At 40.5% G+C, this 169,761-nt stretch carries 164 protein-coding genes, 4 pseudogenes and 2 riboswitches; of the genes and pseudogenes, 47 read left to right on the forward strand and 121 right to left on the reverse strand.

Features of this window, described 5'->3' with window-relative positions; genetic code table 11:
- Positions 1–87: 87 nt before the first annotated feature.
- The 5 genes from BMZ06_RS01820 to BMZ06_RS01840 form a co-directional block, all read right to left on the reverse strand.
- Positions 88–714, reverse strand: coding sequence for a DUF1700 domain-containing protein (locus tag BMZ06_RS01820; protein WP_089749564.1), 627 nt, complete (start codon positions 712–714; stop codon positions 88–90).
- Positions 715–720: 6 nt separating this feature from the next.
- Entirely contained in the window at positions 721–1,104 is a 384-nt protein-coding gene (locus BMZ06_RS01825; RefSeq protein WP_245755926.1) for a PadR family transcriptional regulator, read from the reverse strand.
- A gap of 106 nt (positions 1,105–1,210) precedes the next feature.
- Complete coding sequence (gene tenA / locus BMZ06_RS01830) at positions 1,211–1,897, reverse strand: thiaminase II (RefSeq protein ID WP_089749566.1); 687 nt, start codon at positions 1,895–1,897, stop codon at positions 1,211–1,213.
- Positions 1,898–2,062: 165 nt separating this feature from the next.
- A riboswitch (TPP riboswitch) is annotated at positions 2,063–2,169 on the reverse strand.
- A 137-nt stretch (positions 2,170–2,306) separates the two neighbouring features.
- On the reverse strand, positions 2,307–2,744 hold the full coding sequence (locus BMZ06_RS01835) for a GNAT family N-acetyltransferase (RefSeq protein WP_089749567.1): 438 nt from the start codon (positions 2,742–2,744) through the stop codon (positions 2,307–2,309).
- 102 nt (positions 2,745–2,846) lie between these two features.
- On the reverse strand, positions 2,847–3,866 hold the full coding sequence (locus BMZ06_RS01840; protein ID WP_089749569.1) for a serine hydrolase domain-containing protein: 1,020 nt from the start codon (positions 3,864–3,866) through the stop codon (positions 2,847–2,849).
- Between the two features lie 279 nt (positions 3,867–4,145).
- Between BMZ06_RS01840 and BMZ06_RS01845 the strand changes: the two genes are divergently transcribed.
- Positions 4,146–5,264, forward strand: coding sequence for a glycerol dehydrogenase (locus BMZ06_RS01845; RefSeq protein WP_089749571.1), 1,119 nt, complete (start codon positions 4,146–4,148; stop codon positions 5,262–5,264).
- 197 nt (positions 5,265–5,461) lie between these two features.
- Here BMZ06_RS01845 and BMZ06_RS01850 read toward each other — a convergent pair whose 3' ends face one another.
- The 11 genes from BMZ06_RS01850 to BMZ06_RS01895 all read right to left on the reverse strand — a co-directional run bounded on the left by BMZ06_RS01850 (position 5,462) and on the right by BMZ06_RS01895 (position 13,336).
- Complete coding sequence (locus BMZ06_RS01850) at positions 5,462–6,646, reverse strand: NAD(P)/FAD-dependent oxidoreductase (protein WP_089749572.1); 1,185 nt, start codon at positions 6,644–6,646, stop codon at positions 5,462–5,464.
- 23 nt (positions 6,647–6,669) lie between these two features.
- Positions 6,670–8,109 (reverse strand): MBL fold metallo-hydrolase, encoded by a 1,440-nt coding sequence (locus BMZ06_RS01855; protein ID WP_089749574.1) that lies wholly within the window; start codon positions 8,107–8,109, stop codon positions 6,670–6,672.
- Positions 8,110–8,360: 251 nt separating this feature from the next.
- Entirely contained in the window at positions 8,361–8,819 is a 459-nt protein-coding gene (locus BMZ06_RS01860; RefSeq protein WP_089749576.1) for a helix-hairpin-helix domain-containing protein, read from the reverse strand.
- A gap of 99 nt (positions 8,820–8,918) precedes the next feature.
- Positions 8,919–9,194, reverse strand: a complete 276-nt coding sequence (locus BMZ06_RS01865; RefSeq protein WP_175477761.1) for an ester cyclase — start codon at positions 9,192–9,194, stop codon at positions 8,919–8,921.
- 8 nt (positions 9,195–9,202) lie between these two features.
- Positions 9,203–9,349, reverse strand: coding sequence for a hypothetical protein (locus tag BMZ06_RS20545; RefSeq protein ID WP_175477762.1), 147 nt, complete (start codon positions 9,347–9,349; stop codon positions 9,203–9,205).
- Positions 9,350–9,502: 153 nt separating this feature from the next.
- Positions 9,503–10,387: an aminoglycoside phosphotransferase family protein gene (locus BMZ06_RS01870; protein WP_089749580.1), complete on the reverse strand. Its 885-nt coding sequence runs from the start codon at positions 10,385–10,387 to the stop codon at positions 9,503–9,505.
- Between the two features lie 85 nt (positions 10,388–10,472).
- Positions 10,473–10,856 carry a GNAT family N-acetyltransferase gene (locus BMZ06_RS01875; RefSeq protein WP_342708341.1) on the reverse strand — a complete coding sequence of 128 codons (384 nt, stop codon included), beginning with the start codon at positions 10,854–10,856 and terminating at the stop codon, positions 10,473–10,475.
- Between the two features lie 191 nt (positions 10,857–11,047).
- The gene (locus BMZ06_RS01880; RefSeq protein ID WP_139205788.1) at positions 11,048–11,695 is read right to left on the reverse strand and encodes a DUF3108 domain-containing protein; all 648 of its coding nucleotides are present in this window, start codon (positions 11,693–11,695) and stop codon (positions 11,048–11,050) included.
- Between the two features lie 25 nt (positions 11,696–11,720).
- The gene (locus BMZ06_RS01885) at positions 11,721–12,227 is read right to left on the reverse strand and encodes a GyrI-like domain-containing protein (protein WP_175477763.1); all 507 of its coding nucleotides are present in this window, start codon (positions 12,225–12,227) and stop codon (positions 11,721–11,723) included.
- A 432-nt stretch (positions 12,228–12,659) separates the two neighbouring features.
- Complete coding sequence (locus BMZ06_RS01890; protein ID WP_089749585.1) at positions 12,660–12,998, reverse strand: DUF1048 domain-containing protein; 339 nt, start codon at positions 12,996–12,998, stop codon at positions 12,660–12,662.
- A complete protein-coding gene (locus BMZ06_RS01895) occupies positions 12,995–13,336 on the reverse strand; it encodes a PadR family transcriptional regulator (protein WP_089749587.1) in 342 nt (113 codons plus the stop codon). Before BMZ06_RS01895 ends, BMZ06_RS01890 begins: the two co-directional genes overlap by 4 nt.
- Before the next feature lie 608 nt (positions 13,337–13,944).
- Here BMZ06_RS01895 and BMZ06_RS01900 point away from each other — a divergent pair.
- The 3 genes from BMZ06_RS01900 (at position 13,945) to BMZ06_RS01910 (ending at position 16,039) form a co-directional block, all read left to right on the forward strand.
- Positions 13,945–14,868, forward strand: coding sequence for a DUF3794 domain-containing protein (locus BMZ06_RS01900; RefSeq protein ID WP_089749590.1), 924 nt, complete (start codon positions 13,945–13,947; stop codon positions 14,866–14,868).
- 25 nt (positions 14,869–14,893) lie between these two features.
- Complete coding sequence (locus tag BMZ06_RS01905; protein WP_089749592.1) at positions 14,894–15,427, forward strand: DUF3794 domain-containing protein; 534 nt, start codon at positions 14,894–14,896, stop codon at positions 15,425–15,427.
- Between the two features lie 108 nt (positions 15,428–15,535).
- Positions 15,536–16,039 (forward strand): DUF3794 domain-containing protein, encoded by a 504-nt coding sequence (locus BMZ06_RS01910; RefSeq protein ID WP_089749594.1) that lies wholly within the window; start codon positions 15,536–15,538, stop codon positions 16,037–16,039.
- A gap of 133 nt (positions 16,040–16,172) precedes the next feature.
- On the opposite strand, the gene BMZ06_RS01915 is transcribed toward BMZ06_RS01910, so the two are convergent.
- Together BMZ06_RS01915 and BMZ06_RS01920 are read right to left on the reverse strand one after the other, a co-directional pair.
- Positions 16,173–16,712, reverse strand: coding sequence for a GNAT family N-acetyltransferase (locus BMZ06_RS01915; protein ID WP_089749597.1), 540 nt, complete (start codon positions 16,710–16,712; stop codon positions 16,173–16,175).
- A gap of 72 nt (positions 16,713–16,784) precedes the next feature.
- Entirely contained in the window at positions 16,785–17,522 is a 738-nt protein-coding gene (locus BMZ06_RS01920) for a nucleotidyltransferase domain-containing protein (RefSeq protein WP_089749601.1), read from the reverse strand.
- Between the two features lie 274 nt (positions 17,523–17,796).
- Between BMZ06_RS01920 and BMZ06_RS01925 the strand changes: the two genes are divergently transcribed.
- Positions 17,797–18,108 carry a hypothetical protein gene (locus BMZ06_RS01925; RefSeq protein WP_089749603.1) on the forward strand — a complete coding sequence of 104 codons (312 nt, stop codon included), beginning with the start codon at positions 17,797–17,799 and terminating at the stop codon, positions 18,106–18,108.
- A 144-nt stretch (positions 18,109–18,252) separates the two neighbouring features.
- Here BMZ06_RS01925 and BMZ06_RS01930 read toward each other — a convergent pair whose 3' ends face one another.
- Entirely contained in the window at positions 18,253–19,041 is a 789-nt protein-coding gene (locus tag BMZ06_RS01930) for a class I SAM-dependent methyltransferase (protein ID WP_089749606.1), read from the reverse strand.
- A gap of 241 nt (positions 19,042–19,282) precedes the next feature.
- On the reverse strand, positions 19,283–19,471 hold the full coding sequence (locus BMZ06_RS01935) for a hypothetical protein (RefSeq protein WP_089749607.1): 189 nt from the start codon (positions 19,469–19,471) through the stop codon (positions 19,283–19,285).
- 124 nt (positions 19,472–19,595) lie between these two features.
- On the opposite strand from BMZ06_RS01935, the gene BMZ06_RS01940 reads away from it, so the two are divergent.
- From BMZ06_RS01940 to BMZ06_RS01970, 7 genes are all read left to right on the forward strand, one after another.
- Complete coding sequence (locus tag BMZ06_RS01940) at positions 19,596–21,086, forward strand: spore germination protein (protein WP_175477764.1); 1,491 nt, start codon at positions 19,596–19,598, stop codon at positions 21,084–21,086.
- Complete coding sequence (locus BMZ06_RS01945; RefSeq protein WP_175477765.1) at positions 21,079–22,182, forward strand: GerAB/ArcD/ProY family transporter; 1,104 nt, start codon at positions 21,079–21,081, stop codon at positions 22,180–22,182. The genes BMZ06_RS01940 and BMZ06_RS01945 overlap by 8 nt, the downstream gene beginning before the upstream one ends.
- Positions 22,172–23,245, forward strand: a complete 1,074-nt coding sequence (locus tag BMZ06_RS01950) for a Ger(x)C family spore germination protein (RefSeq protein ID WP_089749611.1) — start codon at positions 22,172–22,174, stop codon at positions 23,243–23,245. The genes BMZ06_RS01945 and BMZ06_RS01950 overlap by 11 nt, the downstream gene beginning before the upstream one ends.
- 406 nt (positions 23,246–23,651) lie before the next feature.
- The gene (locus BMZ06_RS01955) at positions 23,652–24,887 is read left to right on the forward strand and encodes a Zn-dependent hydrolase (RefSeq protein ID WP_089749614.1); all 1,236 of its coding nucleotides are present in this window, start codon (positions 23,652–23,654) and stop codon (positions 24,885–24,887) included.
- 14 nt (positions 24,888–24,901) lie between these two features.
- Positions 24,902–26,512, forward strand: a complete 1,611-nt coding sequence (locus tag BMZ06_RS01960; protein ID WP_089749616.1) for an amidohydrolase — start codon at positions 24,902–24,904, stop codon at positions 26,510–26,512.
- Positions 26,509–26,730: a DUF3311 domain-containing protein gene (locus BMZ06_RS01965; RefSeq protein ID WP_089749618.1), complete on the forward strand. Its 222-nt coding sequence runs from the start codon at positions 26,509–26,511 to the stop codon at positions 26,728–26,730. Before BMZ06_RS01960 ends, BMZ06_RS01965 begins: the two co-directional genes overlap by 4 nt.
- The gene (locus BMZ06_RS01970) at positions 26,731–28,200 is read left to right on the forward strand and encodes a sodium:solute symporter family protein (RefSeq protein WP_089749620.1); all 1,470 of its coding nucleotides are present in this window, start codon (positions 26,731–26,733) and stop codon (positions 28,198–28,200) included.
- Positions 28,201–28,273: 73 nt separating this feature from the next.
- On the opposite strand, the gene BMZ06_RS01975 is transcribed toward BMZ06_RS01970, so the two are convergent.
- Both BMZ06_RS01975 and BMZ06_RS20995 read right to left on the reverse strand, forming a co-directional pair.
- Entirely contained in the window at positions 28,274–28,483 is a 210-nt protein-coding gene (locus BMZ06_RS01975) for a hypothetical protein (RefSeq protein WP_089749623.1), read from the reverse strand.
- 118 nt (positions 28,484–28,601) lie between these two features.
- Positions 28,602–28,808 (reverse strand): hypothetical protein, encoded by a 207-nt coding sequence (locus BMZ06_RS20995; RefSeq protein WP_245755928.1) that lies wholly within the window; start codon positions 28,806–28,808, stop codon positions 28,602–28,604.
- 209 nt (positions 28,809–29,017) lie between these two features.
- On the opposite strand from BMZ06_RS20995, the gene BMZ06_RS01980 reads away from it, so the two are divergent.
- The 4 genes from BMZ06_RS01980 to BMZ06_RS02000 all read left to right on the forward strand — a co-directional run bounded on the left by BMZ06_RS01980 (position 29,018) and on the right by BMZ06_RS02000 (position 34,367).
- Positions 29,018–31,129 (forward strand): BglG family transcription antiterminator, encoded by a 2,112-nt coding sequence (locus BMZ06_RS01980; protein WP_089749625.1) that lies wholly within the window; start codon positions 29,018–29,020, stop codon positions 31,127–31,129.
- Positions 31,130–31,151: 22 nt separating this feature from the next.
- Positions 31,152–31,418: a PTS sugar transporter subunit IIB gene (locus BMZ06_RS01985; RefSeq protein WP_089749628.1), complete on the forward strand. Its 267-nt coding sequence runs from the start codon at positions 31,152–31,154 to the stop codon at positions 31,416–31,418.
- Positions 31,419–31,448: 30 nt separating this feature from the next.
- Entirely contained in the window at positions 31,449–32,816 is a 1,368-nt protein-coding gene (locus tag BMZ06_RS01990; protein WP_089749630.1) for a PTS ascorbate transporter subunit IIC, read from the forward strand.
- Positions 32,817–33,458: 642 nt separating this feature from the next.
- Positions 33,459–34,367: an SDR family oxidoreductase gene (locus tag BMZ06_RS02000; RefSeq protein ID WP_089749634.1), complete on the forward strand. Its 909-nt coding sequence runs from the start codon at positions 33,459–33,461 to the stop codon at positions 34,365–34,367.
- 288 nt (positions 34,368–34,655) lie between these two features.
- Here BMZ06_RS02000 and BMZ06_RS02005 read toward each other — a convergent pair whose 3' ends face one another.
- Positions 34,656–34,805 (reverse strand): aspartyl-phosphate phosphatase Spo0E family protein, encoded by a 150-nt coding sequence (locus tag BMZ06_RS02005; RefSeq protein ID WP_245755929.1) that lies wholly within the window; start codon positions 34,803–34,805, stop codon positions 34,656–34,658.
- 315 nt (positions 34,806–35,120) lie between these two features.
- On the opposite strand from BMZ06_RS02005, the gene BMZ06_RS02010 reads away from it, so the two are divergent.
- The gene (locus BMZ06_RS02010; RefSeq protein ID WP_089749638.1) at positions 35,121–35,984 is read left to right on the forward strand and encodes a VOC family protein; all 864 of its coding nucleotides are present in this window, start codon (positions 35,121–35,123) and stop codon (positions 35,982–35,984) included.
- A gap of 183 nt (positions 35,985–36,167) precedes the next feature.
- Here the strand turns inward: BMZ06_RS02010 and BMZ06_RS02015 are convergent, their stop codons facing one another.
- Positions 36,168–38,081 carry a choice-of-anchor I family protein gene (locus tag BMZ06_RS02015; protein ID WP_089749640.1) on the reverse strand — a complete coding sequence of 638 codons (1,914 nt, stop codon included), beginning with the start codon at positions 38,079–38,081 and terminating at the stop codon, positions 36,168–36,170.
- A gap of 494 nt (positions 38,082–38,575) precedes the next feature.
- A complete protein-coding gene (locus BMZ06_RS02020; RefSeq protein WP_089749643.1) occupies positions 38,576–39,673 on the reverse strand; it encodes a hypothetical protein in 1,098 nt (365 codons plus the stop codon).
- Positions 39,674–39,979: 306 nt separating this feature from the next.
- On the opposite strand from BMZ06_RS02020, the gene BMZ06_RS02025 reads away from it, so the two are divergent.
- Positions 39,980–40,723, forward strand: coding sequence for an SDR family NAD(P)-dependent oxidoreductase (locus BMZ06_RS02025; protein ID WP_089749645.1), 744 nt, complete (start codon positions 39,980–39,982; stop codon positions 40,721–40,723).
- Positions 40,724–40,815: 92 nt separating this feature from the next.
- Here the strand turns inward: BMZ06_RS02025 and BMZ06_RS02030 are convergent, their stop codons facing one another.
- From BMZ06_RS02030 to fmdA, 9 genes and pseudogenes are all read right to left on the reverse strand, one after another.
- The gene (locus BMZ06_RS02030) at positions 40,816–42,375 is read right to left on the reverse strand and encodes a sodium:solute symporter family protein (protein ID WP_089749647.1); all 1,560 of its coding nucleotides are present in this window, start codon (positions 42,373–42,375) and stop codon (positions 40,816–40,818) included.
- A 25-nt stretch (positions 42,376–42,400) separates the two neighbouring features.
- On the reverse strand, positions 42,401–42,535 hold the full coding sequence (locus BMZ06_RS21100) for a hypothetical protein (RefSeq protein ID WP_281244428.1): 135 nt from the start codon (positions 42,533–42,535) through the stop codon (positions 42,401–42,403).
- Between the two features lie 128 nt (positions 42,536–42,663).
- Positions 42,664–42,772, reverse strand: a riboswitch (SAM riboswitch).
- A gap of 336 nt (positions 42,773–43,108) precedes the next feature.
- On the reverse strand, positions 43,109–43,351 hold the full coding sequence (locus tag BMZ06_RS02035; protein WP_089749649.1) for a hypothetical protein: 243 nt from the start codon (positions 43,349–43,351) through the stop codon (positions 43,109–43,111).
- A 559-nt stretch (positions 43,352–43,910) separates the two neighbouring features.
- Positions 43,911–44,354 carry a hypothetical protein gene (locus BMZ06_RS02040; RefSeq protein WP_089749652.1) on the reverse strand — a complete coding sequence of 148 codons (444 nt, stop codon included), beginning with the start codon at positions 44,352–44,354 and terminating at the stop codon, positions 43,911–43,913.
- A 47-nt stretch (positions 44,355–44,401) separates the two neighbouring features.
- A complete protein-coding gene (locus tag BMZ06_RS02045) occupies positions 44,402–44,677 on the reverse strand; it encodes a hypothetical protein (RefSeq protein ID WP_089749654.1) in 276 nt (91 codons plus the stop codon).
- Between the two features lie 127 nt (positions 44,678–44,804).
- Positions 44,805–45,108: pseudogene (locus BMZ06_RS21000) on the reverse strand (IS1595 family transposase); the annotation flags it as partial.
- Between the two features lie 258 nt (positions 45,109–45,366).
- A complete protein-coding gene (locus BMZ06_RS02055; RefSeq protein WP_089749658.1) occupies positions 45,367–45,930 on the reverse strand; it encodes a histidine phosphatase family protein in 564 nt (187 codons plus the stop codon).
- A gap of 790 nt (positions 45,931–46,720) precedes the next feature.
- Positions 46,721–46,987: an FmdB family zinc ribbon protein gene (locus BMZ06_RS02065; RefSeq protein WP_175477766.1), complete on the reverse strand. Its 267-nt coding sequence runs from the start codon at positions 46,985–46,987 to the stop codon at positions 46,721–46,723.
- A 14-nt stretch (positions 46,988–47,001) separates the two neighbouring features.
- Entirely contained in the window at positions 47,002–48,180 is a 1,179-nt protein-coding gene (fmdA, locus tag BMZ06_RS02070) for a formamidase (RefSeq protein WP_089749664.1), read from the reverse strand.
- Between the two features lie 288 nt (positions 48,181–48,468).
- Between fmdA and BMZ06_RS02075 the strand changes: the two genes are divergently transcribed.
- The 3 genes from BMZ06_RS02075 (at position 48,469) to BMZ06_RS02085 (ending at position 50,974) form a co-directional block, all read left to right on the forward strand.
- A complete protein-coding gene (locus tag BMZ06_RS02075; protein ID WP_089749666.1) occupies positions 48,469–49,020 on the forward strand; it encodes a TetR/AcrR family transcriptional regulator in 552 nt (183 codons plus the stop codon).
- Between the two features lie 160 nt (positions 49,021–49,180).
- Positions 49,181–50,299 (forward strand): MFS transporter, encoded by a 1,119-nt coding sequence (locus tag BMZ06_RS02080; RefSeq protein WP_089749668.1) that lies wholly within the window; start codon positions 49,181–49,183, stop codon positions 50,297–50,299.
- Positions 50,300–50,710: 411 nt separating this feature from the next.
- Positions 50,711–50,974, forward strand: a complete 264-nt coding sequence (locus BMZ06_RS02085) for a hypothetical protein (protein WP_089749671.1) — start codon at positions 50,711–50,713, stop codon at positions 50,972–50,974.
- Positions 50,975–50,991: 17 nt separating this feature from the next.
- Here the strand turns inward: BMZ06_RS02085 and BMZ06_RS02090 are convergent, their stop codons facing one another.
- From BMZ06_RS02090 to BMZ06_RS02110, 5 genes and pseudogenes are all read right to left on the reverse strand, one after another.
- Entirely contained in the window at positions 50,992–51,489 is a 498-nt protein-coding gene (locus tag BMZ06_RS02090) for a hypothetical protein (protein ID WP_089749673.1), read from the reverse strand.
- Positions 51,490–51,743: 254 nt separating this feature from the next.
- Complete coding sequence (locus BMZ06_RS02095; RefSeq protein WP_089749676.1) at positions 51,744–52,283, reverse strand: DUF5412 family protein; 540 nt, start codon at positions 52,281–52,283, stop codon at positions 51,744–51,746.
- A gap of 675 nt (positions 52,284–52,958) precedes the next feature.
- Positions 52,959–53,384 carry an RDD family protein gene (locus tag BMZ06_RS02100; RefSeq protein ID WP_089749678.1) on the reverse strand — a complete coding sequence of 142 codons (426 nt, stop codon included), beginning with the start codon at positions 53,382–53,384 and terminating at the stop codon, positions 52,959–52,961.
- 401 nt (positions 53,385–53,785) lie between these two features.
- Positions 53,786–54,018 (reverse strand): annotated as a pseudogene (locus BMZ06_RS21005) (hypothetical protein).
- A 2-nt stretch (positions 54,019–54,020) separates the two neighbouring features.
- On the reverse strand, positions 54,021–54,314 hold the full coding sequence (locus BMZ06_RS02110; protein ID WP_089749680.1) for a hypothetical protein: 294 nt from the start codon (positions 54,312–54,314) through the stop codon (positions 54,021–54,023).
- Positions 54,315–54,899: 585 nt separating this feature from the next.
- Between BMZ06_RS02110 and BMZ06_RS02120 the strand changes: the two genes are divergently transcribed.
- Together BMZ06_RS02120 and BMZ06_RS02130 are read left to right on the forward strand one after the other, a co-directional pair.
- The gene (locus BMZ06_RS02120; RefSeq protein ID WP_089749683.1) at positions 54,900–55,202 is read left to right on the forward strand and encodes a hypothetical protein; all 303 of its coding nucleotides are present in this window, start codon (positions 54,900–54,902) and stop codon (positions 55,200–55,202) included.
- A 1,034-nt stretch (positions 55,203–56,236) separates the two neighbouring features.
- Positions 56,237–56,713, forward strand: a complete 477-nt coding sequence (locus tag BMZ06_RS02130; protein WP_089749688.1) for a hypothetical protein — start codon at positions 56,237–56,239, stop codon at positions 56,711–56,713.
- Positions 56,714–56,930: 217 nt separating this feature from the next.
- Here the strand turns inward: BMZ06_RS02130 and BMZ06_RS02135 are convergent, their stop codons facing one another.
- The 10 genes from BMZ06_RS02135 to ltrA (BMZ06_RS02170) form a co-directional block, all read right to left on the reverse strand.
- Positions 56,931–57,176, reverse strand: coding sequence for a hypothetical protein (locus tag BMZ06_RS02135; RefSeq protein ID WP_089749690.1), 246 nt, complete (start codon positions 57,174–57,176; stop codon positions 56,931–56,933).
- A 202-nt stretch (positions 57,177–57,378) separates the two neighbouring features.
- Positions 57,379–57,552, reverse strand: coding sequence for a hypothetical protein (locus BMZ06_RS20550; RefSeq protein WP_175477767.1), 174 nt, complete (start codon positions 57,550–57,552; stop codon positions 57,379–57,381).
- A 107-nt stretch (positions 57,553–57,659) separates the two neighbouring features.
- Positions 57,660–58,070 (reverse strand): NUDIX hydrolase, encoded by a 411-nt coding sequence (locus BMZ06_RS02140; protein WP_089749692.1) that lies wholly within the window; start codon positions 58,068–58,070, stop codon positions 57,660–57,662.
- Positions 58,071–58,256: 186 nt separating this feature from the next.
- On the reverse strand, positions 58,257–58,796 hold the full coding sequence (locus BMZ06_RS02145; protein ID WP_089749694.1) for a hypothetical protein: 540 nt from the start codon (positions 58,794–58,796) through the stop codon (positions 58,257–58,259).
- A gap of 212 nt (positions 58,797–59,008) precedes the next feature.
- Positions 59,009–59,488: a cysteine hydrolase family protein gene (locus BMZ06_RS02150; RefSeq protein ID WP_089749874.1), complete on the reverse strand. Its 480-nt coding sequence runs from the start codon at positions 59,486–59,488 to the stop codon at positions 59,009–59,011.
- 186 nt (positions 59,489–59,674) lie between these two features.
- A complete protein-coding gene (locus BMZ06_RS02155) occupies positions 59,675–59,875 on the reverse strand; it encodes a hypothetical protein (protein ID WP_089749695.1) in 201 nt (66 codons plus the stop codon).
- Between the two features lie 138 nt (positions 59,876–60,013).
- The gene (locus BMZ06_RS20555; RefSeq protein WP_175477768.1) at positions 60,014–60,187 is read right to left on the reverse strand and encodes a hypothetical protein; all 174 of its coding nucleotides are present in this window, start codon (positions 60,185–60,187) and stop codon (positions 60,014–60,016) included.
- A 161-nt stretch (positions 60,188–60,348) separates the two neighbouring features.
- Positions 60,349–60,696 carry a hypothetical protein gene (locus tag BMZ06_RS02160; RefSeq protein WP_089749698.1) on the reverse strand — a complete coding sequence of 116 codons (348 nt, stop codon included), beginning with the start codon at positions 60,694–60,696 and terminating at the stop codon, positions 60,349–60,351.
- Positions 60,697–60,876: 180 nt separating this feature from the next.
- Complete coding sequence (ltrA, locus tag BMZ06_RS02165) at positions 60,877–62,643, reverse strand: group II intron reverse transcriptase/maturase (protein WP_089749700.1); 1,767 nt, start codon at positions 62,641–62,643, stop codon at positions 60,877–60,879.
- Between the two features lie 669 nt (positions 62,644–63,312).
- Positions 63,313–65,127: a group II intron reverse transcriptase/maturase gene (gene ltrA, locus BMZ06_RS02170; RefSeq protein ID WP_089749703.1), complete on the reverse strand. Its 1,815-nt coding sequence runs from the start codon at positions 65,125–65,127 to the stop codon at positions 63,313–63,315.
- A gap of 834 nt (positions 65,128–65,961) precedes the next feature.
- On the opposite strand from ltrA (BMZ06_RS02170), the gene BMZ06_RS02175 reads away from it, so the two are divergent.
- Complete coding sequence (locus BMZ06_RS02175) at positions 65,962–66,456, forward strand: GNAT family N-acetyltransferase (protein ID WP_089749705.1); 495 nt, start codon at positions 65,962–65,964, stop codon at positions 66,454–66,456.
- Positions 66,457–66,622: 166 nt separating this feature from the next.
- On the opposite strand, the gene BMZ06_RS02180 is transcribed toward BMZ06_RS02175, so the two are convergent.
- From BMZ06_RS02180 to BMZ06_RS21010, 7 genes and pseudogenes are all read right to left on the reverse strand, one after another.
- Positions 66,623–66,844 (reverse strand): hypothetical protein, encoded by a 222-nt coding sequence (locus BMZ06_RS02180; protein WP_089749707.1) that lies wholly within the window; start codon positions 66,842–66,844, stop codon positions 66,623–66,625.
- 60 nt (positions 66,845–66,904) lie between these two features.
- Entirely contained in the window at positions 66,905–67,456 is a 552-nt protein-coding gene (locus BMZ06_RS02185) for a GNAT family N-acetyltransferase (protein ID WP_089749708.1), read from the reverse strand.
- Between the two features lie 83 nt (positions 67,457–67,539).
- A complete protein-coding gene (locus BMZ06_RS02190; protein WP_089749710.1) occupies positions 67,540–68,040 on the reverse strand; it encodes a GNAT family N-acetyltransferase in 501 nt (166 codons plus the stop codon).
- 115 nt (positions 68,041–68,155) lie between these two features.
- Positions 68,156–68,692, reverse strand: a complete 537-nt coding sequence (locus BMZ06_RS02195; protein WP_245755930.1) for a DUF4269 domain-containing protein — start codon at positions 68,690–68,692, stop codon at positions 68,156–68,158.
- Between the two features lie 168 nt (positions 68,693–68,860).
- On the reverse strand, positions 68,861–69,400 hold the full coding sequence (locus tag BMZ06_RS02200) for a DUF1572 domain-containing protein (protein ID WP_089749712.1): 540 nt from the start codon (positions 69,398–69,400) through the stop codon (positions 68,861–68,863).
- A 146-nt stretch (positions 69,401–69,546) separates the two neighbouring features.
- A complete protein-coding gene (locus BMZ06_RS02205; protein ID WP_089749715.1) occupies positions 69,547–70,254 on the reverse strand; it encodes a class I SAM-dependent methyltransferase in 708 nt (235 codons plus the stop codon).
- Positions 70,255–70,477: 223 nt separating this feature from the next.
- Positions 70,478–70,685, reverse strand: a pseudogene (locus BMZ06_RS21010) (IS1595 family transposase); the annotation flags it as partial.
- A 276-nt stretch (positions 70,686–70,961) separates the two neighbouring features.
- Between BMZ06_RS21010 and BMZ06_RS02210 the strand changes: the two are divergent.
- Entirely contained in the window at positions 70,962–72,134 is a 1,173-nt protein-coding gene (locus BMZ06_RS02210) for an iron-containing alcohol dehydrogenase (protein ID WP_089749717.1), read from the forward strand.
- 744 nt (positions 72,135–72,878) lie between these two features.
- Here BMZ06_RS02210 and BMZ06_RS21245 read toward each other — a convergent pair.
- Positions 72,879–73,262 carry a zinc-ribbon domain-containing protein gene (locus BMZ06_RS21245; RefSeq protein WP_425431748.1) on the reverse strand — a complete coding sequence of 128 codons (384 nt, stop codon included), beginning with the start codon at positions 73,260–73,262 and terminating at the stop codon, positions 72,879–72,881.
- A gap of 782 nt (positions 73,263–74,044) precedes the next feature.
- Here BMZ06_RS21245 and BMZ06_RS02220 point away from each other — a divergent pair.
- The 4 genes from BMZ06_RS02220 (at position 74,045) to BMZ06_RS02230 (ending at position 76,228) form a co-directional block, all read left to right on the forward strand.
- Positions 74,045–74,935 carry a hypothetical protein gene (locus BMZ06_RS02220; RefSeq protein ID WP_089749721.1) on the forward strand — a complete coding sequence of 297 codons (891 nt, stop codon included), beginning with the start codon at positions 74,045–74,047 and terminating at the stop codon, positions 74,933–74,935.
- A 51-nt stretch (positions 74,936–74,986) separates the two neighbouring features.
- Positions 74,987–75,142: a hypothetical protein gene (locus tag BMZ06_RS20945; RefSeq protein ID WP_217646817.1), complete on the forward strand. Its 156-nt coding sequence runs from the start codon at positions 74,987–74,989 to the stop codon at positions 75,140–75,142.
- Positions 75,143–75,611: 469 nt separating this feature from the next.
- On the forward strand, positions 75,612–75,821 hold the full coding sequence (locus BMZ06_RS02225) for a hypothetical protein (RefSeq protein ID WP_089749723.1): 210 nt from the start codon (positions 75,612–75,614) through the stop codon (positions 75,819–75,821).
- Positions 75,822–76,024: 203 nt separating this feature from the next.
- A complete protein-coding gene (locus tag BMZ06_RS02230; protein ID WP_089749725.1) occupies positions 76,025–76,228 on the forward strand; it encodes a hypothetical protein in 204 nt (67 codons plus the stop codon).
- Between the two features lie 91 nt (positions 76,229–76,319).
- Here the strand turns inward: BMZ06_RS02230 and BMZ06_RS02235 are convergent, their stop codons facing one another.
- The 4 genes from BMZ06_RS02235 to BMZ06_RS02250 form a co-directional block, all read right to left on the reverse strand.
- Positions 76,320–76,586: a VanZ family protein gene (locus BMZ06_RS02235; RefSeq protein ID WP_089749727.1), complete on the reverse strand. Its 267-nt coding sequence runs from the start codon at positions 76,584–76,586 to the stop codon at positions 76,320–76,322.
- A 210-nt stretch (positions 76,587–76,796) separates the two neighbouring features.
- Positions 76,797–78,053 carry a replicative DNA helicase gene (gene dnaB / locus BMZ06_RS02240; protein WP_089749729.1) on the reverse strand — a complete coding sequence of 419 codons (1,257 nt, stop codon included), beginning with the start codon at positions 78,051–78,053 and terminating at the stop codon, positions 76,797–76,799.
- Entirely contained in the window at positions 78,043–78,375 is a 333-nt protein-coding gene (locus tag BMZ06_RS02245) for a hypothetical protein (protein WP_089749732.1), read from the reverse strand. The genes dnaB and BMZ06_RS02245 overlap by 11 nt, the downstream gene beginning before the upstream one ends.
- A complete protein-coding gene (locus BMZ06_RS02250) occupies positions 78,372–79,139 on the reverse strand; it encodes a DnaD domain-containing protein (protein ID WP_089749734.1) in 768 nt (255 codons plus the stop codon). Before BMZ06_RS02250 ends, BMZ06_RS02245 begins: the two co-directional genes overlap by 4 nt.
- A gap of 467 nt (positions 79,140–79,606) precedes the next feature.
- On the opposite strand from BMZ06_RS02250, the gene BMZ06_RS02255 reads away from it, so the two are divergent.
- Positions 79,607–80,356: an SDR family NAD(P)-dependent oxidoreductase gene (locus BMZ06_RS02255; RefSeq protein WP_089749735.1), complete on the forward strand. Its 750-nt coding sequence runs from the start codon at positions 79,607–79,609 to the stop codon at positions 80,354–80,356.
- A 107-nt stretch (positions 80,357–80,463) separates the two neighbouring features.
- Here BMZ06_RS02255 and BMZ06_RS02260 read toward each other — a convergent pair whose 3' ends face one another.
- The 3 genes from BMZ06_RS02260 to BMZ06_RS20330 form a co-directional block, all read right to left on the reverse strand.
- Complete coding sequence (locus BMZ06_RS02260; protein ID WP_089749738.1) at positions 80,464–81,141, reverse strand: hypothetical protein; 678 nt, start codon at positions 81,139–81,141, stop codon at positions 80,464–80,466.
- A gap of 643 nt (positions 81,142–81,784) precedes the next feature.
- Positions 81,785–83,182 (reverse strand): TcaA NTF2-like domain-containing protein, encoded by a 1,398-nt coding sequence (locus tag BMZ06_RS02265; RefSeq protein ID WP_175477769.1) that lies wholly within the window; start codon positions 83,180–83,182, stop codon positions 81,785–81,787.
- A gap of 50 nt (positions 83,183–83,232) precedes the next feature.
- A complete protein-coding gene (locus BMZ06_RS20330; RefSeq protein ID WP_139205790.1) occupies positions 83,233–83,682 on the reverse strand; it encodes a hypothetical protein in 450 nt (149 codons plus the stop codon).
- 936 nt (positions 83,683–84,618) lie between these two features.
- Between BMZ06_RS20330 and BMZ06_RS02275 the strand changes: the two genes are divergently transcribed.
- Positions 84,619–85,233, forward strand: a complete 615-nt coding sequence (locus BMZ06_RS02275; RefSeq protein ID WP_089749744.1) for a hypothetical protein — start codon at positions 84,619–84,621, stop codon at positions 85,231–85,233.
- Between the two features lie 92 nt (positions 85,234–85,325).
- On the opposite strand, the gene BMZ06_RS02280 is transcribed toward BMZ06_RS02275, so the two are convergent.
- The 5 genes from BMZ06_RS02280 to BMZ06_RS02300 all read right to left on the reverse strand — a co-directional run bounded on the left by BMZ06_RS02280 (position 85,326) and on the right by BMZ06_RS02300 (position 89,618).
- Positions 85,326–85,925 carry a hypothetical protein gene (locus BMZ06_RS02280; protein WP_245755933.1) on the reverse strand — a complete coding sequence of 200 codons (600 nt, stop codon included), beginning with the start codon at positions 85,923–85,925 and terminating at the stop codon, positions 85,326–85,328.
- Between the two features lie 176 nt (positions 85,926–86,101).
- Positions 86,102–87,382, reverse strand: coding sequence for a TRAP transporter large permease (locus tag BMZ06_RS02285; protein WP_089749748.1), 1,281 nt, complete (start codon positions 87,380–87,382; stop codon positions 86,102–86,104).
- Positions 87,379–87,873 carry a TRAP transporter small permease gene (locus BMZ06_RS02290; RefSeq protein WP_089749749.1) on the reverse strand — a complete coding sequence of 165 codons (495 nt, stop codon included), beginning with the start codon at positions 87,871–87,873 and terminating at the stop codon, positions 87,379–87,381. The genes BMZ06_RS02285 and BMZ06_RS02290 overlap by 4 nt, the downstream gene beginning before the upstream one ends.
- Positions 87,874–87,930: 57 nt before the next feature.
- A complete protein-coding gene (locus BMZ06_RS02295) occupies positions 87,931–88,953 on the reverse strand; it encodes a DctP family TRAP transporter solute-binding subunit (protein WP_089749752.1) in 1,023 nt (340 codons plus the stop codon).
- An 11-nt stretch (positions 88,954–88,964) separates the two neighbouring features.
- Positions 88,965–89,618: a GntR family transcriptional regulator gene (locus tag BMZ06_RS02300; protein ID WP_089749755.1), complete on the reverse strand. Its 654-nt coding sequence runs from the start codon at positions 89,616–89,618 to the stop codon at positions 88,965–88,967.
- A gap of 262 nt (positions 89,619–89,880) precedes the next feature.
- On the opposite strand from BMZ06_RS02300, the gene BMZ06_RS02305 reads away from it, so the two are divergent.
- Positions 89,881–90,147 (forward strand): hypothetical protein, encoded by a 267-nt coding sequence (locus BMZ06_RS02305; protein WP_014644633.1) that lies wholly within the window; start codon positions 89,881–89,883, stop codon positions 90,145–90,147.
- 138 nt (positions 90,148–90,285) lie between these two features.
- Here the strand turns inward: BMZ06_RS02305 and BMZ06_RS02310 are convergent, their stop codons facing one another.
- From BMZ06_RS02310 to BMZ06_RS02320, 3 genes are all read right to left on the reverse strand, one after another.
- Positions 90,286–90,714: an RDD family protein gene (locus BMZ06_RS02310; protein WP_089749758.1), complete on the reverse strand. Its 429-nt coding sequence runs from the start codon at positions 90,712–90,714 to the stop codon at positions 90,286–90,288.
- Positions 90,715–90,783: 69 nt separating this feature from the next.
- On the reverse strand, positions 90,784–91,230 hold the full coding sequence (locus BMZ06_RS02315; RefSeq protein ID WP_089749760.1) for an RDD family protein: 447 nt from the start codon (positions 91,228–91,230) through the stop codon (positions 90,784–90,786).
- A gap of 191 nt (positions 91,231–91,421) precedes the next feature.
- Positions 91,422–94,592, reverse strand: coding sequence for an S-layer homology domain-containing protein (locus BMZ06_RS02320; protein WP_175477770.1), 3,171 nt, complete (start codon positions 94,590–94,592; stop codon positions 91,422–91,424).
- Positions 94,593–94,948: 356 nt separating this feature from the next.
- Here BMZ06_RS02320 and BMZ06_RS02325 point away from each other — a divergent pair, with 356 nt between their 5' ends.
- A complete protein-coding gene (locus BMZ06_RS02325) occupies positions 94,949–95,209 on the forward strand; it encodes a helix-turn-helix domain-containing protein (RefSeq protein ID WP_089749764.1) in 261 nt (86 codons plus the stop codon).
- 371 nt (positions 95,210–95,580) lie between these two features.
- Here the strand turns inward: BMZ06_RS02325 and BMZ06_RS21250 are convergent, their stop codons facing one another.
- The 31 genes and pseudogenes from BMZ06_RS21250 to BMZ06_RS02475 form a co-directional block, all read right to left on the reverse strand.
- A complete protein-coding gene (locus BMZ06_RS21250; protein ID WP_425431749.1) occupies positions 95,581–95,718 on the reverse strand; it encodes an IS1096 element passenger TnpR family protein in 138 nt (45 codons plus the stop codon).
- Positions 95,667–95,858: an IS1096 element passenger TnpR family protein gene (locus BMZ06_RS21015; RefSeq protein WP_281244433.1), complete on the reverse strand. Its 192-nt coding sequence runs from the start codon at positions 95,856–95,858 to the stop codon at positions 95,667–95,669. The genes BMZ06_RS21250 and BMZ06_RS21015 overlap by 52 nt, the downstream gene beginning before the upstream one ends.
- Before the next feature lie 58 nt (positions 95,859–95,916).
- A complete protein-coding gene (locus tag BMZ06_RS02340; RefSeq protein WP_089749770.1) occupies positions 95,917–96,777 on the reverse strand; it encodes a hypothetical protein in 861 nt (286 codons plus the stop codon).
- A gap of 363 nt (positions 96,778–97,140) precedes the next feature.
- Positions 97,141–97,395, reverse strand: a complete 255-nt coding sequence (locus BMZ06_RS02345; RefSeq protein WP_089749772.1) for a type II toxin-antitoxin system RelE family toxin — start codon at positions 97,393–97,395, stop codon at positions 97,141–97,143.
- Positions 97,388–97,714 (reverse strand): hypothetical protein, encoded by a 327-nt coding sequence (locus BMZ06_RS02350; RefSeq protein WP_089749774.1) that lies wholly within the window; start codon positions 97,712–97,714, stop codon positions 97,388–97,390. The genes BMZ06_RS02345 and BMZ06_RS02350 overlap by 8 nt, the downstream gene beginning before the upstream one ends.
- Before the next feature lie 165 nt (positions 97,715–97,879).
- On the reverse strand, positions 97,880–98,629 hold the full coding sequence (locus BMZ06_RS02355; RefSeq protein WP_089749775.1) for a DUF6904 family protein: 750 nt from the start codon (positions 98,627–98,629) through the stop codon (positions 97,880–97,882).
- A 119-nt stretch (positions 98,630–98,748) separates the two neighbouring features.
- Complete coding sequence (locus BMZ06_RS02360; RefSeq protein ID WP_089749777.1) at positions 98,749–100,056, reverse strand: hypothetical protein; 1,308 nt, start codon at positions 100,054–100,056, stop codon at positions 98,749–98,751.
- 222 nt (positions 100,057–100,278) lie between these two features.
- Positions 100,279–101,268, reverse strand: coding sequence for an LPXTG cell wall anchor domain-containing protein (locus tag BMZ06_RS02365; protein WP_089749779.1), 990 nt, complete (start codon positions 101,266–101,268; stop codon positions 100,279–100,281).
- Positions 101,269–101,721: 453 nt separating this feature from the next.
- The gene (locus BMZ06_RS20565) at positions 101,722–101,898 is read right to left on the reverse strand and encodes a hypothetical protein (RefSeq protein ID WP_175477772.1); all 177 of its coding nucleotides are present in this window, start codon (positions 101,896–101,898) and stop codon (positions 101,722–101,724) included.
- 112 nt (positions 101,899–102,010) lie between these two features.
- Positions 102,011–102,490, reverse strand: coding sequence for a hypothetical protein (locus BMZ06_RS02370; RefSeq protein ID WP_089749781.1), 480 nt, complete (start codon positions 102,488–102,490; stop codon positions 102,011–102,013).
- Between the two features lie 174 nt (positions 102,491–102,664).
- Positions 102,665–104,668 (reverse strand): acyltransferase family protein, encoded by a 2,004-nt coding sequence (locus BMZ06_RS02375; protein ID WP_089749783.1) that lies wholly within the window; start codon positions 104,666–104,668, stop codon positions 102,665–102,667.
- Between the two features lie 327 nt (positions 104,669–104,995).
- The gene (locus BMZ06_RS02380; protein ID WP_089749785.1) at positions 104,996–106,027 is read right to left on the reverse strand and encodes a GDP-mannose 4,6-dehydratase; all 1,032 of its coding nucleotides are present in this window, start codon (positions 106,025–106,027) and stop codon (positions 104,996–104,998) included.
- On the reverse strand, positions 106,002–107,375 hold the full coding sequence (locus BMZ06_RS02385) for a UDP-glucose dehydrogenase family protein (protein WP_089749787.1): 1,374 nt from the start codon (positions 107,373–107,375) through the stop codon (positions 106,002–106,004). Before BMZ06_RS02385 ends, BMZ06_RS02380 begins: the two co-directional genes overlap by 26 nt.
- A 142-nt stretch (positions 107,376–107,517) precedes the next feature.
- The gene (locus BMZ06_RS02390; RefSeq protein WP_175477773.1) at positions 107,518–108,771 is read right to left on the reverse strand and encodes a lipopolysaccharide biosynthesis protein; all 1,254 of its coding nucleotides are present in this window, start codon (positions 108,769–108,771) and stop codon (positions 107,518–107,520) included.
- Between the two features lie 448 nt (positions 108,772–109,219).
- Complete coding sequence (gene wecB, locus BMZ06_RS02395; RefSeq protein WP_089749791.1) at positions 109,220–110,347, reverse strand: non-hydrolyzing UDP-N-acetylglucosamine 2-epimerase; 1,128 nt, start codon at positions 110,345–110,347, stop codon at positions 109,220–109,222.
- A complete protein-coding gene (locus BMZ06_RS02400) occupies positions 110,347–111,216 on the reverse strand; it encodes an SDR family oxidoreductase (protein WP_089749793.1) in 870 nt (289 codons plus the stop codon). The genes wecB and BMZ06_RS02400 overlap by 1 nt, the downstream gene beginning before the upstream one ends.
- Complete coding sequence (locus BMZ06_RS02405) at positions 111,217–112,239, reverse strand: polysaccharide biosynthesis protein (RefSeq protein ID WP_089749795.1); 1,023 nt, start codon at positions 112,237–112,239, stop codon at positions 111,217–111,219.
- Positions 112,240–112,313: 74 nt separating this feature from the next.
- Positions 112,314–113,369: an EpsG family protein gene (locus BMZ06_RS02410; RefSeq protein WP_089749797.1), complete on the reverse strand. Its 1,056-nt coding sequence runs from the start codon at positions 113,367–113,369 to the stop codon at positions 112,314–112,316.
- Positions 113,370–113,374: 5 nt separating this feature from the next.
- Positions 113,375–114,577 (reverse strand): glycosyltransferase, encoded by a 1,203-nt coding sequence (locus tag BMZ06_RS02415; RefSeq protein WP_089749799.1) that lies wholly within the window; start codon positions 114,575–114,577, stop codon positions 113,375–113,377.
- Positions 114,574–115,530 carry a glycosyltransferase gene (locus tag BMZ06_RS02420; protein WP_089749801.1) on the reverse strand — a complete coding sequence of 319 codons (957 nt, stop codon included), beginning with the start codon at positions 115,528–115,530 and terminating at the stop codon, positions 114,574–114,576. Before BMZ06_RS02420 ends, BMZ06_RS02415 begins: the two co-directional genes overlap by 4 nt.
- Positions 115,531–115,702: 172 nt before the next feature.
- Positions 115,703–116,620 carry an ATP-grasp fold amidoligase family protein gene (locus tag BMZ06_RS02425; RefSeq protein WP_089749802.1) on the reverse strand — a complete coding sequence of 306 codons (918 nt, stop codon included), beginning with the start codon at positions 116,618–116,620 and terminating at the stop codon, positions 115,703–115,705.
- A 1-nt stretch (position 116,621) separates the two neighbouring features.
- On the reverse strand, positions 116,622–117,728 hold the full coding sequence (locus tag BMZ06_RS02430) for a glycosyltransferase family 4 protein (RefSeq protein ID WP_089749804.1): 1,107 nt from the start codon (positions 117,726–117,728) through the stop codon (positions 116,622–116,624).
- A gap of 14 nt (positions 117,729–117,742) precedes the next feature.
- Positions 117,743–118,699, reverse strand: a complete 957-nt coding sequence (locus BMZ06_RS02435) for an NAD(P)-dependent oxidoreductase (RefSeq protein WP_089749805.1) — start codon at positions 118,697–118,699, stop codon at positions 117,743–117,745.
- A complete protein-coding gene (locus BMZ06_RS02440) occupies positions 118,656–119,639 on the reverse strand; it encodes an acyltransferase family protein (protein ID WP_089749807.1) in 984 nt (327 codons plus the stop codon). The genes BMZ06_RS02435 and BMZ06_RS02440 overlap by 44 nt, the downstream gene beginning before the upstream one ends.
- A 2-nt stretch (positions 119,640–119,641) precedes the next feature.
- Positions 119,642–120,484 carry an aldolase/citrate lyase family protein gene (locus tag BMZ06_RS02445; RefSeq protein WP_089749808.1) on the reverse strand — a complete coding sequence of 281 codons (843 nt, stop codon included), beginning with the start codon at positions 120,482–120,484 and terminating at the stop codon, positions 119,642–119,644.
- Between the two features lie 13 nt (positions 120,485–120,497).
- Positions 120,498–121,106, reverse strand: a complete 609-nt coding sequence (locus BMZ06_RS02450; RefSeq protein ID WP_089749810.1) for a sugar transferase — start codon at positions 121,104–121,106, stop codon at positions 120,498–120,500.
- 291 nt (positions 121,107–121,397) lie between these two features.
- Positions 121,398–121,683: pseudogene (locus BMZ06_RS02455) on the reverse strand (polysaccharide biosynthesis protein); the annotation flags it as partial.
- 55 nt (positions 121,684–121,738) lie between these two features.
- Positions 121,739–123,604: a polysaccharide biosynthesis protein gene (locus BMZ06_RS02460; RefSeq protein WP_217646818.1), complete on the reverse strand. Its 1,866-nt coding sequence runs from the start codon at positions 123,602–123,604 to the stop codon at positions 121,739–121,741.
- Between the two features lie 331 nt (positions 123,605–123,935).
- The gene (locus BMZ06_RS02465) at positions 123,936–124,703 is read right to left on the reverse strand and encodes a tyrosine-protein phosphatase (protein WP_089749812.1); all 768 of its coding nucleotides are present in this window, start codon (positions 124,701–124,703) and stop codon (positions 123,936–123,938) included.
- A gap of 192 nt (positions 124,704–124,895) precedes the next feature.
- Positions 124,896–125,594: a CpsD/CapB family tyrosine-protein kinase gene (locus BMZ06_RS02470; protein ID WP_175477774.1), complete on the reverse strand. Its 699-nt coding sequence runs from the start codon at positions 125,592–125,594 to the stop codon at positions 124,896–124,898.
- Complete coding sequence (locus BMZ06_RS02475) at positions 125,584–126,342, reverse strand: YveK family protein (RefSeq protein ID WP_089749813.1); 759 nt, start codon at positions 126,340–126,342, stop codon at positions 125,584–125,586. Before BMZ06_RS02475 ends, BMZ06_RS02470 begins: the two co-directional genes overlap by 11 nt.
- A 757-nt stretch (positions 126,343–127,099) precedes the next feature.
- On the opposite strand from BMZ06_RS02475, the gene BMZ06_RS02480 reads away from it, so the two are divergent.
- On the forward strand, positions 127,100–128,077 hold the full coding sequence (locus BMZ06_RS02480) for a C40 family peptidase (protein ID WP_089749815.1): 978 nt from the start codon (positions 127,100–127,102) through the stop codon (positions 128,075–128,077).
- A gap of 186 nt (positions 128,078–128,263) precedes the next feature.
- Here the strand turns inward: BMZ06_RS02480 and BMZ06_RS02485 are convergent, their stop codons facing one another.
- Complete coding sequence (locus tag BMZ06_RS02485; RefSeq protein WP_139205791.1) at positions 128,264–128,458, reverse strand: hypothetical protein; 195 nt, start codon at positions 128,456–128,458, stop codon at positions 128,264–128,266.
- Positions 128,459–129,066: 608 nt separating this feature from the next.
- Positions 129,067–133,398 (reverse strand): S8 family serine peptidase, encoded by a 4,332-nt coding sequence (locus BMZ06_RS02490; RefSeq protein ID WP_245755934.1) that lies wholly within the window; start codon positions 133,396–133,398, stop codon positions 129,067–129,069.
- Positions 133,399–133,691: 293 nt separating this feature from the next.
- On the opposite strand from BMZ06_RS02490, the gene secA2 reads away from it, so the two are divergent.
- On the forward strand, positions 133,692–136,061 hold the full coding sequence (secA2, locus tag BMZ06_RS02495; RefSeq protein ID WP_089749820.1) for an accessory Sec system translocase SecA2: 2,370 nt from the start codon (positions 133,692–133,694) through the stop codon (positions 136,059–136,061).
- Positions 136,054–136,950, forward strand: coding sequence for an accessory Sec system S-layer assembly protein (locus BMZ06_RS02500; protein WP_089749821.1), 897 nt, complete (start codon positions 136,054–136,056; stop codon positions 136,948–136,950). The genes secA2 and BMZ06_RS02500 overlap by 8 nt, the downstream gene beginning before the upstream one ends.
- 167 nt (positions 136,951–137,117) lie before the next feature.
- Here BMZ06_RS02500 and BMZ06_RS02505 read toward each other — a convergent pair whose 3' ends face one another.
- Complete coding sequence (locus tag BMZ06_RS02505; protein WP_089749823.1) at positions 137,118–139,736, reverse strand: S8 family serine peptidase; 2,619 nt, start codon at positions 139,734–139,736, stop codon at positions 137,118–137,120.
- Between the two features lie 248 nt (positions 139,737–139,984).
- On the opposite strand from BMZ06_RS02505, the gene BMZ06_RS02510 reads away from it, so the two are divergent.
- Together BMZ06_RS02510 and BMZ06_RS02515 are read left to right on the forward strand one after the other, a co-directional pair.
- On the forward strand, positions 139,985–141,601 hold the full coding sequence (locus tag BMZ06_RS02510; RefSeq protein ID WP_089749825.1) for an S-layer homology domain-containing protein: 1,617 nt from the start codon (positions 139,985–139,987) through the stop codon (positions 141,599–141,601).
- Positions 141,602–141,613: 12 nt separating this feature from the next.
- Positions 141,614–141,859, forward strand: a complete 246-nt coding sequence (locus BMZ06_RS02515; RefSeq protein ID WP_089749827.1) for a DUF3006 domain-containing protein — start codon at positions 141,614–141,616, stop codon at positions 141,857–141,859.
- A gap of 145 nt (positions 141,860–142,004) precedes the next feature.
- Here BMZ06_RS02515 and BMZ06_RS02520 read toward each other — a convergent pair whose 3' ends face one another.
- The 3 genes from BMZ06_RS02520 to BMZ06_RS02530 form a co-directional block, all read right to left on the reverse strand.
- Positions 142,005–144,215, reverse strand: coding sequence for a 5'-nucleotidase C-terminal domain-containing protein (locus BMZ06_RS02520; protein WP_089749829.1), 2,211 nt, complete (start codon positions 144,213–144,215; stop codon positions 142,005–142,007).
- An 866-nt stretch (positions 144,216–145,081) separates the two neighbouring features.
- Positions 145,082–146,740: a S8 family peptidase gene (locus BMZ06_RS02525; protein WP_089749830.1), complete on the reverse strand. Its 1,659-nt coding sequence runs from the start codon at positions 146,738–146,740 to the stop codon at positions 145,082–145,084.
- Between the two features lie 78 nt (positions 146,741–146,818).
- Positions 146,819–148,606 (reverse strand): N-acetylmuramoyl-L-alanine amidase, encoded by a 1,788-nt coding sequence (locus BMZ06_RS02530; protein ID WP_175477775.1) that lies wholly within the window; start codon positions 148,604–148,606, stop codon positions 146,819–146,821.
- A gap of 384 nt (positions 148,607–148,990) precedes the next feature.
- Here BMZ06_RS02530 and BMZ06_RS02535 point away from each other — a divergent pair, with 384 nt between their 5' ends.
- The 6 genes from BMZ06_RS02535 to BMZ06_RS20570 all read left to right on the forward strand — a co-directional run bounded on the left by BMZ06_RS02535 (position 148,991) and on the right by BMZ06_RS20570 (position 156,948).
- Positions 148,991–150,904 (forward strand): S-layer homology domain-containing protein, encoded by a 1,914-nt coding sequence (locus tag BMZ06_RS02535; RefSeq protein ID WP_089749833.1) that lies wholly within the window; start codon positions 148,991–148,993, stop codon positions 150,902–150,904.
- 101 nt (positions 150,905–151,005) lie between these two features.
- Complete coding sequence (locus BMZ06_RS02540; RefSeq protein WP_089749882.1) at positions 151,006–151,737, forward strand: WecB/TagA/CpsF family glycosyltransferase; 732 nt, start codon at positions 151,006–151,008, stop codon at positions 151,735–151,737.
- Positions 151,734–153,293, forward strand: coding sequence for a putative polysaccharide biosynthesis protein (locus BMZ06_RS02545; protein WP_089749835.1), 1,560 nt, complete (start codon positions 151,734–151,736; stop codon positions 153,291–153,293). Before BMZ06_RS02540 ends, BMZ06_RS02545 begins: the two co-directional genes overlap by 4 nt.
- 16 nt (positions 153,294–153,309) lie before the next feature.
- A complete protein-coding gene (locus BMZ06_RS02550) occupies positions 153,310–154,890 on the forward strand; it encodes a DUF5693 family protein (protein WP_089749837.1) in 1,581 nt (526 codons plus the stop codon).
- Positions 154,891–155,442: 552 nt separating this feature from the next.
- Positions 155,443–156,492 carry a polysaccharide pyruvyl transferase CsaB gene (csaB, locus tag BMZ06_RS02555; RefSeq protein WP_175477776.1) on the forward strand — a complete coding sequence of 350 codons (1,050 nt, stop codon included), beginning with the start codon at positions 155,443–155,445 and terminating at the stop codon, positions 156,490–156,492.
- A 312-nt stretch (positions 156,493–156,804) separates the two neighbouring features.
- Positions 156,805–156,948: a hypothetical protein gene (locus tag BMZ06_RS20570; protein WP_175477777.1), complete on the forward strand. Its 144-nt coding sequence runs from the start codon at positions 156,805–156,807 to the stop codon at positions 156,946–156,948.
- A 174-nt stretch (positions 156,949–157,122) separates the two neighbouring features.
- Here the strand turns inward: BMZ06_RS20570 and BMZ06_RS02560 are convergent, their stop codons facing one another.
- Entirely contained in the window at positions 157,123–158,964 is a 1,842-nt protein-coding gene (locus BMZ06_RS02560) for a methyl-accepting chemotaxis protein (RefSeq protein WP_089749840.1), read from the reverse strand.
- A 221-nt stretch (positions 158,965–159,185) separates the two neighbouring features.
- On the opposite strand from BMZ06_RS02560, the gene BMZ06_RS02565 reads away from it, so the two are divergent.
- Positions 159,186–159,425 (forward strand): hypothetical protein, encoded by a 240-nt coding sequence (locus BMZ06_RS02565; protein WP_139205792.1) that lies wholly within the window; start codon positions 159,186–159,188, stop codon positions 159,423–159,425.
- Positions 159,426–159,557: 132 nt separating this feature from the next.
- Complete coding sequence (locus tag BMZ06_RS02570) at positions 159,558–159,755, forward strand: hypothetical protein (RefSeq protein ID WP_139205793.1); 198 nt, start codon at positions 159,558–159,560, stop codon at positions 159,753–159,755.
- Positions 159,756–160,027: 272 nt separating this feature from the next.
- On the opposite strand, the gene BMZ06_RS02575 is transcribed toward BMZ06_RS02570, so the two are convergent.
- From BMZ06_RS02575 to BMZ06_RS02585, 3 genes are all read right to left on the reverse strand, one after another.
- A complete protein-coding gene (locus BMZ06_RS02575; RefSeq protein ID WP_089749846.1) occupies positions 160,028–160,321 on the reverse strand; it encodes a hypothetical protein in 294 nt (97 codons plus the stop codon).
- 56 nt (positions 160,322–160,377) lie between these two features.
- Positions 160,378–160,815, reverse strand: coding sequence for a DUF6376 family protein (locus BMZ06_RS02580; protein ID WP_245755935.1), 438 nt, complete (start codon positions 160,813–160,815; stop codon positions 160,378–160,380).
- Between the two features lie 168 nt (positions 160,816–160,983).
- On the reverse strand, positions 160,984–161,613 hold the full coding sequence (locus BMZ06_RS02585) for a plastocyanin/azurin family copper-binding protein (protein WP_175477778.1): 630 nt from the start codon (positions 161,611–161,613) through the stop codon (positions 160,984–160,986).
- Between the two features lie 221 nt (positions 161,614–161,834).
- Between BMZ06_RS02585 and BMZ06_RS02590 the strand changes: the two genes are divergently transcribed.
- Positions 161,835–162,395: a hypothetical protein gene (locus tag BMZ06_RS02590; RefSeq protein ID WP_089749852.1), complete on the forward strand. Its 561-nt coding sequence runs from the start codon at positions 161,835–161,837 to the stop codon at positions 162,393–162,395.
- Positions 162,396–162,458: 63 nt separating this feature from the next.
- Here BMZ06_RS02590 and BMZ06_RS02595 read toward each other — a convergent pair whose 3' ends face one another.
- The 8 genes from BMZ06_RS02595 to BMZ06_RS02630 form a co-directional block, all read right to left on the reverse strand.
- Positions 162,459–163,127, reverse strand: a complete 669-nt coding sequence (locus BMZ06_RS02595) for a response regulator transcription factor (RefSeq protein WP_089749854.1) — start codon at positions 163,125–163,127, stop codon at positions 162,459–162,461.
- A complete protein-coding gene (locus tag BMZ06_RS02600; protein ID WP_175477779.1) occupies positions 163,124–164,500 on the reverse strand; it encodes a sensor histidine kinase in 1,377 nt (458 codons plus the stop codon). Before BMZ06_RS02600 ends, BMZ06_RS02595 begins: the two co-directional genes overlap by 4 nt.
- A gap of 37 nt (positions 164,501–164,537) precedes the next feature.
- Positions 164,538–165,248 (reverse strand): cytochrome c biogenesis CcdA family protein, encoded by a 711-nt coding sequence (locus BMZ06_RS02605; protein ID WP_089749858.1) that lies wholly within the window; start codon positions 165,246–165,248, stop codon positions 164,538–164,540.
- Complete coding sequence (gene resA / locus BMZ06_RS02610) at positions 165,241–165,795, reverse strand: thiol-disulfide oxidoreductase ResA (protein ID WP_281244429.1); 555 nt, start codon at positions 165,793–165,795, stop codon at positions 165,241–165,243. Before resA ends, BMZ06_RS02605 begins: the two co-directional genes overlap by 8 nt.
- Before the next feature lie 40 nt (positions 165,796–165,835).
- Positions 165,836–166,780 carry a F510_1955 family glycosylhydrolase gene (locus tag BMZ06_RS02615; protein ID WP_089749860.1) on the reverse strand — a complete coding sequence of 315 codons (945 nt, stop codon included), beginning with the start codon at positions 166,778–166,780 and terminating at the stop codon, positions 165,836–165,838.
- Between the two features lie 223 nt (positions 166,781–167,003).
- Positions 167,004–167,207, reverse strand: a complete 204-nt coding sequence (gene copZ / locus BMZ06_RS02620; RefSeq protein ID WP_175477780.1) for a copper chaperone CopZ — start codon at positions 167,205–167,207, stop codon at positions 167,004–167,006.
- A gap of 290 nt (positions 167,208–167,497) precedes the next feature.
- Positions 167,498–169,024, reverse strand: a complete 1,527-nt coding sequence (locus BMZ06_RS02625) for a multicopper oxidase family protein (protein ID WP_089749864.1) — start codon at positions 169,022–169,024, stop codon at positions 167,498–167,500.
- Positions 169,025–169,063: 39 nt separating this feature from the next.
- Positions 169,064–169,288 (reverse strand): SHOCT domain-containing protein, encoded by a 225-nt coding sequence (locus BMZ06_RS02630; protein WP_089749888.1) that lies wholly within the window; start codon positions 169,286–169,288, stop codon positions 169,064–169,066.
- Positions 169,289–169,761 lie beyond the last annotated feature (473 nt).

A 169,761-nucleotide genomic window follows, 5' to 3' on the forward strand; every position in this document is an offset into this window, starting at 1 on the left:
GAAAAAGGAGGCTGTCCTATTAAGGATTGCCCCCTATCTTGAATGATCGCTTTCCTGTTTTATATTTATCCAGTTATTCAATAACCTCTAATAACTGGATAATTCTACTATCTTAACGTTGTTCAGATATAGAGATCGTATAGAAAAGTAAGTGAACGCCCACACAAGCACATAACAAATAAGATAAGCAACATTAAATGTATCCAGTTGGCCAGTCTGCATTATATTTACAGAAAATAATCCAAAAGGGATCGCTAACACGGGAACCATCATTCTGCCTGCTTTCCGAAGAATATTTCCTCTCTTCGTGGTCATTTTATTTTTATAATAACCAAACAGCATCCCGGTTCCTGCTATGAATTGTAATAAAAAAGGTAAAAATAACCCGATGTCTATATTCTCGAAAATCAGCGGGAGAGCTAATGCGCCAAAGGGAGCGATCACTGATATAACCGTAACTCCAAACCAGTAATCCGGTATAGTAAACTCTTTTTGCCTGCTATTTTGTTCCTCTTGAAGAATTTCCTGACTCAGTTGTTCAGGAGACATAAAGGAGGCAACAATTTGCTGTTCTGTTTTTCCTTCTTCTGCGACCAACTCCATAAGATGATCCCTGATTTCATTTAGATGAGCACGTCGTTCATCGGCTGGCAGCTCTCGTAATTTAGATTCCAACTGACTCAAATAATCTTCAACAGTATCGCTTTTGTTCATGTGTTTCTACTCCCCTCCAGCTTGCAGGTTGTTTAAGAACGAATAAACCGTTAGAAACTCATTCCATCGATCCTCAGAAATTTCCTTTCCTGCATCGGTTAGATAATAATACTTTCTGCTCCTTCCCTCATGCTCCTCTTTAAAAGAACTAATCCACCCATTTGCACTCATTCGGCGTAAAATAGGATAGATGGACCCGTCTGCTATTGGAAAACTACTGTCCTCTTGTAATTTCTTCGTTATTTGATATCCATACATTGCGTCATTCTTTAAGAGTAAAAGAATAGCTAATTCGAAGGTGCCTTTTCTTAATTGCGTATGCCATTTGTCATTTTTTGTATCCATAGCTACATAGTATATCAGTGCTATATATGTGTCAATGACACACATAAGATAAACGGCTGATTTTTGCGCTTCTCCCCCATCTTATTACGTTTGAATAATCAGTCGTATCAAAAAAATAACCCTCCCCTAAAGTAGGAGAGAGTCATGTTATTCAATGATTAAGAAAACTATCTTTATCCACCCACATCGTCTTATTGTAAGCCATTTCCCAGAACATGTACTCCAGTTTACTTGTATGAACAAATATATCTTCAAGGTGAGCTTTTTCTCTTTCAGGAAGATCATCTGCCAAATCGTTCATCAGTTCTTTAAGAGAGGCTGCCAGTTCCGCAAACTCGTCTGAAGCGTACATATCGATCCAGTCCCCATAAAACTCATGGCCTTCATTCCGTTCGAGCTTGTTTAATTCCGTACCGATCACATGATAACTCCATGTACAGGCAAGAACACAAGCGGTCACTTCTGCTTCTGAACCCTGGTTGGCTTTACTCAGCATGTAGCTTGTATAGGCGAGAAGTGTAGCTGAAGGTTCGGTATTTTCAAGCTCCTCCCGGCTGATTCCAATCTTTTCTGCATAGTTACGGTGAAGGTTCATTTCTTCTGACAACGTGGAATGAAGCAGTTCAGAAAACATGGTCATGGTGTCCAGACGTTTCGCTTTTACAGCCCCTAAGGCAAACACCCGGCAGTAATCAATCAAATACAAATAATCCTGTCTCATAAAAAATTTGAATTTATCAAGCTCCAGGCTCCCATCCCCGATACCTTTAACAAAAGGATGATGCAGATAAGACTCCCAGATAGGTTGTGCACTTCTATAAAGACGATCAGTAAACATTACTTCTCTTCCTCTCTGTTTGTTTGTTGAGACCAATCATATAAAAAAGCGACCATTGTTTTTTACAGCTGAGTCAAATCAATCCTTGCTTCCATCTCCTTTCTGAACATAAAAAGCCCGCCCCTTCAGAGAAGGAGCGGGCGTCATAAGCATCATTAAAAAAATTATCGGTCCGCTTCACTTCCCTCCGCTGGTATGATCCAGATCAGGTAATAAGGGTCAAAGCTTTGTGCTTTTCTCAGCCAACCTACATGGCTCCCCTAGTGAAGATTCGTTATACAGTTGTTACTATTATTAGAACATAGACCTAAAATAAGGACAAGTCTCTCAAAACTAAATTAATCCTGAGTTGTATTCCTCATGGGTCTTAGCAAAGGTAGCGGCTCCGCATTTAAGCTTACTTTTTATATTATGTTAATGATTTCTTGAAAACATAACTTACTCTGTCATATTCCATGTTATCCATATAAAACCGGTGAGCATCAGGGCGCTTTAATCCTGATGATAAAGCCACACTCTCGAAACCATGTTCTTCTCCCCACGTATGTACATAAGAAAGCAGCTTGTCTCCATAACCTCTCGATCGATAATTTTGATCTGTAACTAAGTCACAAACCCAGACAAACCTTCCGTAATAAAGAGTAGTCATTGGCTTAAAGCCCGTGACGGCAACGATCTTCCCATCTTCCATTAAAGCAAACATCCTATACCTATCTACTTCTTTCGCCTCTAACACTAATTCCAGGTATGTATTTTCATCTAAATGAGTTCGCAATTGGCTCATCACAGGAAATCCTTGCCGTATTTCTTCTCTAGAGCTAAGCTCTTTCACAGTTACAGAATCCATTATTAATCCCAGCCTTTCAAAAGAATTTCAGATCATTTCACATGACTCTAATAAACAACTTATGTACTTATTAAAATCAAAACGCTCGCTTCCACTACCACTTCACTTCAATAAAAAATCCTCAATGGCTTTCGTGATTTCGAATGGATCCGTTTCTATATTGGAAGGTATAACGATCTTAATATTTGAACCTGGATAAATAGAAGATCTGAAACTGACTCCGGGATCATAGCCCATTACATGGTATTTGTGCACATGCTCATCCTTTTGATTCACCCAGATCCCGTAACCATAATGAACTTCTCCGTTCACCTGAACATGAGGACAGAGTAATTTTAAGGTAGTCTCTTCATTTAAAAGCTTATAGTCAAATAAAGCCTCCCATAACTTCATCATGTCAGGAGCTGTAACAAAAGCACCTCCATCCGAACCTCCCTTTTTAGGAATAGAGTAAATATTCGTTCTCCACGTGTTCTTTTTATGGTTATCAATATATCCTGACGCTGTATTTCCCGGAAGTTGATCTAATGAAAAATATCCTGACTCTTTCATATTGCACCTATGAAAAACTTCCGATTCTATATATTCTGTAAAAGATCTTCCAGTTTGCTCTTCAATGATCAGACCTAAAAGAATATATCCGGCATTGTTATAATGAAATCTTTCTCCAGGTGTGAATTTCATTGGCTCTTCCTGAAATAAAGGTAGAAAATCTTTAAGAGAATTGATTTGATAAACCGGGTAGGTCTTCCACAAGTCTTCATAATCCTTCATGACCTCTTCATCAAAGTAATCGGGGATGCCGGAAGTATGAGTTAACAAATGGTGAATCGTAATCTCTTCATCAAAATCAGGCAAGTGTATATTCAAACAATCAGCTAGACGAGTATTGTACTCTACTAATCCTTCTTCTACTAATTGACTAATTCCGATAGCCGTAAATAATTTGCAGCCAGAGGCTATCCCGAAACGAGTGCTGGAAGTGTTCAATCGCTTTTCCGCTCGGTCCGCATAACCAAAGGCTGAATCCGATAATATATGCTCACCTTGTTTCACATATACGACTCCTGAAAAGTTCATTTCATTACTCAAATCAGTAATAAGGTGGTTCAATTCTTTCATATTGTTCTCCCCCGTATTGCTCCATATTTTTGTTAGAATGCTAAAGATCACTTTGTCTTTTATGTAGCTACGTGCTGTCTTTCAATACTTAAGATACTTCTAATGACCGGTTAGTTTGATCACTTATTTTAAGTATAACCTTTCTAAATTACTTAGTAGATAGATAATCATCGTAGGAACAACCACTGAATTTACTTTTCTTTCGTTCCTTCTGTTTATCACTCCTGAATAAATGGGTAGATAACCACTGTATTACATTAAGAAAGGAAGGGATTAAGGATGAAGGAACGTGTGTTCATTAGCCCATCAAAATATGTGCAAGGCAGAAACGCTGTTCAGAAGATTGGACAACATCTAGAAGGTGTTGGTAAGACTGCTGTTGTGATTGCAGACGAGACGGTTTGGGAAATTGCAGGCAATGATGTCGTAGCCTACTTGAAAGAAGCGAACATCAACACAGAGAACGTCGTATTTAACGGCGAAGCTTCTACAGCAGAAATGGATCGCATTGCAGGTATTGCAAAAGAGGCAGAAGCGGCCATTGTCATTGGTATTGGTGGAGGCAAAACTCTCGATACGTCAAAAGCCGTTTCAGATGAGGTTCAAGCTTTTACAGTGATCGTTCCTACCACAGCTTCTACAGACGCTCCTACGAGCGCGCTTTCCGTGGTTTACTCAGATGAAGGCGTGTTTGAATCCTATCGTTTCTATAATAAAAATCCAGACCTCGTATTGCTGGATTCCAAAATCATTGCGGAGGCTCCCCCTCGTTTCTTAGCCTCCGGTATCGCAGATGCACTGGCTACTTACGTGGAAGTGAGAAGTGTCGTGAACAACAAAGGGAATACGATGGCAGGAGGACAAACCACGCTCGCCGCTCAGGCTATAGCAGAAAAGTGTGAAGAAATCCTATTTGATTATGCCTTACTCGCTTATGAATCAAATGAACGCCAGGTGGTAACCCCTGCTCTGGAACATGTAATTGAAGCGAATACTCTTCTCAGCGGCCTTGGATTTGAAAGTGGCGGATTAGGTGCTGCTCACGCTATCCATAACGGTTTCACTGCCTTAGAAGGTGAGATCCATCACCTTACGCATGGAGAAAAAGTCGCGTTCGGTACCCTTGTGCAATTAACGATGGAAGAACATTCTCAAGAAGAAATCGAAAAATATATGGCTTTATATATGAGCCTCAATCTGCCAATTACGCTAGAAGATATCAAGCTAAAAAATGTCTCCAGAGAAGACATCCTAAAAGTAGCTGAAGCTGCAACCGCTGAAGGAGAAACGATTCATCAAGCCTTCTCCGTAACAGCTGAAGAAGTGGCTGATGCGATTATTGCTACCGATCAATATGCGAAAAGCTTTAAAGGAATGTTAGGAATAGAAGAAGAATGATCCAACAAGCTGGGGAGGAATTCCCCGGCTTTTTTCTATGTATTTAATGCATTGATAAATGATTCCGCATAAGCTGCCAATCTCTTCTCATTGAATATCACCGTTTAATTTCATTCATTTACTTCAACAATAAAGCTCCCCCCTTTTCGCCCTAGCTCAAAAAAATCCCCCTGAACATTGTCAGGGAGATCATTGGATTACATCCGGCCTTTCATCATGCCATGCCAATACATGGCTGGAAGACCATATTTTTTGAGGAGATACATACTTTTACGTTCTTTACTTTGGTCGACCGGGAAGGTCTCGGATGGTACGTTGTTATACTTGAACTCTGCCATAACGAGACGATCGTATCCTGTCACAAGCGGACAGGAAGTGTACCCGTCGTACTTCCTCCAAGGTTGTTTGTTTCTTAACATGGCGTAAATGTTCGATACGACAACCGGGGCCTGTTTCCGGATGGCCGCTCCCGTTTTGGACGTTGGAACACTGGAAGCATCTCCAAGACTGAAGACGTTCTCGTAATTCCGATGCTGTAAAGTGTAGCGATCGACATCTACCCAGCCGTCTTCGTTCGCCAAAGGGCTGTGCTTAATGAAATCGGGAGCGCTCATGTGGGGAACAGCGTGGATCATATCATAATCCAGCGTCTCTTCCTCATTCGTCTGTAGATCCCGGAAGGTCGCCTGCTTGTTTGGACCATCAATCTTGATTAAGTCCTTCTTAAAGTTCGTCTTAATATCACGATCATTAATAATTTTATTCAATGTCTTTGCATACTTATCGACCGAGAAAATAGATGGGTTCGCAGACTGGAACATCACCTCTGTCTGATCGCGGACGCCTTGCTTTCGAAAGGCCTCTTCCGCTAGATACATAATTTTCTGCGGTGCACCCCCGCATTTGACCGGTGAATGGGGGTACGTAAAGATCGCGCGTCCGCCTTTGAAGTTACGGATGGTTTCCCAAGTGTAATCGACATGGTCGAAGGAATAGTTGCTGCAAATCCCATATTTACCGACATTGCCTTCCAGTCCTTCGATTTTACTCCAGTCTAATTGCAAGCCTGGACTTACGACCAGATAGTTATAGTGAATGGTAGTTCCTTCTGCCGTAACGACTACATTCTCTTCTGGGCGGAATTCTTCGGCATGTTCCTGGTACCAATGGACTCCTTCAGGAATCAGCTGGGCTTCCGGCCGCTCGGAAACTTGCTTGTCGAATACGCCCGCTCCGACCAGCGTCCATAATGGCTGATAGTAATGTTTTTTCGCTGGATCGATAATGGCGATATCCAAATGGCGGGATAGCCGCTTCAATTGAGCAGCTACCGAAATTCCTGCTGTGCCTCCGCCTATCACTACGATTTGATGTACATGCATATCCTTTCCCTCTTTTCTTTTATTTAAGAAACTTCAGTCACACCTTTTCCGCTTCCGCTTGTGGTCAGCAGCTGTTCTTGCTGCCAGCGATTAAATCCACCAACCATATTAATCACTTCATACCCGTGCTTCAACAGAATACTTGCAGCGATGGCAGAGCGGATTCCGGAGGCACAGTGAACGGCGACCGGCTGATCATTAGATAAACGCCCCGCTTCTTCCATCAATTCAGGAAGTGGGATATGAATCGCATCCGAGATATGCCCCGCCTCCCATTCATCCTGGTAACGGACATCCAAAATCTGCAGATCCTTTACTTTCTTCTCGTACTCCACTTCTTTTGGAGTGCTATTTGTATAGGAACGAAGCGAAGTTGCTGTCTTCACAACACCTGGCGCAAAGAACCCTTTGATTCGGTCCATACCCATAGAGGTAAGGATCGTCCGAATCTCATCAACATGATTGAGTTCAGCAATCATGTACAAGTCGACAGCACCATCGGCCAGGCGTCCCATCCATTCGGCGAAGGGGCCTGGATAAGGAAGGTTGATCGTGCCGGGAATGCTTCCACCAGCAAAATCGCGGGCGCTCCGGGTATCGATCACCATAGCAGAGGCGGAAGCTGCTAATGCCGCAACCGAATCTCCTTTGAGATCCATTAACACCCCGCCAGGTACTTCCGCAAGCGGTGTCATCCCCGATGGATTGACCCTCTTCATGGTAGCAAAATACGCTGGTGGCTCCGGTTGACCATCAAGCAGGAAGCGGACGAATTCTTCTTCCTCTGTCAGCTGAAAAGCAGGATTATACCTTCTTTCGTACCCGACTGTACTCGTCGGAACAGCTCCCAGTGCCTTCCCGCATGCACTGCCCGCTCCATGCCCTGGCCATATTTGGACGTAATCCTCATATGCTTTGAACTGCTGCAGCGAGTGGAACATCTGCCGCGCACCTTTGTCCGCGGAATCTTTCACCCCTGCCGCTTTTTCTAGTAAATCAGGTCGCCCGACATCTCCAACAAACACGAAATCCCCCGTAAATACCCCCATTGGTTGTTCCGCTTGAGCACCGTCTGTTAATTCAAAAGAAATATGCTCTGGAGTATGTCCAGGAGTATGAAGCGTTCTCAACTTCACATTTCCGACAGAGACTACGTCGCCGTGGTTAAGACCCTGCTGGGGCAAGTAAGGATCCAACGTGTATCCACCATTCTCTGCACCTTCGGAAGAATGATAAATCACCGCCCCGGTTCTCCGCGCCAATTCTGTCACCCCTGATACGAAATCGGCGTGAATATGAGTCTCCAACGCCCTCGTGATCGAAAAACCTTCTTCTTGGGCAACCAAAAGGTAAGGTTCGATATTACGAGCTGGGTCGATAACAGCCGCTTCCCCCGTAGCCTGGCATCCGATCAGGTAGGAAGCCTGTGCTAAATGCTTGTCATAGAAATATTTAAGAAACATACTTCATCCTCCTTATTTCTTCTAACTTTTCACTCTTCCACTATATACCCATTGGGGTATAATGTAAATTAATTATTGAATATAAATGTGGCAAAACGATGAAATATAAAAAAGACTGACCATTAGCTGATCAGCCTTTTCTTCAATATGCGTATCGATAGTCAGAACCCGTAATTCTTTCCAGACTTTCAATGTTTTAATGTAATTTCATTCGGCAGATTAACTTGCCATCAGTACGTACCGAGTAGCATTCACTCATACCACCCTTTTACAGGCCTATCTTCGGGGAAACCATATAGTTCTCGATATTCCTTTCTATCTTCTGTAAAATCAAACCACTGCTTACTGCTCTCAGGATTGTTTGCATAGTTCACCACACAACGAACTTGATCTTCCACACAACTATCCGTCCATACACCTAGCTGTCTCTCTAATTGGTCAAAAAGCTCAGCAGCATTCTTGTTTTTAATTTCCGATAATGAAAAAAAGTTCAATTTATAAACCAATTTTTCAGCTAACTGATAACCAATAGAAGGGACCGTTTGAAATTCAGCCAACCCTTTTAAAACCTTTGCTTTTTCATTTGGAATGTTCAACATAGCAGCTATTTGTTCCGTAGTAAGCGTATGTATTTCGCTTATTTTAACTTTTGATTTTCTAAGGAGCGATTTTTCCTCTTTTGTTAGCTGTAATTTGATAGTGGAACCCAAAAAACTCCCCTCCCTTAGATTAATTAGGTTACCTTTTTTATATAAGACTAGAGTTTAAGATATATAGCATCTTAGTTTAACGATCCATTTGCTAAGTAATTAAAAAGTTTTGTGAGTATTTTGCTGTAATGCACCTAAATCAAATAGAATAGCCGCGTCACTATTTTCACACCAGAGCTCCTTAACCTTGCCGCCTCTAAAATAGAAAATCATAAGACCTGTCTCTTTAACACGCTGATTCTCTGATGGGATGTTAAACCACCCGCCTTTATAGGTCATCCAGCCGGTATAACGAACGGCTAATTTTTGTTCTTGCTCGATTAAATCGTTAATCTCCCACTCATCCTCTTGAAAAACGGATCGATACCATTCCATGAATTCCTTCATTTTTTCTTTTGTGTGATCGCCATTATGGGAGTGAAAAACAAAAAATCTTCAGTTGTAAGCTCATTTAAGATTTCCAGATTCCCTTTTGTAAAATATTCTTTGAACCATTTTTCAACAAGGTCCTTTTTTTCAACACTTATCATCTTGAATTCCTCCTTGTCAGTAATTCAAAGCATTATGATCGCAATGCTATGAGAAAGTTCATAAATAAACCAAAGGATGTATTTCTCTAAGAATTTTCACCTTGTATGTTTGTTCCCCTGTTGAGTTAAACTCATTACAATTCCGAGCCACGTTTAGCTAGACCTGAAAGAATGAAGGTAAGTAAATCTTTCAAAAGCAGTGTCCCAATTTATAGTTTGATTATTTTCGATAGCAAACAATACATTATGAAAGATAGGTTGTAGTCCATAAAAAGATTGTACTCTTTCAAATAATGACTCTTTGTCTTCTTCAGTTCTGTAAGAAGCTAGTACTTCCTTTGTAAAGCCGGGTCCGTATGACCAATAGAGCCCTGCAAAATCAAAAGCAGGATCTCCCCATTGGGTATCAGTAAAATCTATAACCCCATTGATGACATTTTCCTCATGGTTGTAAATGATGTTTGATGTGGTTAAGTCCCCATGAATAATTGTATTAATAGGAACTTGATCAGCACACAAGAACTGTTCGAATAAATCCTCCACTTCTTTTTGAATGGATCGATTGATATTTGGTAATATATGGTCTTTAACTGACTTATAGAGATTATCCCAGTAGGCATCGGTGTGAATACGTCCTATATCTCCAATTTCTGATAAGTCTATCGTATGTAATTTAGTCAGAAAATCTCCTATTAACACCGCATTGTCTAGATTGTCGTGTATATTATCCTCTTTACATTCACTTAATGAAGAGCCTTTGAGATAGGAATAGGTGACTCCCACAAATTCCCCGTCCCTATACACTAATTCATAATTAGGAATCCGTACCAGCGGATCTTTGGTTTTTAATAGCTTTAATATCGAAGCTTCCTTTAAGACTTTCTTTCTAATTTCCAATGTTTTAGGAAATCGAAATACAACATCTTTGTTTACGATCAGAACATCATTGTCCCATCCTTTAGTGTTTAGGTTCACTTCTTGTACAGGCAGATTCGGATAACTGGCTTTAATAATCTTTACCATTTCTTTCTCTAACAAAAGTTCCCCTCCCTTTTGTGCAGACTCACCTGCAATAGTTTGTAAAAAGACGTAATCCTAAAGGTGGAATTACGTCAAAGGCTATTTAAATCAGCCTGGAGTATCTTAATTTGATATACTCAGGGTTTTGAGGTGGAATTTTTTCATGCCTGAATTTAAAACCTTTGGCTTCATAAAAAGGAATCGCCTTCCGATTTCCTTTTTGAACAGAGACCCACTGCTCTTTTGCTCCATACTCCACTTTTTGCTGCTGAGTAATAGTCTCCAGTAATTTTGTGCCAATTCCTTCATTTCTTCTATCAGGATCAAGATACAAAACGAATAATTCTCCGATTCCATCATCGATCATTCCTCCGCCTCCTGCACCAATTACATTTCCGTTCTCTACAGCAACAAAATAACCACCCCAATTCCGATTAAATTCTGTTACTTCTCCTGTTATTCTCTCGTAATTATAATAATCGTTAATAACTCTTTATATATATTCCTCTGAGTGAGTTTCCCCGTATGTAGCCCAATATGCATTCGTACAAACGTTTGAAATTCCTTTAACATGAGTAGGATTAGCTTTCATAATATGTATCATATGGACCTTCTTTTCCCTCCCATTAAGAATCACACGATACTTGAAGAATAGAGAGCAAGATATCTTCGAGCAGCTCATTCCCTTTCAAATATCAATTTCTCATTTCCAGATAAGACATTTTCTTGTTTTAATAACTCTTTTTCTTTGATGCTTATCCAATAAATTTGTATAGTACCTTCAAAATTCACTTCTGTTTTCCAAGATTCAACCATATTCGGTCCGTTCTTTTTCACAAATTCTTTTGCCACAACGCTAATGGAAACTTTTATTATTTTCTCTTTACCTGCATGAAAAACGAATAGATGAGTTGAATAACCATGCTGCAGGGGGAGTAATCGGATCACCATTTCAACCGAATGGTTTTCAAATAGGTCATTTTCTATTTTTATCTTTTTTTCTGAATCCCCTTTAATTAGTTGGATATATGAACCAAGATACTCTACTGTTTTGGTAGTACTGTTGGTGGAAATTTTATGTTTATAAGGTTTAAATGTATCTTTTGAAATCATGGATATGGCTTCTATATCTAACAAGTCAGACTTTAAAATTTGAGTTCGTTTTAAAATCTTCTCAGATTCATAAACTTCTTCCGTTACATTTTCAGTCGTAAAACCAACTGATTTTCTATTATTATTGTCCTGGATGATCACCACTTTCCTATCCACTTTCTTTGCAAATGTAGACCACGGAATGGAAGGGTCGCCGGGTAATAGCACTGACATGTTCCTCCCCTTCAAACAACATTTATTAATGATCTGCTCCGATGGATTTTACCGGTATCCATACTTCTTCTACGGCTACAGAATCAGCGGGATGATAGTCTTCCGATAGACGCTTAAAATGCTCCCGATCATCCAAGTCATAGGACGAAGACGGCAGCCACTCTTCGAATATGTATTGCAAGGTTTGGTTGAAACTACTTGCCGGCCCGTGATGCAAGAACATGGCATACAAGCCTCCACTGAATAAATAAGTTTCCATATCCGTCACTTCTTGAAACTCATGCTGAGCGACCTCAACAGCAGCCCACTTCACAAAAGTTGTGGCAGAATCAAATTCTTCGGGATCGAAAGGTTGATCAAAAACTTTTAAATTGTAAAACAGATCATCAACACGATTGGGAATAGAATTACGGTATGGCATAAAACTTTTCCAAAGTTCTTGCGAATAATCCTCATCTAAAGACATCCGTTTAGATTTTCCTAACAGCTTCTTTTCTTCTATAAAAATGATTTTTGGTTGGATCGTTCTCACCTCCGTGATTTATAAAAGTCATGCTACAACTACTCTAAATTTAATTAGTGAGAAACCTTCCTCTAACTCTTTCAATTTCAAAACTAATAATCCTTCTTAAAGCTGTATATTAAAGGGAATACCTGTAAGTTTACGGATATAGTCAAAGAATTTGGTATGGCGAAAGATAATATTCATCTAAAAGATGATAATCATACCTCATAAAAACGAGTAAAACTTAGGGCGGATCCTCGTAGTAGGATCCGCCCCATATGATTTACTCTGATTTGTCTTACCAACCTTCACCTTTTAGTAATAAGCTATTCAATCGAGAGTATAAAATTTTTTCTTGATTTAATCTATAATAATATTTGTGCGGAGCAAGCCTCAAACTAGGGTATCAATGTTTGCTAAAATAGTATCGATGCTAGAAAAACCACTAGGATTCCCTCGTCACCCACGACCAATCGTATCGTTCAGTTTGTTGCGATACTTATCCTTCCAAGTCTCCTCATCCTTCACTAACTCGTCGCAGAATTCAGCTACGTCCTCACCGGTGAGTTCCGTGACTTGTTTGCCTTCCGCAACACCTTCTTCAAAGAGATCGAGAATACCGCCAAAGATCCTCCTGGTATCCTGCCAATTTGATGGACCTCCCGTGGTCCACATATACTTTTGGATCGCTTTATAAGCATTATAATAATCACTTGGAAGTGCCTTTGCGCGCGCCTCCATCGCTCTCCATTCCCGCTTATCAGCCAGACTTCCAGTAATTTTTTCAAAAATGCTCATATTCTCTTCTCCTTTTCGGTTTTGGTTTTGAGTTCGTTAATTTTGCTTGAGACGAATTCCCATTTATTCCAAAAGGTCTTAAGATGTTCGTGACCGACTTCATTAAGGGTATAAAATTTTCTCGGTGGTCCTTTAGTGGATGGCTTCTTCTCAATGTCCACCAAATTGTTTTTCTCAAGCCGCATCGTAATGGTATAAACGGTGCCTTCCACCACATCCGTGAATCCAAGTTCCCGCAGCTGCTGAGTGATTTCGTAGCCGTACGTTTCGCCGCGGCTGATGATCTCAAGCACACAGCCCTCAAGAACCCCTTTCATCATTTCTCTGAAATTTTCCATGTTTGCCTCCATCTGCTCTAAAATACGAGTATTCTGGGATTCCGGTATTTAGTATTACTTATTACTAGTATATAGTATTGCTAAGTAGTTTGTTTGTCAAGATAATATTTTTGTTTCAGCCCCTCAATTACCTTCTGGAAGGAGGGAAATTAAGCTTCCGATAACTTCTGGTGATTCAGCAATTCCTCAAGGAGCGATTACTGCATGCAAGCATGCCGGGCACATTAAAAAAGGACGCATTTCCTCACTAAGGAATTGCGTCCTGCATTTACTATTAACGTTACTAGATTAAATCGAGCCTTGTTCATTTGAATCCTATCCCCTTACTTCATTGGAGCGAACTTTTGTCTTAATACCGTCTTCCTTCTCGCAAGACTTTGATAAGCAGCCGTATAATCTTTATGATAACTTGACTGTATTCCACCAAATTTTTTAACTATGCTCCAATCAACCTATCCTCAATCCACTGGTTCCCCTCAAGATTTATTTATACTTCAAATAAGATTGCTAGACTGATTAATTATTTTTGTTACCTTTTGAAATTAGCACAAACCGTTTTCATTCTCTTTAATACTATGTAAAGAATAACAAATTAAGGAGATGAAGAAATGGCAAGTGGATTTTTGAGAGATTTTGTTCAAATTATTGGAATTGCTGACCCATCAGAATTTCCAGTAATAGGCGAAGACACAAGGTACACCCAGTTTTCAGTTTTAGAGAGGTTGGAGATCCCCGAAGTTAAACCGGATGTGGAACAAATTAATACGCTTCTTATCGAAGCTGAAGTTACAAGTACACGTAACATTTTTACTCCAGTAGGGGTTAAAGTTGTGGTGGAAGGGATTCTTCGACAAAAAGTGATTTACACTGCTTTAGTGGAAGAACAATCCGTGCACTCGGCTCACTTTGAGCATCCTTTCTGTACATTTATTGATATCCCTCTAAATGTACCAGCTGGTCAAACGGTACCTGCTTATCTAGCTTCTTTAGGACTTTCGATTAATGATATTTTGGCATCAGATGTGAACATTTTAATAGAGGATGTTGAAATTAGCCTCCTCGACCCTAGAACAGTAAGTAAATGTGTCATCTTGTTTGTATATGCAGATTTGAATCCAGATTTATTTCCTCTAACATGTGATTGCTCATTTAGCGCTGCAGGACTTACAGCTGATATCACGGCTCCAGTCCTAGGTGACGTAACAGCAACACTTGACGTAGGAATCTGTCCGAACTGCGATGCAAATGCGAGCTTTATCGACCTCACTTTATCAGCATTAGGAGTCGATCTTCTAACCGTTGCGGTTGGTTCTGAGTTAATTACAGACATTACCTGCAGTGCCGATAACACTACACTCACAGTTCTGGCCGAAGGGGTGGATGCAGGAGTACTAGGTGCAGACCTGAATCTATCTTTAACCGTTGACACAACTGCTGACACCGCCACACTAGTCTTATCCTCCGGTGCTGTACCTATCTTGACAGTTCCGATTGTTGGATTACTTGGAAACACCATCACTGATTGCCCATAAAATTAAAATTGAAAGGAAGATTAATATGGCAGGTGGAATTTTAAGAGATTTCGTACAAATTATCGGGATTGCAGACCCCAATGAATTTCCGGTAATCGACGCAAATAACCCAAGCATGCAAATGGCTATACAAGAAAGACTAACGATTCCAGATGTAAAACCTGATGTTGAACAAATCAATACGCTTTTGATTGAAGCTGTGGTGACCGGTACACGAACAATCTTCACCCCAACTGGTGTCAAAGTAGTTATTGATGGTTTTCTAAGGCAAAAAGTGATCTACACTGCTCTTGTAGAAGACCAGTCTGTGCACTCGGCTCACTTCGAACATCCATTTTGTACCTTTATTGATATCCCACTAAACATTCCACAAGGTGAAACCGTTCCAAGCTTCTTAGCCAGCTTGGGCCTATCCTTGAACGATGTATTAGCAGGACCTGTAATTGTATTAATTGAAGACGTCGAAATCAGCCTTCTGGATCCTCGTACCATTAGTAAGTGCGTAATTATTTTCGCATACACCACAATTAATGATGCTCTGGTACCTTTCTTAGCATAAACCCATAGGCTCCCCCTTCAATCGGGGGAGCCTATTTTGCTTTTATTCATCACGAGTCTTATTTATATCTATATACTGATAAAAGAAAAATGATAAAGGAGTGTACTCATGCCCACTTTCAATCCAAATGAAATGATCTCCTATGCAGGTATTGCTTGCAAACATGAATTCCCTGAATGCCCGCTTGCTTTTAAACAGTTCACCATCATTGAAAACGCATTTGTTCCAAAACCCAAACCTAACATTGAGGAAGTAAATAAGGTTAGCGCGTCAGTTGTCCTTAATGACCCCAAAGTTATAGACTCTCCTTACGATAAAAAATTGTTAGTAAGTGGTGTAGTCAGACAAAAAATAACGTACACGGCAGCAAAACCTGATCAGCCTCTCCATAGTTTTCATTTCGATATTCCCTTTTGTGAATTAGTAATTCTTGAAAAAAAGAAATGCTTACCTCCTTATTTTGAAGTAAAAGCTTTTATTGAAGATATTCATGTTTTTTCAACTGTAAAAAGAAAGGTAAAGATTTGCAAGGTCCTCTGTTTATGCGTCATCAATACTTCCCAATGTCGTCACGAATCTAAATCCCCTTGTGAACACCATAATAAAAGATAAACTTTAAGTTCGAATTTCAGGAGTATACATTTACATCATTACTACTGTACTAACTGTTCTCCTGCCATCTTTTTATCCAGCTGTTCATCTGAATGGCTGGATAAAAAAATGTAGAGCACACGGATAGAGAACATCAACTATGTGTATCGTTGATCAACCCAAACACATAATGATCGACATATTCACCATAAAGACGTTCGGATTTTTCAAGGCAGCCTTCTTTTTTAAAGCCCAGTCTATGCGGTATAGCTATACTTTTTTCATTTCCAGTGGCCGCTTGAATTTCAATTCTTTTTAAGTCTAGTTCTTGAAAGCAGTAATCTACGATTGCCTGACACGCCTGGGTCATGAGCCCTTTCCCCTGAAAGGATTCTCCAAGCCAGTATCCAATAGAAGTAGATCGGTTGGACCAGTTGATCGTATGTAGTCCGGCCACTCCGGCAAGCTCTCCTTTATACCAGATCCCAGCCTGGAAACCATCATTATTGCAAAACTGCTTTAATGTGCCCTTTATAAACTCCCTGGAATTTTCCACGGTTTTAGTAGCATCAATCCACGGAAGCCATTGCCTTAGACTCTCTCGCGATGAATCTGTTAATTGAAACAGCTCCTCTGCATGTCTTTCTTCTAATAATCGAAGTTCCGTATGTTCATTGATAACGTGTTTAAACATCTGCAAGCATCCTTTCTAGTGAGGTTAAGGGGTTAACTCCCCTTTGTTAGAGAATCTTTCTATCATCAATTTCTACAATCCGATTGTCTGATCTTTTTCCTCAAAAAACTCTTGGATCCAGTTTACTTCCACCTTTAATAGGGACGTCATACGTTTCACCGCTTTTTCGTGAGAAGATGGAGTTATATACTCGTATATCTCAATCATCCTCTCTCTTTTTTCTTGTGGCAAATTTTCATCGATGGCTTTAAGTCCGAGGCGCGAGCGATCTCTTGCATAGCCATACAACATGACATTGGAAAGACTGCTCATCGCGTAACGCAGCATCTCTTGCGCCCACACCGCATTCCCTCGTTCTTTCGCTTTTTTATATTGAAACAAAAACCAGGCTGTGTCGATAACGTAATCTTTAAATTCAGCTTCTGAAAGTGTCAATTTATGTTCAGCCTGATACTTATCCATGAGATGTTCTGGATCGTACAGAACTGTAAAATAATCCTTATTTTGAAAGGTCTTATCTGTAACGGTGAATAGGTCCACATGAAGCCAGTCGTTATAGATCGCTATAATCTGAGGGGCTATGATAAAGATATCGTCGTAGAACATGAACTCCTTATAGGCTCTGAGATGATTCAGTCTGCGGGATAGAAATGATTTTTCCTCTTCTTCCTTTACCAGACAATATAAATCAATATCGGAATGCTGATCGTGCTCATTTCTTCCCATCGATCCTTTTAAAAATATACTTTGGACAGCAGGGTCTTCTTTTAAACTGTTCACTAGTATTTCCACAGCTTTTTCCTGACGCATCCTCATCACCTCTTTAGGATTAGTAAAAATAAATATTACGCCATCATATCCTTTTCTACTAAAATTTTCAACACTATTCTAAAAATTCCATATTTCAACTAAGCGACTCTTTTTTCTCTTATCCTTTTTAATTCAGACTGACGAAAAATATCGACATAGTACCAAGAATATATGGATCAGTGCTAAAATAGATAAGAAGAGAATTTTACTGTTTTATTTGTTCATAGTGAGAAAATAGAACACCAATCTAATTTATTCTGAGGGGGCCTGAGCAATGGACCGGAAGGAAATGGAAGAGCAAGTCATTCACCAATACAAGCAGGATGAACAAAAGATGATATTGATTTTTGCTCAATGGTGTGTAAACAACGAGTTGAATCCTTTCGAAGTTTATCGAAAAGCTTATCCAAATCAGCCAGCCAATACTGCTCTGGAAGATGCCGCCGAATTAACACTCCCTCCATCGGAAGCCCACCAGATCTCTGTAGAAACTTTATTAGAAATCTTGTCTTTATTTGGCAACGATGACCTGGCGTTTGTAGTCAATGAGGAATGGAGTCAACTGGAACGAAAAAATAATAAATAACCGCTGTTAAGAACGGCTTACCTAACGTCGACAAATGTTTTATATAGGAAGCTGCTTCTTATTCTGCAGATCATTTTATAAAAGGCTCCGTCGGAAATCGACGGAGCCTTTTACATTTCGGAATACAAGAAGGTTAGACAGACTCTACATAGACTCCACATTCATCTTAATTGCTCTAGTTGCCATAAACGTTTTAATATGCTTGTCTAATACTCTGGTCCCGCCAAAATCGTCCTCATAAAAACCGGTTAACACAAATCCCGCATCCATCTGCCCCTGAATCTGGTCTTCCAGCGTGTGGGCGTATTCTATAGTCTGACCTGAATTTATGTAGTCATGAACTTCATCTTCAGGGAGATAATCCAATGTGGAGGAAGGAATGGAGTGCTTAACATCCAGGATCCCTTTTCTTTCTTGATTATCATCAAAAATCCATAATAAAGGATTCGTAAAGCCGGCAATTAAAATACCTTTATTCTTCAATACTCTCGAAACTTCACTCCATACTACATGAACATCTTTTACAAACAAGTTAGACACAGGGTTAACGACCATATCAAAACTTTCATCCTCAAAATCACTAAGGTCCGACATGTCCCCCTGTACAGTTTTAAGAGTTAATCCATCTCGTTCAGCTACCTGTTCATCTTGTTCCAACTGCTTTTTGGATAAATCTATAACCGTAACCTCTGCTCCTGCCGCCGCCAGTACCGGTGCCTGCTGACCCCCGCCTGATGCTAGACAGAGAATCTTCCATCCTTCTAAGGATTCCGGAAACCAATTTCTTGGCACCGATTTCTCCGTGGTGACCGTAATTGCCCAATCCCCAGCTTTACTTTTTTCAATCACATCACCGCTTACAGATTGCGTGTATCTTGAACCTTCCTCCACCTTTTTATCCCAGGCGTGGCTGTTTTGTTGTGTTGAATCCATTGTATCAACTCCCTATAAAGCTAATCTTATTCATCATACATTATTTAACGTTTTACCTTATTGATTATTTCCGATTACTTAGTGCCATAGTTAAGAACTCTTCAATTATCTCGAACTCAAAATTACTTAATTTTATCCAAATTTAACGAAAGAGAAGGCGACTATTCTTATAGAATAATCGCCTTCTCTTTACAATTTACAACAAAGATATGGACATGTATTGTTTCTCTCTTCTTTTTCATTATTCCGGATTCCTATTCTTTTCATCCATCTTATCTCCTTCTGCCTGATAAAGAAGAATAAACGGAAGCACAAATGTCACCAGTATAAATGTATATAAAAAAAATACCGCAAACCACTCAGCCAATAAAAGTACAGCAATAAAGAAACAAACCAGAATGACCAAAGGGACCATGTAGGCATAAACCACTTCTTCCCCTCCTTATGTACATCTTCCGTTAGCTTCTCCGGTGAGGAATAATTTCATTCCATTTTCCTAACACTAATTCAAAAGTAAGCGACGACTACGGAACAACTATAAGGAGCATGCTGCCGTGAAGAAAAAAAAGAAAGGGAATGAGGATCTTCCAACACAAAGCCAGAGCCTAAAAGAACTAGTAGATCAACTGAAGCAGTCAAAAGATTTTAAGGAATATGAGCTCAAAGGAAAAACCAAAGGTGTGCTCTATTATTTTGAAACCCTTGTTGATCCGAAAACACTCAACAAGCTGATTTTACAGTCCTTAAAGAGTCACTCGTTTCGATCATTAGAGGATATAGAAGGTACAATTCCTGTCGAAGGTACGTCCATAACGGGGGATATTTCCACAATAAGAGATAAAGTGATGCTCGGCAATGTCGCTATAGTTCTGGAAGATTCAGATAAAGATATTCTTCTTGTACCTGCACCTTCCGAAGAGACGAGGAAAGTTGGTATTCCCGAAATTGAATTCAGTGTAGTCGGGCCTAAGGAAGCATTTATAGAATCATTGGATACGAATATCAACCTCGTCCGCAAGCGCCTTCCCTTGCCGCAATTCACGGTTAAAGAAATGAAGGTAGGTAAAATTACTAAAACGAGGGTGGCCGTTCTCTATATTGATGGGATTGCCAATGAGGAAAACGTAAATACGGTCATTCAGCGACTCAGTGATATAGAATTCGACCAAATCAACGACAGTTCTTATATCAGTCAAATGCTTGCCGACAACTCTCATTCGCCTTTTCCGCAAATTTTAGATACGGAAAGACCGGATCGAGTCACCGGTTCTTTAGTAGAGGGAAAAGTGGCCATCATGGTAGATGGTTCTCCTCACGCTTTGACATGCCCGACTACGATTGTCGAGTTCTTCTCAGCAACCGATGATTATCTTTCCCCTTGGCCGGTAGCTTCTATTTTCCGGTTAATTCGTCTATTTGCGGTTTTCTTTTCGGTTCTTAGCACTCCGCTTTATGTCGCCATCTTAACCTATCACCATGAGATGATCCCAGATGATTTATTACCGACGATCATTTCTTCAAGAGCCGATATCCCTTTTCCACCTATCATTGAAGTGATTCTCCTGGAATTAGCGATTGAGCTGCTTCGGGAAGCAGGAGCCCGTCTGCCAACTAAGGTTGGACAAACGATTGGTATTGTTGGAGGTATCGTTATTGGGACAGCAGCGGTAGATGCAGGCTTAACCAGTAATGTCCTTTTAATCGTGGTCGCTATCTCTGCCCTTGCCTCGTTTACGACTCCTATTTACCAAATTAGTAATACGATTCGTCTTATTCGCTTTCCCTTTTTATTGGGAGCACAAATGTGGGGCCTTGTAGGGATCTCCATGGTCATGGTTTTCTTTATCGGGCATTTAATTAAACTCACTTCCATTGGACGCCCGTTCTTAGCCCCATTGTATCCATTAAGACTTAGGGACTTGAAGGATGCATATATTCGCTTGTCATTTAACAGACAAACCAAGAGGCCTATGCAGACACGTACGAATGATCCGCTCCGTTTCAATTCAGAAAGAGCCACCGAAAGAAGGGATATCGATGAATAACTCTTCTACTCAAATACCCGAGAATTTATTAATCAGCTCGACTATGGTATTTTTCTTAATTCACTCCATGCAAGTGGGAGTTGGCATCCTCGGTTTTGAAAAATATATTGCATCAGAAGCAGGATACAACGCTTGGATTTCAATTATCATTACGGGAGCAGGCCTTCACCTTATCCTTTGGATCATCTATCGTATCCTGGAAGCTGTTGATGGAGATATCGTCTCCGTTCATACGTTCGTCTATGGAAAATATATCGGCGGGGGAATGAATTTTCTATTCAGCCTGTATTACTTGCTCCTCTGTGTCACGATTTTAAGAACGTTTATAGAAGTAATCCAGACGTGGATTTTTCCACAGCTCCCTGTATGGCTGTTTGGGCTTATTTTCATTTTGCTCATCTACTATTATGTGGAAGGTGGCTTTCGGGTGATAACAGGGGCCTGTGTGGCAGGCGTCATTCTTGGATTGCCTCTGCTGTTATTTAAACTTTATCCAATCCAGTATGGAAATGTGAGCAACGTCTATCCGATAGTTGACCATTCTATTCTAGAACTATTAGCCTCTGCTAAGGGCAGCATTTTCGGCTTTCTGGGTATAGGGTTGTTATTTGTTTATTATCCTTTTATAAAAAATAAAAATGACTCTAAAAAGTGGGCTCATTTCGGGGTGTTTTATACCATAATAACCTATTTAGTAACCGCCATCGTTGCGTTCATATATTATAGCGAAGAACAGATCCACCAAATTATCTGGGCAACCATTTCCCTTTGGAAAATTATTAACGTTAGTTTTATCGAGAGATTCGAATACATTGGGATATCCTTATGGGTGTTCGTCGTTATTCCTAATCTTTGCCTCTGTTTGTGGGCAGCGAGCAGAGTTACTAAAAGAATATTTCACATAAAGCAGCGTTATGTTCTGTGGATTTATAGCATCATCCTTTATGTTGCGATCTTTTTCCTGGAAGACCGCAGAGCTATTGACCGATTAAATAATTTCACGAGTGAAGTTGGTCTTTACTTTCTTATGTATATTCCCGTGTTGTATCTACTGGTCGTTATTATAAAAAAAGTGAGGAATCGTCATGAAGCATAATCCTTTATTTCACAGCTTGCTAGTACTGACCTTTTTCCTTACAGGGTGTCTCCCTCATAAAAGTATTGAAGATGCAGCACTAGTAGATGTCGCTGCTTTTGACCTGATTGATGAAGAAAAGATCAAAGGTACCATGCTCATCCCACAATTTATCCAGGATGAGACGGGAGGAGTAGAAGAAAAACATATCAGTTCTGTTGGAGAAAGTGTCCAGGAAATCTACCGGAATGTAGAAAGTAAATCATCCAAACCTTTAAGGATGGGTAAAGTGTCGATGATTTTCTTTGGAGATGAACTTGCAAAGAAGGATATCTCAAGATATATCGACTTCCTCCAGCGAGATCCTGACATCGGCAGAGAAGTGTACTTAGGCGTGGTAGCCGGAAACGCTGAGGATCTTATTAAAGGGAAGTATAGTAAGACAGAACCAACAGGTGAATATATAGAGCAACTCATGGAACAGAATACGACTAAATACATTCCTACACAGAACCTGCAAAAATTTTTGTACGCCTATTACTCAGATGGCATGGACCCTTCTCTTCCTTATTTTCAAAAAGAAGGGAAAGAAATGAAGTTAGCAGGCTACGTATTTTTTGATAAGAATAAAATGGTTTATTCGATCCCTTTTTCAGAGGCGTTTGTCCTGAAATTGTTAAGTCAGGATTTTAAAAATGGCCTGCAGCCCATTGAGTATAAGGACCATCAAGTCGCTCTCGAAAACATTGGGTCAAAAGTGAAATACAGAATTAAAGGTGACAAAAATAACCCTGAATTTCATATTAATCTTAAAGTGAACGGCATGGTTGGGGAAATCGTTCCTGCAAACAGAAAGATAGCCACTAAAGAATTAGAAAAAGCATTTAAAGACTATTTTACAGAACACACAACGCAGCTAATACAAGAATTTCAGGAGAATAACATCGACCCACTCGGTTTAGGCGAAGTTATTAAAAACCGTCACGGAAACTTTGATCCAGAGAAATGGAAAGAGAAGTACCCCAACATTCCTGTGAAAGTGAATGTCTCCGTTCGGATTCTGGAGAAAGGCATCGCAGGCTAAGTCGATCTTGAAAGATGACGGCTGGATTAGAAACGAAGGTCCGGCTTTCATCTTTACTTTGACTAGGCATAATAGAGATTAGTTCATTTTTTATTGTTCTTATTCCTTATAATAATTTCATATGGACCTCTTCAACCACTGCTTCTTCCTTTGTTCACTTCATTTTCTCCAGATAATCTACCTTATGAACAACTAAATAGAGTAGTAAGACCGATAAGAAGTATTACTATCAATAAATACTTTTTCAAATTCACTTCCCCTTTTTCACCCTTACCTTTAACACGGCAGATATTTAACTCCTTCTTCTTTATGATTTACAGAATGATCAAGAACCTTTTAACATTATGTCAATTGTCAGACAATTACAGGCTTGGTATAGTGTAAAAAATAAGAGGAGGGGAAAATTTTGCAGATTAATGGAAGCAGGTTTGCAGAGCACATCAATACGTTAGCTGAAATCGGGAAAATTGGAGAAACAGGCGTTTGTCGATTGGCCCACTCGAAAGAAGACCGTCAGGCGGTCGATGTGGTGAAAGGCTGGATGGAAGAAGCCGGATTAGAAACCCGCATCGATTGTTTTGGTAACCTGATTGGTCGATTAGATGGAAAAGATAAAGACAAACCGATTCTCATGCTCGGTTCTCATATCGACTCCCAGCCCTATGGAGGCCGTTTTGACGGTACCGCCGGTGCGCTTGGCGGCATTGAAGTTGTACATACGCTGAAAGATAAGGGGATTGTCCCGAATCGCACGATCGAAGTGGTATGTTTTTCTGATGAAGAGGGCTCAAGGTTCAATAAAGGAGTCTTCGGTGTGCGCGGCTTGATCGGCCAATTGGAAGAAGGCGAGCTCGAGCGTAAAGATAAAAATGGAGTCACGAGATTAGAAGCTTTGCGCGAGTTCGGCGTGGAGCCAGATGTAAGCCAAAGCCCTGTCTATCAGTCTGGCGATATAGAAGCCTTCCTTGAATTGCATATTGAACAAGGACCTGTCCTCGAAGCCGACAACAAACCGGTAGGCATCGTCTCCGCTATTTCCGGTCCGATCTGGTTAACCGTCACTCTCGAAGGGTTTGCAGGTCATGCGGGATCTGTACCCATGCACTTAAGACAAGATGCCTTCCTCGGAGCCGCAACGATTACCAAGGAATTCAATGAACTTGTCCGGAACGAAGGTACACCTAACACAGTTGGAACCGTCGGCAGCATCCAGAACTTCCCCAACTCCCGTAACATAATCTCTGAAAAAGTAGAGTTCACGATTGATCTAAGAGATATCGATATAGAAGCACGCACCAATTTGGAAAAGAAACTTTATCAAATTATTGAAAACACAGCGTCCGAACTAAACTTGGAATACACGGTGACCGAAGATACGAAAAGTGAACCGCGTTACTGTGCGGACTGGATCAAGGATATGATGAAACAAGAAGATGAAAAACTCGGGTTCGATTCTCCTGTACTGATGAGCGGCCCTTTTCACGACGCCCTGTTCATGTCCTACATCAGTGACTATGGCATGATTTTCGTTCGTTGTGAAAAAGGGATCAGCCATAACCCTCTCGAATACGCGGAAATGGAAGATCTCCAAAAAGGGGTCGAATTGCTATACCATACGGCAGCAAAAATCGCTCAATCATAAACGGAGGGAGAACGATGAAAGCGACCAAAATTTTTGTAAATGGAGAAGTCTTCACTTCGGATTCAGACGGCAGCATCGCTGAAGCGATCGCTATTAAAGATACTCATATCATTCACGTCGGTAGTACCACCGAAGTTATGAATATGGCCGATGAACAGACGAAAACATTCGATTTAGAAGGCTGTTCTCTTTTACCAGGATTCATCGACGCACATGCCCACCTTGAATTATATGGAACCAACCAGCTCGGGGTGAACTGCAAAACGACGGAAAGTATCGAAGAACTTCAGGCTAAATTACGTGATGCCGCTGAACAAACCCCGGAAGGAGAATGGGTTCGTGGATGGGGCTATAATCAAAATCATTTGTCGGAAAAAAGACACCTGACAAAGTACGATTTGGACAATGTGTCCAAATCTCATCCCATCATTGTCGTGAGGACGTGCGGCCACATCTCTTGTGTAAATAGTAAAGCGCTCGAACTTGCGGAGATAACCAATGAAACTCCTGATCCACCGGGAGGTACATTTCATAAGGAAAACGGAGAATTATCAGGTCTCTTACTAGAAGCCGCTCACATGAACACCTTCCAAATTGCCGATTATTCCGAGGAAGAAGTTATGCAGGGACTGGAAATAGCCTCCGTTGATTTTCTCAAACACGGAATTACCAGCGTCCATGATGCCGGTGGCTATGGCACAAAACATATCCGTTATCTACAAAAAGCAGTAAAAGAAAACAAGATTAAACAGAGTGTGTACGCTTTGTACGGCTCCTTGTATGAGTCAACAGCGATGGTGGAAGCAGGAATCCAGAGCGGAATAGTTACAGGTCTTGGCAATCACCGCTTCAAAATCGGTCCTGCCAAAGTTTTTATAGACGGAAGCAGCAGCGGGCCAACTTGTAAAATGCGAGAAGCGTACACCAGCAACCCGGCTGATTCCGGTGTTTTATACATGGATCAACAAGCCTTGACCGACAGCCTGGGGGCGGCCCATCGTCTAGGTTGGCAAATTACGGCCCATGCGATGGGTGATGAAGCAGTCGAGATGCTTCTCCATACAATTGAGGAAGCTCTCACCTCTCATCCAAGGGATGACCACCGACACCGTCTGGAACATTCCGGGTTCACTCCGGACGACCTTTTACAAAAAATAAAAGCCACCCGTTCCATACCTATTCCAAATCCAGCTTTCCTTTATGAATTTGGCGATGGATATTTGAACGATTATGGCGATCGAGTCCGTAACATGTTCCCATTAAGAAGTTTTGTAGATCACCAAGTGCCTTTCGCCCTTGGTTCAGATAGTCCGATCACGAGTGTGAATCCATTTCTCGGAATGTATGCGGCAGTGACTCGTAAAAGTAAAAGCGGAGAACCTGTAGGGATGGAACAAAGTATCTCCATTGAAGAAGCGATTAGAGCCTACACTCGGGCGGGCGCTCATGCAAGTTTTGAAGAAGATCAAAAAGGTAGTCTTGAAACCGGAAAGCTTGCCGACCTTGTTGTGCTCGACCGTCCTATTTTAAGCCGTAACACAGAAGAACTTCTGGACGCAGGCGTTGTTATGACTGTGCTTAATGGTGAAATCGCCTATCACAAACAAAAGGAGGATGTCCATTGACAAAAGCAAAGTTTGTAAAAATTTACTTTTCATCGTTGCTTGCGCCGTTTTTGCTGATGGTCTTTCCTTTGTTTTCACTTGGAAACAGAGAAACTCCATTCATTATAGGTCTTCCTTTCTCTGTTTTTTGGGTTATTTTCTGGATCATCATCACTTTTATTATCGTATTATTTTTATACCGAATAGATCCAGATAAAGATGAAGAGGGGGTCAAGTAAATGGCACAGTGGCAAATTGCAATGATCATGATGATTGGCTATCTCGTTGTCGCCCTTGTCATTGGGGTTATGGCCGGTCGCAAGCAAGATAAAGAATCGTTAGAAGAATTTACCGTCGCAGGAGGGAACCTCGGACTATTCGTCATGTGGTTCTTAATGGGTGGCGCTGTATTCAGTGCCTTCTCTTTCTTAGGTGCGCCGGGATGGGCTTTCTCGCGCGGAGCTCCTGCATTATATATCATCACCTATACCGCTTTCGCCATCCTGCCCTGGTATATCATCGGACCTAAGATCGGGAAGATCGGACGTAAACATAACATCTACACCGTTTCTGGATTCTTACAAAAGCGGTACACTAGCCGAGTGCTGGCTATGCTGATCGGTGTTATCACGTTACTCGCTTCAATTCAATACTTAGCTACACAAATGAAAGGGATGGCTTACATATTTAACATCATGACAGAAGGGCGAATCCCATTTTGGCTTGGGGCCCTTTTATCTTACGGAATTGTAGTCGTTTATGTAGCAACTGGCGGCTTACGAGCTGCAGCCTGGTCGGATGTTTTCCAAGGAATCCTCATGATCGTCATATCCTGGACCGTCGGTCTGACTATCGTAAATCAGCTTCATGATAGTGTACCGAAAATGTTTTCTAATTTAACGGAAACGAACCCAGGATTCCTGCAGATTGGGGCCGAAGGATCGACCATGTCAGCAATGGCCTACACAACAACAATTTTGGTTTCCACAATCGGGTTTCTGATGTGGCCGCATTTATTCTCCAAATCTTATGCCACCAAAGCTCGTACAATTAAGAAAACGGTACTAGTTTATCCAGTTTTCGCCCTTTTCCTGATTCCATTACTATTTGTCGGTTTTTCTGCAGTGAACGTTATCGACTCATCACAAATTGGCTCGCCCGATGAAATCTTGCCTTTCTTAATTACAACTGTTCTCAGTCTTCCCGGTTGGGTTTATGGACTCGTGGGAGCCGGCGCCCTTGCGGCTGCTATGAGTACAGCCGATGCCATAACTCACAGCGCATCCCTTGAATTCACGGACGGCTTTGTCCGGAATGTAAAAAGGGATCTATCGTCTAAGAAAACACTTTTGATTATGCGTATCGGTGTCTTTGTTATCGGAGGTCTTGCTTATTTCATAACTGTGTTCGGCGGCCAGGGGCTCATAGCCCTTTTACTTGGAGCTTACGGTTCGATCGTACAGTTTGCCCCGGGGGTTTACGCCGCATTGTATTCAAAGCGCGTCACTGCACCGGCAGTTATCACCGGCCTTATCGCTGGTACTGTAGTAAACTACTACTATCAATTAGTTGCTGAAAGCCAACCGTTGGACATTAACCCAGGAATCTTGGGACTGATTTGTAACGTAGTCCTCGTCATCATTATCAGTGCCTTTACCCAAGTGAAAGAAATGCCGATGGCTGAAGAGTATAGAAAAATCGGTTCATAAACAATTAGAATCCCCTCCATATTCAATATGATTACGGAGGGGATTCTAATTGTTGCAATTTGTTCACCAAATGCTAGGAGCTAAGGATGAAGAGCGATAGTCTATTTAACATAATTGTAAATTCGTCCCCAACGCTGGAAATATAGATTTCGCTGATCACTTGAGACGAAGGTAATTCATTATGTATTAATTCTCCTAATGTTCTCATGGTCGTTTTATTCAAGATGAAAAACAGGACCGCTACGATTACAATCACGCTAATCACTCCCATAAACTTCTTCATGACCGCCCTCCTTACTTACGTTATATATCCCTACTGGCAAGTACAATTCCATCGGAGAACGAAGACTTTATCCACTGCCCTTGTTTTCACCTTAACCTTCCATTATTAACGATAGATTTTAATTAATCACGAGACTATTCCGCTTCAAGAACCCATCATTAAACGTAATCGGCACCCCTTCCTCATCTTTCTCCGTATGAATAGGAAGATGGGGGTGGTATTCCCTGTATGGCAGATAATTGACGATAGGGTTCCACGACCATAGCTCGAATTCAACGCCATGATCTTCTAATTCTTGTACGGATAGAGTGGAGATTCGTTTCAATAGCCCCCGCTAAAAGACCCGTTTCTTCTATCACCCGTCCACCACCGTTCATTTTTGCAAAAATTGAATATACAAACTCTATACACTGAAAACCCTTACATTATTGCGAGAATACCGTTATACTAGGTTTATAAGATGATCATCTAAAGAAACAAAAGTATAATTATGCAAAAATTACCACCTTAAGATTTAACGCAAGGAGGATCCTCATGGTACTGGATAAAAGACGTGCACACTTATTATCCATCATTAAACAATCCTCTGATCCGGTTCCAACGAAAGATCTAGTTGCCAAAATGAAAGTTTCGCAGCGTACCATTTATTACGATCTTGACCAGATTAATAGCTGGTTGCGGACTCAGAAACTAGAACCGATTGAAAGTAAACATGGCGAGGGGCTGTTTTTGCCTCCTTCTTCTAAAGATGAACTCATGGGTGAACAGGATCAGAGTTTTGAAGATTGGCAGTATCAGTTATCTAAACAGGAACGTGAAGTTCTGATTAAAGCAAAAATATTACTCGAAGAGCAAGATGCCTCGATGCAGACGTTTATAGATCTGACGAGCATGAGCCGCGGGACGGTTGCCAAAGTGATCAAAACGATCAAACAGGAATTCAAGGAAGCCGGTTTGCGGTTGTATTACGAAAAACAGTCAGGGTACCGTCTAAGCGGCCCTGAGGATGCGAAAAGAACCATACTTTCCAATATTCTTGCTACCGTTCTATCGCAGCAGGACTGGCAGAATGTCAGAAATGAAATTCAAAAGATGATCCTGCCTGGCAGCGATACGTGGGAAAAGGAAACGGATCAGTGGCGTTCCGTAAGACAATTGCTTATGGAAGCTGAACAGGAATTAGGTTTAACGCTGACCGATGAAATGATGGAGATCCTTTCCTTACAGATCTTAATGATCATGAAGCGAATTGATTCACAGAAGTATATTCATGTTCAGTCAGCAGAGAAAGAAGTCCTGCAGCAGACGGAAGCTTATCAGGCTTCCCTGCTGATAGCGAATAAACTCGAAGCTCTACGAGGGGTTTCTTTTCCGGAAGACGAGGTTTGCTTCATTACAATGAACCTCCTGGGATCGAAAGTTCAGCACGATGACTTCAGCCGCTATACCGAGCAGGAATTAGCCGGACTGAAAGAGGTTGTGCAGCAGATGATTGCCGATTTCCAACTGTATTCCTGCGTCGTGTTTGATGATAAGGAAGGGCTTGAAGAGAATATGATCTCTCATATTAAGCCCACTTATTACCGCCTCAAGTACGGGGTGCATATCGCTAATGACTTAGCGGAGACCATTCAGGAAAACTACCCGGATATTTTCCATTTAACGAAACGGGTGATGAGACACTTAGAGGTTTATATCGGCAAACCGATTCCTAATGAAGAAGTGGCTTATATTACCTTACACTTCGGAGGATGGCTCACCAAAGAGAAAAAGCAGGTCGAAACCAGGCTCAGCGCGATTATCGTTTGTGAAAATGGGATTGGAACTTCCCATATGCTGCGCACCCAGTTGGAGAACTTAATTGCCGGACTTAATGTCATTACCACCCTGTCAACGAGGGAGTTCCAAAACAACGAATATCAGGCAGATGTGATTTTTTCAACAAATTATATTAAACCGAAAGATATTCCCGTTATTCATGTTCCAGCTATCTTAACGAACATCGAAAAAGAACAGGTCATGCAAAGGGTCAATGAACTATTCGACTCCAAACCATCTGAAAAGGACCCCATTGACCATATGATGGAAGTCATCGAACGCCATGCGACGATTCATCAGAAAAATGAATTAAAGCAGGAGTTGGTTCAACTTTTAGAACAAAATACTCCCGGTACAAAGGAGATCAAAAAGCCTATGCTCAATGATTTATTAACCAAAAAAACCATTCAATTAAAAGACCAGGTACCAAGCTGGGAGGAAGCCATTAAGACGGCCGCTCAGCCACTGGTCGATCAAGAATCCATTCAAGAAGAATATGTGCAGGCGATGATTAATACCGTCCATGAATTAGGTCCGTATGTCGTCATCGCACCGGGAATTGCTATCCCTCATGCACGCCCGGAAGCAGGCGTCGAACGACTCGGGATGAGCTTCCTTCGGCTGAAAGAACCGGTTTATTTTTCAGAAAAAGAAAAGCACCGTGCGCAGTTAGTCATTGTACTGGCAGCGATTGATAACCAGACCCATCTGAAAGCCTTAGCGCAGCTAACGGAAATGTTATCGAATGAAGACAATGTGGAGAAGTTAATTGCAGCGGATGATCAGGAAACCATAATTGAAATCATCAACCAATCTGTAGAAGTTTAAAAAATTTGAGGAGGAATTCAAAATGAAAAAAGTATTAGTAGTATGTGGAAATGGACTAGGCAGCAGCATGATTGTAGAAATGAACGTGAAAGCAGCACTGAAAGAACTAGGTAAAGAAGCAGACGTTTCCCACACGGATTTAACCACCGCCAAGACGGAACAAGCCGATTTGTTCCTAGGTTCAGAAGATATCGTTGGGAGCCTTGAGGATGGCAGCAAAAACGTCGTGAAACTGAAAAACCTGATGGATAAAAATGAGCTCCGTGAAGCCTTAGAACAGAATTTGTAAGTCTACTACACCAAATGAAGGAGCGATAACATGATTGATTTAATAATGAAGGATATCTTAGGTACGCCAGCCATTCTGGTCGGTCTATTCGCCTTAGTCGGACTCCTTGTGCAACGTAAAAACTCGGGAGATGTCGTTTCCGGAACTCTTAAAACGGTGATGGGCTTTGTGATCCTCGGGGCCGGGGCGAATGTCCTCGTCCAGTCCCTGGGGCAATTCAGCAGTATGTTCGACAAAGCCTTCGCTGTGGACGGGGTCATCCCGAACAATGAAGCGATCGTAGCGCTTGCCCAGGAAAGCTTCGGTACAGAGACTGCGATGATTATGTTGTTCGGTATGATTGTTAATATTCTGCTTGCCAGATTCAGCCCTTTTAAATATATCTTCTTGACCGGACACCATACCATGTTTATGGCCTGCTTAATCGCTGTCATTCTAAATACCGGCGGTTTTTCCGGTGCCACTCTTATTATCTTCGGATCAGTAATTCTCGGTTCACTAATGGTACTATCTCCGGCCATGCTTCAGCCTTTCACACGCAAGGTTACCGGTTCCGATGACTTTGCCGTCGGCCACTTTGGTTCCATTGGTTATTTAGTTTCCTCTCTAGTTGGTAAGGCAGTCGGAAAAGGATCAAAATCAACAGAAGATATCAAAGTACCAAAATCTCTTGGTTTTCTTAGAGACACATCCGTTTCTGTATCCTTAACCATGGTCATCCTGTTCTTTGTCGTCGCAGGCGCAGCCGGCCCAGCTTTTGTTGAAACAGAACTAAGCGGCGGACAGAATTTCATGGTCTTCGCGTTTATGCAAGGTCTTACCTTTGCTGCCGGCGTCTATATCATCTTAGCTGGTGTACGTATGCTACTTGGAGAAATTGTCCCAGCCTTCAAAGGGATTGCCGATAAAATCGTCCCGAATGCGAAACCAGCTCTTGATGCTCCGGCCATCTTCCCATTTGCCGGAAACGCTGTAATCATTGGTTTCCTATTCAGCTTCGCTGCTGGACTTGTAAGCATGCTGTTCTTGCCTTTATTAGGATTAAAAGTAATCGTGCCAGGGCTTGTCCCTCACTTCTTCACAGGTGCAGCCGCCGGAGTCTTCGGTAATGCCACCGGTGGACGTAAGGGTGCCATCTTCGGCTCGATGGCGAACGGTGTGATGATCAGCTTCCTGCCAGCCCTATTGCTTCCGGTACTCGGCTCCCTAGGATTCCAGGGAACGACGTTCGGAGATGCAGACTTTGGAGTAGTAGGAATTGTACTTGGTAATCTGATCAATCTAGTCCAGTCAAACGTCGTCGTGATGGTATCCATTCTTGCGCTGCTCGCTATTCTGTTCTTCATCGGCACGAAAACTAAAGCCAATGAAAACAAAGAAGATACGGATGCAGCTTAACACTAAATCCCTCCTTTCCTTACCTTAGGAAGGGAGGGTTTTTATGCTTACATAATTGTTCTCAGGAAATTCCGTTTCCAGAATGAGAGAAATATTTCTTTTGTAATATGGTACAATTTAGAAAAAGAGGGTGATCCTATTAGATTTCTAAAGCCACTGGACTTCATTATTATAGTGGCTTTTACACTCTTATTCGTTTATGATTATTTCCCTGATCTTCCACTTGGGGAGACAATTCCAAAAAGGGTTCCTATCGCGCTCTTTTTAGGGGTCTTCTTCTTTAGTTTGATTTTCAAGAAATACAGAGACACTGACGATAAAAAGGTATTACAATGGCAAATTTATTCGACCACCTATATCCTGTTGTTAGTGGGAATACTTACACTTCTAGGAGGTCAATCATCGTCCGGAATAGCCTTTGATAATCGTTTCTTATGGGTCATTTTATTGTTTTCTCTGTTTGAAATTTATTCTCAATGGAAGAAAGTTAAAAGCTCAGAAGCATAGCATTCGGCGTTTTCTGACATTCATCACAAAGATCCGGCGATACTTATCCTCTGGGTCTCTTACTTAGTCCTCAGCTTACGATCATCACCAATTTCAAGGTAGTTAAAAAATAACCAATAGAATGGGTGTATGCTAATGACAAACCACAACAGCACAACTTCCATCAACGAATCACCAAGCAAAACAGCTCTTGTTACCGGAGCCAATTCCGGGATGGGACTCGCCGCCACTGTCGAACTTCTGAAAAAAGATTACTACGTCGTAATGCTCTGCCGCAGCGAGCAGCGCGGGGAAGAAGCATTGAAAAAAGCGAAGGAGCAAAGTAATCGTGATCATGTGGAACTGATGCTTTGCGACCTGTGTTCCCTCCATAGTATCCGACAATTTGCTGAAGCATTTTACGAGCGGTTCTCCAAGCTCGATGCTCTTATCAATAACGCAGGCATCGTCACCACGAAGCGTACAACCACGTCCGATGGTTTTGAGAGTATGATCGGAATCAATCATCTCGGTCACTTCTTATTGACGAATCTTCTTCTTGAAAAAATAAAGCGTTCGGAGCAGGGACGCATTGTCACCATATCTTCCGGTGCTCATAAAGCCGGGAAAATCCATTTTGACGATCCCCATCTAAAGAATAACTTCAGTGTCATTAAGGGCTATGGCCAATCGAAACTCTCCAACATCCTGTTCACCATACAATTAGACGAGCTTCTCCAAGATACTTCTATCCAGGCGAACAGTGTCCACCCTGGAGCTGTCAGTACTAGTCTTGGCATCAACCGGGATACGGGCTTCGGCAAAACGATCCATTCTGTTTTGAGACCCTTTTTCCAAACTCCCGAGCAAGGGGCGGATACGGCTGTCTATTTAGCCACGTTTCCAGAACTTGAAGTCAGTGGAGAATATTTTTATAAACGGAAGATAGCTGAGCGTTCAAAGTTAGCGCAGGATAAGACTCTGGCGGAGAATTTATGGGAGTGGAGTGAGCGGGAGATTGCTCTTAAAGATAAGAAACTTTTCCAGAAACTAAAAAACTCATAAGATTCGTAAAACGAACTCCATACACTTTGGACCTTACAAATTTTTCACGGGCTTTTCTTTGTTTACCCCGCTCCTATTGAGCGGGATTTTTATGTTTATTATATAATACAAATTATTACAATTAAGTTAAATATTTACTAATTAGCTATCATATAAACCATTTACCTGTTATGGTTTAGTAACCATCAAAATAGACGTAAGAGACGACTGAAGATATAACGATGGTGAAGCTCTGGCATGACGTGCCGGGGCTTTTTTAATAATGAATTAAACTTGTATACACCATTTCTATTCTAACTCTCTAAGGGAATTTAATAATCGATCTAATTCCTGTGAGATTTTTAGAAGTTCTTTATATTCCATTCCTTTTACATAGGCAGCATATAACTGCTCTCTAAGAATTTCAATTCGATTTTTTAATTCTTCCCTATCATCCAAGGAAACACCCCCATCTCCATGAATCATACATACCCTTGAGAAATATTTGGTAATCACAGAAAATCTAAAAAAAATCGACAAAATTTTTACGATTAAGAATCACATCTTTACTCTTAGGTAATTATATATGATGAATTGCTATTAAATGGTTTATTAGGGAGATATTATGCTTTTATACTCGAGGGCTTCGTATAATTCCACTAAAGCGTATCCCTTGCCACATCGGGGCTATGGAGACATAATACTTCTAAAGCAAGGTCCTCTTTATTTAACTTGAAAACATGGACTGAGTTTAACCGAAGGAGGCAGAACCTTATGGAATCAGTATTTTTCCAAGCTCCATCTACTTATGTAGGAACCGTAGAGTTAAAAGTACAGGAATTAACAAAATCGATTCAGTTTTACACGGATGTCATCGGACTCCAGGTCATCGAGCAATCTGAATATAAAGCTGTTTTGTCGGCTGATGGCACACGGGCTCTACTCACGATCGAACAGCCTTCTTTTATTCAGCCAAAAGCCAAAGCAACCACTGGACTGTACCACTTTGCCCTTCTCTTACCGGACCGACTCTCTTTAGCCAAAGTATTCAAGCACCTCGCTGATCGCGGGATACGCCTTGGTGCTGCCGATCATCTAGTTAGTGAAGCGCTGTATTTGAATGATCCAGACGGTAATGGAATTGAAATCTATCGGGATCGTCCTTCCAAAACGTGGACTTGGCATAATGGAAAAGTTACTATGACCGTAGATCCACTCGACTCCAAAGGCCTTCATAAAGAGTTGAGCGGCCAAGATTGGCAAGGTCTGCCCACTGAAACCATTATGGGACATATCCACCTTCACGTTCACGACTTAGACCAGGCCCGGCACTTCTACTGTGATGGTTTAGGCTTCGAGATCACTTCCGATCAATTGAACCAGGCTTTGTTCCTATCTTCGAATGGATATCATCATCACATCGGTTTAAACACCTGGCAGGGCACAAATGCCCCACCTGCTTCTGAGGAAAATGCCGGGCTGAAGCAATATACCTTGCTGTTTCCTAATCAAGCTAAAAGGGATCAGGCTATCCAGCGCTTACAGCAATTGGGATATGGTGCCGACATGCAGGGCGGTCAGACCGTTGTATCAGACCCTTCTGGTAATCTGGTGATCTTAGCTGTTCATGGAAGCTGAGAGCGTATTTTTGTAAAAAAACCCATACAAAACAGCAGGACTCCATCGATAAAATGGAGTCCTGCTGTTATCATGATCGGCGTTGGTGACTTCCACGTATTCGTTCCCGCGGCTTCAGATGAGGTTAAGTCTTAACACTAAAAAACCCTCTCCAGCTTGAGAGGGCTGGAGAGGGTTCTTCTTTTACTTAGAAGATTTATCTTTATCTTCCTCAAGCACAATTTTCTGATCCGGGTAAATCAAATGCGGGTTGTCCAGTTGATTAATCTCTTGCAGTTCATGCCAGTGCATACCGTAGCTTAAAGCAATTTCAGAAAGAGTGTCCCCATTCTCTACTTCATGTACATCCTCATTACTCCTATCATCGTTCTTATTTTCCCCATCATTCAAATCTGTAAGAGAGTAGGCAGCAATGGTACCGGAAATTTCATGGCCGGCAATTAGGAGCGGTTCCCCTGTCGGGCTGTGATCCGCTTCTAAAAACTGAAGGCCTTCCGGAGCAACGTCTCCTGCAGGCATATCCTTAGAAAAGTCACGGCTAGTGAAGTATTTAACGAAGGAAGCTTCTTCAGGGTTCGTAATATCATACACCATAATGCCGCTTTGGCGTTCAAGGCCGACAAAGGCGTAGTCCTTGTCCCCAACGCTGCCCGTTACCACCGCTTCTGGTTCAGGACCTTTATCATCACTGCGATTGTCGAAGGCATTCTCTTCATCATCTGTATTGAAGAAATCCGGCAGAGCTTTTGCGGCAACCTGTTCAAACTCATCCGCACTGTCATAGACGACATCCATGGACGCCGTATCACGGATGGTAAATGAACGAGCTCCATAGCCATAAACCGCTTCGTATTTTCCGTCTTCGTTCTTAGGAGCCGAAATCGTGGTCTTCAGGCGGCCGAGCTGATCTTCCTCAAATAAACCATTCTCCACTAGACGATCCAATTCTTTCTGTGTGTATCCTTCAAAGTTTTCTGATTTCAGATCGTACTGATCGGCGATGTCACCTACCCGCGTCTCTTCTGAATAACCATCATAATCCTGAGCATCTCCTTCATTCGGAGTCAGCAGATAAGACTTGCCGTCCTTCTCGAACAGCGCGATTCCATCCGGCTGGTACATACCGAGGACAGGATGGGGCTCGATATTAATTTCACCGTCTTCATTGGAAGCATCAAATCCGTTTTCCTTGAGGGAATGATCCTTGTAGCCAAGAGACTTCACCTCCGTGAACGATCCTGCTTCGATATCCAGTGTAGCCACAGCGTTGCTTTCCTGAAGCACGACATAGGCGGTCTTTCCATCTTCCTCTACGACAATATACTCTGGCTCTAGATCCTCTTCATACGTATTATCCTGATTCATTTTACGAATATCCTCATCAATCGGAGCGTCTTTAAACGTAACTTCCTTTACAGACTCTTCGGTTAGTTCGTCTATATTGCCCGTTACATCAATGATCGATACCGAGCCTTCAGGATTCGTTTCATAATCTTCACTAGGTTCTCCTTCATTGGCCACCAGCAGCTTCTTTCCATCTGGTGTAAATGTCACCATGTCCGGCAGGGCTCCGACAGAAACATGAGAAATGTAATTCCCATCGATGTCCATAAACACCACATATCCAGCATCCTGGGCAGGCTCAGCTGGTACCGCAACGGCTGCATAATCACCATTTGGATGAAGGCTGACACTGGTAATGCCGGATACGTTTGATAAATCTCCGCTCAAGTCTTCAAGCTGAACTCGTTTCATCAAAGGCAACTTTTTCGTTTCGGACTGTCCTTGCTTCAAGCTGGATAAGTCAATAATATCCACGGCACTTTCAGCTCCGTTCACCGAAAATAACCGCTTGGTTGCAGGGTCATACGTCACAATCTCCGTTCCGCCTTCTGCGAATTCCGCTCCGCTGGAGAAGTTTGCCACTTTTTCAACCTTCAATGTTTCTTTCCCTTTTTCATAACTCATGATGGAGGAAACTGGGGTGGTTGACTCTTTGGAAGGTGCATCGGCTTGGGCCTGAGATGGAAGCAGGATGGATGTGAACAGAGCTGCAGTTGTTAAAACGGAGTACGCGACTTTTTTCTGGTGTTTCACTTGAAAACCTCCTTAATTTTGGTCGTCTTCATTGTATCGACCCTTAATTAAGGAAAAATAAAACCCCGGTAAACATTCTGTAATTTTGCAATCTTTTGTTATATTATGTATTGGGAATTACCTTTTCATATAAAACTCCCTAATTTATAATGTTTTCTAGAAGTGTGAGGATCGATGAGGAGGTCTTAGGAGTGAAAATGTTATCCAATCGAACCTTTCGAATTTTAAATACCTTTTCCGATATCGTGTTTATTTTAAGTATGGCAGGTTTAATCTATTACAGTACTTTCATGAGTGAAACTATAAAATGGGAAATGGCTGTACCACTTGCCCTATTGACCTGTAGTTATTTGCTTATTTTTAAGCCTCCTGAGTTTATTCAATCTATTCTGCGGGATTATACAATTTTACGTCCCTCTTATCTTTCTAGCCGAGGAAAAGTGAAAGAAGCCATGGAGCACTTGACTCCATGGCTTCTTCTCGTTGTTATACCATTACTGATAATTAATAATCGCCGGATTAGGATCAAGCGTCAGTACCTCTTCCGGAGTTAAAACAGGTTCATCTTTATTATAGAAAATTTTAAACCCGCCATATTGTACCGCTTCATTTCTCACGAATTTACGATAGAGCGACATCTTCGTTGCGGCAGGACCCCATCCATCATAGTTCAAGGCGACCTCAATATTTTCTGTCGGCTGGATCGCTTCTTTGTTCGTCAGGGCTTCATCCATAAACTGATGCACGAGAATAATCTTATCCGGCAGGTTGTTTTCTTCCACCAGCTTCGAGAGGTAGTCTACCGCTTCCTGCACTTCTGCTCCATTCACCTGGCCAAGATCGATACCCGGGGTTTCCCCTTCCTCGACGTGGAATTCGGTATCAATGGCGAGGTGAACATGCGGAAGCTTCAGCCATTTCTCAAGTAATTTCACCTGGTGAATGACAGAGTCTGTTCCCAGCTGGACATCAAGCATCAGTAAAGCATCGTTCTCTTTTGCGAGCTTAGCATACTTATCAATCTGCTCAGGCGGTGTCCGGGTATAGTGCTTTCCATTCGAACCCGGATCCCGTTGAGCCACGGTTGAAATCAGTTCAATGGTTGGAATAGCGGGACGCTCAGGGTCAGCATTTGAATACGCCTGCGTCTGTTCTTTTAACTTTTCCATAAGAGCGTCGGGTTCCATCTCCCCGAGAATACCCATATTGGTCGAGTTCGGGTGTCCATAGTAAGCGACCAGTCGATGATCCTTTAACGGTCCATCGGTTTGATCTTCGGCTCCTTTGACAAGGGTTTCTCCCACTGGAATCATCCGCTCGCGCTCGCCTCCGTGAGCCTCCACTTTCGGCATCTTCGCAAGTTGTTCTTCTGACATACTCTCTTTCAGAGGCTTGGCATCTTCAGCCGGCTCGATCGGCTGGTAGGGCTGTGGCGGCTTCGTTTCTTCTTTTTTCTGCTCGTCTGAGGAAGCTTCCTCAGATGAAGATTCCTCTTTTTCATTCTGATCCGTACCTGTCGAAGAACTCTCTGTACAAGCGATTAGGATAAAGAGCAGAAGGATAGCAGAGAAAAGCAGGCTTCCTTTTTTCACGATACTCACTTCCTTGTATAAAAATTTCTTAGGATCTACAACTCTATGTATCTTCTACATCTTACATTAGAAACATATTCCACATATTAACATAATTAGAGTATTTATGAGTTTATTTCACATAAATGAAATAAACGTAATACTTACTACTTTTTACCTTAACCTCGTGAACACAAGCATCCAGCTCTTATACTACCTATAAAAAGATGGTCAAAAGATCATTCGCTCCTCCTGCCCCTCCGGTTTCGTCCTTTTCCAATAGTGGAAAATATAGACTGATATCTTTTTAAAAATAGGAGGGGTAGCATGAAATTACAAGGTAAAGTTGCTGTCGTTACAGGTGGTTCTAGTGGTATTGGCGAAGCAGCCGTGAAGGATTTCTGCAAGCAGGGCGCGAAAGTGTTGATTGCCGATTTGAACGAACAGGGAAGTGAATTATCCAGTCAGTTAAATGACCAGGGATATGAAACCGTGTTCCAAAAAACCGACGTCACATCTGAGGAAGATATTATAAACATGGTTCAGACGGCCGTCGACACATTCGGTTCGCTGGATATTCTATTTGCGAATGCCGGCATTGGCGACGCTACACCTGCGCACGAGCTTTCCTATGAAGAATGGAAGAAACTCATGGATGTAAATATCAACGGCGTGTTTCTATCCAACAAATATGCGATCACGCAAATGCTCGAACAGGAAAACGGCGGAGCGATCGTCAACAACGCTTCGATCCTCGGACACGTTGGCCAGGATTCGGTGACCTCTTACGCGACAGCCAAAGGTGGAGTCGTTAATCTCACCCGTACATTAGGTGTGACCTATGCGAAAAATAACATACGCGTAAACGCGGTATGTCCCGGCTACGTTGAAACGGCGATCTTGGAAAATGCAGATGAGGAGATGCGCCAGGGTCTTGCGGGAGCTCACCCGATTGGACGACTCGGCCGCCCAGAGGAAATTGCCAAAGCGGTCAGTTTCCTTGCGAGTGATGACGCATCCTTTATGGTCGGAGCCAATATGCTGGTGGATGGCGGCTATACGGCGCAGTAAGACTTTTCATTCAGTGGATTTTAGTTCCCCAGAATAAAAAAACCGGAGAAGCTGCCTGCAAAAGGCAGCTTCTCCGGTTTATCTCAATCGCTCTAACCTATATGGGAACGATCATTTTTCGCTTCAGGTTCTTCCTGAGTAGTGGATCTCATCTTTGCCAGCACATCCCTAGTAGAATCACTGACTTCCGCCTCAAAATAAGGTTCATAGGCCTCAAGCGGTGGTCTCTTCGTAAAGTAAACGGCAAGCAACACTCCAATCAGTGATGCCGTAACCGCGATGACGAAAGGCAATCCATACCCCATTGCCTTCGCTGCCACATAAACCACGGCCCCGATGATAATCCCGGCATAGGCTCCAGCACGGTTCATCCTCTTCCAGTACAACCCTAAGAACACAACGAGGAAGAAGGCTGCACCAAACCCGCCATACACATATACAAAGCCCATAGCCAAGAACCATGGCGGATTAATAGCTAGAAGAACGGCTGCGGTTGCAATTCCAAATATACTTAAGCGGAGCCAGTTTTTAAACTTCTTCTCACTGATTCTCTTTGGAGCGATGTTCAAGTACACATCATAATAAAGAGAAGTGGCACAGTGAAGCAGCATCGAATTCGCCGTGGAAATAGCGGCTGCGCAAATAGCTACCAGCGTAATGCCTCCGATAATAGGCGGTGTGTACTGCTGGATGACTAAAGGAATGATGTAGTCCGTCGTTTTATCTACAGGTATGCTCGGTACAAGAACTTTTGCCCCGAGGCCAATAACGATCAGTGGAGTCATAATGAAAATCAACACAAGGATTGTACCCATGACCTGTAATATCGCCACTTTTACGTTTTGAGGAGCCAGCATCCTCGTGACCCAGTGAGGGGACGAAGGGGTTCCTAACGAATTCGATATAAAAATGGAAGCCAATGCCCCAATACCAAATGTCCCAAAAGGAGACAGTAAAATCCCCTCTTCAAGCTCCGGTCCTCCTACATTTGTCGGCGCTGTAGTCGTCGCGAGTGTGTCTAATATATTGCCGATTCCTCCCGTTAACGACCAAACCACACCGCTCGCAAGCAATACTCCAATCATAATTAGAATCGTATTTAATGTATCCGTAGCGGCTACAGACCAAAAACCGCCCACACTTGTTATTAATATAAATAATAAGAATCCGAAAATCGCAATTTTATAATCGATGCCCGTAATACTTGAAAAAACAATACCAAACCCAGTCACCTGAATATTGACGAGAAGCAAATAACCGATAAACATTAAAATACCAACAATCGCCTGCAATGTACTCTTCTTTTGAAATGGTTCAAACCTATGTCGAATAAACTCCGGGAAGGTTCTGGCGGGCTTTTCCGGTCTTCTGATTTTGTAAGCGACAATAGGGATTAAAGCGCCGCCAAAACACCAGCCGGCTACCCAGCCTATGACTGCCGCTACACCTGAACTATACAAATAACCGGGCACCCCGATGACAGAAGCTACACTTACCCATGTCGCTGCTGTGGTACCGATTCCAAGGAGAAGCCCCATTCGATGTCCACCCGTTGTATAATCATCGATCGATTCTGCCTTTTTAAGACTCTTTACATTTGCCCATATAAGAAATAAAACATAAAAACTAAATACGAGAATATACCATATCATTTGTCAGTAACTTCCTTCCTGCAGCTTATTTATACTTAAATATTCGTCCGGTGGCTCCCCATCGTTTCACACCTGATTTCTCCACTTTGAAACAGAGAAAAGTTCCTAATAGGAAGGAAAAAATCATCGTCCCCACCCAAACCATCATCGCTAAGAACATGGCCATCCTCCTTTTTTCGATTGTTTTGTATTACCCTTTTTACCTGCCCTCCTCTTGAAAAAATAAAAAACCCTTCACTCACGAAGAGAGAAGGGCTTTGTGTAACCATATGATGGATACCACTTGCTCTCTCATCTCCGGAATAGCTTTCGCTTTCCTCTGAAATTGGCACCGTGCATGAATAAGCCGGTTGCCGAGGCTTCACAGGGTCAGTCCCTCTGCCTCTCTAGATAAGAAAATTCTAAATATTCGAATGTTAATTAGACTCCATTCTATCATATCCCGCTGGTTCGTCAATTTATTTATTGAAATTAAATCTAAAATCAAGTTTTTTTTCAACTGTAAAAAAGGTATATATGCTGTACAAACCTTCTATCACAAATACATTCTTAATCCGATTATGATAGACTTTTGTATTGATTTTTTGATTTTGGAGTTTATTTTTCTTGTCTTTCCTGGCTTCCCCGTTAAAAAAGAACGCTTTATAACAAGCACTATCCTATCCGTGATGTTATTCTTCGTCAGCAATTAATGGAGCCGGAGCCAGCCATTATCATTTGTGATACTTATAAATTAAGTAAAGACAAACAGCAGAATGAAAAAAATAACCACACTGATTTTTAACGTTTTAAATTGATTATGATTAAAGTAAAAATCAAATCCCAAAACAATTACCAGCGGGATTAAAAGATATTTACCATTCAAGGGAAACTGCACGGAAAGAAAAGAGATGAATATGAGATAACCGACATAAAAAAACTCGCGGTTACTACCTTGAAAAGATGATCTCTTATTGTCGTCTTCTGTTGACTTCATACGTAAATCCCTCTTTCCCCCTTATTGATAACTAGCTTCTGTGAATGTGGATAGGGAATTAAGCACACCAACTGACATTAAAAAAATAGAAGGAAACTCTTTTATAAATATAAAAAGGTATAAATTTTATGGAACTGATAATTTTAGTTGTAATCATGGGGGCTATTTCAATTAGTGTAAGCTTACAAAGTTAATCCTCTTCCACTGAAATACCGTTATCATTTAATAACACAAAAGTTACTAACCCCCAGTGAGCTATTAAATTTATTAATCTATGGGCAAACTCAGATTTTAACAATTTCTTCTACCTCCCCCTATGTAGAGATTGAGAAACCTATAAACCAATTCCAATTATTTCAAAATGTTATTGTTAGCTCAAGTCTATACAAAAGACATCTAAAGAGAATATCTCGAATCCGACTCTTCAACTAACCTGCCCCTTATCAAAAAAGCGATTGCTCATATTGAACAATCGCCCCCGTTTCTTTAATAACAATTTATGTTAGAAGCTCTTTGAATACATAGGTATTTAAATCAGCAGTAACTCTCGCTTTTCATATTATTCAATGACGAGATTCCCCACGTATTGAACACTTCCATTATCTGAAATAAGGTCTACAACCAATACATACTCACCTTTTTCTTGCGGGAAAGAGAACTCTTGGTCATTTACCTGTAATGTAGTCTTTTTATCCTTCTGCCAGACATAAGCGCTTAGTTCCTCGATTCGAAAATCTTGAGTCTCAAAAATTATTGGGGCTTGCTCACCAGAACTGAAGTACAGTGGTTTTTGTTCTTTTGCCAATGAAAAAATATCTTCTGTCTCTTTAGTGTACTGTTTATCCGAATTCCAATCTATATTTGCTGCTTCTAATTCTACTGGCTCACTGAAATGCTGGCTCCCAAATGAAACAGTAGGAGGGGTAAAGTCATAATCTTCAGCAATACACCCTGATAATATAAAAACGAAAAGGGTTATAGATACAAGGAGTGTTCGCTTCATTTTCAAAGACACCTGCCTTTATAAGTATAACGTAGATGATCGAAGTTTTATGTCCCAAAATTACCGAACAGCATCATTCCAATAATATAAATCAGTGCAACCCCCAAACCTAAAATCCCAAGAGAAGAAAGCGATAAAGCAATTACTTTCAGACGCCCTCTCTCGCTAAATAGTGCAGTAATAAAAGCACCCAATAAGAGAATCAACAATAGTAACGTGTTATAAGGACTAGATAATGCATCCATTGCTTGTGGAGCAAAAAAATACATAACTATAAAAGTGGTCATTAATAATAAAGAGATTGGTGCCCAATATTTTTTCAACAAACGCCACCTCCTTCATATTTTGTAAGTATTTTTACTATAGCATCATTTATCCAAATAATACCAGGAAAGAAATGAAATACTCATTCCATGTATTTATTTCCTTTAGGGGCATAAGCTTCAATGGTTACATCGTAAAAGTAGATAATCTAAGAGGGTCAAAAGCTTTTGCTATTGGAAACAAATTACTTCCCCCCCCCCCTATCATTCAACATAACTTCATTTCGCTGATGATGGATGCTCTCTAATACCTCAAACCAGGTCAGATAATGGTTGAGATACTTAGTTGCTACACTATTTAAAACGCTAACCCCCCCCCATTTCAGCCTTCGGTGGTAGTTATTGACGTTCTGAATATGATTAAGCTCCTTACTGAGGATGTTAGAGTCAGATTTGAACTGATAAATACTCATCTCGATATCAAACTCATACGTAGCTTTTAAGGATATCGGTTACTTTCACAGTCGTCACCCACTTGTATTTGAAAACTCCATAACAGTAATCGTGTTCCAGTTGTTCAATTATCAACAACAAACATTAACAGAGCCTAAAAAATCGACCATATTTTTGGACGATTACTTTAGCAGCTTTAAATCGCTGTTTAACTCTACACTCTATCAATCCCCCGTTTTAGGAAGAATTGAATTCGAAATATTTCTTGATGTTCTTACACTTACTGCCCTGCTAAATCAATTAGAACCCTTCCATATTCTCTTACAATCAACGAACTGATTAGCCTCGAAAGAAAGTCTATAGATATCTGGCATCGCAAGCTTTTTCCAAAAGTCAAAATCGTGTTGTTTATCAAAATAATTCATGGTGAGCACCATAATATTGCCATGCGTCCCTATGGCGACATTCTTATTTTTATATTGTTCTAATACGTTGTTCAAGGCTCTTACGCCTCTTTGCTGGGCGTTTATATTTGATTCTCCGCCTTCCCAAGAAAAACTCGGGTGGGCCCATACTTTATGAATGGCTTCCTCAAAGTTCTCTGCTCCTCCCTCTATTAACTTCCTTTCTTTGAAATCATCCATTATGTGAATGTCTTGCCCGAGAGCAGAAGCTAATCCTTCTACCGTCTGTATGGCTCTTAAATAAGGACTCGAGATCACGTGCTCGATATTCTCATTTATGAGCACCTCGTTAACTTTAGCCGCATCTTTTATTCCTTCTGCTGATAACGGCCTATTTAATTCGTCTGGTGTATATGTAGAATGAGCGTGACGCACCAAGTAAATGTTTGTTGTCATGGCAGCCTCCTGATATGTAGTCTCCAAAGATTTTCAATTGAACATTGCTACTTCCGCATTAAAACCAACCGTTGATCAAGGCGTAGCTATCGCCCCAGACTGCTTAAGTCATCTATGTTTTCATACAACAAAGAAATCCCCCAACTTAATTCCAAGGGGGATCGAACCCCAGGATATAATAAGAGATAAAAACAAAAATACTTCAGGTTCCTTTATAGAAAAACCACCTATCATAAAAACTAATAGTTGTGCTACTGTCTTTCTTTTCAAAGAACTACTCCTCCTTTGAATATAATGAGGTATTCCCCTTATTTCTTCCTTCTTCATTCGGAGGCATGTTATTGAGTCTCTTTTCTATTTTCTCTATACGTTTTTTTACATTTACCAAAAGTGCGATGATCGTAAGAAACAAAATCGGAATAACTACAAATAAAAACAGCGATACCAACTGCCCTGCAACCATACTATTGATTGTAACCCTCCTAAAAAGGTCTTCTATATTTTTGAATCATGCCATTTGCGACATTATTAATATAGAGATTATTAAAAAACGGAAAATAATTAATTAAGATTCAACTCATGACTAATTGACCAATCCATTATGTAAATCAATCGTATCAAATTAATACCCATATGGAAATTATAACCACATAAACTATCTAGCACAGTCCTGCCCGTTCTTTAAACTTATTTTCGAAGATTTTCCTCTAAGATCATATCGCTGTCAAGCCAAGCAATCCCTATAAAAAAACTGTCTTGAAAGCTATAGACTTTCAAGACAGTTGCTCTTTCAATGTCCCGCCTGCCAAGGCCTTGCTGCAGTAGGAAGCTTCTGCTTGGTTCTCGGCATCTGGTCACGTGTAACAACACGTGGCTCCATTCCTCGTTCTACACGCTTTTTCACCTTTGAATCCATTCGCTGGACCATAGGTGCGCGATAAATCCGCTTCGCCTTCCCTTCACAATCAGGGCAGCGAGCTGCCTGGGCACCGTCCATATGTGCAAACCATAATGTAAATTCTCCGCATGTATCGCATGCGAATGAGTAATTAGGCATCATTGAACCTCCATTTATTCAGGAAGGATATTTTTTGTGAATATATCTTTTGGTAAAGCAATGGTACAACACGAATTCGGGATGTCGACAACGCCTGCCAAATGCCCCTGGACAGGTGCAGAACCTAACAGCATATACGCTTGTTCACCGCTGAACCCTTGTGTTTTCAAGAATTCAATAGCGTTCAAACAGGCGTTGCGATAAGCTGTATTAGCATCTAAGTACGTCTGCTTTCCGTTAAATTCGTTCACAGAAACGCCTTCAAACACAATATATTCATTATAATGAGGATCCATTGGACCGGGACGGAAAGCCGGATTCTTTTTAATTGCATATTTATCCATTCCGCCTTTGATAACCTCTACGTGTAAATCAATCCACCCCGGCATTTCGATACCGCCGCAAAAGGTAATCTCTCCATCTCCTTGTGAAAAGTGAAGATCGCCGACTGACAGCTTCGCGCCGTCTACAAAAACCGGGAAATAGACTTTTGAGCCACGTGAAAGGTTCTTGATGTCACAATTTCCTCCATTCTCTCGCGGCGGCACCGTACGAGCGCCTTCTTTAGCTACCCTTTCAAACTCTTCTCCTTGTAAACTTCCGAGTACAGCACTTTCTCTAGTAGGAAGATTGGCAAGTGGAGGCACACGATTCGGATTCTGTTCAACAAGTTCTTCTTCTCTCCGATTCCACTCATCAAGCATCTCCTGAGAAGGCGCAACGCCAATTAAACCAGGATGAATGATTCCAGCAAACTTCACGTTAGGAACATGACGGGAAGTAGCATAAATCCCATGAAAATCCCAGATCGATTTCGCCGCTTCCGGGTAATGCTCAGTCAGGAAGCTCCCTCCATTCTCTTTTGAAAAAATGCCGTTAAATCCCCATTCATGCGCACTAAATGTACCAATATCAAGGATATCCACCACCAGCAAATCACCAGGCTCGACTCCGTTCACATGAACCGGTCCGCTCAACACGTGAACACGCTCCAGATTCACATCTCGAATATCGGAAGGGTCGTCATTGTTCTTGATTTGTCCATCCGTCCAGTCGAGACACTCCATACGGAACGTTTCTCCAGGATTCACGGAAAAAGCAGCCGGAATATCTGGATGCCACCGATTATGACCAGGAACATCCTGCTTATCCATCGTCTTGTTCAAATCCACCTTAAATAATTTTTCGGGCACGTTACCATCATCCTTTCACGATAATTGATTGTTCATCATTACCATGCTGCAGGGTCTATGGTGTATAAAAAACGATACCCTTCTTGGATGCTTATGTTTATATGTACGTATCTTTTTTAATTTACCCTATTTTGTCAGATTAAAACTTTAGCCCTATTTTCTTATAGGTTTTTCAATCCACTTACGCCTTGTGATATAGCCTTCTCCTATCTACTTTGACTTCCACTTTAATAGATGCTAACTTGAAAATAGAATGAACGTTCTATCTAAAGGAGGTTTGCTTAACCATTGAGTGAAAAACGTAAACAAGTATTAAATGTTGCCGAACAACTATTCTATGATTATGGATTTCATGGAGTAGGTTTAAAACAAATTGTTAAAGAAGCAAATGTTGCGACGATGACGTTATATAACCACTTTTCCTCTAAGAACACACTGGTAGAAGAGACCATTAAACACCGGGAAGAGCGATACTGGGCATACATTTGCTCTACATCCGAAGCCTATTCTAACGAACCATTTGTACGGATTGCACAATTACACGGAGCATTCTTAAAAGAAGTATCCCCTCAAGGGTGTATGTTCCTGCGTGCCATCGAAGTCTATCAGGATACAGACCGTAACATTGTAGATATTGCCCAAAACCATAAATCGAAGGTGCTGCAGTATTTCGAGGAACTTGCGATTCGTAACAACATCAAAGATTATAAGAACTTTGCTTATGAGTTTCTTCTCATTATCGAAGGAGCTACATCCATGACCCAGATTACAGATCCAACACAAGCTACCGAACATGCAGTTACCATGACAAAAGCTCTTCAATCCCATTTCCAAACGTAAACGGCATCCATTCGGATACCGTTTTTTCTATAAGTAAATCTTTGCCCCATATAGAAGAGTTCATGGTACGCATTCATACAGCTTGTGTGAATTAAAAATTTTTAAAGCAGGTAGAAAGAACGTTCTATCTAATTTTCAAGAAAAAGGAGTATCGTCGTTTATGAATTTTACGAGACTCGTCTTTCCTGGCGTAACCATGATTGCTGTCACATATGGATTAGCAAGGTATAGTTTCGGATTATTACTCCCTAACATTTCCAGCTCGTTTCAAATGTCTGATACAGTTTCCGGTATCATTTCTTCTCTATTTTACCTGGCCTATTGTTTTACTATTATTTATTCTATCGTCATGACAACTAATAAAGGACCTAAACCTATGATCATGCTGGCAGGTGGTTTTGCTGTAAGCGGAATGTTTATGATTAGTGCTTCGGTAAACGAATGGATGCTCGCGGCAGGGGTTCTCCTGGCAGGGGGAAGTACAGGACTCGTGTCTCCGCCGTACGGAGCAGTTATTGCCTTTTGGATCAAAGAACCCTTACAAGGAAAAGCCAACACGTGGATAAACTCCGGTACTAGTCTAGGTATAGTCGCTACAGGAGTTGCAGCCATTTTACTGACTCCTCATTGGCGATACACGTACTTCCTGTATGCCATTATTGCACTAATTGTATTATGGTGGAATTACCGGATTATCCCAAAACCTGACGATTCCTTAAAAGTTCAACGCGGCCTTTTATCGGCAAAAGGCTTACAGGGAGCTAAATCCATGATCACCGGGGCTATTCTAATGGGAATTTCCAGTGCATGTTTTTGGACTTTCTCCAGGAGTTTTATAGAAAACAGTGGTGACTTTAGTACGCTCGTATTATCTCTGTTCTGGGTAACGATCGGACTCTTCGGGATAACCAGTGGGTTAGGTGGCACCGTTATTGAACGAATTGGACTTCAATCCAGTTATACCCTATTCGCTGTGATGATGGGAGGGGCTTCGATTCTGCTTACATGGGCACCTGACAGCATCCCTGTTGTAATAGGAGCAGCTGCGTTATTTGGCACTTCTAACCTGTTTATGTGCGGCTTGCTCATTGTCTGGGGAATCCGTGTATTCGAGAGTAATGCTTCTTTAGGTATAGGTGTACCTTTCCTTATGCTGTCCATTGGTCAAGTTATTGGGTCTATCCTTGCAGGTAGTATGATTGAGGGGATTGGTTACGGTGTAACGTTCGCTGTTTTTGGAGCCATCTCTATCTTAGGGTCGTTTTTACGTACAGCCTAACGCAGGTCAATGAAAACGATAGATCATGTAAAAAGGCGAATCGCATAAAGATTCGCCTTTTTACTTCTTAAATTTATGCCTTCTAAAACCCTGGACTGTACGCACTATTTTTTACGTTTATTGAAATAGAAAACTTGCCAATAGGTCATCAATGTAAGAGGAATTACCACTACTATATGCCCGAATAAGTCTAAATCTACATTAAACAGTGGATTTATTAATAAGCTCATCCCTAAGACATAGAGGGGTATTACTATAATTTTCAATGCCGTTACCATAACTCCTCGTCCCTCCCTCCCACTCCTGTCATTCTTTTACCTAACTGTTAATTTAGCTGCTCTATTCACACTTAACCTCATTATTCACAAAGGATTAATATCCTTAGTTATTAGTTGGGCAGCAGTACTTTTCGTGTTCATAAAAGGTAACGGTATAAAAGGCCGTGTGGTATGGCTAACCATTACAGCAGCCATAGCGATGGTGTTTGCAGTTCATCAATTATATAAAATATTAAACGAAAGAAAAAGTGATGCACTATATGACTGGAAAACAAGATTTAAAGAAATATCTCTATTAAAGTTTATTATTGATATTACTAACAAAAAGATCTTCCAATTTCATGGAAGTCCCTCTTTTTTGTATTGGGCTTATTCAGCTAACGCTGTGAAGACTTGATTTCGAGATATTTAAATTCAATTTTGCTCTATAGTTATCTCTTTATAAATGGACTTATAGAATTCGTGAACTTCTTCATATAAATTAGGGTTCCCATTTTGAATTTCGTACATCTCATCTGTTGATCCGCCGTTCTCAAAGCTGACTACTAGACCTTTACCATCACTTGTTAATTCAATAATTAATACATCCTTTCTATTCTTTTTATTAGCCAAAGCAATGGAAAACATTTTATCTTCATTTGCATATTTGTTGCTCAGTTCGCTTATACTGGATTTTTTTACTTGTTTTAATTTAATTCCAGCAATTAGCGATTTAAAGTCGTCTATTTTTTTCTTTTTGCTAGTTTTGGCTTCTTCATTAGCATGAATAATTTGACCTTCCCGTATATCTATAGTCCCTATAGGTTTCTTCTCTTCTACCATTGAGGATAAGGAGTATAGTGTATCCTCTTGACTTTCGCATCCAGTTATAAACGCAATTAAAGCAGACATTAAGAGCAATCGTTTAAGCATACGAATATCGTCCTTCCAGTGTAGCTCCATAATTGTTAGTTCAATCTTTTCAAATTTCTTTAATAACCACAATACTTTATACAAACCAGCAAATTATCTCGAAGCTGAGTCTTCGACTAACCTGCCCCTTATCAAAAAAGCGATTGCTCATATTGAACAATCGCCCCCATTTACGCAAATCTCTAATTCGAGATATCTTATTTTTATTTGACTAATGTACCCCTTACTTAAACTAAATTATTTCGCGTTCCCTTTTATTGATACCCGTAAGTGTCACCTTCATCTAATTTTAATATATGACTATTTATAGATAATTTATCATTACTCTCCCATTCCACTTCGACTTGTTCTACATTGTGTTGTAAATAAATTCTTTTTTTAAACCAAAGAGGCCCGTTTATTTCTCCCCTTACACCAAATGAACCTGCTGCACCAGCATCATAACTATAGAACTCAATAGTGTACTTGCCCCCAGGTGAACTAACCGTCTGTATGTGCTCATCCGCCTTCATTGATGAAAAGAAGAGTGTGAATGCTACTATCCAAAATAATCCGATAGATGATAACAATGATATAATTACTGTTATCCAACTTCTCGTTTCTACCCACCAGTTTCTTTTATCTTTGAACCCAAGAACTCCTAAAATTAAGGCTATAATACTAATTAGTAGCAATATATAATTTGGTGGAGCAATTAACCAAGTGTTATTTATATTGGAATACAAGGAGTAAGCCGCTAAACCTAAACAAACAAGTATTAGATAAAACGACCATAGATTATATTGTTTCCCCATAGTTCGCCCCTTTGTTAGATTCATCTTTTATTTTGTTTGAATTACGAACAGACTGATGTGAAGTTTTAAAATATGCAATTTCACACTATTATCTAGAAGCGACCTCATCATCCCCATTAGCGAAAAAGCGATTGAACAATCGCCCCTAATATAGGAAGACTTGATTTCAAGATATCTCGCCTTTCAAAAATTTTCACTTCTTTGGAACTTAAACTAAGGAAGAGGAAATTGGAATAATTCATAGGCATATGCAAAGAACAATAGAACTGAAATAGCTGTCACTAAAACTTTACGCTTCTTGAAATTGACCAGAGCATATAATGTAACCCCAGTTAAAGTTATGGTATAAAACACGTAATCAAACCATTCTGCTTTTATAAAGAAAGTGTCAACAGTTGAAAGTGTACAAATAAATAATAATGCAAAGAGATAAACCCTATTAGAATTTCTTTCTTTTTCTTGTGAAATTATAAATCACCCTCTTTTATTTTTATAATATGTAGTTCAGATTGGCATTTATTAAGAGTTCTGTAGCAATTTCGGATATCTCATATACTCTCATTAGAATACCTAAAAGTTAAAAATTTGCCTCTGTTTATGTGTGACTTGGATTCAAAATATCTTTCACTGTTCTCTTACTTCAGCCCCCTTTAGTTTAGGTTCCTCTTCCATAATTTAGTCCCGGGTTGGTGGATTTGTTGTCACATACGTTTGTGCAATAAAGTCATGAATCGAACGTTTATCTTCTCTTATCCCTATCATAAAGGCACTTATAATCAATCCAATTCCTAACGTGAGAGCATAGGCGACTCCCGCTACTAAAACCCTTAATATCATTGTACCAACCCCAACTTTTCTCCCATCAATTCTTACGATACGATTGCCTGCCATTCTTCTCCCTAATGTGTACCCGGACCATAAAACAGGTAATAATACGGTATAGAATAATCCTAAAATATCCGTAGGGTAGGAGTTTTCACCATCATAAAATACTCCATATAGAAAGTAAGAGATAATTCCTGTTATTAAAAATATAATAATAAAATCTAACACACTTGCCAAAAACCTGTTCCTAAAACCAGCTGGATAAGTAACTTCCATATCTCCCCTCCTTTCGTATGCCCGTTTACATAGTTCTTTTACAACTATAGTCCTCGTTTCAATAATACTCAGCTTCAAGATAAATTAAAGTTTTAATAATTTACTAACTGTTACTTTTTGCGATTCTCATAGTTAAAGCTATTAAATACACCAAGCCCAAGAGCTAGCCACGGTAACCGAGGAACTATACTATGAGAATAATTAAGGTTAACATTAGGAAAAGTTTGAGCAATCCCTATTAATGCAAACAAAAGAAATGAAACGGATATGTAAATGGATGACACCAATTTATTCAAACTATCACTCCTTCGTGCATAAACAAGGTCTTCTAAAACGCTACAAATAATATCTCTTCCTGGCCATTTGCTTTAGTACCCATTAGCGAAAATAAGTTTTAATATTTAAATTCCATATCTTAGAAGAAGAAAACTACCTACCCATAATACAATCGCAATTCGTGTTATCAAATACATTGCATATTCAAAGGTTGTGAGTTTTCTTTCCGCTTTATTTTTTTTAACTGCTTAACATAAAAGAATGAACATAAAAGGAGTATTGCTATGGATAATCCATATACGTTTTCTAAAACATTAATCAAACGAGTACCCTCCCCTAAAATAGAAATAAAGTGCATTATCATTTAGCATTCACTTTGCTAAATTCCTTCTCAATACGATTAGAAACTTTCGTTCTCACTGTATTATTATAAGAAGGATCATCAAGCTTCTTATTTTTTAATATACCTATGGTATAGCGAACCTTCTTATTAGAAATAATTAGATTTTTGTACCGTTCATCTCTCAAATATACTTGAAACCAATCAAATTGCTTTAATTTCCTCACGTTCTCTACTACTTCTTCCTCACTGACCTCCGAAATGAATGGTGCAAATGAAATGATACTAATTATATTTAGAAATATTCGACGCACGACTTTTCCCTCCAACCAGCGATTGCTCTTATTGAATATTGCCCCCAATACAAGAATACTTGCATTCAAGATACTTCAGGCTTTTTAAACCCGTGAATGGTTAGGACAATAATTATAGATAAAGGTATGCTCAATAAAACTTTATAACTTATAAGCAAATACATAATAATGAGCGGAATTAATAACATGGCAATTATACTTATAGGTTTACTGTATTTATATAAGAAGTACCCGATAAGACAAGTAATTAGGGTTGGCCATAGAATTAACGTTATTATCAACGGTTCCAAATCAGTAATGCCCCCTATCCAATTTGTAAAGCTAAGAGGGTAATCAGCACCTTCAAATTCGGGAAGTAATTTAACTATATCATTAAAAATCCAAATAATTCCATACATGTTAACCAAAAAGCTATTGTTCATATTGAACAATAGTCCCTGATTGTTTAAGACTTGAAATCAAGATAATCTAAAGAATGTTCTTATGCGGCATGCGTATCTAATCATTTAAGACAGCACTATATTTTTTTTAAAATATTCCAACATGCCATATATTAAACATACGATTTTTTTTAGGAGGGACTGAATGAAGGATCTGGATGGAGCGCTTACTATACTTCTATTTCTATTTTTAATCCTGGTGAACGTTTATATCATTAAGTGGTATAGAAATGGACGTTTACATTTATGGGGTTCCGGTCTTCTACTAACAATAGCGGGGGTTATACTTGGTTTTTTAACAGGTGCCATTTTAGTACCGACGTTTGGCGCATTTGGAGGGGTGTATGGAGCATTTGTAGGTCTTGTTATCGTAGGCAATGGATTAATTCTTTTACTAGCAGAGCTTGCCGTAACCATCGGAAAACGATTGACTAAAAAGAATAATTAAGCATAAGAAAACCCCAAAACCCACCGTCTCTTAATGAGATCGTCGTTCTTTTGGCTATGTTAAAGTTTTGTGATGATATTACCCATAAAAAATGACTTCCAGTTTTTGTGGAAGTCATTTTTGGATATTTTGACTTATTAAACTAATGCCCCGTTGATGTAAGACTCGAGTTCGGGATATACGTTGGTGAACCTTGTACATTAGTACCCATCCCTAAAATAAGGATAACTATTCTCTATTTATATACATTCGCAAATGTCGAAGGTGATCTCCAATCCATTTCATTAACTCCAACTTCATATTGAGTTCAATTGAAACCTCTTCTATGTACAGATTACAATTACAACGATTACACCAGATAGGGGCTGCCCCCACGTCTCCCTCAACTTTTAATTCATTTGTTTCTTTTGGTTACATAGACATCTCATATTGTTTCCATCTCCATTTATGACCTTAATTTAATTTTTTTCAGTACTCTCTGATCCTTCGAAAGCGACCTCATATAACCATTTAAAAAATGTAGTAAAAAAAGAGATCCCAACAATGTCAACGAGTGTCTGGTTATTAGATGAGAACAACACATTCCATAATAAAAGGCCGACAATCATGCAGAAGAAAAATTTAATATAACTTATCACTTTGACCACCTCTCATCTTCACATAAAGGTGCGTTATCATTGCTACTTCGATATTTTCATTTCGTTTCTAATATATCTCTACGAAAGAAGTCCCTATCTCGTTTCATACTTATCATTTTGTAGCTGATACCTCCACAATCCTTTTCAACTCTTCAATAAAAAAGCGACCATTAGATAAAGACTCGAAATCAAGATAATCTAAGTAAGGTGGTAGTTCTTATAACTGTTGTCGTAAGCGCTGGAATCATCATTTCGCTTTTATGTGCTTATTTTTTAGGATTGTTTTTCACCACTTTATTATATAGTTATATAAATCCTCTTATATTGAAAATTCCCAACTAGGGCTTTACAATTTCAATATTAACATTTAAAAAATATTTCAAAGGGGGATGAAAAATGAATAAATCTCTACTTTTTCTTTTAATTTCAATTAGTTTAATAGGTTGCTCATCAACTGATCAAGATGAAGAGGCTGCAAATACTAACAATGAGGATAAGGAATTGAATAAAGAAATAACTATCAATACTGGGGGTGAGGATTACGAACTTAAGCCAGTATATACATGTAACGAAAACTGCACTTTAAAAGATGATCTTGAGATGGTACATGAGAACTTTAATAGTTATGGAGTTCCTCAAATAGACACTCCTGAAAAATTACATATTAATCAAGGGGATATAGATGTTAATAGTTCTGGAGTTATTGTCCACTATACTTCCACAACAAAACAAGTAAACTTGAGTGATGATTATTCACTACCCGTAACAGGCAATAAAGGAGAATCCTCAAAGTATATTTATTATAAACACCACAATACTGAGGATGAAAAAGTTCAATATGACATTTACGCTTTTACAGTTGCTCCTAATTAAATAAGTCTATCAATATTTAAAAAGCTCAGACAAATCCGTCTGAGCTTTCAACAGCAATAAACATATGAACCCCCCTCACTTTAACTTCGAACTGTTTATGATCGAAACAGAGTTTTCGACTAATAAGCAATTGCTCATATTGAACAATTGTCCCCGTTTCGTGAAAAATCGAATACGAATACCTTGGATCTAATATTTTTAACTAACACAACCGTCCTCAGGTAATGATTAATTCTAACGCTGCCACCCATATAAGAGAAAGAGAAGCGATGTAAACAATTGAGTATGTCCTACTTTTTCCTTTTGCAGGCATTTCTATGAATTCTTTAATTATCAAAGATGGAGCTAAAAACAGCCATACGAACATCCATGAAAAGGAAATATCAGTAAATAACCCCGCCAGAAATATTACACCTGCTATTAATAACAAACTTTTACTTATGTACTTTACTATCTTTTGCATATGCCCTCCTCACTCAATAGAATCCCAATTTAATGTAACAGAAAATACCACCGTAATAGGAAGTCGTTTTTTAAAGTATCGCCACTCTTATTGAGTAATCGTCTCTTTCTCTCCAAGTCTCGAATTCGAGATATAATGAAGGATTGAGTATTAAAACGTTTTATGCCATCTTGTTTATAGATATTATAACCGTAACGAAATTTCACGTATGTTTTTTTCTTTTTTTAGCAAGAACATACATGACAATAATAGCTGCTATGTAACCTATTCCTGTCCTCAATACCATTTCCCAAGTTATTTTACCTGATATTAAGTAAAAAGCAGGTAATGCTATAGCAACAAATATAATTAAGGCAACCAAAGATTTTTTCACCATGATATCCCCACCTCCCAACTTTTTCACTTTAAAGTGCTTTTCAAGTATTGCCTCCCCGTTTGTTTAATTCTCGACTTCAAGATTATATCCAAAATATCAATCAACTCTTAACCTTGAAATGTATATGGAGCAGATGATTTAAGCAGACTTTCTATCCCACCAGCATGGTAAGGCATTAGTTTATTTGCGGTATTTATATCTAGCCATTTAATTTCATCTATTTCATCTTTATGTAATATTTTTATAGCACCTTCTAAAATCTTTGCTTTATAAGTAATGAACAGAGCATGATGACCCTTATCTTTAAAGAAAGCTTCATTTACCGCAACTATGTTTTCAGTTTCTATAGTTAAATTCGTTTCTTCCTTACTTTCTCGCACTGCTGCTTGTTCAAAGGTTTCACCTTTCTCAACAGAACCTCCAGGAAGAGACCAACCACTACCTTTATTCTTCACCATCAAAACCTTCTCTTCCATCTCATTAAAGACAAAGACATAAGCTACATCAACTCGTTCCATTCTAGAGCACTCCTAATTTTTGGTTTTGTATTTCGTTTCCTTCTTACTAACTTACTACTAAGTAAACGCCCCCAATACAGTAAGACATGATTTCAAGTTAATGTAATTATATATGACTTCCCCAACCTCAAATTCAAACATACCCAGCTTAACTTTTTCCCTTACTGGCATCCTGAGTATCGTCTTTTATGTTGGATCGGGAACCTCAAAATAGTAAGCTACTGAATAGATGATTTTTGTATTATCGTTGTCATTGCTTCTCCAATTAAAATTCACTATATAAGTGATTTCCTCTCCCTTATCACCAGTGACTTCAATAACTTTCTTATCTACTGTTTCTTGAATTCCAGTAGCGCCTTGTTGCTGTTCATACAAAATTTGATCTGGCGCAGGGAAAGTATTTGGAATTCTAATTTCTATTTGATCGCCTATGTTAGCATTAATTTTCTTTGGTTTTATTTCTTTCTTTATTTTATCTAATCGCAAATCGTCATTACCCTCTGAACATTCAGAAGAAGTCTTACACTTTAGTTTATATTTCGCATCATAAGCTTTATTGTTATAAATAAATTGCACTTTATCAAGTTGCTCTAAATCTATTTTGTCTGCTATTTGATTCATAGTAGCTTTACTTGAATTTTTAGACTCATCCTTATTAGAAGTCTCTAGTGGAGAACATGCTCCTAAAGCAATTGTAACCAGCATAATGAAAATTAAATTCTTCATTCTTAACCTCCCTCTTTGTTAGATATAATTATAATTTTTAATAATTTGGTAGTAATAGGATGACCGCATTAATTATGCGTAAAACGCAAAGAAGCCAGCTGGAGATGCTGACTTAAGGAGTCGGTAAATCAGATAACCCTCCTTTTCACGAAGACTCGAATTCAAGATATCTCTTAAAGTTTTTTTACTTCAGCAACATCTCTTCACATTAATTAAAAAGTTATTTCTTTGCTTGGATAAACATCAGCAAACCAGCGCAATACACCATTGTGGTGGTTAATAATTTGTTGTGCAGTAATCTCCTGCGAGTCCCAAGTGCTATGAGTATCTGATACAAGAGTAACTTTATACTCCTTACTAAAAGCTCTTCTGCAAGTTGTATCAATGCATGCTTCTGTTTGAATCCCTGCTATTATTAGATGTTTTATCTCTTGTTTTTTTAATCCATCATCTAAAGAGGTCTTATAAAAGCTATCAGGGGTTGTTTTCTGAACAATAATATCTTTGCTTTTCGGGGCAACATCTTTATGGATCTCCCACCCCTTTGTTTGAAATTCTAAAGATCTACCAGCTGGTGCATTATGTTGGATATAAAAAACCGGTGTATTCGTATTTCGTGCTTGGTTTATTAAATCTCTCAAGTTTCCTAATAATTTGTTTCCTTTATGTACCACATTATTTTCTTGAAACATTCCATTTTGCACGTCAATATTAAAAGTGCCTTTTTCATGTTCATCCCTCCATTTTTTTGGTATTTGATCTTCTTGTAGTTAAACAATCCTCTTCATCTAGTTCAATAAGCGATAGCATGTACAGCTATCGCCCCCGATTCCATAAGACTCGAATTCAAGATATTACGCATTATGTAACTTCCTAATTTACCCTTCTAATGTTTTACCCTTAATCAAAAGACGAAGAATCAGAAGGATTATGCCAGCAATAATTCCATAAACAAAGAATTTAAAAGTATTTTGTCTAGTAACATCCGCACCATTAAAGAAGGAAATTGTGATATGAGCTAAAATCATTCCAAAGCCTGGTGCTAAAACGTAGCATATACTTAACCATATCCTTTTCACTCTTCAGCTCCCCTCATAATGATTTTCTTTTCGAAAATTAGCTGGAAACTATAAAAATATATGCTTACTCTTAATCACGATAGGCCCCTATTCAAGAAGACTTGAATTCGAGATGATATTGCTACGAAGTTTCCAATTCTATAGTATAGATACGAACACATCGACTAAAAATGGTGCCAAAAGCAAATAACCGGCCACGCCAATTACAATTATGATTGGCATTGTGAATGGACTAGGTTCATTTAATTTATCAAGCTTTTCATTCATTTTCTTTAATTCGTTTAATATTTCTCTCTCATTCTCTTCAGACATACTATCCTCCGCTAAATTACTCGATTTCCATAAAATTTCTACTTACTAGAGGTGATTCTCTATTAAAGATAAGTCCCCGTTTCATTAAGTCTTTAATTCGATATACATTAAGCAAAAACTCAACTAACGCTTCCGTTAGCACAAAAATGAATACTGTGTCACTATGGCTTAATCAAGAAGAAGATTGCCACTCCAATAAGTATTGGTGTAAACATACTTTTAACTTTATTTTTTCTCCACATATCCACCGTAATTGTAATACCTGCTATGATCATTAAGAAAATCCCAGGTAACTTTATGATATTTAGTGTCAGTAGATTTCCAATAGAAGCGAAAAAATAACCTATTACAAGTGAGCCGATTGTGAAAACAAAATGTGCCGACTTAAAATCTTTTTTTGCAGAGTTCCTATCATCTGAATCCATTTTTAAATAAGTTCTAACAACCATAAAAGTTGGTATTCCCCACATAATAAGGAAAGTAACCAATGAATCAGTATCTACGTTCAAAAACAGCCCCCCTCCTACCTAACTTCATTCTTCAACTTTTGTTAGCAATAGGTAAGCGTTTGACGTTATCTCCAGCTTTTGTCGGGTAGGTCAGGGATATTACTATCCCCTTCCCCCCTAAGAACCGCACGTGTGCCTTTCAGCACATACGGCTCAAGCATGCATTTATCCGTGTCTAGATTAAATTAGTCCTGTTATCTTCTTTCTCTTTATGTAGTTCATAACACTACGAAGTTGAGCATTATTTGGAATGTTCTCCCTTGCAGGGAATACCTTGTGGTATTCCAGATGGCAAGAATTGTGAACTAATTCTATGTTCTTATATTCATTACTTCCACCTTGGACTCTAGGAATTTTATGATGCATTTCTAAACCTTCGGTTCTATCTGCAATTGATTTACTACATAAAGAGCATCTGTATTTCTGCTTTTTCGCTAACTTTTGTCTATATGCTACATTGTTCCTATCAAACTCTTTAATATCACGTTTCTCAAAATAATCTTTGAGATTTTTATTAAAAGGACTATAATCATGTTTGATTTGCACGTGTCGTACAATTGGTATCCAAGACACCTTTTTCAATTGATTATTGGTTATTGGGTCAGTTAGTATCCAATTATTTTTACTTTGACCTGTTTTATCTGGTTTAAAATACTTTTGACTGATCCATTGCCAACTCTTTTTCGGGTGAAGCCTTCGCAGAAATTTGTATTGAACTTTCCAAATATGTGCATCCATTTTAGAAAAGACTTCTTTGGCGACAGTCGGACTCCAATAATTCGCTGTCCCTAATGTAATAGGGTTAAGCGTGCCAATTAGTTTTTGTACGTTTCCCCCGTATAATTGCCTGGCTTTCTCACTGATTTTCCTCTTCGCATTTTTAATGCTATCCTTGGAAGGTTTGGTGAGGACTTTACTACCATTATGAGTTTTGTATTTTCTTATATTGAAGCCTAAAAAATCAAACCCTTCTTCAATATGTGTTATTTTCGTTTTGTCCATTGCTAACTCAAGCCCCCTAGTTTCCAGGTACGGCTTCAGTTTATTATATAAATCATTAGCATCTTCCTCGGATTCACACATGATGACGAAGTCATCAGCATATTTTGTAACGGCATATTTAGTCCGATTTCTGTATGATGTTTTAGATTTCCTCTGGTCCTTTTGATATTCTATGTTAAGTAAATTTTCTAGACCATGTAGTGCGATATTAGCTAGAAGTGGTGAAATAATACCACCTTGAGGAGTTCCATCTTCTGCTTCGTGGAATACATCGTTATCAACAAAACCTGCTTTTAACCACTTTGCTATTATATTGAAAGCTGGAAATCCTTTAATTTGTTCCAGAATATAGTCATGATTTAAATTATCGAAACAACCTTTAAAGTCACCTTCAAATATCCACACCTTCTTGTTACCAACAGTAGTGTGAATTCTCTCAATTGCATCATGACAATTTCTTTTAGGTCTAAACCCATAAGAAGTTGGTTCAAATTTAGCTTCCCATTGTGGCTCAAGGGCTAATTTAGCAATGTTTTGGTAAACTCTATCTTTTATTGTCGGTATTCCTAGAGGTCTAAGCTTCCCGTTTTTCTTTTTGATATAAGTTCGATAAGCCGGCTTTGGTTTATGACACTTAATGTTCATGTCCTTCATTTTATTATAGAGTTTACTTCTCTCATAAGGAGTTAATGCTTTATGCCCGTCAACTCCAGCCGTTCGTTTCCCCTTATTAATTTGGGTAACTCTACGAATTGAGAGTAGTAGTGCAGCTCGACTTTTCATTAGTAGCCTTTGCAGATCTCTTACCTTACGGACCATTCCTAGACGTTCGGCATGATATATTCGTTGCTGTAACTTTTCTACATACTGACTAATCTTTAACCAATTGATACTGTTCCAATCAGTAATGTCTGGTAATGCGGACTTCTTTATCGAAGTATTCATCGTCTGTTACCATCCTTTTGAATTGTTCGTCAACGCTTTATCCCATGTTGCACACCAATTGGAATTCAGCACCCTTTCGGGTTACATCAAAGATATTATCCACCCAGTTATTTCCGATTCCTGTTGCTTTTCAGCATAGTGGCTTTCGCTTTTTCCAATTTCCTTTACCCACTGGGGAATTGAGCTGTGCTTACGCTTAGCTTACCTAAGTAAGGACCCCATTGGACTTAACAAGTTCAACTTCTGTCAGACACGAGTAGGTTAGGTTCCTCCAATACACCGATAGGTTTATGGGATGCAATTAAAGTATTCAGGGGAAACTACTTTCCTACCTATTGAAACGCTAGTTTAAACGTGTCTTATCTAGCGACTGTGGTGACGATGCTTATAGAGATTCACTTATCGTTAACCATGCTACTCTTTCCCTGACCCCCAACAGCTTAGACACTCAATTGTTGGTTGGGCCAACCTCATGCAACCTACATTATAATTACTTAAAATGCAGTTTCGGAAGGGAATATCCTGTGCATCTGGATAGTCTCTTTAAGACACTGACTCTGTGCGGAAGAAGTTGCTTCTTGTCGCACCCCCTGCTCCATACCAAACGTGCTAGTTTCCCAGCATTCGGCACTCCATCTAAAGGTATGTACTACATCATAAGTTCCTATGTTACTCTTCGAGACTAGATGTAACGATCCCTTCCACCCCACATACCTTTCGGTATTGATTGATTTTATCTAAGATCAATCGATTCTGTGGTAATTGTTTAAGATAAACCTTTATCTTCTCTATATCTTTTACATGAATCAGTCGATGAATATTCTTATGAAGAATACGCAGGTTTTTAAATTGATCACTTCCTCCAAGATTCTTTGGCAAATAGTGGTGACAGTGAACCTCTGAAACGTGAAGATATTCGCCTGTAATTTCGCATTTCCCCATCTTCATACTATAGCGACTAATACGATTATCCAAGTACTCGACACTTCGATTAGGTAGAGAAGACTTCAATAAGAGACTGATTTCTTTCTGGATATCAGGGCGGAGACTTTTGTACATTTGTTCTCGCCCTGTCTTTGTATAAAGCGAAAGCTTTGGATTGAAGTTCCTTGCATGGAATGTTTTAACATTACCTATGGGGAACAGATACGTACCATTGATATAGAACGTTTTCGTTCCTAAGCTAAAGGTTTTCTTATAAAAAGGCGGTGGTTTAAAAGGATGTTCTAGCTTTCCAACCGGTCGAAGACGGTTCACTAGAAATGGTTTAAGATCGTAAGAAAGACGTGAGAACACAAGATTTACATGAGTCGCTCGCTTAAAGTATTGGTGAAGTCCTAATACAAAACTATTGTAACGATGAATATTCTCAGCAGAAGGTGAACTTTTCATTCTTCGAATGAGCTTTTTCGCTTCCTGTTTAATTTTCTTTCTTTTTGAAGAAATGACCCCAGTATGGGCCACTCGTTTCTTACCCTTCTTGTTCGCACGAATGGTGAACCCTAAGAACTCAGATTCCCGTTTTCTTAAGTTTACAATTTGAGATTTCTCAGGTGAAATGTCCAGTTTCAAGCGCTCTTTGAGGTACAGACGTACCGCATGGTACCACCTTTGCGCTGTCTTTCCATCCCGACATAGAATTTTAAAATCATCAGCATACCTGACCAGATATCCCTGTTTTAAGCCCGTTTGTTTTCTCGCTCGCCTTCTAGCATCATCTGAACTGTAGGATTTCGTCAGGGGAAAGACTTCCCACTGGTCCGCAACCCATTGGTCTAGATCATTTAGGACGACGTTCGAAAGTAACGGGGACAGAATGCCACCCTGAGGCGACCCTTTTTTCGGGACACCTTCACCATCAATTTCTGACTTTACCATTTTAGAAATACAAGCCAGTACCTTACGGTCTTGAATACCGATATTCCAGAGTTGCTTCTTTAATAGACGATGATTTACGTTATCAAAGAAACTCTTAATATCTACATCAACCACGTAATGAAGTTGACCGTGATTAATCAAAGATTGTATCCTTGCCATAGCATGATGAGCAGACCGTAGAGGTCTGAAACCGTAGCTATGTTTGAAGAATTGAGATTCTACAATCGGTTCGAGAACTTGCTTGAAACATTGTTGGATCACTCGATCCAACATGCATGGAATTCCAAGAGGTCTCCATTTTCCGTTCTCTTTTTCTATCCATTCTCTTCGAACTTTCTTCGGGTGATAGTTTTGAAGTTTATTTCTGACTTCATTTACCAGGTCATTTTCTGAGAGCTCTTTCATGTTATCGATGGTTTTCCCATCGGTTCCTGGTGTTTTAGAACCTTTATTGGTTTTGATCATGCGAAAAGCGAGCAGGATGTTTTCTCTCGATATGATGGTTTCATATAAATGAGAGAACATATTTCCCTGACTCGCTTTTTCATGAAGATCCGTAAAGGTTTCCGTCATATTATAATAATCCCAGTTTCGCAGCGTTGACACTGTGGCATCCCTCCTTTGGAGTGATGTTCCCACGTTCCTACCCGATCGGTGCCATTCACGTTAGGAAAATAATCGTTTCATACTCTAGACTTGGGGCTATTCCTCCACTTCCATTACAGAAGTTTCATCAGTCATTCCCCTACCCTTACAAGGATAAATGCTTTTCAGCATAACTTTATAGCAACCGTTTTGGGTAACAGCCCTTGATTCAACGTTCCTTGCTTTCCAAGTACCATACAACATAGCTATCCGTACTAAACGTAGATGCTTCCTTTAAGCCTGTGAGCTGGATACCGCCGTCGTTCGGTATAGCGTCTTTCAGAGGGGGCAGTTTTACTCCACACCACTCACATCATCGTAAGATGACACATAAGTTTCCTTACGTTTGTAAATTTAGACCCTTACCTTCGGAAGTTCGTCAGTTCCTATCTCAAAGAACGATTCTCATCCTATCTAGCTTTTCAGCCGTGAGGCATATCCGTCGGCATACCTTGTTTATGGCTTCAGCCTTCGTTCTGCCTAATCTACCTGTGCTTCACACCTTAAGACCTGTCCGTCTTAACGCATGCAGGAGTGTTGACGGGATGGTTTCGGGAAACATGGATCCTTCATTCCCATCCTCCGTTGTACAGTTGAAATTTAAACAAATAAACTTCCTGCCTTTCACGCAAAAATGCGCTTATAGCAGAACTTGTCGCGCGCCCCCGTTACAGAAAGACTTGAATTCAAGATATGTATCGTAAAAAACTTAATTCTCGCTAACAGTATATCTTTTGTTTGAATTTTCTAAGTAGTTTATAATAAAACTAAATTACATAAACTGGAGGAATATTTATGGAGTCCAAAACACTAAATTCATCAATATCGTTAGTTGAGTATAACGATACATATAAGAATCAATTGTCCAACTATTACTTACCCGAAGAACAATTAAATTTCACAAGTCTACCATTAGAAAAAATTCATAATCCAAGTGTTACAAAGAATTCTACTCATGTTTTAATATTGGATAATAATGCACCGGTAGGATATTTTGCACTGGAAGACGGTGAGAAAGTTAAGCGATATAGTGATAACCCAAAAGCTAGAGTATTAACGTCTTTCTCAATTAACTCGAAGTATCAAGGAAATGGACTCGCTAAAGAGGGCTTGAGGTTACTACCCAATTTTGTAAGAGAATCCCTTCCTAACATAGATGAAGTCGTTCTTGGTGTTAACAAAAGAAATCATGCAGCAATAAACCTGTACTTAAAGACCGGTTTTGTAGATGAAAAACATATTTATGACGGTGCTAAAGGTCCTCAACATGTCTTGCATTTACATATCTAATTAGTAGGGAGCTTTTTGCTCCCTATTTTTTCTTTATGCATCTTAATCTTATTCCAGTAAAGCCCACTTTTCTTGAAGTCTCGAATTCGAGGTACAATCAAGGATTTAGTTCTTTAAAAACGTTGTATCCATCCTTATTTATAGATGTTATAACCGTTACGATATTTCATGTATGCTTTTTTCTTTTTTTAGCAAAAAAATACATGACAATAATCGCTGCTATGTAGCCTATTACTGTCCTCAATACCATCTCCCAAGTTATTTTACCTGATATTAAGTAAAAAGCAGGAAACGCTATAGCAACAAATATAATTAAGGCAACCAAAGATTTTTTCAACATGATGTCCCCACCTCCCAGGTAACTTTCTACCTTTAAAGCGCTTTTCAAGTATCGCCCCCTTTAGGTGGAGACTCGAAATCGAGACATTTTTGTATTAAGAAGAAGTTATTAGTTTTTTACTAAATCCCATTCTCTGCGTAATATTCCCATTTTAACAGCATCGAAATAATTGCCATTTACTTTCCTAGCTTCTCTGATTCTTGCCTCTTCTTTCATCCCTAACTTTTCGGCAACTTTAATCATTCTTCTATTTCCTGACCAAGTAGACATTCCCAGGCGATGTAATTTCGTGTTTTGGAAGATATGTTCAACCCAAAGCTTATAAGCCTCACTGCCATAGCCACCATTCCAATAATTTTTATCATAAATAACGATACCTGTATCTAACCAATCCGTATTTTTATCTACCCAATAAGAACCGACATAACCAATCGTTTTACCGTCTACTAATATAGCTAAAGAAGCAGGCATACCAGGATGAATTTCTTGGGCCCAATGACTTCTATACTCTGCCTTCGAGATTTTTTCTTCTGTTATGTATGGTCCATTCCATTTTTTAGCTTCCTGCTCCTTGTCCTCATATTTCCAGAAATATAACTCATCAATATCTGTATCTGTTGCTTCCTTTAAAATAACCTTATTACCTTTAATTTGTACCAAGTAAAACCCTCCAAATGAATATCTTCTTCTTAAATGTTTTCGATTTACTCACGTTTAGACTCGATATCAAGATAATTCTCCATTCAGGTTGAGTGAATATGAACTTTCTGGTCTCCAAGTACAATTTCCTTATCAAAATCCATCCCTATTTTATTAGCCACCTTTTTCGAAGCCATATTATTAGGTTGAATTAAAGAAACCAGTCTATTTTCACCTAGAACAATAAGTCCGTAATTTTTTAAAGCTTTGGCTGCTTCTGTAGCGTAACCCTTTCCCCAATGTTTTCGAGAAACCCAATACCCTATTTCAAGTTCTTCAACTCCATCAACTGTTTGTGGTACCAGACCTGCATGCCCTATTCGAGTATTATCTTCCTTATTTGCGAGTACCATTAAACCCATATCAGGGCCAACATCATATGTACTATAAATCCAATTTAAAAAGTTGTTGGTGCTTTTGGCGTCTTTTGTATTTCCATCACCTATATACCTAACCATTTCTGGATCTGATAATAAAGAGAATAAGTAATCGAAATCCCCATCATTGTACTTACGAAACTTTAACCTTTGGGTCTCAAATCTCACTTTTCCATGGACTCCCCTTTTAAATCTCAATTATCTAAATGCCACTTATCATTCAGGTTTGAAATCGAGATGAATTTCACTTTCAGTAATTATTTAATCTATAACAATTTCAGCATTACAGATTTATAATTCTTTCTTTAATCCCATATTGAACTAAACCTATATAAGGATCCCCAGCAATACCTAATAGCTTACAGAACGCTGGTTCAGTCTTATATCCCTGTTTTTTGAGTTCAATAACTTTATCTTTAAGCGTTGGGTTATTTTTTAAAAGTTCATATTCAATAATCATATGCAAATACGCATTTTGAAAATAAATGGATTGGTCTTGGCCAAATAACTCTAACTCAAAGTTGTTAGACAAAAATTTTGCCTTAACAACCTCACGACTTCTTATAATTGTTCTTCTCATGGTAAAGCCTGACTTATTACCGTAGAGATCGTCTAGCTTTTTTTCAAAGAGCCTTAAATCTTTTACATCCATAACTATGTCTAGATCTGAATTATCCAAGTCAATACCAATAGGAATAGTTCCACAGAGCATAGGATTATAAATACTCAATTCGTCAAATATACAGAGTTCTTTAATAGTGGTATAAGCATCTCTTTGCTTTTTATTACCTCTTTTCATTCCCTCGAAAAGATCAAACAACTTATCCCCCCTAAGAATGGACGTTTCCTCTAGGCTATAAAAGCCAGCAACAAAGGCTTGATCTATATCTTACTTATTTAACTTAAGCCCCTATTCAGTAAGAATCGATTTCGAGATATATTGAAGAAGATTTTTCACTAACGTTTGGTCACTTTTAACAATCTCCACCTATTTATCCTGGTGTTTATTAAGCATTTCTTCTAAATATTCTTTAGACTTTCCTTTTGGAATGCTGAGACTATACCAATCGCAACCCTTTAGTTGTTTGCCTACGTAGACAACTTGTCCGACATGATATGCGTAATGTGCCATTTGCCTTTCAATAGCTTCTAAAACCAAATGACTTTCTCCACGAATATATATTGTTTTCAATAAATCCTGCTCACTCAAATCGTTTATTGTTTCAAATAGTACTTTCCAGCCCTTTTCCCAAACAGCAATTAAGTCAGCTTTCATCCTTATATCATCAATAAATTCTTCCTCACGATTTCTATATTCTTTCTCTCCATCTGAAGTTAAAAAACCACTCCATCTAGAAACCATATTGCCACTCAAATGTTTTACTATGATTGCTACACTGTTGGACTCACCATTATATTTCCAATGGATTTCGTTTTCAGATAATTGATTTAATGTTTTATCTCCAAGGCTTTTTAAACTATTAAATCTTTCTAATACCACCCTCAAATATTCTTTTCCAACCACCATCTGAACCCTCCTTTTAAGCAAATCGTAGAACACCTTGTTTCAATAAAGCTCCCTTATACGGAAGGCTCCAAATCAAGATATTTTCCAAAGGTATTTAACTTTTAATGCAAAATCAAGAGGACAACGTACAACGTTGTCCTTGCAGCTTAATGACTTTTACTCACCTTTAACATAGAATTGGCGCCCTTTTGAAACTCGTATGGAACCCGCACTTCATTGACTGAATATCCGTTATCCTTTAAATATTGAATAATACGCTCTAAATATTCGTATCTATTTCCTTTTAAATCAACCAAAGGGAATATTCTAACTTCTTCTTTTGTTACTCTAAGCAACTCCTTAAGAGTGTCTATATGAAATTGTAGATCTAAACGGTCTGCATAAGTAAATAAGAAATGCGCAGATAAAAGGATATCAAACTCATTATCATTAAATGACAATGAAGGTAAATTAACTGGTATATACCGTTCGCTATTCTTTTTCATATCTTGAGTCCAATCAAATAAAGCCTTTTTCCGATGCTCTTTTAACTGATTGATACCTTCAAAATAATCCCATACATAATTACTTCTAGCTTTCTCCATGTGAGCGATGGCATGTTGAATATCTTCTTGTCCTTTAGCTTCAAGGTTCTCTACAGAATGGTCATAAGCAATATCAGATGCGGTAATATTAATCCCTCTTGATTGACCAACCGCCGTAAAAGAACATGCTCCAGACGGGCAATCTAATACTTTTTTTCCTTTCAAATCTTCTTCTGCCAGTAAAAACATGTCCATGTATTCTTCAAATGTTCTACCAATAAAAATAACCTTTTCCAAATCTAATTTTGTTCTCGTCTCAGCTCTACTCATCTATACTCACCTCTTATAAAGAATACATTTATCGTAGCATAAAATATGGAATATAAAAATAAGCGCTTTCACATCATTGTTTAACATATATTTCCAAGAACTATTCCCTTAAATCTTCTTATATTTGGTTTTATCTCGAATTCGAGTCTTCAACTAACCTGCCCTTTACTTGAAGACTCAGTTTCGAGATAAGTACCCCCTTTAGGGACATAAGCTTCAATCATTACATCGTAAAAGTAGATAATCTAGGAGGGGTAAAGGCTTTTGTCATTGGAAACAAATTACTTTTATCCCCTTTCATTCATTATAACTTCATTTCGCTGATGATGGATGCTCTCTAACACCTGAACCCAGGTCAGATAATGGTTGAGATACTTAGTTGCCACACCATTAAAGCGCTAGTGGTAGTTGTCGAAATTCTGAATGTGATATCGCCTACAACGAACTTTAACATAGCCAAAGAAACAAGCCCCTTACCGATGAATACATCCAAGTGTTTAAATGAAATCTGAACGGGAATCCCTCACTTGTGGAAGTTATTTTATTTATTGGAAAAACTTCCGATATATCCTGCGAACAATCGAAGAGGTTTATAAAATCAAGGAATGGGAATATAACTTTCCATTGCCCTCCGTTGAACGACAGGGGCAGTTTTTTCACAAAGAAACGATAATCAATAATGCCAACTTAAGGAGGCTATTTTTACTATGAATCGTTTTACAATTCCAAGAGATATTTATTTCGAAGACAATGCCCTTGAAATATTAGAATCATTTGAAGGGAAAAAGGCCGCACTCGTTATTGGTGGAGGTTCTGTTAAACGAAACGGAAACCTAACCAAAGTACAAGAACATCTGGCAGCTGCCAATATAGAAACGGAAGTATTTGAAGGCTATGATACCGAGCCGACTTTTGAAGTCGTTAAAGAAGGCGCGAAAGCTCTTGAGGACTTCCAGCCTGATTGGATTATCGGCATCGGCGGAGGATCCGCTATGGACTCTGCTAAAGCGATCTGGCTCTACTATGAGCACCCAGAACTTGCTTTTGAAGATGCAATTAAGCCATTTGAACTACCGCGTCTTCGCACGAAAGCGAAATACGCCGGTATTCCAACGACAAGCGGAAGTGGTTCTGAAGTATCCAACCTTTCTGTCGTAGCTGATGAAACGACCAATGTAAAATATCCATTAGCTGACTTTGAACTGACACCGGATGTTGCGATTATCGATCCGGTTATGATCGAAGACTTGCCGAAGCACATCGCTGCTTATACCGGTATGGACGCGTTCACACACACCATCGAAGCCTACGTGGCGAAACCACGTACGATGTATACAGATATCCTGTCCCTTGGTGGTGCTGAAGTCATTAAAGATAACCTGGTTGCTTCTTATCAAGGCGATCATGAAGCTGGCAAGAAGATGCACACCATTCAAGCGATGGCTGGTATGGCCTTTGCGAACGCCGTGCTTGGTAACGTCCACAGTCTTGCTCATAAAAGTGGTCCAACGTTCGGCATTCCGCATGGCTATGCCAACGCGATCTACCTGCCTTACGTGATACAATTCAACCGCGCCGTTGTAGAAGACCGTTTTGCTGAAATCGCGCGTCGTTTGAACCTGCAAGGAAATAATGATGCCGAATTGACTGATTCTCTTGTTGAGTATATCTATCAATTGAACAAAGATCTCGGTCTCGCTACTACCCTTCAGGATTATGGCGTATCCGAAGAAGAGTTCAACAAGCATCTAGATACAATGGCTGAAAATGCTATGGAAGATCCATGCACCGGCACCAACCCTCGTGAAACTTCCCTAGAGCAAATGAAAGAGCTCTTTAAAGCATCTTACTATGGTAAGGAAGCTCTAGTGAAAGCGTAAATAATGAATTTCAATAGGAAATGAGCTTAGGGAAATCCCTAAGCTCATTTTTTTATCGGATCATAACAGAAGTTGAGTTCCACCCGCTCCTTTGAAATAATTGGAATCGAATACGGTTTTCCATAGGAGGGAGCATTTGAATAAGAAACAACCATCGAAGGAGTTCTTCCGGTTCTCGTCATGTACATAATTTGCAGCGTTCCACTCGGGATCATAACGGCGCTTTACCAGATGGTTGAGAATTATTAAATAATGCCAGCTATGTAAAGGATGATTTTATGAAAAAAGTTCTTAAAATATTTATAACAATATCTTAAATATTTCTGTTCATTTATTTCCTGATAGCTTGGATAAAAGACTGGGGTATCAGTTTTCTTGCCTTATTATTTATGGCTTTAGTAGTAATCGCTTCAAGAATTTCCTATTTTATGGAAGGTTCGAAAGTAGATGGATATATAAATGCCGGACTCGGTGTAATGCTTGGGATACTTTCCTGTCTCGGATTGTTCTTATAGTATTATGCTGGTCAGTTTTTTTAAAAAACGAATGTACTATATTGCTGAATTGGCCCGATTCTTTAAATCTCAGCTTAGAGAAAATTTGATAGCAATTAATGAAAATGACCTCGGCACAATACCGCGGTCATCTTCTGGCAGCATAGATATTTTTTTAAACTATCCATGTTCTAGATTTAACTTTGATTTTGTTAACTCTTTTATACGAATAATTAACTTTAATAGATTATTAGTATCCAACAGTAGCCATTCCAAAAATCGTACCGAATATACCGCAAGCAACTGCCGCAATCATTATAATAGTACCATGAGTTTGATCATTCTTCCTATGTAAGTAACCAAAAATAACCCCACCTGCTGCGAACAATATCGGAATAAACAGTAGAGAAATAACAGAGAAAACCCAACCTAAAATTAAATACAGGTTAGAACTTTCCTTGCTTACGTTATTGCTAGAAATATCATTAGCAGATGAAGTTGGTTTGTTATCTTTTTCAACTTCTGTGGCTTGATTTAATGATTTTCCACATGAAACACAGAAATTAGCTTCTTGATTATTTTTTGCTCCGCAAGCACTACAATAAATAATATTCCCCTCACCTTCTAAAATTATTTACAAAATAAGTATATCTTATTTAAGGATAAATTACACTCATCTTAAATTTACACTGTTGATTTTATCATTAAAATTAAAGTTAAGTCCCACTAAATCCATATAAAACACTTTGCTGCATACACAAAGGAGTCCAGTTATGACATTTGCTCACTGCTAAACTTCCCCATGATAGTCGGGGGAATGGTGTTTGTTTGGATCGATTTTTTACCGATAGTTATCTTTCATATGTACACCTCGAGAATATACTTAACCATTGTATAGGCTGATAGGATGGATACAGCGCTTTAACGGCGTGTGAATAGTCTCATTTTCTTTTAGCTATAACTACCATTGGTGTACCATTACTTTTTCACTTTATAGAACTTCGATACGCTGCCTATACAAGTAGTTAAGGGCTGCTTTAGTATCAGCATTACTTATGTTGGTTCTTATAGCATATAGCACGTTACTTAAAAGATTTTCGCTTCTTGTTTGATCCAAAATAAAAAATAATGTAGATCTTGACAGCAAAACGCCAGCGGAATTTTGTCTAAGTACTTGTTAACTTCCAACTTGTGAGGCCACGAACATTATATTTCAGCGGGACGATTCCGATCCATTTTTTCCCCCTCAAAAACTTCCATAAGATTGGAAGTTCTTTTTTTATGGTAAGACCAGCACGGCACTTTAATAAAGCCTTTCCCTGAGCTCCCCAATATACAACTCCTTTCATGTTAAACAGTCATGTTCAATACAATAAAAGGTAAGGAAAAATAAGCACGGAGAAGGAAGGCGTTCCTATGTATAAAAATTGGTTTTTCCGGCGGATGGATCGCTTTATTGACTGGCTTGAGAATCACCAAAAAAGCATCTACTCCATTTCCTTAACTGTCTTCTTTCTGATAGCAGCAGGAGTAGGAGGATATACTTTATGGAAATATTGGAATAACCCTATGTTCACTAACCCAAGTACGATCATTGAACATATGGCGAATATCCCTTTTATTATAGGGATGTTGGCTATGGTTTTAATTCTGGCCGGTGGATCAATGGTCATATGGATGTCTTTATCGATGATTAAAAAAGTAAAAATTAATAAAATGGAGTTTGATATTAGTGACAGCTCCCTTGAAGAATCGAGAATTCAGCAGCGATTCACGTTCATTTCTTCCATGCTGGAACAGAATATCGAAATCCTGTCTGATATTTACGAAAACAAGAAGTCGTTCAAAAGGAGAATGGAGGAACACACAATACAGCAGGAAATCATCAGTTATTTAGCGTCTGACTACCGGGAATACATACGAGTTTTTTATCCAGATTTACAGTCAGAATTGTTTATTTTAGGTACCACAGAGAACATGGACCAAAATACGATGCGTATGTATAAGTTCCTCCTCAGAAATGAGAAAACTCAACAAGCCGTCTATTCCAACCGGTTAATTAATGGAGAGAATACGTTAGTCGGGTTAGCGTGTTTCGAGAAGGAATTCGAAGGAGAAGCGGAAGGACAGTACAAAGTGGAAACGGATGAGCATATTATTGTGGTTATGAAAACAGGTTTTGATTTACCGTTTGAACAGTATGATGTCGATGCCCTCCAAAGTATTATTAACTATTCGAAGATTTTGTACGAAGAGTTGATGATTACATATTACTTGGATAAGGACGAAGTTTTAGAGGATGGATAAAAGGCCAGGCCAATCAGTGTATCATAAAATGAAAGCAAAGGAGATGCTGCGATGACTATAAGGAACAATGGATCCCCAGAAGAAATGGCGAAAGAGTTTGTAAGGAATCGACAAGCGCGTATTAAAAATAACAAATCTAGCCCAAATGGTACTTCAAGTTTATTAAGCTATTTACACGAACAAAGAAGAGAAACGAGAACCCACTAAAAAGTAGGCTGATTTTCTCCAGGCAGCTCGCATAAAAGAGCATGACCTGGATGTTAGATTAGTACGAGTCCTTAGAGGCTCTTTTTTTAAACCATCTCTTCCAAAAGCTGTGACGGGGAATATTCTTGAGTGGAACAGGTGGTGTAACTTTCCCTGTGACCTGATCAATAAAGAGTTTGACACGCTTCCTTAAATAATCTTCGCCCACTTGCATTCCTCCTGTAAAACGCCTTTTACTATTGTATGTTACTGATGTTCCATTCACCATAGAACGTGTGGTTTCTAATGAAATGTAAATCCTGTACTCTCCGACCACTTTCTTGAACAAGGTCAAGACTCTTTAAGGTTAGTCCCCGTTTAAAAAGATAGTTTTCACTTCTAATAATAGGTGGAGTTTCCACTTTCATCCTAACGAAATAATGTTAAAATACTAGGATAATCTAATATAAGCAGAGAAAGGAGTGTTTCGATGGAATTTATAATCCTTGCAGTAATCGTAGGTGCCATTTCAATTAGCGTAATTAAATTTGTAATGAAAGGAAATCATTCAAAACACAAAGGAAGGGAATACACTCCTACAAGTGATGTTTATAGCGGAAAAAGCAGAGATTACAGCACTCATAAACCTGTAGAAACTCATAGGAAAGCTCCTTATGAGGAAGTGGACAAAAAAGAATGAACTCTAATCAGGTGTTGGAATTCTTCTAGTATTTTGCTAAAAATCTAAATAAATCAATTACAAGAGTATGGCTCGAAACTGAGTCTAGCAAACTATCCTTCCCATTGATTAGATTATCTACTTTTACTGTATAAAGGTTATTTCTTTATTCAAGTATACTGAACATATTCTTTAAAGAAGAAAAAATTATGAGGAGTGTCTTGATGGGATTTTATTATTTATTCTTACTCGTTATCGGAATTGTACTAATTGTAATTGGAGCCCTTAAAAAGGATGTGCCTCGTTCAGTTAAAATAGTAATTTTTCTATTTGTAATTGGTATTGGGTTTATAGTAACGTCGTTAGCATTATTATTGCTTCCCGGCAGCTCTGACGTTATTGCTGAACTTTTGAGATGGGATGAATAAGTTTCAATTTTGTTGAAAGTCCTATAAAACCAAACAGAACTTCCAACTTTTCGGAAGTTCTGTTTTTTTATATAAGTATCAACATTAAACTTTAACAGAGCCTAAAATATAAAACATGAAAGCTTCCCCATGCGATGAGCACCCCGATGGTGTCCTTCACCAAATCTATGACAGTAAAAGAGCGGCCATCCACAAATAATTGGTGAACCTCATCCCCCACCCCATACAGGATGGAAAAACCAGCAGCCAAGCAGCTGGTTACCTTCGTTAATCTATGATTCACGCCTAAAGCTGCGATGAGTAGAACATAGAGCATCGCGAATTCAACGAAATGCATCATTTCAAGAACTGTATTCATTTTAATAGCCCCAGGAATTGCTTAATTGTTTGTATCGAGTAGCTGGATTGCAGCCAGATCATCCCCATGTAAATCAAAGGGAGGAGCGTAATCCATAATCTTCTTATCACGTTAGCCATCTCCTGCCATAATGAGAGTTTTCTATTATTATAGAAACGAGACGAGAGTTTTATACTCCATCACTCTCAAAAGAGATAGAATAATGACCGCCTACACCCCCGTAAACTTCCCGTACGCCTTCATAAACTTGAGTCCTACCATCCCGACTGGGCCATTCCGCTGCTTGCTTAACAGAAACTCAACCCGGTCCTGATCTTCCGTCTTCCAGTTATAATAATCCTCCCGGTATAAAAAGCCGATTACATCCGCATCCTGTTCAATGCTTCCGGATTCACGCAAATCGGACATCACCGGCCGCTTGTCCTGACGCTGTTCCACACCCCTGGATAACTGGGACAACAACAGAATCGGTACTTCCAGTTCCCGTGCCAGCAGCTTCAATTCTCTCGTCATCGCGCCAACCTCCAGGTCCCGGCGTTCGAAGCGCGTCGTAGAAGTCATCAGCTGCAGGTAATCAATAATCACAAGCGGCCGCTCTTCCCCATTGTTATGTACCGCCTGGCGGATGGCTGCCCGGATGTCCGCCACCGTGCTCTCCCGTTCGTGGATGAACATGTTCCATTCCGCCATGACCCCGATTGCGGTCATCGCCCGTTCATAATCATCGTTAGAGAATTTCATCGAGCGCCACTTCTGGCCGTCGACTTCGGCTTCACAGGAAATCAAACGCTTTAACAGTTCCTTGTGCCCCATTTCCAGGCTGAACAGGTGCACCTCGCCACCACCCTTGCAGTGGTGGGCCGCTAAATTGAGTGCGAAGGCGGTCTTGCCCATCGATGGCCGTCCGGCTAGAATCATCAGGTCACCTTTCTGACTGCCGCCGGTCATTTGATCAAGGTCGGGATATCCCGTGGAATAACCGCTCATGCTCGACTCTCTTGGCTGGACCATTTCGTGGGCGATTTCCATCAACGTGTCATAGGTGCTCGGCGCTTCCTTGTCCGTCATTCCGCGGTACACTTCAAGACTTTGCAACAACTCCTCGAGCGACTCATTACTCGGATTCTCTATGTAACGGATCGCCTGCTCTTTCCCTTTCCGGTTCCGAAACGCTTCCAGCACAAGCCGCTGATCATGTTTAAATGCTTGCGTCGTCGGTACCGAGCCTGCGAGATCCGCTAAATAGCTGACCCCGCCCACCGACGTAATTTTATCATTCAGCTCGGTTGTAACCGACACCAGATTGACCGGTGCTTCCGCTTTGTACACCTTCTGCATCGCTCGATAAATCAGCTGATGCCTCGGATCGGCAAAATGATCCGCCATAAGAGTTGCATCCTTCATCAACGTTCCTTCATAAAGGATCGTGCCAATGACCGACTGCTCTGCTTCACGATTATAAATCATTCGAATACCCCCTCATGAACTGGTCCAGCTTTTCTTCAAAACGACGCTTCGTTTCCTCAGACACTTCAGCCGCTTCCTGTTCCCATACTTTCATTTTCTCCAGGTAGTCATTCTCTTTTGGCAGATACACCGCAATATCGGAGAACGAAGGCGGAAAAGGAGACATAAAGGCATAGCGGGAAAGCTTATCCATGACCGCCTTATAATCCATTTGCATCAGCTGCGGAAGAGCCATACTGACCATCCGCTGGGTAACCTCAAATTTCCCCGGGTACATTTCCTGCATCGTCTCCAAAATTTCTATCGCTTCCTGACTCTTCATGCCTCATTCTCCTTCCGCCACTCTTCATATAGTTCCGCTACTGTCGGCCCGTCTTCCTTCGATTTACTGAAGGACGAACGCCGCACCTCAACATCTAACGACTCCACTTCCTTCAGCGTCTTCACCCCGCGTGCCTGCCAGCGCTTTAAAATCCCTCCGCTGTACTGGAAAAATGGCTTGTTATGTTGAAGCGCGCGTTTCATCGCTTCCAGCACCAGCTCCTCCGGCATATCTTTGCACCACTCCGTAATGGACTGCGCAATATGGGGATTCAGCACCCCGAAGTTCTGTTCGTAAAAGGTGTGCGGATTTTCCCGGACGAGATCCACCACAGTGGTTTTGTCTCGTTTTGTTTCTTTTTGTTTAAGTAATGCGTCCGCTGACTGGTTCGTCTGCTCGGTCGCCTGCTGGTCCACTTGCTCGTTCGTCTGCTCGGTCGCCTGGCGGATCGCAGGCTCGTCACTCAGTCGTCCGCTTTCCGGATATTCACGGGTAATTAACTGATAGATAGGCGCCTGATTTTTACCTACCGATCGAAAAGTAAGATAGCCCTTCTCCTTTAATTGCTTACGCGCACGTTTAAAAGCACTCTCCGTTAATCCCGACTTCACTAAAATCGAAGTTGCTGCAAGCGTAATTTCCTCACGCCAGCCCGCTTTATTGTGAAAATGCATCAGCGTGTGCCACAGCACAATCTCTGAAGTCGTCAGTCCATCCAATTCCATCCGGTCATAAAACGCGTTAATTTCTTTAATATAATTCACGACACTATTCCTCCTCTGGCTTGAGGGATAAAAAAATAAGCCCCTCCGATTCTATAATCGAAAGAACTTACGATTTGGTGTCGTTTAATTTTAATTTTTTTATAAAAGTTTCGAAGCATTCGTTTCCAGGGATCTACCTTCCTAAAATTTCTCCTTAAAAATAAACAAAAATCATCGTGATTACTTCAATCAATATAAGAAAATGGAACAAGTGAACTAGCCATCCACACGACAATGCCCATCACGAATGCAGAAACAATCGATTGCTGGATGATTCGCTTCATCACCATCCCCCTCTTCTTCTTCTTTTTTACGATGAGTAAGGAAGAAAGTTTCGTATTCCTTTACAGATAACGAATAACTTGTGGAAGGCATCAGATAATACATATAAATGTCTTTCATAAGATATTCATTTTATAATAAAGGTGTATTTCGACCTACACACTAAAATTTCGGGAGGTTTTACATTGAGTAAAGTAGCGATTATTACCGGTGGCGGAAGTGGATTAGGTCAATCAACAGCACTACGTTTAGCGGAAGAAGGAGTTCGTATCGCAGTCGTGGATATTGATGAAGAAGGTGGAAATGAAACGGTAGATCGCGTAAAGAACTTAGGTGTGGATGCTATTTTTGTTAAAGCGGATGTATCGAAGTCAGATGAAGTGAAAAAGTATGTAGATCAGACGGTGGAGGCGTTCGGCTCTATTGATTACTTCTTCAATAATGCCGGCATTTCCGGCAGTGGTGCCAACTTCTTGGATACCGATATTAATGAAATTGAAAAGATTGTCGGAATCAATCTCCTGGGCGCATTATATGGTGTCCGCTACGTAGCAGAAGTCATGGTGAAAAATGGCGGAGGATCCATTGTGAATACTTCATCCAGTGCGGGTGTTATCGGGCAGGATACGGTGGTCACGTACTCGGCCACTAAACATGCGCTAGTCGGGTTAACGAAAAGTATGGTGGCGGAATATGCCAAAGATGGACTACGCGTCAATGCGATCGCTCCTGGTCCGACCGAAACCCCGATGGTGAAGACTTATTTTGATGCCAATCCAAAAATGAAAGAAAGTGCAGAAAGCGGGATTCCGCAGAAGCGTTTGGGTACCCCGGAAGAAGTGGCTGAACTCGTTACCTTCCTGCTCACTTCGAGTGCTCAATATATTAATGGAGAAGTGATTCGGATTGATGGCGGATTTACCAACACCAAATAACGTGTAAAACAGGCAGACTCTCCTACTCCAGAGTCTGCCTGTTTTTTATACAAAAAAACTCCCTTGCTGAACGCATCAGCAAGGGAGTCAAAATAACTCACAGATCCTTATTCCACTTCCACATCCTTCAGATCTTCAAAAGCCTGCGGATACTTAATCGTATCAAAGACCTCTTCCTTCGCGGCATCCACCACGTTAACGGTGACATCATATTCTTCCGGACCCGCCCCATCAAACAATTGATACAGCATTCCCGTGACGCCAAGGCCCATAACCGCAAATCCATCCAGGCTGTTTTCGTACTCTTCCCGGTCTACAGACAACATAAATTCGGAATAAGATTTAGTCGCCTGAATATCCTGAATGGACGAGTAGTTATCTTCATTTTTTATTTCTTCAATGGCAGCAGTCATCTGCTTCTCCATTTCTTTCATCATTTCTTTATGTTTGGAACTCGACATGATATACGTGACCGTACTGTCATTATCAATGACTTCATTAATCCCTTTTTCCTTGGCTTCCGCTTTGATTCGATCAAAGTTCTGATTCTGAAGTTCAAAAAATGATTTCGGAATCGTTACTTCTACACTGGTCTGGTTCTTATCCACTTCGACCGATGTTTCTTTATCTTCACTGGACGAGCTCTCTTCATTAGAGACTGCTTGTGCCTCTGACTGGCTCGCTTCTCCGCTCTCTTCTGCTGAGTCGGAGCTCGAACTTGTATCTGAACTGCACGCAGCCAGCATGAAGAGACAGGCTGCCAGGATCCACCATAATTTCTTCATGTTCACCCCCCCTATACCCCGTGATGTATTTATTAACCAATATAAGCTATTATATCATTAATTACAGGAATTTCGTCATGGGAAATTCTGAATCTTTAATGAATAATTAGAGAGCTGTCCTTATAATCAAAAAAACAAGCGGCTATAGAAGACCACTTGTTTCATTAGTTATGTTCATAAAATTAATTATGTAGCTTGCTGGATGTCACGCTTTCTAACTTCCCGTGTGTTGAACGTATTTGTTCACTTTCTTTAACTTTCTTTTTAATTAGGAAAGCATAGATGATAGGAAAAATACCTAAAGTTATAATGGCTACTATCCAATACCAGAGCAATACACTGACCTTTTCTTCAATATAAACTCGGTGTCCTCCAAATCCTCCCGCGAAAAACCATATTAAAAAGGCGATTCCAAAAGATTTATATTACGACATATTCTGCACCCTATTCCTTAATTATACAATAACACTTCATAGGTATTTTGTAATGATAATTATGAAAAAATAATAAAATTTTCCATCTCTAAGAATTAGAAGATGTGGAAATAGGTAACTTTTGCTCTACAGGATATAATAACCAGGGTAATTCGGTTTCTCATTTAAATGAGTCCCTCCTGTACCCTGGGCATGAATTAGAAGATCACTTAATTAATATCCAGGTAAGAGTCTACTTTCAGCTCACCATTATCACTCTCCAGCAAATACGTTGCTTCCAGTGTCGGCGTTTTGTAATCGCCGTCAGAATAATTAATTTCGTAAGTCTCGTTCATGGTAACTTCGAATTGACCCTCTTCCACTTCGTCAAAATCCACGAGTACTCCATCAAGCAGTACTTCGCTGTCGACTCTTCCTGATTCGATGAATTCCCGGGACTCTGCTTTACCAGATCCCTCATCCGTAAAAAGAGGTTCCACTATTGAAAAATCCTGTGAATTTAAAGCATCCACGCTCTGCGTCAGGAACTGCAGCATGAAGTCTTCCACTTCCCCTCGTGCAAAGCCTTCATTTTCGAGATTGTCTGACTGCACTCCGGCATAAACTTCCTCAGTAGGTTCCTCAAAATAAAATGATAAAGAGTTCCATGGATTGGACTGAGCAGCCAGCTTTTCGGTCGCATGGACCTTTCCTTCTTTATCCTTCCATTCTGCGTGAACGGTCACTTCTTTATCCAAAGGGAACGGACCTAACTCTGTGTAGTCAGATAGAGGCTGTCCTGTACTTTTTCCATTGATGAATAGAATGGCATCTTCTTTATTCGTATCTATGGTGTACGAATCACTTGGAAAATCAATCATTAATTCCGTTTCATTCGCTTCGTCCGGATAGACGTTTAAAGTATCACTGTACTCAAACTTCCCGAATTCCGATTCAGCACTTCCCTTCACTGCATACTCTCCAGGATAGGCCAGTGTGAGGTCGGTTAATTCAGAGGCTTCCTTGATTTCCTTCGTTTCATCTCCAATGGAGACTTTTGTATTGTTCATGTTTGAAGACGCTACCACTTTAGTAGGAATGGCTTCAATTTCATAGGTGGAATACAAACCGAATACGAGAGGGTTCTTTTTCACAGCGAAGATTTTACCGCCACCATGATCATAAACGGAGAAATCGAACATATGCCCCTCTTCACTTTCAAAGCCGTCTGTCAGTTGGTCTCGCATGCTTTCCCAGCCGGAGGAATCAATATAGGACAAATACTCCTCTTTTTGAACAATCGCATTGTCCTTTAAATCCACTTGTTCAAAAAAAGCGTCCGGATTTTGCTCCGTCATTGCCCGGTCTATGGCCTGCACTGTTTTTAAAGGATCGGTTAGGGAAGAAATAATAAAATGAGCACTCGTTAAAGTGACTAAGATCGCAATAATGGAGATAATTCCGGCTTTTCCTTTCTTCGACATCGGTTTCTTAGGAGGCCGAGGCTGATCAGTGTGAGATGGGGTTACTTCGTCAGCTTGTTGTTCCTTTCCTTGCTTAGCTCCACAAGAAGTACAAAACGTTTGGTTATCCTCGAGACTCTCTCCACACCTTGTACAATAATTCAATAATACCTCTCCTTTGATTCTATTACTCTATTTAATAAGAGCAGTTGGCTTTAAAAGAAGGATAGAAAAGAATCAATCTGATCCACCATATCCGATATGAACCAATTCCAAAATAAATACGACACAACCATAATCAGTAAACTGGTTCCTGTACTCCAATAAAACACATTCCGATCCTCTTTAAACACAAGCCCGTGATGATAAATGAATAGAGCCGGTATTACTGTGAGTACAAAGGTTGTCGATACTCCTAAGGTGAGGATCGTCATAACGACTGCGCCACTAAGCCCGAACACAATCGCCAGCACGTTTAATGCTGCAAAAGGTGTGATTAAGCCTCCGTATTGGGCGATTAACCGTTTGACATTCAATTGCAGATTCATAAATTTAGCCATAACAAATATAGAAGCTAAACAAATGACAATTCCAATGAATGAGACTAGAAATAATCTTGAGCTCACACTAAAGAAAGGAAGCGATGATGGTTCACCAAAACCCATCCCCATTAGTTTAAACAATGAATTAGCTAAGAAATACAGACTCAGAGAAAAGGCCGCCATATAAATAATGAGCGTGATAAGACCTTGCGCAAATGCTGTTTCCCCTGCACGGAAGGCTAAGGAAGGCTGCTTAATAAAGCGAAGGGCACCTTAACCGTAATCCCCTGATATCTTTTTTACTCTTTCGACTGATTCCGAATTCGAGGCCCCCGAATTGCTTCCAACGGTCGAAGTCGAAGTCGAAGCCGCAGCCGCTTGCTCTGATGTACCAGGAGAATCCGCTTCATGCATGGGACTGCCACAGACCGCACAGAATTTCCCGGATACTTGTTCATGATGACATTGTGGACATTTCATCAAACCACCCTTTATTTTGAATTTTTCTTACGTTTACGCTCTGTTTATGTATGAAAGAACTGAATAAAAAAATAAGGCTGTACGTATAATGGAAGAGCGCATATTCCATAGGAATCTCCTTTCCTAAAATGAAACGTCCTCCTATCACATAACACCTTCCTGATTAGGATGACTAGCCCTATTATAGCAAAATTTTCAACTTAACTAGTCATATTTACATAATTTTTTCAGTTTTATAATTAAGATATAATGGTCTTTTTATATGCTAAAAGGACTTTTATTCCTTCATATCCTTTTATAAACATATAATAAACCCGCATTACTATCCTCTTGTCTACCGGTACAGTAGCTCGAGAAACTCCTCTTAACTTTTATTCAAAACGTACATTGAAAAATCTTGAAAGCGGAAACTGCGGACGCTCTTTATTTCCCAGACAATAATAGTCCCTTGTCCCTAACATTCGACATCAATATGCAATAAATGTTTACTTTTCTTTCATATAGGATATATCACTATCATCCATAACAAACCGAGAGGCCTTCCGGACAATCGAAGGTCACACGAAAGGAAGAGGAGCTATGAGTACACCACAAAAGATCGTTGATCGTCTGGTTCACTTTACCGTTGAGGCTTATAACGACCGCTATGACTCCCCAAAGATTCAGAAACTGCGTCACGATTACGAATGTGCACTCGGCCAAGCGATTCAGATGTATAAAGAAGCAAGTGAAAATATCCGTCCAGAAGTTGTCCGTTACAATGAACTGATCTTGAAAATTAAAATGATTTTCCAACAAAAGAATTCGGAGACGGTAGAGGAGATTCTTGATCTCGATAAGAAACTGCGGGCGAGAAACGAAGCCTGCCCGGATGCGCCGGTCCAGAATCACCCCTCTGAAATCGTCGATCGTTTACTATACTTAACCGCTGAAGCTTACAATGATGAAGCTTCTTCTACGGCGCTTGAGAAACTGCGCCACGATTATGAATGCGCGATAGAAGATGCCGTAAATGTTTATAAGAAGTCTTACTATAAAATGCGCCAGGACTCGATTCGATATAATGAATTCCGGGAAAAAGTGAAGAAATTCTTCGGTCAGACGGAATGCGAAGATGTCGAGCGGATTCTCACGTGGGATGAGGACCTTTCTGAAGGCATGAGCATCCGCAGAAGCCACGGCTATATTAAGTAAAAACACTCCAGCGCATGGAGTGTTTTTCTTTGTTTAAGGCTCTATTAAAGCTTTAAGAACTCCCTGGTTGGCAAAAAAACAAGGGGGGGGCTTTACCTTAATTCCTGATAAAGATCTTCCACGTTAATATAATTAATACTACTGACTTTTTCTTCTTCATTCGTTTGGGCATGACCCCGAACTTCCACCGTTTCACTTTCACCACTTTGGTTATTTGTATAGGAAACTTCCATTGCGAATTTGTAATAGCCTTCCTTCTCTTCTATCGTTATACCTTCTGTTTTTAACTTATAGTCTGGATGCGCTGCTTCAAGGAAATACGATGCATCTGGAGTGTTTATGAAAGAAGCTTCATAGAAACCTTCACTTACATAAGGTTTATAATGCTCTTTAAAGTATTCGGGAAAATGACTAAGGTGTTTTTTTAATTCTTCGCTTTTAAAGCCGTTATCACTCATACCTTCATACGCTTTTGTTAACTTTTCATTCGGTCCATTAAACACCGTTTCCAGAGCAGCTCGTATGTTTTGCTTGCTTTCACTTTCATCGGTGTTTTCCTGGGCTTCTTCGGTTGAGGCCTCGGAAGCACTTGATCCGGAACCAGAGCTGGAGTTAGAGTTGAAACAGCCTGTAACTAAAAACAGGAAAGAAAACAATAGAACAAGTTTAAAATACTTCTTATTACGTTTCATATTCAAGATAAAAACCTCACCATCATAATATTGTTCTTACTCTCTGTTTACGAGAACCCCCCTAAAAAGTTTCATATTATCCTATTTTTGTATAATATTATATTTCTACCAATGAAAAAGAGCCTAAAAGAAAAGGCCTTGCAGACATTAACTCCGCAAGACCTCTCCCTTTCCTATTAATACATTTTCGTCAGCCACATCGATAAAGCGGGCACATACGTAATGATCAGTAATGCCAGAATCATGGCCGCTAGAAACGGAAGAACGCCGACGACAATTTTCTCGAACTTCACTTTACCGACCGTAGAGGCCACGAATAAGTTAACCCCAACCGGCGGCGTAACAAACCCAATCGCCAGGTTCGCGACTAAAATGACGCCAAAATGGACAGGATCAACACCGAACTCCGTCACAATTGGCAGCAATACCGGAGTCAGAATAACAACGGCTGAGATCGTATCGATAAACATCCCGACAAACAGAAGCAGCAGGTTAATGACAATCAGGATGAAAATCGGATTGGTTGTCAGTCCCGTCAGGTAAGCGGATATTTGATCCGGAATCTGGACAAGCGTCATAAAATGCGCAAAGGAAACAGACAGGGCGATAATAATCATCGTCGTTGAATTGATGACGATCGTCTGCATAAACGAATCATAGATCGTCTTCCACGAGAGCTCTTTGTAGATAAACCCTCCGATAATCAGCGCATACACCACAGATACAACGGCTGCTTCTGTCGGCGAGAACACCCCGCCATAAATCCCGCCTAAGATGATAACCGGAATAAACAGCGCCCACTTCGCATCGTTGAACGCGCGCAGCACTTCTTTTCCAGAGGCCTTGGACGTATCATCGGGGCGATAGTTATTTTTAGCGGAAATGATAAACGCTGTGACCATTAATAACGCACCGATCAGAAGTCCTGGAAGAATGCCTGCAATAAACATGTCTCCAACCGAGACGTTCGCGGTTACGCCGTAAATAACAAACGGAATACTCGGCGGGATAATAACCCCGATTGAACCCGCTGTCGCCGGTACACTGGCGGCAAATCCCGGCTTATAGTTTTTCGCAATCATCGCTGGAATCATGAAGCCGCCAATCGCAGCAACGGTGGCTGGACCGGATCCGGAGATCGCCGCGAAAAACATACAGGCGACAATCGTCACCATCGACAGTCCGCCAGTCATCCAGCCGACCATTGAGGTCGCTAGAGTAAGAAGACGTTTCGAGACGCCGCCTTTCCCCATCAAGATGCCGGCAAGCATGAAGAAGGGGATGGCTAATAGAGGGAATGAATCCAGTGAAGTAAATGCTTTTTGCACAACAATGTCAAGCGGGAGCGTCGTACCGAAGTAAATCGCGGTTAAAGCCGAGACCCCGAGAGAGATGGCAATCGGCACCCCAATCAATAGACAGACGAACAGCGTTCCAAATAAGAGGAGAATACTCATGTGGCGATCCCCTCGCTTTTCGGCTTATCATAATTTCCTTTCCATATCTGGATCAGCTGAATCGCTAAGCGGATGGTCATACCAATCGACCCGATCGGTACGGCAGCCATCGGAATCCACATCGGAATCTGCATCGCCGGTGATTGCTGACCGTAGCTTAACGTATCGAGGACGAGATTGGTTCCATATACCGCTAAAAATAGGACCAGCAGAAACCAAAGAATCACGCTCGCTGACTCCAGTATTTTTCTTACGACTCCGTGAAACAAGGTTATAAAAGCATCGACACGGATGTGCTCTCTCATTTTCACGGCGTAGCTTGCGCCGACCCACACCTGGAAGATGTGCAGGTAACGGGCGATTTCCTCCGTCCAGCTGGGAGCGGACTGGAAAATATAGCGTCCCACCACCTGACTGAAAATAAGGACGACCATCAGGGCCAGTGTGGCCACCAGTATTCCTTTTTCTATATTGGCAAAAATCTTCGACATGACTGTCCCACCCTGTTATGTAGTAAAGGAAGGCCGCGGCCTTCCTTTAAGTTATCGTTATTCAACAGCTTTCTGCACTTTTTCCATCAGGTCTTTACCGATATCATCTTCAAATTCGTCATAAACTGACTGAACTTCTTCTTTGAAGGATTTGATAAGTTCCTCGGAAGGCTCATTCACTTCCATACCTTCTGCTTTCAACTCTTCCAAGAACTCACTATCCTGCTTCTGGGCCAGTTCCCGCTGTTCTGTCCGGTATTCTTCAGACGCTTCCACAACTAACTCCTGCAGGTCTTTCGGAAGCCCCTCGTAAAAGTCATTATTCATCAATAGAGCGGTCGGCGCATACACATGGCCGGTTAGCGTCAAGTAGTCCTGCACTTCATAGAACTTATTCGTATAGAACAGGGAAACCGGTGCTTCCATTGCGTCATAGGTTCCCTGCTGCAGGGCTGTATAGAGCTCCCCGAACGCGAAAGGAGAAGCATTCATCCCGAGCGCGTTAAAGGTTGCCGTATGAACCGCACTTTCTAACGTACGCATTTTCAGGCCTTGAATATCCTCAAGCGACTCAACTGGACCCTTGTTATTCGACAGATGACGGAAGCCATTTTCCGCAAAAACAAGTCCCTTGATGTTTTGTTCCGATAAATCATCCAGCAGTCCCTGACCGATTTCTCCGTCCAGTACTTTGTACGCCTGCTCGTAGTTTTCAAACAGGAACGGCAGGTCAAACACCATGAAATCTTCATTAAATGAAGAAATCGACGCAACCGCTGGGATCGTCATTTGAATATTGCCCTGCTGCACCGCTTCAATCGCTTCCCGGTCAGAAGGATACAGCTCCCCGTTCGGGTGAAGTTCGACCTTAAGCTGCCCGTCCGACTCTTCCTCAAGCTTCTCTTTAAACGATTCTGCTGCAATATGAGACGACTGATCCTCGGACACTAAGTGAGCGATACTGATCGTATATGTTTCCCCGCTCCCGTCCTCAGAGCCTCCTCCATCACCTGAACTTGGACGTCCACACGCAGATAATGTGATCAGAGCTGCAAATAATATAAGAAAAATTTTCTTCATATGTACTCCTCCTAAGACTGATATTGAGTGATGCGCGTACTGACTTTTTTCATATGTAGTTCGATCGTTGCTGAGGCTCGCTCGACATCTTTTGCCTCCACCGCTTCCAGAATGGCTTCGTGTTCCTGACAGGCAGCTTCTGCACTTTGAGACAGCGTGTTCGATAAGATAATAAAGGCGCGGTAATCCCCGGAATTCATTTGCAGGATCAAATCCTTTAACTTCTTATTTTCATTGTCATTTGTCAGCAGTAAGTGAAAATCACGATCCAGCTCGACAAACGCTTCATAATCCTCTTCTGTAATCGCTTTCTTCTGATTCCGTACATTTTCCCGCAGTTGTTCAATGGCAGCTTGAGATCGAATAGGGGTAATCGTTCGGAGGTTGTGCGTTTCAAGCAGCGTGCGGACTTCCATCAGATGCAGGGCTCCCTCCATCGTAAAGGTAGCCACCCTGGCCGGCTTCCCTTTCTTGAGGACGACCAGTCCATCCGCAGCGAGGCGGCGCAGTGCCTCACGCAGCGGCGTTCGACTGACACCGATCTGCTTGGAAATCTTTTCTTCGGGTAATTCTTCGTTGGCACTGAATTCTCCAGAAACAATCGACTGACGCAGCAAATCATACGTCTGGTCAGATATGGACATCATCTTATTGACCCTTCTCATGAATCACTCCACCTATGTTTTTCTGTATACAGTATACTGGAAATTGTATAAGAGTTTCATAACTTTGTAAACTGAATTTTAAAAAAATTACAAAAAATGAACAAATAAAAGCAGCTTTTCCAACGAAATTCCTGCCACTATAAGAAAGTGCTGGAATATTCATTTAGAACCTACAATTTGTCCAAATTTGATGTTATAATTTTCTGACTATTTGGATAGGATAATTATACAAGAATCTATTAATAAAAAGGAGCTGCTTCCTATGCAGATTGAAGCGAAATGTAAACGGAGTATCTTCAGCCAAAAGCCTATCCGCCTGAACGAAGCAAAAAATGAAGAAGCCTTGCAGAAACTATTGGACGCGCCTCACCACTGTTACTTTACAGAAGGTAAATACTACACCTTCACCGTCCACCCTCAGGTGTGGGAAAGCACAAATAATTTCTCAGAGAATCAAATGTTCAATGTCGTCCGTGATTTTGACCGCGTCGCCGATCACTTTGAATTACAAACACTGTCTAAATTGTAATCGAGCGATGAATCATCGCTCGGTTTTTTGTTTACTAGATTCAGATTGTCTGTAAAAAATCCCCGAGTGTATCATAAAATATGACCCTGCTTTCACTCACAGGGTCATATTTTATTTCCTTATTGGAGCCGATCATCCTCAGGCGTCCGGCAAAGCCGCCGCTTCCCCGGGTTCAGCGTTCGTTACATACGTACCGGCAATAAGATCGTGGATCGCCCGGTGATCCTTGCGAAAAGCAACAAAAAAAGCACTGACAATATAGAGAACACCGAACGTCAGTCCATAGATCAAACCTGATAGGACTACGCGCAACAGCATCGTCCCAATGCCTACATCTTTTCCATTTGTTTTCACAATACGGATCCCCATGATTTTCTTTCCGACGACGTAGCCATACCAGAAGACAGGCACGATGAGCATATACAGCCCCTCGATCAGATTAGATATCACGCTGTTCAGTTCTGTCTGAAACAGTCCGGACACGATCAGACAAATAGGCAGAAATACAATCAGACCATCCAGCAGGACAGCGCCCAATCTTCTTAATAACCCGACCGATTGATCCATAACCTTCCCCTTTCTATCAATCCGAATAAAAAAATAAAGCTGCCCAAGGAGCGGCAGCTTTGTATACGATTAACCTTGCTTAAGATCATCTTTGTACTGTAACCCTACCGCTTCTCCTGGGTCGGCTTCCGTCACATACGTACCAGCTATAAAATCATGAATCGCACGGTTATCTTCGCGCAACCCGACCATAAAGGCACTGACAATATAACCAATGCCTAGCGTAAGCGCATAAACCAAAGCAGATACCCACACACGCATAAGCATCGTGCCAATACCTACATTACTTCCATCCTTTTTCACAACGCGGATGCCTATGATCCTTTTTCCTACCACATAGCCATACCAGAGAACAGGCACAATAATCATATATAGCGATTGTAGAAAATTAGGTATGCCACTATCCGTATCCGCGTTGAATAGAAAAACGGAAATAAGACCGATCGGTAAGAAGACAATCAGTCCATCCAATAATGAGGCTCCAAATCTTTTAGAAAACCCAACTGTTTGATCCATAGTTTTCCCCTCTCTATCTTTCTGCCTTACATTTTACTTCGGATAATATTCCTATGCAAAACATAGGAATAAACGACCTACTATTTTAATTGAATAATTTTCTATTACACTTAAAAAACATCTTCCATGTATAAGAACTATTACCCACGGAAGATGTTTTAAATCTCATTTTACAACATTAATCTAAACGTTTATCCTTCAGTTGGTCTGAAACTCTCTTCCAATACTCTCGCTACAAAAGAGGCAAATTCTGCTCTAGTAATCTCCTGCTCCGGTCTAAACGTTCCGTCCGGATAGCCAACGGTTATATTGTTGGCGGCCAGGGTTTGAATATAGGAATCTGCCCAGTGCCCTTTAGTATCTGTAAAAATAGAAGTTTGACCTTGTAATTGATAAGCTTTTGAAACAATAATGGCCATTTCTGCCCGACTTAAATTTTCATTCGGTTGAAAGGTACCATCATTGTATCCTGAGAGGATTTTCGCCTTTGCGGCTGCTCCAATGTATCCGCTCGCCCAATGATCTTCAGCTACATCTGGAAAGTCAGATACAACCTTTTCAAGCCCTAGTTCTCTAGAGATGACTGTCGCAGCTTCGGCCCGCGTTATATTTACATTCGGCTTGAAGGTTCCGTCATCATACCCTACCAACAAGTTATCTTCTACTAAATAATTAATCTCTTCTTCAGCCCAATGCCCTTCGATATCCTTGAAACTAACATCATTCGAAGGTTTCTCAATAGTTACATCTGACGAATTAATTTCTTCCACGTTCCCTGCGATGTCCAAACTGCGATAGTCCACAGTGTTAGTTCCTTCTTCAGTTACTAGAATAGCAGTGTTATATTCCTGCCATTCTCCCTGATTGATTCGATATTCTGTCTTCTTAACCCCGGAAAGAGCGTCGGAGGAACTCAGGGTTACCTCTACGGCAGTGTCTTGGTTTTCAGAACTCATAGAAGTGACGGGAGAAGTTGTATCTATTTTGATCATTTTACTTTGAATGTCTTCTTCATTGCCAGCCTTATCAAAGCTGCGGTACTCGAGCTTATGTGTACCTTCTTCCTTAAGTTCCACGGGTGTACTATAAGATGTCCATTCTCCGTCATTTATTCTATATTCAGTTTTGCTAACCCCTGTTAGTGAGTCTGTCGCACTCAGGGCTAACTCTACACTTGAGTCCTGCCATTGATCGCTTACATCATTAATTGAAGTTTCTGGAGCAATTAAATCAAGCTTAACGGTTAAGCTCTTCGTATCTTCTTCATTTCCAGCTCCATCTACACTTCGATACTCGACCACATTTTCGCCTTCTTGGCTCAACGTAACAGTCCCGTTATATGATGTCCATTCACTACCGTTAAGTTTATATTCAATAGAAGCTGGACCTGATAATTCTTCCTCGGCTGTTAATGTCAATTCCACTTCCTCATTCAGCCATTCGGCAGGAATTTCAGAAGCTGTAGTGACCGGGGCGGTTTTGTCAATTTTGACTACAACACTTTGGATGTCCTCTTCATTACCTGCTTGATCGATACTTCTATATTCTATTGTAGTTGATCCTTCACGATCTACCGTAATAGGATCGCTATAGGCTGTCCATTTTCCTTCATTAATTCTGTATTCGATAGAAGCTACACCTGACAACTCGTCAGAGGATGATAATGTTAGCTCAATATCCTGCTTGGACCAGTCTGTTAGTACATTCCCAGTAGAAGTGACTGGCGCTGTTTTGTCTACTTTAACGACTTTGCTTTGAGTTGCTTCTACGTTCCCAGCATGATCGATACTGCGAAATTCTACTTTATTGTTTCCATCTTCTTCAACTAGAATAGAAGTATTGTAGTTGACCCATTCTCCTTCATTTACTCTATATTCCGTTCTTTCGACTCCTGACAAAGCATCTGAAGAATTTAACGTTAATTCTACATCTGAAGTATGCCATTCGTCACTCACAGAACTGAGCGAAGTTTCTGGTGATTCAAGATCAAGATTAACATCGACACTCTTAATCTCTTCCTGGTTCCCTGCTTGATCTGTACTTCGATATTCTATCGCATTTTTACCTTCTTTGGCGATAAGAATAGGGGTATTATACGCTTTCCAATCGCCTTCGTTAATTCTGTATTCGATAGATTTCATACCTGACGATTCATCCTTAGCTGTTAAGGATAGTTCCACTTCTTCATTTCCCCAGTTTGAAGGAACTTCAGAAGTTGTCGTCACTGGCGATGTTTTGTCTATTTTAATGGTTTCGGTTTGAATTTCTTCTACATTACCCACGTTATCCACGCTTCGGTAATCAAGCTGAACTTCGCCTTCTTCACTAATTTCAAAAGCATCTGTATATTCGATCCAGGTTCCTTCATTAATCCGATATTCTACCTTTTTAATACCGGATTCTTCATCTGTTGCGCTTAAAGCAGCGGTAACATTTGAAGGATACCATTCATTGTTCATTGGCGTGGAAGATGTGAGCTCGATACTTGTTACTGGTGCAATTTTGTCTGTTTCTTCTACGACTACATCATATTCACTAAGATCTATATTCTCGTAACCTTCACCTTTGGAGGTGCTATTATCCGAATGATAGTAATAATAGTAGTTGCCCTGTTTATCTCTCAAGCTTATTTCATCTATCCCCCAATTTCCTGAACTATCATATTTCTCAATCACAAAACTTCCCTCGTATTTACCTGTTGCAGAATTTAACCTTAAGTTGATATATTTACTTGCAGTGCCTAGGGGAGATTTATACCTAATTCTTATGTCATCTACACCTGATAAGTCGTCTGTCACATCCGCTTCGACTTTTACAGTATCACCTTCAGTCACGTTTCTTGGCGTGATGATTAGTTCATTTAGTGTAGGTGCCGAATTATCTTCTTCTGTCCCTGATACCTTTACATCATACTGACTGAGATCTATATTCTCGTAGCCTTCACCTTTGGAAGTTCTATCATCCGAATGATAGTAATAATAGTAGTTGCCCTGTTTATCTCTCAAGCTTATTTCATCTATCCCCCAATTTCCTGAACTATCATATTTCTCAATCACAAAACTTCCCTCGTATTTACCTGTTGCAGAATTTAACCTTAAGTTGATATATTTACTTGCAGTGCCTAGGGGAGATTTATACCTAATTCTTACGTCGTCTACACCTGATACTTCATCAATTACATCAGCTGTAATTTTCACTTCATCCCCTACTGTAGCCTCCTGTTTCGAAACATTTAAATTACTTAATGTTGGAGGAGCGACATCAGAAGCTGCAAAATTTACCCCTGGTGCTCCTGAAGAAATAATAAGTGCTAGAATTACTATTCGAAATACTCTCTGCAATCGTGCTTTTTCAAAGATCATTAACATATTCTCCTTTTTTCTTCTGTGCCCTCTTTTATGTATTCACATAACCTCTATTATAGTATAAAAGTATCATTAATTGTTAATTAATTTGAAATAAACCTGACTAAAGTTACTGCATCTTAAAAATGAAATAGAGATTCTAAGATTAATTTTTTTCTCTATCCTTCCTTCTTTAGGGTAGAATTAATATGTGAAAAGGCCCTCCCTGATTTCTACCATTTATTTAAAAAATTATCCCCATTCCAACTTCATGTAAGAAATAAATAGAAAAAACACCTCTGTTTTTACTTAATATGTAAAAATATCACTCTCAGTTTGTGGTAAGTTTCCCCATTGCATACGAAAATTTTAGTATGAGAAAAGAACCTATTGAAGAAGCCATTGCCATTTTTGGTACCCAAGTACGTAATAAACGAATACACCTGGACATGACCCAGGAAGAACTCGCCTACGAAGTCGAGCTGTCACCAAATTATATCGGTTACATTGAACGAGCAGAGAGGCATCCCGGCATCTACCAGATCATTGCGATCTCTTTTGCACTGGGCGTCAGTCCATCTTACTTATTCAATGACGTAAACGTACCGGAAGAGTTCAAAAGATCTCCGGAATAAGTATCTGGAAAGGAGTATAGAAGACATTCTGAACAATAAGGATTTAGGAATAACAAGGCAGCACTGCAATATCCACGATTTGCTGTGCTGCCTTACTACTAAAATGGAAGGAAGAAATTATACGATGGATTATATTTTAACGCGTACCGAATTTGAGAATGATGGGCACAGGAGTATACATATCCTCGATATCAGAAAGGCTCAATATCTCATCTACTACCCGGAAGAAATATCGCATTTGGATCACAAGCTGAGAGCATTTCTATTTACCAGATTGAAAGGGATAAATGAAGGACTGTATGATCATTGATTTTCATCTGTTTGATCCAGTCCATATAAACTCAGTGATTTCCTCATTTGTATGACTTCAGTTATCCTTCTATATTCTCTTCCACCTTTATCTTCACTCGCCACTCCTCACCATAGTCGTAAACATAAAGGATCGTATCGCCTTGTTTTACACTGTTTCCCAAAGTAAGACTTGATCGGCGGAGTGTGCCGATGTCCACTCTTCCGGACTGCTGATGGAAGGTTCGGTCCAGGCTTTGCCGGTCATGAAGAAGCTGTACAAATGAACATCCCGCCACTCATAGGCTTGTTGAATGGCACCATGAAGATCTTCCATGGTGGCGTCAGTAGAACATTGAATTCTTACCGTCGCATCCCCATGCGTTAGTCAAAATGTATACATACCTTGAAATGGCTCTTCACCTTCTCGGAAACATTGGGTACAGCTCATTCGTTCCAAACAAACCTTTAAAACGATCAGTAAAACGCTCGTCCTCATCGCCCTGGGAGAAGTGCAATCCATACTCTGCTGCGACCATCTCCTCCACAAACATCAAACTATTCCCGCCTTCCGGATAACGTCCGGGGGTGACCAGCCACTCGCCTTCGTGCCTTCTTGCTGGTACATTCCAAATCGATACCGGACGTGTGAGCAATAGCGTCTGCAGGAGCTTCCAGCCAACTTTCGTGGTCTGAATCGATGCTGGGTGGATATTCTGTTTGACCGATTCCATCTTTTCCGAAAGCGTGTAATTCCATAGACCAAAGTAGGAAAGTACAGGCACCATATGCCCCATCTGATAGATAGAAACAGCAAACTTTCCAAATGTCACTTCGATCTCCTGTTCCGGAGGTTGAGAGAGCACCCCACCGCAGGCTTCAATGACAGATCCATAGATGGCTTTCTCGTGCTCTGTGAACACTGCCCAGTCCGTGTCTATCCATAACGTTTCCAGCAAAAATAGATACTTCTGCAGATTGGAGAAACGGTAAAATTCGGCCGCACGGTCCAGTAAGATCAGACGGTTGCCTTTACGTGTCATTAATTTTCCATTTAGAGCCAGATAATAAAACAAATGAACTCTTGTATAGTAGATTTGATCGTTCTTCTCCGTAACCCCCGTATTCTGCACTTCAAACCTCTGGTTCAGCTGATAGCAATGCTTGCGCTGCATATACCCTTTTGTTTTAGTGACGGTTACTTTTTCCTCGTCGATATAGTTTAAAAACACCTGAAAATCCCGGACGATTTCCAGGGGTAATTCGGACGGATCAATCATGTCTAGATCCTCCTTCTATAAAATCGATTGCTTGTCTTTCTATTCCCAACATCCGTAAGCACTTACACCTATTCACTAAAATACAATTGATCCTGCTAACTAACATTAAGATGTCATTCATCGTCTATGGTGACGCTCTTTCATCCATCTGATGATTTTAAATAGTCTACCGGGGGATCAGGCCCCGAAATCAATGAAAAAACACCTAGTTTCGACAGGTATGATTTGCTTCCTGAGAACCAAGTGTTTATGCTCTATTACTATATAATTGGAACTTTAAAAAGTTAATCCTGCTTAGGGTCAGACCCTCCTAATTATGTAAAGCGTCCTGAGGCCTCTAAACTTTTTTTACAAAGTAAAAAGTCATTTATAAACTTGACCTCTTGAACCTATATCCAATACGTGGATAATTATGTTCTCGTTGTCAAGCTCATAAATGACTCTAAACTTACCGACTCTAAGTCTCATGTCACCTGTGGAGAGCTTTTTGGTATCTAAGATGTTATTGTGTGGGTCTTCTGCTAAGTCGAGCAATGCTTTCTTTATCCTTTTCTTAGTTGGAACATCTTGTTTTCTAACGAACTTTTCAGCACCTTTACTTAGTAAAATCTCATACATCACCAAATACCTCATCAAATGTGACATATTCGCCCTTTTTAAACTCTTGTTTTGCTTTGGTGATTTTATTAATGTCTTCTTTAGTTAGTTTATCAAATTCTTCTTCTTCTTCACGAATTGTAACCAACTTAACTTCACTTCCTCCTATATCTACAACAATATTGTCTCTTTTAGATGATTTAACTTCTGCAATCTGTTGTGATATGTGTGGATCTTCGTTAGCTTTCTTTAAAAAACTTACAATTACCTCAAGCTTTTCTTCACTGTCAATTTCTTCGATTAGTTGGTGAGCTTCTTGTTTACGATCTTCTTTTAACACGACTACACCTCCTAGATTATACTTAACTTTATTATACAATATATACATATTAAAAGCTAAACCCTAATAATACTGTATATCACCGAGAAGACTTCACTGCTTATAAGGGCCTCCTACGATTGATCACACAGTCAGTCGCCAATCGATTTAAAGTCAATTGTGTCTCTACCAATCAATCTCCTCCGGGAAATGAACCTTCAGCCGAATATCCTGAGGAGAGCATTGGTAGTTCTCCGCAGCTTCCCGTACTTCTCTCTTTACTTCCTCATACTCTTTACCTGCTTCTGTTAAACGCTTCGCCACAATGGTCAGATTCCTTACTCGTTCATCTGCATCCATATTGATAAACTTGCTGTTTAACACGGTCAGGTATTGAGTGGTATAATTCATGGTCCAATAATCGTGCTTGTTCATCATGTTCATCATACGTGTATAAGAAGAAGGAGAAACCACCGCCGCAATGGCTTTGGCAATTTGCGATTGAAACATCCGCACAAGAGCGATATCCTCACTCCAAATATTCTTCGCATGCTCTAAAGAATTGCTTGTATGCCGGGCGTTTTTGCCAGCATATTCCTTAATGAAGTCGTTGAGTGCCATCGTTACAAATAGAAGTTCCGGCCATAGGACCTGAATCGTTAAATAGATATTTTCTTCACTGGCGATCATGGTTAAGTATCTCATTTTCTCCCGATCCAAACCGTTTTCCACTCGTTTAAACGAACGATCTCCCATCATGGCATGACGCAGATCATAGCAAACAGCCAGCACGTGAAGTCTTGCCCCATCATAGGGAGGATATTCTCCTTCTTCACCTACAATATTATGTAACGCTTCGTAAAGGGCTTCAAAGTCATGAAAGTCTCCTGAAACCTCCACGCCCGCATTTTGTTCCGTATTTTCAACTATAATCACACGATTACCTCCCTTACTCTAATACTCACTATAGTTTATAAGTAAACCCTTCTCCAATTCCAGAGAGTCATTATGTCCTATAATTTCCACGGTCCAGACTTCTTATATTACTATAAAACCTATTGAGTGGTTACAAATTTCCCTTCAAATAAATCCTCTCTAGTTAGACCATACCCCGCATCTTTAGGTTTACGGTAAGCAGCAATATACTGCTTGACGGAGTTATACTTTAAATTATCCGGTATTTCATTCTCATCTTGATGGATGTGATATTCTTCGAGAATACTAGTGAATACCTCCTGCATTTTACTACTATCCCGTTCTAGTGACTTCTCCAGAAATAGAAACAGCAATCTTTCTTCACTTAACATTCCTTTATACTTATTATGTAATATCATTTCTCTCATAATACGATCAGCACTTTTGAAAAAAGCTGAATCCCTTTGATTATGCTCATCATGATAGAAGAAATCGATCAGTTCATTAAAAGTATATTCTTCAACCTCTATCAATTTTTCTCTATCTAGACTTTGCACTTCTTCGTATGTAATCGCCACGGCCTGATAATAAAAGACAGTTAAGTATTCTAGAAACTTATATCTGTATATATTTTCATTAGAACCAAACAAATTTAGGTGAGTGACCACTCTTGTAAAATTATAGAATCTAAGTAGATCATGACAGTCATTCACCCTTCTATCGCCATCAAAGAGTCTCAATATTTCCAACGTCCATCTATCCTGGTGTTCACTGCTTCTGAATAGTTGAAAATACTCGTAGGATATATCAAACATACCGTTGGAATGTTTGCGGTATTTATAAGGGAAAGTAGAATATTTACGCTTCCATTTCTTTATATTCTTATTGGAATAATCATAAAGTAAAGAACTTGGGCCGAATATATCGGCAAACGCACTTTGAGATTCACTATTATATGTAATGAAATAATTGATTACATTGCTCGAAAGCTTTTTATTTGTTCTTGAACCGCCAGACATATCTGTTAAAACATCCGCTTCCTGATGATCGTAAGAGTCACTGGAGTAGTATAAATTCTGTAGCTCATCTTCGTAGATTTGTTTTCTTACAAGTTTATTCTCCGAGATAATATAAGCGAAGAAATAATACATCGCAAAACCAAGACTTATCATCAGCAAAAGAGAATTAATTAAGCGAAACTCCATGGTTTTTACTGCCATTAAGAATAAAGAACTTACATTAATCAAAGCGAAGCCAATAAGAATGTTGTATATTCTTATTCTGTTGAAAGCTCTATATCTCTTTACTAAAAACTTCCCATAGTCTACCCCGATGATTCTTTTTGTCTCAGCCAAGGACGTTAATCCAATAATGGTCATATTAATAGCTATAATGGCTATAATTAAATTATTATCAAATATTAAGCTTTGTGCATTAAAAAACTCCAACTAAAACCCGCCTTCCGGAATAGTACTCGATAATGTAACTATGTATAGAGATCAATATAATTATTTCGATTAATAGGTATTAACTCCTTCCTATTTTCTATTAAAATTATTATTTGTTATATTACGATCCCCATACTAAAAACAATATGCTTAGTTTCCGAATCATTACTTCCCCGCCCTTAATCATAAAAAAAGCAGGCGTTAAATCGCCTGCCTTCTTCATTATTGAGATTTTGTCTTACGAATACCCAGGCCTACTGCTCCCAGGAGCGCTACACCCAAACCAGCTAACATTCCAAGCGGAAGGGAAGAAGAAGTGTCTGGCAGCTCGCCGCCTTCTTTTTCTTCTGCGCTTTCTCCATCTTGATCTGCTGCTTCATCATTGGAAGCCTCTTCTTCTGTCACGTTTCCAGAGTCTTCCTCAGAAGCATTCTCTTCTTCGGATTCAGTAGCTTCTTCTTGCTCACTGTCATCGCCGGACTGATCTTCCTGCTCTTCACTTTCAGAGCCTTCATCAGCGGAATCTTCCTGACCGTCATTATTTTCTTCTTCAGCAGGCTCTTCCTCTGCATCATTGTCGGAATCATCATTCTCTTCTTCCGGTACTTCTGAGCCGTCAGCTACGAAGTTTCGCGTCTCTCCATCACTGAATAACGTCATAGCACCCATACCTCCATCAGAGAAAGCGACAGAAAGGATATCTAAGTCTTCGGTCTGCCACGTGTAAACGGAAGCTGTAGAGCTCATATCCTCAAATTGTGCTTTACTTGATGCACCTTTGGTACCTTCTGCGCCGATAATATCCACAACTTCTTCATAAGAATCACCAGCCTCTATCTCTTCAAATGCTGCTGCCAGGTCGGCATCAACGGTTTCAAAATCCATATCTCCAGCTTCAGAGAATACGACGGATTCCACGTTCTCACCGTCTATACCCGTACTCACGGTTAATAAATCCCCATCACCGTCTGTCCAGGAAGCAGACTGAATACCTTCTATTTCATCTTGCTGATCCGGTTCTCCTAATTCATCAACGACCGAATCAAATGCTGTATTCTCACTACTTAATTGGTCTGCATAATCCTGCGTAAGATCGAAGGATGTCTCAGCTTGTACCACACTCGTATTCATAACGTTAGGCGCTGCAAAAGTTCCGCCAAGTGCAAGTGACGCGGTTAGCGCGGTAGAAACGATTATTTTTTTACTGTTCATTCTTATCTCCTTCTAAAATGGATTTATCTAGATTTTGGTTTGGAAAACTATAGGACTATGATGCTGCGAGTTTATTAAAATACTCTGCATCACACTTCCTGAGCCTAAAGTCCATGTACTCGAAAGTTAGGAAGTTTCACCTCGTACAGAAGACAAAACCACGAGCAGCCTTATTCTGCTAGGTATCTTGATCGGAATGCTCTTTCCTATGTAAGCGTGAACAAAGACTCGTAATCTTCATGTTATAGGATAGTAACATTTATGTAAACCCGAATTATACAATAATTACTATTTATTAAGTATAATAAACCTAGTAAATAATACCTTACTCGACCATTAAATTTCCCTTATAAAAAATCTCCAAAATAAAAAAGCACCCCCTTAGGGATGCTTTAAGCTCCGGAACCTCATTCTAAAATGCCAATGGCCTATACACGAACAAGACTTGAAATCTCAATCTTCTAATCTATATCCTGCCTTCTCAAGGATGTGCTTGGCTTGATGATAATGATAATTCATCTCCGCTCTTGTTTTTGCTTCTTGCAGCTTCCTCACATGCATTTTGAATCTTTGTAAATCATCGTTAGGCTCTCTTTTTCCTGACGGTCGAAAAGGAATTAAATCCCCCACCTGATTCTCCTCCCATCCATACTTTTCCTTACAATATGAATGGCATAAGAAAACGTGTGGTCCTGGGCCTCAGAGTATCAGTGCTTTAACCTTCCTAGCGTGAAGATTTTCATTATATATCTTCTGGTCTCATGTCTATCTCAAAATCGTTAATTACTTTTGATTTAATCACTTTTTCATTTTCATCCAGCAGATTTACTTTTACAGCGCCATTATTTATTAAATTCTCATATAGATTTTTATCTCTTTCACCCTTAAGTCCTACTGTAACACTGTTAGGCATAGTGCTATGAGGAGGTACTTCTAGTAATTCTGTTCTATATTTTCTTTGAGGGTTGCTTATTATGGACATAAGTTTTTCACTCTCTATGACAAACTCCGCATAATAAGGTTGTGATGGATCCGAGGAATTATTTTCAATGTAAGCATCAAGTGACAAAGCAAGTCCATTGCCATCTTCTTCACCGCCCGGGGCTAACTGCACTTCACTTTCTTCAGTAATTTCCAAGGGATCACCTAAGGTGTAGTAAAGATAACTTCCTATACCTATAAGAACAACGATCGCCCAAAATGTAATTATTTTTGCCTTCAAACAAAAAACTCCTTTATAACAAGCACAATTTTCCTACATTTAACATTATCAAATAACGTTCTTACAAAAAACCCGTTCAGGTCATATTCCCGTAATAGGATCCATATGGATAATACCGCGCGCATCAAAAAAAGCACCCCCAAAGAGGTGCTCTTCCCATAGCAACCATCCCGGCTACTCATCATAAAAATGGTTCAACGCTTTCGTCACTTTCTCGCCCACATAAGGCGCCAGCGTTTTCGCGTACGTTCTCGTTAGATGGTGACCATCCTGATAAACGAGTACATTTCCGATAATCGGCTTACATACATCTTCATTACAGAATTTATCCGTCAAATCAGCATAGTACACATTGTCTAAATTAAGTTGATCGACTTCATCTGATAAATCTTCCAGGTTATTCTCCGTTTTACATTCTTCAGCGTTTCGACCATTCTTATCAATACACGTCGGAATATCAAACTCAGCTCTCGGGTTGTCTTTCAGGGCAAACACGTTGATGTCATGTTCATTCAGTTTTCTCCACTGATCCACATAGCCCTCTGGTATCCCTTCCCATTCCGTAGCGTCGGCAGGTGTATAAACTAAGTCGGGTTGTTTCTCGATTAATTTATCCATAACGGTTTCATTCCACTTGGCACACGTCTTTTGGTCGAGTTTCGTGGTTAATAAATAAGATTCGCTCGAGAACCTGCATGCACTCCGGGTGTAGTTCAGTATTTTTATATCGTTCTCATTTGCGTATATTTTCAATGGGGCTAACCAATGCGCACTATGAGAACCGCCAACCAGGGCGATTGTGTATTCTGGGTCCTCTACATCTCCATATTCGCACATGATCACTTCTGACTCTTCCATCCCCTGGTGGCACCCATCACCGTAACTTATCGGCACTTCGTCCTTCGCTTGTAAAACGGTGGGCATAAACGGTTCATCGGTACTAAATTCTTTCCCTGGTTCCATCGCCATGGCTCCAGGGTAATCCGTATTCGTTATTTCAACACTAGCAGAGGCCGCTTGTGTATCTTTCACGTAATACGTCCAGGATCCATTTAAAACCACGACAGGAATAGCGATTCCAAGTAAAATGAGTGCTAATTTTGGCTTAGACTGTATTTTTCTGTTTCTGATTGGTTTCTCTACTAGATTCGTAGTTGCATACGAAACGACTATGGCTAGTCCAATGATTAACAAACCGTGAACGACAGATACGGTCTGGTTCCCCGTGATATTGTAATATAAGACCAACATCGGCCAGTGCCATAGATAGAAACCGTACGAAATCCCCCCGAACTTCACGAGAGGTTTCGCACTTAGGAGATGGTGAACGCCATACTTTCCACCATTATTACCCGCGACTAATATGAAAATGGCGCACATTACTGGCCAAAGAGCCGCATAGCCGGGAAAAACAGTCCCTACCTGTAAGAGCAGTCCGCAGGTAATTAAACCAAGCAGTCCGATCCAGCCAGCCACCACACTTGTCCATTTATTAAAAGAAATATGGGCGATAAGCAAGGAAAGTATCCCGCCAGCGGCAAATTCCCATACTCTCGCAAACGTATCAAAATAGGCCCATGGTTGATTTACTCCCGTTATATACACGGAATAACCGATAGATACTATAAACATACCTATCAATGTATAGAAAAATAGATTTCTTATATTCTTATTTAATTTCCTTGCAATGGCTATTACGGTTAGCAGTACTAAAGTCCAGATGATATAAAACTGAAACTGGGTACTCATGGCCCAGAAGTGCTGCACGGGACTAGCCGCGTTATTCTGCGCCAAATAATTGACTGAATTACTGGCCAGCTGCCAATTCTCCACATAGATTAATGAAGCTGCGACTTCTTTAATAATCGTTACCCATTGCGTTTGAGGTAAGAAATAAAAACTCGTAATAATGACAAATGCGAGTACCGCGAAGGCTATGGGAAATAACCTCTTCCCTAGTTTAAGAAGAAATCCAATACCATCAACTTTACCCGTTCTTTCATACATATTTAAAAGCGACGTTGTTATTAAAAATCCGGATACAACGAAGAACACATCCACTCCACCTGAAACATTACCCAGCCAGATGTGGTAAACCGCGACTAATAGGGCAGCTATCGCGCGTAAACCTTCAATCTCCGGCCTGAACTTCCTATTCGTCTCTTTGGATAGATTCATCTAAAGCCTCCGTTTTAAGTGAAATACCGACACATATTTTACCATGAAACGGGGGATAGATGTTAGATAATACATTATTTAATAGGATCCTGAAGACTCTTTTTCTATATTAGCAGTTACTTACTTTTAATTTGAGAGAAAAAGTGTCCAATTCTATCAACCGGAAGCGATTGAATATAGTCTAGGAGTTACTGGAGGTTATCTTGCGCTTACTTACATCACGCATGAGCAAATACACATATATTATATAAAACGAAATAACACCAACGCAAAATGTTGGTGCTATTACAATTTTGTTCGTATATTTTATGGTTCAGTCAAAAGAATTTACTTCTTATTATAGTAATCCACATACCAATCAGCAAACTTCTGCAAGCCATTCTGAATGGTCGTTTCCGGCTTAAACCCTACCGCTTCTTGTAGTTGATCAGTAGAAGCATAAGTAGCAGGTACGTCTCCAGGTTTAATAGGCTCATATTCTTTCTTAAATTCAATATCTTCACCTAGAGCATTACTTAAGGCTTTCTCTAATGATTCAATGAAAGTCATTAACTTTTCAGGCTTATTGTTACCGATATTGAAAACTTTATGCGGAGCACCTTGCTCTCCATTCGGCTCATTGCTCAACAGTCGCTCAATTCCAACTACAATATCATCGATATAAGTGAAGTCACGATAAAGATCATTTTCAAAGTCACCATTGTTATAAATCTTAATAGGTTCCCCTGAGAAGTATCTATGTGTGAATCCGAAATAAGCCATATCTGGACGTCCCATTGGGCCATAAACTGTAAAGAACCTCAGGCCTGTTGCAGGGATATTGTAAAGATGACTATACGTATGGGCCATCAATTCATTAGACTTTTTAGTCGAAGCATATAAAGATACCGGGTGGTCAACAAAATCCGTTTCTTCAAAAGGAACTTTTTTATTCGCTCCGTACACAGAACTTGAAGAAGCATAAACTAAATGATCTACAGAGTTATGACGACAAGCTTCTAAAATATTATAGAAGCCTATAACATTGCTCTCCATATAAGCATCTGGATTTTCGATTGAATACCGGACGCCTGCCTGCGCTGCCAAATGAACAACAATATCCGGTTTATTGTTGGAGAATACCTCAGTAATTACTTCTTTATCCGATATGTCTGCTTTAATAAAAGAAAAATCATCACAAGGTTTAAGCTTATCTAGTCTATTATGTTTAAGATTAACGTCGTAATAGTTATTAAGATTGTCGATACCTATCACTCTACAACCCTGATCAAGTAATTTCTTAGAAAGATAATAGCCGATAAAACCAGCAGCACCTGTAACAAGATATAGTTTACTAGTGTCTAGCACTTTGTAGTTCATGAGATGACCCCTTTGTTGTTTCTGCGCTTCCACTTTTTCTACCAATGGAGTGATATTCTACTCCCGCTTCTTTCATTTCGTTAATGGAATAAATATTTCTTCCATCAAATAATAATGGAGTTCTCATTAACCTCTTATACATTAGTGGATCTATTGCTTTAATTTCTCCCCATTCCGTAAAGATGAAGCATACATTAGCATCTTGCAGTGCCTGCTCAATACTATGCACATATGTGATGCTTCCATTTCCACTTGGACCTCCAGGGTACAACTTCGCAAAATTATTGGTACCTACAGGATCATATGCATAAATATCAGCTCCCTGTGACAATAGAAGAGGGACATTCTCAAGGGAGGGGGCCTCTCTTAAATCATCTGTACCAGGTTTAAAAGTTAGTCCAAGAATAGCAACCTTTAAACCACTAAAAGTGATAAGTCTATTGCTAGCTTTCTTATATAAGATTGTTTTCTGTTTTTTATTCACGCTTATAGCTGCTTTAACAGTTTGAAGTTCATAGCTATTTTGCTGAGCTAAATAATCAAGTGCCTGGGTATCTTTAGGGAAACAAGAACCTCCAAAACCAATTCCAGCATTTAAAAACTTAGCTCCAATACGTTCATCGTAGCTCATACCTTCAGCTACATCTTGAATATCAGCACCAACGAGTTCACATAAATTAGCAATATCGTTCATGTAAGAGATTTTAAGCGCTAAGAAGTCATTGGAAGCATATTTAATCATTTCTGCTGATCTTCTATTTACCGAAACAATGGGTATATTAAACGGTTTATAAATACTATTAAGCATTTCTTCGGACCATTTACTTTCCGTACCAATAATTATGCGTTCAGCGTGCAGGGTGTCATGTACAGCTGACCCTTGAGCTAGAAATTCTGGATTTGAAGCTACCTCAACAACTACGTCATTGACTAAGAAATCTTGAATAAACTGTTCAACTCTATCATTAGTACCAACAGGCACTGTAGATTTAACTACTACTAAACAATGATTTTCCACAGTCTCAGCAATTTGTCTTGCAACTGTTGCGATATAAGTTAGATTAGCAGAACCATCTGGTTGTTCGGGAGTTCCAACCCCTAAAAATATAGCATCTGCATCTTTGTATGCTGTTTTATAATCCGTTGTATAATCTATTCTTCCTGCTGAATAATTTTTTTTCATCAGTTCTTCTAAACCTTCTTCATAGATAGGAGAAATTCCAGATTTCATTAGGTTTACTTTATCTTCATCGATATCTACACAAGTTACATGATGTCCAAATTCAGCAAAACAAACGCCTGCGACTAAGCCAACGTAACCTGTTCCAGCTACAGTTATTTTAGACATTAAGCTCACCTTCCTTTAATTTTAATTTATATAGAAGTGAAATAATAAATTTTCATTTTATGACTTCCAATTATCATTAACACTCTTTTCTCAAATCCATTAAATAATAAAACAAACATACAACCATTATATTTTTGGTAATTCATAAGTTATTAGAAAAAAGTTTACGAGACTTCACTATAACAACAATTATATGTATAAAATAAAGTAAACCACTTAAAATACTAAATAAAGCTATTGCTAGAATATCATCAGAATAATATACAAGACCAATGTATAGACCCAGTAATTGAAAAACAGATAAAATTATTGTAAATAACAAATGAAATCTTTGAGCGCGTATTACAGAAATCGAAACAACCGACGGTTTATTAACAAATAACAACATTGACATGAACGCTATCCACCTTGCGTATTCACCTGCAGTGCTCCAATCAGGGCCGAAGACTAAGCTATACATCCATGGACCAAATATTATTACTGACCCAAAAGGTATAATTCCTATTAAAAACAAACCCCCTGAGGATTTCAAGATTAATTTTGTGATATTTTGATTATTATTTGAAGCTTCTGCTATTTTAGGATAAAATACATCTCCAACTGATTTACCTATTAATTGACTCGGAATTCCTAGCGAAGTTCTTGCAAGAGTATAAAAACCTGCCGCCGTTGGACCAAAAAAAGTTGTTAAAAGTATTACTGGTAAATTAAGTGTCATAGCACTAATAAAAACTTCTGGAGCTCTGTATAGAGGAAAATCTTTATATTTTGATAATACTTCTTTAAAAGAAAACTTCTTATCTTTAAAATCTATTTTATATTCTTGGTCTAAATTCCTTATCTTTAACCTAATAATTAGTGCAGATAAACCCGTCTTTATTGATGTTAAAAAAATCAGGATTGATGCAAATGGATAAAATAAACCTATACCTACCATCCCACCATAAATTAATAAAGGTTGTAGTATACTTACTTTAGCTATTACAGAAAATAATTGTTTCCTAATAAGCCATTGTTTCTGAATTTCAAATAAACCCGTAAGCAAAATTGTAACTGGAACTAAAAAAATAAAATAAGATATTTTTTCAGCATTAAGTATTCTTATTATATTATCGTGGAATATAACTATAAAAGCAAAAAATATTAGTACAATAAATATTGTTATTCTAATACATACACTAACTATATGTCGTGCTTCTCTATCACTTTTAGGTATAACAATTGCAATTGGTAGTGTTAAAGCTGCAATTGGTGTAAAAATTGTAATAATTGCTATAAATGTTCCCATTAATCCATAAGCTTCTGGACCATACAACCTTGTTATTATTGGGAGTAATATTATTGATAACAGTTGCGCTATTGCGGTTCCTGAAGCTACAATCATCACATTTTTCATGAATTTCTTCTTTAAGATCTTGTTGATAAAATTTTCAGTCCGCATTTCTATCTCTTTTCTATAGCTTATGTTTATAGTCAAAACCAATATTAATGAAACTATATTAAACACAATGTAAATGAACAAAGTTAACTCAAATAATAAAAGGGAAAAGTATTTATTACAAATAACAACTTTAGACTTGTAATACTGAGTTTGCTTGAGTAATAAACTAATTTAACTAGCTATTATAGTAAAAGTTTTCAAAAAAACTTTAATAGCTAGTAGAAGGTTATCGATCTCATTTTAAAAACACTTCAATAAAAAAACAACAAACCTATCAATAGGCTACTTATTTAATAAGTTTTTTACAGAGTTTATTTAGTAAAACTCCTCTATAACGGTGTTCTCTTCTAAATAATAGCTACCATTATTAATAAAATTTTAAATTCACACCTACATTTTTTTACTAATATTTCCTCCACACCATTCTATTTACGATACCTGTATAACTTTGAATGATTTTTATAATCTTAATACTAACATTCTTATCAGTATAGTCAGGTACATCTACACCTAATTCTCCATGTTCATCCATCTCTGTAGCCATATTTACAGCTTGCACTACCTGTTCAGTTGTAATACTACCAATAATCATATTGCCTTTATCTAAAACTTCAGGACGTTCAGTACTTGTTCTCACTGAAACGGCAGGAAACTTAAAGTATGATGCTTCTTCTGCCACAGTTCCGCTATCTGATACAACACAAAAGGCATTTAATTGAAGACTATTGTAGTCCGAAAAACTAAATGGTGGCAATTCTTCCACGTTAGAGTGGAATTTAAATCCACGTTCTTGTATTATCTTCTTACTTCTTGGATGAGTACTATAAATAACTGGCATATTATATTTTTCTGCTAAGGTATTTACAGCATTCATTAGTTCTATAAAATTCTTATGGTTGTCGATATTCTCTTCACGATGTGCAGAAAGTAATATATACTCCCCTTTTTTTAGACTAAGTGATTCTAAAACTTTACTGTTCTTAATCTTATCTTTATTTGCATTGAGAACTTCCGCCATTGGCGATCCCACCACATAAGTTCTTTCTTTTGAAACTCCTTCAGAATTTAGATATTTTCTCGCATGCTCTGTGTAACAAAGGTTAACATCACTGGTATGATCAATTATCCTTCTATTTATTTCTTCAGGTAAATTTTCATCAAAGCACCTGTTTCCTGCTTCCATATGAAAAATAGGAATTTTTAACCTTTTTGCAGAAATAACACTAAGACATGAGTTTGTATCTCCAAGTACTAAAACCGCATCCGGTTCTTTTTCTTTCATTATTTCATAAGTTTTTGCAATAACATTTCCTATAGCTATTCCTAGATTATCTCCCGAAATACCCAAGTAGTAATCCGGTACTCTTAAGCCCAACTCTTTAAAAAATATTTCATTGAGATTGTAATCATAATTCTGTCCTGTATGAACTAAAATGTGATCAAAATACTTGTCACACTTTTTAACAGTTTCTGATAATTTAATTATCTCAGGACGAGTGCCTACTATTGTCATAACTTTTAATTTACTCATTATTTTATTTCCTCCAAATTAAAATAATGCGGATAGAGATATTTATGGTTTTCTATCCACTCTACCATTTCAATTACCATCTTCTCATAACTTGGTACTTCGAAATCAAAATCATTTCTAGTATTTATAAGAGATTTATCAATTACCACTCTACTAGATGGTATTATTTCTAATGAATTATTTTTCATATGTTTATTAAATAACCTAAGTAAATCAAATTTGTTAATTGATTCATTATTTACCAAGTTATATACTCCACATAAATTTCCTTTTAATGCTTTTTCAATTGCTTTCGCTAATGTCAGTGTAGTAACACCAGTCCATATAGCTTTATTATATCCATTAATCTTACCTTCTTGGTTCATAAACCAGTTGAACAACCCTATACCTTCCTCGTTTAGGTCTGGACCAATAATGGAATTTCTAAAAGTTAAATCCTTTGAGTTTTCAAGTTCACCTAAAGCTTTAGACCTATCATAAAAAGTTTCCCCATCTTTAAATGACTTCTCAGTATAGCTTCCTGTTTTTCCTGAAAATACACAATCCGTGCTCATATGGATAACTTTTGTTTTCATATCACTAGTGATTTCACTTAAGTAATGAGGTAAATAGCTATTTAGAATAACTGCAAGAGATTTTTTTGTTTCTGCCTCTTTATTTAATATTCCAATTGCATTAATTACAGCATCAAAATTTCCTTCTTTAATAATTTTTTTCAATTGAGGAAATTCAGTAACGTCACCAATTATATTATTACAATGCTTAAATTGACTTCTACTAAAGGCAGTTACATTATAACCGACTTCTTTTAAATATATAGATATTATATGCCCCGCCATTCCAGTAGCTCCAAGTACTAGAATATTCATTTAATTCTCCTTCCATTTCTTTAATTCATTTTGCATATAATCTAAATTAAGTAATTTATTTTTTATTTCATCAATATTTAATCTCTCAGTATTATGGGAATTATAGTCTTCCACTTGTTGTATTTGTTCGTTGCCTTCCACAAAATATTTATCATAGTTAAGATCCCTTATATCAGCCGGCACCCTATAAAACCCCCCTAAGTCTTTTGCAAGTACATGCTCTTCCTTAGTAAGTAGTGTTTCATATAATTTTTCGCCATGACGTGTACCAATAAATTTTATTTCATTATCTACTTCAAATAGTTCCTTAATTGCTTGAGCTAATTCTCCTATTGTACACGCTGGCGACTTCTGAACCATTATGTCTCCTGCTTCTGCATTTTTAAAAGCGAAAACCACTAGCTCTACCGCCTCTTCCAAACTCATTAAAAACCTTGTCATATTTGAATCAGTTACGGTTAAAGGCTGCCCATTTTTAATCTGATTTATAAATAATGGTATAACTGAACCTCTTGAAGCCATTACATTTTCATAGCGAGTGCCACAAATTAAAGTCCTTTTAGGATCTACAGTTTTAGATTTAGCTACAAATGTTTTTTCCATCATGGCTTTTGAGATACCCATTGCATTAATTGGGTAAGCAGCTTTATCTGTTGATAAACAAATAACTTTTTTCACTCCATAGTCTACGGACGCTGTGAGAACGTTTTCTGTACCAATAACATTTGTTTTCACCGCATCCAGCGGAAAAAATTCACAAGACGGTACTTGCTTAAGGGCTGCAGCATGAAATATGTAATCCACACCATGTATTGCGTTTTTTATACTACCTATATCACGTACATCTCCAAGATAAAATTTTAATTTTTCATTTTTATATAAATTTCTCATATCATCTTGTTTTTTCTCGTCTCTTGAAAAAATTCTAATTTCTTTAACATCCGTATGTAAAAATCTTTTCATTACAGCATTCCCAAAGGATCCTGTTCCACCGGTAATGAGAAGGGTCTTATTTTTAAACATAAATTTTCCTCCAAGTTTCATATATTATTTATTATAGAGCTCTAAAAGATAAACAAGTATAGGTGATTGTTCAGTTATTGCCAAAAAAATAAATAATTATCTAAGTCGGTATTATAAATGATTTTTCCGAAAAACAAATATAAACCTATTATTATATAGCCTCCCATTCCAATAAATCTAATTAACTTATCATCTATTGAATTAAATAAATTCGGGACATAAATTATCATAAAGATAAAAAAATAATAATATAGTCTAGTAACTGCTGGATGAAATTGAGTAACTGGCATTATTAATAAAGCAGTTATCATCATATAAAAAAAATATTTATTATTTTCATTTTTGTTAATTAACATCTTCCTATAAATCACACCAATAATTACTGAAAATAATATGAAGAGATATAAAAAACTTCCTCCCGTTTCAATTTCCGTATAGTTGTTTTTAGAGTAACTAGTAAGGAAAGAAAACAATTCATTCCTAAGTCCAATTATTATTAGAGCAATTAAAGAGAATAATAATAATATTCTTCTATTTAATTTTATTTTATTAAGCCAATAGCTAGGTAAAAAAATTAATGCAGTTATATGAAATGAAGAAGCCAACAAAACAAAGGTTAAAAATGGTATCAATCGCTTTTCAATAATATACTTAAAAGCAATCATTATTAGTGCAATAGCAATAGTCTGCCTGATCGCTGAGAACCCAAAAGTGTAAAAGCCGAATAATATAAATAGCAAATAACTATACATTGCATTTTGTGAGAATTTATAAATATAAAATGAAACAACGCTAATATAAAATATTGCCATAAACACTAGTAAGTATTGAAATTCTCCAAACACTCTATCAATAGTATATTCATAAAGTTTATATCCATGCTCAATTTGGACATCTAGCGTTTGAGAAAGACTATTAAATTGCATTTTTTCAAAGGAGTTGTAATATGCTGTTGTATCTATACCTACTGAAAGTCCTCTTAACCCTAATATTATAATTAACATTAATGACACTAGAAATATATAAATTGTTTTTAGACTTACAGTTCGATCTTTAAGCAATAGTTTTTTTCTATTGAAATATGGGTAAGTTAAAACAATTAAAAGTAGCATTGCTAGAAAAGTAACCATTGAAATCACGCCTTATATAATTTAAGGTACTGCTCGTACATCAGCTTTTTGGAATAAACTTCTTGTGCTTTACTAGAGATATCTATAGGGTCACTCTCTTTTTTAAAAAGCCACTTCTTTATAGTTTTTTCTAATTCTTTGATATTACCTTGTTCTACAAATTCACTATATTCATTAAGTGAGATAGTTTCTGGAGCCCCAGCTTTAAAACCCACAACTGGAGTACCGCAAGCTAATGATTCAGCACAAACCATTGAAAAAGTTTCTTTTTCACTTGTTAACAACGTTACATCCGCCAATGAATAAAACATTGCTAGATCTCTTTGATTATTAGTGCGCGAAATTGCTGTTACATTCTTTGGTAAGTTATCAGCATCTCCATCAAAACCTACTATAAAAAATCGAATATTTTCATTCTCTAATGCTTTTGCTAGTTTGATCACATTCTTACCACCCTTTATAGGTTGGTTAAAACTTGGAGTTACATGCAAAACTATCTTTTCACCGTTAATTTCAAATCTCTTTTTTAGTTTTGTGGCATCTACTAATTTAAAAGTATTTTCAGTGTCAATACCGTTTAAGACAACTTTCATTTCTTTATCAAGAAAAAATGGAGATTGAATTGCTCTATCATGAAGCCATTTCGATACTGAGGTTATTATAAGATTATCAAATCCTTCAAAAGCTTCTTTCATTAAAACCCATTCATCTGCACTTCTATCAAATATTTTAGATGAGGGTCTCCCTGAATTTTTTTGGGGGCAACTTCCACATCCACTTTTCCATTTTTCACAGTCTAGAGCATGTGCGCAACCTGCAGTATACATGAATTCTGCGTGAAGAGTAAGAACTGTTTTAATTTTATTTTTCTTCAAAAACTTCAGTAGTTTATAGATATTTACCATATATGAGTTAATACAATGTAAATGTACAATATCTGGATTTTCTTTGTTTATTATTTTTTTTAAAGATAAGGTTGAGTATAGACTTCCACCATAAGCATAGCCTGTTATTTTTGACCGTAAAGATTGCATTTTCATTACTAGTTCAGGAGCAGTCTTATGTACATTTTGATCATTAACTCGCCCCCCTCTTCCATAACAAATTATTGATTCATGTCCGTTTTCAAGTAATTGAGTATGCAAATCCTTCACTATTTTTCCTGTACTACCTGATGGGTAAACAGCATTGACTTGAATTACTTTCATTTTATGCCTCTGTGAAATTTACTTTTGAGAATACGATTCATACTCTTTAATAACATTATGAATTGTCCTCTAACTAAGAACACTAAGTACTTAGATTTTTCAAATGTCGTAAATTCATTATTATTTTTCAACTCTAATATATATGTTCTTCTTAATACTGTGTCTTTTTTTGTAGTACAGTAATAAAATAATATAGTCTTTAAATAGTAATTTTTTTCTATTACTTCTGTTCTGATTTGTTGTAATAAGCTAATAAGATACTTGTTCACTTCAACTGGCTGCAAATTTGCTAATCGTATTGTATCTTGATTACCGTGTACTCTAGATTTAACTAGCTCTCTTTCATATAAATAAAAATCATTACCCTTCAACGCTAATTGCAACCAACAAGCCCAATCCTGAATAAATTTATAGTCTTCATTAAAGCCATTCAAGTCTTCCAATGCATTCTTGGGAATTAGTAAAGAACAACCGCCCAAGCTTTTACCACTACACAGATATTTAAACATATCCTTACCTGAATATAATCCGCTCTGAAATTGATTAGGGCGAGAAATGGGGTCTCCACTAGAATTAATTAATCCCGTTTTACAGGAAATAATTGTCTTAGTAGGGTTAAAATTTTTAGAGTTTATTTGATGAATTTGAGACTTGATTTTATCTGGAGAGTATAAATCATCGTGACTTAACCAAGAGAACAATTCGCCATTCATTTTTAAAATTCCAAAGTTTAACGCAGTAGATACTCCTCCATTTTCTTTAGAGAAATATCGAATTTTCTCACCGAAACTCAATGCTATTTCTTCTGTTGCACCATTATCGTTCGAGCCATCATTTACAACAATTATTTCTACGTTATCGTAAGACTGTTTTAAGGCGCTTTCTATACTCTCTTTCAGATAATTACTACCGTTATACACCGGTATAATAATCGAAACTAAAGGATGATACATATAAACACTCTTTTCTAAAATTTATATTAATTTGGGATACTTACTTAAGTTTTCCTCTAAAATATATTCCTATAAGTATTTAATTTGATTTTTAACTTTTAGTTTAATATTTATTATTATATAAATACACACCATTCACAAGATAGCAGTCAAACACATAGATTACGGATTCTTATTTACGGGAAGGAGGTAGAATAAACTGATCTCCCAAGACAAAATCAAATTCATCAGGGATAAACCGTGTATAACCACTTGCATTATAAAAAGTCATTTCACCAAATGTTATCTTTCCATCAACATTATAAAAATCCACACGAACATGTGGAAAGTCCTTAGATAATATCTCAGCTATTTCCACCATTTTATTAAAGTTAAGTGGCCTAGGTATCTCTCTATTTATCTTTCCAAAATCTGCTCTTCTATAAGGTAATTGACGGAATTCCCTATCAAAAAAACCTAGTTTTCCATCTTCATGATTATCTGTATAATCTATCATCGTATATAAGCAATACACATTTCCGTTAAAACAAAAGAACTTATAGTCCGGTAAATCATTATTTATATCTCTCTCCAAAAGTTTTTCAACAATAATTTTACGTTCGCAATTGTAGTAACCCCATTCTCTTCCATAGCTCTTACTACTTCTATTCATCCACTCATTTAATTGCATTTTCACTTTACTTTCACTTATTTTATATTTGTCTGATACAAATATATTTGTACCAGATCCTGTGGTCACTTTTATAGCGAAAGAATCAGGTAATTCTTTAAAATTGATATCGTCTACTCTATCATAAACTGCAAATATTTCATTTAAATATTTGCCTAGTCCTTTACTTTCTACATAGTTGCGAACAGTGTACTTATCTGAACAAAGAGTAATTAGAGGATCATGATATTTCAATTTATACCACTGCAGTTTTTCAGTATACCGTTTTGGTTTTTTTAGGTTGAGTTTATTCCCTGTTTTAATACGGTACTGAATTTTCACCATAACTTTATCCGGAATAAATTCAAAAAAATCCAATAATTTATACCTAGTTTTTGGATTTTTGATAATATTTTTATAAAAGTTCATTTTTTCACCCAATTTACTTAATATCCATGATATCTAACATATGATTATTAACCTTATTAACTTCATAAAATTCTTTACATATCCTTAAACTTTCATTAGACATCTCTTTAACTTTAATAGGATATTCAATCAAAATTTTCATCTTTTCAGCTAGGTTTACACTATCTTTTGGTTGAATTAAAAAGCCATTTTTTTCGTTAATTACTGCATCTCGGCAACCCGGCCAGTCAGTTGTAATTACAGGTCTAGCCATGGCCATAGCTTCCAATATAGTTCTTGGTAATCCCTCGCGATAATAAGTGGGGAGTACAAATACTGACGATTCCTTTAAGTAAGGAATTACATCCTTAGTCTCACCTGGGAATTCTATTGATCCGTCTTCAATGTATGGATTAATATCTTCAGGTGCTATAGCTCCAAGAGAGTTATCAAACCCTCCGACTAGAATAAATCTAGCGTTGGGGTATTTTTTTTTAACAATTCTTGCAGCATTTGCAAACTCAAATATGCCTTTTTCTTTTATTATTCTTGCTATCATCAAAAACACATGATTTTCAGGTAGTTCATTATTTTTAAATTTCTCCATGTTAACCCCTGAGCCATTGACTCTTACTGCTTTCTCTTTGGCAATATATTTTAAGTTAACTAACCTTTTCAAATCATCAGTGTTCTGAAAAATAACAGTATTGGTGGGTTTCAGAGCTCGTTTATATAGAAGTCCTGTGATTAATCTCACTGCTCTTGCTTTCATGCCAGTCGAGGCATAAACCCTCCCTAATCCTGTAATCATTGGATAGATTTTTTTCACTCCAACACTATGCGCAGCCATACTACTATAGATTACAGGTTTAATAGTATAACTAAATACTAAATCCGGCTTTTCTTCTTTCATCACTTTTTTAAGTTCTTTGTAATATTTAATATCTCCGAGTGCACTAATATTATCTTTATTAAACGGTACTTCAATGAATTTTACTCCCAATGCTAGAACATCTTCAATATGATCTTTGTTAGGACCGATTGCTATTACTTCATGTCCTTTTGATATCATTTTCTTAATAAGGTCACCTCTAAAATTATAGAGAGTTTTATTTTTCGGCGATATTACCATTATTTTCATATTTTTCCCTCATTTTACAACTTATTCGGTATCGTTATACTATTTAAGTTTTCTTTTATTGTTGTAAACATTCTTTCCATAACATTATCAGATATAAATGAATTATGTGGAGTAACAAAGACTTTTTCGTTTTCCCACAAAATACTACTTTCTTGTAACGGTTCCTCTTCAAATACATCTAAAGATACACCTGAAAATTTTCCATTTTGAATCGAATCCATTAGTGCTAACTCATTAATGATTCCTCCTCGGGAGAGATTGATAAGTACACTATTTTCTTTCATAAAAGTTATTCTATTAGCATCAAACAAATAATGAGTTTCGCTTGTAAGTGGCAGAGTTAGAATTACAATGTCACTTTTACTTAAAACATTATTTAAATCGTAGTTTAAATAGTATTCATCAATAAAATGAGAATGCTTTATCGTTCTTCCCACGGCTAAGACTTTTACACCAAACACTTTAAGTCGCTTTGCAATTTCATTACCAACATCTCCTAAACCTATTATAGCTGCCGTTTTCCCATACAGTTCTAATAAGTCTCGTTGCTTTATCCATTCCTTATTATATTGCTGTTTATAGAAATCCTTACTTTTTTTATAGATCTCTAAGATTTTCAGAATTGCCCATTCAGCCATTGGAATACTATAAACCCCCTTAGCATTAAAAAGTTTAATATCCATTTCTTTTATATAATCAAGAGGGATTCTATCTAAACCGGCACTAGTTAACTGAACAAATTTCAGATTTTTAAATTCAGATATATCATTGTACAAAAATAAACTATTGCAGATTACACCATGAATATTGCTTACATCTATTTGTAGTGGCTCCCGTTCTTCTTGTACATGTATAATTTCAAAACCCATTGACTCTAATTCTCTAACTTGAGCATTTGTATAATTATAGGCGCCCGTGATTAAAAGGTTAATATTCCGCACCCCCGGTAACATTTCTGGATAGTTTATCATATCTAGTTACGTCCAAAATATTGCTTACCTTTGATCCAATAATATGAAGTAAGTATGCTGCAATTATTATAATCGCTGTAATTAACACCCAATTTAAAGGAAATACTATGTGATCCAGTCTAGGAATAATCACGTATTGCACTAAATAAATTTCTAGAGTAATCTTAGCTAGAAAATTAATCGAGTTTTTTATTTTTAATGGTAGCATCTCTAAAGAGCTATCAATTCCAGAAAAGCATCTAAAGAGGTAATAAAGCACAAAAAATAACACTATTTGATTTGATATTTGATAAGGACTCATGTATTCAAAATGTACAAATGCTAATTTTGATACAAAATACAAACTAATTAATACAAGAAGTAATAACCAGTTGATGTAATAGTTATAGTTCATATATTTAGATTTTTTAATTCTAAAATAAGCTCCTAGTAGCATTGATTGAAAAAACAGAAACCGTACCATTGGTTCTCGAACAGTATCAATATGATAAAAAGATTTATCATAGAAGAAAACGTAAATTACTATCTGTATTAAAAAGATCACTAACATAACTAGAGGAATATTATTTTTTAATTTTTTATTATTGATGACCAAATAATAAGGAACATATAACAATACAATAGACGCAATAAAATGGTAGTATGTAGGAAATAAAAAGTACTCACTTATAGACCATCCATCAAACTTATAAAAGCCCAGTCCTATATAGATTAAAGTTATTATCCAAATTGTCGGATAAACTCTTATTAGCCTTTTCCAATACCATTTGGAAAATGAATATTTTAAATTAACTAAAACGAACCCCGCTACTGCAAAGAATAAAACATCACCAAGTAAGCCCCCATTAGCAATTAAGTCTGTTGGATATACTCCTGAGTAATGAGCGTTGGTAATTAAGATAGCAGCTAAAGCTTTCATTACTGTAATGAAAAAAATCATAATTAAACTCCCACTTTATTTTTCTCGATACCATTAACTATACTTTCTACTTTTTCTTTGACTGTTTTACGGTTCACTTCAAAGAATCTCTTGTTAGAGTTTAACAGAATCTTCTCGTAATTCCTTATATCCTTCACTCCACTATTGAATAATGACTCAATTTGAGGACCAGTTGCCTTAAAATTACTAGTATTACAGAAGCTTCTAGACAAAATAACCATGCTTGATCCTAAGCGATAATGTTCTGCAATTATATTCTCTGCTGATAAAGCACCTTGCCCAAGCTTTGCGATCCCTCCAAATCCATAAGGGATGCTTTTTTCTTTTATCCTATTGCAAAGTCTCTCAACTGTTCCATCAACTAATAGTTCAAACATAAAATATTTACGATAGCCTATATGAAGATCATTTAAACCTATGTGAATATAGTCTATCCCCTCTACTTCCAAAATTGAATCAATGTTTTCTACAGCCTCAGGGGTTTCTAGAAGAAGACAAGTCTTAGCTCTATCATTTACATGACTAATAAAATCTTTAACTTCTTTGTTTGTTTTAAACATTGGTAGCATTACAATGTCAGCTCCACCGCTAACAACTTCATCTATCTCACTTTTAGAATTTTCATTGATTGGATTAACCCTTACAAGTAATTCTGAGTTATTAAGTACTGGTTTAATCTCTTTTATATCCTCAATACTATGTCGTGAAATTACAGTGTCTAATTTACCTTGACGTTCTTCCTTTCCATTAATCTCAAGATCAAGAAATATCCAATCCACTCCACTTTCATCAGCTATTTGAGCTACTTTTTCTTCATTTGTTATATACATTAGCTTTAGTGACATTATTGACCTCCATTTATTTGTTATATTTTTTTTGTACTGTTTCACCTGTATTTATGTTGTCTTTCATAAATACAACTTTAGCAACAGTTTTTAAGAAAATTCTGCAATCAAAATAAAGTGAACAACTTGTTGAATATTCCACATCGTATTTAATCCTTTCATTCCAAGGCAATCCTTTTCTACCATTAATTTGAGCCCACCCTGTAACTCCTGGTCTCACTTCAAATCTTTTTTTTTGTTTTTCTGTGTAATCCTCAAGAGGCCAAGGGTGGTATGTTAGAGTTGGACGAGGTCCAATCATTGACATTTCACCTTTTAAAATATTGATGAATTGGGGGAATTCATCAATACTTGTCTTTCTAATAAACCTACCAACTCTAGTAACTCTCATATCACCCTTTGTTTCATAAACTCCTTTTTCTTCTGCACCTACGCACATTGAACGAAATTTATACAGTTTAAATACTTTACCATTCAAACCAAGACGCTCTTGTTTAAAAAAGACTGGTCCCTTCGAATCTAACTTAATAGCAATAGCTACTAAAATTAAAAGTGGAGAGAGAACTATTATTCCTAATAGCGAAAAAACTTTATCTAATAAATTTTTAACATTTATATACATTTTTATTTCTTTGCCTCCTCAATAGCATACACCACTTAAATATACCTAAATCAACTTTTTACAAGTGGTTTATTATCTATAAGATCAACCACTTTTTCCTTTAAACTTACAGAAGATATTAACTCTACTTCACTATATAAGTAACTCTTGAATAGGCACATTATTATCTTTTCCTACTTAATCTTAGGATAAATTTGTTCAGAGTGTACCCCGTCATTACCCGAAGACGAAAACTCTTTATAAATTTTTCAGTTCTAACCCCCCTTAAAATGCAAAGGAAACTTTGCCTCAAAACCCAGATAGTGAGATCAGATTCTTTGCCACACCCATCATTTTCACGGGCTCCCCAATATCTAACACAAAAACCTCTCTACCACGTGCGAATGCTCCAGCTTGCACCACTAGTCTTGACTTGAATCTTTATTGTCATGAAGTATCTTTTCATTTAGGGGTGCGTCACTGTAACGGGGCCACTATTAACAATTTGGTTGTTACACAATGGAATTACGCTCCCTCGGCTTGCATGTACATTACCAAATCTAATCGCAACAAACTTTATCTTACTTCTCCTATTTAATTACATTAATTCGTGGGTACTTCGTTTACTTTCAATTTGTCTCCCAATGTTCTCTCTAATTCACATGTTCGAGAATCGGTGCATTATTCGGTAAACGGTTGTTCGCTAAGTCAATCGCATATTCTTTCAGATCATCCACCTTAATCTCTAAATGGTGATCAACTAAATATTGAACTAATTGATATTCAAACTCCACTGTCTTCCCAATGAAGATCTTCGGAAAGACTGGCTTCTTATTCACTTCTTTATCACTGAGAAGCTCTTCATACATTTTCTCACCCGGACGAATTCCATTGAATTGAATTGGAATCTGTTCTTCAGTAAACCCAGAAAGATGAATCAAGTTTTTCGCAAGATCTACAATCCTCACCGGTTCACCCATATCAAGAACAAAAACTTCGCCACCTCGAGCCAATGCTCCTGCTTGAAGCACTAATCGTGAAGCTTCCGGAATAGTCATAAAATATCTCGTCATATCAGGATGAGTAACTGTAACAGGACCGCCAGCAGCAATCTGCTTCTTAAACAATGGAATCACACTGCCACGACTGCCGAGTACATTCCCAAATCGAACCGCAACAAATTTCGTATGGCTTTTCTTACTTATATTCTGAACAACCATTTCAGCAATCCGCTTCGTCGCTCCCATTACATTCGGAGGGTTGACAGCTTTATCCGTGGAAACAAGCACAAAAGCTTTCACGCCTGCATAATGCGCTGCTTCAGCAACATTCTTCGTTCCAATGACGTTATTCTTAACCGCCTCTTTCGGATTTACTTCCATCAGAGGCACATGTTTGTGAGCAGCAGCATGATAAATATAAGAAGGGGCGTAATCCTGAACCACTTGAAAGATACGCTCAAGGTCTTGAACATCAGCAATAACGGTTACAAGTTCAGTATCCAAGTCTAGTTGTTTGAGTTCCATATGTATTGTATAGATACTGTTTTCCCCATGCCCTAATAAGATCAGTTGTTTTGGACCGAATTTCACAAGCTGTCGGCAAATTTCTGAGCCGATACTTCCTCCAGCCCCTGTGACCATAACGGTTCTTCCTTTTATTTCGGATTGGATCGAGTTAATATCAAGGTCCACTGGTTCACGGCCTAATAAATCTTCAATTTGCACGTCACGGATCTGATTAACCGATACATTGCCAAGGGCGATATCTTCAATCATCGGAAGAGTTTGTATGTTGGATACTACGCTTTTCGCATCTTTAATGATTTCTTTAATCCTTGATTGTTTAATAGAAGGCATAGCTATGACTATATGGTTAACTTTATGCTTATTAACCACTTCTTTTAGATGTTTGCTGCTTCCTAAGACAGGCAGACCAGAAATACTTAGGTGATGCATTGTAAAATCATCATCTATGAACCCTACTATATTCGTGTTAATATCCTTTGAACCTTTCATTTGCCTAGCTAACATACGTCCCGCTGAACCAGCACCTACAATCAAGGTCTGTTTCATATTAGGGTTATTTTTCACCAATCGAGCCTTTTTACCTTTCGGATTAAAAGTGAGTCCGTATGTTTTATAATAACGCCAAGCAAACCGCACTCCACCAATGAGTAAAACGTGTAACATCCATGTAATTGCTAAGGCTCGCTCGTAAACCACGCTAAAAGCCACGAATTGAACTAAAGCTGCACTTAGTATAGATAAACTAACCACTACGATGATTCCAATTAATTCTTCCATACTGGCATAGCGCCATTTCTTTTTATACATCCCTAACACCGCAGAGAACAAATGATGTGTTAATAGCAAGATAATAGCTGAAACTAGCATAATACGATCAAATACTGCTACATAGGGATTTAAGAAGAAATGGGACATGTAAATGGAAAAGGAAACAATGATGGAATCAATAAGTATTAATAAAATAAGTCTTTTCCTTTGAGAAGCAAACATTTCTATTATCCTCTCCTAATCAAAACGTGGTTAATCCCTTACTAAATAGTAATGAGATTTTATAAAAGCTTGAAAAAATACACACAAACCTTTATTTCTGTGTAGTAACAATTTACTAGTATGAGTATTTAATATAACTTTATAACATTGTTTATTATAACAGGTTTAGATTTCCGAATGAAGGGGAACAAGGGAATATTTTACACAATATTAATAGATTTTGGAATGTGTCTAATCATTTTTTATTATTGCGCTTTCACGAATAATAAAAAACAACTTCAGTCATAAAAATTGACTAGAAGTTGTTAGTATTATTACGTTATTCAACTTTTTAGAATAGTCCAAAAGTCTTCTTCTTTTTCACGTGCTGCGGTGGATCCGAGGCTAATATTCCGTTTTCCAACAATTCTTCCGCATTCTCAGAAAGAAGATAGACCATATCCAGTCCAAATTCTTTCCTCACTTCACTATAAGCTTCAGTCATACAGAAGCCTCTACTTGAAGTATTGTGGGCATCAGAAGCTATGAGGTGAGCTAGGTTTGCTCCTAACAATTGCTTCGAGAATTTTTTAATCTTCTTTCCGAAATGACCGCATACACTACCGGCGGTGAGTTGAACGAAAGCTCCATTTTTAACCAGCGTGTAAAGCGTATCTGGATGTTCCATAATGTGTTTATTCCGTTCTGGGTGAACGATAATCGGATGATATCCTTCCACCTGTAAATCAAACAGTAACTTGCTAGTGTAGCGCGGGACACTGTCAGGCGGAAACTCTACGAATACAAATTTAGTGTCTACATTTAGCGATAATACCTCTTCACTTTTTATGCCTTCTAGCATCTCTCCGTGAATCCTTGTTTCCTGCCCTGGGAGGACTTTCAATTCAATTCCTCGTTCACTTAATTGCCGGTTTAATTCTCCAACTTGAATCAATATATCGTTTTTATAATTATTATAGGTTCCATTCATATGGTGCGGCGTAGCAATGATGGTATCAATTCCATCCTCTACAGCTGCTTTAGCCATATCCATACTTTCTTCCATGGTCTGCGCTCCGTCGTCTACCCCCGGAAGAATGTGGCTATGAATATCGATCATATGCCGGACTCCTCTCTCTGTTATATTCTTAGGTTATTAGTCTTATAAAATCTAATATAGAGTATATCAGTTTAAGGTCTCGAATTGAAGATATTTTAGTAGAATCATGTTGTTTTTTATAATACAAATCCCAACATTTTTTGAACATTTCTAATAATTTATTATAAAAAAGAGAGAGGAAAGTCCCTCTCTCTAGTTTCCGTAATAATAATAGTAGTTACTGTCTTTAGCATCCATATCATTGAGTACCACACCAAGAATATTGGCTCTCGATTGTTCCAATTGTTCTTTCGCTTTACCAGCTGCTTCCTGTTCGGTCTGCTTGCTGCGCACAACCAGTAACGCGCCATCTACAAACTTAGATAGCACCTGAGAGTCGGCAACCGCTAATACAGGTGGCGTATCAAAGATGATTATATCATAGTGTTCTTTAGCTTCTTCAATTAACTTTTCCATCATCGTTGAACCTAGTAATTCAGAAGGGTTCGGGGGGATCGGACCAGATGGAAGAAGATCTAGATTCTCTATGCGGCTTTCTTTTGCTAGTTCTTTCAGAGAACGATTCCTTACTAGATAATTACTCAACCCAGAGGTATTATCAGCACGGAAAGTGTAATGCACGGTAGGTTTACGTAGGTCGGCATCGACCAGCAAAACTTTCTTACCTTGTTGCGCAAATACCACAGCCACATTAGCGGTTGTCAAAGACTTCCCTTCCGACGGACCAGCAGACGTAACAATCATGGTTTCTAGTTCTTTATCGACAGAGGCAAATTGTAAATTGGTACGGATAGTCCGGTATTGTTCTGAAATCGGAGATTTAGGATTGTCATTTGCAATAATGGTTCGGACTGACGTTTGTTGGTTCTTTTGCTTTTTGTTAAGCGCCAATAGATTCACTCCTTACCTTTGTGTCTTCAGTCTTTTTTCTTGAAGGGCGACGCTCCGGCAAATCTTCTTCTGTAATGGTCGAAACAACACCCATAACAGGAAGGTCTAGATGACTTTCTATATCTTCTTCAGATTTAAGCGTATTATCCAAATACTCCAGTAAGAAGGCCAGTCCCACTCCTGCCATTAATCCAATCACCAGGCCGATAGCGATATTCAGTAATGGTTTTGGACTCACTTGTGTTGGTGTCGAACCAACAGCCGCTTCGGATAAAACATTCACGTTATCTACATTCATTAATTGAGGAATGTCTTCTTTAAACACCTGCACAGTTGTATTGGCGATCGCAGCCGCCAGCTGAGGATCCTCATCTGTTACGACAACATTAACCACCTGAGATTGTTCAGCGTTAGAAACTTGAAGCTTATTAGATAAAGCCCCTGATGTTATGTCTAACCCTAATTCTTCAACCACTTGATCTAGGATCCTAGGACTTTTAATTATTACGTTATATGTATTTATTAAGTCGATATTAGTTTGTAATTCGTTACCTTCATAAATATTATTTTGCGACTGCGATTGAGATTGATTTACAATGAATTGGGATGAAGCTTCATAAGACGGCGTTAACACAAAGAAGGTGACTAAAGCACTAATAATCGCCGCTCCGACAGCAAGACCAATAATAAGTAAAAAACGTTTTTTCAGAACCTCAAATATTTCCTTAAGGGATATTGTTTCTTCCATTACTAAACCTCCAGATATTGTCGATTTTCAAAACATAGAGTCATTATATCATAGATAAATATGGGAATGAGTGCACACTTGTTAATTTTTCAAATAGTTTACAATTTACAGACTAAAGTCTGGTGACCGAATGCACAAAAAACCATAACATAGTTTATATCGACAGAATAAGTGCATAATTAAATAGATAAAAAGGCAGGATAATATTCCATTATTATCCTGCCTTTTTATCTATTTATTGATTTTGTATCTATTGTAATTCAGATCATAAGTAATAATAGACTGATAAAGAGAAGCAGTAAATAAATCTAATACTATTTATATATATGTAGTAATGAATAAATGGATTGTAAAAAGAGGACCTACTGTGAAGTAAGTATAAAGATACTGTTTCTATATTATCTACTATTTTTATTGGTTCTATATTTACGACTTAATTGTATGCTTATTCCCTCTATCTACTACGTTAATTTCATTTCTTATCTATAGGAAAACCTAATATAAATGAAATGGATTTCCATAATATGTAATTTGATTATGTGGTCGATTATATAAAATTTCCACACTTTTGTAACCAATACGAAAATTTCATAGAGGCTACAGTCTAGTAAACCCGCGTCCTATACCCATTTTATGAATCTCGCAAACCCTCTGTCATTTAATTGTTACACAACTGTAAATTCATGACGTAAATTGTTGTGATACATTAGAAAAGGATTAAGAGAGACGAAAAAAATTTCAGGGGGATTAATAATTTATGAAGAAAGCTCTTATGTCGTTGCTCGCATTTTCTATGGTTTTTCTACTGTTCGTACCTAACTCTTTAGCAGGCTCAAGAATTGGGAACCAAATAGTAGATCTAGCATTCAAGTACGACTATGCACCCTATGTTTGGGGCGGTACTTCAACAAGCGGATTTGATTGTTCAGGATATACGCAGTATGTATATGATAAGGCAGGCATTGATCTACCTCGTACATCTAGATCACAGTATGGCGAAGGAGATTATGTAAGGCGTTCAAACTTGCAGCCTGGCGATCTAGTATTCTTCGGAGATCCAATCTGGCACGTAGGGATATACATAGGAAACAACAAAATGATTTCTGCTGAAAATCCGAGTGACGACATAACCGTAGCTTCTCTTACTGGTTACTGGGACCGTAACTACCGCGGCGCTAAGCGTGTAGCTGATGTCGGCGTATCCAGTAGTTCACTTCCAACTGGAAGCTATCACGATCTTGACAGCAATCACTGGTCTGCAGATGCTGTAAGTTCACTAAGTAAACAGGGTATTATTGATGGTTATGACGGAGATCTATTCAAGCCTAAAAACGATGTAACTCGTGCGGAAGCCGCTAAAATGCTTGCCGATGCGCTTGATTTAGACAACGGTTCAGGCTCAAGCTTTAATGATGTATCTTCTTCTCACTGGGCTTCTGACTATATTGAAGCTGCAGCCGATGAAGGCTATCTATCAGGCTATGGAGATGGTAGTTTCAAACCTAGCCAATCGATCACTCGTGCGGAAATTGCATCAATCTTCGCTAGAGCATTTAATTTAAACTCTTATGGAAGCAACCCATTCTATGATGTCAGCAGCAGTCACTGGGCGTATGACGATATTAAAGCCCTTAATGCAAATGATATTACAGAGGGTTATGAAGATGGTTCATTCCGAGTAAACAACGAAGCTACTCGTAGTGAGTTCGCAGTATTCTTATACCGCGCTTTGTAAGTTTTTAAACCTAAAAAAGCCTTTTTTCCTGAAAATAAGAAAAAAGGCTTTTTTATTTCTCTAGTTTTTCTCTTTCTTCTCTTAAAAATATACCTAGTTTCTTCTATTATATATAGCTGCTTAGCTTCCTCTTTTTCTTTACTTCTTTGCATTACCTTCCGTGAGCCAGAACTATCGTCTTTAAGACTACTCTCTATTAATTAATGACATCACCTTCCCTAGAATAAGAAGAGCTATCCACACTACTCCTCCCCCGCCCAGCGAATAAATCACTCCTGTAATAAAGCGATTCGACGTAATATATGTATGAATAAAACCCGTAATTTGGCTATCAAGCATCAGATAGCTCAAAAGCACAACAAAAACTAGTAATGTTCTCATAAATGGCACTCACCCGTCTTCTCTCTTCTTCATATACTACCCTCCTAAATACTATTCTCCTTTAAAGCGCAGGGATTGGCCTTGTTTTTAAGGGTTCAAAAATTTTCTATTCCTTCATTACGACTGTAGAAAAAACACGCCAAAAATGTAAGACTCCTTTATATGTTCATCTTGACTTTACATTTAAACTCCCTAATCCTGAAGGATTCATTGCCAGAAAGGCTGGTCATCTTCTATAGCATAAAGTTAAAAGGCTCTACTATTGCATACAACTATGTAGAAGTTAATGCATACTTTTTTTAATTTTATGCATCCCTATATCGCAAGGTCCGGAGAGGGACGGTGAGACTCCTGTGGGATAAACATGATCGGTGAGACCCCGGAAGGCTTTAGCCTGAGGCCCTGCAGGACGCAGGGTCGTTCGACGTTGCCACACGATGTGGCGGTCTTAGTGGAACCTCCACTGTGTTGAGCCCACGGAAAGCGAATCGTACCCCGGAGGACCTTCATCTTATAATTAATTAAGTACCTAATTAGAGATCCAAAGATCGTAAAAAAAGAAGCAGCTGAGGCTCATCTAAGCCTCAGCTGCTTCTTTTTTTTCTTACTTAGTTAATGAAACGATCATCCTCAGCTTTTGCAAGGAACATCGCAAATTCAGCACGAGTCGTGTCACGGTCCAGCTTGAACGTTCCATCCGGGTAACCGATGGAAATCTTATTAGCTGCCAGCGTATTGATGTAATCATACGCCCAGTGATCAAGAGGCACGTCACTGAATCCGTCGTCGGTGCTGCCTTTCAGGTCATAAGCATCGACAAGGATTTTCGCCATTTCAGAACGCTTCAGGCTGGCTTTCGGATTAAAGTTTCCGTCCGGGGAACCAACCATAATTCCGCTTTCTGCAATAGCTGCGATATCAGCGTAGCCGTAATCGCCTTTTTTCACATCATTGAATTCTGGATCTTTGACATTGTCCGTGTCCAGGTCAAGGATACGAACGATCATTTTCGCGGCATTCACACGGGAGATGTCGTCATTGGTTCCAAAATCTCCGTTTGGATAACCGAGGATGACTCCGCCCTCGTTCAGCTTCTGAATCACTTCTTCTGCCCAGTAATCTTCTGGAATATCGTTAAAGGATTTAGCCTCTTTATCAGATTGATAGATTGTGATTTGCTTGGTCGTTGTATTTCCGGCCAAGTCCACTAGTTCAATCTCGAAGGAGTTTTTGCCTTCTTCCAGATTGACCGTTTCGTTAATCGTTTCTTCAATTGATCTCATTTCATATGGTTCTTTAAAGACGTTCTTGTAAACTTCGCTGCCATCTACATAGAGACGAAGCTCGTCAAAGTTATCTTTCACATTCATTTCAAGATCCGCTTCTCCTTGATCGGTCGTCTGCGGTCCATCAATGGATAGAACTGGGTTCGTGGAATCTAACATGAACCTTCTAATGAAGGAAATGTCATTGCCACTGTCATCAACAGCTTTAAATTCAATTTCTTTGAATCCATCTTTCTTGAAGCTGATGGTTTCGCTGAAGTTGTAGCGCTGATTTGTTTTATCCCAGTCTAATTCGGCTTTTTCACCGTTGATTGTCAGGCTTTCCACCTGAGAATCGTCTTTTACATAGCCGGTTACTTCTACTTCTTTATTATTGGTTACGCTCAATGCTTCTGGAGTAAGGGCTGTCACGGCTGGAACCGTGCCATCTGCTTCTTCCATCGCATTGTCAGAAGTTGTGTTGCCTGCATAGTCATGGGCGACAACTTTTACATTAGTCGCTTCGTCTGGATTCTTAACCGTGTAAGAATCAGCGTCAGATCCAAGAGATTTCTCGGAAACTAGTTTTCCATTCACGAGAACGTCGAAGTGAGAAAGTCCCGTATCTTCGTCAAAAGCATCCCAGTTGATCTGGCCGCTTTCCTGATCGTACGTTACTTCAAGCGATGGATCTACGGTGTCTACTTGAACTGGAATTTTCACAGATTGCCATTCGGCATCCGGGAAGTCCACTTTCGATTTGATTTCGTAATAGTACTGACCATCTTCAACCACTTCGCCTTTCACTTTACCATCCCAGGCAGCCTCGAAGAATGTGTTGGTCAGTGGACCGGCACCGCCGTCAAAATAGTTTTTGCGGATGCCATCCTGCGTGCGGATCGTACGCAGTTCATTTTCGTTTTCATCAAGTACATTAAATTCAACTTCCTTAGCATTTCTTAAGAAAGAAACGTCCGGAATGACACTTTCAAAGGACTCGTCTCCATCTGGAGAGAATCCAACATTGTCTTCAGACCCGGTTAGCGCTTCGTCTTTTCCTAGTAGTGGATCGACACCAACAAGCTGGTATCCATTACCATCCGGAGTAATTAACGCAGTCAGGCTGTAGAACGGCTCACCTTCTGCATCGTAAATTGTGTCATCCACAATCGGTGCCTCATCCCATTCGCCGTTAAAGCCAACATATGGCACGGCAAGCGCTGGATTAGAGTCGTTTGGATCCTTCAGTTTAATGAATCCTTCTACAAAGTTTCCATTTTCAAAGATTTCATCAAGAGAGTCACCAAATAGAGACGTGACCGTATTGGACAGATCGATCGTTACATTCAATTCAATCGTTGAATCGGCAGGCACGACGACCTGGTATCCATCTTTTACATTGGCACCATTTGGAGAAGAGATATCAATTGGGAATTCACCATTATAGAAAGGTCCTTCCCCTTCAATGGATTCTTCTTTAAAGATCGCCTGAGATTCTACGGTGTTTTCACCATTTAGAGCTAAGTCTGTTTGTACAGAACCTTCGACGTTATAAACCGCATTTACATCACTTACGTTTCTAAGTTCTAGCGTAAATGATTCCTGCTGGTCCATTTCTTTCAGGGCAACTTTACCCAATCCGGAGTCTTTCTCCGTCACGACAACTGGCGTCTCCATGGCAGCATGAAGATCCATAAGTCCCGCACCCTGGCGGCGTGGAGAATAATCTAGACCCAGCTCATAGTTGGAGTTGAGATTGCCTTGATCTTCTTGTGGAACGGATGTGTTTAATAGAATGTTTTTCGCCATTTCCACGCGGTTGTTTCCTTCAAGTGAGAATTCTTTGTCAACACGCTGCATAACAAGCGCTGATCCGCCGGCTACGTGTGGTGCAGCCATGGATGTACCACTCTTCATGCCGTAGTCATCATCCTGTAAGGTCGATAGGATATTTCCGCCTGGTGCTGTAATTTCTGGTTTGAAATTAAGGTTAGGCGTTACACCCCAGGAAGAGAAGTTGGAAATCTGACCCGCTGCTGGGCTTTTAGCTACGACTTCTTCTCCCATGAACGCAATTTCCAGATTCTTTCCTTCATCTAAATAAGCTTTCAGCTCTAGCCCTGTTGCTTTTAAGATACCTAGCTGAGGAATGTTAATTTCATCACTGGAAGCCATGCTGATGTAGCCGGATACGTTATTGTAAATAATAACGCCCACGGCTCCCTCTTCTTGAGCATTTAACGTTTTATCTACAAATGCAGATTCCCCGCGGCTGATTAATGCAATTTTCCCTTCGAGGTCCACTCCTTCAAAATCATTGGCCTCTGGGTTCTCTGTAGAATCTCCCGGCTTTCTCCCAAGCCCGGCATCCGCCACTTCGTAATAGTCCTCACCAAGCGTTTGTGGGGATACGCTGCTTGCATTTAGGAAAGGCACGGAATCCTTCGCTTCTCCATCTACACGTGTATTGAAACCTTCAAGCTCCAGGTATTCATTTTCAAACGAAGCTACCTGAAGGGATTCAGTAGCAAGTCCAGGTGCACCGACAAGCCCGATATCCGGGTTAGACGCATATGGATTGCCAAAGCCTGTTCCAAAACGATCGGAGTTACCTGCAGAGATGGCCATCATGATGCCATTATCCACCGCACGTTTGATCGCTTTCTGTTCTGGTTCATCCGGTTCTACAAAGCTTGCTGTGGAACCGAGACTCATATTGATGACGTCTGCACCAAGCAGAATCGCGTCATCGATCGCTTTAATGTAAATATCACTATACGTCGAAGGCATTTCCGGGTCGTTACCGAAAACTTTCAGCCCTAGCAGCTGAGCTTCCGGAGCTACGCCCATCAAACCGCCTTCTGCTTCATTTCCGTTTGCTCCGACAATACCGGATACGTGCATCCCATGCTCACTTGCACCCGGACCAAGGTCCAGTACAGTATTGTTCTCATCCGCATAGTTGCGGCCAAACGGTACTTTCTCTGTGAAGTATTTCCCTTTCAGTGCGCCTTCCCCTGTAAGGTCGGACACATCTTCCTGACTGATTTCTGTTTCTGTCTCTTCACTCAGAACCATGTCCTGGTGATCCGGGTCAATTCCTGTGTCAATAACCCCGATGGTCATGCCTTCGCCTTTATACCCGTATTCTTCCCAGGTTTTTTGAGCTTTGACCAGTTCTTTACTATACAATAGATTTGGTTCTTCTGTTTCCGGACGATCGTATTCATGACTGATATGTACGTCTTCGACTTCCGAAAGATTCTTAATTAATTCAATGGAACGGTACTCAACACTTCCGCTGAATCCATTCACAACAGTTGTGAAGCTTTCCTTATAATCCATTGGTACGGAACTATTGGCAATGGATTTCTTCACGGCTTCCTGCTTTTGCAGAGCATCCTGCTGAAGTTTCTCTTTTTCATCTTTCGATAGATCCTGATAGTTGTTCGTTGATTCTATGGTTGGCTTTCCTTCTAATTCGACAATGACGCGGACTTTTTCTTTGGGATCATATTCCTTGTCCGAATTAATTTCTTTGGTTTTCTGGTCCTCTACCGTGATCTTGTCCGGCTTATCCAGATACTGCTCTGAATTCGATAATCCACTGGCTGCGAACACCGAGTTCGAAAAAGCGAGCAGGAAGATAAAGAACAAAATCAGACTCTTTTTCATGTTCAAATGGTTGTCCTCCTTAGTTTTTCTATCAAAATACCTAAAATTACCCTCCTTTCTACTTTTTTACAACCTCAAGTATATTCAAATATTCATAAAATTACAAATTGTAACATGCAGGACATTGTCCTTATCCAGTGGAAATATCATGTAATGAATGAAGATTCATAGTCTGAATATACTAGGTCCACACACCGGCATATTGTTTCCAAAACTTAACGTCATTCGTGTAGAAATGACAGGACTTACCATGGTAAAGTAAAAGATAACTACCTAACCAAGGAGCATCCACCATGATGAAGAAACTCTTCCCTGACAAACGGGGACGTGAATGGAAGAACTACGATCAGGAACTCCGCGCCATCAACCGACTGGAAGCCCAGGTGGGCGATTTGTCCGACGATGAACTGCGGGCGAAAACCAGCGAATTCAAGACCGCCTTACATAAGGGAGCGGCCATTTATGACATCCGCGCAGAAGCCTTTGCCGTCGTGCGGGAAGCCGCCCGCCGCGTACTTGGTCTCCGTCCCTATGACGTCCAGCTGCTCGGGGGACTGATCATGTCGGACGGAAACATTGCGGAGATGGCGACCGGCGAAGGAAAGACGCTTGTGGCAGCCCTTTCCGGCTATCTGTTTGCCTTAGAGGAAAAGGGTGTCCATTTGATTACGGCTAATGAGTATTTAGCACAACGTGATTATGAACTTCTAAGTCCTTTGTATGACTTCCTCTGGATATCTACTGGTTTGAATTTGAACCAAATCTCCCAAACTGAGAAACAAGAAGCCTACCAGGCCGACCTGACCTACGGGACAGGAACCGCTTTCGGATTCGACTATCTTCGCGATCATCTGACACGGGACCAAAAGAACCAGGTACAGCGCCCCTATCATGTCGCGATTATTGATGAAATTGACAGCGTGCTGATCGATGAAGCGAAGACGCCGATGTTGATCGCCGGCAAAATGGAGGCCCACGCGAATCTACATAAACTGGGGGCTCTGGTGATGCGTACGTTTCAAAAGGATGCGGATTATCAGCTGGATCCGGAAACGAAGGCGGTCCATTTTACCGATCAGGGGATACATAAAATCGAACGCGCGTTTGATATTGAGAATCTATTTGACCTCGAGCATCAGACGCTTTATCACTACATGATGCAGGCGGTCCGTGCCCGGGTTCTTTTTCATAGAGATAAGGATTATGTGGTGGAGGACCAGCAGATTAAGCTGATTGACACATTCACCGGGCGGCTGATGGAAGGGCGCACGCTCTCCGATGGACTTCATCAGGCGCTGGAAGCGAAGGAAGGGCTTGCGATCACAGAAGAGAATAAGCCTCAGGCGTCGATTACCGTGCAGAACTTCTTCCGGATGTACCCGAGACTTGCGGGCATGACCGGGACGGCGAAAACCGAGGAAAGTGAATTTCAAAGTGTGTACGGCTTGAATGTATGGGCGGTTCCGACGAATGAACCTGTCCTTCGGGAAGACCATCCGGATCAGGTGTACTTGACGCAGGCAGACAAGTACCGCGCGATTGTCCGTGAGGTGGAACAGGTACACGCGTCAGGACAGCCGATTCTTATCGGAACCTCTTCTATTTTGCAGTCGGAATACCTATCCAACTTGCTTCAGGAAGCCGGGGTTAGTCATGAGCTCCTGAATGCGAAAAGTGTGGAGCAGGAAGCGCGATTGATTTCGTTCGCCGGACAGGTCGGCCAGGTGACGATTGCGACCAATATGGCCGGACGCGGAACGGATATCGTACTTGGCGAAGGTGCGGCCGCACGCGGCGGTCTGCATGTGATCGGAACGGAACGCCATGAATCACGGCGCATAGACAATCAGCTGAAGGGACGGGCCGGACGTCAGGGTGATCCTGGCTCCTCCCGCTTCCTGATTTCCTTAGAAGATGAGATCGTCGAGCGCTTCGGTCAGACCGAGCGGGACCGAAAATGGAAACATCCGAAGACGAACGAAGACGGATTAATTTTACAGAGTCCGATTGATTCTTTTATGAATACGGTTCAAAAAATCAGCGAAGGCAGCCAGGCGAACATCCGGGCTTCCATCCTGAAGCTGGATGACGTGATCCATGATCAGCGCACCGTGGTGTACAGGCTGCGCAACCAGATCCTTCAAAGTGAAGATCCGATGGGAATCCTCGCGCCTATGGTCCTGGATTACGTTCACGAGCTCGTGCAAACGTACTGTCCGGAACGAGAAGCGTCTGAAGAATGGGACCTGGATAAGCTCGAGATGGATTTAAAACGTGCCATTCCGGGAATAGATAGTCAACTTGCTCGAGTCCATTATGAAGACCAAGCGGAGGTGATCTCCAACCTTCATGCGCTGGTCGAGCGTTATCAGGGACAGATTCAGAAATGGAAAATCCGGGCGTCTGTGCAGCACAAGGTTGCCCAGGGTGCGCTAAGCATTCTTGACCGGCACTGGGTCCGTCACCTGGATAAGATGAACCGCCTGAAAGAAGGCGTCGGCATCCGGCAGTACCAGCAGGAAGATCCGGTCCGGCTCTATCAGCAGGACGGATTTGAGCTGTTCACCCAGACGTTTGCATCCATCCGGCAGGAAATGGTCCTCTGGATGGCTGAGGTGCTGGAGCCGTTAGAGAAATCCAAGGAGGAATCCCCCGATGTTTAATTTTCGAAACCATAAAAAGCACGCCCCCGATACGGCGTATGACGAACATGCGGTCAATGCCCAGGAACTCGGTCTGGCCGGAGAATCCTCAGGAGAGGAAGCTGTGTATCCGGAGCTTTCCTACCATCCTGACTGGAAGCTTGACCCGGAAGACGAGTACGTGTACCGCTTCTGGAACAATGATTTGCCGCCGCTTAAACCGAACCAGTTCAGCATTCACGGCGTCGATTTGAAGCAGACAAACGGAACGCTTGTCGTCGAAGCGTTCGTGAGGAATGCCTTATCGCGAAGTATTAATTTAAAGACGATGACCATCCTCCTGCTTGATCGGCAGGGGTTTCCCGTTGCGAGAAAATGGTTTGATCTGAAGAAGGTCGGGACGATACCGGCGAGATCCAGCCGTCCGTGGACATTTACGTTTGAGCAGCAGCACCGGGTCACGTCCGACGCCAATCCGCCGGTGCACGGATGGAAGCTCGTCATTGAACCGAATCAGAAGCACCGCAAGCACACGCTTGACTTAGATGAAAGTCTTGAGCAGTTCCTTCCGGCTGGAGATGCGGAGAAACTGGAACGATATGTAGAGGGTCTGCAGCCGCCGAAGCCCGGCGAGATTAATTTTGTCAGTTTAAAAGCTGAGAAGAAAGAAGGTGCGCTTCATGTGGCGTTATTGATTCGTAACGGCAGCGACCGTTCGATCAACCTCCCCCACCTGCCGCTCCAGGTTAAGGATGCGACGGGCGATGTGGTAGCGCAGGGAGCGTTTAAGCTGAAGCATGTGGAAGTGAAAGGCAATACAAGTAAGCCGTGGACATTCGTGTTTCCAGAGTCAATGATCCTGAGTGAAACTATTGATCTATCGAGATGGAAAGCTTATCCGATTCAGTAAATAGAATCCCTGTTGTCCTTTGGGATGACAGGGATTCTCCTATGTTTACGGCGCTGATACGATGGCTGGCCGTGCTGGCTGAGGGACGAACGACGGAGGATATTCCGGAAAAGGAAGCATAAGAAAGACCCGGTCTAATCATGGACCGGGTCTTTTTGGCTATCGGTTTATAGTTCGTCACTCAGGAGTTTGGCCATGATGACGGCAAACTCGGAGCGCTTAATCGCTTGATTTGGACGATAGGTGCCGTCCGGAAAGCCTTTGATCACGTCGTTCGCTGTGAGTGTATCAATATAAGAGGCGGCCCAGGAATCAGCTTTTACGTCAGGGAAGGTACTGGAACTCTCCCCTGTTAATTCGTAGGCGCGAACAACGAGTGTCGCCATTTCCGCTCGCGTCAGTGTCCCGTTCGGGTGGAAAGTGCCATCTTCATAACCCGACAAAATTCCGACCTCGGCAAGCGCACCGATGTATTCCGATCCCCAGTGACGGCTGGGCACATCAGGAAAGTCCGCTTCCTTGAGAGGTAGATCCAGTTCACGGGCAATCATCGTAGCCGCTCCCGCGCGGGTAATCTCATCGTGGAAACCAAACGTTCCATCCGGGTACCCCGTCATCAGATTTTCCCTGGACAGGTAGCTGACATAAGGTTCGGCCCACGTACCCGTGACATCCGGGAATGTTTTTTCATTATAGTCCATGCTTACTACGTAGTTTTCATTGCGGTCGGCTTCTCCGGTACCGTTCTCGACAATCAGATAATGAGTGCCGCGGGTGATCCCATCGATGGTGGCGGTATTATAGGCTACGCCGTCCTGCTCGTATTGCTGAACAGACGCCGCTTCTAACGTCTGCCTATTTCCTTCCTGATCATAAGCTGCAACGGTAACCTCCGGATCAATATGGGTGGCGTCCCCATTCGAGGCAAGGGTCACATCGACGCTTCCTGAATAAGGGAAATCCACTTTATAGTAATCCAGATCGGCCGTGTCAAAGGTGCCGACCGCTGCCTGTTCATAAGAGAGTTTCGTTGCGGACGAGGCGAAATCATTCGGCTCCTGTTCATAAACGATTTCGTCCTTGTACGGATGGTCCGGCCAATTGACTTCCATGACGTACGATTCATCGGACCAGTGGTTGTAGTAATCATACACCATCACCGTGTACTTGCCGGGGCTTGCTTCAAAGGTGAACGATTCGCCGCTCCCTTTCCACTCTCCATCAAAAACCTGTCGCTCACCATAACGGTTGTAGACGGCGACCACGAGATCTTCATTGTCCGATCGGCTGGTTACATCGACGCTGACCGTGGTGGGATGATCGACGCGGAAATCATACCAGTCGGAGTCGTTCGGCGTGTCGAGATTCTCCCGTTTCGGCTGCCCTTTTTCCAAGTGGAAGGAGCTTTCCTGGTTGTTGCTGACATCATCTTTTAAATCGACCGCCGCTGAGGTGATGACTTCATATGCATCGGGAATGCCATATCCATACTCTTCCTCCCACCTGCTTCCGGTAGGGGTTTCGGCATGTTTTTCCATGGCCCATTCGATTTCATCCGGATTCCAGTCGGGGTTCTCCCCTTTCATCATAGCGGCAAGTCCGGAGACAAGCGGAGCTGAAAAGGATGTCCCGCTCATACTTGTATAGCCGCCCATATAAGACGTGCTGGTCAGAAAAACGCCGGGAGCTGCTAAATCAATCCATGTTCCGTAATTGGAGAAAAGAGCCGGGTAACCGGAGCGATCCGTGGCTGCAACGCTGATGACTGGAAAATAGGAAGCTGGATAAGATGCATCCCGAATTCCATCATTGGACGCTGCAGCTACGAGAACAATTCCTTCATTATAGGCTTTCCAGAGCGCGCGTTCTTCGGCATCTGACCGATGATAGGCTCCGAAGCTCATATTAATGACGTCCACTCCCTGGTCTATGGCATAGTAAATGCCGGATAAAACGTTAGAATCGCTGAATCTCCCTTCAGAGTCCCCTACTTTGACTGGGAGAATTTTTGTCTCTGGAGCCAGACCTGCGATTCCCCGGTCATTAAAGTTCGCCGCGATTAATCCGGCGATATGCGTACCGTGTCCGTGATTGTCACCCGGATTTGCATCATTATTAACAAAATCATATCCTGGCAGCACGACGCCCTGAAGATCTTCGTGATACTTGTAGACGCCGGTGTCCAGTACCGCAACGGTTGTATCGGAAGACCCTCGCGTCACATCCCAGGTCTTCTCCATATTCATGTCATCATACTGATACTGCCCTGAATATTTGGGATCGGAAGGAACGTAGGATGTTTCACTTATGTAGTCTGGATCGGCAGTAAGGACCGCCGGGTCTTCGTTTAATTGCTGCAGCACGTGGTTATAATCCACGTCTTCTTTCACTTCAAGCAGACGGAAGTTATGCCGCTTGAGCGCTTCGGACAAAGGCCCTTCGTTTACTTCATACGCCTCTGTTGAAAAGGATGAAGACTCCTTCACTTCGATTAATATCCCGCGGTTATGTACATCTTTCAGATCGACCTCTTCTACTTGCTTGGAGCTTTTGGAACTCTCTTTCTTATGTACTTGTTTGACGGGTCTGTCATCCTTTTGGAAAGAAGCTCCCTCTTCCGGTTTGGACGTTTGTGTTTCACCTTTCGTTATCTCCTCTAAAGGAATCTTCTTCATTCTTTCTTCTGCCTGGACCGAAGATGATGGAGCCAAACCTGAGAGTGTCGGGGCTACAAGAGTGAGGCTGATCATCATCGATGTAATCGAATACCTGGTGCGTTTCTTCATATAATTCCTCCTACTAATCTATCAATATTTGTAACCTGATTGTAACATTAAATGGATACTAAAGAATATAGTCCCACAAGAAACCACAACTAAATACCCTCACCCTGTCAATTACCACCTCCTTCCACCTCAGGTCTCCCAGGATCTGGGAGACCTGAGGTGGGTATAATTGGCAGTTTTGTTACAATCCCTTTTCAATAGACTAGATTCCTAGTATGGTTAGACTAAACAACTAGGAGGTACGCATAATGAGAAATTGGATAGCGTTTCTAGCTGCATTCCTTTTGGTTACAGCTTTAACGACGCAACCCGCCCAGGCGGAAGATGCTTTTCGCGACTTGGATCAAACGCCGTGGGCGAAAGAAGAAATTACGTATTTAAGTAATGAAGGGATTATTAATGGGTACGGGAACGGATACTTCGGTCCCCGGGACCCGATCACTCGTGCGCAGGCAGCGATGATGCTCGTCAACGACTTGTACCCGAATGCAGAAGCCCAGGAAGATCCCGGATTTCATGATTTAAGCAGAGACAGTATTTACTACAATGCGATCGCCGTAGCCGCACAAAAAGGCTTAGTGTCCGGGTACCCGGATGGAACCTACAAACCGGACGCTAATATTAAGCGCGATGAAGCGGCCTTTTTAATCGACCGAGCTTATGACGTCAAAAGAAATTACGGAGAAAGTGTTTTCTTCTCCGACGTCGGTGATTACTGGTCGACCGGTGCTATTAAAGACCTAGCGTCGCAAGGCATCATAAACGGCTATACGGACGGTACATTCCGCCCGACTCAATCGATTAACCGTGCTGAATTTTCGGTTGTTCTATCGTACACCGTTAATAAAAGCCTTCGTCCTCTCGATGATATGACCGCTCATTTCATCAATGTCGGCCAGGGTGACAGCACGCTTCTTGAAACGCCATCCGGCCAAACGATCCTGATTGATGGCGGACGTAAATCAGCGGGACAAGAAGTGGTGGATTACTTAGCATCTGCCGGAATCAACACGATTGATTTAATGGTTGCTACTCATCCGGATGCCGATCACATCGGCGGTTTAATCGATGTACTGGAAACAATGGACGTGAAGCAAGTGCTCGACAGCGGCAAATACCACACGACGGATACGTACATGGAATACCTGGACTTGATCGACAAGAAAGATATTCCTTTTGATACGGCTGTCGAAGGGGAAGTTCTGTCCTATGAAGACATGAGTATGAAAGTGATGAACAGTGAAGAATCTTCCAGTGATAACAATGAATCCTCGATCGTGTTAAAGGTCACTCACGGGGAAGTTGACTTCTTATTAACCGGAGACGCTACCATTGATAATGAAGAAGAAATGCTCCCCGCTTACAATCTAGAAGCTGAAATATTGAAAGTCGGCCACCATGGTGCTTCGACGTCCACTTCTATTGAATTTATTGATGAAGTACAGCCTGAAGTGGGAATCCTATCCTATGGAGAAAACTCTTACGGACATCCGGACTCTGAAGTGGTGAACCGCCTGTGGCAGGCAGACGTCAAACTTTACTCCACCTGTGACGAAGGGGATATTACGATCACCTCCACCGGAAACAGCTATGACGTAAATGCTTCGATCTTCGATGGCAGCGACCCTTGTATAGCTGAGCAGGATGATGGTAATAATGATGGGGAAAGTCCTGGATTGATTAACGTAAACACGGCAAGCTACGAGGAGCTGCAGGAAGTTAACGGCATCGGCACGACCATTGCCGGAAACATTATCGAGTATCGTGAAACTTACGGTGCTTTCCAAACCTACGAAGAGCTGCTCAATGTGAGTTATATCGGAGAAGCTACGCTTGAAGAAATCAAGCCGCAAATTACACTTTGAGGTGAATGATCCATGCGTTATACCATCGATCGTTTTGAAAACGGGAAAGCCGTTCTCTTAGAAAAAGGAAACGAATTTAACGAGAAGCTGATTCCTATAGAACGCATGCCTTCCCACGCCCAAGAAGGAGATCTGGTAGAACCCGCCGACCTCGGTCATGGCAAGGACTATCAAGTGCTCGAACAGGAGACAGCCGACCGCCGCAAACAAGCCAAAGAAAAACTAGAAAAACTAAAGAAAAAATCCAAAAAGAAATAAACAATAAGAACTTCAAAATACTTCCACCTCAGGTCATCCAGAATCTGGATGACCTGAGGTGGAAGTTTATACCAATAACCAGCAAAAAACCCGTAATGATCGATGCGATCGTTACGGGTTTTTGGTTTGTTCTATTTCCTTATGATCAGTCACTGTCGTTATCGTTGTTATTCTCATCTACAATACGATTTTCAATAGAAGGTGTGACCGTGCCTTGCTCTGCTACATAGTCTCTGAATACTTCCCAATCGGAAAGACCAAGATCTGTTACGTCGCCATCATCATAGGCTTGAGCAAATACGTCGTAGCCATCGCCGCCTTTAGCTGTGAAGGCGTTGGTTGCGATTGTGTACGTATCTCCTTCATTCAATGTTTCCCATGCACCGCCCTGATTTACTTCCACTTCTACAACACGAGTGCCTGCATCTTTTGAGCTGTCATACGTGAATTTCAAGCCGGATACTTGCAGGAATCCGCCGTTTTCTTCAGGGACTTGGCCTACACTGCGCTCAAGAGCTGTTTTGATTTCTGCTCCTGTCAAATCCATTGTAGCAAGCGTATTACCAAAAGGCATCACGGTTAGAATTTCACCCAGTGTAATCGCTCCTTTGTCAATCGAAGTACGGATACCGCCGCTGTTTTGGAAGGCCGCTACAACATCTTTGTTGTATTCCTTCGCTTTATCCAGCATGCCATCAGCAATCAGATTGCCAAGTGCTGTCTCGCTGTTACGGACACTTACCGTTCCTCCGTCACCCAGTCGCGGATTCGGAAATGCTTCCTCAGCTACTCCTCCGCTTTCTTCGTTCTTAAGCTCTTCTATGTCATCCGAATATTTCTTCAGTTCTTCTGCTGCTTCTGGATCTGCTTCTTTCTCAGAGACATCAATCAGCTCGCTGGAGTAATCCGTTACGACACCGTCTTCATCGAATTCAACATCCAGCGTCCCAAGGTTTCCTCCGTACTGACCCGCTTGCACGATAATCGTCGGGTCTTTGGGATCACCATTTTCATCCGTCGTTACTTCCACAGCCTCATCTAAGCTGGTGTGGCTGTGGCCGCCGACAATAATATCGATGCCGTCCACTTCCGCCAGCATCTGATCATTATCATAAGCAGGATTGTCATTGAAACCAAGGTGAGTCAACGCGATTACTTTGTCTACACCCAGCGCTTCCAGAGCTCTTACACGCTCTTCCGCCGTTTGAATGTAGTTATCAAATGTAATATCTTCAGGGCTTGAAATATCCGCTGTTTCCGCAGTCGTTAAACCGAAGATTCCTACTTCTTCCCCGTCAATTTCTTTAACAAGGCTGTTGTAGATCTCTCCATCACGTGGATACTTACTGATGAAGCTGTTATACAGATCTCTCATATTCTCATCTTGAGAAAAGTTAACATTCGAGCTGACGAAAGGAAATTCAGCTCCTTCTACAAACTCCTTGAGGGCCTGGTGTCCTTCCGCAGAGGAACCAAGATCGAATTCGTGGTTACCGAAAGTCATGGCATCATAGTCCATCATGTTCATAAACTCCAGATCCGCCTGGCCTTTAAATTTATTAAAATACAGCGTACCAGAGAATACGTCTCCTGCATCCAGCAGCAGTGCATCCGGATTTTCAGCGCGTACTTCTTCAACGGCTGTGACGCGTTTAGCCACGTCTTCTAAATGACCATGCGTGTCATTGGTGTGCATAAGAGAAAGATCGAAATCCGATGGCTTCGGCAGTTTTGAACCGAAATCATAGTCTGTATTTGCTAGAAGCCAGGCAAAGTCTCCACGCTTCACATCAGCATCCGGACCGAAATGATTTTCATCCTGTCCTACAATTAAACCATTGGCATAAAGCGTTTCGATAGCCGTTTCATACCATTCGCCTTCTTCGACATCCTCGAATGGATGTCCGGCTTCTTCCGGTTCAATTCCATAGGCTTCCATAATGATCTGAGCAAATTCAGCCCGGGACATTTTTGCGTGTGGAGCAAACGTGCCGTCGTCCATTCCGTGGATGATACCAGATTCATGAAGGGCATTGATGGCGTCCGCATACCAGTGATCCTGGTTAACGTCTGGATAAGGAGCAGGATCTGCATTCAAATTCAGATCAAGAATTTTGGCAAGCATAAGAGAAGCTTCCGCACGTGTAACGGAATCACCTAAACGGAATGTTCCATCTTCATACCCCTTTACAACACCGGCCTCTGCCAGCTGGTGAATGACTTCGTAATAGGGATGGTCTTCCTGAACATCCGGGAATGTTTCTTCTGCGGAAATACTAACAGCTGGAGTTAAAGCGGACGCCACTAGAGCGGCTCCCATGGAAGATACAACAAACTTGCTATGTAGCTTTTTCATTTTTATAAAACTCCTCCTTCAATTTATAAACCTGGCTTTCTATTTAACGACCGTGGCAAAGGGATATATGTACTCTACTTTCCTCCCCCATTTTATAAAAAGCCTACACTATAAATCTTACACGATTGTCCATAAAATTCCTCTAAAAACTTAAAATTTTACAATTTTTTTACCGGAACTCAAGAAAAGATTGTTATTTTCTAAGATTATAGCTGCTATCTATACAAGAGTTTGAGGAGAAGTGGAGTTGTTGGTTTTTCATGAAAACATTTCTTCCATATAGGGCCGTATACTTTAAGACTCAGTTGTGAAATAACTCGGGTCCGTTGCCCAAAAATAGATGAGGGCGGCTACGGAAACAACTCGCTTTCCTGCGGGGGAACTGGCAAGCCTCCTCGGTCGCTGTCACTCCCTGTGGGGTCTCGCCTAGCTCCTTCTCCCGCGGGAGTCTCCTTGTTTCCTTCGCCACCCTGCGATTGAAGAGTGAACGGACCCTTCTATAGGCAATATAGGACGATGCTTGATCCGTCTCAAATGCTTCTATAGTGGGAATTTTCCACACGTACTTGATTATTGTTATAAGTTGAGCTCCATCATAAACCGAGGTGTTTTAAACATGATTTCGAGCTCCATATTTTGCAAGGTCCGAAGGGGGACGATGTAGACTCCTGCGGGATGAACATGATCGGTGAGATCCCGGAAGGCGAAGCCTGAGGAAGCTCACCACATGCCCGCGGAAAGCGAAATCGTCCCCCGAAGGACCTTCCGCTCAACAAATGTCTGGAAATCAAGTCTTTAACACAGAAAAAACCCTGAAACCTATAGGAAGGTTTCAGGGTTTTCACCTTTATTATGATTCTATCAAACTATTGATTCAATACATTAGAAAGAATCAGAGAAAACTCAGCACGTGTAATTTCATTTGAAGGGTGGAACGTTCCATCTGGATATCCAGAAATGAATCCCGCTGCCTTCAAATCGTAAACACTTTCATAATAGTAAGCATTTTCACTCACATCACTGAATCTTTCAGAAGAAGATCCATCAATCTTGAACGCACGATCGATAATCATCGCTACATCCGCACGGTTAATGGCCTGCTTCGGACGGAATGTCCCATCCGTATAACCAGAAATGAAGCCAGAAGAAGTACCGGAAGAAATATAACCGGAACCGAATGAACCTGGACTTACATCAGGGAAATCCGTTGCTCTTTCTTCTCCATTCAGTTCCAAAGCACGACCTACCATGGCTACTGCTTCTTCACGTGTAATGGATCGTTTTGCTTTAAACATACCATCGTCATAACCACTGATTAAGTTTCCTTGTGAAAGATTTTCAACGGCACTACTGTACCAATGGCTTCTGTCAAAATCTTTAAAAGGTGTGGTTGGTGCTTGCGCAATTCCGTTGCCGTAAGTATTATCTTTCCCAGCTGCTCCTTTATCAAGAGAGTTAGAAGCAAGAAGAGACTCTATTTCTGAATTTGTTAAATCAGGAAATAGTTGATGATAGAGTGCAAGCACTCCAGTAACATGAGGAGCAGCCATTGAAGACCCACTCATGTTTGCATAGCCGGTTGGGTAATCATCATTTGTAATATAAGTACTTTCAATTCGTGCGCCAGGAGCTGTGAAATCGAGGGAAGGTCCATCATACGTGTAATCCGAACCATCCAGTTTGTTGGTAACAGCACCTACACTAACTACTTCTGGAAAGCGTGCCGGATAAAGAATGTCATTAATATTTTCTGATACACATACATCTTTGTTTCCTGCAGCAGCTACTACTTGCACGCCAGCATTTCTAGCTTTCTTGATTGCATTTTTTGTGAGATCAGAAGGTTTACAGGATGTGAGACTTAGATTAATAATATCTACATCTTGATCAATGGCCCAATCAATACCGGCCACCACTTCTGAATTCATTCCGTTTCCTTTTTCGTCGAGCACTTTTACTGCATAGATCTCTGCATTAGGAGCGATGCCCACAGTGCCAATTTCGTTATCCTGGGCGGCTATGATTCCTGTTACGTGTGTTCCGTGACCATTATCATCTTCATAACCACTGGTTCCTTTAACAAAACTGATTCCTTTGGCTATATTCAGGTCAGGGTGGTTGCTCGCAACCCCGGTATCCAGGACAGCAATTTTAACTCCCTCGCCTGATAGCCCCATGGCTCTTGATTGGTTCATTTTCACTGTGTCTGTTCCCCAGGAAGTTTCCTGGAAACTCGCTTGAACTTGGCCATCTTCTTCAATTGATTTGACTGCAGTTTCACCCTTCAACTCAGAAATCTTATTGCCTGGTATCGTTACCGCTACAGAATTAAGAGAATCATAACGGTAATGAATGGTGTGCGGGATACTCTTCAGCACATTTAAATCAATTTCTTCCTTATACTGAATTACCACGCGCTCCATTTTTCCCCCTTCTGAATCTTGATCAGAAGCTGCCAGAGAAGCAGAAGGCGTACCCAAAGCCCCTGAAACCAGTAACACCATGACAACCATTAACTTTTTCAATAGATCTTCCTCCTCCAAAGTGCTCACCGCTGACAAATAATTGAAAGAGCGAACCAAAAAATGGTCGCTCTTACATTATTATTCTCTCCAATTGTAATAGTCTACGATCCCCATTGCAATAGCTTTAGCTGCCTCATCACGATATTTTTGTGTTTTTAATTTAGCAGCATCCTCATCATTTGTTAAAAAGCCAATTTCTGTAAGCACGGCTGGAAGATTAGTAGCTTTGATTACTCGATATCCGGCATTTTTAACTCCGCGGTCGGTCATTTCCATAGATCTGTGCAGACGCTCATTAATATAACCGGCAAGTTTGTAGCTCTTATACTCGCGATCTGTCATTCCCTTAGCATAATAGAAGGTTTCTACGCCATTCGCACTGCTTAAGAAGGCATTAGCGTGAACACTGACGAAAGAATCCGCATTGTTTCTATTCGCGATGTTCACTCGACCGTCAAGTGTTGGGTACCAATCGCTTGAGCGGGTCATGACTACATTGATTCCTGTGTCTCTTAAATACTCACGAACTTTAAGAGAAACGTCTAAAACGACTTCTTTCTCTACCAATCCGTTAGCTACAGCTCCTGGATCGCTTCCGCCGTGTCCAGGATCAATCGCTACGGTACGGTTCACACTTGGTTTGTCCGTTAAATAAGCTTCGTGGACGTAACCTTCCAGACTACCTGAGGAAACCAGTCTCCAGCTTCCTTCTTCTTTATGAACATCAACTGCTTGTCCGGTGGTGAACTGACCAACAACATCGTAGCTGGTTCCTGGTCCTTTACGTACATTTAAGGAATCGGCCGTTACAATTTTTTCTGCAATGACAGGCTTTGGAATGTCGGCTAAGTAAGCACTATGTACATACCCTTCGACACCATTTCCGGAAACCAGTCTCCAGTCTCCATCCACTTCATGAACATCAACTTTCTGATTATCGGAGTACTTTCCAACGATATCGTAGCTGACTCCTGGTCCTTTTCTTACATTTAAGTTATCCGTGGTTACGATTTTTTCTGCAATGACTGGTTTTGGAATGTCAGCTAAGTAAGCACTATGTACATACCCTTCGACGCCATTTCCAGAAACGTATCTCCAGCTTCCATCTTCTTCATGTACTTTTACTTCCTGGCCATCTGAAAAGTTTCCAACGATATCATAGCTTGTTCCTGGCCCTTTACGGACGTTTAAGCCATCCGTGGTAACCATTTTCTCACCGATAACCGTTTCGGTACGGTCCGGCTCTGACTCCTGGCCTACCGAGTCAACATTACCGTCCATGGCACGTGCCATTAAGACAGAGAATTCTTCTCTTGTAATATCTTTACCTGGCTTGAAAGTACCATCCGGGTAACCAACGGTAATTTTTGCTGTGGCTACTTTATTAATCGGTGTGTAATACCAGGCACTGTTTGCTACGTCTGTAAACGAGTGGCTGCTTGTTTCTTCTAGATCAAAAGCTCTGGCGATCAATGTAGCCATTTGAGCGCGTGTTACTTTTTCATTGGGATGAAATGTGCCATCAGCATATCCACTGATAATCCCTTCCTCAGCAGCTGACGCTATGTAGCCAGAAGCGTAATGTTCCTCTGTAACATCTGGAAATTTAGTGTTTTGACGGTTGTTCTCTAAATTCAGGGATCTTCCAATCATCGTAGCGGCTTCCTGGCGAGTAACCGCATTCTTAGGTTTGAACGTATCATCCGGATAACCGAAGATAATTTCCTGCTCAATTAAGTAATTGATCTCACTGGCATATTTGTCCGGGATATCCGTTAAGGCAGCATACACCTTATCCGTCGATTGAATGGTAACGACTGTCATCACGATCAGGGCAAACAGCAGACTGCAGACTTTTCTCATCATATTCAACATGCTCCTTCTTAAATAATTTATAAAACCATTGTCAGAGAGGGACAGAGAGACCATTTCTAGAATCTATTGGTTAGCGCATTTCCTCCTTTATCTATGTTCGAACTGGTTGAGTGAGTGCTATGTCAAAAATTGTATTAATTACTACCGGAACGTCTTTATTAATATCGAAACCTGTCAGCAGATTATTTATAGTTAATTAGTCTCATTTATCTAAATATTTACTTAAAAAAAGTTTAAAATAAATTTACATGTGGTAGGAAACATTGATTCTAAGCCTTTTAAACCTTCAAAAAATTCCTAAAACTTTCTTTCTCACCTATTCATTTCCAATTTATTTTGATAGATTAATAAAGAATGAATTTAGGAGGGTGATGAATGAAGAAGGTAATCTTGTCGATTTTTGTCGTATTTTTAACTTTAACTTCAATGGTCTCGACAGCTTTTGCGGAAGATGATATTACAGGTACACCATTCGAGGAGGATCTGCGTGCTTTGATTGAGGCCGGGATCATGAATGGATATGATGACGGTACTTATAGACCTAGTAACTCCGTCACAAGAGCAGAGTTCACTGTGTTCCTTAATGGTGCATTAGACCTACAATTAGGTGATGGAGAATTACCGGAGGAATACTTCACAGATGTGGAACCTGATGACTGGTATTTCGAGTCGATCATGATCGCCTATAATAACGGGCTGGTCAATGGTTATCCGGGTGGAGACTTCAAACCGAACAAGGTCATCACCAGACAGGACATGGCGATGATGATGATTAATGCAGCCAAGGCGAAAAACGTCGTATCAGAACGAAAGCCTTTAGCTTTTGCCGATAATGAGGAGATTTCGAATTACGCGGTCGAATCTGTGGAAAGGTTAACGTACCTGGAAATTATCAGCGGAAAGCAGAATTCAGACGGTACGCTGTTCTTTGCTCCAAAAGACGAGACGTCACGCGGAGAAACGGCAGCTGTTATTAACCGGTTAATGAACGTATTGGACCCTCCGAAAGAGCTGGATTATAAAGTGGTCAGCTTGTCTCTCGATCAGGATCCGGTCGTTCAGGATGAATATGAAACCTATGAAGAAGCCGTCAGCCATGCTGATGATGATCAAGTAGTTCTGAAAGGAAATAATATTGTGTGGATGAACGAAGGAAGCGCGGTATCCAATGCGTACACGGTTCTCTATGATTCTAGTGATTTAAGTCGCTCGCTTACATATATGACTTCAGGTGTTGAAGTGGAATTACTGGAGATCAACGAAGATACCGTGAAGATTAAGCTTGCGGATACAACGGGCTATGTGGATGCCGCTAAGATTAACCTGACGCCGCAGCATATGGTGAAGGACCATTCTTATTACTACGAGAAAAATGGGGATTTGTATCACAGAATCTATAATTCTCTTACGGAAGGCTCATCTGCTTACAAATACGGGGCAGCTCCGTCCTTCATGAATACGGGCGAAAAGTATTACAGCTATAACGGCAGTACTTTTTATAACGAAGATGGCAGCAAAGCAGGCGAAGCTCATCAATACTTCAACCGCATGCCTCTCTATACCAAAACCTCGTACACTGGAGAGCAGCTCGATGAATTCATCGCTGCTGAGATGCCGGACAGTCCTCTAATTGGAACAGGCGCTGCTTTCAAGAAAGCAGAGGAATTACACGGAACGAATGCCCTTTACCTGCTCGCGCATGCGATTCACGAAAGTAATTGGGGTAAAAGTAAAATTGCCCGCGATAAAAACAACCTCTTCGGGATTGGGGCCAATGACGGCAACCCTTACCAAGACGCGTGGACGTATGATAGTTATGAAAAAGGAATCCTTGATGCGGCTTCTGAATTCATCGTACCCGGCTACTTTGACTCCAGCACTTGGAAAGCGCGTGGCGCTCATCTCGGGAATAAGAGCTCAGGGATGAACGTTTATTACGCTTCTGATGTGTACTGGGGCCAGAAAATTGCCGGTCATATGTACCGGGCAGATACGTATTTAAGTAACAAATACGGGACGCCTAAAGAAAACGCAGCTTATGACCTCGCTGAAACCATCACGACGTATGTGAATGTGCGTGCTGATGCTAATGCAGGAGCTGAAAAACTTTACACACTTCCAAAAGCAGGCGCTACAGTACAAATTTTAAACGAAACAAATGCTCTAGGTACGTGGTATCAAATTTCGCCGAAAAATATCGAATCCAATACCTATGAGAATGCGTTTGTTTACAGTCATGGCTACTCCGCCTATGGAATTAGTCTCAGAAAATTACCTCTTAGTGAATGATTTCATTCCCATTACAAAGGGGCAACCGCTATATGGTTGCTCCTTTTTTATGTTATATTAAATGGGTAGGAATGTGTAAATTAAAGGAGTCTCATCATACCATGAAGCACGTTAACATTTTGGGTGTTCCATTCTCAATCACCAACCACTCGACTCTTGTCGAACAGCTGAACCAGCATATACAAAAACACGAAAAATCTTTCGTCATAACAGCGAATCCCGAAATTGTCATGCGCGCGAATCAAGAAGAAGCTTACATGAAAAGTCTTCACCGTGCTACATACATAACCGCAGACGGTATTGGTATCGTGAAAGCCTCCCGTCTATTAGGTCAGACCCTTCCTGAACGAGTGACGGGGTATGATGTTATGATCGAGATGTTAAAGCAAGCCGACCTGAACCATTACCGGATCTATCTGCTCGGAGCCCACCGGGATACCCTGGAGGAAGTGAAGAAACACATCCAGCAGTTCTATCCTCACATTCAAGTTGTCGGCTCTCATGACGGATATTTCGACTGGCATCATAACACTATTTCCGAGGAAATAATGCAATGTTCCCCAGATCTCGTCTTTGTCGCTCTAGGGGCTCCTAAGCAGGAGAACTGGATCGCAGAACATATTGATCAATTTAATAAAGGTGTATTTCTATGTGTTGGCGGCAGCTTTGACGTCATCGCAGGTAAAGTGAAACGAGCTCCGCTCAGCTGGCAGAACAAGAACCTCGAATGGTTTTACCGACTTCTGCAGCAGCCGACGCGCTGGAAACGAATGCTTGCTCTTCCCCGGTTTTCATACCACGTCATTCGCCAAAAAGTGAAGCGTTCCTTATGAGCCAGTCAACCTTTTTAAAAAGCACCTTCATCTTAACTCTGGCTGCCCTGTTCTCTAAAATACTGGGCAGCTTATTCCGTATTCCACTCCAAAATATTGCCGGGGACGAAGTGCTTGGAATCTTCACCCTGGTCTATCCCGTTTATATGGTCACGCTGATTTTATCCGTCGCGGGGATTCCACTTGCCATCTCGAAATTGATTGCGGAAGCCCGTACGGAAGAAAACCACTTACATATTCGACTCATTTACGTGACCGCAAGTATTCTCGGTCTTTTATTTGGTTTGGTCAGTTTTACCCTGATCGCTGTATTCTCTTCCCCGATCAGTCAGTTACTCGGGGGACCGGAAACCGAACCAGCCCTGCTGCTTGTAGCGACCGGACTGTTAATCGCTCCGTACATGGCCGTTTACCGCGGATATTTTCAAGGCTTCGATCATATGAATCCGACCGCGATTTCCCAGGTACTTGAACAGTTTTTCCGTGCAGCGCTTGTATTGCTTATCGCCTACATATTGACGCGCCTGTCCTTCTCAAATGAATGGATCGCTGGAGGCGTCATGGCGGGATCTCTGTTCGGGGTTATCGCGTCGTTCATTTACTTACGCTTCACCTACGTAAAATCTCCGCAACGGATTCAAAAAAGCACATCCTATTCGTTTCGCGATTTCAAAACGTGGAGCCGGACCATTCTACGGATTTCTATTCCCATCGCCATTGGTACCGTCACGATGGCTTTACTTAATTTTGTCGATTCGTTTACGATCCCTTTTAGTCTTGACCGTCACCATGAAGAGTCCTCCCTTTCTATTACGTACCTTTACGGAATTTACGGGCGCGGCTTGTCTCTCGTACAAATTGCAACCGTATTTGCGACATCCATTATCCTTCCGCTCGTACCGTTACTGACAGCGAAGAAAAAAGAAGGCGACCGCACCGATATGCGTTCCACTATTGAAGTCACCCACCGGCTTACGAACTTGATTTCGTGGCCGGCAGCGATGGGCCTTGCCGCTCTCGCCATTCCGTTAAACGTCGCCCTGTTTACGAATGCAGAAGGCAGCTTTGTTATCGCGATTCTCGGCATAAGCTCTGTCTTCACCTCGCTTACGATTGTAGGGACCGGTATCCTGCAGGGTATTGATTTTGCCCGGAAAGCGGCGATCATTATTATCGCCGGAGTGGTAGTTAAAGTCTTTCTCAACCTGTGGCTCGTTGGGTGGCTGGGTCTTGAAGGCGCCGGTCTCTCTACCCTGATTGTCTATGTGCTTCTAACCATCGTGAACACCTTATACATTGTCCGATACATCGCCTTCACCATCGTGTCCAAGAGCGACTTAAAAATCATCGGCTCTTCTCTTGTAATGGGAATCCTGGTCGGCGTGCCGGCTCTGTATTACTCTGTGGCTGACTGGGGAAGATGGGAAGCCTTTACTTACTCCATTCTTGCCATTGTATTCGGAGGTATCGCGTATATCGGGTGCCTATATGCTCTAAAAGCCATCGATCGTGAAACACTGAAGCGCATGCCGATGTTCGGAAAATATTTCAGTTAATCAAGGAGGCAGACCCATGAACAAACCGCGTGTCCTTTGGATCATCATGATTCTTTTACTCACAGCAACGATCCCAAGTTTATATGAGCGCTCCTCTATCGAAAGGGCACAGGATGACTACGAGCTCGTCCTTCCATATAAACATACAAAGGAGATGGAAGAATCTGACACCTCTCTTCCGTCTGTGCTTCAGCAGCTGCAGGCAGCCGGTCTCACCTCCGTGCTGGTCGATATAAAGGGATCCTCCCTGCCGGAAGAAGCGGTTTCTGAAATTACAGATGCTAATCTGGACGTGATTACTTCAGTTTCAGCTAACAGCGCGGAGGATTGGAAACGTGAGCTGGAGGCGGCGGTTCACTATTATGAAGGTGAAGCGGACTATGTACATATTAGCGGAGATAAGGTTCCCGGTTATCCTGATACAGCCGCTATGGACGAATTAGCCGGCATTCTTTCAGAAGGAGCAGAAGGCGTTTATTTTACCGAGTTCCAACGGCTCGAAGGATTCAAGGAATTTACCGATGATCTGAACTACAACGTGATTCGGATGCATGACCTGGATCTGTTGCACGGCCACCAGACCGTAGAAGAAAAAGTGGACCGCACGCTGCGCGCCGTGAAAGAACGTAATCAGCGCTCGATCCTGCTATCTTCTATGGAAGCCGATCCACTGAATCATACAATCACCTACTTAGAAAAGATAACAGAAGCCATGCCGTCTGCCTTTGAATTGAATGAAGCAGATGGATGGAAAGACTTCTCGCCACCGCTATTGGCAAAGCTCGCAGCGTTTCTAGCCGGGATTCTATTTATCTATCAATCGGTCGTCTCCATTTTCCATTACCGCTTATTCGGATGGCTTGCCGCCTTTGCATCGCTTGGGCTTATGATCGCTTACCTGATAACAGATTCTCTCTTATTCCTGCAGGGATTCGCCCTGGGAGTGGGACTCGTCACTCCGATTTACGCGGTCAAAGCAACGTCTCGTGGCAGCACACGAATTAAGGACATAACCTTTTCCTATTTGAAAGCGCTGGGCATCAGCCTGGCTGGGATCGTGATCATTATCGCTTTGCTTAATGGTACGGTGTTCTTAACAGGTATTGCCCTGTTCCGGGGAGTCAAATTGCTTTACGTCGTTCCTCTGCTTTTCTTTGGAGTTTATGCCCTGTGGGGACTTACGTTTAAAGAAGTGAAAGAGTCTTTGAAGGGCTGGCACGTGATCCTTATTGTTCTCGCGGGAGCGGCAGCGGTGTATTATGTGCTGCGAAGTGGGAATAGCCAGGCTGTGAGTGAGTTTGAGTTGTGGTTCCGGACGAAGCTTGAAGAGTGGCTTTATGCACGGCCGCGGTCGAAGGAATTTCTCCTGGGCTTTCCAGCTTATCTGTTAGCTCTGGCCGTGCTCCCCCGGTTTAAGCGCATGGGGAAAATACTGCTTGTACCTGGTGTGATCGGGTTTATGTCGATCGTTAATACGTTCACCCATCTGCACATTCCGCTTCACATTTCCCTGCTCCGGACAGGCTACAGCATCGTGTTCGGCTATCTGATCGGACTGCTCGCGGTTGGAATCTATAAGCTGATTATTAAAAAGTAGATGCTGTTAAACTTGGTTTTCATGAATAGCTTATTAAGGTATAGAGCCGGATTGTGGAAGACTCTATTTCGAGATATGAGGTGGAGAAAGGGGCTCCAGGGAACGACTCGCTTTCCGCGGCATGTGCTGAGCTTCCTCGGGCTTAACAGCCCTGCGGGATCTCACCGATCATGTTCATCCCGCAGGAGTCTTCGCCGTTCCCTTCCGCCCCTTTGCGATTATGGAGAGCTCGAAAATCTCTGCATAATCGCCTTCCAATGAACAAGGGTAATCTATAATCCACCCTGAGTTTTAATGTTTGTTTACGTGTAGGAACCCTGTTATAGAAGCATTTGAGGCAGATGCAGTATGGTTCCTGTCTTCTATAGCAGGATCCGTTCACCAGATATCGTTGGGGTGGCGGAGGAAACGACGAGACTCCCGCGGGAGAAGGAGCTAGGCGAGACCCCACAAGGAGTGTTAACGACTGAGGAGGCTTGCCAGTTCCCCCGCAGGAAAGCGAGTTGTTTCCGTAGCCGCCCTCATCTAAAAAAAGAAAAGGAAGTGATAATGATGCACGTCGTGTTATCTGGCTATTTCGGCTTTCATAATACAGGAGATGAAGCTATTCTCTCCTCCATGATTAAACAGCTTCGCACCCTCCATCCTGATATTCGCATTACGGTTCTTTCGGATGATCTAATCCATACCACTACCACCTATGGAGTAGAAACCGTCAGCCGCTGGAATTTCCGTGACATACGCCGCGTCCTGCGCGCAAGTGATGGGCTGATATCAGGGGGCGGCAGTCTCCTGCAGGATGCTACCGGTCCAAAGTCGATCATCTATTATACAACCATTATCAACATGGCAAAGTGGCTCGGGAAACCCGTATTCATCTATGCTCAGGGGATGGGGCCGTTTGACCAGCCGGTTGGAAAACAACTGACCAGGTACACTTTGAATCGCGTCGACGGACTTACCGTTCGCGACCAGGACTCTAAACAGCGGCTTCAATCGCTTGGCGTGAAGCAGGCCTGCTCCGTCGTACCCGATTCGGTCTTTGGCTATGACGCCCCGTCTGTACAGAAAAAGCACCAGATCGCGGTTAGTGTTCGTTCCTGGAATGGTTCCGAATCCTATATTCCAAAGCTTGCTTTTGCCTGTGATCAGCTGGCTCAGCAAGGTTTTTCCATTCTATTTGTTCCGATGCACGGAGAAGAGGATGAACGCTTCGCAAAACTCGTAGAACTGCAAATGACTGAACCCGCTGTCGTCGCCCCCGGGGATGAGTCCATAGAAGAAAAGCTCGAGCGGATCGCAGAATCAGTCCTTCTGATTGGTATGCGCCTGCATGCGCTCATTTTTGCAGCCGTAAGTCACACCCCGTTCCTCCCGCTCTCTTATGATCCGAAAATTGATTCCTTCGCTGCTATGTATGAGCTCGATAACGGATGGCACGTGGAAGCGGAAAATTGGGACGGACACCTTTTGTTTAAGGAAGCGCAGCGGATGCTTGATCAAAGGAGAAGAATTGGGAAACAGATGGCCGCAACCACAGCCAGATTGCACGATCAGGCTCTTTCCACAACGAAACAGGCACTGTATGTGCTGCAAAAATAATGCAAGCGGTTCAGGAGAAGGGATGGCCTTCTTCCGAACCGCTTTTTTTACGATAAAATTTGATTGATCCACCCGCTCGTTTCATCATTATAAGCTTCCTTAATCCTTGCTTTTTGTATGATCCTGAGTTCCGCAGCTGTAGAAAAACGGGGAATCCTGCTTAATAAAAAGTCACAATTTGTAAATAAATGGATTGAGACTAGTTGCAGACTATGATATATTCAACGCAAACAGAATTATTATATTAAAAAAATATTAAATATACCTTCTGCAACTTACAGATTCAACAAACTAGAGGGGGAGTTTTAGCAAATGAGTCAGCACCAACAGATCTACACCCAGCTTCTTCAAGAATTTGAACAGAAACTTGATCGGCAGCTAAAGTCTAAGGAACGAGAGCTCCTTTACTGGATAGCTGAAAACCAAGCTGAAGAAATTGAGAATCAGACAGACTAGATATGGTTTTGAACTCCACTCCCTACGTTAGTAGAACGGGGTGATTTTTTTGTGGTTGACTTCTATCCTAAAAAAACCGCAGGCAGCTCGATTCCTTTTATCAAGTACTCGAGCGTGCCTGCGGTTTAATTTTGGAATTCCATAAACTTTTGCTAATGTTATATCCTTAAAGTTTTAACCCGCCTTATCAATTGGAGGATGCTCCTCGGCTGGCTTTTCCTCATGTTCTGGTTCGGCGTCTTCCTTCCAATGAAATTCATTCACTTGACTATTCAAGTCCTCGGAGAGCTCCGACAGCTTCTTCGTACTTATCGATATTTCCTCCATTGCACTGTTGGACTGCTGAGCGGATGCGGTAACCTGCTGCACCCCGGCAGCCGATTCTTCCGATAAAGCTGCGATACCTGCAATAGATTGGTTCATTTCGCTGCTTTCCTCTGTAATTTCAGTAAGATTGGCAGAGATCTGCTGTATCTGATCCACCATCCCGGATACCGACGTATGGATGCTTTCAAATCTCTCTTCCGTTGCATTAATTTGCTGTGTCCCTTTATTCACTTCCTCATATCCCGTTGTTAAAGAATCGGATACGTATGTAGACTCTTCTCGAATGTTTGCGACGATCTGGTTAATATCCACGACAGAATGAGCGACCTGGTCCGCAAGCTTCCTTACTTCTTCGGCCACTACAGCAAATCCTCTTCCGCTCTCCCCTGCTCTTGCCGCTTCAATGGCCGCATTCAAGGACAAAAGATTGGTTTGTTCAGCAATATCCTTGATCACGCTGCTAATCTTAGTGATTTCCTTCGTCTGAGCATCCAATCCTTTTACCTTCGTAACGGAGCTTTTCACAATCTCATCGATCGCGTGCATCTGCTCGACGGATTGCTTCATCATCGTCCGCCCTTCCTGTGACATTTGCATCACCTGGGTGGAATGATCATAGACGGAGCCTCCCATTTCCTGGGCATGCTGAATACGGTGTACTAATTTATCTGTTGATTCAGCCAGACTCGTCGAGTAATCAGCCTGTGACTCCACACCTGTCGATAATTCCTCCATGGTGTGAACAATCTGATTGCTACCCTGCTTCACTTCATCAGCCGAATGCGTAAGCTCTTCGCTCTGCTGGGACAAGTGTTTGGAAGCATCAGAAACATTGCCGATCATATGACGCAGGTTCATCGTCATTTGATTAATCGCGCGGCTGAGATCGCCAAATTCATCCTGACTGCGTGTCGATAAATCCTCTACTTCAAGATTTTTATTGGCTACCTGATTCACATGCTCGGTCATTTCCGTTAACTTTCTCGAAATTCGATTGCTGAACAGGAGGGCAATCACTGCGGAAAGAAGAAGCAGGACGCCTACAATTCCTCCGCCGATCAACATGTCCCGCTTCATCTTCTGATTATACTCATCTGCCTTTTGAGCGGTCAGGGCATCAATCTCATCTGTATAATTCCCGGTACTGACAATGTAATTCCATGGCTTAAATAACTCTGAATATGCGCGTTTAGCCACCGGATTCTCTTCTCCCGGCTTCTCCCACATGTACTCCGAAAACCCGCCACTCTCTCCCTCTGTGGCAGCAGAAACGATATTCTGAACTAAATAGGTACCTTCCGGGTCCTGAATGTCGAGACGGTTACTGCCTTCCTTCTCCGGTAACATCGGGTGCGCGATGAGCTCTCCATCAGTACCGTCAATCCAAAAATAGCCAGAAGCCCCGTAGCGGAGCTCCTTCACGAGGTTCCTGCCTAATTCCTTCGCTTCCGGCTCTGACATTTCTCCCAGTTTATACTGGCTATAGGCGGATTGGAGCAACGACATAGCCGTATTCACTTCATTTTTAATCCGTAAATCGAAAGCTTCTAATTGATTCGTCCGGTAACTCTCTACCTGTTGCTGATTATGCTGGTAGTTTGTGTAGAGATTGTAAGATCCCATTCCTGCAAAAGCCAGAAATAAGACGCTTCCAAAGGCCAGCAGCATTTTGTACTTGAACTTCTTCATCTCATCTTCCCCCTATGTACGTTCCCTTTTCTCTTTCTATATCGGCTTTTTTTCCCAGACCTTTTATACCTCTTATGTGATTGAATAAATGGATTTCTAAAAAAAGGAAAACGGGAGTAGGGCGGCGAAGAATGATAATGGAAAGAGAAAGTAAGATTACCCTGATGAAACCAGCCTGGCGAGAACATTGGGAACACATCAAGAAGAAGGAGAAAAAGAACATGGTCAATCGAATTTACACAGGTATTTCGTTTCTTTTTTTAGCAGCATTCCTATTTGCCGCTCTGTTTATATGTGCAGCGATCGGAGGAATCGGCGCAGAAACGTGGGGAAGAGAGCAATTTCTCAAGTATATGTTTGTTTATACTCCAAGCGGCCTGCTTATTGGAGGAATCGTGGCTTTGTTGGCTGGTATCAGTTTATTTGTCTGGGAATTAAAGGTGTACGCGAACAGGAAATAATCCAAAAGGAGAGTCTGAGGACTCTTTTTTAATGGACCCCTTAACCCCCCTGTTGATTTTCCAGTAAAGCACCCGTTTGTGTAACAACGGTTTCGTTCATTTCGTATGGAAAAATGGGGGATGGGCAGAGGAATGAAACCTAATATTCATGATTATAAAGAAAACGCTCTAGAAAAGGATCTACTACAAGTTTTTCACACGTTTTTGGCTTGTTTTACTGATACGAATGGGAGTCATTCCAACGCAACATATCGCAATGGGGCGGAAGGGAACGGCGAAGACTCCTGCGGGATGAACATGATCGGTGAGATCCCGGAAGGCGAAGCCTGAGGAAGCTCACCACAAGGGATGTTCGACTAAGATTGCCACGTCCTGTGGCAACGCCGAACGACCCTGCGTCGTGCAGGGCCGCGGAAAGCGAGCCGTTCCCTGGAGCCCTTTTCTCTACAAAAGATCTCGAAACTGCTTCTTAAACAATTCGGCCCTATTGTTTAAGAAGCAGTTTTTAAACCATCAACAGTAACTTATAATAGAGCTTCTTTATTAACAAAAATAAAAAGAGAAACGCTCAGGTCAGCGTTTCCCGCAATATATTATGATCATCATACTTGCTTCAACTCGTCTCTAGCAACCATAAGCACCGTCCGTTGATCCGGAATCAAATCAACAGCTGCGGTCCCTTGATACGTTTGTCCCTCTGCCCCAATTATGTGCAGTTGAAGATGCTTTCCTTCTTTTTGGAGATCCTCAAAAAAACTGACATCCTCTACCTTGTTTAAACTGACGGTCCAGTTCACAAGTGGTCCAACATCATCAATCAATAATAAACCTTTAGAAAACTCCACTTCGTTGTGATCTTCATTATATAATATCTGTTTTATAGTCACATTTTTCATCCAGTGTGTCCCCCTCTCCCCACTATTCAACAAAAGAAGATGGGTTTCCTGCCTGTTTATTCTCCCAATTGCTTAATCTGATCGATCACCTCTGTAATTTCTCTCAATGATTGGAAAACTTCTGTATTCTCAATCACCGAGGCGTCCAGCTTACCATTCTCCATATTGTCTAAATACATTTGAATACCCTCGAGCGCCTGATTGTTTCGTTCCACCACTTGCTCGTGAAGATCAGCTCCTGCCTGCGGCGCTTCAAGCTCATTAAATTCTTCAATGTTCGCTTTCATCTCTTCCAGACGTGTTTCCAATTCATTTGCCGCCTGCTGATCCATGACAGCTTGCTCCGCAAGTTCAGGAACTTCACTGGTAAACGTACTGACCTCATTTGCGTATTCGGTAGCTTCATTCACATAATTCAAGGAGTTGTTCACCCCTTCAAGGAACGAACACCCGCTCAGAAACAACATAACTACAATGAAAAAATATCCATACACCTTTTTCAACGTATCCCTCCTCCTTCCATTGTATGCTCAAAATAGACATACAATTGTTATATATACGAGCAGATACGTCTCCGGGTTTCATTAAAACTTGAGCCTTATGTAAATAAAATCCCCAAAGCTTGAGAACTTTGAGGAAAACTTGAGAAAGAGATAGGCAGACTATTCAATAACGGTAAACGTCCCGGACATCCCTGCTTCTTTGTGTCCTGGTATGCTGCAGGCAAATGCATACTCTCCTGTTTCCGTTGGGATGAATTTCAGCCTCACTGTCTGTCCCGGCTTGGTATTCATATGAAAACTTTGCTTATCATGAGAACCGCCATCAGCATGCACTTTCTGAACTCCAAACATTTGGTCGATCATAGAGGTCGATTCAGGGTGGTCCGCCATTTCACCTTTAAATGTAATGTCTGCTTTAAATTCTGTTGAAGTGAGATCATGAAAGGACTCTCCATCATTCGTCATCACAAGTTCGTATTCGCCCCCCTTTTTCAGAGTAATATCCTCTGGATCATATCCCATTTCAAAGGCGGAGACGTTAATCACATGATTATCCTCATCATACACTTGTTTTTTCTTATCACTAGTTGCTTCACTCTCACTGGTGCTATCCTTTTCTTTACTTTGATCTTCCTTTTTATTCTCTTCTTCTTGTACTTCCGCAGAACTTGATTCATTTGTAGTCGCTTCTTCCTTGCTCTCTTCCCCAGAGGGTTGACTGCCGCTGCTGCATCCCCCTATTACTGCTAAAACGATGATGGCTGCTAAAATCATGACAAGTTTTTTCATAAAATTCATACCTCCCAGACGTATTGTTGGACAGTGTAACATCTAACCTCATCCTTTACCAATCTACTTTAGTAAAGACACATCCCAAAGAACTTACTATAGGAACCTTTGAGGCTCTTCTTAATAGGATTGGTTTAAAAATGGACGAACTGAAATTTAATAATTATTTCCAGTCATTCATACATTAGATAGGACAAGACATATAGAAGAGGAGAATATAAATGAGTGACTTTCACCTGTTTGTTCTAGTCGCATTACTGTTAACTGTTATCAGTTCATTACGTTTAACGGGAAAATGGTGCCACTTTCTATCTCACAGCCAGCGCATGGTCATGTCCATGTTCTCAGGAACGACAATTGGCCTCACAGTTGGATTAATGGCAAACTCTATTTTTCCAGGTAGTTTCTATTCCTCTAGTCTACTAGGTTTTTTTGGCGGTGCTACTTTGGCAGCGGTAAGTGCGGGGAAGTTAGGGACCGTCTCTTTGATGGAAGGTCTCACAGCTGGACTGATGGGAGGAATGATGGGAGCCATGTTAGGAGAGATGGTTGCTTATACGGAAGCCGTTATTTTTCTTAAGCTTTTGATTACCCTTTCCATCAGCTCCCTGCTGTTATATCCGGTCTTCTTTCATGCTTCTTTACGGGAAAATTCGGTTCCATCAAAAAAGTGGCTGATCAAGCCTTTCCTTGTTTTCTTAGCGGCCCTGTTTTTTCTACTTGGAGGAAGCTTATTGGACTCAGCTCCTGCAAGTGAGCACCCCACTCATCAAACGCATTAAAAAACCCATGCACCTATAACTTTGTGCATGGGTTTCCCGTGAAACTTACCAGCTTTTCGTCTATTAATTTTCCCATTTATACCCTACACCCCATATGGTTTTCAAGTGCCGGTCGATGGGGTAACCATGTTTCCGAATCTTCTCCCGTACATTTCGCACATGAGAATCAATGGTTCTTCCTTCGGTATTGGAATCAAATCCCCATACCCGTTCCAGCAAATAATTGCGATCGTACACTTGATTGGGACGATTTAACAACAACCCAAGCAGCTTGAACTCTTTAGGAGTGAGGTGTATTTCTTTATTATCGTAATGAAGCTGGTGGGCTTCTTCATTCCATACCAGATCATTCATAACAATTTTATTCTGTTCAGGTCCACGACGCAAAAGGGCTTTCATGCGTGCGAGTAAGATATCTTCGTCGAAGGGCTTGGTTATATAGTCGTCCGCTCCCAATTTCAATCCCTGGAGAATATCGTGCTTTTGATCTTTGGCTGTGATCATCATGATGGGAACGTTCGACTTTTCTCTTATATGCCGGCACGTCTCAAAGCCGTCCATATCTTTCATCATGACATCTAAAAGAATTAAGTCATAGGAAGTATGGTCAAGCTTATTCAAAGCCTCTAATCCGCTTCTTGCCTTTTCACATGGAAACCCGTGAGGCTTCAAATACAGTTCGAGCAGATCCAGCATACGCTGTTCATCATCTACAAGTAAAACTCTATTCATACGCGTCCTTCCTTTGGCCAGTTCACTACAATCAGTAAACCTTGTTCGTTTCTTGCTTCCACTTTTCCGCCGTGCATATCCACGATTTCTTTTACAATGGCAAGACCTAAACCCGTACCTCCATAGTCCCTGGACCTTGATTTATCCGTTCGGTACAGCCGTTCAAACAGATAAGGCAGCGCCTCTTCAGGCACCCCCGGTCCCTGATCCTTCAACCTGATTTCACACGTATCCGGCTTATCAACTACTTCGATAGAAATAACAGGGTGTTCTCCACTATACCTTATCGCATTGTCCAAAATGTTTACGATGACCTGTTTAAAACGAACCGGATCGGCGTAAACATACAAATCAGATGGACAGTCGATCGATATTTCCGCCTCACGCTTATTTACAAAGGGGTAGATGCTCTCTTCGGCCTGCGCAAGCAATGACTTCAATTCACATCGTTCCGGATGGATCGTAAACGTGTTTTCGTCCATCTGGGCTAAATAAAAAAGCTGCTTAATCATCGTCGTCAGGTTTTCCGACTCTTCTTTAATAATCATTAAATAGTTCTGACGGTCGGATTCGTTCGTTTCTTCCCTGGAGGCAATGTCCGCATAGCCTTTTAAATACGTTAAAGGGGTACGAAGTTCATGAGCAATCGATGATAAAAAGTCATTCCGCTCCTGCTTCATTCTTTCTAAATCTTCCGCCAGTCGATTGATCGATCGTGCCAGTACACCGAGTTCATCCTTATAATGATCATCCAATTCAACAGTGGTTTCGCCTCTGCTTAACTTCTCCGTTTCCTCTTTCATTCGGATCAAAGGCTTCGTAATCAGCTTAGATAGGGTGAACACGACAATTAATGTGACCAGAAGCGTAAGGATCATCACAAAGATAAATTGCTGCGACAAATGGGACGTAAGATTCCGTATAATCGTCGAAGGGGAGAACATATACACGTACCCTTCGATATTTCCGTTCCTCACGATAGGAGATAACGTCGCTACGTACGGTTCCGTCTTCCATTCACTCTCAATAATCCGCCCTTGATCGGGCTGTGCTTTTTCCTGGGATTCAATCAACTCTCTTTGATACTCTTCAAGGATTGAGGAACTGGATAGAATCTGTCCCTTCTCATCTGTAATGACCACATCTGTCTCAGCTTCTGATTCCATTAAAACCACATGGTTTAAAGTTCCCTGATCAAAATTCTTTTCCAGCACATTCCTATGACTTCCCCCACGCGCCAACAGTCCATCCAGCACCTCATCGATCTGATGGTTTGATATATTCGTATATAACACAAAGAATAAGGAAAGCTCGATTAGGATCATAAGTATAAAAAACAACATTCCTAACTTTAACGATATTCGTCTTCTCATAATGGCTCCCCTGTTTTCATTCATTCCATCGAATTTCCTAAAAACCTGTCCAGCCCCCGAAGAATTGATTCGTGATAAACGAGGTCAACCGGGTCATCCATCCGAAGAATAGAAATACTCCCATCACAATCATAGTGTAGCCTCCGAACTTCACAATCTTGCGGTTATTCTTCTTGATCCAGCTCATACGTCCAATAAACATAGCCATTAAGAAAAAAGGAATGGAAAAACCGAGCACATAACTAATCATGTACGTAACGGCTTCATCGGGTGAAGACACGCCTAAAGCAATCACCGCTGCGAGTATAGGTCCTGTACATGGCGTCCATCCAGCAGCAAAAGCCATCCCGACGGCACTGGAACCGAGATAACCAGGAGGCCTGTTCTTTAACGATACTTTATATTCCTTCATAAAAAATTTGGGCTTGTAGAAGCCGATGACAACAAATCCAAGAAAAATAATAAAGATTGCCCCCAGCTGACGAATCAAATCATCATACCGGATGAACCACCCTCCGATCCAGGAAGTGGAAAAGCCGATCGCAATAAATATAATCGAAAACCCAAGCAAGAAAAAGATCGTGTGAAGCATCGGCTGTTTCTGAACTAACTTTTTCTTCGTCTGCAGATCTTCGACCGTCATACCAGTAATGTACGACAAAAATGCTGGATATAAAGGCAGACAGCAAGGAGATATAAACGACAGGAAACCGGCTCCAAAAGCTAGAAAAATATTCACATCAGCCATCCGATTCCCTCCATTTCTCCGGCTGGATTCGTTTCATATACTCACGCACCTGGGCCTCTGTCATCCCAGCCGTGATTCGGTCGACAACCTTTCCATTCTCATCTACTAAGAAGGTGACAGGAATCGGACCGATACCATAAGCATCAATCAACTGTTCTCCCCGGTCCATCAGGACAGGAAAAGTCATATCTTTCCGTTCTACAAATGATTGGACGGTCACATCATTTTCTCCCACATCAACCGCCAGAACCTTCACGCCCTGATCTTTAAACTTTTGATACTGACTTTCAATATAGGGCATTTCTTTTTCACAAGGCTTACAGTAAGTCGCCCAGAAATTGAGAAAAACGCCCTGTCCCCTGTAATCGCTCAGCTGGACCGTTTCTCCTTCTAACGTCTGCAGCGTAAAGTCCGGTGCCTGGTCTCCGGCGTTAATGACGTCTGACTCCCGGTTAAAGCTCTGATAAATTACATAGGCGACGAGAAAGAGAAAAAAACTGAGTACCACTGTTCTCATGATGAGCCGTTTCTTTTTTTTAGGATTCAAAGTACCCTACCTTTCTTTTATCTTCGGGAAGCCGAATATATTATTTCGTTTGTCCCTGATCAATAATCTGCTTCCAGGATTCCCCATTGTCAGAAGTCGTATAACTGTTTCCTTTGATCGTAAAAATGGCAAAGGTATCATTCTTTTCTGGATTCTTAGCGATATACATGACCGCATCCTCGTTCATTTCAGGAAGTCCGATTTCCTCTTTGGATTGATCTTCCCATTTGTAGACGGACAAAGAAGGTGTTCCGGTATAAAGACCGTAATATAAGCGATCTTCTGTAAAATGCAGACCGCTGCCCTGTCCTTCTTCTGAAATCCTGTTGAAGGTTTCTCCTCCATCTTCACTTATATAAATTCCGGAAGCCGTAGCCAGAGCCACCCGATTTTCATCATCAGGATGAACGGCAATTTGAAAGACTTTCTCGCCGGAATTCTCGGCAGCTATCTTCTCCCAGCTCTCTCCGTCATCAAGGCTTCTATACAACCCCTGTTCCATTTCTGAATTCGCATGTTCATTCAATACATAAACGGCATGATTTCTGGCTCCGACTCCCATCGCATGAAAATCACTTTCTCCTTCAAACGCAAGGGCGGATAAGCCTTCTTCCATCACTTTCCCTTTTTGAAGACCCACCGGATTCGGAAGATCACTTCCTTCTCCAGGGTGACCAGAGGTGTAAAACCCATTGTCCACTACATTAAAGCCCATATAATCATTTTTGTGATGAATGGATTGAAGCCACTCCCCGCCTTTATGTAATTTGATTCCGGAATGAGCGGCGTACGCGAGGGTATCCGCATCCACATAGCCCATACCATGTACGTGCTCTACACTTCCATCGAACGATTCCGTACTCTCCTGAACAGATTCTTCTTGAGCTGAACCTTCACCCGAGCCTTCTCCCTCATTCGATTCACCGCTGCACGCCGCCAGGCCAAGCATAGAAATAAACATAATGATTGCTATTTGTTTTTTCATTGAATACACTCCTTAAAGAAAAGTCTCCTCTTACTCTAGCAAAAAGATATCGAGAAATTGTGAAGAAATATGTTTTTTTATTAAAATTCCGTGTTGATTTACCGATAAGCACCCGATATTGTAAGACTCCATTTCGAGACAATGGGGTCCTATTATTGAATACGAATCTTGTAAAAAAGCCTAAAGATGCTCATCTTTAGGCTTTTACCTTCTTCTCTATCTTTTATGAAACAACATCATATCCCTGGTCTTCAATAGCATCTGCCATCGCTTCTTTACTAACTTCTTTATTCGTAGAAACGTCGACTTTTCCTGTATTCAAATCGACTTGAACATCCTGGACGCCATCAAGCTCCTTCAAAGCTCCTGTAACAGCTTTCTTACAATGGTCACAGGTCATGCCTTCCACTTTAATTGTAGTTTGCATCATGATTCATCCTTTCATAGAGTTATTATATTTTCCAACCGGCTGACTTGTACAGTTTTTAAAAGAAGGAAGATTCCCCTCTTACCACTTAATATACCCACCTAAGGTATTAACAGTCAACCATTGGCGTTTCAAAATGCCATAGATCTCCGCATGAGAACGCCACGGTTAGAAGGGAAAGGTGCAGTTCCAACGGGATCAGAAAGCTTTCATTCTCTCCGCAAGGCATAAAAACAGCTTGCAGAAAAACCCGGGGTTTCTCTGCAAGCTAACCAGACTCGTTCTTCTATTTACGGCTGATTGTTGTGTTCACCGTCTAGTTTAAAAGGGGAATATACGCTTTGATAATCTACGATTGTGATCATTCCACGATCCGCATGATTATTATCGTGACAATGGAACAGCCACTCTCCTCTATTATCAGCTTTAAAATAAACCGTATATTCTTCATCTGGTTTCACATTAATCAAATCTTTCACAATAGGATTTTCATAGGCTTCGCCGTTTTTCGAGGCTACCTGAAACCTGTGTCCATGTAAATGCATGGGGTGGTTTAATCTTCCGGAATTCGTAATCCTCACTTTTACCACATCCCCTTCACTTACGGGGATCAGCGGCGTATTAGGGAAAACTTTATTATTAATCTGGAAGGACATTCCTTCCCCCATATCCATCCCCATACTCAGGTCCATGTGGTAGGATACGTCAGTTTCAGGAGTCTCTTTAAATAGGAGGTCCTCACTTCCGCTGGAGGTTCCAGTTTCCTTTGAAGAGGCTGAAGAAACCGATAACTGATTGTAGGCGAAGGATTCAGCCTCTTCCCCTGAAACTACTGGTATCCTCATATCCTGTGCATTCTTGATTTGCGGATCCTCTCCAATTATCTCTGCTTCCTCTCTCTGTTTGGTAAAGGCTACATCTATTCGTTCACCTGGAGCGATTTCAAGCATATTGGATGATGGTCCTTCGTTTACCACCTTCTCGCCATCGGCAGCGATCACTTCCATAGATCCCTCTGGAAATACTAAACGGTGCTGCTGGTATCCTGCATTGATAAACCGGAGTCTCGCTGTCTCTCCCGCTTCCAATTGTAATGGATCAATAGCTTCACCTGACTTTCCATTGACCGTGAATGTATCATACATCTGCTTTGTATCCGCCTCACCATCGCGAGACATAGATCCCATCATCATACCGCCCATATTCGTCGTATTCTGTTTATCCTGGTTAACCGCCCATTCATCCAAGATATAGGTCTGATCCTGTTGATAGGCAGGCTCTTTTTCTTCGATGACCAGAGATCCATACAGTCCTTTATCCACCTGCTTGGAACTGTGTTGATGAGAATGATACCAGTACGTACCCGCATCGTTCGCCATGAATTCATACGTAAATGATTCCCCTGGCTGCACCGCATCCTGTGTCAGACCCGGCACCCCATCCATTTGATTAGGTAAAATCACTCCATGCCAATGGATCGTCACAGGAACGCTCAACTCATTTTTCAAGTGAACTTTAACGAAGTCACCTTCCGTCACACGAAGCGGTTCTCCTGGCACCGTACCATTATATGTCCAGGCACTCACGCTTTTATCTGCGCTAATCTGCCACGCTTTCTCCTGGGCGGTCAGGCTGAACGTCTTCACCGGACGATTTCCTGCCTCCTGATTCCCAATATCCAGAATGCTTGTGCCATCCTTTCTTACTTCTGCAGGCAAGGTTTGCTGGCTGGTGCTGAAGGGAGAATTAAAAAACAACCAGACTCCAAAAGCCAGCAAGAGAATAATGAGAAATGAGCCCACCCATTTTCGATTCATTCCTTTCACCTCTTCTTTAACTTATGATCCCTTTTCTTTTCACTGCTCAAGCTTTTTCTTTAACCGGTCATATTCTTCTTCCGTTATTTCACCTCTAGCCAGACGTTTCTTTAAAGTTTCTAATGAATCTGATGACGTTTGATTTTTACCAGGCTTCATCATCCACACCACGATAAAAATGATCGCCGCAATAATTAAGATACTGATCAACCCAAATCCAAAAAATCCGCCGCCCATTCCGCTTCCATTCATCATTCCGTTCATAATAACGATCACCTTTCTCTCCTTTTATATACCCATACCACGGAAGGTATATGATTAATCTTAAAAAAATAAAGCTTTCCAATAGGCTGCATCTTTTTCGTGGCACGTATTTTTCTTTTCATAACCGTATGCATATTTATAGTAATAAAATTCTTTGCAAAATTTGTGCAGAAATTCTGATGAATCTTAAAAATCACAGTCAGCAAAAAGACTACCCTTCTCTATGACAGGATAGTCTGATTTCTACGATGACTATTAAAGATAAGCTTCCATTAGTTGAAGACTTGATTTCGAGATAAATTAAGTCCATTTTCAAAAAAGGGTGGGGCGGCTACGGAAACAACTCGCTTTCCTGCGGGGGAACTGGCAAGCCTCCTCAGTCGTTAACTCCTTGTGGGGTCTCGCCTAGCTCCTTCTCCCGCGGGAGTCTCGTCGTTTCCTCCGCCACCCCAACGATATTTAGTGAACAGACC

It is taken from the genome of Halobacillus alkaliphilus (assembly GCF_900113125.1).
GTDB classification, from domain to species: Bacteria; Bacillota; Bacilli; order Bacillales; family Halobacillaceae; genus Halobacillus; species Halobacillus alkaliphilus.

Coding starts and splice junctions, on each gene's coding strand:
- BMZ06_RS01820 (WP_089749564.1), bottom strand. CDS start 714: ATGAACAAAAGCGATACTGTTGAAGATTATTTGAGTCAGTTGGAATCT.
- BMZ06_RS01825 (WP_245755926.1), bottom strand. CDS start 1,104: ATGTGTGTCATTGACACATATATAGCACTGATATACTATGTAGCTATG.
- tenA (WP_089749566.1), bottom strand. CDS start 1,897: ATGTTTACTGATCGTCTTTATAGAAGTGCACAACCTATCTGGGAGTCT.
- BMZ06_RS01835 (WP_089749567.1), bottom strand. CDS start 2,744: ATGGATTCTGTAACTGTGAAAGAGCTTAGCTCTAGAGAAGAAATACGG.
- BMZ06_RS01840 (WP_089749569.1), bottom strand. CDS start 3,866: ATGAAAGAATTGAACCACCTTATTACTGATTTGAGTAATGAAATGAAC.
- BMZ06_RS01845 (WP_089749571.1), top strand. CDS start 4,146: ATGAAGGAACGTGTGTTCATTAGCCCATCAAAATATGTGCAAGGCAGA.
- BMZ06_RS01850 (WP_089749572.1), bottom strand. CDS start 6,646: ATGCATGTACATCAAATCGTAGTGATAGGCGGAGGCACAGCAGGAATT.
- BMZ06_RS01855 (WP_089749574.1), bottom strand. CDS start 8,109: ATGTTTCTTAAATATTTCTATGACAAGCATTTAGCACAGGCTTCCTAC.
- BMZ06_RS01865 (WP_175477761.1), bottom strand. CDS start 9,194: ATGGAATGGTATCGATCCGTTTTTCAAGAGGATGAGTGGGAGATTAAC.
- BMZ06_RS20545 (WP_175477762.1), bottom strand. CDS start 9,349: ATGATAAGTGTTGAAAAAAAGGACCTTGTTGAAAAATGGTTCAAAGAA.
- BMZ06_RS01880 (WP_139205788.1), bottom strand. CDS start 11,695: ATGTCAGTGCTATTACCCGGCGACCCTTCCATTCCGTGGTCTACATTT.
- BMZ06_RS01890 (WP_089749585.1), bottom strand. CDS start 12,998: ATGAGCATTTTTGAAAAAATTACTGGAAGTCTGGCTGATAAGCGGGAA.
- BMZ06_RS01895 (WP_089749587.1), bottom strand. CDS start 13,336: ATGGAAAATTTCAGAGAAATGATGAAAGGGGTTCTTGAGGGCTGTGTG.
- BMZ06_RS01900 (WP_089749590.1), top strand. CDS start 13,945: ATGGCAAGTGGATTTTTGAGAGATTTTGTTCAAATTATTGGAATTGCT.
- BMZ06_RS01905 (WP_089749592.1), top strand. CDS start 14,894: ATGGCAGGTGGAATTTTAAGAGATTTCGTACAAATTATCGGGATTGCA.
- BMZ06_RS01910 (WP_089749594.1), top strand. CDS start 15,536: ATGCCCACTTTCAATCCAAATGAAATGATCTCCTATGCAGGTATTGCT.
- BMZ06_RS01915 (WP_089749597.1), bottom strand. CDS start 16,712: ATGTTTAAACACGTTATCAATGAACATACGGAACTTCGATTATTAGAA.
- BMZ06_RS01920 (WP_089749601.1), bottom strand. CDS start 17,522: ATGCGTCAGGAAAAAGCTGTGGAAATACTAGTGAACAGTTTAAAAGAA.
- BMZ06_RS01925 (WP_089749603.1), top strand. CDS start 17,797: ATGGACCGGAAGGAAATGGAAGAGCAAGTCATTCACCAATACAAGCAG.
- BMZ06_RS01930 (WP_089749606.1), bottom strand. CDS start 19,041: ATGGATTCAACACAACAAAACAGCCACGCCTGGGATAAAAAGGTGGAG.
- BMZ06_RS01945 (WP_175477765.1), top strand. CDS start 21,079: ATGAATAACTCTTCTACTCAAATACCCGAGAATTTATTAATCAGCTCG.
- BMZ06_RS01950 (WP_089749611.1), top strand. CDS start 22,172: ATGAAGCATAATCCTTTATTTCACAGCTTGCTAGTACTGACCTTTTTC.
- BMZ06_RS01960 (WP_089749616.1), top strand. CDS start 24,902: ATGAAAGCGACCAAAATTTTTGTAAATGGAGAAGTCTTCACTTCGGAT.
- BMZ06_RS01970 (WP_089749620.1), top strand. CDS start 26,731: ATGGCACAGTGGCAAATTGCAATGATCATGATGATTGGCTATCTCGTT.
- BMZ06_RS01975 (WP_089749623.1), bottom strand. CDS start 28,483: ATGAAGAAGTTTATGGGAGTGATTAGCGTGATTGTAATCGTAGCGGTC.
- BMZ06_RS01980 (WP_089749625.1), top strand. CDS start 29,018: ATGGTACTGGATAAAAGACGTGCACACTTATTATCCATCATTAAACAA.
- BMZ06_RS01985 (WP_089749628.1), top strand. CDS start 31,152: ATGAAAAAAGTATTAGTAGTATGTGGAAATGGACTAGGCAGCAGCATG.
- BMZ06_RS01990 (WP_089749630.1), top strand. CDS start 31,449: ATGATTGATTTAATAATGAAGGATATCTTAGGTACGCCAGCCATTCTG.
- BMZ06_RS02000 (WP_089749634.1), top strand. CDS start 33,459: ATGACAAACCACAACAGCACAACTTCCATCAACGAATCACCAAGCAAA.
- BMZ06_RS02010 (WP_089749638.1), top strand. CDS start 35,121: ATGGAATCAGTATTTTTCCAAGCTCCATCTACTTATGTAGGAACCGTA.
- BMZ06_RS02025 (WP_089749645.1), top strand. CDS start 39,980: ATGAAATTACAAGGTAAAGTTGCTGTCGTTACAGGTGGTTCTAGTGGT.
- BMZ06_RS02030 (WP_089749647.1), bottom strand. CDS start 42,375: ATGATATGGTATATTCTCGTATTTAGTTTTTATGTTTTATTTCTTATA.
- BMZ06_RS21100 (WP_281244428.1), bottom strand. CDS start 42,535: ATGTTCTTAGCGATGATGGTTTGGGTGGGGACGATGATTTTTTCCTTC.
- BMZ06_RS02035 (WP_089749649.1), bottom strand. CDS start 43,351: ATGAAGTCAACAGAAGACGACAATAAGAGATCATCTTTTCAAGGTAGT.
- BMZ06_RS02040 (WP_089749652.1), bottom strand. CDS start 44,354: ATGAAGCGAACACTCCTTGTATCTATAACCCTTTTCGTTTTTATATTA.
- BMZ06_RS02055 (WP_089749658.1), bottom strand. CDS start 45,930: ATGACAACAAACATTTACTTGGTGCGTCACGCTCATTCTACATATACA.
- BMZ06_RS02065 (WP_175477766.1), bottom strand. CDS start 46,987: ATGCCTAATTACTCATTCGCATGCGATACATGCGGAGAATTTACATTA.
- BMZ06_RS02080 (WP_089749668.1), top strand. CDS start 49,181: ATGAATTTTACGAGACTCGTCTTTCCTGGCGTAACCATGATTGCTGTC.
- BMZ06_RS02090 (WP_089749673.1), bottom strand. CDS start 51,489: ATGCTTAAACGATTGCTCTTAATGTCTGCTTTAATTGCGTTTATAACT.
- BMZ06_RS02095 (WP_089749676.1), bottom strand. CDS start 52,283: ATGGGGAAACAATATAATCTATGGTCGTTTTATCTAATACTTGTTTGT.
- BMZ06_RS02100 (WP_089749678.1), bottom strand. CDS start 53,384: ATGGAAGTTACTTATCCAGCTGGTTTTAGGAACAGGTTTTTGGCAAGT.
- BMZ06_RS02120 (WP_089749683.1), top strand. CDS start 54,900: ATGAAGGATCTGGATGGAGCGCTTACTATACTTCTATTTCTATTTTTA.
- BMZ06_RS02130 (WP_089749688.1), top strand. CDS start 56,237: ATGAATAAATCTCTACTTTTTCTTTTAATTTCAATTAGTTTAATAGGT.
- BMZ06_RS02135 (WP_089749690.1), bottom strand. CDS start 57,176: ATGCAAAAGATAGTAAAGTACATAAGTAAAAGTTTGTTATTAATAGCA.
- BMZ06_RS20550 (WP_175477767.1), bottom strand. CDS start 57,552: ATGGTGAAAAAATCTTTGGTTGCCTTAATTATATTTGTTGCTATAGCA.
- BMZ06_RS02140 (WP_089749692.1), bottom strand. CDS start 58,070: ATGGAACGAGTTGATGTAGCTTATGTCTTTGTCTTTAATGAGATGGAA.
- BMZ06_RS02145 (WP_089749694.1), bottom strand. CDS start 58,796: ATGAAGAATTTAATTTTCATTATGCTGGTTACAATTGCTTTAGGAGCA.
- BMZ06_RS02150 (WP_089749874.1), bottom strand. CDS start 59,488: ATGTTTCAAGAAAATAATGTGGTACATAAAGGAAACAAATTATTAGGA.
- BMZ06_RS20555 (WP_175477768.1), bottom strand. CDS start 60,187: ATGTCTGAAGAGAATGAGAGAGAAATATTAAACGAATTAAAGAAAATG.
- ltrA (WP_089749700.1), bottom strand. CDS start 62,643: ATGAATACTTCGATAAAGAAGTCCGCATTACCAGACATTACTGATTGG.
- BMZ06_RS02175 (WP_089749705.1), top strand. CDS start 65,962: ATGGAGTCCAAAACACTAAATTCATCAATATCGTTAGTTGAGTATAAC.
- BMZ06_RS02200 (WP_089749712.1), bottom strand. CDS start 69,400: ATGGTGGTTGGAAAAGAATATTTGAGGGTGGTATTAGAAAGATTTAAT.
- BMZ06_RS02205 (WP_089749715.1), bottom strand. CDS start 70,254: ATGAGTAGAGCTGAGACGAGAACAAAATTAGATTTGGAAAAGGTTATT.
- BMZ06_RS02210 (WP_089749717.1), top strand. CDS start 70,962: ATGAATCGTTTTACAATTCCAAGAGATATTTATTTCGAAGACAATGCC.
- BMZ06_RS02220 (WP_089749721.1), top strand. CDS start 74,045: ATGTATAAAAATTGGTTTTTCCGGCGGATGGATCGCTTTATTGACTGG.
- BMZ06_RS20945 (WP_217646817.1), top strand. CDS start 74,987: ATGACTATAAGGAACAATGGATCCCCAGAAGAAATGGCGAAAGAGTTT.
- BMZ06_RS02225 (WP_089749723.1), top strand. CDS start 75,612: ATGGAATTTATAATCCTTGCAGTAATCGTAGGTGCCATTTCAATTAGC.
- BMZ06_RS02230 (WP_089749725.1), top strand. CDS start 76,025: ATGGGATTTTATTATTTATTCTTACTCGTTATCGGAATTGTACTAATT.
- BMZ06_RS02235 (WP_089749727.1), bottom strand. CDS start 76,586: ATGAATACAGTTCTTGAAATGATGCATTTCGTTGAATTCGCGATGCTC.
- dnaB (WP_089749729.1), bottom strand. CDS start 78,053: ATGATTTATAATCGTGAAGCAGAGCAGTCGGTCATTGGCACGATCCTT.
- BMZ06_RS02245 (WP_089749732.1), bottom strand. CDS start 78,375: ATGAAGAGTCAGGAAGCGATAGAAATTTTGGAGACGATGCAGGAAATG.
- BMZ06_RS02260 (WP_089749738.1), bottom strand. CDS start 81,141: ATGAAGAAATTATGGTGGATCCTGGCAGCCTGTCTCTTCATGCTGGCT.
- BMZ06_RS20330 (WP_139205790.1), bottom strand. CDS start 83,682: ATGGGTTTTGGTGAACCATCATCGCTTCCTTTCTTTAGTGTGAGCTCA.
- BMZ06_RS02275 (WP_089749744.1), top strand. CDS start 84,619: ATGAGTACACCACAAAAGATCGTTGATCGTCTGGTTCACTTTACCGTT.
- BMZ06_RS02280 (WP_245755933.1), bottom strand. CDS start 85,925: ATGAAACGTAATAAGAAGTATTTTAAACTTGTTCTATTGTTTTCTTTC.
- BMZ06_RS02285 (WP_089749748.1), bottom strand. CDS start 87,382: ATGAGTATTCTCCTCTTATTTGGAACGCTGTTCGTCTGTCTATTGATT.
- BMZ06_RS02290 (WP_089749749.1), bottom strand. CDS start 87,873: ATGTCGAAGATTTTTGCCAATATAGAAAAAGGAATACTGGTGGCCACA.
- BMZ06_RS02295 (WP_089749752.1), bottom strand. CDS start 88,953: ATGAAGAAAATTTTTCTTATATTATTTGCAGCTCTGATCACATTATCT.
- BMZ06_RS02300 (WP_089749755.1), bottom strand. CDS start 89,618: ATGAGAAGGGTCAATAAGATGATGTCCATATCTGACCAGACGTATGAT.
- BMZ06_RS02305 (WP_014644633.1), top strand. CDS start 89,881: ATGCAGATTGAAGCGAAATGTAAACGGAGTATCTTCAGCCAAAAGCCT.
- BMZ06_RS02310 (WP_089749758.1), bottom strand. CDS start 90,714: ATGGATCAATCGGTCGGGTTATTAAGAAGATTGGGCGCTGTCCTGCTG.
- BMZ06_RS02315 (WP_089749760.1), bottom strand. CDS start 91,230: ATGGATCAAACAGTTGGGTTTTCTAAAAGATTTGGAGCCTCATTATTG.
- BMZ06_RS02320 (WP_175477770.1), bottom strand. CDS start 94,592: ATGATCTTTGAAAAAGCACGATTGCAGAGAGTATTTCGAATAGTAATT.
- BMZ06_RS02325 (WP_089749764.1), top strand. CDS start 94,949: ATGAGAAAAGAACCTATTGAAGAAGCCATTGCCATTTTTGGTACCCAA.
- BMZ06_RS02340 (WP_089749770.1), bottom strand. CDS start 96,777: ATGATTGATCCGTCCGAATTACCCCTGGAAATCGTCCGGGATTTTCAG.
- BMZ06_RS02345 (WP_089749772.1), bottom strand. CDS start 97,395: ATGTATGAGATTTTACTAAGTAAAGGTGCTGAAAAGTTCGTTAGAAAA.
- BMZ06_RS02365 (WP_089749779.1), bottom strand. CDS start 101,268: ATGAACAGTAAAAAAATAATCGTTTCTACCGCGCTAACCGCGTCACTT.
- BMZ06_RS02375 (WP_089749783.1), bottom strand. CDS start 104,668: ATGAATCTATCCAAAGAGACGAATAGGAAGTTCAGGCCGGAGATTGAA.
- BMZ06_RS02380 (WP_089749785.1), bottom strand. CDS start 106,027: ATGAACTACAAAGTGCTAGACACTAGTAAACTATATCTTGTTACAGGT.
- BMZ06_RS02385 (WP_089749787.1), bottom strand. CDS start 107,375: ATGTCTAAAATAACTGTAGCTGGAACAGGTTACGTTGGCTTAGTCGCA.
- BMZ06_RS02390 (WP_175477773.1), bottom strand. CDS start 108,771: ATGAAAAATGTGATGATTGTAGCTTCAGGAACCGCAATAGCGCAACTG.
- wecB (WP_089749791.1), bottom strand. CDS start 110,347: ATGAGTAAATTAAAAGTTATGACAATAGTAGGCACTCGTCCTGAGATA.
- BMZ06_RS02400 (WP_089749793.1), bottom strand. CDS start 111,216: ATGAATATTCTAGTACTTGGAGCTACTGGAATGGCGGGGCATATAATA.
- BMZ06_RS02405 (WP_089749795.1), bottom strand. CDS start 112,239: ATGTTTAAAAATAAGACCCTTCTCATTACCGGTGGAACAGGATCCTTT.
- BMZ06_RS02410 (WP_089749797.1), bottom strand. CDS start 113,369: ATGGTTACTTTTCTAGCAATGCTACTTTTAATTGTTTTAACTTACCCA.
- BMZ06_RS02415 (WP_089749799.1), bottom strand. CDS start 114,577: ATGAAAGTAATTCAAGTCAATGCTGTTTACCCATCAGGTAGTACAGGA.
- BMZ06_RS02420 (WP_089749801.1), bottom strand. CDS start 115,530: ATGTATCATCCTTTAGTTTCGATTATTATACCGGTGTATAACGGTAGT.
- BMZ06_RS02430 (WP_089749804.1), bottom strand. CDS start 117,728: ATGAAAATAATGGTAATATCGCCGAAAAATAAAACTCTCTATAATTTT.
- BMZ06_RS02435 (WP_089749805.1), bottom strand. CDS start 118,699: ATGATAAACTATCCAGAAATGTTACCGGGGGTGCGGAATATTAACCTT.
- BMZ06_RS02440 (WP_089749807.1), bottom strand. CDS start 119,639: ATGATTTTTTTCATTACAGTAATGAAAGCTTTAGCTGCTATCTTAATT.
- BMZ06_RS02445 (WP_089749808.1), bottom strand. CDS start 120,484: ATGTCACTAAAGCTAATGTATATAACAAATGAAGAAAAAGTAGCTCAA.
- BMZ06_RS02450 (WP_089749810.1), bottom strand. CDS start 121,106: ATGTATATAAATGTTAAAAATTTATTAGATAAAGTTTTTTCGCTATTA.
- BMZ06_RS02460 (WP_217646818.1), bottom strand. CDS start 123,604: ATGTTTGCTTCTCAAAGGAAAAGACTTATTTTATTAATACTTATTGAT.
- BMZ06_RS02465 (WP_089749812.1), bottom strand. CDS start 124,703: ATGATCGATATTCATAGCCACATTCTTCCGGGGGTAGACGACGGAGCG.
- BMZ06_RS02475 (WP_089749813.1), bottom strand. CDS start 126,342: ATGGAAGAAACAATATCCCTTAAGGAAATATTTGAGGTTCTGAAAAAA.
- BMZ06_RS02480 (WP_089749815.1), top strand. CDS start 127,100: ATGAAGAAAGCTCTTATGTCGTTGCTCGCATTTTCTATGGTTTTTCTA.
- BMZ06_RS02485 (WP_139205791.1), bottom strand. CDS start 128,458: ATGAGAACATTACTAGTTTTTGTTGTGCTTTTGAGCTATCTGATGCTT.
- BMZ06_RS02490 (WP_245755934.1), bottom strand. CDS start 133,398: ATGAAAAAGAGTCTGATTTTGTTCTTTATCTTCCTGCTCGCTTTTTCG.
- secA2 (WP_089749820.1), top strand. CDS start 133,692: ATGATGAAGAAACTCTTCCCTGACAAACGGGGACGTGAATGGAAGAAC.
- BMZ06_RS02500 (WP_089749821.1), top strand. CDS start 136,054: ATGTTTAATTTTCGAAACCATAAAAAGCACGCCCCCGATACGGCGTAT.
- BMZ06_RS02505 (WP_089749823.1), bottom strand. CDS start 139,736: ATGAAGAAACGCACCAGGTATTCGATTACATCGATGATGATCAGCCTC.
- BMZ06_RS02510 (WP_089749825.1), top strand. CDS start 139,985: ATGAGAAATTGGATAGCGTTTCTAGCTGCATTCCTTTTGGTTACAGCT.
- BMZ06_RS02515 (WP_089749827.1), top strand. CDS start 141,614: ATGCGTTATACCATCGATCGTTTTGAAAACGGGAAAGCCGTTCTCTTA.
- BMZ06_RS02520 (WP_089749829.1), bottom strand. CDS start 144,215: ATGAAAAAGCTACATAGCAAGTTTGTTGTATCTTCCATGGGAGCCGCT.
- BMZ06_RS02530 (WP_175477775.1), bottom strand. CDS start 148,606: ATGATGAGAAAAGTCTGCAGTCTGCTGTTTGCCCTGATCGTGATGACA.
- BMZ06_RS02535 (WP_089749833.1), top strand. CDS start 148,991: ATGAAGAAGGTAATCTTGTCGATTTTTGTCGTATTTTTAACTTTAACT.
- BMZ06_RS02540 (WP_089749882.1), top strand. CDS start 151,006: ATGAAGCACGTTAACATTTTGGGTGTTCCATTCTCAATCACCAACCAC.
- BMZ06_RS02545 (WP_089749835.1), top strand. CDS start 151,734: ATGAGCCAGTCAACCTTTTTAAAAAGCACCTTCATCTTAACTCTGGCT.
- BMZ06_RS02550 (WP_089749837.1), top strand. CDS start 153,310: ATGAACAAACCGCGTGTCCTTTGGATCATCATGATTCTTTTACTCACA.
- csaB (WP_175477776.1), top strand. CDS start 155,443: ATGCACGTCGTGTTATCTGGCTATTTCGGCTTTCATAATACAGGAGAT.
- BMZ06_RS20570 (WP_175477777.1), top strand. CDS start 156,805: ATGAGTCAGCACCAACAGATCTACACCCAGCTTCTTCAAGAATTTGAA.
- BMZ06_RS02560 (WP_089749840.1), bottom strand. CDS start 158,964: ATGAAGAAGTTCAAGTACAAAATGCTGCTGGCCTTTGGAAGCGTCTTA.
- BMZ06_RS02565 (WP_139205792.1), top strand. CDS start 159,186: ATGGTCAATCGAATTTACACAGGTATTTCGTTTCTTTTTTTAGCAGCA.
- BMZ06_RS02570 (WP_139205793.1), top strand. CDS start 159,558: ATGAAACCTAATATTCATGATTATAAAGAAAACGCTCTAGAAAAGGAT.
- BMZ06_RS02575 (WP_089749846.1), bottom strand. CDS start 160,321: ATGAAAAATGTGACTATAAAACAGATATTATATAATGAAGATCACAAC.
- BMZ06_RS02585 (WP_175477778.1), bottom strand. CDS start 161,613: ATGAAAAAACTTGTCATGATTTTAGCAGCCATCATCGTTTTAGCAGTA.
- BMZ06_RS02590 (WP_089749852.1), top strand. CDS start 161,835: ATGAGTGACTTTCACCTGTTTGTTCTAGTCGCATTACTGTTAACTGTT.
- BMZ06_RS02595 (WP_089749854.1), bottom strand. CDS start 163,127: ATGAATAGAGTTTTACTTGTAGATGATGAACAGCGTATGCTGGATCTG.
- BMZ06_RS02600 (WP_175477779.1), bottom strand. CDS start 164,500: ATGAGAAGACGAATATCGTTAAAGTTAGGAATGTTGTTTTTTATACTT.
- BMZ06_RS02605 (WP_089749858.1), bottom strand. CDS start 165,248: ATGGCTGATGTGAATATTTTTCTAGCTTTTGGAGCCGGTTTCCTGTCG.
- BMZ06_RS02615 (WP_089749860.1), bottom strand. CDS start 166,780: ATGAAAAAACAAATAGCAATCATTATGTTTATTTCTATGCTTGGCCTG.
- copZ (WP_175477780.1), bottom strand. CDS start 167,207: ATGCAAACTACAATTAAAGTGGAAGGCATGACCTGTGACCATTGTAAG.
- BMZ06_RS02625 (WP_089749864.1), bottom strand. CDS start 169,024: ATGAATCGAAAATGGGTGGGCTCATTTCTCATTATTCTCTTGCTGGCT.
- BMZ06_RS02630 (WP_089749888.1), bottom strand. CDS start 169,288: ATGAACGGAATGATGAATGGAAGCGGAATGGGCGGCGGATTTTTTGGA.